The organism is Microbacterium gallinarum, assembly GCF_014837165.1.
Classification (GTDB): Bacteria; Actinomycetota; Actinomycetes; order Actinomycetales; family Microbacteriaceae; genus Microbacterium; species Microbacterium gallinarum.
In genome coordinates this window covers 55,344-280,184 of the sequence record NZ_JACSPM010000002.1, presented here as the reverse complement: position 1 = coordinate 280,184, position 224,841 = coordinate 55,344, and the positions used below count along the sequence as shown (strand labels likewise).

Here is a 224,841-nt window from a genome sequence, read left to right as displayed (position 1 = left end):
GCAGGAGTACATGGCATCGGATGCTCGCGCCGAGGCGTTCGCGGGCGTGCCTCAGCGTGTCGCGGTGTACGACATCGCATTCGTCGGGCGGCAGTTCGCCTGAGTCCGACCGACGCCGGAAGCGCCCACGGCGCACGGTCCGGTCGTCAGGCCCCGAGCGCCTCGCGGATCGCGCCGGCGGAGCGATGCAGACGCTGCGCGATCTCCTCGGGCTCGACGGGGCTCGCGACGTAGACCGCCGCGATCGCCGCAGGGCGCTGGCCGCCGCGCAGACGCAGCGGCACCGACACGGACTGCACGGTCGGGATGACCTCGTCGTGGCTGGTCGCGTAGCCGCGTCGTGCGGTCTCGGCGATCTCCGCGCGCAGGCGGTCGTCGACGGCGGTCGGCCACTCGGCCGGATCGAGGATCGACAGGATCGCCTTGCTCGGCGCCCCGACGGTGATGGAATGGCGCGCACCCGGGCGTTGCGCCACCGCCGCCACCGCGTGGCGAGGTTCGACGCTCGCCAGCGTGATGCACTCGTCGCGATCGAGCACCGCGAGGAAGCACGTCATGCCGAGCTCGTTCGCGATCGCGGTCAGCTCGGGCAGCGCCTCGGCGTGCAGGTCGTGGGCGACCCCGGCGGCGAGGGCGGCGAGCCGCGCGCCGAGCTGGACGCGCCCGGCCGTGTCGCGGGTGATGAGTCCGTGGTCCTCCAGGGTGCGCAGCAGCCGGTAGACGACGGATCGATGCAGGTCGAGACGGCGTGCGAGGTCGTCGATCGAGAGCGGCTCGCGGGCATCGGCGAGGACTTCGAGAACCCGGATGCCGCGGCTCAGCGTCTGCGACGCGGGTGCGGCGGTCGCTGTGGTCGGCGTGGTCATCTGCGTCCTCTCGCGTACGCCGGGGTTGTCGCGCGGCATCCGCTTCGTATACGATCTGTTCAATAGTAGAACTTCGTGTTCGAATATAGAACGCGACCAATGCGAGCACAAGTCCCGACGAAGTCGTCAGGAAGGACCAGGACGATGCAGTTCCACCACCACGGATACGTCTCCGGAGAGCCGCGGGTGCAGAACGCCGCAGGCACGGGCATCGATCGTCCGGCCGAGCTCCCTGACCGGATGGACGTGCTGATCGTCGGATCCGGACCTGCCGGCATGCTGCTGGCGGCGCAGATGTCGCAGTTCCCGAGCGTGACCACGCGTCTCATCGAACGGCGCGACGGCCGCCTGCCCCTGGGCCAGGCCGACGGCATCCAGCCGCGCAGCGTCGAGACGTTCCAGGCCTTCGGCTTCGCCGAGCGCATCATCGCCGAGGCGTACAACATCGGCTACATGAACTTCTGGAACCCCGATCCCGAGAACCCGCGCAACATCATCCGCACCACGCGCACCGAGGACTACGGGCTCAAGATCAGCGAGTTCCCGCACCTGATCGTCAACCAGGCGCGCGTGCTCGACTACTTCGCCGAGGCCGCCGCCTACGGTCCCGCCCGCATCACGCCGGACTACGGCATCGAGTTCCTCGGCCTCACCATGCACGGCGACGGCGAGTACCCCGTCGACGTGCGCGTGCGCTACGCGGCGGGGGAGCGCGCCGGCGAGGAGCGCACCGTGCGTGCGAAGTACGTCGTCGGCTGCGACGGTGCGCGCAGCGGCGTGCGCGAGGCCATCGGCCGCAAGCACGTCGGCAACTTCGCCGCCCATGCGTGGGGCGTGATGGACGTGCTCGTCAACACCGACTTCCCCGACTGGCGCACAAAGTGCGCGATCAACTCGGCGGCGGGCAACATCCTGCACATCCCGCGCGAGGGCGGCTATCTCAGCCGTGTCTACGTCGACCTCGGCGAGGTCGCCGCCGACGACAACCACCAGGTGCGCCGGACGCCGATCGACGAGATCATCCGCAAGGCGAACGAGATCCTCCACCCCTACACGCTCGATGTGAAGGAGGTCGCCTGGTCCAGCGTGTACGAGGTCGGCCACCGCGTGACCGACAAGTTCGACGACGTCGACGTCGACCAGGGCCACGACCCGCGCGTCTTCCTCACCGGCGACGCGTGCCACACGCACAGCGCGAAGGCCGGCCAGGGCATGAACGTCTCGATGCAGGACGGCTTCAACCTCGGCTGGAAGCTGGGCCATGTGCTCACCGGATTGAGCCCCTCGTCGCTGCTGTCGACGTACTCGGCCGAGCGGCAGCCCGTCGCGCAGCAGCTCATCGACTTCGACCGCGAGTGGTCGAGCCTCATGGCGCGCAAGCCCGAGGAGATCTCCGACCCGCAGGAGCTCGCGACGTTCTACCTCGGCACCGCCGAGTTCCCGTCGGGGTTCATGACCCAGTACGGGCCGTCACCCATCGTGGGCGGCGCCGAGCACCAGGAGCTCGCGTCGGGCTTCCCGGTCGGCAAGCGCTTCATGTCGTCGGAGGTGGTGCGGGTGTGCGACGGCAACGCCGTGCACCTCGGCCACCACGCGAGGGCCGACGGTCGCTGGCGCGTGTACGCCTTCGCCGACGCGCCGACCGCCGGCGAGCCGTCGGCGCTGACCGACTGGGCCGGGTTCGTCGCCTCGCCGGAGGGGCCGATCGCCCGGCACACGCCGGCCGGGGCCGACCTCGACGCTGTGTTCGACGTGAAGGCCGTGTACCAGCAGAGCTACGAGGACGTCGAGATCACCCGCGCACCCGAGATCTTCCTGCCGAAGGTCGGCCCGCTCGCCCTCACCGACTGGGAGAAGGTGTACGCCGCGCAGCCGAATGCGTGGACCCGCACCGACATCTTCGAAGAGCGCGGGCTGTCGCGCGGGGGAGTCGTGGTCGTGGTGCGCCCCGACCAGTACGTCGCCGCCGTGCTGCCGCTGACCGCCACCGAAGAGCTGGCCGCGTTCTTCTCGCAGGCGCTCCTCGATCAGCGCGTGGTCGCCGCCACCCGTTGATCCTGTCCCCGGGGGCGATGCGAGCGCCCTCGGTGTACACCACGTATATCGGCCGCTCCGGCGGCGGCGGGCAGAATGGCCCGCAAGACCACGAACTGATCGGATGCCGCGGGGCGCGGCATCCCGCACCGTCATCGACAAGGGGAGTCCCCGTGACCGACAACCGTGAGACCGAACTGCTGGCGTCCGTTCCGGACGGCCTGTTCATCGGGGGCGAGTGGCGTGCCGCCGAGGGCGGCAAGACGCTCAGGGTGTACGACCCGGCCACGGGCGACGTCGTCAAGGTGATCGCCGACGCGTCGCCCGAAGACGGCAAGGCCGCCCTCGACGCCGCCGTCGACGCGTTCCCGGCGTGGGCCGCGACCCCCGCCCGCGAGCGCGCCGAGATCCTCCGCCGTGCGTTCGACCTCCTGCAGGAGCGCAAGGAGGACTTCGCGCTGCTGATGACCGTCGAGATGGGCAAGCCACTGGCCGAGGCGCGCGGCGAGGTCGGCTACGGCGGCGAGTTCCTGCGCTGGTTCAGCGAGGAGACCGCCCGCGTGCAGGGCCGCTACGGCGCGAACCCCGAGGGCACCGGCCGCATGATCGTCTCGCAGCACCCGGTCGGACCCTGCTTCCTCATCACGCCCTGGAACTTCCCGCTCGCGATGGCGACCCGCAAGATCGCGCCGGCGCTCGCCGCCGGCTGCACCGTCGTCATCAAGCCCGCCGAGCTGACGCCGCTCACGACGCTGGCATTCGCCAAGCTGCTCGAAGACGCCGGGCTGCCGAAGGGCGTCGTGAACGTCTTCACGACCTCGACGTCGGGCAGGGTGTCCGAGCCGATCATCCGCGACCCGCGCCTGCGCAAGCTGTCGTTCACGGGTTCGACGTCGGTCGGCCAGCGCCTGCTCGAGCAGTCGGCGCAGGGCGTGCTGCGCACGTCGATGGAGCTCGGCGGCAACGCCCCGTTCGTCGTGTTCGAAGACGCCGACCTCGACAAGGCGGTGGACGGCGCGATGCTCGCGAAGTTCCGCAACATCGGCCAGGCGTGCACGGCGGCCAACCGCTTCATCGTGCAGCGCAGCGTGGCCGACGAGTTCGCCCGCCGCGTCACCGAGCGCGTGCAGGGGATGAAGATCGGTCGCGGCACCGAGGAGGGCGTGGCGATCGGACCCCTCATCAACCAGGACGCCGTCGACAAGGCCGCCTCGCTCGTGGCCGACGCCGTCCAGCGCGGCGCCCAGGTGCGCACCGGCGGCAGCGAGGTGGAGGGCACGGGCACGTTCTACGAGCCGACCGTCGTCACCGACGTGAAGCCGGGCAGCGAGATCCTCCGCGAGGAGATCTTCGGACCGGTGCTCGCGATCATCCCGTTCGACACCGAGGACGACGCCGTGCGCATCGCCAACGACACCGAGTACGGCCTGGTCTCGTACGTCTTCACCGAGAGCCTCTCGCGCGGACAGCGCATGATCGAGAAGCTCGAGACCGGCATGATGGGGCTCAACGTGGGCGTCGTGTCGAACGCCGCCGCCCCGTTCGGCGGCTGGAAGATGTCGGGCCTCGGCCGCGAGGGCGGCGCGGAGGGCATCCACGAGTACCTCCAGACCAAGTACACCCTCACGGCGAACCCCTACGCCTGACCGTCCCTTGAGGTTCGCTGTCCACGGATGAGGGGTTCGAACGCCGCCGATCCATGCATCCGTGGACACCGGGCCGGGTGACGCCGAGCCCTGGCGCCCGACGTCCCTATTCGACCCACGACCGTGCGTGGCGGAGGGGTCGGCCATGATGGGGGCATGGATGCGGCATCGGTGCGTCACGAGCGGCTGCGGTCGCACCGGCTCAGCGCCCCGGCGGCGACGGTTCTCGAGGCCGCGAGCCACATGCTCGCCACGCAGGCACAGGAGTTCTGGGGCGGCCGGTGGGCGATCGCCGTGCGCACCCGCGGCCGTACGACCGTGCGCGACGTCGACGCGGCGTTCGACCGCGGCGAGATCGTGCGGTCGTGGACGCAGCGGGGCACGATCCACCTGATCCCGGCCCGCGACCTCGAGTGGGTGCTCTCGATCACGGGCGAGCGCCAGGCGCGACAGGCTGCGGCCGTGCGCCGCGCCGAGGCGATCGACGACGACGAGCTCGGCAAGGCCGAGCGCCTCGCACGCGCCGCGCTCCGCGGCGGCAACCGCCTCACCCGCAGGGTGCTCTTCGACGTGTTCGAGACCGGGGGAGTAAGCACCGCCCGGCAGCGCGGCTACCACCTGCTCGTCGCGCTGTCGCTGCGAGCGACGGTCTGCCAGGGGCCGGTCGTGCCGCGTCCGGTCGGGCCGACGCGCGAGCAGTTCCTCGTGCTGGCCGAGGAGTGGGTGACGGATGCCGCGTCCCCCGCCGATCCTCTGGCCGAGCTGTTCTTCCGCTACATCTCCTCGCACGGTCCCGCCGGAGCGCGCGACTTCGCGTGGTGGACGGGGCTGCCGCTCGGGGTGGCGCGGAACGCGGCGGATGCGGCATCCGATCGTCTCGTCGTCGTCGACGACCAGCCCGAGTCGCAGTACGTCGCCGGCGGTCCGGCGCCTCGGCGCAGTCCGGCGGCGCCCGCCGTGGTCGCCCTGCCGCCGTTCGAGGAGTACTACCTCTCGTACGTCGACCGCACCGTGCCGTGCGCGCCCGAGTTCCTCGCGGCCATCGGCCCGAGCATGAACGGCATCGTGCGTCCGATCATCGTCGCGCGGGGCGAGGCGATCGGCGTCTGGACGCACTCGATCGCCGTCGGCCGCCATGCCGACGCTCCGATCCCCGAGCTCTTCACTTCCGGCACAGCCACCGACGCCGAGGTCGGCGCGGCGCTCGACCGGTACCGCGACTTCATCACGGCCTGATCCGGGCTCGATTTGGCGGGCGTGGGGGGCTCACGTACACTGGGTGTTAACCGAAGACCGCCGGTCATCGACGTGCGCGCAAGCGAACGACGATCGAAGCACTGCATTGCAGGGGCCCGCGCAGGTGACACGAACTTCTGAAGCTCCGTGCGCTTGCGCCGGAGCTTTCTTGTTGCCGTGACGAGAGCAGATGAGCGGATGTCGAGGCCGACGCGCCGCCACCGCGGAGCGTCTCACACACACAAGGAGTGACCATGGCGCAGAAGGATGCATCGGTTGCCGAGCTCACGAAGAACTTCGAGGACTCGAACGCCGTTCTGCTGACCGAGTACCGCGGTCTGACGGTTGCCCAGCTCAAGGAGCTGCGCAACAGCATCCGTCAGGACGCGGAATACGCCGTGGTGAAGAACACGCTGACCAAGATCGCCGCGAACAACGCGGGGATCACGGCGCTGGACGACGACCTCAAGGGTCCGTCGGCCATCGCGTTCGTGCACGGCGACTTCGTCGCCACTGCGAAGGCGCTGCGTGACTTCGCCAAGGCCAACCCGCTTCTCGTGATCAAGGGCGGCGTTTTCGAGGGCAACTCCCTCACCGCCGACGAGGTCAACAAGTACGCCTCGCTGGAGAGCCGTGAGGTTCTGCTGGCGAAGGCCGCGGGCATGATGAAGGCGACGATGGGCAAGGCTGCCGCGACCATCGACGCGCTTCGCGAAAAGCTGGAGGCCGCCGAGGCCGCGTGAGCGACCGGCGATCTCTTCCCACAACCCCCATCTATCTAGGAGATACATCATGGCGAAGCTCACCACTGAGGAACTGCTTCAGCAGTTCGCCGACCTGACCCTCGTCGAGCTCAGCGAGTTCGTGAAGGCGTTCGAGGAGAAGTTCGACGTCACCGCTGCTGCTCCCGTCGCCGTTGCCGGCGCCGGTGGCGCGGGTGCCGAGGCCGCTGCCGAGGAGGAGAAGGACTCGTTCGACGTCATCCTCGAGGCTGCCGGCGACAAGAAGATCCAGGTCATCAAGACCGTCCGCGAGCTCACCTCGCTCGGTCTCGGCGAGGCCAAGGCCGTCGTCGACGGTGCCCCCAAGGCCGTCCTCGAGGGCGCCAACAAGGAGGCTGCCGAGAAGGCCAAGGCCGCTCTCGAAGAGGCCGGCGCGACGGTCACCCTCAAGTAATCTCGCTCAGCGATTCACGAAGGCCCCGGGTGTTCGCACTCGGGGCCTTCGTCATGCCTGGACGCTGCCCGGCCTGGCGCTGTCAGGTGCGCACGCCGACGATGGCAGATGCCTCGTCGTCGATCGCCGCCGTCGAGCTGCGCACGATGAGCGGCGACGACTCGTAGATGCGATGCGTCGGCGCGTCGGGGTCGTCGAGCTGCCACATGAGCAGCTGCACCGCGGCGCGCCCCTGCTGGTGCGGCTTCTGCTGGATCGTCGTGAGGGAGAACATGTCGGCGTACGAGTGGTCGTCGATCCCCACCACGCTCAGCGTGTCGGGGACGCGGATGCCGAGCCGTCGCGCGGCGATGATCGCGCCGACCGCCACCTCGTCGCACACCCCGACGAGGCCGGTCGGGCGGTTGCGGCGGTCGCCCAGCAGGTCGGCGGCCGCGCCGTAGCCGCCGGGCATCGTCGCCTCGGACGGGGAGTGACGAGCGGATGCCTCGAGCCCCGCGGCCCGCATCGCTCCGAGGTATCCGTCGAGTCGCTGCCGATCGCCGAAGCTCGTGCGTCGGCCGTCGGGATCACCGCCGATGAAGGTGATGGAACGGTGCCCGAGGCCGATGAGGTGCTCGGTCGCAATGCGGCCGGCGGCGTGGTCGTCGATCGACACGGCGTTCGTGCCCACGTCGTAGCCGCCGACGCTCACCACGGGCTTGCCGAAGGCCACGAGACGCTCGAGCTCGTGGGCGCTCGGCTCGATCCCCACCGCGATGAGGCCGTCGAACCGCTTGCGTGCGAGGAAGTGCTCGAACATCTCGCGCCGTGCCTCCGACTCGGGAGGCGCGCCATAGAGGGCGAGGTCGTACCGGCGCTCGAGCAGCGCGTCCTGGATCCCTTCCAGCACATGCGCGAAGAACCATCGGTCGAGAGTCGGCATGACGACGCCGATCGTCTGCGTGCGCCCCGTGACGAGGCTCACCGCACTGGTCGTCGGCACGTAGCCGAGCGCGGTCGCCGCTGCCTGCACCCGCGCTCGGGTCTCATCCGAGACATATCCGGCGCCGGTCAGGGCGCGGCTCGCGGTCGACTTCGACACTCCCGCGGCGCGAGCGACGTCGGCGATCCCCGCCATCGGCCCTCCTCGGCAGTCAGCGGCTCCACGTGCATCGGCGAGGTTTGTGGAACCGGTTCCGTGCACATTGTGCCGTGCGCGAGGGCAATCCGCCACCGCCGATTCCGGGTTTATCGAGTTGTGACCAACGGTGATTGTGCGGCCCATCCTGCATCCCCTAGCGTGAACATGGAATCGGTTCCCGACGTTCGTGCGGAACGGGCGACTGCGGTTCCGCAGAACTCAATGAGGAGGCACACATGACTGCAATGCGAACGCCGAGGCGGCGCCATCTGCTGGCCGCACTCGGAGTCACAGCCGTCGCGACCCTCGCCCTCGCCGGGTGCGCCGAAGGCGGCGGCGACGAGGGCGACGACGGAAACATCGAAGGCGAGACCGTCACGATCGCCGGCGGCATCACCGGCATCGAAGCCGAGAACATGCAGAAGTCGTTCGACCAGTTCACCGAGGAGACAGGCGTCATCGTCGAGTACTCGGGCGACAAGGCGTTCGAGGGCAACATCGTCACGAAGGTCCAGGGCGGCGACGCACCCGACATCGCGATCGTCCCGCAGCCCGGTCTGCTGCGCACGCTCGTCGGCACGGGGGAGGTCAAGGAGGCCCCGGAAGAGGTCGAGGCGAACGTCGACGAGAACTGGTCTCCGGACTGGAAGGCCTACGGCACCGTCGACGACGTGTTCTACGCCGCGCCGATGCTCGCGAACATCAAGGGCTACGTCTGGTACTCGCCGGCGAAGTTCGAGGAGTGGGGCGTCGAGGTCCCGACGACGTGGGACGAGATGATCGAGATCTCGGGCACGATCGCCGAGGCGACGGGCGGACCGTCGTGGTGCGCCGGCTTCTTCTCGGAGGCCGCGTCCGGGTGGCCGGGCACCGACTGGATCGAGGACCTCGTCCTGCGCCAGTCCGGTCCCGAGGTCTACGACCAGTGGGTCGCCAACGAGGTCGAGTTCACCGACCCGGAGATCCGGGAGGCCTTCGACGCGGTCGGCGAGATCCTTCTCAACCCCGAGTGGGTGAATGCCGGATTCGGCGATGTCGCGAGCATCAACGACGTCGCGTTCGCGGACGTCGCGGCGAAGGTCGCCGACGGCTCATGCCCGATGACGCACCAGGCCTCGTTCCTGTCGGCGAACTTCCTCGACGTGCAGACGGCCGAGGGTGCCACGCCGAACGTGGCTCCCGATGGCGACGTGTACGCGTTCGTCATGCCGGGCTACGACGAGGGCGCCGCCACGATCGAGGTCGGAGGCGAGTTCGTCACGGCGTTCTCCGACGACGCGGCCACGCAGGCCGTGCTCGAGTACATGTCGACACCCGAGTGGGCGGATACCCGCGTCGAGCTGGGCGGCAACATCTCGGCCAACCTGAACGCCGACCCGAGCCTCGCGTCGAGCGAGTTCCTCACCGAGGCGATGACCCTGCTGCAGGACCCGAACACGACGGTGCGCTTCGACGCCTCCGACCTCATGCCGGCGACCGTCGGTGCGGGATCGTTCTGGCGCGGCATGGTCGACTGGATCGACGGCAAGGACACCGAGACGGTGCTGAGCGACATCCAGGCCGGTTACGACGACTGATCTCCGGCTCCGAGGACGATGGGGCCGCTCGCGGGTGCGAGCGGTCCCGTCGTCCCTCCGGCCAGGACGAGCGGTGTCCCGGCCACGGTTCCATCCCAGTTCGATGAAGCGCTCGGAAGGCATCCATGACCGATACAACGAAGGTGTCGGAGGCGACTGAACCGCCCCTGACCGGCACCGCCCACTCTGATGCGAAAGAGGCCGGCCTCTCACGCCGACGCCGCCTCACCGTCATCGTCGTCACGATCGGGTTCATCCTCATCGCGGCGCTGGTCCTCCTCATGGTCACGCGACCGCCGGCGGAAGACGCCCCGCCCACGTCGCTGGGCTTCTCGTTCAACAGCTTCATGCGCTGGCTGGGCGACCTCAACCCGATCCTGCAGATCCCGATCGTGCTCGTGGTCTTCTTCGCAGTGGTCGGGATCATCCTGCTGCTGATCGAGTACGCGCCCCGTCCGGGGAAGTTCTACTTCTGGCTGCGTCTCGTGACCTGCTTCGCGATTCCCGTGCTGGCGTTCATGCTCCTACGGCCGTACCAGAACGCGGTGATCTACGTCCTCGCGATCGCGGTGCTCCTCGGCGCGCTGCTGTTCTGGGCGGACTACCGGGCACGTGAGGGCGCCGGTCACCTCTACCAGCTGGTCCTGTTCGCCGCTCCGGCGCTCACCCTGCTGGTCGTCGGCCTCCTCTATCCGGCGGTCGCGACCTTCGTCCAGTCGTTCTTCGACAAGACCGGCGCGGAGTTCGTCGGCATGGAGAACTACATCTGGGTGTTCACGAACCCGCAGGGCTTCTGGTCGGTGATCAACTCGATCATCTGGGTGATCGTCGCACCGACCTTCGCCACGATCATCGGGCTCGCCTACGCGGTGTTCATCGACCGCGCACGCGGAGAGAAGGTGCTGAAGGTGCTGATCTTCATGCCCTTCGCGATCTCGTTCGTCGGCGCGGGCATCATCTGGGGCTTCATGTACGACTACCAGCAGGGCAACCAGCTGGGCCTGCTCAATGCGATCGTGACGGCGTTCGGGTTCGACCCGGTCGCATGGCTGTCGATCACCCCGCTGGTGAACACGCTCCTGCTGCTCGTGGTCTTCATCTGGAGTCAGACCGGCCTCGCGATGGTGATCCTGTCGGCAGCGGTGAAGGCCGTGCCGACCGAGCAGATCGAGGCCGCGGCGCTCGACGGTGCGAGCGCGTGGCAGCGCTTCCGCAACGTCACGGTTCCCGGCATCCGCTCGTCGATCGTCGTCGTCGTGACGACCATCGCCATCGGCGCGCTGAAGATCTACGACATCGTCGCGGTCATGACCGGCGGACGCAACGACTCCACCGTCCTCGCGTTCGAGATGGTCAATCAGCAGCAGCGGTTCCAGAGCTACGGCCATTCCGCGGCGCTCGCCGTCGTGCTGTTCATCTTCGTGGTCCCGTTGATCGTCTTCAACGTGATCCAGATCCGGAAGCAGAGGGAGATCCGATGACTGTCGGAGTGGAGGTCATCGAGCCGAACCCCGACGCGCGGACGGCTCGCGACGTGGCGCGCGAGACGCGCAAGCACGAGAAGCTCGCGCAGAAGCGCCTGTCGTCGAAGGGGGCGACGATCGCCGCGATCGTGATCGCGTTCTTCTGGACGATCCCGACTCTCGGGCTACTGGTCACCTCGTTCCGGCCGCCTGCCGATGTGCAGTCGACCGGGTGGTGGACGGTGTTCGTCGACCCCGAGTTCACGCTGTCGAACTACGAGGCGGCGCTGACCGCGGGCGGAACCACGCTGACGCTCGCGCAGTCCTTCGTCAACTCGCTGGCGATCACCATCCCGGTGGCGTTCTTCGCCATGACCGTGTCGTCGATGCTCGCCTACGCGTTCGCGTGGATCGACTTCAAGGGCAAGGGCTTCCTGTTCGTCGCGGTGTTCGCGTTGCAGATCGTTCCGCTGCAGATGGCCCTGGTGCCGCTGCTGAGCCTGTTCTCGCGCGGTCTCACCATCAACGAGGTGACGATCTTCCCGGGGCTCGACATGAGCGACGTCGATCGCAGCTTCGCCACGATCTGGATCGCGCACGTGATCTTCGCGATCCCGCTCGCCGTGTTCCTGCTGCACAACTTCATCGCGGAGATCCCGCACGAGGTGATCGAGGCGGCTCGGGTCGACGGCGCCGGGCACGGGCAGATCTTCTTCCGCATCATCCTCCCGCTGGCGACGCCCGCACTGGCGTCGTACGCGGTGCTGCAGTTCATCTGGGTGTGGAACGACCTGCTCGTGGCGACGATCTTCGCGCCGTCCTCCTCGCTGCCAATGACGCAGTCGCTCGCGTCGCTGTCGGGCACGTGGGGCAACCAGTGGTTCCTGCAGGCTGCAGGAACCTTCCTAACGATCCTGTTCCCGCTCATCGTGTTCTTCGCGCTGCAGCGGTTCTTCGTGAGGGGCCTGCTGGCAGGAGCGACGAAGGGCTGAGACGACCGGAGCGGCGTCCGTACCGGGGGGCACGGACGCCGCTTCGTCGTGAGATCAGGTGTCAGCCGCAGCCGAGGCGCGCCTGCATCGACTGCATCGCGTCGATCTCGGCGGTCTGGCCGTCCTTCATGGCCTGGGCGACCTGCAGGGCGCGCGGGTCGCTGCCGAGTTCGAGAAGGGCCTCGGTCATGGGGATCGCGCCCTCGTGGTGGCTGATCATCAGCTCGAGGAACAGGCAGTCGGCTTCCTGGCCGGTGGCATCCTCCAGGGCGGTGAGCTCTTCGGCTGATGCCATGCCCATCGCAGCGTGCGCCTCGTCGTCGGTCATCGGCTCGTCCGCGGTGCCGCCGTGACCATGGCCGGCCTCGGAGCCGCTCATCCAGCTCATCATCGGCTCGCCCGACTGGGGGAGCCCCCACTTCACGAGCCAGTCGAACATCTCGCCGCGCTGCGCGGCCTGCCCGGTGGCGATGTCGTACGCGAGAACCCGCAGTTCGGCGTCCTCCGTCTTGCGGTAGATCTCCATGGCCATCTCGATGGCCTGGCCGTGGTGCACCTGCATGTCGCGCGCGAAGCCCGCGTCAGCCGAGGTCTGCCCGGGTGCCGTGCTCGGGCTCTGCGCCCCGAACGTCGAGAAGCGCCCGATCGCGAACGCGAGGGCCGCGACGGCGAGCAGAACGAGCGCGATCGCCCACCAGGGCCGCGAGGGCGCGGCGCCGGCGGGTGATTCGTCGCTCATCGTCGGACTCAGCGCTGGCCGGGTGCGTCGAGCGCGCCGGAGCACGAGGCGCCCGGCTCGGGCACGTCGGCGCTGCGCCAGTACTCCTCGAAGAACTGCTCGATGCGCTCGTCGTCGGGCGAGTCGACCTTGAGCTGGTGGTTCCAGTTGGTCACGGCGATGGGCGCGTCGAGGCCTTCGTACGGCGAGAGGACGACGTACGTCGACGGCAGGTGCGACTCCAGCGTCGCCAGGTCGTCGCCCGCGATGTCGTCGGGGTTGTAGGTCACCCAGACGGCGCCGTGCTCGAGCGAGTGGACGGCGTTCTCGTTGGGAACGGGCTGGTCGTACAGGCCGCAGTTCAGCCAGACGGCGTTGTGCGGGCCACCGGCCGGCGGGGTCTGCTCGTAGTCGACCGTGCCCTCGACATGCTGGGTGGCGTTCTCGAAGGTCTCGACGCCCTCGATCTCGACGCCCTCGCCGCCCGGGGTGTACGCCTTCGGCGGAGCCGGCGCGAAGACGATGGAGGCCACGATCAGGCCGATGATGACCACGGCGGCGGTGATCCCGACGACCCACCAGACGAGCTTGCTGCGGCGGCGCTTCGCGAGCTGCCTCTGGTACTCGGCCAGCTTCTCCTGGCGCTTCTGCTCGCGCTGCTGCTTGACGGTGAGGTTGATCTCTGCCTGCTTGGCAGGATTGCCGCTGGCGCGCTTGTCGGAGGGGCTCGGGGGTGTCGCGGTCATGTGCGTGATCTCGGCTCGGGCACCCGGCGTGGCGCACGAAAGCGCCGCGGGCAAGGGACAGGACACCGCAATCCTATGCGAGCGCATGCGCCGACTGCTGGGAAGGCGCCCACAGGCCGCCGAGATGACGCCGAGGGGCGAGCGGATGCCGCGCCTCCCGGTTTGCGGGCCGGGGTGGGGCATCCGCTATCATGGACTCTCGAATCGATTCGATATCTTCGCGATTCCTCCTCCCTCTCTGCGCGCCTGAGCCGTTCCCGCGGCGTCGACGCCTCCCGCATCGCCGCCGAAACGAAGTGTGACCGTGCTCGACACCGCCTCCATCCCCACCCAGCAGTCCGCTGACGCCGCTCCCCGCGTGCCCGCCGTGTCGCCCACCGGCGCCATCCGCACGCTCGGCGCCAACCCCGCGACCGCGCCGATCGTCCTGCACCCCGGCGACTCGATCCCGCACCGCAAGCGGGTGCTCTACATCGTGCTGCTCGGCGCCCTGACGGCTCTCGGGCCGTTCACGATCGACCTCTACCTGCCGGCGTTCCCGGTGCTCGAGTCCGAATTCCAGACGACGGCCGCGGCGATCCAGCTCACGCTCACCGGCACCATGGTCGGGTTCGCGCTCGGCCAGCTCATCGTCGGCCCGCTCAGCGACAAGGTCGGTCGGCGCGTGCCGCTCCTCGTGGTCACGGCCCTGCACGTCGCGGCGAGCGTCGGCGCCGCCCTGGCACCGAACCTCGAGCTGCTCTCGGTGGCGCGCGTCTTCATGGGCGCGGGCGCCGCGGCCGGTGGCGTCATCGCCGCAGCCGTCGTGCGCGACCTCTTCGGCGGTCGCCGCCTGGTCGTCATGCTGTCGCGCCTGGCACTCGTCTCCGGTGTCGCCCCCGTGCTCGCTCCGCTCGTCGGATCGGCCCTGCTCCTGGTCATGCCGTGGCGCGGGATCTTCGTCGTGCTCGGCGTCTACGGCAGCATCATGCTGATCGCCGCCGCGGTCTTCATCCCCGAGACGCTTCCTCCCGCCCGCCGCCACGAGAAGGGGACGACGACCGTCTGGCAGCGCTACAAGAGCGTGTTCTCGGACCGGGTGTTCATCGGCGTGCTGATCATCGGCGGCATGACGTTCAGCGGGCTGTTCTCGTACCTGTCGGCCTCGTCGTTCCTCTTCCAGCAGACGTATGCGTTCGACGCCCAGCAGTACGGCCTGCTGTTCGCCGCGAACTCACTCGGCGTGGTGCTCGGCGTGCAGGTCGCGGCGCGCCTCGCCGCCCGCTTCGGCCCTCAGTGGGTGATGGCGTGGTCGACGGCCGTGCTCGTGGTCGCGGCATCCGCCATCATCGTCACCGACCAGCTCGGCCTCGGCCTCTGGGGCACCGTCGTGCCGCTGTTCTTCTTCATGACCGCGTGCGGGTTCACGTTCCCGTGCGTGCAGGTGCTCGCCCTCGACCGCCACGGCAAGGCGGCCGGCACCGCGCAGTCGATCATCGGCGCGACGAACTTCGGCGTGGCGGGCGTCATCACTCCCGTCGTCGGGTGGATTTCGGCCGGCTCGGGCATCACCGCCACCACGATGGCCTCGGTCATGGTCGGCTGCGCGGTCATCGGCGTGCTGTCGCTGTGGCTGATCGTGCGCCCGCGCACCGTGGAGCGGCTCGCTCCCTGAGTCAGCCGAGGCCGTCGGCTCGTACCGGCTGCAGGCGGAACAGACGAACGGTGCGGCCGGACTCGCGCTCGTAGTTGCGGTAGCCCGGCCACTGCTGCTCGATGCGCGCCCACACGGCGTCGCGCTCGTCATCAGGCACGAGGCTCGCCCGCACCGGCATGCGTCGGCCACGGACCGTGATCGCCGCGTCGGGATGCGCGAGCAGATTGGACGTCCACGCGGGATGCCGCTCGCCGGCGAAGTTCGTGCCCGCGATGATCGCCCGCCCCTGGCCGTCGGGGCAGTACATCAGCGGAGCATCACGCGGCTCGCCCGACTTCGCGCCGATCGTATGGAGCACCAGCGACGGCACGAGGAGCGCGCTCACCTGCACGCGCCCGTGCGAGATCCACGCGACGAAGCGCTCGATCGGCGGAAGCAGGGCGGGGCCGAGGAATCTCCGGAACACGCGCGTGCGCGTGAGGGGCGCGATGAGCGCGCGGACGGTGTCGACGACGCGGGTCATGCCGCCATCATCCACCGTCGGGGACTAGCAGGGGCGACGCCCGGCCGCAATGCGATGCGGGCGGCGGATTCCGCCGGGCACAATGGGGCGATGACCGACCGGCGAACCGAAGGAGTCCGCCCGGCGATGGCCTACCTCGTCGCAGGGCTCGTCCTCATCACACTCGCGTGCGGGCTCGGGTGGTGGATCCTCACCCACGGGGAACCGCCCTTCGCCGTGGACGTGTGGTGGAACACCGCGACGGCGGAACTCTCGTCCGCGTTCCTGACGGGATTCTCGCGAGTCATGAACTGGGTGGGCGGGGGATGGTTCGGGGTGCTCGTCGTTCCCCTCGGCGGGGCGATCGGGCTGATCCTGTTGCGCCGGCCGTGGGCCGCCGCGTTCTTCCTCACGGCGGAGGCGGTGTCGGCCGGCGGCGTGCAGGTGCTCAAGCACCTCTTCGGGCGCGTGCGCCCGGAGGACATCATCGTGGTGTCGGACTACGGCTCGTACCCGTCGGGGCATGTGGCGAACGCCGCGACCATCGCCGTCGCGGCTGCCGTGATCTTCCCCCGGGTCTGGGTGATGATCGTGGGCGCGTGCTGGGTGGTGCTGATGGCCTTCAGCCGCACGTACCTGCACGCGCACTGGCTCAGCGACACCGTCGGCGGCGCGCTGATCGGTGCCGGTGCCGCCCTCCTCGTCGCCGCGGCATTCGCCGTCCCGATGGCCCGCGAGCGCATCGCCGCCGACCGGGGAGAGCCCGTCGCTAGGCTGAGCGCATGATCCCCACGCCGCCTCCAGCCGCCGCCGGCGCATCGTCCGGAGCCTCCGGGCGCGTGGGCCCAGCGCCCGAGACGCCCGATCCCGACGTCGCCGCCGCCGAGGCGGAGCTCGCACGATTGAAGGCGGAGGCGGAAGCAGCGGAGGCGCACCTCAAGGCGGCGCAGGCCAAAGCGGCGCTGGCAGCCGCCGAAGCGGAGGCCGCCAAGGCCCGTGCCGCGGCCGGCGGCGCGCGCGCCGCGACGGCGGAGCCGCCCGCGGTGCCCGCGATGGCCGAACCCGACGCGGAGACCACCGGAGCTGAGACGCCCGCAGCCGAGCCCACCACGGCCGAAGCGCCCGTTCCCGAGGTGGCGACCACCCCCGCCGCGCCCGCCCCGTCCGACGGGCCGCTGTCGGCCGACGACGTGTCGAAGATCATCGCCGGCTACACGTTCGAGTCCGAGACGCTCGACGTCGGCGCGCTCGTGAACGGCGATGCCGTGCCCGAGGCGCAGGTACGCATTCCGCTGGGCATGATGAATCGCCACGGGCTCGTCGCCGGCGCGACCGGCACCGGCAAGACCCGTACCCTGCAGGGCCTGGCCGAGCAGCTCGCCGCCAAGGGCGTGCCCGTGTTCGCCGCCGACATCAAGGGCGACCTGTCGGGTGTCGCGACGCCCGGCGACGGCAACGAGAAGCTCCTTGCGCGCACGCGTGCGATCGGCCAGGACTGGAAGGCCGAGGCATCCGTCACCGAGTACTTCGCCCTCGGCGGGATCGGCAAGGGCGTCCCCGTGCGCGCCACGGTGTCGGGATTCGGGCCGCTGCTGCTGAGCAAGGTGCTGGGCCTCAACGAGACGCAGGAGTCGAGCCTCGGGCTGGTGTTCCACTACGCCGACCAGCAGGGCCTCGCGCTCGTCGACCTGTCGGACCTGCGCGCCGTCCTGACGTACCTCACGGGCGACGAGGGCAAGGCGGAGCTCAAGAACCTCGGTGGGCTCTCCGCCGCGACCGCGGGCGTGATCCTGCGTGAGCTGATCACCTTCGCCGACCAGGGGGCGGACGTCTTCTTCGGCGAGCCCGAGTTCGACGTCACCGACTTCCTTCGCGTCGCAGCCGACGGTCGCGGCATCATCAGCCTGCTCGAGGTGCCCGGGGTGATCGACAAGCCCGCGCTGTTCTCGACGTTCCTGATGTACCTGCTCGCCGAGCTGTTCGAGCTGCTGCCCGAGGTCGGCGATCTCGACAAGCCCAAGCTCGTGTTCTTCTTCGACGAGGCGCACCTGCTGTTCAGGGACGCCTCGAAGGACTTCCTGGCCGCGATCGTGCAGACCGTGCGGCTCATCCGCTCGAAGGGCGTCGGGGTCTTCTTCGTGACCCAGACGCCGAAGGACGTGCCGTCCGACGTACTCGCGCAACTCGGGTCGCGCGTGCAGCACGCCTTGCGCGCGTTCACGCCCGATGACGCCAAGGCGCTGCGCGCGACCGTCGGCACGTACCCGAAGTCGGGCTACGACCTCGAGCGCGTGCTGCAGGAGCTCGGCACCGGCGAGGCGATCGTCACGGTCATGAGCGAGAAGGGCGCCCCCACGCCCGTGGCGTGGACGCGGCTGCGCGCTCCGCAGGGGCTCATGTCGCCGACGCCCGACCCGCAGATCGAGGCCGCGGTGAAGGCATCCCCGCTGCTCGCGAAGTACGGCACCGCGATCGACCGCGAGTCGGCCCGCGAGATCCTCACCGCGAAGATGAAGGCCGCCGACGACGCCGCCGCCGCGGAGGAGGCTGCGCTGGCGAAGGCCAAGGCAGACGCGGAATACGCGAAGCAGAAGGCGGCGATCGACAAGGCGCAGGCGGCGGCCGACAAGAAGGCGCAGCAGGAGTACGAGCGGCTGCTCAAGAAGACGCAGGGGACGAGCCGCACGAAGCGCAGCACCGAGAAGTCGCCGATCGAGCAGGTACTGGGTTCCAAGGCGACGCAGACCATCCTCGGGGGAGTCATCCGCGGGATGTTCGGCACCGGGCGCCGCTGACCCGTCACCGCCCCGAGAGGCCTAGCCTGGAGGTATGGCGACGAAGCCTCCGAAAGCCGACATCGACGAGTCCCGCGTCCGCGTCACGCAGACCAAGCGCGTGGCCGTCGGCGTGCCCGCCGTGCTGCACGCGTTGCAGATCGCGAACGAGCAGATGGGCGTCACCCGTTCGGTGCAGACCCTGCTGCGGGTGAACCAGAAGGACGGTTTCGACTGCCCCGGCTGCGCCTGGCCCGAGGAGGACAAGCGCCACACCGCCGAGTTCTGCGAGAACGGCGCGAAGGCGGTCGCCGAGGAGGCGACGCTGCGCCGCGTAAGCCCCGAGTTCTTCGCCGCCCACTCGATCGACGAGCTGCGCGCGCACGACGACTGGTGGCTGGGGCAGCAGGGCCGGCTGACTCACCCGATGATCCTCGACGAGGGGGCGACGCACTACCGCCCGATCTCGTGGGATGACGCGCTGCGCGAGATCGCCGGCGCCATCGCCCACGTGGCCGACCCGGACGAGACGGTGTTCTACACCTCGGGGCGCACCTCGAACGAGGCCGCCTTCCTGTACCAGCTGCTCGTCCGCGGGGTCGGCACGAACAACCTGCCCGACTGCTCGAACATGTGCCACGAGTCGTCGGGCTCGGCACTCACCGAGACCATCGGCATCGGCAAGGGCACGGTGTCGATCGAGGACATCCACGAGGCCGACCTCCTGATCGTCGCAGGGCAGAACCCCGGCACCAACCACCCGCGCATGCTCTCGGCGCTCGAGAAGGCCAAGGCGCGCGGGGCCACGATCATCGCGGTGAACCCGCTCCCCGAGGCGGGTCTCATGCGGTTCGAGAACCCGCAGACCGTGAAGGGAGTCGCGTTCCGCGGAACGAAGCTCGCCGATCAGTTCGCGCAGATCCGGCTCGGCGGCGATCAGGCGCTCTTCCAGGCCATCGGCAAGCATCTGCTCGAGGCCGAGGAGCGCGACGGCGGCGTGCTCGACCACGCCTTCATCGCGGAGCACACGAGCGGCTTCGAGGCGTATCGGCAGGCGAGAGCGGATGCCTCGTGGCGCGAGCTCGTCGAAGCCACGGGCCTGCCCGAGAAGACGCTGCGGCGCGTCGGCGAGGCGGTGCGCATGTCGAAGGCGACGATCGTGTGCTGGGCGATGGGCCTCACGCAGCACAAGCACTCGGTGCCCACGCTGCGCGACATCGTCGACGTGCTCCTGCTGCAGGGCAACATCGGGCGCCCCGGCGCCGGCGTCTGCCCGGTGCGCGGACACTCCAACGTGCAGGGCGATCGCACGGTCGGCATCTACGAGAAGCCGTCCGCTGCGTTCCTCGACGCCCTCGACGCCGAGTTCGGCTTCGCCGCACCAAGGGAGCACGGCTTCGACACCGTCGGAGCGATCCGCGCGATGCGCGACGGCGGAGTGCGGTTCTTCATGGGCATGGGCGGCAACTTCGTCTCGGCCACGCCCGACACCGCGGTCGTCGAGGCGGCCATGGGCCGGGTCGACCTGACCGTGCAGGTGTCGACCAAGCTGAACCGGTCGCACGTCGTCACCGGGCGGCGCGCGATCATCCTGCCGACGCTCGGCCGCACCGATCGCGACCAGCGAGGCGGCCGCGAGCAGCGCGTCACGGTCGAGGATTCGATGGGCGCCGTGCACGCGTCGCGCGGACGCCTCGCTCCGCCCTCGGAGGAGCTGCTCAGCGAGGTCGCCATCGTCGCGCGGCTGTGCGGTCTGCTGTTCGGGGGAGCGGATGCCGCGGCATCCGCTCGCCTTGCTCCGCCGGCGTCGCCCGGGGCCGCACCGGAACAGGACATCGATCGCGGACAGGTCGAGCGCACCTCGGCGGAGGAGGCCGACGGGTCGAACCCGGCGGAGGTGCGGCATCCGCTCAACGTCCCGCGCGCCGACTGGGCGGCGCTCGAGGCCGATTACGCGCTGATCCGCTCGCACATCGAGCGGGTGATCCCGGGCTTCGACGACTACGAGGCACGCATCGACAAGGGACGCACGCTGCACCTGCCGAACGGTCCGCGCGACGCTCGGCGGTTCGCGACGGCTGACGGCAAGGCCCGCTTCACGGTGAACCCGCTGGAGTTCCCGCGCATCCCCCGCGGGCGCCTGCTGCTGCAGACGCTCCGTTCGCACGACCAGTACAACACCACGATCTACGGCAAGGACGACCGCTACCGGGGCATCCACGGAGGGCGGCGCGTCGTGCTCGTGAACGCGAAGGACATCATGGCGCTCGGCTTCGCGCCGGACGAGGTCGTCGACCTCGTCTCGGAGTGGACGGGTCCCGACGGCCGTATCGAGGAGCGGCGCGCGGAGCGGTTCCGCATCGTGCCGTACCGCACGCCGCGGGGCAACGCCGCCGCCTACTACCCCGAGACGAACGTGCTCGTGCCCCTCGACTCCGTCGCCGACGTCAGCGGAACGCCGACTTCGAAGTCGGTGGTCGTGCGTCTCGAGCACCGCGACCGCTGACGCTCTCTAGGCTGGAGCAATGAGCCGAGCCGCCGTCATCACCGTCTCCGACCGGTCGTCCTCGGGCGGGCGGGACGACGCGAGCGGTCCGGTCGCCGTCGCCGCCCTGCGCGACGCCGGGTTCGACTGCGCCGACGCGGTCGTCGTGCCCGACGGCGCCGACAGCGTCGAGCGCGCGCTGGTGGCCGAGATCCTGGCGGGCGCGAAGCTCATCGTGACATCCGGCGGGACGGGCGTGAGCCCCCGGGACGAGACCCCCGAGGGCACGCGACGCGTGGTGACGCGCGAGGTCCCCGGCATCGTCGAGGAGCTCCGTCGCCGCGGTGCCGCCGAGATGCCCGCAGGAATGCTGTCACGCGGGGTCGCCGGCGTCGCCGATCCGCACGGGGCGCTCATCGTGAACCTGCCCGGCTCGCCGAAGGGCGTCGCGTCGGGTATGCCCGTGGTGCTGTCCGTCGCGCAGCATGCGCTCGACCAGCTCGGCGGGAGCGACCACTGATGTCGGCTGTGCGCCTCGCCGCGATCAGCGCGGAGCCGCTCGACCTCGCGGCGCATCTCGACGCCGTGGACGACCCTGCGATGGGCGCGCTCACGACCTTCGTCGGTCGCGTGCGCGATCATGATCCGGATGCCGCGACCTCGGTCGTCGCCCTCGAGTACTCCTCGCACCCCGATGCCGCGACCGCCCTGCAGCGCCTCGCCGAAGAGGCGATCGGCGAGGGCGACGCGATCGTCGCGGTGTCGCACCGCATCGGCACGCTCGCGGTGGGCGACGCCGCCGTGGTGATCGCGGTCGCCGCCCCGCATCGGGCCGAGGCGTTCGAGGTCTGTCGCGCGCTCATCGAGACCATCAAGACCGGGCTGCCGGTGTGGAAGCGCCAGGTCGAGGCGGACGGCACCGCCACCTGGCTCGGCCTCGGCGGCTGACCGCTCGCGTCGACCTCCGCTCGCTCAGCCGGCGGCGTGCTCAGCGGGCGGCGCTCAGCCGAACGGGGCTCCTCAGCCGCCCGCGAAGGGCGGCAGCACGTCGACCACGTCGTCACGGCCGAGTGCCGTCGCGTCATCGACGCGCGAGCCGCCGACGAGCACGGCGCAGCGCGGCAGGATCGTGCCGAGCCCGGGATGATCGGCGGCGACGGCACGCCGCAGGTCGCCGAGCGTCGCCTCGATGCGGTGCTCGGTGTCTCGGCCGGCGGCCTCCTGGGCGGCGGCGAAGTAACGGACGACCGGCACTACTGCTCCTCCCACACCGCCGCGAGGGCGGCCACGGCCTCGAGCGCCTCACGCACTCGGGCAGGATCGTCGCCGGCCCGGCCGGCGACCAGCCCGGCGACGAACGCGCCGAGCGGAGCGGCCGGTCGCGCGACGCCGTTCGCGACGTCGCGCGTCAGGTCGAGCACCGCGGAGACGGGCACGTCGGCCTCGGCGAGCCCGAACCGCTGGCGCAGGGTCGCGGCCCACGCGTCGAGGGCTTCGGGCGGAAGGGTGCGGGACTGCTCGGTCATGACGTCTCCTCGGCCTGGGCGGCCCGTGCCCGGGCCTCCTCCAGATCCTCCCACGTGTCGACGTCGCGGGTCAGGTCGTCGGGGGCGGCGACGACGACGATGGACAGCTCGTCGATGAGGGCGCGGACGGGTGCATCCCGGCCCGCGTCGGGCAGAGCGGATGCCGCGGCCCGCAGCGACCGGGTGCGGTAGACGCCGATGAGCCACTGCGGCCGGCTCGAGGCATCCGCCAGGCACATCCCGTCGCTGCCGGAGGGCAGCAGCGGCAGATCGGCGACGAGCCGGCGCACGGCGGCGCCGACGGCGGGCAGGTCGCACGCGAGCAGAAGGGTCCACTCCGGGTCGGACGACGGGTCCCACGACGCGAGAGCCGCGACCACACCCGCCGTCGGGCCGGCGAACGGCGGGTCCTCGCGGATCCAGCCGACGCGGAGCCCGGGGTCGAGGAGGGGGCCGACGGCCGTCACGGGCTCGGCCCCGGCGTCCGCCACGGCGGCTACGGCGGCGCCGATCAGGGTGATGCCGCCCACGTCGAACAGCGGCTTGACCGCCCCGCCGACGCGCGACGCCCGGCCGCCGGCGAGCAGGATCGCGCCGAGCGAGCCCGCGCTCACGTCATTCCTCGCCGGGACGATGCCAGTCGCCGCTCTTGCCGCCGGTCTTGGCGACGATGCGCACATCGTGGATCGCGGTGCCCTTGTCGAGGCCCTTCACCATGTCGACGATCGCGAGGCCGGCGACGGACACCGCGGTGAGCGCCTCCATCTCGACGCCGGTGCGGTCGGCGGTGCGGACCGTCGCCTCGATCTCGACGCCGTCGTCGACGATGCGGAGGTCGACGGCCGCCCCGTGCACGCCGATGACGTGGGCGAGGGGGAGGAGCTCCGGGGTGCGCTTGGCCGCCTGGATGCCCGCGATGCGCGCGACGGCGAGTACGTCGCCCTTCGGGACGGTGCCGTCGCGGAGTGCCGAGACGACCTCGATCGAGCAGCGGACGAACCCCCGGGCGGTCGCCGATCGCACCGTCGGCTGCTTCCGGGTGACATCGACCATTCGCGCGTGGCCGGCATCGTCGAGATGCGTGAAGCTCATGTGATCAGCATGACATCGACGGGATCGCCCGCGTCGACCCTGCTGACCTCGGCAGGCACCACGGCGTAGGCCTCGGCCCGGCCGAGACCGCCCGCGAGGTGGGAGCCGCCGCTCGTTGCGGGCACCGCGCGCCACGCGGCAGGGTCGCTGCGGTCGATCGTGACGGGGAGGTACTGCGCCCGGCCCGGGGGCGTGCGCCAGGCGGTCGCGGCGGAAAGCCGCAGGACCGGGCGCCGCAGGTCGCGGCGGCCCTGCATGCGCAGGAGTGCGGGGCGCACGAACACCTCGAACGACACGGCGGCGCTCACCGGGTTGCCGGGGAGGCCGAACAGCAGGATGCCCGACGTCGTGCGCCCGAAGCCCTGCGGCTTGCCGGGCTGCATGCGCACCCTGCTGAACGCCATGCGGTCGCCCAGGGTGTTCTTGACGGGTTCGTACGCGCCGGCGCTGACGCCGCCGGTGAACACGACCAGGTCGGCGCCGAGTGCCTCGGCCGCGGTGATCGCCTCGCGCGGGCCGTCGCCTTCGTCCGACACGCTCGCGCGCAGCACGACCTCGGCGCCCGTGCCCGCAACGAGTCCGGCGAGCAGCTCGCTGTTCGACTCGGGGATCTGACCACGCTCGAGCGGCGCTCCGGGCGCGACGAGCTCCGACCCGGTGGAGACGATCGCGACGCGCGGCATCCGGCCGACGGTGAGCCGGTCGACGCCCGCCGCGGCCGCGGCGGCCACCTGCAGCGCGCCGAGGAGGATGCCCGCCGGCAGCACGACGTCGCCGACGACGGCATCCTCGCCGCGGCGGCGGATGTGGGCTCCGGATCGGGCGGGCCCGGCGATGACAGTGATGTCACCCAGCGAGTCGGCCAGCCCGCCCGCCGTGTCTTCGAAGGGCACGATGGCGGTGGCATCGGACGGCACCGGCGATCCCGTCATGATCCGCGCCGCTTCGCTGGGCGCGAGCACGGGGTCGAGGGCGGTGCCGGCGGGGAGGTCGGCCACGACGCGGAGACGTGCGGGAGACTCCGGGGACGCGCCGGCGACGTCGTCGAAGAGCACGGCGAACCCGTCCATCGCCGAGTTGTCGAACACCGGGATGTCGACGGCGGCCCGCACATCCTCGCTCAGTGTCCGTCCGAGCGCGGCGGCGAGCGGCACGTCGACCGCGTCGAGGGTCGGGGTCGCCGCGAGCACCGTCGCCAGATGCTCCTCGATGTCGATGAGTCCGTCATCGGCGCCGCCCCGGCTCACGCGTGCTCCCGTTCGACGGCGGCCTCGGGCCAGGCATCCATGCCACCGGTGAGGACGGATGCCTCGATCCCCGCGTCGCGGAGCGCCCGCGCGGCGCGCTCGGCCCGCACGCCGACCTTGCACACGACGACGACGGGTCCGGCACCCACGGTTGCAGGCGCGGCGAGCACGTCGCCGAGGGGGCGCTCTACGACGCCGGGCAGCACGCCGAGCGCCGTCTCCGACGGCTCGCGCACGTCGAGCAGCACTGCGCCCGCCGCCTGTGCGGCGAGCGCGGCGTCGAGGCTCACACGAGGGATCGGCTCGGCGGCGCCCGCGGCCGGCGCGACCGGCCTTGCCGCGCCCGCCCCTGCCGGCCGCAGGGGGATCTCGTCGGTGCGACCCCGCAGCGCGTCGATCACCATCACGCGACCGAGCAGCGGGTCTCCGACTCCCGTGATGAGCTTGATCGCCTCCGTGGCGAGAAGCGAGCCGGTCTGAAGGCACAGCGACCCCAGCACACCGACCTGCGAGCACGTCGGCACGTCGCCGACCGTCTCGGGCGGATACAGGTCGCTCAGCCGTACGGCGGCCACGCCCGCGGGCGGCGCCGTCCAGAACACCGTGGCCTGAGCGTGGAACTCCTGCACGACACCCCACACGAGCGGCACCCCGAGCCGCTCGCAGGCGGCGGCGACGGCATCCCGCGTCTCGAACGTGTCGGTGCCGTCGATGACGACGTGTGCGCCCTCCAGCAGCCGGGCGGCGTTGTCGCGCGTGAGGTGCGCGGCGACCGGGAGCACGACGGTCGTCGGCGAGAGATCGGCTGCGATGCGGACGGCCGAGTCGATCTTGGGCCGGCCCGCGTCGCCGACTCGGTGCATGACCTGGCGCTGGAGATTGGATGCCTCGACCTCGTCGTCGTCGATGACGGTCAGGGTGCCGACGCCGGCCGCTGCGAGCGCGAGGACGGCGGGCGACCCGAGTCCTCCTGCGCCGACGACGGCCACATGGGCGGCGGCGAGACGGCGCTGAGCGATCTCGCCGAAGCCCGCCAGCACGCGGTGCCGCGCCGTGCGGGTGCGCTCGTCGTCGTCGAGCTCCGCGACGGGCTCGACCAGCGGAGGAAAGGCCATGCCCTCAGGCTAGCCGCGCCCAGCGAGGGTGGGGCGTCCCGATGACGTCGCGGCGGTCACGCGCCCTCGCAGGCGTCGAGCATCTCGAGCGACCAGTCGTTCACGGCATCCAGCCGCGCCGCGAACGCCGGGTTCACGCCGGCCATGCCGGTGTACCAGAGGCCGAAGCCCACCTGGCGGACGGCGATGTAGTCGTCGATGCGGTCGATGTCGATCGTGCGGCGCGTCTCGTAGCCCGCTCGCAGCGCCTCGAGGTACGCCGGATAGTCCGGTTCGAGGCGAAGCTCCCACAGGCCGGTGGCGAGTTCGTAGAGGCGGGGCCCGGTGCCGCAGTCGTCGAAGTCGATCAGTTTCACCCGCCCGCCCTGGAACAGGGCGTTGCCCAGGTGAAGGTCGGCGTGGATGAGCCCGACATCGCCCTCCGCCGCCATGACGTCGGCCATCCTGTCGGCAACGGCGTCGAATCTCGCGCTCACGGCGGCAGGAAGGCGCGACCAGCACTGGGCGGCCGAGAGCTCGCCGTAGACCATGACGTCTCCGAAGAACGTCTCGTGGTCCCAGCGGATCCGCGTGAAGCCGGCCGGCGGGGTCCAGGCGTCGGCCTGATCGTGCAGCACGGCCATCGCGGCACCGAGTCGGCGCAGGTGCACCGGGCGGGCGGACTCCTCGTGCATGCGGCCGTCCATCCATCGCAGCACCGAGCAGACCCGGGTCTGGCCGGCGGCAGCCGCCGACACGGTCATCGATCCGTCGGTCGCCGGGAGCGCCTCGGGCACCTCCAGGTCCGTATCCGCGCGGATGCTGCGCAGCCACGCGATCTCGGACTCGATGGCGCTCGCGGTGTCGACGTCCTGGCCGTGGCGCTGCGGTCGGTGCACGCGCACAAGATGGCGTCCTGCCGGGCTGTCGTGCCGGAACGTGGTGTTCTCGCCGTGAGTGACGAAGGTCAACCGGCCCTCGGGCAGGGGATAGTCGCGCAGCGCGGTGACGGCGACCTTGCGCAGCGCGCCGATCTGCGAGCGGCGGGACGGCATGGCCCACTGTCCGCCACAGGCCTTCGGGAGGGCAAGGGGGCTGCATCGAGTCGTCTGGGTGCATTCCGCGTCTGCGGTTGAAACGGGTGGAAAACACCGCAGCTGCGGTGATAGCCTTCGATCCATGCCGAGCTTCAAGATCTCCGACGCGGCCCGCCTGCTCGGCGTGAGCGACGACACGATCCGCCGGTGGGTCGATGCCGGCACGCTCCCGACGACCGGCGCCGTGCCGGCCGAGATTCCCGGCGATGCGCTCGCCGCGCGCGCGGTCGAGCTCGCCGCTGCGGGGCCGGCCCCATCCGACGTGCTCTCGAGCGCGCGCAACCGGTTCGTCGGGCTCGTCACCCGCGTGCAGCGCGACGGGCTGATGGCTCAGGTCGACATCCAGTCCGGCCCGCACCGCGTCGTCTCGCTGATGTCCGCCGAAGCGGTCGACGAGCTCGGGGTCGACGTCGGCTCACTCGCCGCCGCGGTCGTGAAGGCGACGAACGTCATCGTCGAGATCCCGAGAGGGTGAGGATGCCGCGCCCCGCCGCTCGACGCCCGCTCGCGGGGCTCATCGCCGCGCTGCTCGTCGCCGGCGTGCCCCTCGCCGGGTGCGCGGGTGCATCGGGCGATACGGCACCGGGCGCTGCGTCGGGCTCCACCGCCGACGTCGACCTCTCCGGCGAGCTCACGATCTTCGCGGCGGCATCTCTCGCCACGGCGTTCGACGAACTGGCCGCGCGGTTCGAGCAGCGGCATCCGTCCCTCGATGTCGTCCCGATCTCGTACGACGGGTCGAGCACTCTCGCGACCCAGCTGGTCGAGGGCGCCCCCGCGGACGTGTTCGCGTCGGCCGACGAGTCCACCATGAAGCGGGTCATCGACGCCGGCCTCGCGGCGGACCCGCATCCCTTCGCCTCCAACACGCTCGTCATCGCCGTCCCGTCGGGCAACCCGGCCGCCATCACCGGCATCGCCGACCTCGGTGAATCCGACGTCACGGTCGTACTGTGCGCCCCCGAGGTGCCGTGCGGCGCGGCATCCGCCACCCTTCTCGCACGGAACGAGGTCGTCGTCTCTCCCGCGAGCCTGGAGCAGAACGTCACGGCGGTGCTCACGAAGGTCGCCGCGGGCGAGGCCGACGCGGGTCTCGTGTACGTCACCGACGCACTGCGCGCCCCTCAGGTCGACGCCGTCGAGGCAGCGGGCTCGGCCGACATCGTGAATCGCTACCCGATCGCCGCGCTCAGCGAGGCCGGCAACCCCGCTGCCGCGGCGGCTTTCGTCGACTACGTGCTGTCGGCGGAAGGTCGCGCGGTTCTCGAAGGCCTCGGCTTCGGGGCGCCGTGACCGAGCCGGGTGGCGGACGTGATCGCGTGGGGTTCGCCCCGCGCGTGCTCGCGATCCCGGCCGCGATCGGCCTGGCGCTGCTCATCCTGCCGCTCACCGCACTCGTGCTGCGGGTGCAGTGGTCGACACTGTGGCAGGACATCACCTCACCTGAGGCGCTGTCGGCGCTCGGCCTCTCGCTGACCACCGGGCTCACCGCGACGGCCGTGTGCGTCGTGCTGGGCGTGCCGCTCGCCCTGCTCATCGCGCGCAGCCGCGCGCGGACGGCGGCGGTCCTGCGGGCGCTCGTGACCGTGCCGCTCGTGCTGCCGCCGATGGTCGGCGGCGTCGCCATGCTCTTCCTGTTCGGTCGCACCAGCTGGCTCGGGGGCGTGCTCGCCGAATGGGGGATCCGGGTGCCGTTCACGACCGGCGCGGTCGTGCTCGCCCAGACGTTCGTCGCGCTGCCGTTCCTCGTGCTGGCGCTCGAGGGGTCGCTTCGCACGACGGGTGTCGGCTACGAACAGGCCGCGGCCGGCCTCGGCGCAGGCCGCTGGACGATCCTCGGCCGCGTGACGCTGCCGCTGGCGGCACCCGGACTCATCGCGGGCATCGTGCTGTGCTTCGCCCGCGCGGTCGGCGAGTTCGGCGCGACGGCGCTGTTCGCAGGGAACGCGCCCGGCGTGACGCAGACCATGCCGCTCGCGATCTACACCGCGTTCAACGGGGCCGGCGTGTCACAGGGCTCGGCGGTCGCGCTCTCGCTGCTGCTGCTGGTGACGGCGATCGGTGTCCTCCTGCTCGTGCGCGCCTGGCGGCCGGAGGCGCCTCGATGACCGCCCTCGATGCGCACATCGTCGTGGAGCGGTCCGGCTTCCGCCTCGACGCGACCGTGCAGGCCGCGCCGGGCGAAGTGGTCGCCGTGATGGGCCCGAGCGGCGCGGGCAAGTCCACGCTCCTGGGCGTTCTCGCCGGGCTGGTGGCCTTGGACGCCGGCCACGTGCGGCTCGGCGACCGCGAGCTCGACACGGCACCGCGGCCGCGCGTGCGCACCACACCGTCGCGTCGCGGGATCGTGCTCCTGGGTCAGGAGCCGCGCCTCTTCCCGCACCTGTCCGCGCACGAGAACATCGCCTTCGGACTGCGTGCCCACGGTGCGACGAAGCAGGTCGCGGCGGCGGAGGCCGACCAATGGCTCTGGCGCGTGGGGCTCGACGGGATGGGGTCGCGCCGGCCGGCTCAGCTGTCGGGCGGGCAGCAGCAGCGGGTCGCACTCGCGCGGGCGCTCGCGACGAGCCCGGACGCCCTGCTCCTCGACGAGCCGCTGACCTCGCTCGACGCCGAGACCGCCGGCGACGTGCGGGCGCTGCTGCACGATCAGCTCACCGCGACGCGCTCCACTGCGATCGTCGCGACGCACGACGCCGTCGACGCGGTCGCCCTCGCGTCCCGGCTGCTCGTGCTCGAGGAAGGCCGCGTGACCCAGACCGGTCGCGTGCGGGAGGTGCTCGCGGAGCCCGCGACGCGCTTCACCGCCGCCGTGGCAGGCCTGAACCGCGTCGAGGGAGAGGTGCGCGGCGGGCGCTGGCAGCGCGACCACGTCGTGCTGGCCGCCGGGGACGCGGCATCCGCTCCTTCTGACGGCACGGCCGTCGCGGCGGTCTTCCGACCGTCGGCGGTCGGGATCGACCGCACCGAGGCCGACACCTGGACGGGCGCGCTGCGGCTCGCCCCCTCGGTCGTCGAGGGCGAGTGGCTGGCGCGTGTCACGCGGCTCGAGCAGACGCCGGGCGGCGTGCGCGTGCGCACGGTCGATCCCGAGGTCGCCGTCGACCTCACCGCCGACCGCGCCGCCGAACTCGGCCTGGCGCCGGGGCTCCCGGTGCGACTGCGCCTGGACGCCGGCGACGCTCGGTTCGTCCCGCTCGGCTGACACGCTCGGTTCGTCCCGCTCGGCTGACGCGCTCGGCTGACGTGCCCGGCCGACGTGCTCGGCTGACGTGCCCGGCCGACGTGCGCTGCCGGGCCGCTCCTAGACTCGTCGGGTGACCCGCATCCGCCCCTTCCGATCCGGTGACGAGCCGGCGCTCGCCGACATCTGCCTCAAGACGGCCGACGCCGGCGCCGACGGGACGGGGGTCCTCGACGACGACGACCTGTGGGCCGAGATCTTCGTGCTCCCCTATGTGGCCCGGCACCCCGAGCTGGCGTTCGTGGTCGAGACAGACGACGAACGTGTCGTCGGCTACATCGTCGGCGCGCCCGACACCGCCGCGTTCGAGGAGTGGTTCCGCACCGGGTGGTGGCCGCGCCACGCGGCGCGCTGGCCGCAGCCCGAGGCCGAGGAATCCCGTCAGGACGGCCTCCTGCGATACGCGTACGGCCGGCACGGCGGAGCCGAGCCGTACGGCGACGCGTACCCCGCGCACCTGCACATCGACCTCCTGCCCGAAGCGCAGGGTCGCGGGCTCGGCCGCCTGCTCATCGCGACGTTCGCCGACGCGCTGCGCGCGCAGGGCGTGACGGGCCTGCACCTGGTGGCATCGGCCGACAACGCGGGGGCCATCGCGTTCTACCCGCGGGTCGGCTTCACGCCGTTGCCGTCGCACGACGGCGTGCACGCCTTCGGCATGAGCCTGGTCTGACGTCCGGCGACCACAGCGTCGGCGCGAGCGCGACCCCTTCGGCATGAGCCTGGTCTGACGCCCCGGCGACCACAGCGTCGTCGCGAGCGCAACCCCTTCGGCAAGCGCGACGGGCCGCGTAGCCTGCCGGGATGGACGACCTCTCCGCACCCACCGGACGCGAACCAGAACTCGCCGCGGTGCCGCGTCCGGACGGCACGCCGCCGCGGGCGCTGGTCATCGGGGCGACGGGCTACATCGGCGGCCGGCTCGTGCCACGGCTGCTGGCCGCGGGCTACGCGGTCCGGGTGCTGGCCCGCGACCCCACCCGGCTCGGCGCGTTCGAGTGGGGGGACCGCGTGGAGGTGATGGCGGGTGATGCAACGGATGCCGCGGCCGTGGCATCCGCCGTCCCCGATGTCGACGTGCTGTACTACCTCGTCCACTCGATGTCGTCGGGCAAGGGCTTCGCCGACGCCGACCGCACGGCCGCCGAGACGGTGGCGGGGGAGTCAGCTGCCGCCGGGGTCGGACGGATCGTCTACCTCGGCGGCCTGCACCCCGACGACGTGGAGCTGTCGCCCCACCTGCGCTCGCGCGTCGAGGTCGGCGAGGCGTTCCTCGGCAGCGGGGTGCCGACGCTGGTGCTGCAGGCCGGCGTCGTGATCGGGTCGGGATCGGCGTCGTTCGAGATGGTGCGCCATCTCACCGAGGTGCTGCCGTACATGCCGGCGCCGAAGTGGGTGCGCAACCGCATCCAGCCGATCGCCGTCCGCGACGTGCTGCACTACCTCCTCGGCGCCGCGCGCGTGCCCGCCGACGTGAACCGTGCCGTCGACATCGGCGGGCCCGACGTGCTCCGCTACGGGCAGATGATGAACGGCTACGCCGTCGAAGCCGGCTTGCGGCAGCGGCCGATCGCGACACTGCCCGTGCTCACACCGCGCCTCGCATCGCACTGGGTGAACCTCGTCACACCGATCCCGCGGTCGATCGCACGGCCTCTCGTCGAGTCGCTGCAGAACGAATGCGTCATGAAGGACCACGACGTCGACGCCCTCATCCCGCCTCCCGGCGACGGGCTGACCGGGTACCGCGCCGCCGTGCGACTGGCACTCGGCCGCGTCGAGGGCGACGCGGTCGAGACGAGCTGGCAGGACGCCGAGGTGCTCGGAGTGCCGAGCGACCCGCTCCCCAGCGACCCGGAGTGGGCGGGCCGCGTCGTGTTCACCGACCGCCGGTCCGCCGTCACCTCGGCGCCGCCGGCGGCGCTGTGGCGCGTGATCGAGGGCATCGGCGGGGAGAACGGCTGGTACTCCTCACCGGTGCTGTGGGCGATCCGGGGCTGGATGGACCGCATCGTCGGCGGGATCGGGCTCGCCCGGGGCCGGCGCTCGAAGGGGCGACTCGCCATCGGCGACGCGCTCGACTTCTGGCGTGTCGAGGCACTCGAACCGGGCGCATTCCTGCGGCTGCGGGCCGAGATGAAGGTACCGGGTCTCGCGTGGCTCGAGTTGCGGGCGGTCCCGGATGCCGCGGGCTCGCGCTACGAGCAGCGGGCGGTGTTCTTCCCGCTGGGACTGGCGGGGCGGCTGTACTGGCTGGCGGTGCTGCCCTTCCACGGGTTCATCTTCGCGGGCATGGCCCGGCGCATCGCCGACGCGGCGGAGACGGTGGCGGGAACGGGGGCGTCGGCAGATGTCGTCGCCGGGGATCCGGAGCACGTCGACTCGGCGGCCGGCCCTCCGGTCACGTCGGCAGCGGCTCCCTGAGGTCGCGGATCCGGCGTCGCTCCAGCAGCGTGTGGCCGGTGCCCGCGATGCGCCGCTCGTCGGTCATGGTCGCGCCGTCCTCACGCCAGCCGTGGCGCTCGTAGAACGCGGCCGCGCGCGCATTGCCGTCGAGCACCCACAGGTGCGCCTTGCGGAAGCCCGACGAGCGCAGCCGCTGCTCCGCCGTGACGAGAAGTGCGTGGCCGATGCCGCGCGACCAGTGCTCGGGGCGCGCGTAGATCGCGTAGACCTGACCGTCGCGCGGACGATCGCTGTCGATCGACGGACCGATCGACGCCCAGCCCGCGGCGACCCCGTCGAGCTCGGCGAGGAGGTCGCACGCCTGCAGCTCACCGTGCATCTCGTCCCAGCGAGCCAGTCGCCGCTCGGTCTCGCGCTCGGCGTCCATCGCGTCGAGGATCTCCTGCGCCATGAGTCCCGCATACGCCGCCCGCCACGTGTCGATGCGCACCCTCGTGATGCTCGCGGCGTCGTCGCGCGTGGCGATGCGGACCGTCAGCGTCATGCCTCCGACGCTAGCCGAGTCAGCCGCCCGTCATGCACGCGCTCGAGCTCTCAGCCCGTGACGATCCGCCCGTGCTCCAACCGCACCACGCGGTCGACCAGCCCGGGCGGCACGGTGACGTGCGAGATGAGCACGACGGCCTGGTCGTCGCCGACTGCGCCGAGGAGGTCGGCGAGCAGGGCATCGGATGCCTCGGGGTCGACGCCCGCGGTCGGCTCGTCCAGCACCAGCACCGGGAAGCCACGCAGCAGTGCGCGGGCGAGCGCGATGCGCTGCGCCTGGCCGCCCGACACGAGCGCGCCGCGCTCGCCGACGCGCGCGTCGAGCCCGCCGCGCTCGCGTAGCCAGTCGCCCAGGCCGACGCGTGCGAGCGCGGACTCGAGGTCGGCGTCGCTCGCGGTGTCGCGTGCGAACAGCAGGTTCTGGCGGATGTCCTCGTCGAAGAGCATGGGCTGCTGCTCGCACATACCGACGGTGCGCCGCACGTCGTCGCCGGCGAGTTCGCTCACCGGTCTTCCGCCGATCTCGTAGCGGCCCTCGGTCTCGAGGAAGCGCACGAGGGCGTGGGCGAGCGTCGTCTTGCCGGCGCCGCTCGACCCGACGACGAGGAGGCGCTCGCCGGGGCGGACGTCGAGGTCGACGTCGTGGAGCGAGGCCTCCGCTCCCTCCGGCCAGCGCACCGAGGCGCCGCGCAGCCGGATGCCCTGGCCAAGCGCCGGGCCCTCGCCGATGGCCGCGGCGGTCTCGTCGACGAGCGCGTCGGGCAGCCGGTCCGGCAGCACGCCGGCGATGCGGTCAGCGGATGCCGCCACCTGCCGCCACGCGGCGGCCGCCAGCGGGACGGCGGTGAACACCTCGAATACGGCCATCGGCACGAGCACCACGACGGCGAGGGACGGCCCGCCGAGGGCTCCGGACTCCACGCCGGGCAGGGCAGCGAGGACCGCCAGGATCGACGCGCCGCCCGCGAGGAGCGAGACGATCGCGGTAGTGCCCGCCTGCGCGCCGGCCCGCTTCACGACGGCGCGGCGCACGGCGGCGTCGGCCGCCGCGACGCGGGTGCGGCTCTCGGCCTCGGCGCCGAAAGCGGTCAGCACGTCGAGACTGCCCAGATGGTCGAGCACGGCGTCGGCGAGGCGCGCGCGCAGCGGGGCGATGTCGCGCTCCGCACGGGCGCCGGACGCCCAGCCCCACAGGGTCGCGGCCAGTCCGGCGGCGACGAGGCACGCGAGGAGCACAAGACCGGCGGGCCACCACACGATCGACACGAGCACGACCGCCCCGAGGGCGACGGCCGCCGACGCGACGAGCGGCTGCACCACGCGCAGCGGCAGGTTCTGCAGATCGTCGACGTCGTCGACCAGTGCACCGAGCACCGAGCCGCGCCCGGTGCGCGTGAGGCCGTCCGGCGCGAGCGGGACGAGGCGGCGCACGAGCGCCGCGCGGGTGCTCGCGAGCTGGCGCAGGGCGGCGTCATGGCCGGCGAGCCGCTCGAGGTAGCGGAAGGTCGCCCGGGAGAGCGCGAAGAGGCGCACGCCCACGACCGCCGCCGAGAGATAGAGCACCGGCGGCTGCTCGCTCGCCCGCACGATGAGCCACGCGCTGACGGCGAGGAGGGCGACCGCGGACGCCTCGGAGGCGAAGCCCGCCGCGAGCGCGGGCCAGAAGCGGCGGACGGGCGGCATCGCGCCCCTGAGCACATCGGCGCGGGTGACCGTCGTCATACGACCACCCCCGCGGGCTCGAGGCGCACGACGGCATCGGCGATCGCGCGGGCACTCGTGCGGTGCGACACGAGCAGGACAGTGGCGCCCTCATCGGCCAGGGCGCGCACGCTCCGCCACAGCTGCGCCTCGGTGTCGGGGTCCAGCGCGGCGCTGGGCTCGTCGAGGGCGATCACCCCGGCTCGGCCGCGGAGCCGGCGATAGAACGCCCGCGCGACGGCCACACGCTGCGCCTGGCCGCCCGACAGCCCGGCGCCCTGGACACCGAGCGCGCGGTCGGGCGCGAGTTCGTCTGCGCACGCCAGTGCGAGTGCGCGCCGCACCAGCGCGGCATCGGGCTCGCCGTCGCCGAGGGCGATGTTGGCGGCGATCGAACCGGCGATCAGGCCGGGCTGCTGTCCGGCCCAGGCCAGCCAGGTCGATGGCGCGACCGCGCGCACATCCGCGCCGTCATAGGTCGCTTCGCCCTCGAACGCGGCGGCGCTCCGCAGCGCGGCGAGGACGCTGGACTTGCCGGCGCCGCTCGGTCCCTCGATCAGGGTCACGGTGCCCGCTGTCGCGGCGAGCGACACGGGCGGCAGCATCCGCTCGCCCCGCCGCACGCGCACGTCGCTCAACCGCAGCTCCCCGCCCTGTTGAGTGTCCACGGGACGCGGTTCCCCGGGCGCCCGGGACGGCGTTCTGTGGACACTCGACGGGGATGACGGGCGGCGGAGCGGTGCGGGACCGCGGGCGGTGGGCGCGAGGGCGGGGGATGAGGGTGCCGCTGCGGCGGCGTCGAGCACCTCGAACACGTCCCGGGTCGCCGCCACGCCCTCGGAGGCCGCATGGAACTGCACACCGACCTGCCGCAGCGGGAGGTACGCCTCGGGTGCGAGCAGCAGTACGAAGAGCCCGACGCCGAGGAGGAGGGTGCCGTCGATCAGGCGGAAGCCGATCGACACGGCGATGATCGCGACGGAGATGCTCGCGAGGAATTCGAGGGCGAAGCCCGAGAGGAACGACACGCGCAGCACCCGCATCGTCTCGCGGCGGTACTCGCCGGTGACCTGCTCGATGGATGCCGCAGCCCGGTGCTGCCGGCCGAACACCTTCAGTGTCGAGAGTCCCTGCACGGTGTCGGCGAAGCGCGCCGCGAGGCGGTGCAGCGTGTTCCACTGCCGCTGCTGCACAGAGCGCGTGGCGAGCCCGATGAGCACCATGAAGACCGGGATGAGGGGGAGGGTCAGGACGACGGTCAGGCCCGAGATCCAGTCCTGCCACCACATGACGGCGATGATGATCGGCGTCGCGACGACCGTCTGCACGAGCTGCGGCAGATAACGCCCGAAGTACGCCTCGAGCGCGTCGAGTCCGCGGCCGGCGGTGACGGCGAGCTGGGCGGAGTTGCGCCCGTCGAGCCATCCGGGGCCGAGATTGCCGACCGCGTCGATGAGCGCGGACCGCAGCTGCGACTGAACGCGAGCGGCGGCGCGAGCGGCGATCGCCTCGCGTGCCCACAGCAGCACCGCGCGCACGCCGACGACGACCGCGAGGGCGATCAGGGTCGCGGCGAGGTCGGGCAGCGGCATCCCGTCGATCGCTCCCGTGATCGCGCGCGTGAGCAGCCACGCGAAGGCGACGATGACCGCCGTCTGCGCCACAGCGACGGCTCCGATCGCGACGAAGAATCCGCGCGAAGCCGAGGCGTACCGCAGGAGGCGGGGATCGACGGGCCGACCCGACCGTCTGCCGGGCTCGGTGGGTTCGTCGTCGCTCATGGCCCTTCGACCCTACCCACCGCGCCCGGGTCAGTGGACGAGCGCGGCCGCCTTCTCGATGCGCGAGCGCGAGACGCGCTTGCGGAAGATCCAGTACGTCCAGCCCTGGTAGAGCAGCACGAGCGGGAGGAAGATCGCGGCCGCCCACGTCATGATCGTGAGCGTGTAGTCGGTGCTCGACGCGTTCTCGATCGTGAGGCTGTGCGCGATGTCGGTCGACGACGGCATGACGTACGGGAACAGCGCGAACCACAGGGTCAGCACGGCGGCCACGATCGTGGCGGCGCCGAAGCCGAACGCCCAGCCCTCGCGGTCGCGCAGATTGAACACCAGCGACATGATCAGGGTCACCGCGGCGACTCCGGCGCAGCCTATGACGGCGGCCATCAGCGGCGCACCGTGACCGGCGGCGATGAAGATGGTCCAGATCAGGAACGCGGCGGCGACGACCACGGTCAGCAGGCCGGCGCGGCGGGCCAGACGCCGGGCGTCCTCGTGCACCTGGCCGTCGGTCTTCAGCGCCACGAAGTACACGCCGTGCGTGAAGAACAGCAGCAGGGTCGTGAGGCCGCCGAGCAGCCCGTACGGGTTGAGCAGCGTGAGGAACGAGCCCGTGAACTCGTGGTCGGCGTCCAGCGGCACGCCCTGCACGATGTTGGCCACGGCGACGCCCCACAGCAGCGCGGGCACCGCCGAACCGATCACGATCATCGTGTCGAAGCCGCGCTTCCACCGCAGGCTGTCGCGCTGGTGCCGGTACTCGAACGAGACACCGCGCAGGATGAGCGCGAGCAGGATCAGCAGCAGCGCGAGGTAGAAGCCGCTGAAGAGCGTGGCGTACCACTCCGGGAACGCCGCGAACAGGCAGGCGCCCGCGACGATGACCCACGTCTCGTTGAGGTCCCACACCGGGCCGATGGTGTTGATGATCTGACGGCGGCCGATGTCGTCCTTGCCGAGGAAGGGGAGAGACATGCCGACACCGAAATCGAAGCCGTCGAGCACGAAGTAGCCGACGAACAGGAAGCCGACGATCCAGAACCAGAGGTAAGCGAGGTCCATGTCGATGCTCCTAGTAGACCGTCGTGGGGGTGTCTTCGACCGCGCGCTCCCGGGGATCGGGATCGTCGGGTCCGGGCAGCGGCTCCGGCCCCTTCTTCGAGGTCTTGATGATCAGGCCGATCTCGACCACGGCCAGCGCGGCGTAGATCAGGGTGAAGGCGACGAGCGAGATGAGCACCGTCCAGCCGGGGACGCTGGGCGAGACGCCGTCCTCGGTCAGCATGAGGCCGAACACGATCCAGGGCTGCCTGCCCATCTCGGTGAAGACCCAGCCGACGAGGATCGCGAAGAGCGAGGCAGGCCACGCCCAGACCGCGAGCTTCCACGCCCACTGCGGCACGTCGCGCTTGGCCTTCTTGCGCGTGAGCCACAGGCCGACCACGGCGGTGAGGGCCGCGATGCCGCCGAGGCCGATCATCCAGCGGAACGACCAGTACGTCACCCACAGGATCGGGGCGAAGTTGCCGTCGACCTGGTCGGCGAACTGCGGGAACAGCTCGGTCGTGTACTGCATGTTGAGGTCGTTGATGCCCTCGACGCAGCCGTCCAGCGTGTGCGTCGACAGGAACGCCAGCAGATACGGCACGCGGATCGAGAACAGCTCGGTCGACCCGTCGGGTGTGCCCAGCGTGAAGATCGAGAACGAGGCATCCGCTCCGCACGCGCTGTCGAACATCGCCTCGGCGGCGGCCATCTTCATCGGCTGCGTCGAGACCATCACGAGGCTGAGCTGGTCGCCGGAGATCGCGACGCCTGCGAAGGCGACGATCATGCCCCACAGTCCGTAGCGCAGCGATGACCGCATCATCTCGACGTTCTGGCCACGCATGAGATGCCAGGCCGAGATCGAGATGATCACGCCGGCGGTCATCATGAACGCCGCGAACAGGGTGTGGGGGAGCGCGGCCAGCGCGACCGGGTTGGTGAGGACCGCGAAGAAGTCGGTCATCTCGGCGCGGGAGCCATCATCGGCCATCCGGAATCCGACCGGGTTCTGCATGAATGCGTTCGCCGCGAGGATGAAGTACGCCGAGAACCAGGCGCCGATCGTCGCGATCCAGATGCTCGCGAGGTGGAGCGCGCGCGGCAGGCGGTCCCAGCCGAAGATCCACAGGCCGATGAACGTCGCCTCGAAGAAGAACGCCATGAGTCCTTCGAAGGCGAGTGGGGCGCCGAACACGTCTCCGACGAAGCGCGAGTACGCCGACCAGTTCATGCCGAACTGGAACTCCTGCACGATGCCCGTGACCACGCCCATGGCGAAGTTGATCAGGAAGATCTTGCCGAAGAAGCGGGTGAGGTGCAGCCACTTCACTTCTCCGGTGCGGTGCCACGCCGTCTGGAAGATGGCCACGGTGAGCGCCATTCCGAGCGTGAGGGGCACGAAGAGGAAGTGGTACAGCGTCGTGAGGCCGAACTGCCAGCGGGCGAGCAGCAGAGGGTCCAGCAGATCCACGAGGCGTTCTCCGATCGCTCGAGCAGGATGTGTGGTCTGACCACGGTAACATGTGGTCAGACCACAGGGAAGACTTCGATCCGAAGCGTGATCCCCGCACTCAGCGTTCCAGTCGTGACGCACCGCCGCTCGAGCGGGAGCCGTGAAAAAGAGCCTCCCACCGCGGCCCCGGCCGCATGGCGCGGGCTACCCTCGAACCATGGCGACCAGGTCGAAGCGAGGGATGGCGCCGTGAGTGCGATTCCCGTCACCATCGCGCCCCGGATGCCACGCCCCGACGCACGCTCTCCGCACGCGCTCGCGGGCGGTCCGGGCGACCCGCTCGTCGACACGCACGGTCGCGTCCACCGTGACCTGCGCATCTCGCTCACCGACCGCTGCTCACTGCGCTGCACGTACTGCATGCCCGAGCAGGGGAATGAGTGGCTCGCACGGTCGAGCATCCTCTCGACCGATGAGATCGTGCGCATCGCCACCGTCGCCGCGGCCGACGGCGTCACGACGTTCCGGCTCACCGGCGGCGAACCCCTGCTGCGCACCGACATCGTCGACGTCGTGCGACGCCTCGCCGCGATCGCCGCGCCGGACGGGCGCCCGGTCGACATCGCGATGACGACGAACGGCATCCGCCTGCGCGAGCTGCTTCCCGAGCTCACGGACGCGGGCCTGCGTCGGCTGAACATCTCGATCGACACGGTGCGTCGCGACCGCTTCCACGAGCTCACGCGCCGCGACCGCCTCGACGACGTGCTCGACGGGATCGCGGCGGCCGCGGCATCCGCTCTGCGTCCGTTGAAGCTCAATGCGGTCGCCATGCGCGATGTCAACGACGACGAGCTGGTCGACCTCGTCGAGTTCGCCGTCGCGCACGACGCGCAGATGCGGTTCATCGAGCAGATGCCGCTGGACGCCGGCCACACGTGGGACCGCGCGCGCATGGTCACGCAGGACGAGATCCTCGCGACGCTGTCGGCGCGCTGGTCGCTGACGCCGGTTCCCGGACGCGGCGGCGCCCCCGCTGCGCGCTGGCTGCTCGACGGCGGACCGCACACGGTCGGCGTCATCGCATCGGTGACGGCACCCTTCTGCGGCGACTGCGACCGCCTGCGCCTGACCGCCGACGGCCAGCTGCGCAACTGCCTGTTCTCCACGACCGAGTACGATCTGCTGCCGATCCTGCGCAGCACGGGGTCTGGCGACCGCGAGGAGGCGATCGACCGGATGCTGCGCTCCTGCGTGCACGGCAAGCTCCCGGGTCACGCGATCAACGATCCGAGCTTCCTTCAGCCTGCGCGCGGCATGAACGCGATCGGCGGCTGAGGTCGTGGGTCGCCTCACCGTCCATCGCCCCATCGTCAAGGTCGTGATCGCCGACGACGGTGTCGGCGAGCGTCGACGCAGCGACACCCTGGCCGTCGAGGAGCCCCTCGAGATCCGTGTCGGTGGCGCGCCGCTCGCGATCACCATGCGCACGCCTGGGCACGACGTCGAGCTCGCCGCAGGATTCCTGGTGTCGGAGGGTGTGATCGCCCGCGGCGACCAGTTCCGTTCGGCCATCCACTGCGGCGGACCGGGCACGGGCGCCGTCGGCGTCGCCGGCAGCGCCGAGAACACCTACAACGTGCTCGACATCACTCTCGCGCCCGGCGTCGCGCCGCCCGACCCCGAGCTGGCGCGCAGCTTCTACACGACGAGCTCATGCGGGCTGTGCGGCAAGGCGTCGATCGATGCGGTCGAGACGGTCTCGTCCTACGAGGTGGGGACGGATGCCGCGACCCTCGGCGCCGCGGATCTCCTGGCGCTGCCCGATCGACTGCGTGCAGAGCAGGCGGTGTTCGGGAAGACGGGCGGTCTGCATGCCGCTGCGCTCTTCGACGCCGGCACCGGCGAGCTGCTCGTCGTGCGCGAGGACGTCGGACGCCACAACGCCGTGGACAAGGTCGTCGGGTGGAGTGTGCTGAACGACCGCCTGCCGTTGCGGGGGACCGTGCTGCAGGTCTCGGGACGAGCGAGCTTCGAGCTCGTGCAGAAGGCAGTCATGGCCGGCATCCCGATCCTGTCGGCCGTGTCCGCACCGTCCTCGCTCGCGGTGGAGCTGGCGGAGGCATCCGGCCTCACACTCGCGGGGTTCGTGCGCGGAAAGTCGCTGAACCTGTACGCGCGTCCCGATCGTGTGCTGCGGGGTTCGCCGGGCTGACGGCGACGGAACGGTGGCGCGCGTCCGGCGTCGTGCGCCGCTCATGCGCGGTTGCGTGGCGCGCGCGTCTCCGTGCGCCGCGTTTGCGCGCGCCGCGTTTGCATGCGCTGCGTCTGCATGCGCTGCGTCTGCACGCGCTGCGTCTGCATGCGCCGCGTTTGCGCGCGCTGCGTCTGCCGCGCAAGCGTCTCCGTGCGCCGCGTCTCCGCGAACCGGCCCCGCGCGCCGGCTCACGAGCACCGCCTCACGCGCCCAGGCGGACACGGCCACCGTCACGCCGGGCGCCGCGCGTCGCGCCGATCGAGCAGCCGGGTCGGAGACTTCGTCGCGGGATGCCAGCGGGCGGAGGAATCCCACCAGGACGGGCCGCGGATCTCGGGCACTCCGCGATTCATCCTCACCTTCCATCCGCCGGTGTCGATCGTGCGGTGATGGAACCAGCAGAGGAGGACTCCGTTATCGGTGTGAGTGGGGCCGCCCCGCTCCGCCTCTTCCACGTGGTGGATCTCGCACCAGGCCGACGGCACGCTGCAGCCGGGAATGACGCAGCCGCCGTCGCGCAGCGCGATGGCCTTGCGCTGGTGGGCGGCGAAGACGCGGTCTGCGATGCCGATGGAGAGGATGCGGCCTCGTTCGTCGACGCTCACCCGCTGCACGGCGCCCGTGCACGCGACCTGGCGCGCGACGGAGAGGGCCATCGGCTCGTCGCAGTCGTCGAGGTGCGCGTAGCCGCGATCCTGCGCCAGGTCATCGGCCCGCACGGAGACGACGAGTGTCGGCGCGGAGCCGCCGATGGTCGGCAGCTCGCCCGAACGCGCGGCGACCGTCAAGGCGGTCGCGAGGGCGTCGTGCTGCTTCTGCACGCGGCTGCGGGCGTCGGCGTCGTCCGTCGAGACCGTCTCGCTCTCCACGAAGGCGGGCCCCGTCGCCGACGCGGTGACCTTCGGGCTCAGCAGGCTGTCGAAGACGCGGCGGAGCTGCCCTGCGACCTCGGGAAGCAGCGAGCCGCGGAGCGGGACCAGTCCGTCGCGACATGCGCCGAGCGTCAGCCCGCGCTTGCGGAGTGCACGCGCCTCGCGGGGCTCGGCGCCGTCGGGGTCGAGGTACATCGCCCACACGCTCGCCTGCAGTCGCAGCTCCTCGGCGCACGGCTGCGCGCCCTCGTCGGCCCCGCGTGCGGCGATGGCCAGTTCGTCGTCGGCGCTGCGGCGCTCCGGACCCTCGCACTCGGCGCGGTCGAGAGTGTCGATGACGGCGAGGAGCGCATCGATCCCCACGACGCCGTCGGCGGCCGCCGTGCGCATGGCGGGATAGGACGCATCGAGTGCCGTGCCGGTCGTCGGCGCGGTGTCCTGCGCGATTCCTCGGCCCGCGCGCAGCAGTTCTCCGGCCGTGCGGCGCGAGACCAGCGTCACGCGCTGCACGAGTTCGCTGACCGATCGGCAGCCGTGCACTGTGGTGATGCGTTCGGCGTGGGGCGCAGCATCCGCTCGCTCATCGACCTGCGCCGCCAACTCGGCCAGCAATGCGTCGGTCTGGCGGCGGAGGCGAGCCAGCGCGGCGAGGGCCGCGAGGAGGTCGTCGTCTGACAGGCGCGCGGCGATGTGGGAGTCGAAGGCCTCGGTGACGAGGGCGCCGAGCTCGTGACAGATCGCGCTGAGCGGTTCGGCGAGGTCTGTCATGACCCCATTCTGCCGACCCCCTCCGACATCGATGTCGACACAGAATCCCAGATCAAATGACGAAACCGCTGTGGATGACCGCCCGCTCGACCCGCTTGTGGAGGAACCGGTAACACCCTGCCGTCACTGCGCCGAGAGGTGCACCACGCACTGCGCGGGATCGCACGCCGGCGCAATGCCCTCGACCTTCAGAGGCCCGCCGGCCTGGGCGAGCACGGAATCCATGAGGCCGACGTGCACCTGGCACAGCGTGCCGCGGTGGTCGGTCGCGGGCGCGTGCGGGCACGGGGTGAGGTCGACGGTCAGGGTGTCCTCGTCCACGAGCGGGTCGAACCCGGCCGCGGCGAGATCGTCCACCAGCGCGTCGAGCTGGTGCAGGGCGTCCGGCGGGAGGGCGTCGCCGGCCTCGGTCGGGTAGACCCGGCGCAGCAGGTCGCCGCGACGCGCGGCATCCTTCGCCCTCCGGACGGCGACCGGACTGTACGCCGCCGCTTCGCCGGCCGCCGCTTCGCCGGTCGCCGCGGTGTAGAGCACGCGGGGACGACCCCGCGTGGTGCGGCGCTCCGTCTCGGCGATGACGTACCCGGCCTCGATCAGCCGCTGCAGGTGCTCGCGCACGGTGTTGGGGTGGAGGCCGGTGGCCTCGACGAGTTCCGCGATCGGCCGCCGGGCCCTCTGCTGGATCAGATGCATGATCTCGACGCGTGAGTAGCTCGAGATCGCGCTGTATCCGGCGGTCATGTCTCCATTATCCCGGGGCGGCGGGGCATGCCGCCGCCCACCGCTCACGTCAGAAGACGAACAGCTGCCCCATGATCAGGATCGCGATGAAGAACACCGCGAGGATCGCGCCGACGATGGCGAGCGTCTTGCCCGACAGCTTGGCGACGGCCCAGCCGACGAGGAACGGCAGCGCGAAGAGCAGGATCGCGACGATCCACCAGAAGGCCACGTACCCGCCGGTGGTCGCCTCCGAGAGGCGGCCGCCGAAGAGCTGCTGTGTGGCGGGGTGCGTCGCGAAGCGCACGGCCGCCGAGATCGGCACGGCGACGAACGCGAAGATGATGAGGCCGAGCAGCGCGCCCCAGAGCCCCGGGCTGCCGTTGCCGCTGAGCACACCGCCGTGCGGTGCGTCCTGCTGGTGATGTCCTGATGCCATGCGCATGACTTTATCGACAGGGGTACGGGTGCGCGCGTCATCCGAACAGGATGAGACGGCGGGTCGCTGACGTCTCTGCTGCGCCACGGCGGGCCGTGCCGCCGACGCGAGATGAGCCGGCGTTCTGACAGTCTGGACAGACGACGACGTGACGGAGGGCGATGGGCGAGCGGGAGGAAGGACTCTTCCGCCGCCCGGCGTTCGTCCGCTACTTCTCCGCTGTCGCCATCGGCGCCTTCGGAACGGCGCTGACCGCTGTGGCGATGCCCGTGCTCGTCGTCGACGTGCTCGAGGCCGATCCGTTCGAGGTCGGGATCGTCGCGGCGGCGCAGTTCGTCCCCTACGCGCTGCTGGGCCTGGTCGCCGGAGTGTACGTCGATCGGTGGCGCCGCCAGCGCGTGCTGGTGTGGGCGAGCGTCGGCAGGGCCGTCAGCCTGGCGCTCATCCCGGCGCTGTGGCTGGCCGGGCTCCTGGATGTGTGGGTCCTCGTGGGGCTGCTCCTGCTCTTCGGCTCGTTCGCAGTGTTCGGATTCGCCGCGACCCAGTCGCTCCTGCCGCAGATCGTCGAGCGGCGCGCGCTCCTCGCCGCCAATGCCCGGCTCGACCAGGCCGAGGCTGCAGCACAGACCGCCGGCCCCGCACTCGGCGGCGGGCTCGTCGGCCTCATCGGCGCACCGCTCGCGATCGCGGTCGATGCCGTGACCTACATCGTCGACGCCGTGCTCATCGCGGGTGCGCGCATCTCCGAGACCCTCGAGCGCGGCCGCGCCGAGCGCTCGCTGCGCCGCGAGATCGCCGAGGGGCTGCGCTGGTCGTATCGGCACCGCACCCTGACGCCACTCGCCTGGTCGACCCACGTCTGGTTCTTCGCGAACGCCGCAGCGCTCACGGTCCTCGCGGTCTTCGCGCTGCGGGCTCTCGGGCTGTCGCCGTTCGCCTACGGGCTGCTCTTCGCGGTCGGCGGTGCGGCGACGCTGCTCGGCGCGGCGATCGCGTCGCGCACCGGAAGCCGCTTCGGCCCCGGAGCGGTGATCACGTGCGCCCGCGGTCTCTACCCCGTGGCGTGGGCGACGATCGCGCTCATCCCCGACACCGAGGCGGCCGGAACGAGTGCGCTGGTGGCGCTCTTCGCCGCGTTCGCGCTGCAGGGGTTCGCAGCGGGAGTGGAGAACGCGAACGAGATGAGCTTCCGGCAGATCGTGACGCCGGACGCCCTGCTCGGACGCGTGAACGGCACGCTGCGTTCCGTGAATCGCACGTTCGCCGCACTGGGCGCGATCGCGGGAGGGACGGCCGCGTCCCTGGCCGATCTGAACGCGGTGCTCTTCGGGATCGCCGCGGTCTTCGCGACCGCCTTCCTCATCGCCCTCCTGTCGCCGGTGCGCACCGCGACGGCGGAGTGAGCCCAGGGCGCACCGGTGGCGCCGCCTCAGCTGAGCCCCGCGTCGACGCGCTCGCGCAGCCAGGCGGCGGCGACGACGCCCTGCTCGCGCTGGAAGTCGCGCAGGGTCGGCAGCTGAGGCACGACCGGGCGCACCGCGGAGCGCAGGAAGTAGGCCGCGACGGCGGCGACGATCGACGTGACGCCTGCGGCGGGCGCGGTGGCTGCGAGCGTCGACTCCGCGAACACCGACTCGGGGGAGGGCGTGCCGGGGAACAGGCACACGCTCGGCACCGCCAGCACCCAGTCCAGCCACGGTGCGCCGACGCAGACCTCGGTCCAGTCGACGATCACCACGTCGTCGCCCGACATCAGCATGTTGTCGGCTCGAAGGTCACCGTGCACGAGAGAGGCGCCGGCCGCGGCATCCCGCCACCCTTCCGCCAGCGTCCGCACGGCCTCGAGATTCGCGGAGATCCACGGGTCGATGAGCGCCGCCGGGTCGCCCGGTGCGGTCCTCGCCCAGCCGTCGAGGTCGTCGGGAGCGCGCGCCGCGAACGTCTCCGCCTCGATGGGTGACGGGGTGAGGGATGCCGCAGCCTCTTCGAACGCCCGGATCATCCGCGCCCGCTCGGCGGCGACGGAAGGGTTCGGCGCCCGGCCGGTGACGTGCTCGAACACGACCGCGACCCAGTCGCCGTCGTCGCTCGAGGCGATCATGCGCGAGGCGAAGGGGAGCGAGCCCAGTCGCGCGAGGTTGTCGCGCTCGCGGCGCAGCAGATCGGCGCTGCCCGGTCCGGTCGCAGTGCCCACCGCCTTCACGAACACGGTGCGTCCGTCGGAGAGCGCCACGCGAGCGGCGAGGCCGGGGGAGAAGCCCCCGGTCGCGGTCGTCGTGGCGATCACCGCCGCGCCGACGAGCTCCTCGATGCGCGCGCGAACGGAGACCGGCACGTCGGTCCAGACGAGGCGACTCCCGCCGCCGTGCACATCCATCGCAACAGAGTAGCGACGGGCCGGGTGCCGTCTCGACGACGGCACCCGGCCCGTGATCACTGCCGCGCGGTCAGCCGCAGGTCTGCAGCCCGTACGACGCCTCGGTCACCGAGGTGACCGGCTCGCCGTCGCGTGTCGCATCCGCCGTGACCGACACCGTGCCGGCCTCGATGTTCGCCAGGCGCGTGGTGAACGCCTGCGACGTCGTCTTGCCCGGCTGGACCACGACGGTCTTGCTGCCGTACGTCGTCCGGACGGCGAGAGTCGCGGCGATGTCATCGACGTTCATCGCCTGCACGACGAGCGTCACCTTGCCCGCGATGCAGCGCGAGGTCGTGGTGACCTCGATCTGCGGTCCGGCCTCCGGCAGGTCGATCGTCTGCGGTGCGACGCTCTCGAGCGTCGGGACCACCGGCTTGATGAGGCCGTCGGTGCCGAACTCGAGCTTGTCGATCGTCGTCTCGCGATGGTTGCCGTCGCCGCCCGGGATCGCGAAGCGGTGGTACGCGATGTACCAGTCGTCGGTTCCCGGCACGTTGATGATCGAGCTGTGGCCAGGGCCCTTGATGCCGAGCGACAGGTCCTTCTGCAGGATCACGCCGCGGTACGTCCACGGCCCGTTCATGCTCGTCGCCGTGGCGTATCCGACGCGGTAGTTCTCCGACCCGGTGTCGTCGATCGCGTACGTCAGGTGGTAGAGCCCCTCGCGATAGTTGAAGAAGACACCCTCACGGAAGTTCGTGAGCCCGTTGATGCGCTGGTACGTCCCGGTCTTGAGCGAGGTCATGTCGTCGTTCAGCTCGGCGAGCACGGCCGCGTTGCCGCCGTTGCCCCAGCCGAGGTACCAGGTGCCGGTCACCGGGTCGTGGAAGGCGGCCGGGTCGATCGCCTGGCCTGACGTGACCTCCTCGTTGTTGAGGATCATCGCGGTGGGCTGGGCCACGAACGGTCCCTCGGGGCTGTCGCCCACGGCCACGCCGATCGTCTTGCGGTTCAGCGCGGCGTTGTGCCCGCTGAAGTAGAAGTAGTACTTCCCGTCCCGCTCGATGATCGTGGGCGCCCACGCGTTGCCCGTCGCCCACGGCACGTTGCCGTTCGCGCCGTCGAGCGTGAGGAAGGGCTCGTCCGAGCGCTCCCAGTCGACGAGGTTCTTCGAGCTCCACACGTAGAAGTCCTTGCCGCCCCAGCCGGCGTAGCCGTCCGTCGTGGCGTAGATGTAGTACGTGTCGCCGAAGACCGCGATGTTCGGATCGGCGTAAAGGCCGGGCAGCACGGGGCTGTTCACGACCCGCGCCTCGATCGTCCACGTGGTGGTCCCGCCGTCCGGCTCGGACAGCGTGTAGGTGACCGGGCTGCTCAGGTCGACCACCGTGCCCGACGCGGGCGAGACGGTGACGCCCGGTGCGGTGCTGAAGGTCGGCGCCAGCGCGGTGAGGTCGGTGCCCTTCACGACGGGGATCACGGCCGTGTGCGCGGTGGAGTCGACGAACGGCGCGACCTTGAGCTTCGACGGGTCGGACAGCGACACCTCGAGCAGCTGGTCGGTGACGCCGGCGTTGGCGAGCACTTCGCCCGCCGACAGCGCCCGGTTGTAGACGCGCACGTTGTCGAACCAGCCCTGGAAGTACCCGTCGGCCGAGTAGAGCGACTTGCCGAGGTAGCCCACCAGGTTCTCGCCGAGGTCGGCCACCGTGGCACCGAGGGCCGCGTTCTCGCCGAGCTTGACGCCGTCGGAGTACACGGTCATCTTCGCGCCGTCGAACACCACGTCGATGCGGTGCCATTGACCGCTGCTGACGGTTCCGGTGACGGCCGCCTCGTTCTGCCACGACGTCTGCGTGATGGCGCTGCGCACGTCGCCGCCGCGGAGCCGCAGGAAGTAGTACTTGCTGGTGTCGGCGCCGAACGCGAAGGTGAAGAAGTTGCCACTGGTCTTCTCGGACTTGACGTCCATCGACACGGTCATCGTGCTGCGACCGTCGAAGAAGCCGGTCGGGAAGGCGGCGAAGCCGTTGGCCGAGCCGTCCAGCTTGAGTGCCTGGCCCTGAACGGCGTCGGTCGCGACCGCGGCCGTGCCGCTCTTGGTCAGGTCGGCGTTGCCCACCGAGTCCGCCAGCGTCCCGTCGTCGAAGGTGTACTCGGCGATCGGCTGCTGCTGCGGCTCCTCCGGTTCCTCCGGGTCGACCGGCTCGTCGCCGTACGCCTCGAGCAGGCGCTCCTCCTCAGCGGCCGACAGGCGCAGCACCGAGCCGTGGCGGAAGCGCTGGTCGAACGAGTACTGATCGGCCCCGCTGCCCACGGTCAGCTGACGGAACTGCAGGCTCTCGAGCGTGTCGGCGATGTGGCCGTAGTACCCGCTCTGGTCGCCCATCGCTGCCCAGCGGCCGTCGGGCAGCTGGTAGACCGTGAGGCCTTCCATCGAAGCGCGCAGACCGTGAGCGGATGCCTCGCCCCGCGCGATCTCGCGGGTCCAGGGGCCGTCGAGGCTGGGTGCCGTGTCGACGACCGTGTGCCAGTCGGAGGTGGAGAAGCGGTAGTAGGTGTCGCCCTCCTTCGCGATGGTGGAGTCGATGATGTTCGGCCCCGTGAGTCCGTCGCCCTTCTCGTTGAGCGACGTCCAGATCTCGGGCTCGGTGAATGTGACGAAGTCGCGGGTCTTCGTGAGGTACATGCGCAGCGCCCAGTCGGGGGTGCCGTCGTCGGTGCGGTCGCGGGCCGCCCAGTACACGTAGTACTCGCCGGTCGCCTCGTTGTAGGTCGCCTCGGGCGCCCACACGCAGCCGGCCTGGTCGAAGCCGGCGAACACGATGCGCTGGTCGCTCCAGTTCACGAGGTCGGTCGACTCCCACACCACCAGGTTCTGGCTGGCGTTGAGCTGGTCCCACCCGGAGCCCCCGGCACCGCCGCCCTCGGCGTGCAGGTCGGTCCCGATGATCCAGTACTTGTCGCCGTCGGGGGAGCGCACGAGGTGCGGGTCGCGCACGCCGAGGTCGCCGGCGAGGTTGGCGAGGATCGGCTTGTTGTCGTTGAGCTTCGACCAGTGCAGGCCGTCCTCGCTGTAGCCGTAGAAGATCTTCTCGTAGCCGCCCTCGGCCGCGAAGTGCGTCCACAGGTAGCCGGCGGTGTAGTCGGTGTCGAGGTCGACGGGCGCGGCGGTGACGGTGACGGGGATGCTGCGGCTCGCGGCGGTGCCGGGAACGGTGGCGGTCAGCGTGACCGCGGTGTCGGCGGCGCCGCGCGTCACGACGCCAGCGGGGGTGCCGTCCTGTGCGCTCGTCGTGATGACGCCTGCGGGCGATGCGCTCCAGGTGACGTCGCTGCCGTTGACCGGGCCCGACGTGGGCAGCGTGATGTTGCCGCGGATGTCGTCGGCGTTCGGGATCACGATCGCGTCCAGGTCGGCCTGGGCGAGCTGGTCACCACCCGGGAGCGGAAGCACCGTCGCCGTGAAGGTGCGGGTCGCGGATGCCGCACCCCGCGTGAGCGTGGCGGTCAGCGTGACCTCGGCCGGAGCCTCGCCGGCGGCGGGGCGGGTGACGACGCCGGCGGCGGAGACGGTCGCCGAGTCGCTGGACGCCCACGCGATCGCGGCGCCGTTCGCGCCCGTGGTCGGCAGCGTGAGGTTCGCGGTGACGCCGCTCAGATCGCCGAGCGACAGAGCCGCAGCATCCCGCTGCAGTCGCGTGTCGTCGCTCGGAACCAGGGCCGACACCTCCGACGCGCTCAGGGCGGCGTCGTAGATGCGCACATCGCGCAGGCTGCCGGCGAGGCGCTTGTCGGCGTCGTAGACCGACCTGCCGAGGTAGTTCGCCGTGGTCACGCCGCCGCCGATCGATCCCGGCGTGATCGTGACGCCGGTGTTCTGCGCGACCTGTACGCCGTCGAGGTATACGCGGGCCGTGTCGGTTGCGTCGTCCAGCGTGTAGGTGATCGTCTTCCACACATCGCGCTCGAGGTTCGCGCTGCTGTTGGCGGTCTGCTCAGTGGACCAGTTGCCCGACGCGATCGAGGTCTTGTACGTGTTGCCGGTCGAGTAGAGGTATCCGTTGCCGACGCCGGCGGAATCGGTGTTGCCGAAGCCGTAGATGAAGTACGGCGTGCCCTGGGCGCTACGCACGAGCACCTCGGCGCTGACGGTGATCGACGTGAGCCCGGCCAGCAGATTGTCCGGCAGCTTCACGTGGTCGTCGGCGCCGTCGAGGCGCACCCCTTCACCGCCGGTGAGGGCGGGCGAGCCCACGTATGTTCCGTCGCGCCCGGCACCGGTTGCGTCGACCGCGATCGCTCCGGTCGTCTCGGTCAGCGGGTAGTGGGCCACGAGCGTCGTCGCGGCGACGGCCGGCTGGGTCGCGGCGATCACGCCGGTCAGGCCGAGGGCGATCGCCGTCAGGCTCGCGAGCGTGCGTCGGACTAGGGGCTGCTTCATCGCACATCCTTCGTTCGCCGCGGCGGCGCGGCGTGTGGGGAAGAGGTTTCCGTGCGATGTTAGCGCTCACCAGATGGGTGAGGCAAGGGTTGAGTTACCGCTCACACGATCGCCGTGCGGGCGAACGGCGGCGGAAACAGCGCTGCCCACCATCCCGATGGGAGAGTGGGCAGCGTCGAGCGCCTGATGTGGTCACCGCTTCGGCGTGCGGTTCTCCGCGCTCACCATCCACGAGAGCTGCTCCACACGCTCAAGGATCGCGTGGAGGATGTCAGCACTGGTGGGGTCTTCTTCGTCGACGTCGTCGTGGACGTCGCGACAGGTCATGGCGACGGCATCCAGTCGCTCGGTCATGAGGTCGACCACCTCGGTGGTCGCGATCTCGCCCTGGGGGAACTCGGGCAGCGTCGTGGTCTCGGCCACGACGTCGCTGCGCCCATCGGGCAGGGCGTGCAGCGAGCGCATGCGCTCGGCGACGGTGTCGGCGAAGTCGCGGGCGGCCTCGATGATCTCGTCGAGCTGGAGGTGCGTGTCGCGGAAGTTGCGGCCGACGACGTTCCAGTGCGCCTGCTTGCCCTGGAGCGACAGCTCGATCAGATCGACGAGCACCTTCTGCAGGTTCTCGCTGAGGGCTTCGGATGCCGTGAACCCGTGCTCCGCGTTCTGCTCGCTCGTCAACTCGGCGCCGACTCCGCCTCGGGCCGTGCGCCGCTTGTTCTTGGAGGTTCCCGCGGCGGTCTTCGTCGAGGCGGTCTTCTTCGCGGTGGTCGTGGCCACGATGTCTCTCCTGTTCGTCGGGACTCTTCGAAACTAATCAGCCCGTCTCCTGCACGCCCGGGGATTGCACTGCCCGGGACGACGTGCTACTCGCTGCGCTGCCGCCGCCGATCCGGAGGTGTGCGCGCAAGCGAGCCGCGACCCGGCCGCGGATGCAGTGGGCTGACCGCGCACGTAGGATCGTGCTCGGGTTCCCGACCGCTCGGGCCCGGTGAGGGGGCGTCGATGGGCGACGACGGACGGACGACCTGGATCCTGGTCGACGGCGAGAACATCGACGCGACGCTCGGCGGGTCGATCCTCGGGCGTCGGCCGCAGCCGGACGAGCGCCCCCGATGGGACCGGCTCATGTCGTTCGCGTCGCGCACCTGGCGCCAGCCGGCCCGCGGACTGTTCTTCCTCAATGCCACGACCGGCATCCCGATGGCGTTCGTGCAGGCCCTGAAAGCGATGGACTATCAGGTCGTGCCGCTGTCAGGCGCACCCGACGAGAAGGTCGTCGACATCGCGGTGCAGCGCACGCTGCGGGCGATCGTCGACCGCGCCGACGACGTCATGCTGGTGAGCCACGACGGCGACTTCCTCGACGACGTCGCCGCGCTGGTGGACGGCGAGCGGCGGGTCGGAGTGCTCGCGTTCACCGAGTTCCGCAACGCCGGATTCGCGACGCTCCCCGGCATCGAGAAGTTCGACCTCGAGTACGACGCCCAGGTCTTCGACGCGCCGCTGCCACGGGTGCGCGTCATCCCGATCGAGGAGTTCGACCCCGCGATGTTCCTGCGCTGACTCGCAGGGTGCGCGGAGCATACGCTCCCGCAACACGCGTTCCACTGGACTGGCCCTGTCGGCACGAGAGCCGGCGGGAAGCAGGAACCGTGTCGAACGATTCTCCGGCCGCGCGCCCCCGCTCGGCGCGAACGATCGCGGCGGCGCTCGCCGTCACAGCCGTCGGCATCCTCACGCTGGCCCCGCGTTCGCTGGTGGCGCCGGCGCGCGGAGCGTTTCTGACCGCGGTGGATGCGGCGTCCGCACCGCTGCTCGCCTGGCTCCCGTTCGGCGATGCCGAGCGCGTGCTCAACACGGTCATGTTCGTGCCGCTCGGAGCCACCGTCGCGCTGCTCCTCGGGCGCCGGTGGTGGCCGCTCGCGATCCTCACCTGCTCGGCAGTGTCGGCGTGCGTCGAGCACGTCCAGGGGTCGATCCCGGGTCGCGTGCCCGACCCCGCCGACGTGCTGTGGAACACGGTCGGCGCGGCGATCGGCGTCGCCGTGGTGACTGTCGTGCGGCTGATCGGCGGCGCGGTGCGCAGCCTCAGGAGAGCGGATCGGATGCGGCGGTCCAGGCCGTGACGGTCGATTCAGTCCCGGCCCCACGGGGGCGCGGGAGTCCCACGCGCACGTGCAGTCCGCCGCCGGGACGGGCGGTGATGTCGAGCACCCCGTCGTGGGCGCGCACCACGGCCGCGACGATCGCGAGTCCGAGGCCGGGGCCGCGCTCCGTCTCGGCGCCGCGCGTGCGTCCGGCGCCGCGGACGAACGGCTCGACGAGTGCGCCGGCGGCGGCGGGGTCGAGGACCGGCCCGGTGTTGGCGACGACCAGCTCGGCCGACCGCGCGGTGCCCCCCGTCGTCACCGACACCCAGCCTCCCGACTCGTTGTGCACGACCGCGTTGTGCACGAGGTTCGCGGCCAGCCGCGCGAGCAGAGTGCGGTCGCCCAGCGCGGTGGCCGGCGTGAGTGACGTGTCGATGCGGATGTCGGCGGCCGCGGCATCCGCCGTCTCGTCCTCTACAGCCCCGGCGACGATCGACGCGAGGTCCACCGGTTCGCGCTTCCAGCTTCCGCCGCGTCCGGCGCGCGCCAGCGCGAGCAGGGCCTCGGTCGTCGCGATCGCGCGGTCGTTGGTGTCGCCGATGCGCCGGAGCACCTCGTCGACATCGCGGCCGTCGGGGTCGGCCTCCGCGACCTCAACGATCGTGCGGATGATCGCGTGCGGCGTGCGCAGCTCGTGCGAGGCGTTGGCCGCGAAGCGGCGCTCCTCGTCGAGCGTCTGCTGCACGCGCGCGAGCATCGCGTCGAAGGCGTCGGCGAGCTCGGTCAGCTCGTCACGGGCGCCGGGCAGGTCGATGCGGTGGTCGAGCGACCCGTCGCGAGCGCGGCGGGCGGCGTCGGTGATGCGATCGAGCGGCTTCAGCATGCGTCCCGCGAGCAGCCAGCCGCCCACGAGACCGAACGCGGCGAGCCCGGCGAGGGCCCACCACGCGTAGCGCACGAACACTTCGAGGAGATTGGTGCGATTCGGCGCCCAGCCGCCGCCCACCACGTAGACGTTGCCCTCGGGCACGAAGCGTAGCAGCAGGAAGCCGACGGCGAACAGCGCCGCACCCGCGACGATCAGGAAGCCGGCGTAGCTCAGCGTGAGCTTCACCCGCACCGACAGCCCGTGCGGACGCCCCGTGCGGGGAGCGGATGCCTCACCCCGCGGCATCCGTCACCTCACTCACCCGGTAGCCGACGCCGGGCACCGTCTCGATCACCCACGGCTCGCCCAGGCGCTTGCGCAGGGTCGAGATCGTGATGCGCACGGCGTTGGTGAAGGGGTCGGCGTTCTCGTCCCACGCCCGCTCGAGCAGGTCTTCGGCGCTGACCACCCCGCCCTGCGCCGTCAGCAGCACCTCGAGCACCGCGAACTGCTTGCGAGTCAGCGAGACGTAGCGTCCGTCGCGGTACACCTCACGCCGGAACGGGTCGAGCCGCAGGGCGCCGAACTCGACCACCGGGGGAGTGCCCGCGGCCGGCCGTCGTCCGAGCGCGCGCAGCCGCAGGACGAGTTCGCGCAGCGCGAAGGGCTTGGTGAGGTAGTCGTCGGCGCCGCTCTCGAAGCCGGCCGCCTTGTCGTCCAGCCGGTCGGCCGCGGTCAGCATGAGCACGCGTGGACCCGCCGGCAGCGTCGCCACGTGGCGGGCGATCTCGTCGCCGTTCGGGCCGGGGATGTCGCGGTCGAGCACGACCACGTCGTACGGGTTGACGGCGAGCAGCTCGAACGCGGTGTCGCCGTCGCCCGCGAGGTCGGCCGCGATCGCCTCCAACCGGAGTCCGTCGCGGATGGCCTCGGCGAGGTACAGCTCGTCCTCGACGATCAGCACGCGCATGGCGACCAGCCTAGGTCGCCCCATGTATCGCGGGTGTATGCGAATCCGCGTACGCCGTCGCAACGCGCGCCCGCGTGGGATGGTCGCATGTCACTCCCCACCGCATCCCCTGTGCGTCCGCCTGCTCGTCGTGGGCACGCGTCCTTCGTCGCGATCGGCGCGGTCGCGGCCGTGCTGCTCGCTGCGGCTGCCGCGACCGCGGCCTACCTGTGGAGCCCCGCGCAGGCGCTGTCCGCGCCCTTCGTGCCGAGCGCGGCCGCGGGCGAGCTCGCGGCCCCCGCCGCGATCGACGACGACTCGCTGCCCGCGATCGCCCACCTCGACCCCGCCCTGCGCGACGCGGTGCGCGGGGCCGCCGCCGCCGCGGCCGCGGACGCCGTCGCGTTCGAGATCACCGGCGGATGGCGGAGCCGGGAGTACCAGCAGTGGCTGCTCGGCGACGCCATCACGACGTACGGCAGCGAGGAGATCGCGCGGCAGTTCGTCGCCACCCCCGACCGCTCGCACCACGTGACCGGCCACGCCGTCGATGTGGGCCCGCTCGATGCCCAGTTCTGGCTCATCGAGCGCGGCGCCGAGTGGGGGCTGTGCCAGATCTACGCCAACGAGCGCTGGCACTTCGAGGTCGCGACCGACCCCGGTGGCGAATGCCCCGCGCTGCTTCCCGATGCGGAGGGGTGAGGCCGCGCCGGCGTTCGTCGGCCCGGCCCACTCCGGCCCGCCCCGGCTCAGTCGGCGGGGCCGCCGCTCAGCTGCCCGCCAGGCCACCGCTCAGCCGGCGGTGGAAGGCGGTGGTCGCCTCGTTCATGCCGACCAGCTCGACCGTGGTGCCGCGCTGCTCGTACTTCGTGACGATCGCGTCCAGGGCGGCGACGGTCGAGGCATCCCACACATGCGAACGGGTCATGTCGATGACCACCTCCGCCGGATCGGACGCATACTCGAACTGCGTCGTCAGGTCGTTGCTCGACGCGAAGAAGAGCTCGCCGTCGACCCGGTAGCGGGCGACGTCGCCGTCGACGGTGCGGGTGACCGTCGTGAAGTGGGCCACGCGCCGCGCGAAGAGCACCATCGCCGCGAGCACACCGGCGATGACACCGACCGCGAGGTTGTGCGTCCACACCGTGAGCGCGACGGTCACGACCATCACGAGCGTCTCGCTCAGCGGCATCCGCTTCAGTGTGGAGGGGCGGATGCTGTGCCAGTCGAACGTCGCGACCGAGACGGCGATCATCACGGCCACGAGGGCGGCCATCGGGATGATCGCGACGATGTCGCCGAGCGCGACCACCAGGACGAGTACGAAGACGCCGGCCATGAAGGTCGAGATGCGGGTGCGGGCGCCCGACGCCTTCACCCCGATCATGGTCTGGCCGATCATCGCGCAGCCCCCGGTGCCGCCGAAGAACGCGGAGGCCAAATTCGCCACGCCGAGCCCCCACGCCTCGCGGGTCTTGCGAGAGTGCGTGTCGGTGATGTCGTCCACGAGCTTCGCCGTCATCAGCGACTCGAGCAGGCCGACGAGGGCGACCGCGAGCGCGTACGGCGCGATGATCTGCAGCGTCTCCCACGTCAGGGGCACGTTGGGGATCAGCAGCTCCGGCAGGCTGCGCGGCAGCTCGCCCTGATCGCCCACGTCGGGCACGGAGATGCCGAACGCCACGACCGCGGCGGTCAGCAGCACCACCGTCACGAGCGGGGCGGGCACGGCGCGGGTTATGCGCGGCCAGAGGACGAGGATGCCGAGCCCGACCGCGACGAGCACATAGACCGCCCACGGCACGTCGATGAGCTGCGGCAGCTGCGACACGAAGATGAGGATCGCGAGCGCGTTGACGAAGCCGACCATGACGCTGCGGGGGATGAAGCGCATGAGCCTCGCGACGCCGAGCACGGCGAGGACGATCTGCAGGATGCCCGCGAGGATGACGGTCGCGATGAAGTAGTCCATGCCGTACTCGCGCGAAACCGGCGCGATCACGAGGGCCACGGCCCCCGCGGCCGCCGTGATCATCGCGGGTCGGCCGCCCGTGAACGCGATGACGACGGCGAGCACGAAGGACGAGAACAGGCCGACGCGAGGATCGACCCCCGCGACGACGGAGAAGGCGATCGCCTCGGGGATGAGCGCGATCGCGACGACGAGGCCCGCGAGCAGCTCACGCGTGAGGATGCGCGGACTGCGCAGGGCCTGCAGCACCGTCGGCTCGATGCGGTAGCGGGACGGGCTGTCGGGGCGGGTGACAGATGCAGCGGACATGGCTGGGCTCCGGGAGTCGGGGTCGGGCGCTCTCCGTTGCGCGCGGAACCGGGCAGGACCGGTCGGGAAGGGCCGCGAGCGCGGCGGGGCGAGTCTACCCGCGCACCACGCGGCCGCCGGGATCGTGCAGCGCCGGGCGGAACGTAGGCTTGTGGCCGTGGCATCCGTCCTGAACATCTCGGCGTATCTGTTCACGCGGATCGACGACCGCGAGGCGCTCCGCCCGACGCTCCGCGCCCGCGCTCAGTCGGCCGGCCTCAAGGGCACGATCCTGCTCGCCGAGGAGGGCATCAACCTCTTCCTCGCGGGCGACCGCGACGCCGTCCGCGGCTTCGTCGACGACCTGCGCGCCGACCCGCGCTTCGCGGCGCTGACGACCAAGGAGAGCTGGTCGGATGCCCAGCCGTTCCGGCGCATGCTCGTCAAGCTCAAGCGCGAGATCATCCGCATGGACCACCCGGCCATCCGGCCCGAGTCGGGCCGCGCGCCGTCGGTCGCCCCCCACAGTCTGCGCCGCTGGCTCGATCAGGGGCACGACGACACCGGCCGCGAGGTGGTGCTCCTCGACACGCGCAACGCCTTCGAGGTCGACTACGGCACGTTCGCCGGTGCCGTCGACTGGCGCATCGAGCGCTTCACCGAGTTCCCGGGAGCCGCCGCCGCGCACCGTGACGACCTTGCAGGCAAGACGGTCGTCAGCTTCTGCACCGGCGGGATCCGCTGCGAGAAGGCGGCGATCCACCTGCGCGAGAACGGCGTCGACGCGCTGCAGCTCGAGGGCGGCATCCTCGGCTACTTCGAGAACGTGGGCGGCGCCCACTGGAACGGCGAGTGCTTCGTCTTCGACGAGCGTGAGGCGCTCACAGCCGATCTGCGCCCGCGGACGACCGCGCTGGCGTCGTGATGACCGAGGAGCGGATGCCGCGGCCCGCGGGGCGCCTCGTCGCCGGCTCGTTCGCGCTCGACGTGATGCTCGTGCTGGCGTTCGCCGCCATCGGGCGCGCGAGCCACGGCGAGGACTGGCTGGTCGGCCTCGGCATGACCGCGTGGCCGTTCCTCGTCGGGCTGGTGGCCGGCTGGCTCATCACGCGGGCGTGGCGCGCCCCGGCGGCCCCGGTTCGTACCGGCCTCGGCGTCTGGGCGGCGACGGTCGTCGGAGGGATGCTGCTGCGCTCGGCCTCCGGCCAGGGGACCGCGGTCGCGTTCATCGTGGTCGCCACCCTGACGCTGTGCCTTTTCCTCGTCGGCTGGCGGCTGATCGCCGCGCTCGTCGCGCGCTCGCGGTCGCGCCGCGACGCGACCGCGAGCTGATCCGTCCCCTGCCCGGATGGGCGGGCCCGGCGGCACCTGGCGGTACGTGGCGGCACGCGAAAGGACCGGGCGATGTCCCGCCCGGCCCTTCCGCGAGTCAGGTCAGTCGAGCCCGTTCTCGGCGAGCCAGGCCGCCGCGATGTCGTCGGACGACATCTGGTCGACCGTCGACTGGACGTTGAGCGCCACCAGTCCCTCGGGGGTGAGAGCGGCGCTGACGGCGTTGATGACGTCGGCGATCTCGTCGGCGAGGTCGGCGCTCACGACGGGGACGACGTTCGACGCGAGGAAGAGGCCCTCGGGGTCTTCCAGCGTGACGAGGTCCTGCGTCTCGATGAGCGGGTCGGCGCTGTAGACGTTCGCGACCTGGATGTTGCCGGCGACGAGCTCGTCGACGGTGGTGTCGCCGGTCGCCTGGAACGCGACGGTCACGCCGTAGACCTCCTCGAGACCGGACGGGCCGTAAGGACGCTCCTCGAGCTCGGGAGCGCCGCCGAGCACGAGGCCCACGATGCCGGCCAGGTCGGCGATCGAGACGAGGTCGTTCTCCTCGGCGAATGCCGCGGTCACGTTGTACGAGTCCTGGTCGGTGGCCGTGGACTGATCGAGCACGGTGATGCCCTCGGGCAGCGCCTCCTGCAGCGCGGCGTAGACGTCGTCCGACGTCGTGGCCGTCGTGTCGGGCTCGAAGAACTGCAGCAGATTGCCCGTGTACTCGGGGAACAGGTCGATCGATCCGTCCTCGATCGAGGGCATGTAGGCGTCGCGCTGCCCGATGTTGAAGTTGCGCTCGACCTCGAAGCCCGCGCCCTCGAGCGCCTGCGCGTAGATCTCGGCGATGATCTCGTTCGAGTAGTACGCCTGCGAGCCGATGACGATCGGGCCGGACGTGCCTGGCTCGTCGGTGGCACCGTCGTCGCCCGTGAGGGGATCGCTCGAGGCGCAGCCGGCCAGCGCGAGGGCGGCGATCGCCGTCGCGCTGAGGGCGACGGCGAGGCGGGTGCGTGCTGTGGACATGTGGAACCTCCGGTTGTGGTGGGGTCAGGCGGGCGTGCTCGCGACGGTTCGCGTGCGCATCCCGGGGGATTGCTGAGGGGACTGAAGCCGTGCGGCGACGCCGCGCGGCACGACGAGGCGCTGCGCCACGGCGAAGACGCCGTCGAGCGCCAGCGCGAGGACGATGACGACGATCGAGGCGCCGAGGATCTGCGGGAAGTCCCGCAGCGGGATGCCCTGGATGATGTAGTAGCCGAGGCCGCCGAGGCCCACGTACGCGGCGATCGTCACGGTCGCGACGACCTGGAGCGTGGCGGTGCGGAGGCCCCCGATGAGAAGCGGCAGCCCGAGCGGCACCTCGATCTTCCAGAGGATCTGCCAGGGTGTCATGCCCATCGCGCGTCCGGCGTCGATCACCGTGCGGTCGATCGCCTCGAAGCCCGCATACGCGCCGGCGAGGATGGAGGGGATGGCGAGGAGAACGAATGCGGTGACAGCCGCCTCCGTCTTGAGCGAGACCCCGAGGACGAGGTAGAGCAGCACGATCAGGCCGAGCGAGGGCAGTGCGCGCGCGGCGCCGGACAGGAACACCGCGACTTCCCGGCCGCGGCCGGTGTGGCCGATGATCCATCCGGCGGGGATCGCGATGAGGGCTGCGATGAGCACCGACCCGAAGGTGAAGAGGAGGTGCTGCATGATCGCGGTCGGCAGCGGCAGTCCGTTCGGCCACTCGGCGGGCGAGAAGATCCAGGCGAAGGCCTCGAGGAAGTAGTTCACGCCGTCACCGCCTGCAGAGCGCGCTCGGCGCGGGTCGGCCTGCGCCGATTCCAGGGCATGAGCAACCTGCCCGCGACGACGAGAAGCAGGTCGATGACCACCGCGATGACGACCACGGCCACGACACCGGCGAGCACCTCGGGGATGATGCGGCGCTGCGACCCATTCGTGAACAGGTAGCCGAGGTTCTGCACGCCGATGAGGATGCCGACGGTGGCCAGCGAGATGGTCGAGGAGGCCGTGACCCTGAGCCCTGCCAGCAGCACGGGACCGGCGAGCGGGAAGTCGACCGTCCAGAAGCGCCGCCATGCGCCGAACCCGACGGCGACGGCCGCTTCACGCGTGACCGGGTCGACCGACGCCAGTCCGTCGGTGACCGAGCGCGTCATGATGGCGACCGCGTAGATCGTGAGCGCGACGACGAGGTTGGCCTCGGAGAGGAGCGGGATGCCGAACACGGCCGCGAGGACGGCGAAGAGCCCGAGCGACGGGATCGTGTAGAGCAGGCCGACGGTGGCGAGTGTGGGGCCCCGCACCGCGGTGTAGCGGAACGCCGCCCAGCCGATCGGCACCGAGATGACGAATCCGAGCACGATCGCGATCAGGCTCTGCCGCAGGTGGTCGAGCGACAGGCCCCAGATGAGGTCGAGGTTGTCGAGCACCCAGCTCACGAGGCGTCCTCCACCAGCACCCCCTGCGTGCGGCCGGACTCGTCGACCACGACCGCACCGCGCGGCGTCTCCTTGCGGCGCAGCGCCCTGGCACCCTTCTCCGCCCCGATGAAGCTGGCCACGAAGTCGCTCGCGGGGTTCTCGATGATCTCGTCAGGGGTGCCGACCTGGGCGATGTGGGCACCCTCCTGGAGGATGACGACCTGATCGCCGAGCAGGAACGCCTCGTCGACGTCGTGCGTCACGAACACGATCGTCTTGTCGAGCTCGCGCTGCAGCCGCAGCGTCTCGGTCTGCAGCTCTTTGCGCACGATCGGGTCGACGGCGCCGAAGGGCTCGTCCATCAGCAGGATGTTCGGATCGACCGCGAGCCCGCGGGCCACCCCGACGCGCTGCTGCTGCCCGCCCGACAGCTGGCTGGGGTAGCGCTCTGCCAGCGATCGGTCGAGGCCGACGACATCCATCAGCTCGAGCGCCCGCTCGTGCGCTGTCTTGCGCGCGACGCCGCTCAGCACGGGCACCGTGGCGATGTTGTCGATCACGGTGAAGTGGGGGAGGAGGCCCGCGTTCTGCAGCACGTAGCCGATGCCGCGCCGCAGCTTCACCGGGTCGCGGCCCGAGATCGGCTCGTCGTCGATGGCGATCACGCCGCTCGTCGGTTCGACGAGGCGGTTGATCATGCGCAGCAGCGTGGTCTTGCCGCATCCCGAGGATCCGACCAGCACGGTCGTCTTGTGCGCGGGCATGACGAGGCTGAAGTCGTCGACCGCAAGAGTGCCGTCGGCGAACCGCTTCGACACGGACCGGAACTCGATCGCCATGCTGTCCTTTCCGCGGGTTTCCCAGCCAACCACAGGTCTGCGACATCGAGGGCGGAACCCGCGAAGCGTGACCCGGCCGTTGTCCTTGGGTGTGTTCGGTGCCGAGCGGGCAGCGGATGGGGTGCGACCCGCGCATTCCGCAGACTCGGCCCGGTCGCCGCAGGGCGCCGCTAGCGTGGGCCCATGACCACTCGGGAGTTCGATCTCATCGTCATCGGTGCAGGACCTGTCGGCGAGAACGTCGCCGATCGGGCGAAGCAGGGCGGCCTCTCGGTCGTCGTCGTCGAGAGCGAGCTGGTGGGCGGGGAATGCTCGTACTGGGCGTGCATGCCGTCGAAGACCCTGCTGCGCAGCGGGGCGGCTCTCCGCGCCGCGCGTGACGTCGACGGTGCGAAGCAGGCCGTCACAGGCGGCGTCGACGTCGCCGCGGCGCTGCGTCGCCGCGACGCGATCGTCTACGACTGGAACGACACGTCGCAGGTCGAGTGGCTGCAGGGCGCCGGCATCGAGCTGGTCCGTGGGCATGGCCGCCTCACGGGCGAGCGCGCCGTGGCGGTCGAAGCCCCCGACGGCACCACTGTCCACCTCGTCGCCACGCATGCCGTGGTCGTCTCGACCGGTTCGGCGGCGCTGCTCCCCGACATCCCGGGACTCGTGGCCGCCGCCCCCTGGACCAGCCGTGACGCGACCGGCGTCCGCGACGTCCCGCCGTCGCTGGCGATCCTCGGCGGCGGCGTGGTGGGCAGCGAGATGGCGACTCTCTTCACGTCGTTCGGCACGCATGTCACCGTCATCGCCCGCTCCGGGCTGCTCGGCGGCATGGAGCCGTTCGCCGGCGAGGCCGTCGAGGCCGCGCTGCGCGAGGCCGGAGCCGACGTGCGCACCGGTGCCGAGGTCGACCGCGTCGCCCGCACCGACGGCGGAGACGTGGTGCTGAGTCTGTCGGACGGCTCGGAAGTGAGGGCGGCCGAGCTGCTCGTCGCCACCGGCCGGGTGCCGCGGACGGGTGACATCGGCCTCGAAACGGTCGGCCTCGCGTCGGGCGAGTGGCTCGACGTCGACGACACGCTCCGCGTGCGCGGCGTCGACTGGCTCTACGGTGTCGGCGATGTGAACCACCGTGCCCTGCTCACGCACCAGGGCAAGTACCAGGGCCGTGCCGCGGGCGATGTGATCGCCGCCCGCGCCCTCGCGCACGACGTCGACGACGCTCCCTGGGGAGCGCACGTGGCCACCGCCGACCACGCCGCGGTTCCGCAGGTGACCTTCACCGACCCGGAAGTGGCGTCGGTCGGGCACACCGAGGCCTCCGCGATGAAGGCCGGACTCGGCATCCGGGTCGTCGACTACGACCTGTCGTGGATCTCGGGCGCCAGCACCCACGCCGACCACTATCGCGGCCAGGCCCGCGCCGTGATCGACACCGAGCGCCAGGTTCTCGTGGGCGCGACGTTCGTCGGCCCTGATGTCGCAGAGCTGCTCCACTCCGCCACGATCGCGATCGTGGGGGAGGTCCCGCTGCACCGCCTGTGGCATGCGGTCCCCTCGTATCCGACGGTGAGCGAGGTGTGGCTCCGATGGCTCGAGGAGTACCGGCGCCACGATCAGGGCGCGGGGTAGGGCTGCTCCGCGAGCACCTTCGCGACGTGCGCGGCGTGCCGCGCGAGCGTCTGGGTTGTGCTCGCGACTTTCTCGGGCGTCTCGGGGAGGTCCTTGTAGTCGGTCGTGTGCATCGCCTCGCCGTTCCAGTAGACGCCGCCCTGTGACGGGATGCTGAAGCCGACGTCGCCGAGGCCCTGGTAGGCGTCCGCGATGATGGCGTGGGCGCCGTCCTCGTTGCCGACGACGGCCACGACCGCGACCTTGCCCGCGAGGATGGGCCTGCCCTCGTCATCCGTCTCCGACAGCTCCGCGTCGAGGCGCTCGAGGACCCGCTGCGCGACGCTCGACATGTGGCCCATCCAGGTCGGTGTCGCGAAGACCAGGATGTCGGCCGCCATCACCTTCTCACGGATGCCGGGCCATTCGTCGCCGTCGCCCATGTCGGCGTCGACCCCCGGCTTGACGTCGAAGTCGACGACGCGGACGATCTCGCCCTCGACGCCGTACGGCTCCAGGGCGTCGAGCACCTGCTGGGCGAGGAGGTCGCCGCTGGACTCCGAGGGAGAGGGCTTGAGTGTGCAGTTGAGTGCGAGCGCACGGAGCATGATGGTCCCTTCGTCGATTCGGGCAGGCTACGGGGCCGTCGCGGCCGCGTCAGGGTCTTGACGTTCCGGGATCGGGCCCCTACCCCCGCGAGCGCGCTTACGCTGGGGCGATGCCCCGTCATCCCGTTCCCGACCCCGTCGCGCCGGGCCAGGAGTCCGTGTGGGACTACCCGCGGCCGCCTCGGGTCGAGCAGGTCGACGCGCGCGTGGTGATCCGGCTGGGCGGCGAGGTGATCGTCGACACCGATGACGTGGTGCGTGTACTCGAGACCAGCCACCCGCCCGTCTACTACCTGCCGATCGCGGCGTTCGCCGAGGGTGCGCTCGTGCCGACGAACGGCGGGTCCTTCTGCGAGTTCAAGGGCGGCGCGCGCTATTTCGACGTGCGGGGAGGGGATGCCGCCGCCCAGCGCGCTGCCTGGAACTACCCCGATCCGTCGCCGGGCTTCGATCTGCTCGCCGATCGCGTCGCGGTGTACGCCCGGCCGATGGACGCGTGCGAGGTCGACGGCGAACTCGTCGAGCCGCAGCCGGGTGGGTTCTACGGCGGCTGGATCACCTCGACGGTCGCCGGTCCGTTCAAGGGCGTGCCGGGGTCGATGGGCTGGTGACCGCGTCGGTGCCGCCCGCTAGCCTGGTCGCGCCATGAAGACCGACCTCAAGAGAGAGCTCGCCGCCTACTCCGCCCGGCGGGGCGTGTTCGACGTCGTCGAGGTGCCGCCCCTGCGCTACCTGATGATCGACGGCCACGGCGATCCGAACGAGCAGGCCTACGCCGATGCGGTGTCGACGCTCTTCCCGGTCGCCTACAAGCTCAAGTTCATGAGCAAGAAGGAGCTCGACCGCGACTACGTCGTGATGCCGCTCGAGGCGCTGTGGTGGTCCGACGACATGACGACGTTCACGACCGACCGCGACAAGTCCCGCTGGGACTGGACCGCGATGATCCTCGTTCCCGATTGGACGCCCGCCGATCACGTCGAGCGCGCCGTCGCGGCGGCATCCGACGCCCCCGCGCTCGATCGGCTCCGGCTCGAGACGCTCCACGAGGGGCGCTGCGTGCAGACGCTCCACCTCGGACCCTTCGACGAGGAGGGGCCGGTGCTGGCGCGCCTGCACGACGAGGTCATCCCCTCCCGGGGGCTGCGCATGACAGGCCGTCACCACGAGGTCTACCTGAGCGACATCCGTCGCACCGACCCGGCGAAGCTCCGCACGATCCTGCGGCAGCCCGTGACCGACGCGGCGGGCGGCGACGCGTGACGACGCGCCTCCTGCTCGTCTCCGACACCCACATCCCGGGCCGGGCGCGCGGGCTGCCCGACGCGCTCCTGCGGGCGGCGGATGCGGCCGACCTCGTCATCCACGCCGGCGACTGGGTCGCGGCATCCGTTCTCGACGATCTGGAGCAGCACGGCGAGGTGCTCGGCGTCTCCGGCAACAACGACGGGCCCGACCTGCGCGAGCGGCTGCCCGAGGTCGCCCGCCGCGACATCGAGGGCGTGCGGTTCGCGGTCGTGCACGAGACAGGCGATGCCCGGCGTCGCGAAGCGCGCATGGACGACGCGCACCCCGACGCCGACGTGCTGGTGTTCGGGCACAGCCACATCCCGTGGAACACGACGACGCCGGGCGGTCTCCGACTGCTCAACCCGGGCTCGCCGACCGATCGTCGCCGCCAGCCGCACCACACGATGATGACGGTCGTGGTCGATTCCGGCGCACTGCGCGAGGTCGAGCTCGTCGTGCTCTGAGCGGCGTCAGGTCTGGGCTGCTGCCCGCTCGGCGGTCGCACGCACGAAGTCGCCGTGCGCGATCTCCGGCCCGAGTCCATCGGGGCGGTTCCACACCAGCACGAGCGCGTCGAGCTCGCCCTCGTCGGTCGCGACCGGCAGCCAGCGGGCGTCGTACCCGTAGAGCAGCTCCTCGTCGACGATCACCCGATTGACCTCGTCGCCCGGCTGCAGCGACAGCAGCTCGCCGCGCACGAGTCCGGCGCCGTCGTCGCCGAGCACGAGCACGGGCCATTCGCCGCCGGCATCCCAGAACAGGCGCCCGCGCAGCGTGGCCGGACGCGATCGGATGACGTGTGCGCGGATCGCCTCCCACAGCGCCATCCCCGGTCGCAGGCTGCCGTAGACGAAGAGCGGCACGGCGGGCGGCGGGAAGGTCACGGCATCCACCGTAGTCAGATGAGCGGATGCCGCGCCCCGCGGTTCCGTGTAGGCACCGCGCAGGCCCCGTCGCAGGCCCGCCGCAATCCGTCGGGGTCGCCGCCCCGAACAAGCACGTCGGGGATCTCCCGGGGAGGAGTGGCCATGTCGGACCGAGGTCGTGCCGCGGGATTCATGGCGCTGAGCGCGCTCGCCGGTGTCGTGAGCGCGGGCGTGTTCCTGGCCGTCGCCGAGGTCGCGGCGCTGGTGGTCGCACGGGAGAGCAGCCCGATCCTGGCGGTCGGCTCATTCGTGATCGACGTGGTGCCGCAGCCGCTGAAGGAGCTCGCCATCTCGACGTTCGGCGCGTACGACAAGATCGCGCTCCTCGTCGGGCTGGGGCTCGCCGTCGTCATCGCCGCAGCTGTCGCCGGTGTGCTGCAGTTCCTCCGCCCGCCGCTCGGCGTGGTCGCGCTCGGGATCGCGGCCGCCCTGTCGATCGCGGCCATCGTCACGCGCGAAGGGGCCTCCGCCTGGGCTTGGCTGCCGCCGCTGCTCGGTGCGGGCGCGGGAGCTGCCGTGTTGGTGCTCGCCGTGCGACGCCTGCGTCGCTGGGCGGACGCGGCGGCACACGGGCAGCGCGGCCCGGCCGAAGACGCACCACCGGACGGCGGGGCCGCGGCGGCCCGGTCCCCGAAGCTCGACCGTCGGCGCTTCTTCCAGATCGTGGGGGTCGCCGGAGCCAGCGCGGTGGTCATCGGGATCGCGGCACGCGCGGCGAACGTCGCCGTCACCTCGATCGCGGCAGTGCGCCGGGCGCTGCGGCTGCCCGAGCCGCGGACGAGGGTGGCCGTGCCCGACGGCGCGGAGTTCGACATACCCGGCCTGACGCCGCTGTACACGCCGAACGACGACTTCTACCGCGTCGACACCGCGCTGACGGTTCCTGCGATCGATCCTGCGACATGGCGCCTGCGGGTCGGCGGTCTCGTGGACGAGCCGGTCGAGCTGAGCTTCGACGACCTCGTCGCCATGGGCCTCGACGAGTACTCGATCACGCTCACGTGCGTCTCGAACGAGGTCGGCGGTGACCTGCTCGGCACGGCGAAATGGCTCGGGGTGCCGGTGCGGGACGTGCTGGCGCTGGCCGCTCCGCGCGCCGGGGCCGACATGGTGCTGTCGCGCAGCGTCGACGGGTTCACGGCGAGCACGCCGCTCGAGGCGCTGACCGACGACGCGCGTGACGCGATCCTCGCGGTCGGGATGAACGGCGAGCCCCTGCCGCTCGAACACGGCTTTCCGGTGCGCATGGTGGTGCCCGGGCTCTACGGGTATGTGTCGGCGACGAAGTGGCTGACCGAGCTGAAGGTCACGACCTTCGCCGCCGACGAGGCGTACTGGACGCCGCGCGGCTACAGCGCCCGAGCGCCGATCAAGTTCTCGTCGCGCCTCGACACCCCGCGCACCGGGCAGCCCGTCGCCGCCGGCGCCGTGGTGCTCGCGGGTGTCGCCTGGGCGCAGACCGTGGGCATCGAGCGCGTCGAGGTCAAGATCGACGGCGGGGACTGGCAGGCCGCGACCCTGTCGTCCGCCGTCAACGACGACACCTGGGTGCAGTGGTTCCTCGAGTGGGACGCCGCGCCCGGCAACCACGACATCGTGGTCCGTGCCGTCGATCGCGCCGGGCAGCTGCAGGTCGAGGAGCGTGCCCCCATCGCTCCCGATGGGTCGTCGGGCTGGCAGCGCACCCTCGTCCGCGCCGAGTAGCGCGCGGACGCGGCTGCGCCGGCAGGACGGTGCCCGGCGGTGCGAGCTTGCGTCCGCAGGGCGGTGCTCCGCGGTGCGCGGCGCTCACCATCCGCTGCGGGTGGGGGTGTGTCCCTTCCTCGCTTCGTCGGGCATCTCCATCTCGGCGCGCACGCCGAGCAGTCGCAGCGGGCGACCGGGCTCGATGCGCTCGACGAGCCGGAGGATCTCGGCCACCACGGTGGCCCTGTCGAACGTCGTCGGGACCTTGTGCACGAACGTCTTGGTGAGAAACGGCGCGTAGCGCACCTTCAGGCCCACACCCACCACGGGGCGGCCCTCCGCGACGACGTCTTCGAGCACCTGCGCCGCCAGTTCGCGGGCGGCGTTCCCGATCTCGCCGGGCTCGACGATGTCCTGCTGGAAGGTGACCTCACGGCCATGACCGCGCGCCACCCAGGGCGTGTCGTCGACGACGGCTGAGCCGTCGCCGCGTCCGAGCTGCCGGTACCACGGCCCCATCTTGGGGCCGAACTCCGCGGCGAGCACGGTTTCATCGGCGCGTGCGAGGTCGTCGACCGTGGCGATGCCGTGCGCCGCGAGCCGAGCGGAGATCTTCCTGCCGACGCCCCAGAGCTCGATCGTGGGGCGATGGCCCATCACCTCGAGCCAGTTGTCGGCGGTGAGGCGGAACGTTCCGCGTGGCTTGCCGAAGTCGGTGGCGTTCTTGGCGCGCACGAGGGTGTCGCCGATGCCGACGCTGCAGTGCAGTGACGTGCGCTCGAGCACGGCGCGCTGGATGTCACGCGCGTACGCCTCGGGGTCGTCGGTAGTGACGCCGACGAAGGCTTCATCCCAGCCGAGCACCTGCACGACGGCGCCGGGTTGCGCGCGCAGGGTGGCCATGACCTCGTCGGATGCAGCGGTGTAGGCGGGAGCGTCGACGGGCAGGATGATCGCGTCGGGGACTTTGCGAGCGGCGATGCGCAGCGGCATGCCGGAGCCCACTCCGAACTCTCGCGCCTCATAGGACGCGGTGGAGACCACGGCGCGCTCGGTGGGATCGCCCCGGCCGCCGACGATGACCGGCTTGCCGGCGAGTTCGGGTCGCCGCAGCACCTCGACCGCAGCGATGAACTGGTCGAGGTCGACGTGCAGCACCCACGGGTGGGGCGGGTCGCTCATGCGCTCCAGTGTGGCGCGCACGTGCGACGTTCGGCGAGCCCGAAGTAGATCCGGGTCCGCCTGGCCGGCCGGGACGCGTCACGCGCCCCGGCGGACCGGTGGGATCAGAGCGGGCGGATGTTGGCGGCCTGCATGCCCTTGGGGCCGCGCTCCGCCTCGAACTCGACCTTCTGGTCTTCGCGGAGCTCCTTGTAGCCCTCGCCGGTGATCGCGCTGAAGTGCGCGAACAGGTCGGCGCCGCCGTCATCGGGAGCGATGAAGCCGAAGCCCTTTTCGGAGTTGAACCATTTCACGGTGCCAGTGGCCATCGTGTCTTTCCTTCTATTCTGCGGGCCGCCAGAGGCGACCGGTGTGCCGCGCCAACGTGTTCGGTGCGGACGTATGGGTGGTGGGTCGCTCTCGACCGAAGTGGGGAGCAAGTGGTGAGGCGAGCGGTGGATGCTCGCGGACGGGGAGGCCATCGGACGACGGGGTCGGTCCGGGCGTCAGGCTGTTGCTGCTGCGCAGTGAGGCAGAGTGGAAAACGACGCTTGACCCGAGTGGGCGTCTCACACTAGCACGCCTGATCCCCTGAGCCTGACCGTCGCCCCTCGCGCGTCCGTCGAACCGGTGCCGGGGGTGGTTTCCTTCCGCTCGGCGATATATCGTTGACTATCGCCGGTATATCGGTGACGCCATTCCAAGGAGGTCGTCATGAGCGATTCGTTCACGGGAGATTGGTTCGGTCCGCGCGACCACGGCCAGGGCGGACCCCGCCCGGGCGGTGGCCTGTTCGATGCCATGGATCAGCTGCGCGAGATGTTCGAGCAGCGCGTCGGTCCGCGCATGGGTCGCGGGGATGTCCGCACTGCGGTGCTCGCCGTGCTGTCCGAGCGTCCGATGCACGGCTACCAGATCATCTACGAGATCGAGGAGCGCAGCGGCGGCACCTGGAAGCCCAGCCCCGGCTCGGTGTACCCAACGTTGCAGCTGCTCGCCGACGAGGGCCTCATCACCGCCGAGGAAGCGAACGGCAAGAAGACGTACTCGCTGACGGAGGCCGGGCGCGCCGAGGCCGCTGCGGCCGAGGGCACGTCCCCGCCGTGGGAGAGTTCGAGCAGGCGGGATGCCGCGCGCGCGACGGTGCTGCCGAAGGCCGGGGCGAAGCTCGCCCAGACGGCAGCCCAGGTGGCGACGAGCGGATCGCCCGAGCAGGTGCAGCAGGCCGTCGAGGTGCTCGACGAGGCCCGGCGTAAGCTCTACTCGATCCTCGCCCAGGACTGACCGGATGCCGACAGACCGTCGGCCCGGCTCGATCCCGATTCAGGGAGCCCCGATGGCCGACGCCGGCACTTCGCGCGCCCGGTATCGGCGCATCCTGCGCTTCGCCGCCCGCTACATGGTGCAGGCCTGGTGGTTCGAGCTCTTCCTGCCCCGGATCGGCCTCTCGCGGCTGGCGGCCCGCGGCCGCGCTGCGCGGCTGCAGCGGCTCGCCCGTCGTTTCCACGCTCTCGCGGTGTCGCTCGGCGGCCTCATGATCAAGGTCGGCCAGTTCATGTCGTCGCGCCTCGACGTGCTGCCCCCGGAGATCACGAAGGAGCTCGAGGGTCTGCAGGACGAGGTGCCGCCGGTCGACTTCGCCGCGATCCGGGCTCTCGCCGAGGCGGAGCTGGGTGCTCCGCTCGAGTCCGTGTTCGCGTCGATCGATCCGGTGCCGGTGGCCGCGGCATCCCTCGGTCAAGCGCACCGCGGGCGGCTGTCGCCTGCAGATGCGGCCGACGCCGGGTTCGTCGACGTTGTCGTCAAGGTGCAGCGGCCCGGCATCGAGAAGATCGTCGACGTCGATCTGGCGGCGCTGCGGCGGGTCGCCGGCTGGCTCGATCGCGTGAAGGTGGTCGCCGCCCACGTCGATCTGCCGGTGCTCATCGAGGAGTTCGCGGCGACGAGCCTGGAGGAGATCGACTACTTCCACGAGTCGCGCAACGCCGCCCGGTTCGCCGAGAACTTCGCCGACGACCCGCGCGTCCGCGTCCCCGAGATCGCGTGGGAGCGCACCACGCGGCGAGTGCTGACGCTCGAAGACGTGACGGCCGTCAAGATCATCGATCTCGACGGACTGCGCGCCGCCGGCATCGATCCCGCCGAGGTCGCCGCCGAGTTCGCGACCGTCATGTTCGATCAGCTCTTCCGCGACGGCTACTTCCATGCGGATCCTCACCCGGGCAACCTCTTCGTCACCCCGACGCCCGGCGGCGAGCGGCCGTGGCAGCTGACCTTCGTCGACTTCGGGATGATGGGCGAGGTGCCCGACCGGCTGAGGCGCGACCTGCAGGCCGTCATGATCGCGGTGGCGTCGCGCAACGGCACGCAGCTGATCGACAGCATCCGCGATGTCGGCGTGCTGCTGCCGTCCGCCGACACGGCAGAACTCGAACGGGCGATGACGGCGCTGTTCGCCCGGTTCGGCGGAATGGGCTTCGCTGAGCTGCAGAAGGTGGATCCCCGCGAGTTCCAGGCGTTCGCAACCGAGTTCGGCGACGTCATCCGCTCGCTCCCGTTCCAGCTGCCCGAGAACTTCCTGCTGATCGTGCGCGCAGTCTCGCTCACCTCTGGGGTGTGCAGCTCGCTCGAACCGGATTTCAACATGTGGGATGCCGTCGAGCCCTACGCCGCACAGCTGGTGCGCGACGAGCGCGGGAACGTCGTGCAGGGCTTCGCGCGCGAGGCGGTCACGGTGGCGGGCATCGCCGCGCGGCTTCCGCGGCGGCTGGACGACATGGTGACCCGGCTGGAGGAGGGGCGGCTGACGGCTGAGTCGCCCAAAGTGGAGCAGCGGATGCGCGCGCTGGAACGGGTGGTGCGCCGCGCCGTGTCCGCCGTGCTCTTCGCCGGCCTGTTCATCGGCGGCGCGGTGCTGCGACCCGACGAGCCGGTTGCGGGGACGACGCTGATGGTCGTGTCGGTGCTGCCGCTGCTGCACGCCGTGTTCTCGGGCTTCGGGCGTCGATAGGCGCCGTCTGCCAGGTCGGTCGCGCCTGCGCAACCCCCTCGGCAGGATCGCCGACGCGGGGGAGGGTGGCCTCTCACGACTTCGGAGGCAGCGCATGAAGGCCATGACCTATCGCGGACCATACAAGCTCCGCGTGGACAGCAAACCCGATCCGGTGATCGAGCATCCGAACGATGCGATCGTGAGGGTGGAGCTCGCCGCCATCTGCGGATCGGACCTCCACCTGTACCACGGAATGATGCCGGACACGAGAATCGGCCACACTTTCGGGCATGAGTTCGTGGGGACCGTCGTCGAGATAGGCGGGTCGGTGCAGAGCCTCGCCGTGGGCGACCGGGTCCTCGTCCCCTTCAACATCTACTGCGGATCGTGCTTCTTCTGCGCACGCGGGCTCTACTCGAACTGCCACAACGTCAACCCGAACGCGACGGCGATCGGCGGCATCTACGGCTACTCCCATTCGACCGGTGGGTACGACGGGGGTCAGGCGGAGTTCGTACGCGTGCCCTTCGCGGACGTGGGACCCACCGTCATCCCCGACGACATCACGGACGAGGACGCGCTGCTGCTCACCGACGCGTTCTCCACCGGCTACTTCGGTGCGCAGATCGCCGACATCGAGGAGGGCGACACCGCCGTGGTGTTCGGAGCGGGTCCGGTCGGACTCGCCGCGGCGCGGTCCTGCTGGCTGATGGGCGCCGGTCGCGTCATCGTGGTCGACCACCTCGATTACCGGCTGCGCAAGGCCGAGGACTTCGCGTATGCCGAGACGGTCAACTTCGGGCAGGTCGGCGACATCGTGCGCGATCTGAAGTTCCTCACCGACGGGCTCGGCGCCGATGTCGCCATCGATGCCGTGGGCGCCGAAGCCGACGGCCACGTCCTCCAGCACGTGACGTCGGCGAAGCTCAAGCTGCAGGGTGGGTCGCCCGTTGCGCTCAACTGGGCGATCGACTCGGTGCGCAAGGGCGGAACGGTGTCGGTCATGGGTGCGTACGGACCGATGTTCAGCGCGGTGAAATTCGGGGACGCGATGAACAAGGGCCTCACTCTGCGCATGAATCAGGCGCCCGTGAAGCGCCAGTGGTCGCGCCTGTTCGACCACATCCGCGCCGGCTACGTGAAGCCGAGCGACCTCATCACCCACCGCTTCCCGCTCGACGAGATCGCCGAGGCGTACCACGTGTTCTCGGCGAAGCTCGACGACATCATCAAGCCGGTCATCGTTCCGGCTTCCTGAGAGACAGAGGGGACGGCCATGCCGTACACCGCACCGAGGCCCGGCGGCCTCCACGATCCCGAGGCCCTTCGAGCCCGCATCCCCGGCTGGGGTGCCGACGTCGATCCGGAGGACCGCCCCGCGTTCCCGCGGGAGCAGCCGGGGATCCCGACCGGCGCGCACTGGACGCTGCCCGAGCAGCAGCAGTGGGGAGGCGAGCGTGAGAAGTCGGTCGAGCACGAGCGGCTCACCCCGGTCTTCGGCACCGCCCAGCCGTTGCGAGGCGTGTCGGGGGTGATCCGCCGCTACGCCTACGACCGCTACAGCGAGGGACAGGCAGCGCACTGGTTGCTGCTCCTGGCCGGAGACCGCGTCGAGGCCGTGGGCGCGCACCTCCGCTCGTTCCTCACTGCTCGACCGGACGATCCGGTGACGCAGTCGGGCATCCTCGGCGAACGCGGGCGCCGTCCGATCTCGTCGAGGACCCGTCCCGGACGGATCGACATGAAGCACGCCTGGCTCGACCCGCTGATCGTGGTCGGGCCGTGGCTGCTGGGGGCGTGGGCCGTGTTCGGCGTCGCCAGGCTCGTCGCGCGCCTCCTCGCCGGGAGCAGGTGACGCGAGGCGACGGCGAAAAGCCGGTGGCTTCGGGCGGCGCTAGACGTCCGGGTCCATCGGGGCGGTGAACAGGGGCTCGATGTCGAGCGTCAGGTCGATGGTCTCGCGCAGCAGGCCGCCCGCAGTGGTCGATTGCAGGAGGCGGTAGCGGTCGAAGTCGCCCAGCGGCGCGATGGCCGCCAGCTGCCACACCGACTCGATCGGGTCGTCGGAGAGCTCGACGTCGGGCTGCCACCGGGTGTCCCCTCGGTCCGCCGCACGCCCGAGGACGCGCCGCACGACTCGCTCCGCCTCGGTGCGGAGCGGGCCGAGCTCGTCGTTCCACGTCAGCCGCGGGAGCGGCGTCACATCGGCCGCAGGGTGCGGATCCTCGTCGAGCCAGCGGTCGACGGCGAACCGATCCGCTCCGACGGCGATGAGGTGAAGGTCATCTGCGCCGACCTGAACCTGGGCGATCCGCGCCATGGTCCCGATCGTGTTGCGCTGGTCGCCGCCGCCGGCCTCATGGCCCCGGGCGATGAGGACGACGCCGAAGTGGGGGTCTTCCTCGTCGAGCAGCCGGCCGAGCATGATCAGGTAGCGCGGCTCGAAGATGCGCAGCACGAGCGGTGTGTGCGGGAAGAGCACCGACCCGAGCGGGAACATCGGAACCGCGTCCATCGCAACAGTCAACCACCGCGCGGAAGAGCGGGGGCCGGAAGAGCCACGGTCGTCGTCGGCTCAGCGGTAGCGGTAGTGGTCCGAGACGGTGTTGATCCAGGTCGCGAAGCGGCCGGCAGCCGCCTCCTGCCCGGCCGGGACGGTCGCGAGCCAGACCTCACCGGCGACCTGGACGACCAGGTACAGCGCGGTGGGTGCGATGGCGCGCTTCAGCAGGCGGGGCGTGATGGGGCCGAACGGGCCGAGCAGCGTGCGCGCGGTGGCGGGGGCGGCGAGAGTGCCGCGCTTGAGCAGCTCGGCACCCGCGACGCACGAGGCGCTCGCGCCCGCGATCGGCTGACTCGACGAGGCGAAGTGCATCCAGCGTCCGTCGACTGTGACGCCCGCGAGCGTCTCCTCCTCGCCGCTGAACCGCGCGGCATCCGTCCAGCGCGTGCCGTCCCACCAGCGCAGGCGCCCGCGGCCGTCGTCGTACCAGCCGGGGGCGGACGCGGTGCTCACCGGCGGTGGCGCGTCGGTGTGCAGCTCGATGTCGCGCTCTCCCAGGTCGATGAAGTGCGCGGTCCACCTCGTGCCGTCCCACCAGCGCTGTCTTCCGGTGCCGTCGTCGTACCAGCCCGGCTCCGCCTGCGTCGCCATGCGTCGAGCGTACGGCGCTCGCGGGACAGCTGCGAGGCCGTCGACCACGTCAGTGTGGTGCTGAGGGTTCAGCGCTGCGCGCCGCCTCCACTTCGGCGAGGTACGCGGCCGTCAGCTCATCGAGCACCGAGCGCGCTCCGGGCTTCGGGGTGGCGTCCAGGTGCTGCACGCGCAGCTCGTCCATGAAGGCATCCCACATCTCGCTGCCGCCGCGCTCGAGAAGCTCGGCGCGGATGGACAGCTCGCGCGACGCGGGGCGGTGACGGCGGCCCCACGAGCCGAGAGCCGCCATGACCGGGACGAGCTGGATCGCGGGCTCGGTGAGCGAGTACACGACCTTCTGCTTGTGGGTCGGGTCGGGCGCTCGCGTCACGAGGCCGGCGTCGGTGAGCCGTTGCAGCCGGTCGGCGAGGATGTTCGACGCGATGCCCTCTTCCGACCCGGTGAGCAGTTCGCGGAAGTGCCGACGGTTGCCGAACATCATGTCGCGGAGCACGAGCAGCGACCACTTGTCGCCGATCACCTCCACCGTGAGGTTGATCGGGCATCCGGAGCGCTGCATGTCGGCCATACTGCTTGCACTCTACAACCAGACGGGTCTAAGGTGAGGCACCAGTTGCAGATCGCAATCAGTTGGAGGTCGCCATGCAACCTGTCATCGGAACCATGTCCATCTCGCTCGACGGCGTGGGCGCCGGGCGCAATCAGACCGAGGAGCGCCCGTTCGGCGATGTCCCCGAGGGCGCGCTGCACCGTTGGATGTTCGAGACACCGGAAGAGAGCCGCGCCGAGATCGACGACATCGTGTCCGCGGGGGCGTACGTCATGGGGCGAAACATGTTCGGTCCGGTGCGCGGTGAGTGGGATCGTGACTGGCGCGGCTGGTGGGGGCCGAACCCGCCGTACCACGCCCCCGTCTTCGTGCTCACGCACTATCCGCACGACTCCATCGAGATGGAGGGCGGCACGACGTTCCATTTCGTCACCGACGGGATCGAGGCGGCGCTCGACCGCGCGCGCGACGCGGCAGGCGATCGCACGATCCACATCGCGGGCGGGGTGAGCACGCTGAACCAGTACCTTCGAGCCGGGCTCGTCGACGAACTCATGCTGCAGATCTCGCCGTCCATCCTGGGTGAGGGGTTGCGCCCTCTCGAGGGGCTGTCCGACGTCGCGCTCGAGCAGATCTCGGCGCGGCCGGTCTCACTGGCGACTCATGTTCGCTATCGCGTCCTGCGCACCGGCGCCGGCTGACACCGGATCATGAGAACAGCGGATGCCGCGACCCGTTGGGGCCGCGGCATCCGCTGTTCTTCGCTCTTTACGCCGTCGCGTCGGCGCGCTTGGGCAGTACCCACCCGGCGCGCGGGAAGTGGCACGTGTACCCGTTCGGGTAGGTGATCAGATAGTCCTGGTGCTCCGGCTCGGCCTCCCAGAACGGGCCAGCCGGCTCGATCGTGGTGACGGCCTTGCCGGGCCACAGGCCCGACGCGTCGACGTCGGCGATGGTCTCGCGGGCGACGCGCTCCTGCTCGGGCGAGAGGGGGAAGATCGCCGAGCGATAACTCGTGCCGATGTCGTTGCCCTGGCGGTTCAGGGTGGACGGGTCGTGGATCTGGAAGAAGAACGCCAGGATGTCGCGGTACGACGTCTGGGTCGGGTCGAAGACGATCTCCACGGCCTCGGCGTGTCCGGGGTGCTTGCGGTAGGTCGCGTGGGCGTTCTCGCCGCCGGTGTAGCCGACGCGGGTGTCGAGCACGCCCGGCTGGCGGCGGATGAGGTCCTCCATGCCCCAGAAACAGCCGCCCGCGAGGACGGCGGTCTCGGTGCCCGAAATGCGCGTGATCTCTCCGGTGTCGAAAGGTCCGCTGGTCATGTGAAGCTCCTTCGTGGAGTGGTTCGTGGCCCGGAGACCAGTGTCTCAGGGATCCGACGGACGCGGCTGGCTGCGGCGTCATAGAGGGACAACGGACACGCGGTGCGTTTTGGTCCCGCCAGCCTGGGAGCGGGCCGTGAGTTCCGCCGGCTCGCAGGGTCGCAGCGTGGGTGCCCAGGTCCCTAGAGTGAGCGGATGCGGGCGGTGGTGTACGAGCGATATGGCGGACCCGAGCGGCTCGAGCTGCGGGACGTCCCGCGCCCGATGCCGTCGACCGGGCAGGTGCTCGTCGAGGTGGTCGCGACGTCGATCAACCTCTCGGACTGGGAGGGCCTGCGGGGAAGTCCGGGGTATGCGCGCATCGGCGGCCTGTTCCGGCCGAAACGCACCGTGCTGGGCTCCGACATCGCGGGCAGAGTCGTCGCGGTCGGCGAGGGCGTGACGCGGTTCGCAATCGGTGACGCCGTGTTCGGCGACAACCTCGCGCTGATGGGCGGCTTCGCCGAGTACTGCGTGGCGCCCGAGAGCGCGCTCTCACCGAAACCGGCCGGGCTGTCTTTCGCACAGGCCGCCACGATCCCGCAGGCGGGCGCGATCGCGTCGCAGGCCGCGGCGCTCGCCGCCCGGGGATCGCGGATGCTGGTGAACGGGGCCGGCGGCGGCTCGGGGTCGTTCATGGTGCAGCTGGCGAAGTCCGCCGGAGTGCACGTCACCGCTGTCGACAACGCGGGCAAGCGCGACTTCTTACGCGCCCTCGGGGCGGACGAGGTCATCGACTACCGGCAGACCGACTTCACGCGCACGGGGCCGTACGACCTCATCGTCGACCTGGTCGCCCGTCGCTCGATCTTCGCCTACCGGCGGGCTCTCGCCGCGGGCGGCCGCTGCGTCGTCGTCGGCGGGACCAGCCGCACCGTGCTGCGCATGGTCACGGTCGGCCCGCTGCTCGGGCGACTCACGGGGCGGCACCTCGGACTGCTCCTCGTACGGCAGGGGCCGGCCGGGTTCACGCCTGTGGCAGACCTCTGTGCTGAGGGAAGGATCGACATCCACATCGATCGGAGGTTCCCGCTCGAGGAGGTCGGCGAGGCGCTCGCCTGGCACGGCGAAGGCCACGCGAAGGGCAAGGTCGTCGTGCTGGTCGGGAGCGAGTGAGGTTCGTCGGGCGGCGAAGCCCGGCCGCGCAGGGCTGCCGGGCTTCGCGTGCGGCATCGGTGTCCGTCAGGCGTTCGGGTCCTGCGCCTCCTCGAACAGGTGCAGGTACTCCGCATAACCCTGCGCGGCGAGCTCAGCCACCGGGATGAACCGGAGTGCGGCTGAATTCATGCAGTACCGCAGGCCACCGGCATCCCGCGGTCCGTCGTCGAAGACGTGGCCGAGGTGGCTGTCGGCGCCGGAGGATCTGGCCTCGGTGCGCGTCATCCACAGCGAGCGGTCGGTCTTCGTCGTCACGGCATCGGGCTCGATGGGCCGCGTGAAGCTCGGCCAGCCGGTTCCGCTGTCGTACTTGTCGGTCGACGAGAACAGCGGCTGACCCGAGACCACGTCGACGTAGATGCCGGGATCGTGGTTGTTCCAATAGGCGTTGCGGAACGGCGGCTCGGTCGCGTCGCTCTGCGTCACGCGGTACTGCGTGTCGGTGAGGCCGGTCAGGGCCTCGGGGGTCTTGCGATAGTCATCGGCGCTCATGGGTGTTCCCTTCGCTACGGCGTCGCTGGCTGCGGCGTCACTGAGAAGAACCGCGGCGGCGGCCGGTTTGGTCCCGTGAACCTGGGAGCGGGCTAGGAGTTCGGCGAAGGCGCTCGACTGGGTCGTCAGGCCGGAGTCTCCTCGACCCGGTCCTCCTCGATCATCGCCGGGGCGTCCTCGGCATCGAGCTCGTCATCGATGTCATCCGCCTCGGCGGCGTCGGTCGTGTCGGGCTCGGGGCCGGGTTCGTCGGGCGGCAGGCTGGCATCCGTCATGACTCCATCCGACGCGACCCGCACAGCGCTGTGAAGGGGGTTGACCCGGTCAGGCGGGCACACCGCAGCACGGGACTAGCCTGAACGGACGACCGAGGAGGCCACGTGCCACGCACCATCGTCATCACCGGGGCCAGCGACGGGATCGGCGCCGCCGCCGCCCGGCAGCTGCACGAGGCGGGCGAGCGCGTGGTCGTCGTCGGCCGCAGTCCGGAGAAGACCCGGGCCGTCGCAGGATCGCTCGGCGTCGACGGACACGTCGCCGACTTCGCCGAGCTCGAACAGGTACGCGCGCTCGCCGCGACCCTGCTCGAGCGGTACCCGCGGATCGGCGTGCTGGCCAACAACGCCGGCGGCATCATGGGGCGACGCCGCCTCACCGTCGACGGGTTCGAGCAGACGTTCCAGATGAACCACCTCGCCGGGTTCCTGCTCACGAACCTGCTGCTCGACCGGCTCCGCGAGAGTGGGGCGTCGGTGATCCAGACGGCGAGCGAGGCGTCGCGCACGTTCGCACGCTTCGACATCGACGACCTCCAGGGCGAGCGCCGTTACTCGGCCGGCGCGGCGTACGGGAACTCCAAGCTCGAGAACCTGCTGTTCACGAAGGAGCTGCACCGCCGGTTCGGCGAGCAGGGCATCCAGGCGGTGGCGTTCCATCCCGGATTCATCGGCAGCGCGTTCGGCGGCACGTCACGCGGGGTCTACCGCTGGTTCTACACGAGTCGCCTGACGAAGCCGCTGCTCGATTCCAACGACGTCGGCGCCTCTCGGCTCACGTGGCTCGCGCTCGGCAAGCCCGGCGTCGACTGGCAACCGGGCGCGTACTACGCGAAGAACCGCATCCGGCGCACGGCGGCGGCGGCGGACGACCCCGCGCTCGCGAAGCGGCTGTGGGATGAGAGTGCGGCGATGACGGGGTTGTAAAGGGGGCGCCTGCCGCTGGGCGCGTAGGTAGGGTCGGCGCATGGGAGCGACCCCGGGCCCGATCGGCGAAGGCCTCATCATGGGCTGGAACCCTAGCCTGTGGGACGAATGGCCGGGATCGTACGCCGCCGTCATGGCGGTCGTCGCGAGCGGTGAGCCGTTCGTCACCCAGTGGTCGGTCGGAGCGCGCCGTACCGTCGCGCCCGGGACGGATGCCTGGCTGCTGCGCCAGGGTGGGTCGTACGGGATCATCGGCCACGGCACGGTGCTCACCGACACCTACGAGGACGTGCACTTCGCCGACCCGCGCCGTCGGGCGAGCTTCGTCGATGTGGCGTTCGACTCGCTGGTGATCTAGGCCGACCGCATCCCGCGCGAACTGCTCGAGGTCGTCGTGCCCAGATCGCCTGGCGGTTCCAGTTCCGCTCGGGCAACCGGGTGCCGCGCGACGCCAACGCGCGGCTGCACGACCTGTGGACTCACGCCGTGGGGCACGACGAGGAGGATCGCGGCTGACCGCGTGCGCTGAGGGTCGCGGAGGTGACCGTCGTTCGAAGCCGCCGTCGCTCTGACAGGCGCGGGCCCTCCGGTCACCGGGCTCAGAAGGGGGCGTCGGCAGCCGCCGAAGGATGGAACATCGGATACCGGCGCTCAGGCTTCACCGTGTATTCTCGCCCCGCGGGGGACGTCCACTCGAGAGTGCCCCCGCTGTCGGGCACTTGTCTCACCTGCCAGTTGCCGTGATGTTTGACCCGATGATGCCCGCGGCAGATCGGGGCGAGGTTGTCGAGCCCGGTCGTGCCACCGTCGGTCCACGCCAGCGTGTGGTCGATCTCGCACCTTGACGCCGGCATTCCGCACCCGGGAGCCATGCAGCGGTCGGCGCGCCACTTCACCAGCATCGCCAGCGCCGCGGGAGGCCGATACAGCTCGCGGCCGACCGACAGCACGGCACCGGTCTCGGGGTGGGTGAGGATGCGCATCCAGCCACCGTCACCGCCGCACAGTTCACGCGCGCGGTCGAGCGGGATCGGTCCGACGCCCTCGACCGATGCCGGAGCGAGGCCGGCATCGTCTCGCTCGCGGTCGTCGGCTGCGAGCAGCGCCAGGACGGGCACGGTCACGACCACGCTCGCGCGGATCCCCCGCGCACCGCGGTCGAGCGACGCGGTGTCGCCGTCGATGAGGAGGTCGCACAGCACGTCGGCGCGCACCTGATCGAGCGTGCGCGTCTCCTCCTCGTTCGTGATCATCGCCTTCGCCATAGCGGTCGTGCGCCCGAAGATCGCCTGCGCCTCGACGGCCGGAAGGTAGGCATGCAGCCACGCCATCGCATCCTCTGCGGGTTCGACGACGACCCGACGACGCGCGAGAGCCTCCTCGTGTCGTTCGGCCAGCGTGACCGAGCGGACGGTGTCTATCAGGCGCCGCAGCTTGCGGCGGAAGGAGCCGACCGGGTGATGCTCGGCGAGTCGAATCGCCTGCGGCACGAGGTCGCCCCGCAGTTCCGGTTCGACCTCTTCCATGAGGTCGACGAGGATCTCGGCGTGCCGCTCGGTCATCCGAGCGCCGCCGAGGGAATCGAGCACTTCCGGATAGCGCTCCACGAGTGCCGCTGCCTGCGCGATCATCTCGCCGGCGGCGTGCTCCGTGATGCGCAGGCCGGCGGCGAGTTCGAGGCGAACCCCGCGCTCGATCACGTCGGTCAATGCGCGCCCATGCACGGCGGCGTCTTCGAGCGCCTCGCGGCGCATCGCGTTGACTTGCAGCAGCCGCTGCGCCGCGAAGACCGCCATCATGTCGGCGACCTCGACGACACGGTCGAGCGCGTCCGGGATCGGGGCTCCCTCCCAACCCGCGTCGTCGTCCATGCCCTGAAACTACCGGTACCCTCGGACATTCGAACGATAGACTGCTCGCCCAGAACGCAGTGAGCATCGAAACTATGCAAGGCTACGAGTAGCCTCCGTCGTGGCGCCGGCGCGTCCGTTATCGTGCTGGGGTGCTTCCCCGTGACACGGCGAGACTTCGCTTCCGCCAGATGGCGCCGACGGACCTCGAGGCGATGGCAGGACTGCTGGGCGACCCCGAGGTCATGCGGTTCTACCCCGCGCCGAAGACCCCCGAAGAGGCCGCGGCGTGGATCGCGTGGAACCAGCGGAACTACGCCGAGCACGGCTACGGGCTGTGGATCATCGAGTCGCACGAGGGTGGGTTCGTCGGGGACTGCGGCCTCACGTGGCAGGAGGTGAACGGCGCGAGCAAGCTCGAAGTGGGATACCACGTCACCCCGGCCTGGCAGGGCCGCGGGATCGCCACGGAGGCCGCCGCAGCGTGCCGCGACCTCGCAGTCGAGCACATCGACGTGCGGGAGCTGATCGCCATCGTCCACCCCGACAACCGCGCATCCGAGCGGGTCGCCGAGAAGATCGGGATGCGTCGCGTCGACGACGATCACCCCGAGGGCCGTGCCCGCCGGATCGTCCTCAGCATGTCCGTATAGCACTCCGCCCCCTCCGTCCCGGCTGGGGAGGAGAGGGCGGATGGCGTCAGATCGTGCCGCGCTGGATCAGTACCAGCCGACCGACTGCGAGTGACCCCACGCGCCGCACGGGGTGCCGTAGCGACCCGAGATGTAGCCGAGACCCCACGCGATCTGGGTGGCGGGGTTGGTCTGCCAGTCGGCGCCGGCGCTGCCCATCTTGCTTCCGGGCAGGGCCTGGGGGATCCCGAATGCGCCGCTGCTCGCGTTGTACGCGCGGTAGTTCCAGCCGGACTCCTTGTTCCACAGTGAGACGAGGCAGCCGAACTGGTCGTCGCCCCAGCCGTAGCGGCTGAGCATCGAGCGGGCGGTCGCCTGCGCATCGGCCGGGCTGGTGCCGCCGACGGCACCGCCGGTGGCGAACACCGGGGCCGGAGCGGACGGCTGAGACGGGGACTGCGACTGCGCCTGCTCGGCGGCCCGGGCAGCGGCTGCCTCGGCGGCCGCCTTCGCCGCAGCCTCGGCCTTGGCCTTCGCCTCGGCCTCCTGCTTGGCCTTGAGCGCCTTGGCGGCGTCGAGCTTGCCGCGCAGTTCGGCGACGCGCTCGTCGACGGCGTCGGCCAGGACGGTGACGTCCTCGATGATCGAGGGCAGCATCAGCGTCGGGAGCGCCTTGGCGCCTTCGAGACGCTCGACCGCTGCCGCGAGCTCGACGGTGTCGACGGTGGTCTCGGCGTCTCCGATGTCGAGCTTCGAGGCTGTGATGTCGGTCGTCACCTGCGATGCCGCGGCGATCGAGGCATCCGCCGACTCGACGGTCGCCCGCGCAGCGGACAGCGCCTCGGCCTCAGCGGGAGACGGCGCGGCGGCCAGCGGCTGCGGCGCGGTGAACGAGGCGAGCGCGAACGAGGGAGTCGAGCCGGATGCCTCGGCCAGGCTGGTCGGCGTCGTCACGGTCATCCCCGCCGCGACGATCATGCCGAGCGACAGGCCGGCGACGGCCAGAACGGGTCGGCGGCGGAGGCGTCGCGCGGCGGCGCGGCTGTTGCGGCGGGCTGAATGGGCTGACGTGATCGAACGCATGAAACCGGTTTCGTATGGGGCAGAAGCGTCGACAGCGCGACGCGAAGGGTCCGTTCGGGCGGACACAAGTCCCCGAGTCTGCCCAGGCACCCTGGACGGTTCCGGTGCGTTACCTGAACGTTACATGGGAGGCCCCCGGCCGACGGAGGGTCGCAGGGCGCGGCTAACCTGGACGAATGCCTGCCGAGTCGACCCCTGGAAGCGCCCGCTCGCAGCTGGCCGCACTGGTCGCAGACGTCGCCGCCTCCGGGCCCGGTCATCAGGGGTTTCGGCAGTTCGCCGGGCTTGCAGCGACGCGCGATGCGCGCCCCGCGGCGGTGCTCATCCTGTTCGGGATCCTCGACGGTCACCTCAGCGATCACGACGCCGATGCGCGGGCCGTCTCGCGCGACCTCGACGTGCTGCTCCTCTCCCGCGCATCGACGCTCCGCTCGCACGCCGGCCAGGTCGCGTTCCCCGGCGGTCGCGTCGATCCGGCCGACGACGGGCCCATCGCCGCCGCCCTCCGCGAGGCGCGGGAAGAGACCGGCATCGACCCCGCCGGCGTCGAGGTGCTCGGCGCCCTCGAGGACATCCCGCTCGCGTACTCGCAGCACCTCGTGACGCCCGTGCTGGGCTGGTGGCGGCATCCCTCACCCATCCGGGTGGTCGACGAGGCCGAATCCTCCGCGGTCTTCCGTGCCCCCGTCGCCGACCTGCTCGACCCGGCCAACCGCGGCTCCACCGTCATCCGCCGCGACGGCCAGGTGTGGCGCGGACCGGGCTTCCTCGTGCCGCACGCCGACGGGCACCACCTCGTGTGGGGCTTCACGGGCATGGTGCTCGAGGGGCTCTTCGACCGCCTCGGCTGGACCGAGCCGTGGGATCGGAACCGCGAGCTGCCGCTCACCGGCCCGGGATTCGACGAATCCGAAGCGGCGTCCTGACGCGGGGTCTACGCTGGCCCACGTGCATCGGATCTACGGTCTGAGCTTCGCCAAGCTCTATCCGCTCTACGTCGCGAAGGTCGAGCGGAAGGGGCGGACGACCGCCGAACTCGACGAGATCATCGAATGGCTCACGGGCTTCGACGAGTCCGAACTGCGCGGTCACATCGACGCCGGCACCCCGCTGGACGAGTTCTTCGCGGCCGCGCGCATGAACCCGGCCGCCTCGCGCATCACCGGCGTCATCTGCGGCATGCGCGTCGAAGAGATCGACGAGCCGCTCATGCAGCAGATCCGCTACCTCGACAAGCTCGTCGACGAGCTGGCACGCGGCAAGGCGATGGAGAAGATCCTGCGGCAACCGGTGGCGTGATGACCGCCCGCGTCCTCACGAAAGATGAAGCGCGCCGCATCATCGTGCGCGCGCAGCTCCTCGACGCCGATCGGCCAGGAGATGTCGTCGAGGTCGCGGAACAGCTCGGCTACATCAAGATCGACCCGACTGCGGTGATCACGCCGTGCGAGCACACCGTGCTGTGGTCGCGCATCGGATGGTCCTACGAGGCGGGTCAGCTGCAGAAGGCGGTCGAGCTCGATCGGCTGCTGTTCGAGTTCGACGGCGCGTTCCGCCCGCTCAGCCTGCTGCCGCTCATGCTGCCCGCCATGCGCTCGTGGCCGCGGCGCGAGAGCAGCCGGCAATGGCTCGACGCGAACGCGACCTTCCGGGCCGACGTCCTCGCGCGCCTGCGCGCCGAGGGGCCGCTGTTCACGAGCGACATCCCCGACACCGCCCAGGTGGATCGCGCTCCCGACGGCTGGTACGGGCGCAACCAGGTGCCCCACATGCTCGACTTCCTCACCCGGCAGGGCGAGGTGGCCATCGTCGGACGCGACGGCAGGCACCGCCGCTGGGACCTCGCCGAGCGTGTCTACCCGGCCGGCATGCCCGAGTACAGCGAGGGTGAGGCGGCGGAGCTGCTCGCCGAGCGCCGTCTGCAGGCGGCCGGGCTCGCCAAGCAGAAGTCGCCGTGGTCGCTCATCGAGATGGCCGGCGAACCCGTGACCGTCGAGGGCAGCAAGTGGCGGTTCCGCGTGGACCCGGCAGCGCTCGCCGCCCTCGACGACGACGGCGACGACGACGGCGGACGCGTCGCGTTCCTCAACCCGTACGACAGCATGCTGTCCGACCGCCCGCGCCTGAGCGAGGTATTCGAGTTCGACTACGTGCTCGAGCAGTTCAAGCCCGCCGCGCAGCGCCGATACGGATACTTCGCGCATCCGATCCTGATGGGCGATCGATTCGTCGGGATGCTGGATGCCGAGGCCGACAGGAAGAACGGCGTGCTGCAGGTCAACGCGATCCACGAATTCCTCCCGTTCGAGACCGAGGAGCACGACATGGTGCGGGCGGAGCTCGACGAGCTGGGGGAGTGGCTCGGACTGCCGGTCACCGGTGTGCCCGAGCGCTGAGCGCGCAACGGGTGGGCGGCGCCCGCGGTGACGTCGCGGGGTCTGGATCGGGACAGGGACGGGTGCGCCGGATGCCGCGACCGCCGGGATGCCGCGACCGTCATGCGTGCGGCGAGGCGTGCCCAGCCAGTGCCGCGGCCAGCTCTGCGCGTGAGCCGATGCCGAGCTTGGCGTAGACCTTGCGGAGGTGGTACTCGATCGTCTTGGGACTGAGAAACAGTGCGGCCGCCGCCTCACGCGTCGTCCGTCCGTCGGCGAGCAGGAGACACACCTGCAGTTCCTGGGGCGTGAGGTCGCGCGTCGCATCCTCGCCGGGTGCGCGCACATGGACACCGGTCGCTGTCAGCTCGACGGCGGCGTGGTCGCGCCACAGCACCGCGCCGAGTTCCGCGAACGTGTCGAACGCGTCGCGCAGCGGTGGCCGGGCGTCCACCCGACGACCGGCCCGCCGCAGCCGCGACCCGTAGGCCAGGCGCGTGCGTGCGTCCTCGAACCGGTCGAGCGTCTGCGCGTGCCACTCCAGCGCGGACTCGAACCAGGACTCGAAGTCCTCGCCGGCGGCGAGCCCTCGGGCACGGTCGGCCCTCGCCCGCGCCCACGGCTGTCCCTTCGCCGCCGCCTGCGCGTGGAACCCCGCCGCGACGGCCAGGGCGCTGTCACGGCGGCCGATCCGCAGCAGGGCGTCGGTGAGCTCGGGCGCGGGGGAGAGGTCGGCGTCGTCGAGATCCAGCTCGCCGAGCAGCGTCATGAGTCCCTCGAACCGCTCCGTCGCCCCTGCCGCATTCCCGAGCGACAGCTCCAGATCACCGAGCGCGTGCGCGACCCACACCTCGCCGACGTGGATGTCGCGCGCAGCGCACAGCGTGTTGGCCTCCTCGCCGTGCGCGCGGCACGCGTCGGCCCGCCCGGCCCGGGCGTCCAGTCGAGTGAGACCCGCCAGCGACATCGCGCGCTCGGTGTCCTGCCCGGTCTCCGACGCGAGGCGGATCGACTCCGCGTAGTCCGCTTCGGCTCTCGCCCAGGCCGCGCCGGTCGTGGCCTCGTCGACCGCCACGTGGAAGAGCACGACAGGGAGCACGCCGACGTCGGCGGAGCCCCGCACCTCGTCGACGAGTGCGCGCAGCCGTGCGCCGCTGGACGCGTCGCGCAGGTACAGCGGAGCGAGCATCAGCCAGGCGAGCCGCCGCGGATCGCGTCGCAGCTCCGCGTCCGACTCGAGCAGCGGCACCGCCGCGCGGATGTCGTCCGCGCCGCCGCGTCCGGCGAGCGTCCGTGCCATGCCGGACGCCATCAGCCCCAGTGCTCGGGACGTCGGGGTCGTCGCCGCCGGCAGCAGACCTGCGATGCGATCGGCGAGTGCCGCTGCGGTGCGGGCGTCGCCCAGGTAGAAGGTCGCGTGCACGGCGTCGGCCAGCGAGACGAGCGCCTCGTCTGGCGAGCGCTGCCGGTCCGCGGCCGCCATCAGCAGTTCCAGCGCCGCGCGCAGCGATCCCGTGCGCGCCGCGATGGCGGCACGGAGCCCGAGGTCATCCCCGCCCCCGGTCGCCCGGCCGTCCCGGATCCGTTCGTCGAGCAGACCGATCGCCCGGCCGCCGTCGCCGGCCGACCAGGCCGTGTCGGCCGCGCGGAGCAGCAGGGCGGCGCGCTCGTCCTCGCTCGGCGAGAGCTGCGCCGCGCGCTCGAACGCGCGGGAGGCGACGCCGTGGGCGCCGCGCGACACGGCGTTTCCGCCTGCTGCCGCCAGCAGCCCGGCGACCTCAGCGTCGGGGTGCCAGGTCGCCTCCGCCAGATGCCACGCGCGGCGGTCGGCATCGCCCTCCGGGGTGGCCGCAGCCGCGGCGCGGTGCGCCGCGTGGCGATCCTGCGCGGACGCCTCGGAGTACACGGCGGCGCGCAGCAGAGGGTGCCGGAACTCGACGCGTCCGGCCCGCAGCACGATGAATCCGCGATCCTCCGACTCTCCGAGCAAGGACGCGTCGACGCCGAGCCGGGCGCACGCGGCGGTGATGAGCCGGAGATCGGCGCCGCACACCGCGGCGACGAGCAGGACCATGCGGGGCTCGGCATCCAGCTCCGCCAACTGCCGGCCGAACGCACGCGTCACCGCCCGGGGCACCCGCAGCGGCAGGCCTGCGTCGACGCTCTCGACGACGTCGGTGTCGGCGGTGTGGAGCTCGAGCAGGGCGAGCGGATTGCCAGCCGTCGCACGGTGCAGCCGTCCGAGCTGCTCCTCGGTGATGCGCGGGCCGTCCGCCGTCCGCAGCAGCTGCTGCGCGGCGGCGAGGTCGAGTCCTCCGACGCGCAGCGCGGGGAGGCCGGCGACGACGTCATCGCCTTCGGGGGAGCGCACGCCGAAGAGCACCACGACCGGGTCGGCGGCGAGCCGGCGCGCGGCGAACACGAGCGCATTCGCCGAGGCCGGGTCGACGAGATGCAGGTCATCGACGACCGCGGCGACGGGACCGTCCTCCGCATAGCGGCACAGCAGGCTCAGCACCGCGGCTCCGACGGCGAAGCGGTCGCTCGCGTCCCCCCGATCAGGGTCGGCCTCATCCTCCGCGCCGTGGTCGCCGCGGGGCAGTGCGAGCGCGCCCGCGAGTGCATCGGCCTGCCGCGGCGGGATGCCGCCGAGTGAGCCCAGCGCCGGACGCAGCAGCTGCAGCAGCGCGGCGTAGGGGACCTCGCGCTCGGATTCGTGGCCGGTCGCGCGCAGCACGCGCGTCTCGGTCAGCCGCGAGACGGCGTCGTCGAGGAGGGCGGTCTTGCCGACGCCCGCCTCGCCGCAGATCGCGAGCACGCCGCTCGTCCCCAGGCGCGCGGCCGCCACGAGCCTGTCCAGCGCCTGCTGCTCGGCCTGCCGACCCACCAGCATGCCCCGATCCTACGAGGCCGCCGAACGACTAGGGGGGTCCCCGGATGCGGTCGCCGCGGGTCGGTTCCTACGGTCGAGGCATCCGCTGGTCTTCCATCTCGAACCGAAGGAGCAGGACCATGTCCACCATCACCGAACCGGCCGCGATCGACACCGACAAGCTCATGAGCTTCGTCTTCCGTGCCGTCGACGAGGTCGGCGCAACACTCAACGCCGCGCTCGTCGTCATGGGCGACAAGCTCGGCTACTACCGCGACCTCGCCGCCCACGGGCCGACGACCCCGGCGCAGCTCGCCGAGCGCACCGAGACCGCTGAGCCCTACGCGCGGGAGTGGCTCAATGCCCAGGCCGCGGGCGGGTACGTCGCCTACGACCCGGAGAGCAAGCGGTACACGCTGCCGCCCGAGCACGCGCTCGCGATGACCGATCCCGACAGCGCCGCGTTCCTCCCGGGCTTCTTCCAGATCGCACTCGGCACCGTGCACGACACCGCGCACATCGTCGAGGCGGCCCGCAGCGGCGCCGGCTACGGCTGGCATCAGCACGACACCGACGTGCACATCGGCTGCGAGCGCTTCTTCCGGCCGAGCTACCACGCCAACCTCGTGGACGCCTGGATCCCAGCGCTCGACGGGGTGCGCGAGAAGCTCGAGACCGGCGCGCTCGTCGCCGACGTCGGCTGCGGTCACGGTGCCTCGACCATCCTGCTCGCGCAGGCGTTCCCGAACTCGACGTTCGTCGGCTCGGACTATCACGCGGAGTCCATCGAGACGGCACGGGAGCGGGCGACGGCCGCCGGTGTGACGAACGTGCGATTCGAGGTCGCGTCTGCCCAGGAGTTCGGCGGCGCCGGATACGACCTGGTGGCGATGTTCGACTGCCTCCACGACATGGGCGATCCTGTGGGTGCGGCCCGTCACGTGCGCGAGGCGATCGCCGACGACGGAACGTGGATGATCGTCGAGCCGATGGCCGGCGACCACGTCGAGGACAACCTCAACCCGGTCGGCCGCGCCTACTACGGGTTCTCGACGCTGCTGTGCACGCCGTCGTCACTGTCGCAGGACGTCGGGCTCGCGCTCGGAACGCAGGCCGGACCGGCGCGCATCCGCGATATCGCGTCGGCGGGCGGGTTCACCCGGTTCCGCAGCGTCGCCGAGACGCCGTTCAATCGAGTCATCGAAGCTCGGCCCTGACGACCGGGGGCGGGCAGGAGCAGACTGGGGCCATGGCCATGGCGGGTCGCAGCCACACGTGGGTCCGGGCGCAGCGCCGTCCGCGGCGGGCGCTGTTCCTGTCCTCCCCGATCGGGCTCGGTCATGCCCGGCGTGATGTCGCGATCGCGCAGGAGCTGCGGCGCCTGCAGCCTGACCTGCAGATCGACTGGCTGGCGCAGCATCCGGTCACACGCGTCCTGGCCGAAGCCGGAGAGCCGGTCCACCCGGCATCCGCCTTCCTCGCGAACGAATCGGCCCACATCGAGGACGAGTCCGCCGATCACGACCTGCACGCGTTCCAGGCGATCCGCCGCATGGACGAGATCCTCGTGAACAACTTCATGGTCTTCAACGACGTGGTCGACGAGCCGTACTACGACCTGGTGATCGGCGACGAGGCGTGGGACGTCGACTACTTCCTCCATGAGAATCCCGAGCTCAAGCGATTCGCGTTCGCGTGGATGACGGACTTCGTGGGCTGGCTGCCGATGCCGGAGGGCGGGGAAGCCGAGGCCGCCCTCACGGCGGACTACAACGCCGAGATGCTCGAGTAGCGCGCGCGCTACCGCCGGCTGCGGGATCGGTCGATCTTCGTGGGCAACCCCGATGACGTCGTCGACGAGCCGTTCGGCGATGGCCTTCCCCGTATCCGCGAGTGGACCGAAGCGCAGTTCGACTTCGCCGGCTACGTGACGGGGTTCGAGCCGCCCTCCGCCGAGCAGCGTGCCTCCGTACGGCGACGACTCGGCATCGGTGCCGACGAGCTCCTGTGCGTCGTCACGGTGGGCGGCTCCGGCGTGGGGCGCGCGCTGCTCCATCGAGTGATGGACGCGATTCCCGCGGCGCGTCGCCTCCGCTCCGAGCTGCGGTTCCTCGTGGTGACCGGGCCGCGGATCGATCCCGCCGAGCTGCCGCGCCGGCGCGGCGCGTCCGTGCGCGGCTTCGTTCCCGACCTCTACCTCGCGCTCGCCGCGTGCGACGTCGCCGTCGTGCAGGGCGGTCTGACGACCTGCATGGAGCTCGCCGCCGCCCGGCGGCCGTTCCTCTACGTCCCGCTCGAGAACCACTTCGAGCAGAACTTCCACGTGCGGCGCCGCCTCGACAACTACGGCGCCGGCCGGTGCGTGCGCTACGCCGAGGCGAGTGACCCCGAGGCGCTCGCCGCCGCACTCGTGGCGGAACTCGGCCGTGAGGTGGCGTATCGGCCCGTCGAGACGGACGGCGCCGTGCGCGCTGCGACGATGCTCTCGGAGCTGCTCTGATGCGTGCGCTCCAGCCCACGGCCACCGGGTCCGTCGACAATGACGGCCTGGCGGTGCACTACGAGGTGTACGGCGACGGGTCGCCCACGGTGTACCTGCTGATGCCCGACGTCATCGTGCACAGCCGGGCGTGGAAGGCGCAGATCCCGTTCCTGGCCCGCCACTTCCGCGTGGTGGTGAGCGACCCTCCCGGCAACGGACACAGCAGCACCCCCGTGTCGCCCCGTCAGATGGACGACACCGTGCAGATCGCCGGCCAGTGGGCCGTGCTCGATGCCATCCGCGCCGACCAGGCCGTCCTGGTCGGGCTGTGCACCGGTGCCGGCCACGCGCTGATCATGGCGGGGGAGCGCCCCGAGCGCGTGCTCGGGGCGTGCGCCATCAATCCCGGTGTGCGGCTGACCGAGCCGCTTCCGCATCGCATCGAGTTCGACTTCGACGAGGAGCGGGAGTCATACGAGGGCTGGCAGAAGCAGAATCGCCACTACTGGAAGCAGGACTGGCGGGACTGGTCGGAGTTCTTCTTCGGCGAGATGTTCCCGGAGCCGCACTCGACCAAGCAGGTGGAGGACTGCGTGGAGTGGTCGATGGGGTCGGGTGCCGAGATGCTGCTGCTCGAGTACGCATCGGCGTACCGGGCGCAGGACATCCCCACGTCCCGTGCCATCTGCGACGCCGTGCGGTGCCCGGTGCTCGTGATCACGGGTTCGCTCGACATGTGCCAGAACCCCCGACGCGGGCCGATCGCCGCTGAACTCACCGGTGGTGAGCTCGTCGTGATCGAGGGCGGCGGTCATCTGCCCCAGGCGCGGGATCCGGTGAAGGTCAATCTGCTGCTGCGCGACTTCGTGCGGAGGGTGGGCGGAGCCGCGGTGACGTCGTAGGGTCTGGATATGGACAGGGCCGTTCCGAACCTCCCCTCGCGCGACTTCGACGCCACAGCGGCGTTCTACGCCGGCTTCGGGTTCGAGGCGACATACCGCGACGGAGGGTGGATGATCCTCGGCAGAGGCGGCATCGTTCTCGAGTTCTTCCTCGCCCCCGAGCACGACCCGTACGAGAGCTGGTTCATGACGAGCATCCGCGTGTCGGATCTCGACCGCCTCTACGCCGACGTCCGCGCGAGCGGGGTGCCTGAGAAGACGGTCGGCATCCCGCGGCTGATCCCGGTGTCGCTCCAGGAGTGGGGCCAGCGGGCCGGTTACCTCATCGACCCCGACGGCACACAGCTGCACCTCATCGAGGAGGACGGCTCGCGCTAGGCGCGCGTGCCCACCCAGCCGAGCGCCGGGGCGACCTGCGTCGCGAACGTCTCGACGACCCGCAGGTTGAACTCGACGCCCAGCTGGCTGGGGATGGTGAGCATCAGGGTGTCGGCGGCCTGGATCGCGGCGTCGTCCTTGAGCTGCTCGATGAGCACGTCGGGCTCGGCGGCGTACGTCTTGCCGAACGTCGAGCGGATGCCGTCGATGACGCCGATCTGATCGCCGTCCTGGCGTCCGCCGAAGTAGAGGTGGTCCTCCGCCGTGACGAGGGGGAAGATCGAGCGGCTCACCGACACGCGGGGCTCGCCGGCATGACCGGCCTCGCGCCAGGCTGCCCGGAACGCGTCGATCTGCTCCGCCTGCAGGATGTCGAAGGGGCGCCCGTCGGCCGAGGTCAGCAGCGTCGACGACATGAGGTTCACGCCGACGCGCCCCGCCCACTCGGCCGAGTCGCGGTTGCCCGCTCCCCACCACACGCGCGAGCGCAGCCCGGGGGAGTGCGGCTCGATGCGCTGCAGCCCCGTCGCTCCGGTGCCGAACGGCGACGAGGCATCCCGCTCCGCCAATCCCTCGCCCGCGGTGGCGCGCAGGAACAGGTCGAAGTGCTCGCGTGCGAGGTCCGCGCCGCGAGGGTCGTCGGAGCCGGTGTAGCCGAACGCCTCGTAGCCGCGGACGACCGTCTCGGGTGACCCTCTGCTCACACCGAGGGCGAGCCGGCCGCCGGAGATCAGGTCGACGGATGCCGCTTCCTCCGCCAGATACAGCGGGTTCTCGTAGCGCATGTCGATGACCCCGGTTCCGACCTCGATGCGCTCGGTGCGGGCGGCGATGGCGGCGAGCAGCGGCATCGGCGACGACTGCTGGCGTGCGAAGTGGTGCACGCGGAAGTAGGCGCCGTCGACGCCGAGATCGTCCATGCCCTGCGCAAGATCGATCGCCTGCAGCATCGAATCGGCCGCGGTGAGCTGACGGCCGCCGCCGAGCGGGCCGTAGTGACCGAAGGAGAGGGTTCCGAAGCGCTTCATGCCTGCGTGCAACCGTACGCCTGCGGCATCCATTCCGGTGAATGAATAGGCGTCGATCTCGACCGATGCGGGGGCCGGATGCGTCGGCCTTCACGGCCGCGTGCGGCCCCGACGTGCCTACGATGGCAGAAGCGGATGCGATGGGAGGCGAAGCGATGGTGCAGGTCCGTGTGGCGGGCGTCGCCCTCGACGCCACGGGGCAGCATGTCGTGCTGCTCAAGCCCATCGACGAGATCCCCGGCGACGGCCAGGTGCTCCCTATCTGGATCGGGCAGCTCGAGGCGACCTCGATCCTCGTTGCGATCGAGCAGGCGCCCGTGCCGCGCCCGCTCGCACACGACCTCATGCGCTCGCTGATCGAGACTCTCGGTGCCGAGGTCACGCGCGTCGAGGTGACGCGCATCGACGACGGCACCTTCTATGCCGAGGTCACTCTGTCGACGGCGCTCGGCGACCGCGTGGTCGACGCCCGGCCGTCCGACGCCGTGGCGCTCGCCACCCGCGTCGGGGCGGGGATCTGGGTGGCGGACCCGGTGATGGACGAGGCCGGCGTGCCCGACGTGCTCACCGAGACCGACGCAGCCGAGAGCCTGGACGAGTTCAAACGCTTCCTCGACGACGTCGAGCCCGAGGACTTCGAAGGCTGAGTCTCGCGACGGTCGCTCCGCGGCAGCCTGTCAAGCCCCTCCGTGCGCCCTGCCGCCTCCCCTAGATTCGGCGGCGGGGAGAGGAGTCTCACATGACCACGGCACGAGAGATCATGACGCCGGACCCGCGGTGCATCGGCGAGTCGGAGAGCCTGCAGGAGGCGGCGCGACTGATGGCGGAACTGGATGTCGGCGCCCTGCCGATCTGCGGGGCGGACGGCAAGCTCCGGGGGATGCTCACCGACCGCGACATCGTCGTCAAGTGCGTCGCGCGCGGGGGGCGGCCGGCGATCGAAACTGCGGGACTGCTCGCCGAGCGGACGCTGGTGCTGGCGCGGGCCGACGACGACATCCGCGACGTCCTGAGGTCGATGGAGCAACACCAGGTGCGTCGGGTGCCCGTGCTCGACGGCGACGAGCTCGTGGGCATCATCAGCCAGGCCGACATCGCCCTGACGATGTCGTCCACGCAGACCGGCGAGGCCGTCGAGGCCATCTCCGAGTGACCCGGGCGGTCAGCCCTTCAGCCCGCCGGCGCTGAGCCCCTGGATGACCTGCTTCTGCGCGACGAAGAACATGAGGATCATCGGGACCGTCGCCCCTGCGCGGCTCGATTCATCGCCCGCGCGAAAGCACATGAGGCCTCAACACACAACCCCCTCGGGCGTCTGAGCGAGGTTGCTTTCAATGGAGAACCTCCACCGGCCCCGCGGTGGAGGTCGAAGGGAAGGGAGACCCCATGTCACAGGGTTATGCAGCCGGAGGTGCCGACCCCTACGTCGCCGATTCCGGTCAGGAGTCGAGCACCGTGGACACCGCGAAGCACGAAGCCGGTGAGGTGAAGGATGTCGCGACCGGCGCTGTGAAGGATGTCGCCGCAACCGCCAAGCACGAAGCCGGCGGAGTGGCCCGCGAGACGAAGCACCAGGCGCGAGCCCTCCTCGACCAGGGCCGCCAAGAGCTCCGTGACCAGGCGTCCAAGCAGCAGCAGCGTCTGGCGTCCGGCCTCACTTCGGTCGGCGACCAGCTCGGATCGATGGCGGCGGGATCGCAGACGTCGGGCGTCGCGGCGGACCTGGTGCAGCAGGCATCCGACCGTGTCGGCGCCGTGGGTTCGTGGTTCGCCGAGCGCGACCCGGCCATGGTCCTCACCGAGGTCAAGGCGTTCGCGCGCCGTCGTCCCGGCGTGTTCATCACCGCGGGCGTCGTCGCTGGAATCGTCGTGGGACGACTGGCGCGCGCTCTCACCTCGAACGCCGGCCAGGCGTCGGGCAACGGTTCGGGCTCGGGCTCGGTGGGAACCGCACGACCGGCACTGCCGGCGTCCACCGGCTACGACGCCGCAGCCGGTCTCGGTGTCTCCGGCGGAAACGGCACGACCGGCTCGACGGGCATGCCCGGTGCAACCGGTGCGGGAACCGCTCCGGTGGGTGGGGGCCCGACCGACACCCCGATGGGCGATACCGCGATGGACGCCACCGAGGCGGATGCGCCGATCTACTCGCAGTCCGCCGCGCGCTTCGATGGCAACGGAATGGAGGGCACCGATGAGCGATCAGACTCCCTCTGAGCAGCGCGCCGCGACGGCCTCGCTCGGCGAACTGCTGGGCGAGGTGACGCGAGACCTGTCGACGCTCATGCGCCAGGAGGTCGCGCTCGCCAAGGCGGAGCTGAAGGAGACCGCGACGACGACCGCGAAGGGTGCGGGTCTGCTCGGCGGGGCGGGGTATGCGGCGGCGATGGCCGTGCTGTTCCTGTCGATCGCCGCCTGGGCGGGCCTCGCGAACCTCATCGGCGGCGGCTGGTCCGGGCTGGTCGTCGCGGTGGTGTGGGCCATCATCGCGGCCGTGCTCTACTCCGTCGGCCGCAAGCAGATGAAGCAGGTGAAGGGCGCCCCGCAGACCGTCGAGACGCTCGAGGAGATTCCGCAGGCATTCAAGAGAAACAAGGAGAACCGATGACTGATTCACCCGACGTGATCCGCGCCGACATCGAGCGGACGCGAGAAGAACTGGGAGCTGACGTCGACGCGCTCGCCGACAAGGTCACGCCCTCCAAGATCGTGGGCCGCCAGACCGACAAGGTGCGCGGCGCCTTCGGCTCGCTCCGCGACCGCGTGATGGGCGTGGCGGACGATGCCGGGTCATCGGCGTCCGACATGGCGCACGACGTGGCCCACGGCGCGGCGGATGTCGCCCGCGACGTGAAGGCGAAGGCCGAGGGGAACCCGTTGGCGGTGGGACTCATCGCCTTCGGCGTGGGGCTGGTCGCAGCATCCCTCATCCCTGCGTCCGACCGTGAGAAGCAGCTCGCCGAATCCGTGAAGGAGCAGGCGCAGCCACTCGTCGACGAGGTGAGCTCGGTCGCCAAGGAAGTCGCCTCCGACCTGAAGGAGCCGGCCCGACAGGCCGCCACTGCCGTCAAGGACAGCGCCCAGGGCGCGTTCGACACGGTGAAGGCCGAGGCGACGGATCAAGCCGACACGGTCGCCGACCGTGCGAAAGTCGCGCGAGACACCGTCTCCGGCGTCTGAGGCCAGCCGATGCGGGTGCGGGGCGGACGTCGGTCCGCTCCGCACCCTCACCGCGAACGGAAGGGGTGACCGATGTCACGCAACGTGAGAGAGCTGCGCTGCACACCCGAGGATGTCTTCCGCGTGCTGGGCGACGGCTGGCTGTATCCGTCGTGGGTGGTGGGGGCGTCACGCATGCGCGACGTCGATGACGCCTGGCCTGCCGCAGGAGCTGAGCTGCACCACTCGTTCGGCACGTGGCCGCTGCTGATCGACGACAAGACGGTCGTCGAGGCGTGCGACCCGCCGCGGCGGCTCGTACTCCGTGCGCGCGGCTGGCCCATCGGCGAGGCGAGGGTCACGATCGACGTCAAGCCCCGGGGTGACCGGTGCGTCGTGCGCATCCAGGAGGAGGCCGTCGCGGGCCCCGGCCGATTCGTTCCGGACGCGATCATGGACGTGCTGCTGCACTGGCGCAACACCGAGACGCTCCACCGGCTGGCGTACCTCGCCGAAGGCATCGCTGCCCGCACGCCGGGCGAGACCGCCGCCGAGCAGGAGATCGGCGCCGACGCCGGTTCGTCATGAGCGCAGCGGCCGCCGGTAGTACGGAGTGCGACGCCGTCGTGGTCGGCGCGGGACCGAACGGTCTCGCCGCCGCCGTCACGCTCGCCCGGGCGGGCCTCAGCGTGCGCGTGTACGAGCGCGCGGATCAGGCGGGCGGCGGGGCATCGACACGCGAGCTGACGCTCCCCGGACACCGGCACGACGTGTGCTCGGCCGTGCACCCGATGGCCTTCGAGTCGCGCTTCTTCCGCGAGTTCGGCCTGCGGTCGCGCGTGCGCTTCGTCACGCCCGACCTGTCGTTCGCGCATCCGCTCGACGGGGGCAGGGCGGCGCTCGCCCACCGCGACCTGACGCGCACGCGCGACGGCCTGGGTCGGGACGGACGAGCGTACGAGCGGCTGATGCGTCCGCTGGCCGAGAGGGCGACGAGCGTCGCCGAGTTCACCGGGTCGTCTCTGCTCGCCGTTCCGCCGGACATCCCGACTGCTGCGGCCTTCGGCGTGCGCGCGCTCGAGCAGGGTTCGCTCGCGTGGGGCGCCAGATTCCGGGAGGATGCGGCGCCGGCGATGCTCACCGGCGTCGCGGCGCACACGATCCTGCCGCAGCCGAGCATCGCGGCGGCCGGGGCGGGTCTCGCGCTCACCGCGTACGCCCACGCCCGCGGCTGGCCGATCCCGGTCGGTGGCAGCCAGGCGATCGTCGACGCGATGGTGGACGATCTGCGCGCCCACGGCGGGGAGGTGGTGCTGGATCACGAGGTGCGGTCGCTGCGCGAGCTGCCCCGTGCCCGGGCCACGCTGCTCGACGTCACACCCCGCGCGTTCCTCCGCATGGCAGGGGAGGCGATGCCCGTCGGCTACCGCCACGCCCTCGAGGGGTTCCGCTACGGCGGGGGCGTCGCGAAGATCGACTTCGTCCTGAGCGGCCCCGTGCCCTGGTCCAACGCCGAGGTGCGCCATGCCGGAACCGTGCACGTCGGAGGAACCCGGGCCGAGGTGGCGGAGGCCGAGAACGCGGTGAACGCGGGGAGGCTGCCCGAGCGACCGTACGTGCTCGTCTCACAGCCGTCGGTGTTCGACGGAACGCGTGCGCCGGCCGGCCATCACACGCTGTGGACCTACACCCACGTACCGGGGGGAAGCGTGGCTGATCGTCGCGAGGCGGTCATCGCGCAGATCGAGCGGTTCGCACCCGGCTTCCGCGACATCATCCTCGCGACCAGTTCGCGGACCGCGCTGGACGTGGAGCGCCACAACCCGAACTACCCGGGCGGCGACATCGCCGCGGGTGCGCCGACGCTGTGGCAGATCATCCGTCGGCCCGTGCTCACACCCGACCCGTGGCGCACGCCGCTTCCCGGGGTCTACCTCGCGGGTGCCTCGGCGGTGCCCGGCCCCGGCGTGCACGGCCTCGCAGGATGGTTCGCCGCCCGCAGTGCGCTGCGCCATGAGTTCGGCACGCGGATGCTGCCGGACCTCAGTCCCCGGAAGGAGATGACGTGAACGTCGAAGGACAGGTCGTCGTGATCACGGGGGCGTCGAGCGGCATCGGCCGCGCCACGGCCCGCGCCTACGCGCGGCGCGGTGCCCGGCTCGTGCTCGCGTCGCGGAGCGCTCCCGCTCTGGAGACGGTGGCCGAGGAGTGCCGCGCCCACGGCGTCGAGGTGCTCGTCGTCCCGACGGACGTGACCGCAGAGCGCGAGGTTCGGGCGCTGGCTGCGGCGGCCGCAGGGGAGTACGGCCGCATCGACGTCTGGGTCGGCAACGCCGGGCTGTTCAGTTACGGCGGATTCGAGGAGACGCCAGCGGGGGTGTTCCGCGAGGTCGTCGAGGCGAACCTGATGGGACAGGTCCACGGTGCGCGCGCCGTGCTTCCGTACTTCCGGCGGCAGGGCAGCGGTGCACTCGTGCTCGTCGGCTCGCTCTACTCGCGCGTCAGCTCGCCGCTCCTCGCGCCGTACATCACGAGCAAGTGGGGGATGCTGGGGTTCGCCGAGGTGCTCCGTGCGGAGCTGCGGGGGTCTGGGATCCGCGTCAAGGTGGTCCTCCCGTCGACGATCGACACCCCGATCTACCAGCACGCGGCGAACGTCACCCGTCGCGCCGTCCATCCGATGCCACCGGCATCGTCGCCGGACCGGGTCGCCCGGGCCATCGTGCGCGCACCGGCACGGCGGCGCTTCGCGACGTCGGTCGGGCTGCTGCAGCGCATCGTCGTGCCGGTGCATCGCGCGTCGCCGTGGGCCTATGACTCGCTGACCCGATTCGTCAAGAAGGCGATCGAGTTGCGGGGCGAGGCACCGCTGAGCGACGGCACCGTCTTCCGCGCACCGGCCGAGGCCTCGCCTGTCACGGGGGGATGGCGATCGCGCACCGGCCGGCTGCTGGTGGTGGGCGCGGGGGTGCTGCTCCTCACGGCCGGAGCCGCGCGGAGGCGGGCGATCCGGAGCTGACGGTCGTGGCTGCGACTGTGGCGACCACTGCCGCCCTCACCTTCTCCAGGAAGGCGGCGATGACCCGCGCTTCCTGCGCCGGCAGCCGCGCCGCGAGGTCGCGGAGCTGAGTCGTCAGCGGATCGAGGTGGTCCGGGTCGGCGGTCCGATCGAACGGCCGCACCAGCTTCTTCCGGCGGTCGCGAGGATGAGGCTCGACGTGAACCATGCCGCGGGCGACGAGCCGGTCGATGAGCGCCGTGCCCGCAGCCGGCGAGAGGTGCACGGCGTTGGCGACCATCGTCGGAGTCACCTCGTCGGTGTCGACGCTCTCGAGGAGGAACCGCATGGCGGCGCGATCCGTCTCGGTCAGGCCCGACTCGTGTTGGCGGCGCCGCGCCAGACGCGCCTCGGCGAGACGGAGCTGCTCCAGCACATCGGCGACATCGGGTGCGTCTTCGGACGCCGGCTGCGGGGACGGCCCGGTGGTCTGCGTCATGACATGCCCCAATCGTGTCTCGTCGATTATGCCTCATCGACGTCGAATAGTTCAATGAAAGATATCTCACTGTTTAAATATTCGGTCTCGAAGTATCATGGATCGGAACCAGAACGGATGGTCGAACCATGGCGAAACTCTTCTACGGCTCCCAGCCGGCGCCCATCGAGATCCCCGATCTCCTGCTCGCACATGTCAAAGTGGTCATCGCCACGAAGCTGCGGCGCAGCGAGAGCTTCATGATGTCGTGGGCTCACGCCGACGGCTCCGGTCGCTCGTCGATCTGGGTGCAGCCCTCGATACCGATGCGGTTCGTGTTCGAATCGGCCGACGCCCCTCAGCTCGACCGGGCGCTCCTCGCATCGCTCGCCGTGGCCGCCAGTTCGAACAACGGACTCGTCCTTCACCTCGACGACCTCGGTCGGCACGAGGCCGACGCCTCCGCACCTGCCGCAGTGCCCGCCTCGTCCGAGGAGTCCGAGCGAGTGCTGACCGCGGCCTGACCAGCCGTCGGCCGTCGCCCCGGCGACGAGCTGCAAAGACGGGCTGCAAGACGACCTGCAGAAGAGTCGCCGTCTGCGGCAGCGCGCGCGGGATGTCAACCCCCGCGCGGGGCGGCCCTCCCGTGCCCAGAATCGAGGGGTGCCCCACCTCGGGGATCTGCGAGCGACGCCCGCGGCGACGGGCCGAGAGGACGGGACCATGAAGGCGCTGACGTGGCAGGGACGACGCGAGGTGACCGTCGAGAACGTGCCCGATCCCCGGATCGAAGAGCCCACCGACGCGATCATCCGGATCACCTCGACCGCCATCTGCGGCTCCGACCTCCACCTCTATGAGCTCTTCGGGCCCTTCATCGACAAGGGCGACGTCCTCGGGCACGAGCCGATGGGCGTCGTGGTGGAGGTGGGTGACGCCGTCACGCAGCTCGCCGTCGGCGACCGCGTCGTCATCCCCTTCAACATCGCGTGCGGGCATTGCTTCATGTGCCTGCGCGGACTGCAGTCGCAGTGCGAGACCACGCAGGTGCGGGAGTACGGCAGCGGCGCCGCCCTGTTCGGCTACACCAAGCTCTACGGCCAGGTGCCGGGCGGCCAGGCCGAATATCTGCGCGTCCCGCTCGCCGACCACAACCACATCCGCGTCGGCGACGGCCTTCCCGACGATCGCTACCTGTTCCTCAGCGACATCCTTCCCACGGCGTGGCAGGGACTCCAGTACGCCCACGTGCCCGACGGCGGGACGGTGGCGGTCATGGGGCTGGGGCCGGTCGGCCAGTTCGTCGCCCGTGCGGGCGTGCACCTCGGGTACCGCGTCCTCGCCGTCGATCCGGTGCCCGAGCGCCGGGCGATGGCCGAGCGCCACGGTGCGTCGACCTTCGACCTGACCGACGACATCGTCGCCGAGCTGCGCGAGCTCACCGAGGGGCGCGGCGCCGACGCCGTCGTCGATGCCGTCGGCCTCGAGGCCCACGGCGACCCGATGATCGCGTTCGCCCAGCGCGCGGCGGGGATGCTGCCGGATCCACTCGCCCGAAAGGTGATGGACACCGCGGGCATGGACCGGCTCGCCGCCGTCTACGCCTCGATCGACCTCGTGCGTCGCGGCGGCACGGTCTCGATCAGCGGCGTCTACGCGGGCGACGCCGACATCCTGCCGATGAAGACCATGTTCGACAAGCAGATCTCGCTGCGGATGGGGCAGTGCAACGTGAAGCGGTGGGTGGATGCGCTCCTCCCGCTTGTCGAGGATCCGGCCGACCCGCTCGGCGTCATGGATCTCACCACCCATCGGGTGCCGCTGACCGATGCGCCGCTGATGTACAAGACGTTCCAGAAGAAGGAGGACGGATGCATCAAGGTCGTGCTCCAGCCGTGAGCGGGCACGCGGCATCCGATTCCCCCTCATGGCACGCATCGGCACCTCGGGCTGGAGCTACGACCACTGGAAGGACGTGCTCTACCCTCCGCGGCTGCCCGCCGGCGCACGGCTCGAGACGTATGTCCGGGAGTTCGACACCGTCGAGCTGAACGCCTCGTTCTATCGCTGGCCGCCGCCGGCGCGGTTCGCGTCGTGGCGCGAGCGGCTGCCGCCGAACTTCGAGATGGCGGTCAAGGCACCGCGCGGACTGACCCATGCCCGACGGCTGCTGCATCCGGAGGCGTGGATCGAGCGCATCGAGGCCGGCCTGCACGAACTGGGCGTTCGCCGCGGTCCGCTGCTCATCCAGCTGCACCCGTCGCACCAGCGGGACGACGCCCGCCTCGACTGGTTCCTGCGGCACCTGCCCGCGTGGGTGCGGCCGGTGGTCGAGTTCCGCCACGACTCGTGGGCGACGGAGGACGTCTTCCGGCTGCTCGAGCATCGGGGCGCGGGCTACTGCGTCATGAGCGGCGCGCGGCTGCCGTGCATCCTGCGGGCCACCGCCCCCATCGTCTACGTGCGGCTGCACGGGCCGGATCAGGAGCACCTCTACGGCGGCTCCTACTCCGACGACGACCTCTCGTGGTGGGCCGCACGCATTCGTGAATGGGAGGGATCGGGACACTCGGTCTACACGTACTTCAACAACGACGGTGAAGGTCACGCTGTGCGCAACGCCCGCACTCTGCGCGCGATGCTCGGCAGCTGACGTCGGTGAGACGGGCTCCCGGCTGGGGTCGCGCGCACCGCGACCCCTTTGACCTCCCAGGCCTGTCACCTAAACTCCACTGGAGTATTCCCCCCGAAGTACGGCGCTGTCTTCCCCCGGGACGACGCCGTATCCCCGATGCGGGCCCCCACCCGCCGTTCATCGGAGTGCCATTGGTCCGAGTTCAGCCGTCTACGCCCCCCGGTGCGGCGCCCACGCGCGCCGCCGTCCGCGCGGCGCAGCAGAAGAAGCGCTCGCTGATCCTGGTGGGCGTCATCCTGCTCCTGGTCGTCGCCCTCGTCGCCGTGCTGGGCGTCATCTTCGTGCGCGGGTTCCCCGGCGCGTCCGCACAGCAGCCCACGTCCGGGGGCGAGTGCCTCCCCGCGTCGCTGCGCATCACCGCCGACCCGGCCGTCGCCAAGGCGCTCGAGTCGATCGTCGCCGATCTCACCGGGCCGCGCTCCGACTGCCCCGAGGTGTCGATCCGGGCCGAGGACAGCGCGGTCACCGCCGCAGCGATCACCGAGGGCACGGCGCCCGACTTCGACGTGTGGGTGCCCGACTCCGCGATGTGGCCCGCGCGGGCGACCGGCATGGCAGAGCTTCGAGAAGTCCATCCCGCGGACCTCGTCGTCATCGGCACGGTGGCCAGCACGCCGGTGGTCTTCGCGACGACGGAGGACACCGCGACCGCGCTCGAGTCCGAGGGAGCCGGATTCGCGAGCCTCGCCGGCGGAACGGTGTCGGCGGTCCTGCCGGACCCAGCGGCGGTGGCCGGCAGTTCGGCGGCGCTGCTCGCGCTGCAGACCGCCGTCGGCGGCGATGCGCGGGTCTTCACGGCGCTGGCGCTCGGCCTCGAGCGGGGTGTCGTCGCCACGGCCGCAGACGCGCTCGCCGCGGCATCCGCTGCCACCACTCCGACCATCGCGGTGACGACCGAGCAGGCCCTCCTCGCGTACGGAACCGCCGCTGATGCTCCGCTCGTGCCGGTGTTCCCCGCCGACGTGACGCCTGCCGTGAGCATGCCGCTCGTGACTCTCGGCGACGCGACCGTCGATACGCTCGAGGCCGTCGACGTGCTGTCCGAGGCGGTGGCCGGTGCGTCGGAGCGGCTCGCCGAGTACGGACTGCGCGACGCCGCCGGCAACGCGGCGGGTGCCGCGGACGGCGATGCCGCGGTGGTGGCGGCCGACCCTGCCGACGGTGCGAACCAGGCCGAGGCGCTGCGCACGTGGCAGATGCTCACCGCACCGTCGCGCATGATCGCGCTCAACGACGTCTCCGGATCCATGAACCAGCCCGCGACCGCCGACATGCGCCGCATCGACCTGTTCGAGCAGGCCGCTGTCCGTGCCATCAACTCGCTCTCGGACGACTCCTCGATCGCGAACTGGGTGTTCTCCAGCCGTCGCATCGGCGGCCAGGACTGGCAGGAGATCGTGCCGTTCGGCGAGCTGGGCGACCCGGCGCACAAGCAGCGCATGATCGACTCCGCGAACGGACTCGACAGCCTCGTCGGCGGGGGCACCGGCCTCTACGACAGCGTTCTCGCCGCCGTGACCTACCTGCGCGAGACGTACGTCGCGGGCCAGGTCAACCTCGTGCTGCTCAATACCGACGGCTTCAACGAAGACGACGAGGGCCTCGACCTGCCGGGTCTGCTCGCCGAACTGGAGAAGCTGCGGGATCCGGCGAAGCCGGTCGCGGTGATCGCGATCGGCTACGGTCCCGACACCGACCAGGCCGCGCTGGAGCAGATCGCGGCGGCCACGGACGGCGCGGCCTATCAGGCGCTCAAGCCGACCGACATCGGCACGGTGCTGATCGACGCGGTGACGCAGCGCGGCTGCCGCCCGAACTGCGGGTAGATCGAGAGCGGATGCCGCGACCGCGGGGTCGCCGTGTCAGTGGCGCCGCGCGGCGCGGTGCAGCAGGAGGGCCGCCACGCCGCCGAGGACGAGCATCGCGCCGATCGCCGGCCAGCCCGCCGGCAGGCCCGCTCGAACGTCAGTCACGGACATCGGAGGATGCGACGTGGTGGATGATCCTTTCCGTCACCTCGGACATGCCGGGGTAGGGGAACGGGTGACCGGCGCCTTCCAGCCACATCCCGGAGGCGGACGGGATGGCGGCGGCGAGCCGGCGGCCGTGTCCGATCGGCAGGAAGCTGTCGTCTTCGCCGTGGATCACGAGCGTGGGCGCGGTGATAGCGCCCAGGAAGGGATATCGCGAGCGGGTGACGGTGACGGCGGTGTGATGCTGCCTCAGTGCACCCAGGTTGAACCCGCCCCGCTCGCGGCGGTCGTAGAGCACGATCCTGGTCCACGCCTCCACGTCGACCGGCTCATCCCCGCCCTGCGCGACCAGGCCCGCGACCACCTCCTTCACCAGGTTCGCCTCGCCGCCCAGCACGCGGTATCGCAGCAGCGGAAGTCTCGCCACGGCCGATGTGATCAACGGCCGGATCCGCGGTCCGGGCATGGAGGGGTCGGTCGGGTCGGCCGATGTGGACATCAGAGTGAGCGACTGAACGCGCTCGGGGTAGCCGATCGCGATCTCTTGGGCGACGAACCCGCCCAGCGAGAGTCCCACCACGTGGGCGCGGTCGATCCGAAGTTCGTCGAGCACGGCGATCGCGTCACCTGCCATGTCGATGAGTGAGTACGACCGCTGCCAAGTCCACTCCGGCATCCGGCTCGACGCACCGGTACCTCGCTGGTCGTACCTGACCACCCGGAATCCCGCCGCCGAGAAGGCGCGCACGAAGGAGGGCGGCCAGTACAGCGAGCTCGCACCGAGCGCGATGTTGAGGAGGACGACTCCCTTCTCCGCGCCTTCGGGCGGGATGGATTCGTACCAGATCCGCACCATGCCGGACTGCGCGTGCCCCGAATCGCCGATCACCACGCCCGTCACGGGTTCGGAGCGGATGCGGGCGATCACGGCGTTCGTCCCGGGTGGCAGGCGCGGGCTGGTCCGCCAGACCAGGAGCGCTGCGAGACCCGCCGCCACGGATGCCAGCACCGCCCACTTCCTCATCGGCTCAGCATACGGACGACACCGGCGCAACGGAGGGGCGCGACAAGTGCCGCCGCAGCGGCCCGCGGTGACGTGGCGGCGCTACCGGTGCGGCGAGAGAGCCTCAGGCGCGCTGGTCGTCGTGGTGGAGGTGGTCGCGGTGCTTCTCGGCCTGACGCTGCCTCGTCGGCAGGTCGAGCGGACCCGTGACGGTGCGCTCGTCCTCCCAGCACTCGATTCCCGTGACACCCGGCAGGAGGTCGCGGGTGAAGACCGGATCCCTGCCCTCGCGGCGCTGGCGGGTGTAGTCGCCGAGGAGCTTGAACGCGATCCCGGAGAGCAACCCGATGGCGATCAGGTTCGTCAGAGCCATCAGCCCCATCACACCGTCGGCGAAGTTCCAGACCAGGTCGGCGCCGACGACCGAGCCGGCAAGCACAGCGATCACGACGAGGATGCGGTACACGGTGAGCACCCACGGCCGGGTGGTGATGAACTCGATGTTCGATTCGCCGTAGTAGTAATTGCCGAGGATCGAGGAGAACGCGAGCAAGAAGATGATGACGCTCAGTGCGATGCTCGACCAGTTGCCGAGCGTGCTCACCAGCGCGTCCTGGGTCAACCCGATCCCGCGGGCGGCGTTACTCAGGTCCGGAACCGACACCAGAATGATGAATGCGGTGATCGAGCAGACGAGGAAGGTGTCGAAGTAGACGCCGAGCGTCTGCACGAGGCCCTGTTTCACGGGGTGCGTGACGGCGGCGCTCGCCCCGGCGTTCGGCGCGGAGCCGAGTCCTGCCTCGTTGGAGAACATTCCGCGCTTCACGCCCGTCAGCACGATGTAGCCGAACGCGGCTCCGACGACCTCGTTGAATCCCCACGCCTGCGTGAAGATCTCCGCGAACACCGGACCGATGCGATCGACGTGCAGCGCGACGACGACGATCCCGAGCAGGAGATAGGCGAGCGCCATGATCGGCACCAGGAACTGGGTGACCGACGCGATGCGGCGCACACCTCCGAAGACGACGAGACCGGTGAGGACCGCGATGCCGATGCCGACGCCCCAGGGCAGCCATGCGGTCTCGGAGCCGACGGTGGCGGTGACCGTCGCCGAGATCGTGTTCGCCTGCAGGGAGCTGAACGCGAACGGGAAGCACACGATGAGAATGATCGCGAACCACACACCCAGCCATCTCGCCTTCAAGCCGCGTTGCATGTAATACGCGGGTCCGCCTCGGAAGCTGTCCTTGTCGCGCACTTTGAACAGCTGTGCGAGCGAGGATTCGATGAAGCTCGATGCGCCGCCGATGAACGCCATCAGCCACATCCAGAACACCGCGCCAGGACCGCCGACCGCGATGGCGGTGCCGACGCCGGCGATATTGCCGACTCCGACTCGAGACGCCGCCGAGATCGTGAACGCCTGGAATGCCGAGACCGACTGCGGCTCACCCGACTCGGTGCGCGGAGTCTTGTCGGTCAGCGTGCGAAGCATCTCGGGGATCAGCCGGAACTGCACCACGCCCGACCTGATCGTGAAGTAGATGCCGAGCAGCACCACCACAGGCAGCACGATCCAGGTCCAGAGATTGTCGCCCCACGTCAGCAACCACGCATTCACGGCTTCCACGCGCGTCAGTATGTCCTAGTCGGCAGCCTTCGCGCACGCACTTCTCGGTCGCGACCGCTCGCTGCCGGGGAGGACGACGTCGGAACAAGTGTCGGAGGTTTCGAGGGGCGCTCATCGCCTGATCGCGAGGAGACCGCCCGCACCACAGAGCGCGGCCATCACGAGGGCCAGCGCCTGGTACGAACCCGCAGCGGCGGCGATCGTCGCGGACGCTCCCGGCGCCAGCGCGGTGAGGGCGATGACGGGCAGGGCGAGTACGCCGTTCACGCGTCCGTACTGGGCGTGGCCCCATCGGTCAGCGACGGCGGAGGCCTGCACCAGGGTGAGGGCGCCTCGCACCGCACCGGCGGCCGCTGCGGCGACGAACATCCAAATCGCGCCCTGCGCGGCGCCGAAGCCCGCCAGCGCGACCGCCCCCGTGAGCCCGACGGCGACCGGTGCCGCCCAGGGCGCCGCAGCATGCGGAAGGGCGAGATAGATGACGCGGCCGAGCACCGAACCGGCCCCGATGACGCCGAGGACCCACGCCGCCGCCTGGAGATCGAGGCCCTTCTCCATCGACGCGGGCACGGCGGAGAGCGTGACCGCGTACAAGGCGAACGACATCGTCGCGAAGGAGAGGCCGAGCAGCCAGAACCTCGCAGAGGACAGGACGCTGGTCGAGTCCTCGCGCGACCGCGTCTCCACGACGGGCTCCCATCCGGCCTCGATGGAGATCGCGTAGATCGGCACCACGACCAGGGCGATGAGCCCGGCGAGAATCGCGAAGGTGATGCGCCATCCGAACACGTCCAGGAGCGCTGCGGTCACCGGCGCGAAGATCGTCGACGCGAGGCCGCCGGCCAGCGTCACGATCGTCAGCGGTCCGCGCCGGGCGCCGCGGTACCGGTGCGTGATGACTGTGAAGGCGGCCTGGTAGAGCACGGCGGACTGCGCTGCTCCCACGAGGAGCCACGCGGCGGCGAAGACCAGGACGTTCTGCGCGGCTGCCGCGCAGAGGAGCGCGGCCCCGGAGGCGACGGCTCCCACGACCATCACGACCCGTGGCCGGGCATCGAGCAGGCGTCCGACGACCACGCCGCAGGCAGCGGAGGCCACCAGGCCGCCTGTCACCGCGAGGAAGATGCTCTGCTCATCCCATCCGGTGTCCTCGGCGATCGCGGGTGCCGCCACCAGGACTGCGTAGTAGAGAACGCCCCATACGACGACCTGAGCCGCGGCCAGCAGCGCGAGCGCGATACGCGGTCGCGACCCGGTGAGCATCAGGCCTCGACGGTGACGCGCGCACCCTCGATCGGGAACAGCGCGCGGACGGCGATCCAGCCCAGGGCCGCCCCGACGAACTGAGCGGCGATGAACGGCAGCGCTGACTCGGGCGAGATGCCGGCGAAGGTGTCGGTGAACATCCTGCCGATGGTGATCGCCGGGTTCGCGAAGCTCGACGATGACGTGAAGAAGTACGCCGCACCGATGTACGCGCCGACAGCGGGCGCGGCGAGGTGCGAGCGCCCGCTGCGCACCAGCGCGAAGATGACCACGACGAGCCCGGCTGTCGCCACCACCTCGCCGAGAAGGAGCGGCCATCCGGATCGCTCGGTGGTGCTCCAGGCGACGGCGGGCTCGGCGAACATCAGGTTGGCGAGGATGGCGCCGGCGATGCACCCGATCACCTGAGCGGGGAGGTAGACGGCCGCGATCGACCACTTCTCGCGGTGGAGGGTGATGTCGGCGAGGGTGACCACCGGGTTGAAATGCGCGCCCGAGACCGCCGCGAAGACGAGGATGAGGACCGTGAGGCCCAGGGCCGTGGCGAAGGCGTTCTCGAAGAGCTGCAATCCGGTGTCTCCGGGGGAGAGGCGCTGGGCGGCGATCCCCGAACCCACCACCACGGTCGTCAGGCCCGCGCTCCCGAGGAACTCTCCCGCTGCGGCGCGTGCGCTGCTCACGAGGTGACGAAGAGCTGCGACACGCGGTCGAGCGCTCCCGGCACGAGCGCGTAGTACGCCCAGGTGCCACGCTTGCTGCGAGTGAGGAACCCGGCCTCGCTGAGCACCTTGAGGTGGTGCGACACCGTTGGCTGGCTCAGCCCGACGGGGTCGATGAGATCGCAGACGCACGCCTCTGCACCCTCTGAAGCGGCGACGATCGACAGCAGCCGCAGGCGCGTCGGATCGGCGAGGGCCTTCATGGTGTGCGCCAGCCGCTCCGCGTCCTCCGGCGAGAGCGTCTCGCGCACGAGCGGCGTGCAGCAGGCGGCGGTCACATCGGTCACCTCGAGCGTGATCATGCATCGACAATACTCGATATTGACAGACATCGATAGATGGGTGCAGACTGCCATATCGAAAGTCATCGATATTACGGAGGCACCCCGTGACCCTGCTCGACCTCACCCCCCGCGTCGCCACGAGCGACCGCCTCTCGACCCTTCCTGTCGTCGTGATCGGAGCCGGCCCGATCGGCCTCGCCGCCGCTGCGCATCTCCTCGATCGCGGCATCGACGTCGTTGTCCTCGAAGCCGGCGACAGCGTCGGTGCCAGCATCCGCTCGTGGGGTCATACCCGACTGTTCTCGCCGTGGAAGCATCTGGTCGACCCCACCGCCCGCCGCATGCTCGAAGCATCCGGGTGGGAGCTTCGCGACCCCGAGCGAGCGCCAACGGGTGCCGAACTGGTCGAGTTCTACCTGGAGCCGCTTGCGGCCCTCGACCCGATGGCGTCCGTCATCCGCACCGACACCCGCGTCATCGGGGTGACCCGCGAAGGGATGGATCGCACACGTTCCCGGGCGCGCGCGGCTACGCCGTTCGCCCTTCGCGTCGCGACGGACAGCGGCATCGAGGAGCTCTCGGCACGGGCAGTGATCGACGCGTCCGGCACCTACTCGACGCCGAACTCACTCTCTTCGAACGGGCTCGGACTGCTGGGCTTCGAAGAGATCGCGGATGCCGTCACGCCGGCTCTCCCGGACGTGCTCGGTCGCGACGTGGCGCAGTTCGCCGGGCGGCACACCACGGTGGTCGGCGCAGGTCACTCAGCGGCGAACACACTGCTGGGGCTGGCCGAGCTCGCGCGCCAGGAGCCGGGCACCACCGTGACCTGGCTGATCCGCAACGCCCAGGCCGTGCGGGTGTCGTCCTCGCCCGACGACGAGCTCGCCGACCGCGCCAGGCTCGGCAGCCGCGTCGACCAGGCCGTCGCCGCGGGAACGGTCACGGTGATCGACGGGTTCGAGATCATTCGAGCGCGCCGGCGAGACGGTCATGTCGAACTGGTCGGGCATCGCCGGGGCGAGATCGTCACCCACGCCACCGACCTCGTCGTGAATGCCACCGGATTCCGCCCCGACCTCGACATGCTCCGCGAGATCCGCCTGGAACTGGACGACATCGTCGAAGCGCCCAAGCGCCTCGCACCGCTGATCGACCCGAACGTCCATTCCTGCGGCACCGTCGAGCCGCACGGCTTCCGCGAGCTCACGCATCCCGAGAACGGGTTCTTCATCGTCGGCATGAAGTCCTACGGACGCGCGCCCACTTTCCTCCTCGCGACGGGATACGAGCAGATCCGCTCGGTGGCCGCGTGGCTCGACGGCGACCTCGCCTCCGCGTCACAGGTCGAGCTCGTGCTGCCCGCGACCGGCGTGTGCTCCACCGACCTCGCCGGCGCAGCAGGAGGCTGCTGCTCGTGACCCGGATCCGGCCGATGGTTCCCGAGGACTGGACCGACGTCGAGCGGATCTACGCGCAAGGCATCGACGACGGAGAAGCGACATTCGAGACGACCACTCCTACGTGGGAGGTCTTCCATGCCGGCAAGCTCCCGTACGCGCGCCTGGTGGCGCTCGACGACGCCGGCCGGATCGTGGGCTGGGCAGCGGCGTCAGCGGTCTCGGGTCGGCCCGTCTATTCCGGGGTCGTCGAGCACTCGGTCTACATCGACCGCGATGCCCGTGGCGGCGGTATCGGGCGCGCTCTGCTTGACGCGTTCATCCAGGCGGCGGAGGACGCGGGTGTCTGGACGATCCAGTCCAGCGTCTTCCCCGAGAACGCGGCCAGCCTGCGCGTCCACGAAAAAGCGGGCTTCCGGGTCGTGGGGCGCCGCGAACGGATAGCGCGATCGGGCGTCGGGCCGCACGCGGGCCGGTGGCGCGACACGGTGGTGATCGAACGGCGCAGCGATCGCAACGGCGTGGACTGAATCAGCGGTCGATAGACTCCGATCTATGAGTCCGGAGGAGTCGCGCAGGATGGCAGCGCTGGCCGACCCGACCCGTGCGAAGATCCTCCGGCTCATTCGCGATTCTCAGGACGGCCGTCAGCTCGTCGGTCGGCTGGCCGAGGCTCTCGCCCTCCGGCAGCCCACCGTCAGTCATCACATGAAGGCTCTGCTCGCCGAAGGCGTCGTCGTCCGCGAACCCGACGGACGACGGGTCTGGTACTCGATCGCGCCCGACCAAGCCGCGCGCGTCGACGCGCTCCTCGGCAGCAGGCCCCGGGTGGGGCGACCCGACCTCGAGCGCATCGTCGCGGACCTCTCGACGCGCTACCGCGGGACCTTCAGCGCTGAGACGGTGCGTGCACAGGTCTCCGAGAGCTACGAACTCCTCGCGGGAGCCACCGATTCCCCTCTCGTCGCCTCTCGGACCGCCGCGTTCGCCGCCACTCGGCTCGACGCGTTGAGCCGAGTCGCAGGCGATCGCCCTGACCGGCCGGAGGTGTTGTTCGTCTGCGTGCAGAACGCCGGGCGCTCGCAACTGGCGGCGGGGATCCTCCGGCAGCTGGCCGGCGACCGGGTGACAGTCCGGACGGCGGGTTCCGCCCCCGGGCCCGAGGTCCGGTCGTCGATCGTCCACGCGCTCGACGAGATCGGCATCTCGATCGGCGGCGAGTTCCCGAAGCCCCTGACCGACGAGATGGTCCGCGCGGCGGATGTCGTCGTCACGATGGGCTGCGGCGACGCGTGCCCGGTCTATCCGGGCCGCCGCTACCTGGACTGGGATCTGGAAGACCCGGTCGGGAAGCCCGCGGCCGTCGTGCGCGGCATCCGGGACGACATCGAGCGACGCGTGCGCTCGCTCCTGGGCGAACTGCTGGCGACCTGACCGTTCATCTGACGTTCATTGTCGACAAATAGATCAGCATCTATGCTTTCTCCAGAGAGAAAGCGAGACCACGTGTCTGAGAAGCCCACCGTCCTGTTCGTCTGCGTCCACAACGCCGGCCGCTCACAGATGGCCGCCGGTTACCTGCGCGCGCTGGGAGGCGATCGCGTCGAGGTGCTGTCGGCAGGCTCAGCACCGAAGGACGAGATCAACCCCGTCGCTGTCGCGGCAATGGCCGAAGAGGGCATCGACATCGCCGGAAACTCGCCGAAGGTGCTGACTGTGGAGGCCGTGAGGGAGTCCGACGTCGTCATCACCATGGGCTGCGGCGACGCGTGCCCCATCTTCCCGGGCAAGCGCTACGAGGATTGGGAGCTCGACGATCCCGCCGGCCAGGGAATCGACGCGGTGCGCCCCATCCGCGACGACATCCGACGCCGGATCGAGACGCTGCTGACCGAGATCCTCCCGGATGGACGGGCGGCGTGAGCGCCCCGCGAGGGCAGGCTGCGCTGCTCTCGCCTGACTCGGTTCTCCACCGTGCCGCGGCGCGCCTCGCGCAGCGGTTCGCCGGCATGGTCGGGGAGGAGACCGTCGCACGCGTCGTCTTCGAGTCCTACGCCGCTCTCGGCCGGGCTGCAAAGGTTCAGACGCACCTTCCCGCTCTCACCGAGCGCTTCGCCGAAGATCGTCTCACCGCACTCGCGCAGTCCACGGGGCTCGTGGCCAAAGCGGTGCCTGAGATCCTGTACATCTGCGTGCACAACTCCGGCCGCTCGCAGATGGCGGCCGCTCTCACCCGGCATCTCTCCCACGGACGCGTGCACGTCCGCTCGGCGGGGTCACAGCCCACCGGCAACGGCATCCTCCCGTCGGTGATCACCGTCCTCGCGGAGATCGGCATCGACGTCGACAAGGAGTTTCCCAAGCCGCTCACCGACGACGTCGTGCGCGCGGCGGACGCCGTGGTCACGATGGGCTGCGGCGACGCGTGCCCGCTCTACCCCGGCAAGCGGTACGTGGATTGGGAGCTCGCCGACCCCGCGACGCTCGACCTCGACGGAGTGCGGCAGGTCCGGGACAGTATCCGCGACCGAGTCATCGACCTGTTGTCTGAGCTTGCGCCGGCGTCCTAGATCCAGGTCACAGCGAGCCTCAGCCGCGCCGCGCGCCTTTCGGCGGAGTCGCGATCCCCGTGTTGTCAAGGCGAAACAGTGGCGGAGGATAGGGGACTCCGTCGCTTCGCTCCTCCTCGAATCGCTCGGCCCGTCGATACGAGATCGCGCCGCCCCTCCGGGACGGCGCGGTTCTCATGGCGGAGGATAGGGGATTCGAACTCTCACTTCCTGAGGTGCGAATGGGCCGTTTTACCGCGTGATTCCGCGGTTTTCGCCAGGCCGCTCTCGTGGCACACCAGCATCCCCCTGCCTGAAGATGCAAGCAATTACGCGGGCTGATCTCAGTAAATGTGCCTTAACTGTGCCACGAACGGGTGCGGTGGGTCTCGAAATCACGCGAGTCCGCGTTGCTCATCGATACGCTCGGGGCATGACCGACCGGTGGCTCGACCTGCGCGCGTGGCGGGTCGACTCGCCAATCGTCCCAGGCCGACACCGACGATCACAATCCGCGCTCCGCGAGCGCGTGCGCTCTCGTCAGGAGCAGGAGCATTTCTGGGGTTAGCTGACGACGGTCGACAGTACTGGGTCAAGGTGCCGGGAAATCACCAGGGCAACCAAGTTCTCACCAACGAGGTCATCGTCGGTGAGGTCGGAGAGCTGCTCGGCGCCCCAGTGCGAGAGCGCGTTCTCGTCGTCGTGCCTCCAGCGGTGTGCGCGTGGGCGGACTTTCCGGTGAGAGGCGTGAGCGGCCCGTTGGTCGCTCACGCGTCGCACCACGTGACGGGAGCGGTCGACGACGATGAACTTCGCTACACGAAGCGAGACGACAACGCGCGTCGTCAAGCCGCGATGGCTGGGCTGTGGGATTTATGTGTAGGCGAAGATCCTCAATGGCTGTATGAAACTAGCGCCGCATACTCGGTGTGGTCATACGATCACGGACTGTGGTTTACCACCGGTGAAGGCGATTGGGACGAGACCATCCTGGAACGGTTGATCGACACCGACAGTACGATTCCGCGACTGCCTGCAGGTATCAATCTCGACCGGCTTGTGGAGGTCGCTGATGTCATCAATCAGCTGAGCCCCGAACAGCTTCTAACCGTCATGTCGGCGGTGCCGGTAGAATGGGGGACCGACGACAGGGACCTCGAAGCGATGGCGTGGTTTCTGTACTCCCGTCGCAGGCCGGTCGCTGAGCGCCTCCGGAAGCGAGCAGAGCCGACGTCGGGCGATCGAAGAACAGGGACCCCGACATGAACGCGGCATATCTTTACTGGCTAGTCCGGTATGTGCCTGATGTCGCGCGTGGCGAACGGGTTAATGTGGCCGTCGTCGTCGGACGGGACGGGGGAGATTGGGCCATTCGCGTCGCTCCTGATCTGCGGCGAGCCAGTCGATTGGGAGGCGATGCCAGCGCATTGCGCCCATGGCTCGAGCGGCTTGAGCGATCAATCCATGACTATGAACACCCGCCGCTCGATCTCTTCGCGACCCGCGATATCCGAGTGAGTCGGTCCTGGCTGGAGCTGCTTTCCCACCGGTTCAACAATGTGCTTCAGGTCAGTGCTGCCGCTCCGGTGGAGGCGCGTTCTGCGCGGGAAGGTGTCGACTTCCTGTATCCGGTGCTCGTTGCGACGCCGGCGCCGCTGCACCGCTCGCGTACGCGGGCGCGATTGGTGACAGACATGGCCGAGCTATTCGTTCGGACCGGGAACTTCGAGGTAGGAAGCACCCTCATTCGACGGCCTCCAGCGCGCGTCGGGCGTCAGCGAGGTCGATTCGACTTTGCGGTGGTCGATGGGGGCGTTGATCAGCTGTCGCATGCGTTCGCCTTCGATGTGCGCGACACGGATGCGCTCGAACAAGAAATGCAGTCTTGGAACTTCATCGTGAGCAGACTGCGACAAGACGGGGCGGCAATTGGCGCCGGCACTCATCCGCTTTCCGCAGATTCTGACGTAGCGATTGCTGTGGCATTCCAGGAGCCTGCGGGACGTCCCGACGCCCGTCGGGACGACGTTTTTGCCGCTGCGCTTGAGGCCTGGAGCGCGCTCGATGTACACGCCGTTCCAAGTTCACAGCTCGACGTGATCGCGCGCGAGGCTCGCGAGCTGGTTTCTGCCTAGTCGCGGCGATCACCCGCCACTTGGTTGTGCGCCGTCGAGTTCGGCGAGCTCATGTCGGATCTCGTCGATCGACCGTGGGGTGAACCGCCGTACCTGTAAGTCGAGAATTGCGCGCGCTTGCACTTCATCGAATCCAAACGCATCGGCGATGGCGGCGACAGCCGCCACGTCGTCCCCGCCGACGGCGCCACACACCGCGAGGACGTCGGCAGGGTGCTCTGCTGCAAACAGAATGGCGGTTAGTAGCCGCCGTCGGTCGCGCTGCTGTGTGTCCATCGCATCGCGACTCTATCGGCCATCGTCTTTTGATCGACACGATCTCGCCTCGGGGAGCGGACAGCCGGCTGACTATCCTGCACACGGTAGCCGTCGTTCGCGAGTTCGAAGAGCCCGTGGCGTAACACGCAGCGTTTTTCATCGTCGCGGACACTACATAGTGTGACCGACTCTGATGAGCAGGACTGGGCTCGCGCGGTAGCCGGCGAGGGTGAGGCGTTCGGACGCGTGTTCGACCGCCATCGCGAACGGATTCGGCGGCATGCGCGCGGCCTGGCGCCTTCCCCGAGTGAGGCGGAGGATGTCGTGTCTATAACGTTCCTCGAGGCTTGGCGTCGCCGCGACAGCATCCGATTCGTCGACGGCTCCATGCTCCCGTGGCTGCTGAGAACCGCGACCTACACCTGTCTGAATCTGGCGCGGTCTGAAAAGCGGTACCGCGCCGCGCTCGCTCGCATTCCTGCACAGGTATCATCCGTCGATCCTGCGGACCTCATCGGCGACGGCGACATGTTCCGTGCGATGCGTCGTCTTTCATTGCGCGACCAAGAGATCATCACGCTGTGCATCCTCGAGGACCTGTCCGCAGACGATGCCGCAAGGCTCCTCGGCGTGCGTGCATCCTCAGCGCGTGCTCGTTTGTCCCGCGCGCGGGCACGCCTAAGAGACGAGGCGCCTGACCTGCGTCCAATCGGACTCCGATCGGAAGGTGTGAACAATGCCTGATGCACTGACTACTCGAGACGAAGCGCAGCGACGGATGTTCGTCGCGCTCGCAGAATCGGCGCCGCTGGTTCGTCGACGCCCGCGTTCGATTGCTGGTCTCGCAGTCTTCGCCCTCGCCGGCGTACTGGCAGGTGCTGCTACATCGGCCGCAGTCGCGCTTTCAGACGACTCGCGAGCCGGGTCAGTCACGCACCTCCCCCCGTCGGTGGATCAAATCGCGGCGACTGTGCCGGGAGACACACAGCTTCTTGGTGATCCGTTCCTCGTCGAACACGCGATAGGTCCGATGACCCTTGAGGTTGGCACGGCGCCGGAGGGTGCAACTGAACTGTTCGTTGCCTTCCGATGCCTCGGTGCCGGTGTCGAGGTGATCAGCCTGAACGGAAGGGCGATCAGCACAAATTACTGCGAAGGCACCGGGGGTGGGTCGGGCGGCGGAGAGCCGATCACCGGGCAAGGGCCTCACCGCGTGAGTGTGTCGGGCTCAGGTAGCTACATGTTGTGGGTTTCGTGGTCCGCCCCGGTCGAGCCTCCCGCGGCTTCGCCTGAGCAGAGCGCTGCGGTAGCCGACGGTGACGTCACGGATGCGGAGTACCGGGCGGGCTTCGAGCGTTACGCGACCTGCATGGCAGACGGCGGACACCCTGTCGACGTCATCGATGCCACTCAGAGGGTGATCAGTTACGTCACGAGTGGAGCGTCCGTGCAGTCGGGAATTGAGGGGCGTTGCTACGCCCTCGAATTTGCGCTGATTGACGAAGCCTGGCAGAGCTCACGCCCGTAACTGCGTAGATGGCGCGTTGCCAAGCTGGTTCATACAAGGCGCTTCATCAGGGCTTGCCGGCTCAGCCGTGTGCGGGCGCTGAGCGCGTTCCAGCTGTGCCCCGAGTCGCGAAGCCGCGCGACGAGAAGATCTCGTTCGAGGAGCAACTTCAACTCTTCCCGATGGAGGCGGTCCAGCTCGCGGGACAGCGTGCTGAGCCGATCGAGCGCGCTGCGGTCCGTCCGCCATCGCAGCGCCAGACGGCTTTTCTCAGCGAGTCGACGTGCAGCCTCGATCTCCGCCTTCCGCTCGGCCTGGACGGCTTCAGCGTGTCGCGTCTCTGCGGCTTCTCGTTTGGCATTCCTGCGTCCGCGGACCATGTAACGAGGTTGTCACGCGGTTCCAGTCCGTTCAAGGCTTTCGGACTCGCCACTGCAAAGTGCCTACGTGCATTGCTGTTCGTATCATCCGTCGCCGTTTCTATCGCCCGCTCGTCCCATGGTGTCGGACCCGAGGACTTCGCGATGACAGTGGTACTCGGCGCGAAGGGATCCCTCGGCCCGCTACGCGCCGACGACAGTCATCCCAGATCCATAGGCGGGTACACTTCATCGCTTATCGTCGGACAATTCCGATACAACTCGTTGAGCGGCTCCGCTCCGTCGTCAGGAAGCATTTGCTCGGCGGCTAGCGCGAAGGGATCCCACGCGGAGCCGGTCGAATAGTAGTCGTCGAGCCAAACCTGCAGTGAGGGTGGGTGCGATAACGAGTAGCCCTGTTCTTGCACGCAGGCTGCGACCGTTTCGGTGAGGAACCGGTACTGTGCCTCGGCTCGCAAGCGCGGGAGTTGCATGTTGAAACGAGGGTCGAGCGGATACATCGCCTCGCACCGCGCGAGCGCCTCGTTCAGGGCACTCTCCTGGCCGGCCGGGGCAGGGTCGATGGATACTCCACCCTGATCGTTCGGCTGCACCGAGAACCCGGCCTCGCCGGCGCAGGCGGAGATCACCCGCGCGATCTCAGTGGCCGTCACGTAGCGAACGAACCGGGCTTCCACTGGATGGTCGAGACTGTAGATCTGCTCGAGATTCGTCAGTTTCGCGTCATACAGCCGTTCGACTTGCGCGGGCGTGACCTCCCAGTCGTCGGGAATTGCAGCCGCTGTTTCGCCCGGCTGTGGCGATTCGCCGTCGCTGCTGCACCCCGTGAGAAGTGCGATGGCGAGCAATGCCAGGCATGCAGTCTCGATGCCCGCATCTCTTAAGACCCGCACGAAACGCCACCCGGGCAGTAGCAGGAAGCGAAGTAGCCGATGGCGCCCGTCCGTTGGTAGGAGCCGCCGCAAGCGGCAGCCGCCACCAGAAGTCCCCTTCTGGTGGTCCCGGAGCCGTTCGATCGATTGCGCATGGGTTGCTCCTTTTCCTTGTCGGACGGCACTGGCCACATTTGCCATCTCCTCGCGGAAGATTGTGAGCGCTGCGACGAAAGGCCGTCAACTCGTCTCGAGGATCGGGCATAGATTGCCGGATTCTGCTCAGCCAGGAAGAGGCTCATCGCGTCCCGTCGGGTCAGCGGCCACTTGCAATTGGTTGCGTTGTAAGGATCCGGTGGCAGCGGCGACTTCCTGGTGAGGGCCTCCGATCGGGCTCCGCGAGAGGGAACCATGACCAATACCTCTGAACGCCTGGTTTCGGTCCGCCCGGCGGATGCGTCGTCTCCACTGAGCGCCCTCCTCATCGAAGCGACGCGGGTGATCGAGCATGACTACGCCGATCCCCAGCTCTCGCCCGACACGCTCGCCGGGCGACTGCATGTGTCGCGCCGACAGCTCTATCGGGCTTTCCGGACGTGCGGGGTCGGAGTCGCGCAGGCGATCGCCGAAGCCCGCATCAGCGCGGCGTGCTCATGGCTCGCAGAGGACTATCGGTTGCCGTTGCCCGAGGTCGCCCTCAGATCAGGTTTCTCCGATTGCGACTCCCTGAGGCGACACTTGCGGCGGCGGTTCCGATGCTCGCCGTCGCAGTTTCGCGCCAAGATGGCACGACTGATCGAGTCTGACTGCCGATCGTGATGGTACGGCAGAGTGAGGATGTAGGAGTGCGCCGAGGAAGTCGAACGGCAGGTCGAGGCATCCCGCCGCTGCACAGCTCGGGCCCAATGCCGTATCAAAAAAGCTCGCCTTGCTTGGCGTGCGCGACCACGGAGCGCAACAGTCGGAAACGAGGAGCACGATCGCCGCGGCACACAGGAGCCCGGAGGAGCGCCGCCGGGTTGCTCGCGGTGGCGATGGCTGTCGCGATTCTCGGATGTACCCCAGGCCCGCAACCAACGGGGACCGCATCCGCCTCGGATTCACCGCTGTCCACCGCGGAGAGCGGCTACGACCAGATGCTCGATGAACGATGGGCCCAAGTGATCGCCGTCTTTCCTAAACGCAGTGCGTCCCGACACGACGAAGGTGCGGGAGATTGAGCCGGAAGACTGGGCGTCGGTAATCGCCGGATGCCTGGACGAGCAGGGATTCCAGACCGTTGTTCGCGCAGACGGAGGGATCGAGAACCCTGGTGTTCCTGCGGCGCAGCAGGAGGCGTTGGCCGTGGCCCAATTCGTGTGCGGGGCGTCCTACCCCTTCCCGGAGAAGTACTCGCAGCCCCTCACGGAGGCCCAGCTCTCGCGACTCTACGAGTTCTGGGTCGTTGAGTCCGTGCCCTGCCTGCAGTCCTTCGGCCTGAACCCGCCGCTGGCGCCGACGCTCGCGGTGTTCTTGGAAACGTACGAGTCTCCAGACATGTGGGGTCCGTTCACCGTGCTCGGAACGCTCAGCGGCCCCAGATATGACGAAGTGTCCGTTGCCTGCCCGCAGTCGCCCGATGATCTGAGGGATTGAGTCTGGTGCTGACGGCAGTGATCTCCGTGCCAGCGTTCGCTTACTCTCGGTTCATGGCGTCCAGGCATTCGTTCCACCACCGACGCCCGGAACGTGATGAGAGCGATGGTGCACATGTCTGAAGCGCCCGCAACCGCAGATGAGACCGCGCCCGCCACCAGAGGGCGTCGCCGGTGGTGGCCAATGGTCATCGCGATTGTGCTCGCGGCAGTCGTGGTGGGAGCAGCCGGGTGGGCCGCGGCAACGGTGCTGCGGCCCGCCGACGACCCGCTCGAGGCCACCGACTTCACGTACGTCAGGGTCGAGCCGGGAACTGTGGGGTCGAGCATCAACCTGAACACCGTCGCAGAGTGGACACCAACGCCGGTCGGAACTAACCAGGCCGCAGGAGTGGTCACCGGAGTCGCGGTGCAGCCCGGCGATGAGGTGTCGCAGGGCTCGGTCCTCTACACCGTGGATCTTCGCGCGGTCGTCGTTGCGGAGGGAGAGGTGCCGGCGTTCCGGGCGATCGGGCTCGATGCGCAGGGCGCTGATGTCGCTCAGTTGCAGGGGATGCTGCAGTCCTTGGGTCTATACGCGGGTGCCCCGGACGGCAAGGCGGGAGCGGGAACCGTGCAGGCGATCAAGGCCTGGCAGAAGTCGCTGGGTGTGCCGCAGACCGGCATCGCCGAGCTCGGCGACGTGATCTTCGTGCCGTCGTTGCCCACGCGGGTCTCACTCGACTCGAAGGTGATCGCGCGAGGAAAGAGCGTGTCGGGCGGCGAAGAGGTTCTTCTCGGGCTCCCCTCCGCACCCACGTTCATCTTGCCCGTCACTGAAGTTCAAGCAGGGATGATCCCGACAGGCACCCAAGTACAGGTCACCTCTCCCGACGGGTCGGTCTGGGAAGCCGTGTCAACCGACCAGGTGGCCGACGCCGAGACGCAGACGATCACGGTGGGGCTCGCGGGTCCCGACGGCGGAGTGATCTGCGGCGACTCGTGCGGGCTCGTTCCGGTGACGGGCGAGGCGTTGCTGTCGTCCGTCATCGTCACGGTCCCCACCGCCGACGGGCTCGTCGTCCCCTCGGCGGCGCTGGTGACGGACGCCGCGGGCCAGGTCGCCGTGGTCGACGAAGCCGGCGCACGCTTGCCTGTGACGGTGGTCACCTCGGCCAGAGGCATGTCGGTCGTCGAGGGCGTCGAGGAAGGTACTCGCGTGCGCGTCCCGGCGGTCGAAGGCGGCGCGGGGTGAGTGGAGTCGCCGACGAGCGTTTCGTCTCGCTGCGCTCGTTCGACGGCCGGGCGGAGACGCTTGCGGAGTGGGCCGGGGATCGAGGCGCTCCGAGGCTGGAGGCGCGCGATGTCGTGTTCGAGTACATCCCCGGCACGCGCGTGCTCGATGGCTGGTCGGCGGAGTTCCCGGCGGGATCGATGACCGCGCTGACCGGGCCGTCCGGGCGAGGCAAGTCGACGCTGCTCTATCTGCTCGGTCTGATGTTGCATCCCGCCTCGGGGGAGATCCTGGTCGACGGCGATTCCGTGGCCGGGATGCGCGACGCCCAACGCGCGCGACTGCGAGCGAGCCGCTTCGGGTTCGTGTTTCAAGACGCCGCACTCGACCAGACCCGCACGGTGATCGACAACGTGACCGAGACCGCGCTGTACCGCGGCGAGGCTAAGCGCGACGCGCGAGCCCGGGCTCGCGAGCTCCTCGACCGGTTCGGCGTCGACGTGCCGCCCGACCGCAAACCCGGCCAGGTGTCCGGCGGACAGGCGCAGCGCATCGCACTCTGCCGAGCGTTGCTGAATGCTCCCGCCGTGCTGCTTGCAGACGAACCCACGGGAAACCTCGACCCCGCGACATCCGTTCTCGTCGTCGAAGCGATGCGCGACCATGCCCGCACCGGCGCCGCCGTGATCGTCGTCACCCACTCGCCCGAGGTCGCCGCTGCGTGCGACGCAGAGATCCGACTGTGACGCGCCCCGGTGAGCTGATCCGGGAGGCGATCGCGACCGCCAGGTCGCAGCCGGTCGCCTCGGCACTCACTGTGCTGATGGTCGCGGGCATGATCCTCGCCGTCATGCTCACCACCGGCCGCACCGTCGGCGCCGAACAGGAGGTGCTCGGCTCGATCGACTCGGCCGGCACCCGATCGATCACTATCCGCGCCGAAGAGGCCGCAGGCGTCACGAGCGACGTCCTCGAGCGGATCGCGCACATCGACGGCATCGAATGGGCGGGAGCGTTCTCCACCGCGATCGACGCGACCAACACCCTCATCGACGACGGCACCCGCGTCCCAGTGCGCTTCGCGTATGGCACCGACTTCGAGCGGCTCGGTGTCCCCGCGGACTCGCCGCTGCCGGGCGAGCTCGCCTACGCCGCGCCGGCCGCCCTGGACCAGCTCGGACTCGCCGACGACACCGGCGCGCTCATCCTCACCACCGGCGCAGACTTCGCCGTGGCCGGCGCGCTGGACAGCCCCGACTTCCTCGCGGCATTGCAGCCGCTCACACTCGTTCCCCGCCCGGACGCGACCGGCGACGAGCCCGTCGGCGTACTCGTCGTGATCGCCGAGCGTCCAGACCTCGTCGCCCCCGTCAGCGATGCCGTGCTCTCCGTGCTCGCCCCCGCCGACCCGAGCAAGATCACAGTCGAGACCAGCGAAGCCCTCGCCCAGCTGCGTGCCCTCATCCAGGGTCAGCTCGGCAGCTTCTCGCGGGGCCTGGTGCTCGGACTCCTCGCCCTCACGGGAGCCCTCGTGGCGGTCCTGCTCTACGGCCTCGTGATGATGCGCCGCAAGGACTACGGCCGCCGCCGCGCGCTCGGTGCCACCCGCGGACTGATCGTCGCCCTCCTCGTAACTCAGACCGCGGTTCTCGCCCTGGCGGGTATCACCGTCGGCACGGCCGCGAGCGCAATCATCCTCTTCGCCTCGGGCGACCCGCTCCCCGGTGTCGCGTTCACCGCCGCCCTCGCCGTACTCGCCCTGTGCACCGCCCTGGTCGCGGCGCTCATCCCGGCGATCGTCGCGAGCCGACGCGAACCCATCCGCGAGCTGCGCGTGCCATAGCAGCGCCACGGGTCCTCGATGTCCAACCGAGGCCTGAGTTGAGGCGGCTGCCCCGCGGCCAGACCCATGCTTGACAACCGCGCAGCGCCGATCTGCACGCGTTGGTTGCTGCCGGTTCTGTGAAGCCCTGTTGTAAGGAATCCCAGGCTTGAAGCGACTACCGATTGACGACGCGTGGCCGCCAGCACCCGAAGGAGTGCGCAATGCGCGTCTCGGCTTACCACTCAATCAGCTCCACGGACCCCGATGTTCACCACGTCCACGATGATTGCCCGAGCGGCCAGCAGATCCCAGACCGCAACAAGCGGTCGATGAACAACTGGCCGCTGTGCAAGCACTGTCGAGACATATGACCCAGCAACTGCGTGTGAGCCGGCAGCGTCTTCCACTGCCAGCCCAACGGGTCGCCGCCGGATCTGGAAGAGCGATGCCTCCCCTAATGTTGCCGCCGGAGCCACTTCCTTACGACGTGTGGATAAGCGGCGGGCGCGTCGATGCACGCGGCTACTGTGGTCGGACCGACCCTCGCTGCACGTCCGGAGCAACTGTGAACAGGAAGACACCTTTCGAGGAGCACCTGTTCCGAGACGCAGTGTTTCGTGAACTGTTTGCATCTCACTTTTCACGGGTCGTCCGGTATGTAGAGGGGCAGACCTCCAATCGTGCCGTAGCCGAGGACATCGCGGCCGAGGTGTTTCGTGTGGCCTGGCAGAAGCTCGACCCAGAGGAGCCCTTCGGGCTCCCGTGGCTCATTCGGACCGCGATGCACAAGACCCGGGACTTTCAGCGGCGGGAGTACCGCGGTGCACGGGTGATGGCCACCTTGTCGTTGCTGGCCGCGGTGTCTGGGACGGGCGTCAGTGACCTCGACCGCCTGGCCCTATACGACGCGATGGCGAAGCTGAGCGAGAAGGACCTTCAGATTGTTCGACTCACGTACTGGGACGGCTTGACCGCCGGAGAAGTGGCCCTGGTCCTGAGGATGAAGGAAGGCGCCATCTGGACGAGGCTGCACCGAGCGCGGGCGCAACTTCGGGCAGCTCTCTCCGAGCCGGTGAAGGCAGGCAGCCATGAATGATGATGAACTCGAGCGCCTCCTTCGAGGGAGCAGTCCAGCGAGCACGCCAACGGATGTGGGGTTGAGCGCAACTCATCGCGCGATCCTCGAACGCATCGTCGCTGAGCCAGTCGGGCGAATGCTCTCGCCTGCCCGGCTCACGCTCATGGTCACGGCACCGCTCGCAGCGGTGCTGGCCATCTTTGTCGTCGTCATATCCGTCTTCCAGCCATTCGCCCCAGCGCCCGCCGCCGCGTTCGGGCCGCCGCCGCTCGAATACCAGCCCACAAGCGGCAGCGCAGAGGAGGCGATTCACTTGGCCCAGGGACGCCTTGAACAGCAGACGAGTGTCACCGAACCACTGCGGCAGGCCGTAAGCACTGCATGGAATCTGACGATCGCGGAGGACGGGCAAGCCGACCGCACGGTGGTCATTTCGCCTTCGGTGACCGAGCTCGAATGGGCAGAAGACCTGTCCGGTTGGTTGAAGGTCGTTGCCGGCGAGCCATTTTTCGCAGACGGCAGCGATGTCGCCGTCGTCGCCACCGACGAGGCGATCGAGGCTGGAACGGTCCTCGACGAGCGCACGTTCGCGCCTGGCGAGTTCCCCGCGCAGATTCCGGACGCCGCCAGCCTCGAACCGGCCGCTCTCGACGACTTGCTCGCCGCGTTCGCGCCCGACAGGTCACTCGCCGGCGATGCGTTTCTCGCAATGCATGCGGTTCTGAACGAGTGGACGCTGACGAACGCCCAGCACTCTGCTCTGCTCCGTGGTCTGTCCGAGTACGACGACATCACAATCCTCGGAACTACTATCGACCGTGCTGGCAGGGAAGTGGTCGGGTTGGAGGCGCCGACGAGCCGACTTGGGCAGGCTGCTGTGCTCCTCGTCTCAGCCTCGACTGGACGCATCGTTGGACTCGAGAACAGCGTCACGTCAGACGACAACTCCCTCGAGGTGCCAGAAGGCACAGTTGTTTCCTACACCCTGTGGAAGGACGAAGAATGAAACGCACCCGGCCCCGTCGGCGCCCTCACGACGGCGCTAGGCCTCCTGTGCGTGACGGTCGTCACTGGTCGAACACGAAGCCACGACGCCTCATCTTCACCGCGGTCATCGGAGCCTTCGGTATTCTCCTGGTGGCCTGCCAGGTACTGGACGGGGGTCTCCTTTCCGTGGAGAGATCCGGAAGCATCACCTTCCTGCGCGCTGAAGGTAAGAGCGACTCGCCTGATATCTACTATGAAGGCACTGTGACAATCGGGCAGGGCGACTGTCTCTATGTCGAGTTCCCGGATGAGACGCAGAAACTGGTCATTCTCGACGACGACACGGTAGTCACGGACGAGGGCCTCGTCACGCCAGACGGCTTTGAAGTTGCCTTTGGTGACGAGGTCAAGCTTGCCCGTACGAATGCGGCCTACTACGACATGGACGTCGAGGGCATCGAGGCCTGCGACGACAGCGGGCGAGCGGGTGTCGCCTTCATCGGGGACCCTGGATGATTCCGGCGCTGTGTAATCAGGCTTCGACGCCGAAGATCCGCAGCAACGCTGCCCGAGGGATCATCCGGCGTGGGCCGAGCTGGACGCTGGGAATGGTCCCTCGGTCGACGCCGGCTTTGATGGTGCGATAGTCGACGCCGACGAGGGTCGCAGCATCCTTGAATGTGAGTGCGAGCGAAGTATCTGACCGGTTCATCTTCCTGTCCAATCGCTGAGCCACGGATGTCAGCACGCGCCCACATCGTAGCACGCGGCTGAGCCATACGTGTCATGAATGTGTCATGACATACCTTGTCCATCGTTTGGCCGCCTGAGATACTGCCTTCATGGTGAAGCTCACGACAGCCGACATCTCTAACGACCGGGTCGAGGTGGGCAACGGTGTCAGCATTCCGCGAGCGTGGACCGCGATCCTCACGGGGGAGCCTGACGTCCCTGGCGCGATTCGTGTTGAGGTGACCTTCGATCGCCGCCTCGGGCGGAGCGCCGCCGCGCTGGTCAGTGTCCAGCGAAAGGCGGAGGGCGACGAAGTCACGAGCCTCACTCTTCGCGAAGTGCGCGTACAAGCCGCCGTGCAGGCGACCGGCTTGATGGTTTCCACAGTCTTGGCCGGCACGGACCACCCCGAGTCAGGTGCGGCGTACCTTAAGCGCATGCGCGACCGGAAAGAGCGGACGACGGAAGAGACCATCGCCGACGCGGCGACCATCTACCGTCTCGCGGCGGCGGTGAGCATGGCGCCGTTGAAGACTGTCGCCGACAATTTGAGCGTGAGCCAGAGCACCGCGACTCGGCTTATGAATCGCGCGCGCGTCGATGGGCTCGCGGAAGGCATCAGGCTGCCGAGGGCTGATGCCACTGGACCGGTCGTCGGCGCACCGGGGCCGACGGGGCCGTCGATCAGCTGAGGAGAAGCATCATGGCTCGACGGGTGAACCACGAGGGCACACTCTCGCCGTACACGACGCCCTCGGGTGAGATCCGGTACCGGATCGCTTACTGGATCGTCCGCCCGGACGGCGAGTACGTGCGCCGCTTCCGTCGTGGCTTTGAAACCGAGCGGCTGGCGCGCGAGACGCTGGCTGACCTCCAGGTCGACATCCGCCGGGGTGCTCATGTCGAGGAGACTCGCGAGACGCTGAACGCCTACTCGGCGAAGTATTTCGACGGGCTGCGGGTGCGTCCGACGACGCTCGCCGGCTACCGCAAGCACTACCGCGTCCATGTCGAGAGCTCGTCGCTAGGGCGCACGCCGCTGAGCGACATCTCGAAAGATCAGCTCAACCGGTTCTATCGGCAGCTTGAGCGCGACGGGCGAAAGGACCGCGGACACATCGGTGAGCCGCTGGGGCCGGCGACCATCCGGCACATTCACGTGCTGCTGTCGCAGATCCTGCAGCACGCACTCGAGGATGGTCTCATCCGGCTGAATCCCGCCAAGCGGGCATCGCCTCCCACCAAGATCGACGCGGCGCCGCCCGAGATGATGACCTGGTCGGCCGAGGATGCGCGACTCTTCCTCGAGTGGTCCAAGTCCACTGGCGACTACCTCTGGCTGGCGTGGCTGACGCTGCTCGGCACCGGCATGCGCCGCGGCGAGATCCTTGGCGTGCGATGGAAGGACGTCGACCTCGAGAACAACGTGATCACGATCGCGCGCGCGATGTCGTACGTGAAGGAAGCCGGCAAGAAGCCGGTCATCGACTTCCGCCAGACCAAGAGCGGCCGTGTGCGGAACGTCGACATCGACGCTCGGCTGGCGCACGCGCTGCGGACGAAGCGGGATCTGCTGCGGGCGGTCGCGCCCGACCTTGCGCGTGGCGAGCAGTTGATTTTCTGTAACCGATTCGGCCGGCCGCACAACCCGACGCAGTTCTCGCGGCAGTGGCGCGAGCGGGTGAACAAGGCCGCGGACGCGCATCCCGATCTCGACCGGCTCCACCTCCATGAGCTCCGGCACACCCATGCGACGCTGCTTCTGCGCGCCGGTGTCCACCCGAAGATCGTCTCCGAGCGCCTCGGGCACGCCGACATCCAAACGACCCTCAACACGTACTCGCATGCGGTGCGCACTCTGCAGCGCGGCGCCGCGGATCTCGTGGGGGAGCTGCTGGCTCCCGTCCGGGCCGACGCGCTCACGACGAGTTAGTCCGGAACTCTCAGACACGGCGCTTCTCCGATCTCAGCGAATCAGCGATCGGGCGTGGCGGAGTCCCGGGACCGTGGAATACCGGAGGCGCGAAGCGCCGAGGATATGCCGTCGAAAGCCCGGGACGTAGCCTCGCGCGGTCGCTAAACTCTCGCGGCGGAGAACAGCCGGTACACCCTCGGGCGACACGAGAGACGCCGCAAATGCGTGTCCGAAAACCGCTAGCCCCACGAATGACATGAGCCAGCCACGTCGCAACAGGCCAGTTCCACACGCACCGAGAACCGCGGAAAATCAGGCCTCTGAGGGGGTCGAAATCGGCCTTAACTGTGCCAGTAGGTGTGTCACGCGACCTGGACGGACGAAAAATCCCTTGAAAACACTGGGATCGGAGCGGCGGAGGATAGGGGATTCGAACCCCTGAGAGCTTTCACTCAACACGCTTTCCAAGCGTGCGCCATAGGCCACTAGGCGAATCCTCCACGGCCCCGGAGGGCCACAGGACATCCTACCTGGTCGCGGGAGCGCCTCCCGCGTACACGCTTCCCGGCCGCACGATGAGCGATCGCGGGGCGATGACGGCCAGGATGCGACGCGCCGGAGGCGCCGCCGCCAGCAGCTGCGCGCGCACGGCGGTCGCAGCATCCATCGCCGCATCTCCCATCCAGTAGTCCCGCCCACCGGCGGGCGCGTACGAGGCCCGCTCGATTGCGACCACCAGCGTGTACATGTCGTCGGCGGGGGCTCCGTGCTGATCGATGAGCCGCTGCGCGAACGCGCGCGGGGTCTCGCTGGCCGGCACGGCGATGCCGGCGTCGATCGCGGCATCCTGCACGATGAGCCACGCCGCTGCGGCGTCGCCGCCCCGTGCGGCGAGCGTGAGCTGCCGGCGCCGGAGTTCGCGCGCCAGGAAGGGCAGGGCGAGCACGAACAGGATCAGCAGCACGACGCCGAGCATCGGCAGCGGGTTCGTCGTGCCGAGCGGAGTGCCGGGCAGGGCTTCATCGCGCGGGTCGAGAGGACCGTTCGGTCCCTGCTCGGAGCTGGGGGTGGGCGAGGGGGTCGCGCCGGGGGTGGCGGAATTCGGGTCGTCGGTCTCACCCGGCAGCGACGCGGCGGGGGAGAAGGATGTCGGCACGCCGAGTCCTGCGGTGGGCTCGAAGGGGATCCACCCCGCGTTGTCGAAGTACACCTCCGGCCACGCGTGCAGGAGCGAGCTCGACACCGAGTAGACGACCTGGTCGTCGACCGAGTCCGTGGTCGAGACGCCGGGCAGGTACCCGATCACGATGCGCGTCGGCATGTGAAGCGTGCGCGCCATGAGCGCGAACGCCGATGCGAAGTGGATGCAGTAGCCCTGTCGTCGCTCGAGGAACTCGGCGACCGCTTCCGCGCCGCTGCCGTCGAAGCCCTCCTCGACGGGCGCCTCGAGCGAGTAGCGGAACTCGCCGCCGCGGAACCAGCGCTGCATCGCGATGAGGCGGTCGTAGTCGTTCGTGGCGCCTGCGGTCACCTCGGCGGCGAGCTCGGTGACGATCTCCGGTGTCTCGGGCGGGACCTGGGTGGTCTCGTCGCGAAGCTCGGGCCCGCCCGCGTTGTACGAGCGGATCTGCTCGAGCGTCGGGCGCGCCTGGTTCGAGACGACCGTGTACGCCTGGCCCTGCGTCGTGCCCGATTGCGAGATGACGGTGCGGTTGTAGGGGACGGCGGCCCAGCGTCCGTCGAGACCGGTCACCTCGACCGCCGGGTAGGGGACCGGCAGCCACACCGAGGCGAGGCTCATCACCTCGACGTCGGTCGTGTACTCCGCCAGCCGCACGTCTTCGGCGATGCTCACCGAGCCCAGGCCGAACTCGCTGTCGAGAGGCACGGTGCGCACGCGGTCCGGCTCCCACACGCCGCCCTCGAACCGCGACAGTGTCGTCGCCCGCAGGTACGGCGGTGACGGTGCGTTCGAGCGCACGCGCAGCACTTCGATCTGCTCCGGCCGGCGGAGGTCGTCGCCGAGCTGCAGCGTCGCGTCGATCCCGGGGCCGCCGCCGAGGCCGGTGCCCGCGCGCATCAGGGGCTGGGGCAGGAGCGGCGTCGCGACGACGGCCACAACGACCGCGATCGCACCGATGCCGAGCGCCGTCGCCGGCACACCGGCGGTGCGTTCGGCGTCGCGTTCGAGCGGACGCTCGCGCGAGCGTGTCTCGACCCGGATGAGGAAGAGGATCGCGACGGCCAGGAACACGAAGGCGACGACATCGACCTCGCGCGGCACCGCGATCGCCGGGATGAGCGAGACCGCGACGATCCCGATCGACGCCAGCAGCGGCATCCGCGCGGTGAGAACGACATGATCGACGATGATCGTGAGCAGACCCATGGAGCCGACGATGAGGAAGGCGAGCGGGACGGTGTCTTCGAGCGGTGCGGCGCCGAGGATGATCTCGTCCATCGCGTCCTCGAACAGCGGCGGCACCGCGCGGATGGTCTCGGGGGTCGGGATGACCCACAGCAGGGCCGTGTCGCGAAAGAAGACGGCCGTCATCATGGCCACCCAGACGGCCGCCTCGATGAGGCTCACGGCGACGGCCGGCAGCCGGAGACGCCGCGCGCCGTATCCGGCGGCGAGCACGAGCGTCGCGATGACGACCGAGCCGAGCAGCCAGCCGCCAGGCTTGACGACGCCGATGACCGGCATGAGCGCGGCGAGCAGCGCCACCAGCAGAGCGAGGGTCAGCAGCCACTCGCCGCCGCGCCGCGTGCGCGAGGAGTCGTCAGAGGACGACATGGCTCACTCCTCGTCCGACCGCGTTGCCCCACGCCGCGGCGAGATCGCCGTCCGGGTCGATCGCAGCGACCCGCCACCCGTGGTCGGCGGCCCGGTCGAGCGCGTCGCCGAGCGGTCCGACCGCGAGCACCATCGGCAGCGTGCTGTGGTGCGCGACCGGTGCGATCGCGTCGGCGTCGGACGGATCGAACCGCCCCACGATGAGGATGACGGGTCCGGTCATGACGCCGGCGAACAGCCGCGTGAGGCGCGCGAGGCTGTCGTCGCGGCGGGCCGTGAGTGTCGCGAAGTGGCTGAGGAGCGCCTCGACCTCGACCATGTCACCGCCGTCGATCCGCTCGGCCAGGACGGTGCCGTCGGAGTCGAGCACCTCGACCGCGTAGCCGTCGTGCACCAGGCGCGCCACGGCCGACACGCACGCCGACACCGCCATCTCGAACCCGGGGTCGGTGCCCGGCGCCTGCATCGCCTCAGCCGCCCAGCGCAGCACGCCCCGGTCGAGGACGACGCTCGCCTCGGGCGTGGACTCCTGCTCCTCCTGCCGCACCATGAGCTCGTCGCGGTGGGCGGTCGCGCGCCAGTGGATGCGGCGCATCGAGTCACCCGGGATGTACGGCCGGGCGACGAGGTTGTCGGCGCCCTGGCCCAGCTGGTTCGTGGTGGTGTGCAGCGTGCCGCCGGTCTCGCCGGCGAAGTCGGTCAGCGGCGGCAGGTCGATCAGCGCGGGGGCCACCGTCACCGACGTGCGCTCGCCGAACAGCGTGCGGCGCCGCGCCAGTCCGAACGGATCGGTCGAGCGCACCGAGAGCGGTCCGATGGAGTGCACACCGCGCTTCACGCCGGTCACCGTGTACGACAGGTCGACCACTCGCTCGGCGCCGCGCAGTCCCGATCCGAGTGCGGGGAACACGCCCTCCGAGCGGCCGCGCAGGCCCTTCGGAAGCGCGTCGTGCCACGTGCCGGGCGGGGTGGGCACCGCGGTGCGCACACCCACGCGCACGGCGACCGTCGACGTGCGGCCGACGGTCACGACGTCCGGCGTGAACGAGCGTGTCACGACGTCGGTGCGCCGGGTGAGGTAGAGCGACGCGATGCTCGCACCGGCCACCGCCAGCAGCAGGATGCCGAAGTACATGAGCTCCGCGATGCCGAACTCGTTCGCCATCACGAAGCACGTGATCGCCAGGATGAGCGCTCCGGTGCCTCGCACCGTCAGCGGCCACAGGCGTCTCATCGCGGACTCACTGACGCGGCGCGATGGGGACGCGCACGCTCGAGGCGATGCGCTCCAGAATCGTCGTGATGGCGTCGGCGGCGCCGCGCGCACGCGCGCCGCCGGCCGAGCGGGTCGGGATGAGACGGTGCGCGAACACCGGCGCGAGCAGTGCCGTGATGTCGTCGGGGATGACGAACCCGCGTCCGTCGAGGGCCGCCCAGACCTTGGCGGCCCGCACGAGCTGCAGGGTCGCCCGGGGGCTCGCGCCGAGCCGCAGGTCGGAATGGGTGCGTGTCGCGTGCGCCAGGGCGACCGCGTAGTCCTCGATGGGCGGAGCGACGTGCACCGCGCGTGCCCACGAGATGAGCTCCGTCACCTGTTCGGCCGAGACGACCGCCGACAGCTGGTCGAGGGGGTTCAGCGTGTCACGCTGACGCAGCATGAGCGCCTCGGACCGCTCGTCGGGGTAGCCCATCGAGATGCGCATCATGAAGCGATCGCGCTGGGCCTCGGGAAGCGCGTACGTGCCTTCCATCTCGAGCGGGTTCTGCGTCGCCACGACGAGGAACGGCTCGGGCACGTAGTGCGTGCGACCGTCGACGGTCACCTGGCGCTCCTCCATGGCCTCGAGCAGCGCGGACTGCGTCTTGGGGGACGACCGGTTGATCTCGTCGGCGATGACGATGTTCGCGAAGATCGCACCCTGCTTGAACTCGAACTCCCGCTCGACGGGGTTGAACACGCTCACACCGGTCACGTCGCCGGGCAGCAGATCGGGGGTGAACTGGATGCGGCGCACCGTCGCGTCGACCGACGCGGCCAGGGCCCGCGCGAGCATGGTCTTGCCGACGCCCGGGACGTCCTCGATGAGGAGGTGCCCTTCGGCCAGGAGGCATACCAGCGCGCTGCGCACCGCTTCCGGCTTGCCGTCGATCACGCTGCCGACGCCGCCGAGGATCGCGTCGGTCGTGCGGGCGAAGTCCTCTGCCCTCAGGGTCCCGCGCGCACGCGCCTGCTCCGTCATCGCGGTATCGACCATCGCAGACTCCTGTCGCGCCCTGGGACGAGCGTGTCGGGTGGTGGTGCGGGCATCCTCGCCCCCGCGACCGATCCTAACCGCGGGGAAATGGGAGCGGTATGGCCGCCGCTGGGAGAACGCTGGGCGCGCGGGTCGTCCTCCTGCTGTGACCCGTGCCGCCCCGGTGCCATGATGTGGCCATGACGGACCACGACAAGCGCACTCGCGGTGTGCTGATCGCCCTGCTCGCGGGTGTCGCCCTGGTGATCGTGATCGCGCTGATCGCGGTCTTCACCCGCGGCGGAACCGCGACCCTCGACCCGGAGAGCCCTGAGGGCGTCGTGCAGCAGTACAGCCAGGCGGTGATCGAGGGCGACACGCCGGCGGCGATCGAGCTGCTCATCCCCGAGATCGCCGAGGACTGCCGCCGCACCGGCGGGGGCGACGGCGATCACCGCGTCACGCTCACCGAGACGACGGTGAACGGCGACTCCGCGCGCGTCGAGGTGGTCATCGCGACGGTATACGGATCGGGCCCGCTCGGCCCCGACGAGTACGAGAGCGACGGCGTCTTCCAGCTCGAGCAGGTCGGCGGTCGATGGCTGATCGCGACCACCCCGTGGGAGCTCACGGTGTGCGATCAGAGCGGAGCCGGCCTGTGAGCGCGCCGGGTGCGTCCAGCGCGCCCTCCGCGCCCGCCGCGCCCGGCGCGCCGACCGCATCGGGCCGCGCGCAGGGGGTCGTCCGCAGGGTCCTCGTCTTCCTCATCCTGTTCGCGCTCGTCGTCATCGCCGCGATCGGGCTGAGCGGCCTGCTCGAGCGCGCGATCGGCGGCACCATCACCCTGGCCGGCGGCACCGCCGCCCTTGCGCAGTCGCTGGCCTTCACCTTCATCGGCGTCCCGCTGGCCGGCCTGCTGTGGTGGTGGGAACGGCGCCGGCTGCTCGATTCGGATGACCGTGCGTCGCTCGCGTGGTCGCTCTACCTCGCGGCGATGTCGACGACCGCCCTCGTCACCGCAACGGTCGCCCTCGGCTCCGCCGCCGCGGCGGGCATCGAGGGGCGGTGGCGCCCGGGTGACCTCGCGACCGGCGTGGTGTGGGCGGGCGTGTGGTTCTGGCACCGCTCGCTGCGGCGCAGCGAGCGGCTGTCGCCGGCGCGCCTGCCCGGCCTCAGCGCGATCCTCGGCTGGGTGTATGGCGTCGGCGTCTTCGCGACCGGTGCGATCGCGGCGCTGGCCGCCCTCGTCGGCGAAGCGCTCGCCGTCGTGGCGGTGCCGCTGGCGAGCTCGCAGCAGTGGTGGGTTCCGCTGCTCCAGTCGCTCGTGTGGACAGCTCTCGGCGGGCTGGTGTGGTGGTGGCACTGGCGGCGCGAGGGTGCGCGGTCTGCGTCCGGCGCGTTCGCCGGTGTCGCGCTGGTGATCGTGGTGGGCGCGGCCGCCGCGGCGACGCTGTTCGCGATCGGCACCGTGCTCTTCGTGCTGCTGCGCCTGGTGTTCGACACGGCACCCGCCGCCGAGGCGATCGAGCCGCTGGACCGCGCGATCGCCGCCGCGCTCGTCGGCGGCATCGTCTGGGTGATCCACGCCCGGGTGGTCGCCGAGCGCACCGACGCGACGCGCCGCGGCGCCCGACTCGTGGTGTCGGCCGTCGCGCTCATCGGGGCGGCGAGCGGATTCGGCGTCGTCGTTAACGCGCTTCTGGCTGCGCTGACGCCGACGCTGGCGGGCGATAACGCACGCACTCTTCTGCTCGGCGGTCTCAGCGCGCTCGTGATCGGCCTGCCGGTGTGGTGGATCGCCTGGCGGCCCGGGCGGGCAGTGCCGGTCGAAGACGCCGCGTCGACGGCGCGGCGGGTGTACCTCGTCGCGGTGTTCGGGGCCAGCGCGATCACCGCCATCGTGACGCTGCTCATCATCGGCTACCGCATCTTCGAGTTCGTGCTCGACCCCGGCGGCGCCGGCGGACTCATCGAGCGGATCCGCGGGCCGGTCGGTCTCCTCGCGGCCACGGGGATCGTATTCGCGTACCACTTCGCCGTCTGGCGACGCGACCGCGCCCTCGCTCAGGAGGCGGCGCCCGAGCGGCCCCGCAGGGTCGGCCGCATCGTGCTCGTCGCAGCCACGGCCCCCGCAGACATCGCCGAGCGGGTCAAGGCCGCGACGGCGGCATCCGTCGTCCTCTGGCAGGCGACCGACGGAGCCGGACCGGTCGACGACGCCTGGGTTGCGCGCCTCCCGGCGGCTCTCGAGGGCGTCTCCGCGCCGCGCGCGCTGGTCGTCGCGGAGCCTGATGGGGGAGTGCGGGTGATCCCACTCGCCGGCTGACAGGGCGGTCCCGGTCACGCCCCGCCGCGCGACCGGGTTAGACTGGTGTCAGCTCTCCGCGAGGCGGCATCCAGGCCAACTCCCCCAGGACGGAAACGTAGCAAGGGTAACCAGGCTCTGCCGGGTTCGCGGAGAGTCTTACTTTTCCCGGCGGCATCGGCGCCACCGGCCGCATCGGCTCTGTCGGGGCACGCGCCCCGCGCGCCGCCGGTCGCCCATAGGCTTGTCGCGTGGCGCAGAGCATCTTCATCACGTCGGCAGAAGGCCACTCCGGCAAATCGACCGTCGCGTTGGGTGTTCTCGACGCGCTGAGTCATGCGACCCCTCGGGTCGGCGTCTTCCGGGCGATCGCGCGCTCCACCGCCGAGCCCGACTACGTCCTCGAGATGCTGCTCGACCACGACGGGGTCCAGCTGCCGTATGAGGAGTGCGTCGGAGTCACCTACGACGACGTGCGTCAGAATCCGGATGCCGCGCTCGCGACGATCGTCGAACGCTACAAGGCGGTCGAAGCGCAGTGCGACGCGGTCGTGATCCTCGGCAGCGACTACACCGACGTGGGCAGCCCGGCCGAGCTCGGCTACAACGCGCGCATTGCCGCGAACCTCGGTGCCCCCGTCCTCCTCGTGCTGGGCGGGCGGTCCGCGCAGACCCAGACGCGTCCCGAGCAGCTCGGCTCCTCGCTCCCGCGCACCGCGGCCGAGATGGGCCAGATCGCCGACCTCGCGCTCGCCGAACTCGCCCACGGCCGTGCTGAGCTCTTCGCCGTCGTGGCCAACCGCGCCGAGCGATCCGAGGCCGACGCGACGGTCGCGGCCATCCGGCGGTCGGTCGAGTCGGCGCTCGGGCCGGGCAAGCGAGTGCCCGTCTGGGCGATCCCCGAGGACCGGTTCCTCGTCGCCCCGTCGATGCGCGGCATCATGCGCTCCGTCGGCGGCGAGCTGCTCGCCGGCGACCCGGAGCGCCTCACCCGCGAGGCGCTCGCCGTCGTGGTCGCGGGCATGTCGATGGTCAACGTCCTGCCGCGGCTTCTCGAAGGCGCCGTCCTCGTCATCGCGGCCGACCGCACCGAGGTGCTGCTGGCAGCGCTGCTCGCGAACGCGTCGGGCACCTTCCCCTCCATCTCGGGAATCGTGCTGAACGGCGGGTTCGACCTGCCCGAGCCGGTCATGCGCCTGCTCGACGGCCTGGGATCCAACGTGCCGATCGTGACGACCGAGCTCGGCACCTATGAGACGGCCGCGCGCATCATGAGCACCCGGGGCCGGCTGGCCGCCGACTCGCAGCGCCGCTACGACACCGCTCTCGCGCTCTTCGAGCAGAGCGTCGACACCGACGAGCTGCTCGAGGCGTTCGGCGTCGCGCGCGCGACGGTCGTCACGCCGCTCATGTTCGAGTTCCAGCTCATCGAGCGCGCCCGCGCACAGCGCAAGCGCATCGTGCTCCCCGAGGGCGACGACGACCGGGTGCTGCGCGCGGCTGCCACGGTGCTCAAGCGGGGCATCGCCGACCTCACGATCCTGGGCGAGCCCTTCGAGGTGCGCGCCCGGGCCGTCGAGCTCGGCATCGACATCCAGGCGGCCGAGGTGCTCTCGCCGCTCGATGCCGTGCACGTCCACAAGTTCGCCGCGGAGTACGCCCGGCTGCGCGCCCACAAGGGCGTCACGGTCGCGCAGGCGGCCGACACCGTGACGGATGTGTCGTACTTCGGCACCATGATGGTGCACCTCGGACTGGCCGACGGCATGGTCTCGGGCGCGGCGCACACGACCGCGCACACCATCCGGCCCGCCTTCGAGATCATCAAGACGACGCCGGGCGTCTCGGTGGTCTCGAGCGTCTTCCTGATGGCGCTCGCCGACCGCGTGCTCGTCTACGGCGACTGCGCCGTGATCCCCGACCCGACGTCGGAGCAGCTCGCCGACATCGCGATCTCGTCGGCCGCCACTGCCGCGCAGTTCGGCATCGAGCCGCGCGTCGCGATGCTGTCGTACTCGACCGGGGAGTCGGGCTCGGGCGCAGAGGTCGAGAAGGTCCGGGATGCCACGGCCATCGTCCGCTCGCGGGCTCCCGAGCTCCTCGTCGAGGGTCCCATCCAGTACGACGCCGCCGCAGACGCCGCCGTCGCGGCGGCGAAGATGCCGGGTTCGGACGTGGCGGGTCGCGCCACGGTGTTCATCTTCCCCGACCTCAACACGGGCAACAACACCTACAAGGCGGTCCAGCGCTCCGCCGGAGCCGTGGCGATCGGGCCCGTGCTGCAGGGCCTGAACAAGCCCATCAACGACCTGTCGCGCGGCGCGCTCGTCGACGACATCGTCAACACGATCGCGATCACCGCGATCCAGGCTCAGGGAGAGTGAAAATGTCCCCGGTGCTGGTCGTCAACTCCGGCTCGTCGTCGTTCAAGTACCAGCTCATCGACATCGACACCGAGACGACGCTCGCGTCGGGCCTCGTCGAGCGGATCGGCGAGCCGACGGGTCGCGCCACGCACACGGTGGTCGCGCCGCCGACCGACGGGCCGGCGCCGACGATGCTGAATGCGACGCACACGCGCGAGCTGCCGATCCCCGACCACACCGCGGGCTTCCGCGTCATGCTCGACGCGTTCGCCTCCGACGGGCCCTCGCTGGAGGACCACGCGCCGATCGCGGTCGGTCACCGTGTCGTCCACGGCGGCGCGCGGTTCTTCGAGCCGACCCTGATCACTCCGCTCGTCGAGATCAACATCGACGAGCTCTCCGTGCTCGCCCCGTTGCACAACCCGGCCAACCTGGCAGGGATCGTCGCCGCGAAGGCGGCCTTCCCCGACGTCGCGCACGTCGCGGTCTTCGACACCGCGTTCCACCAGACGCTCGAGCCGCACGTCTACACCTACGCGATCGACGCCCGGCTCGCGGCATCCCACCGCATCCGGCGCTACGGGTTCCACGGCACCTCCCACAAATTCGTGAGCGAGGCGGCCGCGGCGTTCCTCGGCCGTCCGCTCGTCGACCTGCGGCAGATCGTGTTCCACCTCGGCAACGGCGCGTCCGTCACGGCGGTCGACGGCGGACGCTCGGTCGAGACCTCCATGGGCTTCACGCCGCTCGAGGGGCTCGTGATGGGCACCCGGTCGGGCGACATCGACCCGGCGGTGCTGTTCCACCTCGCCCGCCGCGACGGGCTGTCCATCGATGACCTCGACGACCTGCTGAACAAGCGCAGCGGCATGCTCGGGCTCGCCGGGTCGTCCGACCTGCGTGACATCCGCGCCGCCGTCGAGCGCGGCGACCCGCAGGCGATCCTCGCGTACGAGGTGTACGTCCACCGGCTGCGCGCGTACGCGGGCGCGTACCTGGCCCAGCTCGGCGGCGTGGACGTCATCTCCTTCACCGCGGGGGTCGGAGAGAACGCCCCGCTCGTGCGCGCGGCGGCGCTCGAGACGCTCGGCTTCGCCGGCATCGAGGTCGACCATGAGCGCAATCAGGCGCCGGGTCGCGGCATCCGGATCATCTCGACGGATGCCTCGGCCGCGACCGTCCTCGTCGTGCCGACCGACGAGGAGCTCGAGATCGCCCGACAGACCGTCAGCGTGGCGCGGGTCTGACCCGCCCTCGCTACCCTTGACTGGTGTCCACCGAAGCCCTGCCCGACCTGTCCGCCTACGACGCCGTGCTCTTCGATCTGGACGGCGTGCTGACCCCGACCGCCGAAGTCCACATGCACGCATGGCAGACCATGTTCGAGGCGCTGTTCGCGGCCTGGGACATCACGCCGCCGTACACCGAGCGTGACTACTTCGACCACCTCGACGGCAAGAAGCGCTACGACGGCGTCGCGAGCCTGCTGCGCTCGCGCGACGTCGAGGTGCCGTGGGGCGACCCGTCCGATCCCGTGACGGCCGACACCGTGTGCGGCATCGGGAATCGCAAGAACGTGGTCTTCGAGACCGTCCTGCGCGACGAGGGGATCGCCCCGTACCCCGGCTCGCTCGCCCTGCTCGATGCGCTCGCCGCCGCCGGCACCGCGGTCGCCGTCGTGTCGAGCTCGAAGAACGCCGAGGAGGTGCTCGCCGTCGCCGGCATCCGCGACCGGTTCGCCGTCGTGATGGACGGCGTGATCGCCGAGCGCGACCACCTCGCCTCCAAGCCCGCTCCCGACGTCTTCGTCGAGGCCGCGCGCATGCTGGATGTCGACCCGGCTCGCAGCGCCGCCGTCGAGGACGCCCTCAGCGGCGTGGCCTCGGCTGCGGCGGGCGGGTTCTCGCTCGTCGTGGGCGTGGACCGCGGTGCAGGAGAGCAAGCCCTGACAGATGCCGGAGCCCACGTCGTCGTCGACGACCTGTCCGAGCTCGTCGCCGCCGTCACCACCCCGACCCGCCCCGAGGAGACCACCTCATGATGGATCGCGACCGGTTCCCCGTCGACCCCTGGCGCCTTGTCGAGACGGAGTTCGACTTCGAGGACAGCGGCGTCACCGAGACGCTGTTCGCGGTCGGCAACGGCTACCTCGGCATGCGCGGCAACCACCCCGAGGGTCGTCAGTCGCACGAGGACGGCACGTTCATCAACGGCTTCCACGAGACGTTCCCCATCCGCCACGCCGAGCAGGCGTACGGATTCGCCGAGGTCGGGCAGACGATCGTCAACGCCCCCGATGCGAAGGTGATGCGGGTCTACGTCGACGACGAGCCGCTGTCGCTCGACGTCGCCGACGTGCGCGAGTACGAGCGCGTGCTCGACATGCGCGACGGCGTGCTGCGCCGTCACGTGCTGTGGACCACGCCGTCGGGCAAGGACGTTCGCGTCGAGTACTCGCGGCTGGTGTCGTTCGAGGAGAAGCACCTGTCGGTCATGACGGTGGACGTGACGGTCCTGAACGCCGACGCGCCGGTCACCGTCAGCTGTCAGCTGATCAATCGTCAGGACGGCGAGGACGTCTACGGCGGCACGCCGACCGCGACCAAGAAGGCCGGCTTCGACCCGCGCAAGGCGGAGCGCATCCAGGAGCGCGTGCTGCAGCCGCAGGAGTACTGGCAGGACGGCCTGCGGTCGGCGCTGTCCTACCGCGTGACGGAGTCCGGCATGACGCTCGCCGTCGTCGCCGACCACATCGTCGAGACCGACAACCCGTACTCGGCACGCACGCTGATCGAGCCCGACATCGCGAAGAACGTGTTCCGGGTGCAGGCGAAGGCCGGCGTCCCGATCCGCGTGACCAAGCTCGTGAGCTACCACACGTCGCGCGGCGTCCCGGCGCGCGAACTCGTCGACCGCTGCCGTCGCACCCTCGACCGCGCCCTCACGCTGGGCGTGGAGACGGTGGCGATCCGGCAGCGCGAGTGGCTCGACGGGTTCTGGGAGCGTTCGGATGTGAAGATCGGCGGGCACGACGACCTGCAGCAGGCGACGCGCTGGTGCCTGTTCCAGCTCGCCCAGGCGTCGGCGCGCGCCGACGGCCAGGGCGTGCCCGCGAAAGGCATGACCGGCTCGGGGTACAGCGGCCACTACTTCTGGGACACCGAGATCTACGTGCTGCCGTTCCTCGCGTACACGACGCCGCTGTGGGCTCGCAACGCCCTGCGCATGCGCTACCTCATGCTGCCGGCCGCGCGCCGCCGGGCCTTCCAGCTCAACGAGCACGGCGCGCTGTTCCCCTGGCGCACCATCAACGGCGAAGAGGCGTCCGCCTACTACGCCGCCGGCACGGCGCAGTACCACATCAACGCCGACGTCTCGTATGCGCTGGCGAAGTACATCCGCGCCACCGGCGACTCCGAGTTCCTCTACCGCGAGGGCGTCGACATCGCCGTCGAGACGGCGCGTCTCTGGGCGACCCTCGGTTTCTGGCGCACCGTCGAGGGCGCGGGCGAGGAGACGTTCCACATCCATGGCGTGACCGGCCCCGACGAATACACGACGGTCGTCAACGACAACCTGTTCACGAACGTCATGGCCCGCTTCAACCTGCGCTTCGCCGCGCGCACCGTTCGCGAGATGGCCGAGGTCGACGGCGAGGTGTACCGGCGGATGGTCGACCGCCTCGGCCTCGACCCCGCCGAGCCCGAGGGGTGGGAGCGTGCCGCGGAGGCGATGCACATCCCGTTCAGCCCGGATCTCGGCATCCACCCCCAGGACCACGTCTTCCTCGAGCGCGAGATCTGGGACCTCGAGAACACGCCGTCCGACAAGCGGCCGCTGCTGCTGCACTTCCACCCGCTGGTCATCTACCGCTACCAGGTGCTCAAGCAGGCCGACGTCGTGCTGGCGCTGTTCCTGCAGGGCAATCACTTCTCCGACGAGGACAAGCTCGCCGACTTCGAGTACTACGACCCGCTGACCACGGGCGACTCGACGCTCTCGGCGGTGGTGCAGGCGATCCTGGCCGCAGAGGTCGGCTATCAGGACCTCGCGCTCGAGTACTTCCGGCAGTCGATCTTCGTCGACCTCGCCGACCTGCACCACAACGCGTCGGACGGCGTGCATGTGGCGTCGGCCGGTGGCGTGTGGACGGCGCTGGTGTCGGGCTTCGGCGGCATGCGCGACCACTTCGGCGAGCTGTCCTTCGATCCCCGCCTGCCCGCCGACTGGCCCGAGCTGTCGTTCGTGCTGCACTGGCACGGCACCCGGCTGCAGATCACCGTCACGCGCGACGAGCTGCGGGTCGCGGCCTCCGGTGGTGATCCGGTCGGGTTCAGCGTGCGGGGGACGGGTTACGTCGTCGGAGCCGGCGAAGAGGTCGTGGTGGCGCTGGACGGGCACGGTCCGGTGATCCCCGGACGCCCGACGCTCGGCGAGCTCACCGAGGTGCAGCGCGAGGACGGCTCGTACCTGTCGGCGTCGGTGCCGACGGTCACGTCGTCCATCCCGATCATCATCGGCGCGGCCGACGTCGAGCAGGGCGCCGACGCGTGAGGACGGCCGCTGCGATGTCACAGCCACGCCGTAGGCTGTCCTGGTGACCACCGCCCTCTATCGCCGCTACCGACCCGAGTCGTTCGGCGAGATGATCGGCCAGTCGCAGGTCACCGAGCCGCTCATGACTGCGCTGCGCGGTGATCGCGTCGGGCACGCCTACCTGTTCTCGGGTCCGCGCGGCTGCGGCAAGACCACGTCCGCCCGCATCCTCGCCCGGTGCCTCAACTGCGCACAGGGGCCGACCGACACCCCGTGCGGCACCTGCGACAGCTGCGTCGAGCTGGGCCGTGGCGGCGGCGGGTCGCTCGACGTCGTCGAGATCGACGCGGCGAGCCACAACGGCGTCGACGACGCCCGCGACCTCCGCGAGCGGGCCGTCTTCGCCCCGGCGCGCGATCGCTTCAAGATCTTCATCCTCGACGAGGCGCACATGGTGACGCCGCAGGGCTTCAACGCGCTGCTCAAGCTGGTCGAAGAGCCCCCCGACCACGTCAAGTTCATCTTCGCCACGACCGAGCCCGAGAAGGTCATCGGCACGATCCGCTCACGCACGCACCACTACCCGTTCCGGCTCGTGCCGCCGGGGGCCATGCTGTCGTATGTCGAAGAGCTGTGCGGGCAGGAGGGCGTCGAGGTCGAGCAGGGTGTGCTGCCGCTCGTCGTCCGAGCCGGTGGCGGCTCGCCGCGAGACACCCTGTCGCTGCTCGACCAGCTGATCGCCGGCTCCGAAGAGGGCAAGGTCCGCTACGAGCGCGCCGTGGCCCTCCTCGGCTACACGCACGCCGAGCTGCTCGACGAGGTGGTCGACGCGTTCGCCGCGGGCGACGCGCAGGCCGCGTTCTCCGCTGTCGACCGCGTCGTGCAGACAGGTCAGGATCCGCGCCGGTTCGTCGACGACCTGCTCGAGCGGCTGCGCGACCTCATCGTCGTCGACGCGACGGGCGACGGGGCGGCCGCGGTCCTGCGCGGAGTCTCGGCCGAAGACCTCGAGCGCATGAAGGGCCAGGCCGCCGCCTTCGGCACCGTGCGCCTCTCGCGCACGGCCGACCTCGTCATCGCCACGCTCGACGACATGACCGGTGCCACCTCGCCCCGCCTGCAGCTGGAACTCATGGTCGCGCGAGTGCTGGCCAGGGGAGCGGATGCCGCGGCCCCGACGGCGGCTGTCGCTGCTGTGCCTGCGGCTGTTGCGGCTGCTGCGGCGCCTGCGGCTGTGGCGCCGGCACCTGCACCTGCACCTGCTGCTGCCGCGCCCGTGGCCGAGGCTGTGCGCCGTCCGGCTGAGCCCGCCGACACGGTGCCGACGGTGACCACGACCGCCCGGGGCACCGCCGCGGTGATCGAGCCGGCAGCCGCCGCGCCCGCACCCGCACCGGCGGAGGCAGCTGCCCCCGCCGCGGACCAGACCGCACCGGCTGCCGTGACTCCGCCCGAGCCGGTCGCCGCACCCGCGCCGACGCCGGTGTCCGACGGGCCGGTCACGCTCGAGCGCATGCGCGCCGGGTGGGCCGAGATCCTGAGCCGCCTCGAAGGCATCAGCCGCACGTCGTGGCTGCTGGCGTCGAACGCCGAGGTCGCCGGCCTCGACGACGATGTGCTCACCCTCGCCTTCGCCAGCCAGGCCGACGTCGCCAAGTTCAAGCAGCGAGCGGCGGGTGGCGGGCCGAGCGAAGACCTGCGCCAGGCGATCCTGGCGGTGCTCGGCATCCGGGTGAAGTATCTGGCCAAGCACGACGACGGCGGTTCGGCGCCGCGCCGACCGGGTTCAGCCCCGGCCGCTCCGCCCGCCTCCCCGCGTCCGGCCCCGGCACGCGCCGCCGCGCCGGCGGCCGCCGCTCCGGTCACCGAGTGGGCCGTGGCTCCGATCCCGACCGACGCCGACGCTCCGCCGCCCGACCCGGGGCCGCCGGCGGCGTTGTCCGCAGGGCAGTTCGCGGTCGACGACGAACCCGAAGACGCCGCCGCCCGGTCGCGCATCGCGACCCTGGCACCGGTCCGCGAGGGCGAAGTGCTCCGCGCCGCCGACGTCGAGCCGTCCATCGAGCCCGGAGACGAAGACGAGGACGTCCCGACGGATGTCGCGGCCGACGTCCCGGTTCCGCCGGTCGTCGCACCGCCGCTGCCCCCGGTGGTGACGACGCGCAACGACGGCGTCCAGCGCTACGGCGAGGCGGTGGTGCGTCAGATGCTGGGCGCGACCTTCGTGCGCGAAGAGCCGTACGAACCGCCGACGAGGTTCAGCTAGCCCATGTACGACGGGATCGTCCAAGACCTCATCGATGAATTCGGCCGGCTGCCGGGCATCGGCCCCAAGTCGGCCCAGCGCATCGCCTTCCACATCCTCCAGACGCCGAACTTCGATGTGTCGCATCTCGCGCAGCTGCTCGCCGAGGTGCGCGACAAGGTGCGGTTCTGCGAGGTATGCGGCAACGTCACCGAGCAGGAACGCTGTTCGATCTGCCGTGACCCGCGGCGCAACCTCAGCCTCATCTGCGTCGTCGAAGATGCGAAGGACGTGGCGGCCATCGAGCGCACCCGCGAGTTCCGCGGTCTCTACCACGTGCTCGGCGGTGCGATCAGCCCGATCGCCGGCATCGGGCCCGACGACCTGCGTATCACCCAGCTGATGCAGCGCCTCGCCGACGGCACGGTGCAGGAGGTCATCCTGGCGACGAACCCCAACCTCGAGGGCGAGGCCACGGCGACCTACCTCAGCCGCCTGCTGCACACCCTCGAGATCAGCGTCACACGCCTGGCCTCGGGCCTCCCCGTCGGCGGCGACCTCGAGTACGCCGACGAGGTCACGCTCGGTCGCGCCTTCGAGGGGCGGCGCTCGGTCTGAGGTCCGGGTGCCGATCGTGCACCCCAGCGGCCGGGTGCGCGCACCATCGATCGCTGTCCGAGGTCCGCGGTACTTTGGCAGTCGTGCGCGTCGCGGTGCGACCCGGCGTCCTGCACTCTGGAGCGATGGAAGAGGCGACGTGAACGGCACCATTCAGCGATTCGACGCCCGCGCGTGGGTGCTCTTCGCGATCATGGCGGTGGTCTGGGGCGTCCCGTACCTGTTCATCAAGGTCGCGGTCGACTCGTACTCGCCCGCGGCGGTGGTCGCGGGTCGCACGCTCATCGGCGCCCTCGTCCTGCTTCCGTTCGCCCTGCGTCAGAAGGCGCTGCGCCCCGCGTGGTCGAAGATCGGCTGGGTGCTCGCCTTCGGCGCGATCGAGATGGCCGGCCCGTTCCTGCTGCTCGGCCACGCCGAGCAGACCCTCCCGTCCGGCCTCACCGGCCTCCTCGTGGCAACGGTGCCGCTGTTCGCCGCACTGATCGCCTTCGGCGGCGGAGACCGCTCGGTGCTCAAGCCCGCCCGGGCGATCGGGCTCGTCGTCGGCTTCGCGGGCGTCGCCGTGATCGTCGCCGGGCCCGGGCTGGCGATCGAGGGCGGAGGGGGGCTCCTCGCGGTCGGCGAGATCCTGCTCGTCGCGATCCTGTATGCGATCGCGCCGTTCATCATCGCCCTCAAGCTGAGAGACGTGCCGGCGCTCGGCACGATCACCCTCGCCCTCTTCGCGGTCGGTGTGTTCTACCTGCCGATCGGGATGCTCACACAGCACGAGGTGCCGACGATCGACGCCACGCTCGCGCTCATCGCCCTCGGCGTCGTGTGCACGGCCGTCGCGTTCATCGTGTTCTTCGCCCTCATCGCCCGCGTCGGTCCGGTGCGCGCGCCGCTCTTCACCTACGTGAACCCAGTGGTGGCGATCCTCCTCGGCACGATCATCCTCGGCGAGAGCCTGACACTGGGACTGCTCATCGGGTTCCCGCTCGTCATCCTCGGATGCTGGCTCGCGGCGACGGGCGGCACCATCCGCCCCCGCGCGCCCGAGCCCGAACCCGAGGTGGAGGCCGAGTTGCCTCCCGTCGCGCCCGGCTGACCGGATCCACGCGCGCGGCGTCGATCAGCGCAGCACTTCGACGAGGGCCACCCACGACACCACGATCGCCGACACGATGGCGAGCAGAGTCGCGACCGCTGCGACGAGGAGCCCTCCCGGGACGCCCAGCACCAGCATTGCGGCCGCGGCGAGGTAGGCCACCACGGGAGCGAATCCGAGCGCTGACTTGAAGAACCGGCTCACGCGCGCCGGCGCGATATCGCGGGTGATCGTGATCGTCGCGTGGACCTGGAAGATCGCAGCCACGACCGCGCCCGCTGCGATCATCGCGCCGTAGGCGATCGGCCCGATGTCCGGGACGAGTCCCATGCCGGTCACGACGATCGCGAGCACGAGCGAGGCGATCGCCGCCGCGAGCCGCGCGGTGAGCGTCGCAGACTTGATGATCTCGGCGATGTTGACGCTCGACGCGACGATCACCAGACCGGCGAGCGCAGCCGTGGCGCCGACCATCGCGACGTTGAACTCCGACCAGGCATCGAGGTTGTCCATGCCCCGGATGCTAGCCCCCGACCTCGCGGCGCGCAGGTCTCCGGCTCACCCGTCACATGGCCGGTCCGGAATCGGCGCGTCCGTAAGATGGAGGCTCGGGTGCGGCATCCGATCGCTCCTGTCAGGCTTGTGTGCCGCACGTCGGCACTTCGGGGAGTTCCACGTGGCGCTGATCGTCCAGAAGTACGGCGGGTCGTCGGTCGCGGATGCCGAGAGCATCAAGCGCGTCGCCAAGCGCATCGTCGATGCGCGTCGTGCCGGTCACGACGTCGTCGTCGCGGTGAGCGCCATGGGCGACACCACCGATGAGCTGCTCGACCTCGCGGCGCAGGTCGCCCCGATCCCGGCTCCGCGCGAGCTCGACATGCTGCTCTCCAGCGGAGAGCGCATCTCGATGGCGCTGCTGGCCATGGCGATCCACTCGATGGGCTTCGAGGCCCGGTCGTTCACCGGCTCGCAGGCGGGCATGATCACGACGGCCGACCACGGCTCGGCGCGCATCGTCGACGTCACCCCCATCCGCCTCCGCGAAGCGCTCGACGAGGGGGCGATTGTCATCGTCGCCGGTTTCCAGGGCTTCAACCGCGACACCCGCGACATCACCACGCTCGGCCGCGGCGGCTCCGACACGACGGCCGTCGCCCTCGCGGCGGCGCTCGACGCCGACGTCTGCGAGATCTACAGCGACGTCGACGGCATCTTCACGGCCGACCCGCGGGTCGTGCCGAACGCTCGCAAGCTGGGCGTCGTGTCGGCGGAGGAGATGCTCGAGCTCGCGGCCAACGGCGCGAAGGTGCTGTACATCCGCGCCGTCGAGTACGCTCGCCGCCACGGCGTCCTGATCCACGCGCGTTCGACGTTCAGTTCGAGCGTCGGCACCTACGTTCTCGGCCCGGGGATGACGCTCCCCGACGGCGCAAAGGGAGAAGACATGGAAGAGCCGATCGTCGCCGGAGTCGCGACCGACCTCAGCCAGGCCAAGATCACGGTCATCGGAGTGCCCGACGTGCCGGGCAAGGCCGCCGAGATCTTCAAGGTGGTCGCCAAGTCCGGCGCCAACGTCGACATGATCGTGCAGAACGTGTCGGCGGCGACGACGGGTCGCACCGACATCTCCTTCACGCTCCCCAAGACCGATGCCGCCACCGCGCTCAAGGCGCTCGCCGGCGATCAGTCCGAGATCGGCTTCGAGAGCCTCGTCCACGACGACCAGATCGGCAAGCTGTCGGTCGTCGGCGCCGGCATGCGCACGCATTCGGGCGTCTCCGCGACGCTCTTCGAGGCGCTCAGCGTCTCGGGCATCAACATCGAGATGATCTCGACGTCCGAGATCCGCATCTCCGTGGTCGTGCGCGGCGACGATCTCACGGAAGCCGCGCGCGTGGTCCACACCGCGTACGGTCTCGACGGCGACATCGAGGCCGTCGTCCACGCCGGCACGGGCCGCTGACGCCGGCACCGGCCGCGACGCCGCCACCGGAGCACCCGGCACCGGCCGCTGAAGCTGCCGCCGGACCACCCGGCACCGGCCGCTGGAGCACCCGGCACCGGCCGCTGACGCCGGCACCGGCCGCTGACGCTGCCGCTGGAGCACCCGGCACCGGCCGTTGACGCTGCCGCCGGAGCACCCGGCACCGGCCGCTGACGCCGGCACCGGCCGCTGACGCCGCCGGCGGAGCATCCGTCGCCGCGGGCACTTCTTGCCGCGGCATCCGTCGTCGACCTGATCAGGCGATTCGACGAGAACAGGCGGATCCCGCCGCGATCATCCTGATCTGGTCGAATCGCCTGAACCCGCGAACCAGCCGCGCCCCGACGGCCGGCCGGCAGCGCGATCAGCTGCGCTCAGGCTCGCCGAGGAGCCCGGCGACGAGCGCGTCGACGACGTCGTCGGTGGGACGACCGGGATCGATCGAGACGGTCAGCCGATCGAGGATGAGCCCTTCGATCGCGTAGTGGAAGAGGGCGATCTCGAACTCGTCGCCGGGCAGCCCCGCCGCGCGGTTGAACGCCACGTCGGCCGCGAAGCCGGCGCGCATCCACGCACCGAGCGCCGCGGCGATCGACGGGGAGCGGGCGCCCTCCAGGCGCAGCGTGAACAGCGCCAGCGTGACCTCGCGCTCATCCGTCAGGCGCCGCACGATGTCGCGCGTGTAGTCGGCGAACAGGGCGCGGTCGGGCGTGCGCTCCGCCCATGCCTCCTGAAGGGCCGGGTCGGGCGCGAGACGCTCCCCGATCCGGTCGACGAGCGCGCCCACGAGGTCGTCGCGACTGCGGAAGTAGTTCGACGCGGTGCCGACGGGAACCCCTGCGCGCGCATCCACCGCCCGATGCGTGAGCCCGCGCATCCCTTCTGCCGCCAGCACCGCGATTCCTGCATCGGCGAGCCTGCGCCGGCGATCGTCGTTTCGCGCCATGCCCGAAGACTAGCGGAACCACGACAAGTGTCGTAGTCTCCAATCACTACAGCTGTCGTGAAAGAGGGCATGATGCGAGAACTGATCTATTACGTCGCGGTGTCGCTCGATGGGCGCATCGCGTCGCCCGCCGGCGCATTCGATGCGTTCCCGGTGACGGGCGACCACTTCGACGTCATCTACCAGGAGTGGGCAGACACCGTGCCCGCAGCCGCGTACGACGCGCTCGGACTGACCGGTCCGCGCGGTCGCTTCTCGACGGTCCTGATGGGCTGGAACACATACGCCGCCGGATTCGAGTTCACCGATGATCCGTACCCGCACCTCGACCAGATCGTGTTCTCGCGCACGCACTCGGGGAGCGAGACGACGAGCGTGCGGGTCACCGCCGACGACCCGCGCGAGGTCGTCGCCGACCTCAAGTCGCGGGACGGAGCCGACATCTGGCTGTGCGGCGGCGGTGACCTCGCCGCACAGCTCGTGGATCAGATCGATCGGCTGGTGCTCAAAGTGAACCCGTTCGTCTTCGGCGACGGCATCCCGCTCTTCGCAGGGGAGTGCGACCCGATGTCGTTCGGCCTCGTCGCCACACGCAGCTTCGCCTCGGGCGTCGTCATCAGCGAGTACGAGCGCCGGTGAGCCCTGCCACCCGGTGTCGACCGAGGACGCGGCGGCCGGCGCATCCGTCCGCCGAATCAGGCGATTCGGCGAGAACAGGCGGATATTGCTGCGATCGGCCTGATCCCGTCGATCAGCCTGCGCTGGTCGACGAGTGCCGGCGGTGGGATGGCCGGAATCGCGCGATCCTCGGCGGTCGCGGGCGGTAACACCGGGCCGACCGCGGGGGAGCGGCCGGTAGAATCGCCGAAACGCCAGCGCAGGTGTGCCCTTCTGGGCCGCGCGCGGCCCGCGACATCCAAGGACTCCTCATGACCCGCATCTCCGATTCAGGACTCTCCGTCGCCGTCGTCGGCGCCACCGGCCAGGTCGGCACCGTGATGCGCGAGATCCTCGTCGAGCGAGATTTCCCGATCCGCGAGCTGCGCCTGTTCGCGACGGCGCGCTCCGCGGGTACAGCCGTCGAGTTCAAGGGCGAGACGATCATCATCGAGGATGTCGCCACCGCCGACCCGTCGGGCATCGACATCGCGCTCTTCTCGGCCGGCGCCACGGGCAGCCGTGCGCACGCCCCGCGCTTCGCCGAGGCCGGCGCCCTCGTGATCGACAACTCGAGCGCCTGGCGCATGGACCCCGAGGTGCCGCTCGTCGTCAGCGAGGTCAACCCCCACGCGATCGCCGAGGCGAAGAAGGGCATCGTCGCCAACCCCAACTGCACCACGATGGCTGCGATGCCGGTGCTCAAGGTCCTCCACGCCGAGGCGGAGCTCGAGCGCCTGATCGTGTCGACGTACCAGGCCGTCAGCGGCTCGGGTCTCGCCGGCGCCGAGGAGCTCCTCGGTCAGGTCGAGGGCGTGCTCGCACAGGGCAACACGCTCGACCTCGTGCGCGACGGCGCGGCGGTCGACTTCCCGCAGCCCGAGAAGTACGTCGCTCCGATCGCCTTCGACGTCATCCCGCTCGCCGGCAACCTCGTTGACGACGGCCTGAACGAGACCGACGAGGAGAAGAAGCTCCGCAACGAGAGCCGCAAGATCCTCGAGCTGCCCGACCTCCGCGTCGCGGGCACCTGCGTGCGCGTGCCGGTCTTCACCGGGCACTCGCTGAGCATCCACGCCGAGTTCGCCCGAGACATCACGCCCGAGCGGGCGCGCGAAGTGCTGGCGTCGGCGCCGGGCGTCGTGCTCGAAGAGGTCCCCACCCCGCTGCAGGCGGCCGGCAACGACCCGAGCTACGTCGGCCGCATCCGCGCCGACCAGTCCGCGCCCGAGGGCAAGGGTCTCGTGCTGTTCATCTCGAACGACAACCTGCGCAAGGGCGCCGCGCTCAACGCCGTCCAGATCGCCGAGGTGGTCGCGGCGTCTCTCGGTGCGAAGGCCTGAGCCGCGGCATCCGTTCGCTTGATGGTCGCGCAAGAAGCGCCGTTCTTTCGCTGTGAGCGCCGGCCCGCGGTCGGCGGTCCTTTCCACGCGAACTAGAATCGTCGGGTGACCGAAACGCCCGACGCCCTCCCCAGCCCCGACGACAGCGACATGCCCGAGGGCACCGTCGACGTTCTGCTGATCGGCGGCGGGATCATGAGCGCGACGCTCGGCACCCTCCTGCAGGAACTGCAGCCGACGTGGAAGATCGCCGTGTTCGAGCGGCTCCACGACGTCGCGCTCGAGAGCTCGAACGCGTGGAACAACGCCGGCACCGGCCACGCCGCGCTGTGCGAGTTGAACTACACGCCCGAGGGCAAGGACGGCTCCGTCGACCCCGCGAAGGCGATCGCCATCAACGAGCAGTTCCAGCAGAGCCGCCAGTTCTGGTCGAAGCTCGTCGACGAGGGCGTGCTCGATGCGCCGTCGACTTTCATCAACTCCACGCCGCATATGACATTCGTCCGCGGCGAGAAGGATGTCGCTTTCCTCAAGAAGCGCTACGAGGTGCTCCGCGAGCAGCCGCTGTTCGCCGGCATCGAGTACAGCGAGGACTCCCGCGTCATCAACTCCTGGGCGCCGCTGCTGATGCAGAAGCGCCGCAAGGGCGAGCCGTTCGCGGCGACGCGCGTGCCGGCCGGCACCGACGTCGACTTCGGCGCCCTGACACGCCAGCTGTTCGACCACCTCGCCGAGAACGGCGCCGACGTGCGCACGAACACCGAGGTGCGTCGCCTCAAGCGCCTGAGCGACGGCTCGTGGCGTGTGAAGTACCGCCGCTCGATCGGCCGCACCCCGGGCGAGATCCGCGCGAAGTTCGTCTTCGTCGGCGCGGGCGGCTGGGCGCTCAAGCTGCTGCAGCGGTCGGGCATCCCGGAGATCTCGGGCTACGGCGTCTTCCCGATCGGCGGCCAGTTCCTCAAGACCACGAACCCGGCACTCGTCGCGCAGCACAAGGCCAAGGTGTACTCGCAGGCGTCGGTGGGCGCGCCGCCGATGTCGGTGCCGCACCTCGACACGCGCGTCGTCGACGGCGAGGCATCCCTCCTCTTCGGGCCGTTCGCCACATTCAGCCCCAAGTTCCTCAAGAACGGCTCGCTGTTCGACATCGTCGGCCAGGTGCGCCCGGGCAACATCGGACCGATGCTGAAGGTCGCGTGGGACAACCCATCGCTCATCACGTATCTCGTCGGCGAACTGGTGAAGGACCACGCCAAGAAGGTCGACAGCCTCCGCACGTTCGTGCCCACCGCCAAGGACGAGGACTGGGAGCTCATTCAGGCCGGCCAGCGCGCCCAGGTCATGAAGAAGGATCCCGAGAAGGGCGGCGTGCTGCAGTTCGGCACCGAGGTCATCACCGGCGCCGACGGCTCGATCGCCGGCCTGCTGGGTGCGTCGCCGGGCGCGTCGACCGCGGTGTCGATCATGCTCGGCCTGCTGAAGACGTGCTTCCCCGACCGGATCGACGGCTGGGAGCCGCGCCTTCGCGAGCTCATCCCGAGCTTCGGCGAGACGCTCAACGCGCGTCCCGACGCCGCCGAAGAGGTGCTGAGCGAGACCGCCGAGGCGCTCGCGCTCACCGCCTAGGCATCCGCGCGCCCCGCGGCGGCGCGTCCTGACGCGGGCCACCGAGCCTGCTGCCCCTATCGTGGGGTTCATGGGGCATCGGGGACGCCTGACGTTGACGACGGTGGCGCTGGCGATCATCGTCGTCGGCGCCGTCCTCGCTGCAGTGCTCGCGCTGGTCGTGACCCGTCCCGCGAGTGAGCCGGCAGCAGTGGCCGGACGCGGAGGGGAGCGCGGCGCGGAGGCGGCCTTCCGCGCCCAGGCGGCCGGCTCGGTCGACGATCTCACCTTCGACTCGTTCGAGGCTGACTACTGGCTCGCCCGCGCCGCCGACGGCAACAGCAGGCTCGTGACGAGCGAGACGATCGTCGCCCGGTTCCCGGAGTTCGACCAGAACAAGGGCATCGTGCGGGCACTGCCTCGCACCGACAGCGGTGTCGACCTCGGCACCGCCGTGGTGGACGTCACCGCCGCCGACGGCGCCCCGATCCCGTGGTGGACCGAGGGCGACGAGGACTGGGTCTACGTGCTCACCGGCGACGACGACTACGTGCGCGGCGTGCAGACCTACGTGATCACCTACCTGCAGCACGACGTCGTGCTGCGCTACGACGACACCGACGCCGACGAGTTCTACTGGGACACCGTCGGCACCGACCACGCGCAGCCCTTCGGCGAGGTGACGGCGCGGGTGCACATCGCCGGGGATGCGGCATCCGGTCTCCTCGAGGGTCGTGCCTTCTGCTACACCGGACCCGCGGGGTCGACCGAGCAGTGCGACATGGCCGGCCCGACGCCCGACGCCGACTGGCCGGACGTCGCGTCGCTGTGGCTCGAACTGCCCATGACGGGGGAATCGGATGCCGTAGCCGTCGCCTTCACCGCCGGCGACCAGAACCTCGGGCCGAACGAGAACGTGACCCTGGCCATCGGGTTCGCGCAGGGCACGTTCGCCGCGCCGTCGCCACCTCCACCACCGCCGTACCCGTGGTGGCAGTGGATCCTCCCCGCGCTCGCCCTGCTGGCCGGCGTGGGCGGGCTCGTGTTCATCCTGGTGGTCGGCGTCGCGGCACGGCGCAATCCCGACGACTCGCCCGTCGTGGTGCAGTACTCACCACCGCCGGACGAGTCGGTCACGCTGTCGGCCGGCGTCCTCGACGTGCCCGAGCGCGCGCTCGCCGCTCACGTCGTCGACCTCGCGGTGCGCGACAAGATCGAGATCCGCGCGACCGGCGACCGCGACGATCCCGAGGACTTCCACCTCGTGCTGATCGACCGCGAGGGGCTCCAGCACGACGACCGCCGCGTGATCGACACGCTGTTCGGCAAGGCGGCCGCGGCCGGGGCCGATGTCGATCTCGGTTCCTTCGCGCGCACGCCGCCCGGCCGCGCCGTCACGTACGTGCGTCGCATCGACACGTTCACGACCCAGCGCGGCTATCGCGCACCGCTGCCGTCCTGGATCAAGACCGTCCGCGGCGCCGTGCAGACCAGCGGTCTGGTGCTCGCACTGCTGCTGATCTTCGTCGGAGACGGCTCGTGGGAGGTGCTCGGGCCGCTCGGCGCCGTGGGGAGCCTCATCTACATCGCCGCGATCGCCAGCGGATTCTTCGCCGGCTTCGGGCTGCCGCTCTTCTCGACGCCGAACACGGTGCTCACGCGCGCGGGCGGCGCTCACCGCACCTACCTCGACGGGATCCGCGCCTACCTGCGCCTGGCGGAAGAGGACCGCCTGCGGGCAGCGCAGGCGCCGCAGACCGCCGATCTGGTCTCGGCGGGCGTGCGCCCCTACGGCGACGCGCCCAACGGGCCGGGTGCCGACGTCGTGAACGTGTACGAGCGCCTCCTGCCCTACGCGGTGCTCTTCGGCATGGAGCGCGAGTGGGTCGGGGTCATCCGCAACGCGGCGCCGGTCGCCGTCGGCGCCGTGCCGCTGTTCGACGCCGTGACGTCCCGTGCGCTGTCGGATGCCTCGCGGTCGATCGGCCGCCTGGCGGCCACACCTGTCTCCAGCGGGCGCTCGAGCGGTGCCCGCTCGTCGTCGGGGTCGGGCTGGTCGTCGTCGGGTGGCTCGTCGGGCGGCGGGTTCTCCGGCGGGGGCGGTGGTGGCGGCGGATTCGGCGGTCGCTGACTTCCGTAGACTCGCCGGGTGGCAAAACTGTACTTCCGCTACGGCGCGATGAACTCCGGCAAGTCGACGTCGCTGCTGCAGGCCGCGTACAACTACGAGGAGCGTGGGCAGCACGTCCTGCTCGCCAAGCCCGAGATCGACACCAAGGGCGCCGATCAGATCGACAGCCGCCTGGGAGTCAAGCGCACGGTCGACTTCCTGATCACCCCTGACGCCGATCTGAGGGCGCTGTTCGCCGAGTACCGGGCGAAGGTGCGGGCGCGGGCCGAGGACGCTCTCATCCCGGAGTCGGCCGCCACCGGCGCCGCTCCGGACGTCGCGTGCCTGCTCATCGATGAAGCGCAGTTCCTCACCCCGACGCAGGTCGACGACCTGCTGCGGATCGTGGTGCTCGATCGGATTCCCGTGTTGGCATACGGCATCCGCACCGACTTCCAGACGCAGGCGTTCCCGGGCTCGCGCCGGCTGCTCGAGCTCGCCCACAGCCTCGAAGAGCTCAAGACGATCTGCCGGTGCGGCCGGAAGGCGCTGTTCAACGCGCGTCTCGTCGGCGGGCGGTTCGTCTTCGACGGCGACCAGGTCGCGATCGACGAGCTGTCGGCCGACCGTGTGACCTACGAGTCGATGTGCGCGGAGTGCTACCTGAGGGAGTCCGGCGGGCGCATCGCGGGCTCCTGACGCCCGCGTAGGCTGAATGCATGCGCGCACTTCTCGCCGGCGGCGCCGGTTATGTCGGGGCCCACACGGCCGTCGCCCTGCTCGAGGCCGGCCACGATGTCGTTCTTCTCGACGACCTCAGCAACGCCTCCGCTGCCGCCGCCGACCGCGTGGCGAAGATCACGGGTCGCTCGGTGCCGCTGGTGGTGGGAGACGCCGCCGACGACGACGTGATCGCCGCCGTCTTCGACGCGCACGGACCCTTCGACGCGATCGTGCACCTTGCGGCGTTCAAGGCCGTCGGAGAGTCGACCCAGAAGCCGCTCGAGTACTACGACAACAACCTCAACACCACGTTCGCCCTGCTGCGCGTGGGCATCGCGCGCGGCATCCGCTCGTTCCTCTTCTCGAGCACCGGAACGGTCTACTCCGACCCGGCCGATCTGCCGTTCACCGAAGAGTCGAAGACGAGCGTCGATCTCTCGAACGCGTACAGCAAGTCCAAGCGCATGAACGAGGTGGTGCTCGAGGACGTCGCGCGGGTGAACCCCGGCCTCGACGTGACGGTGCTGCGCTACTTCAACCCGGTCGGCGCTCACCCGAGCGGGCTCATCGGCGAAGACCCCAAGGGCATCCCGAACAACCTCATGCCGTACGTCCAGCGCGTGGCGATCGGCGATCTCGACCGCGTCGGCGTGTTCGGAACCGACTACGACACGCCCGACGGCACCGGACTGCGCGATTACATCCACGTCGTCGACCTGGCCGAGGGGCACGTCGCCGCCCTCGAGAAGGGTGCGCCCGGCTACGCGGTGTACAACCTCGGCACGGGAGAGCCGGTCAGCGTGCTGCAGCTCGTCGCGTCGTTCGAGGAGGCCGTGGGCCGCGAGTTCCGCAAGGAGATGCTCGCCCGTCGCCCCGGAGACGTCGCCGCGACCTACTGCGACCCGTCGAAGGCCGAGCGCGAGCTGGGCTGGAAGGCCAGGCTCACGATCGACGACGCATCACGCGATGCGTGGAAGTGGCAGTCGCAGAACCCGCGGGGGTTCGAGGGCGACTGACGCTCGACGCGGATGTCCGCGCGTCAGGCCGTCTCAGGGGCCTCCGACCTGCCGCGCCGGCGCGCGGGGAGCGGGATGAGCATCGACGTCGAGCGCTTGTAGTCGGCGTACGCGGGATACTTCGACGCCGTGATGGACTCGGTGAAGATCGTCGAGCCGATGAAGAGGACGGTCAGCAGCGCGGCACCCGCGATCGTCCAGTTGAGCGCGCCGCCCCACACCCCGAGTCCCGCCGCGACGGCCGCCGTCGCCCCGATCCCGTAGAACGCCCACCACTGCGCCTGCTCGAAGAAGAAGTTCGGGTGGCGGCTGTAGGCGAACATGCCGGTCGTGAGGAAGCCGGGCTCGAGCGTGCCGCCCGCGGCCTTCTTGGCCCGGTGGAAATTCCACTGCTGCTGGTCCGCGACGAACTCGCCGACCAGGAACGCGGCGAAGAGCGCGGCGAACGCGGCATCCCATCCCGTGAAGGGGAGCGGATGCTGGTACGCGACGTACGCGGGGAGCGTGATGAGCACGAGCAGGGCGTTCTGGTAGAGCACGATGAAGAGCAGGTTGAAAACCTGGAACTGCCAGGGCTTCATGCGCCCGCGCAGGATCGCCCACCGGTAGTCCTCCATGCCGGCGTAGCCGCCCTTGCGGGCGAAGTTGAACGTGAGGCGCGCACCCCACGCCGTGACGAGCACGGCCATGACGATCAGACGGGTGGGGTCGCCCCCGCCGACGACCCAGTCGGGCTGGGTGCCCGCCGACACGATCTCGCCCCCCGCGGCGATGCCGGCGACGGCGAAGATCCAGACGTAGACGACCGGGACGACCGACCAGAGGCGGTCGACCCACGAGGTGTCCTTCGTGATGAGGGAAGCGATCCAGCAGAAGGCGCAGGCCACGCCCGCGACGATGATGACGAGGAGGAGCGGATCCATGCGGTCAGGGTAGCGCTTGAACGTGGTCGGACCACACGTTACTGTGGTCTGACCATAGGAGGTGACCGTGACCGAGACCCGCGCATGGCAGCTCGTGCTCGAACGCATCGAGACCGATCTGCTCGACGGCAGGCTCCGACCCGGCGATCGCCTCCCGCCCGAGCGCGAGCTCGCGACCACGCTGGGTGTCGGGCGCTCGAGTGTGCGCGAGGCGCTGCGGGTGCTCGAGGTCATGGGACTCATCCGCACCGGGACGGGCTCCGGCCCCTCCTCGGGCGCGATCATCATCGCCACGCCCCAGGGCGGCATGTCGGCGCTGCTCCGCTTGCAGGTGGCGGCACAGGGCTTCCCCCTCGACGACGTCGTGCGCACGCGCCTCGTGCTCGAGTCCGCCGTCGTCGAGACGCTCGCCTCCGACGCGGCGCGCGACACCAGCGCTGCGCGCGCGGTGGCGGACGCCATGGACGCCGGCGACCTCACCCCCGCCGAGTTTCTCGCGCTGGATGCCCAGCTGCACCTTGCGCTGGCCGAGGCATCCGGCAACGTCGTGATCGCCGCGATGATGGCGGGCCTGCGGACGGCGATCGAGTCGTACGTGCAGGCGGGCGCGGAGCGGATCTCGGAGTGGGATGCCGCGGCCGCGCGCCTGCGGACCGAGCACCGCGCGATCATCGACGCGATCGACGCCGGCGACGCCGGCACGGCCGGCACCCTCCTCCACGACCACATCACCGGGTACTACGCCGAGGCCGGCCTCGCCCGAGTGAGCGACTGACCTCGCCACCCCTCGACCCAGATGGAAGGCACGCCCATGGTCCAGCGTCAGCTGCCCCAGCCCGCCGAGCTGCTCGAGTTGATGCAGTTCAAGAAGCCGGAGTTCAACGGGCGCACGCGCCGGCTGTCGTCGGCGCTGACGATCTACGACCTGCGCGCGATCGCGAAGCGCCGCACGCCGAAGGCGGCGTTCGACTACACCGACGGCGCGGCCGAAGGGGAGCTCTCGCTGTCGCGCGCGCGGCAGGCGTTCGAGGACATCGAGTTCCACCCGGGCGTGCTGCGTCCGGCGCCCGAGCTGGACACTTCGGTGGAGATCCTGGGGGGCCCGAGTGCTCTGCCGTTCGGCATCGCACCGACCGGGTTCACCCGGCTGATGCAGACCGAGGGCGAGGTGGCGGGTGCGTCCGCGGCCGGTGCCGCGGGCATCCCGTTCACGCTGTCGACGCTCGGCACCACATCGATCGAAGGGGTGAAGGAGGCGAACCCGCACGGGCGCAACTGGTTCCAGCTGTACGTGATGCGCGATCGTGAGATCTCGTATGCACTGGCGCAGCGGGCCGCGGCATCCGGCTTCGACACCCTGCTCTTCACCGTGGACACCCCCGTGGCGGGTGCGCGGCTGCGTGACAAGCGCAACGGATTCTCCATCCCGCCGCAGCTCACCCTCGGCACGATCGTCAACGCGATCCCGCGGCCGTGGTGGTGGTTCGACTTCCTCACCACTCCCAAGCTCGAGTTCGCGTCGCTGTCGTCGACCGGCGGCACCGTGGGCGAGCTGCTCGACGCAGCGATGGACCCGACGATCGGCTACGACGACCTCGCGGTGATCCGTGACCTGTGGCCGGGAAAGATCGTCGTCAAGGGCGTGCAGACCGTCGAGGACTCGGTGCGGCTCATCGACGCCGGCGTCGACGGCATCGTGCTGTCGAACCACGGCGGCCGTCAGCTCGACCGCGCGCCGATCCCGTTCCACCTGCTGCCGAAGGTCGTGCGCGAGGTCGGCGAGGACGCCACCGTGATGATCGACACCGGCATCATGAACGGTGCCGATATCGTCGCCTCCATCGCCCTCGGCGCCAAGTTCACCCTCATCGGCCGCGCCTACCTCTACGGCCTGATGGCGGGCGGCCGGCAGGGCGTGGACCGCACCATCGCGATCCTGCGCAGCGAGATCGAGCGGACCATGAAGCTGCTCGGCGTCTCGTCCCTGGCGGAGCTCGAGCCCCGGCACGTCACGCAGCTGCAGCGGCTGGTCCCGGTCGGCTCGCCGACGGCGCCCTCGGCGCCGGCGTCGCCCGCGCGCACGCGCCGGCCGACGAAGGCGGGTGCGGCGAAGACCCCGACGCGGGTGGGCGCGGCGAACGGGTCACGCGCGGCAGACGGGTCACGCTCGGCGAACCCTGCGCCGCCCGACATCGAGGTCACGGGCGACTGACGTCCCCGTCACGGGCGGGCGCTCATGCGCGGCCAGTCGAGCGCCCGTCCTCAGGCGGTGGGGCGCTCGGGGAGGGTCGGGATGAGCGCCTCGAGGAACGTGGCGGTGTCTTCCCAGCCGTCGACTGCGTGGCAGGTCACGCCCATCGCGAGCACGGGGTAGTCGTTGCCGTCGGGGTCGAGACGGTCGCCGACGAACAGCATGTCATCGAGCGGGATGCCGGTCTGCTCGGCCAGCTGGCGCATGCCGTACGCCTTGTCGATGCCGCGGTGGGTGATGTCGACCGACGTCGAGCCGCCGGAGCGCACCTCGAGGTCGGGGATGCGCTCGGCCACGGCGGCGCGCAGCAGGCTCTTCTTCTCGCCGGTCGGGTCCCACGCCGTCTTGGCGTGCAGCGGCGCGCGCTGGCCGAGCGCCGAAAAGGTGATCTGCGAACCGCGGTCCTCGAGGATGTCGCCCCAGGTCTCAGCCTCCCAGAGTCCGAGACGGCGAGCCTCGCCCTCGACGGCGGTGAGCGCGCGCATCTTCTGGTCGTCGGTCAGGCTGTGCGCGTAGACCGTCGTCACACCGTCCTCGGTGAGGCGGTAGTACTGCGTGCCGCAGGTGGGCAGCAGGTGCAGTCGCGAGAGCGCGGCGGCGGAGGCATCCGGAAGCCGGTCGACGACCTGCGTCGTGAACTGCGCGAGCTGACCGCCCGAGATGATCGCGACCTCGACCCGCTCCGCGAGTGCGACGAGCAGTTCGCCGATGCGCGGATCGATCTGGCTCTTCGAGGGGGCCAGGGTGTCGTCGAGGTCGAAGGCGACGAGGAGGGGAGAGGGTGCTTCGGCCACGTGGTTCTCCTTGCTGGAGTCATGGAAGAGGCTCCGCCTTCCGGCGGAGCCTCTTGTCGGTCGGGGTGACAGGATTTGAACCTGCGGCCTCTTCGTCCCGAACGAAGCGCGCTACCAAGCTGCGCCACACCCCGGTTTGCAACCCCCCGAGTCTACCCGATGGCAGAGGGTGCTCCGAACCGCCGTCGTCGCGGATAGGCGAGCGCGGTCGCGCCCACGGTGACTGCGGTGACTCCGGCCGCGGCGATCGACCGGAGAGCATCGGGCTGCACGCCGGTCAGTGCGAGGCCGGGGCCGTCGGAAGGCGGCGGGGGAGGAGACACGGGTGGGATGAGAGTCGTGGACGGAGTCGGGGTGGGCGTGGGCTCCGGGGTGGGGGTGGGTGTGGGTTGCGGAGTGGGCGTCGGTGTCGGTTCGGGGGTGGGTGTGGGAGTCGGCGGCGGAACGACGATCGACGTCTCGTCGGCCACGCCGCACTCACCGAGGTGGACGACCGCGCCCTCCGCGTCGAGCGCCCGCTCCTGCCAGTAGTACGTGCCCACGTCCGCGACCGCTGGCGCGGTCACCGTGACCTCACCAGGCTCGGTGATGCGGTGCAGGGGTGATTCCCAGATCAGACGCTCCTCCACACACGTCTGTGCGGCCGCCACGCCGTCCTCGGCGAGATATAGCGCCGATCCGACGTCGAGCCCGACCGCGGGCAGTGGGTCGCCCACGATGATCGTGTCGCTCACCGTCTCGCCCGCGGTTGCCGACGACTGAGCGCGTGACGAGACGTCGGGCACCATGGTCATCTGGGTGGCGACGCCGAACCGCTCCTCCCACACGTACCCGTCGGGCAGCCGCAGCGCCCCGGGGTCGGGCTGGGCGGAGGCGGCGATCTCCCAGACGGCGACGTAGAAGCCCGGCTCGTCCGCTCTCCACTCGGAGATCAGCCGATACGGCGCTTGGGGCCCGATCGCCGGATCTGTGACGAGCTCCAGCTCTCCGATCGCCACCGCAGAAGAGGGGACCTCCGCGGTCTCCTGCGGCTGCTTCGTCGTGCGGTAGACGGTGGCGGTCGCCCGCAGCGGCAGATACGACCCACGCTCGTCACGCGGCCACTCGCCTTCGGCGACGTGGACGGTGACGTCGTCGATGAACGGCCCGCCCGCGGCGTATGCCGCCGTCACCTGGGTGGAGATCTCGGGCACGAAGCCGGCTGCGCGGGGAACGGCATCCTTTCCCTTCACGGTGAAGGAGGTGCGCCCTCCGGGTCCGGCGGTGTCTTGACCCCCAGACGTCGTGAAGTACCGCACGGCGGCGGCGAGTCCTGCGTCGAACCGACCGGAACCGGCCACCGTATGCGGACGGCCGGGCTTGCCCGCCGCAGACCGGATGGGGTACGCGATCCCCGCGGCGGCGCCGGTGAGCGTGTCGGTGCCGGTCGCAGCGAAGACCGCGCCGTCCAGCGTCAGAGTGCCTTTCGCCGTGGCGGCGTTCGTGCGCACCGTCACCGTTCCGAGCATGTGGTCGGCGGAGTCCGTGGTGAACACGAGCTCCCCCCTCGGCGCCGCAGGCGCGCTGACACGGCGAGCTTCGTCGTAGTACGCCACCGAGCGCTTCTGGATCTCGGCGTTGTGACGCGGCGAGAGGGCGGAGAACGTCCAGTTGATCGCGCCCGCGAGGGAGTTGCCGCGATATCCGTAGTGGTGGATCGCGGCGTCCCAGTCGGCGATCGCCCTCACCGCCCATGCCACCGACGCGGCCTGCACCGGATCGGTCGTCTGACCGTACGTCGTGACGAGGTGGTTGATGCCCGCGAGCTGCTGCGCGCTGAGCCCCCGCACCGACGTGCGCACGCCGCGGTCGGTCGTCGGCCCGGTCGGCGCAGGAGCCCCGGGGAGGATGCAGTACGTGTGCACGCCGCCGACGAGCATCGAGCCGTGCCAGCCGTAGGCCGACACGGGCTGCCAGGCACCGAACCCCGACCCGCGCGACGCTGCCTGCGCGGGGCCGGCGGGCACGAGCACCATCGCCGCGATCACGGCGGCGATGAGCGCCAGGACGATGAGCAGGGCAGGGCGGGAGTGTGCGTGCGGGGCGTGGTCCATGTCGACTCCTCGTATCGAGACGTCGACGATCCTCCGCGTTCACACGGGCACGCGATCGAGCACGCGGTAACGCTGTGGTGATGCGCGTACTCGGAGCAGCTGGGGAGGAGGCGATGCCCAGAGGCGGGCTCCTCAGCCCGCGGCGGTGAGGGTGATCAGGGAGGCCTCGGGCCGGCACGCGAACCGCACCGGCGCGTAGATCGAGTGGCCGAGGCCGGCACTCACGTTGAGCGGCACCGTGCGATCGAGCCTCGTCCACCGGCTGAGCCCGCGTGCCTGCCGCAGCGGGATGTCGCAGTTGGCGACGAGCGCCGCAGGGGAGCCCGGGATGCGCACCTGCCCGCCATGCGTGTGCCCGGCGAAGATCATGTCGGCGCCGAGGTCGACGAAGTCGTCGAGCACACGGCGGTACGGGGCGTGCGTGACGCCGATCATGGGCACGGCGGGGTCCTCGTCGCGCAGCTCCTCGATCAGATCGGGGAGGACGTCCAGACGGTCCCATCCGCGGTGCGCGTCGCTGACCCCGAAGGCGTCGATCCGCTGCCCTGCGACCTCGAGCGCGCCGACCGCGTTATTGAGGTCGAGCCAGCCGAGTTCCTCGGCCAGATACCCGTCGAGGGCCTGCGTGTCGAGCGGCTCCCACGAACGGTCGGCTCCGCCCTTCGAGGGGCCCACGAAGTACTTGAACGGGTTCCGGGGTGAGGGAGCGACGTGGTCGTTCGATCCGTGCACGAACACGCCGGGGATGCCGTGCAGCGGGTCGAAGGCCCGGCGCAGGCCGCGCAGGCCGTGCTCGTGGCCGATGTTGTCGCCCGTGTTCACGACGAGATCGGGCTCGAGCTCCGCGAGGGCCGCCATCCACTGCTGCTTGCGACGCTGCCACGGTGCCATGTGGGCGTCGGACAGATGCAGCACGCGCAGCGGCGCGGCGCCGGCGGGAAGGATCGGCACCTCATGGAACCGGACGGTGAAGAGGTACCGCTCGATGCCGATGCCCCAGATCGCCGCCGCCACGCCGACCGCCCCCACCGCGCCGAGCGCGGTGAGGGCGGTGCGTGGAGCGCTGGACGCCACTACCCGTCGTTCCCGCGGCCGTTGCCTCCGCCGCAGTCGGGCGCGGAGTAGTTCACCTTGATCGAGGCGTTGCGGTTGGTGACCGTGCCCGCACGCGGATCGGTGCCTGTCACGCTGCCCTGGGGATCGGCGCCCTCCGCCTCCGTGCAGCTTCCGGCCTGCACGTTGCCGAATCCAGCCTGCCGCAACTGCGCGATCGCGCGTTCGACACCCATTCCGCTCACGTCAGGCAGGCCGATGCCCTGACCGTTGCTGGGGCTGATCGTGACCGTCGACCCGCCCGCGACCCTGCCGGGCCCCGGGTTCTGGGCGGCGATGACGCCCGCCGGACGGTCGGAGTCGACCGGCGCGCCCACATTGACCGGGAAGCCGCGGTTCTGGAGCGTCGCCTTGGCCTCGTCGACGGACATACCGACCACGTCGGGCAGCTCGGTGAGGATGAACTTCGTCAGCTCGGCGTCAGCCTGGGCGAACCGGTCGCCGCCATACGCGGCGTTGGCCGCGGCCTGCGTACGCCTGACGAGCTGGTAGCGGACGTCGGAGAGTCGATTTCCGTTCGGCCAGGACTTGAATACGTCCCCGCCACCGTCGGCGTTGCCCACCCACGCGAGAGTGGCGACCTTGGTGCTCGACTCGACGAGCCAGGTCTGGATCTCCTCGTGCGTTCCGGTCTTGCCGATGAGAGGCGTGCCGTCGTAGGGGTTTCCGCCGGAACCGGTGCCGCCGTTCATAACACCCTGGAGCGCATACGCGGCCGTGGCAGCGACCTTCGGCTCGAGCACAGGTGTGCAGCTGCGCTGCGGCTTCGGGAGGTCGTTGCCGTCGGCGTCTGTCACGCGGTCGATCGCCTGCGGCTGGCAGTACACGCCGTTGTTCGCCACCGTCGCGTAGGCGCTGGCCATGGCGAGCGGCGAGACCGGGTTGGTGCCGATGACCGAGTTCAGGTTGGTCATGGCGACCTCGTTGCCGTTCGCCTGCGTCACGCCCATGCGGGTGGCGACCTTCTTGATGTCGCAGAGGTCGAGCTTCTCAGCCATCGCGAAGAAGCCGGTGTTCGTCGACTGCGCCGTGAATCGCATCGGGGTGGAGACCATGCCGCCCTGGCCGCCGAAGTTCTTGACGAGGACGTTGCCCTGGTTGTACCAGTCGCCCTCGCACGAGTTCGTCATCTTCTTGAAGACGCGGGTCGTGCCGTTGAGCGTCTCGTTGACGGAGTGGCCCTGCTCGAGCCAGTCGATGAGGGTGAAGAGCTTGAAGGTCGAGCCCGCGGGGAACCCGCCGGAACGGCCGAACGTGGTGTCGCCGGCGAAGACCAGCGAGGCGTAATTGGGATCGCTCGCGACCGAGGCGTCCTCGCTGAACTTCGTGTTCTGCGCGATCGCCAGGATGCGGCCCGTCGTCGCCTCGACACTGACCACGGTCGACCCCAGGCGGCCCTTGGAGGGGACGGTGCGGCCGGTCGGCATGTCGTAGGACGACGGGACCAGCTCGCTCATGGCGGTCTGCGCCTCCGACTGCACACGCGAGTCGAGGGTCGTGTAGACGTTCAGTCCGCCTCGCGACAGGAGCTCCCGTCGCTCTTCCTCCGTCTCGCCGAAGGCGGGGTCGTTGAGGATGACGTACTTCACGTACTGGCAGAAGTACGCGGCGCCACCGGCAGCCTGGCAGCCGGTCTTTGGCGGGTTGATCGCCGGCGTGATCGGCCAGGCCGCGGCCTCGACGTACTGCTCGCGCGTGATCTTGCCGTCGTCCAGCATGCGGCTGAGCACATAGAGCTGACGCACCTTCGTCGAGGTGTAGCCGTCGGCGGCCGCGAGACGCTGCTCGTCGGTGATCTCGCCGGACTCGACGAGCTGGTCGAGCACGCGGATGTTCGCGCCCTCGTCGATGACGCCGTCGGCCGCCTTGTTGAAAGCGGTGCCGTCAGAGCCGAAGATCGACCCGCCGGGCTTGTCGATGCGGTAGTTGTTCGGGTTCTGCACCATGCCGGCGAGCGTGGCCGCCTGGGCGATGGTCAGCTTCGCCGCGGTGGTGCTGAAGTAGTAGCGAGCGGCAGCCTCGACGCCGTACGTCGTGCCGCCGAAGTTGGCGATGTTGAAGTAGCCGAGGAGGATCTCCTCCTTCGAGTACTTCTGCTCGAGGGCGATCGCGTAGCGCATCTCCTGCAGCTTGCGCATGTAGCCTTCGTCGTCCTTCGCGGTGGTCGCAGCGACCCAGCAGTCCTGAAGGGCCTGCTCCCGCGAGATCTGGACGATCTCGCCGTTCTCGTCCTCTTCCTCGTGCGCTTCGGCGTTCTGCTCGCACTTCTGGATGAGGACGTTCTTGACGTACTGCTGGCTGATCGTCGATCCACCCTGCGTCTCGCCGCCGCCCTGCGCGTTCGACAGGATGGCGCGGGTGGTGCCGATGAGGTCGACGCCGCCGTGCTGGAAGTACCGCGGGTCCTCACTGGAGAGGATGGCGTCGTACATGACCGGGGAGACCTGGTCGTACGTGACCGGGGTGCGGTCCTGCTCGAGGAACTTCGCCAGCAGCACCGGCTTCTTGGTCTCGGGGTCCGTCGCGTAGAAGTTGCTGGGCAGCATGAGATCGTCGATCTCGAGAACGCTCGGGAGGTTGTCGAACATCGTGATGGCGCTGGTCGCAGCGGCACCAGACAGCGCGATAGCGGGGGTCACCGTGGCGGCGACCAGAACACCCGCGACTGCGCTGAGGCCGACGACGCCGGTGATCCCACCGAGCACACCGCTAGCCGTTCGTTTGTTATCAGGCATAGGGTTGATCGTAAGGGAATTACCTGGGCGATTCCCTGACGGACGTGCGCCCACGCGGGTGTTTCCCAGCCTTCACCAGCCCGTTTCCGCTCGCCGACTCGAGGAGCCGCGATGACGACGTGGGAGTATCTCACCACGCCCCTTCTGATCCACAACACCGCTGCGATCCTCAACAACTGGGGCAAGCAGGGCTGGGAGCTCGTGCAGGTCGTGCCGGGCCCCGAAGGAGGCCTCGTGGCGTATCTCAAGCGCCCGGCCGGCGGTGGAGCCCAGAATGCCGGATTGGATGCCGCGGCCCAGGCATCCCGGCAGTTCGAGGGGAACTGATCCCATGACCGTCTCCCAGAAGCTCGCCGATCTCGGCATCGATCTCCCCGACGTCGTGCCGCCGGTCGCCGCGTACGTGCCTGCCAAGGCGCACGGCGACCTCGTCTTCACCGCAGGCCAGCTGCCGATGGTCTCGGGCGCGCTGCCCGCGACCGGCAAGGTCGGCGACGGGCACGGCCTCGTGCCGGCAGGCGACGCGAAGGCCTATGCGCGCCAGTGCGCTCTCAACGCCATCGCCGCAGCCGCCGCCGCGGTCGGCGGGGTGGACCGCCTCACCGGAGTCGTGAAGGTCACCGGGTTCGTGGCATCCGTCCCCGAGTTCAGCGGTCAGCCCGGCGTCATCAACGGCGCGAGCGAGCTGCTCGGCGAGGTCTTCGGCGAGGCCGGCCGCCACGCGCGGTCCGCGGTCGGCGTGCCCGTGCTGCCGCTCGACGCCCCCGTCGAGGTCGAGGTCGTCTTCTCCTTCGCCTGACCCACCCCGCGAGACGTCACTTCTGCACCGAGACTGCACGCGCGGGACGCCGTCTCGCCGCAGAAGTGCAGTCTCGCGAGAAGTGGGAGCGCCCGGGCCGGGCGGGGAACGCCTCGGCGGCGCGCCATCAGGGGGCGGCGACGCGCGCAAGCGCTGCGAGCAGGGGCGGAGGCATCCGCTCCACGGGCATCGCCTCGACCAGGATGCGGGCGTACCGCAGCTTCCGGCGTGAGCGAGCCCTCGAGGGCGTGCCGGGCGAGTTCGCGCCGCCGCTCGCGCATCACCTGACCTGGGCGGAGATGACGCTCATCACGGCGGTGTCGGCAAGGGTCGTGGTGTCGCCGACCTCGCGGCCCTCGGCGACGTCCCGCAGCAGACGGCGCATGATCTTGCCCGACCGGGTCTTCGGCAGCTCGCCGACGATGTAGACGTCGCGCGGGCGGGCGATCGGCCCGATCTGCTCGCCGACCCACTGGCGCAGCGCCTGCGCGAGGCCGTCCGGAGCGTGCGCGGACAGGTACGACTGCTTGATGATCACGAACGCCACGACCGCCTGTCCGGTCGTCTCGTCGGACGCACCGACGACCGCGGCCTCGGCGACCGCCTCGTTTCCGACCAGCGCCGACTCGATCTCGGTCGTCGAGAGGCGGTGGCCCGACACGTTCATCACGTCGTCGACGCGGCCGAGCAGCCACACGTCGCCGTCGTCGTCGAGACGCGCGCCGTCGCCGGCGAAGTAGAAGCCCTGCTTCTGGAACTTGTCCCAGTACGTCTCGACGAACCGCTCCGGGTCGCCCCAGATCCCGCGCAGCATCGACGGCCACGGCTCGGTGAGCACGAGCAGCCCGCCGTTGCCGTTGCCGACGTGCGAGCCGTCCTCGTCGACGACGTCGATCGAGATGCCGGGAAGCGGCACCTGCGCAGACCCCGGCTTGGTCTCAGTCACGCCCGGGAGCGCAGAGATCATGGCCGCGCCGGTCTCGGTCTGCCACCACGTGTCGACGATCGGAGCGGTCTTGCCGCCGATGATCTTGCGGTACCACATCCACGCCTCGGGGTTGATCGGCTCGCCGACCGAGCCGAGCAGACGCAGCGACGACAGGTCGAACTGCTTCGGCACCGAGCGGCCGATCTTCATGAACGAGCGGATGGCCGTGGGCGCGGTGTAGAGGATGGTGACGCCGTACTTCTGCACGATCTCCCACCAGCGGCCGGGATGCGGGGTGTCGGGGGTTCCTTCGTACAGCACCTGCGTGGCGCCGTTGGCCAGCGGGCCGTACGTGACATAGGTGTGGCCGGTGACCCAGCCGATGTCGGCCGTGCACCAGAACACGTCGGTCTCGGGGTGGATGTCGTGCACGACCCGGTTCGTGAACGCGGCCTGCGTGAGGTAGCCGCCGGACGTGTGGAGGATGCCCTTGGGCTTTCCGGTCGTGCCCGACGTGTAGAGGATGAACAGCGGGTTCTCGGACGGGAACGCTTTCGCCTCATGCTCGCCGGACGCCTGCGGCACGACGTCGTGCCACCACAGGTCGCGGCCGTCGGTCCAGTCCACGTCGTTGCCGCCGCGCTGGACGACGAGCACGTGCTCGACGGTCTCCTGCACCCCCTGACCGCGGTCGGCGAGGGCGAGGTCGACCGCCGGCTTCAGCGGGGAGACCTTGCCCTTGCGGTAGCCGCCGTCGGCGGTGATGACGAGCTTGGCGCCGGCGTCGTCGATGCGCGCCCGCAGGCTGTCGGCCGAGAAGCCGCCGAACACGACGGAGTGGATCGCGCCGATGCGCGCCACCGCGAGCATGGCGGCGACGGCCTCGGGGATCATCGGCATGTAGATGGCGACGCGGTCGCCGTGCCCGATGCCGAGCCCTTCCAGCACGTTCGCGAGGCGCTTGACCTCATCGGTGAGCTCAGCGTAGGTGACGCGGCGGTCGTCGCCGGGCTCGCCCTCCCAGAGCAGGGCGACGCGGTTGCCGTTGCCCGCCTCGACGTGACGGTCGAGGCAGTTGTACGCCACGTTGAGCTCGCCGTCGGCGAACCACTCGGCGAACGGCGGGTTCGACCAGTCGAGAACCTTCGTGAAGGGGGTGTGCCAGTGCAGCTCGCGCGCCTGGTCCGCCCAGAAGCCCTCGCGGTCGGCGGCGGCGCGCTCGTAGAGGTCCGCGGCGGCGACGGCGTTCGCGGCGAAATCCTCCGACGGCGCGAACCGGCGATCCTCGTTCAGCAGGTGGTCGATCTGGCTGCTCATTGAGCACGCTCCTTTGCGCGAGTGGGCGATGCCGGGACTCCGGCGAGTCTGACGAGAAATGTAGTTCCGGCTCGGCGGAGTGACTACCCCCGTTAGTAGGGGCCTCGAATTTTTCGACTCGACCGATATATGAGTGAGAAGGCTCTCATGAACTGTTTTGCGCGGACCCCTTCCTCACATATGCTGTCCCACGGCCGAACATCGATTCTGGCATTGCGGCACCCCCATCACCCCCCGAAGTGGTGTGTCGCACGCGGCGGCATCCCATTCCCCCCATGGGATGCCGCCCCTGTTTCTGCGGGCAGGCGTCCGCGGCCTCTCCTCCCCAGCGGCGGGGCCGGAGCACTCCTCCCCGGAGCGCGGGATGAGCCGTCACTGCCGGGCAGCGCGCTCCTACCGTCGAGGCATGACCGAGCCCTTCGTCGTCCGCCCGCGGAGCGCCGCGGTGCCCGTCGGCGCACGCGTCGTCCCGGCCTTCGCGATGGATGCGGTGTCGGCTGCACCCTGGGTGCCGGCGGCGCCGGCGGGCCGGGCGCGGGTGCGGCCGCGGCATCCGTCGCTCGAACCGCTCGCCGGCCATCTCGACGACCCGGACGTCACCGACCTGTTCGTCAACGGTTCGTCGGGGCTGTTCGTCGACCGGGGTGCCGGACCCGTCCGGGATTCCGCCTGGCATGCCGATGAACGAGAGGTGCGCGATCTCGCCGTGGCCCTCATCGGGCTGGGCGACCGTCACATCGACGACGCGACGCCGTGCGTCGACGTGCGGCTCGAGGGCGGGATCCGCGTCCACGCGGTCCTGCCGCCGGTCGCCGCCGACGGCACCGTCCTGTCGATCCGCGTGCCGCGGCTCGACCGGCCGGGCCTCGACGATCTCCACACCGCCGGGATGTTCGGCGACGAGGCGCGCGCACGACTCGACGACCTGATCGCGCGCCGCGAGAACATCCTCGTGACGGGCGCGGCGGGTGCCGGCAAGACGACCCTCCTCGCGAGCCTGCTGAGCGCTACTCCGCCGCACGAGCGCATCGTCACCATCGAAGACGTCGCCGAGCTGCGAGTCGACCATCCGCACCACGTGCGGCTGGAGGCGCGGCAGGCGAACCTCGAAGGGGCGGGGGCGATCGGTCTCGCGCGGCTCGTGCGCGAAGCGCTGCGGATGCGTCCCGACCGGCTCGTCGTCGGCGAGTGCCGGGGAGAAGAGGTGCGCGAGCTCCTGTCGGCGCTGAACACCGGCCACGACGGCGGTGCCGGCACCCTCCACGCGAACAGTCTCCACGATGTTCCCGCGCGCCTCGAGGCGCTCGGTACCCTCGCCGGACTCGACGACCACGCGGTCGCACGCCAGGTCTCGAGCGCGATCGGGTTCGTGCTGCACGTCGAGCGGGCGGGAAGCGGGCGCCGCTTGACGGGCATCGGGCGTCCGCGGGTCGACCCGGCGGGCAGGCTGACGATCGAGGAGGTCGCATGGGACGCAGGGTGAGTTCACGAGGCGGCGGTGCGGAGGCGGTGTCGGCTCGGGCGGCACGATCGGTGGATCCGGATGCCGCGCCCCCTGCCGCGCCCGACGGCGGGTGCGCTGTCGCCGAGACCGTGCTGCGACTGGCCGTGCTGCTGCAGGCGGGACTCTCGCCGGCGCGCGCCTGGGAGCACTTGGCTGACGCCGGCGACCCGGCCGCGGCTCGCGTCGCCCGAGGATGCGAGAAGCGGATGCCGCTGGCCGACGCCATCGCGCGGGCCGCGCCGCCGCGTCCCCTGCCGAAGGTGCGACGGCGCGAGCCCGCGCACGACCCGTGGCCCGACGTCGCCGCGGCCTGGCGCGTGGCGACCACGGTGGGCGCGCCGCTCGCGGAAAGCCTGCGGGGTCTCGCCACCGCCCTTCGCGACGCGCAGGAGGCAGCAGACGACGTGCGCGTCGCGCTCGCCGAGCCCGCGGGCACCGCCCGGCTCATGGGGTGGCTGCCGCTCGTGGCCGTCGCCCTCGGCGCGGCGCTCGGGTTCGACACCCTCGGGACGCTGATCGGCCGGCCGATGGGTGTCGCGTGCCTGCTCGGAGGTGGCGTCCTCATCGTCGCCGCCCACCGCTGGAGCGCCCACCTGGTGCGCCGGGCACGCGCCGGCACCGGCACTCCCGGCCTCGACGCCGAGCTGTTCGCGATCGCGCTGAGCGGCGGCGTCTCCATCGAACGGGCGACGGCGATCGTCGCCGACGCAGGAGGCAGGGGAGCGGATGCTTCGACCGCGGCCGCGCTCGCCCTGTCGCGGTCGGCGGGAGTGCCGGCGGTCGAGTTGCTGCGATCGACGGCGGCGCTCGCTCGTCACCGGTCGCGCATCGACGGCCGGCTGCGCGCCGCCCAGCTGTCGTCGCGCCTCCTCCTCCCGCTCGGGGTGTGCACGCTCCCGGCCTTCCTCCTTCTCGGCGTCGCGCCGATGCTCCTGAGCGTCATGTCGTCGATGCCGGCCGCGTTCTGATGCCTGTGCATCCGCGCCGGGCATCGAGCCCGACGGCGGTGCCCGACGACACCGATCCGCACGCCCGATCGCCTAGGGACGACGGCAACCGCGTCCCCGACGACACCCGACCGTGCCCACCACACGCACACCCATGACAGGAGACCTCATGACCCTTCCCCTTCTCACCCCCCGCCGCGCCGCGAAGCTCTTCGCCGAGACGCACGGCAACGACACCGGCGCCGCCACCGCCGAGTACGCGATCGCCACCATGGCGGCCGTGGCGTTCGCCGGACTCTTGGTCGTGATCATGCGCAGTGACGAGGTGCGCGGCATCCTCACCGACCTCATCCGTCGCGCGCTCACGGTCGCGTGATCCGCCGCAGACCCGGCGACGATCGCGGGTCGGTCGTCGCCGAGTTCGCGGTCGCGCTGCCCGCCGTCATCGTCGTGCTGGTCGTCGGCGTCGGAGTCCTGGCGGCCGGCGCCCGGCAGGTTCGACTGCAGGACGCCGTCGCCGACGCGGCGCGTCTCGCGGCGCGGGGCGAGCCGGCCGACCGTGTGCGCTCCGCCGTCGCGTCAGTCGCCCCGGGAGCCGCGACCTCGATCGAGCCCCGCGGCGACCTCGTGTGCGTGACCGGCACGGTCGGCACCGCGCTTCCCTTCACGCTCACCGCAACGAGCTGCGCGCTCGCCGGGGGTCTCTGATGCCGGGCACCGCGGCCACGATCGGCCTGATCGGCGCGGCGGCCGTGCTCGCGCTGGGGCTGGCGTCCGTCGCATCGGCGTCGGTCGTAGGACAACGGGTCGCCGGCGCGGCCGACGCCGCCGCCCTCGCCGCGGCGGACGCCGCCTCCGGTGCGACGACCGGTGCGCCGTGCGACCGCGCTGCCGAGCTCGCCGCGGTCGCAGGTGTCACGCTCGACGTGTGCGACCTCGACGGACTGGTCGCCACCGTGACCGTCTCGGTCCGCTTCGGCGCCCTCCGGGCCGGCGCGTCGGCGCGCGCAGGCCCGCCGCCCTGAGCACGACTCACAGCGACCACTCCGGGAACCGGCGTGTATGGTTTGCGACGAAGAAAGGACGCCCCCGTTGGCAGAAGGCAAGAAGCTCGTCATCGTCGAGTCTCCGACGAAGATGAAGTCGATCCAGGGTTACCTCGGCGATGGTTACGAGGTGCTCAGCTCGGTCGGGCACATTCGCGATCTCGCGGACAAGAAGGACATCCCGGCCGACAAGAAGCAGGCGTACGGCAAGTACTCCATCGACGTCGACAACGGCTTCGACCCCTATTACGTCGAGAGCGATCGGGGCCGCAAGACGGTCGCCGAGCTCAAGCGCGCGCTGAAGGGGGCGGACGAGCTCCTGCTGGCCACCGATGAAGACCGCGAGGGCGAGGCCATCGCGTGGCACCTGCTCGAGACCTTGAAGCCGAAGGTCCCGGTGAAGCGCATGGTCTTCCACGAGATCACCCAGGACGCGATCCGGGCCGCGGTGCAGAACACCCGCGAGCTCGATCTCGCGCTCGTCGACGCGCAGGAGACGCGGCGCATCCTCGACCGCCTCTACGGCTGGGACGTCAGTCCTGTGCTGTGGTTCAAGGTGCAGCAGGGGACATCCGCCGGGCGCGTGCAGTCCGCCGCGACCCGCATGGTCGTCGAGCGTGAGCGCGAGCGCATGGCGTTCGTTTCGGCGTCCTACTGGGACATCGAGACGCAGGCCGTCAAGGGCGCCGAGTCCTTCGCCGCCCGCCTCGCGCGCGTCGACGGCGCCGGCCTCGCGCGCGGCACCGACTTCGACGACCGCGGCCAGCTGAAGAAGGCCGTCGTCGTCCTCGACGAGGAGGCCGCCCGCCAGCTCGCCGCCGCGATCGAGGCTGCGGCCGAGGCATCCGTCTCCGCTGTCGAGGCCAAGCCGGGCACCCGCAGCCCCCGCGCGCCCTTCACCACGTCGACCCTCCAGCAGGAGGCCGGCCGAAAGCTCTCGATGAGTGCCAAGCACGCGATGAGCGTCGCCCAGCGTCTCTACGAGAAGGGCTTCATCACTTATATGCGCACCGACTCGACGGCGCTCAGCACGCAGGCCGTGCAGGCGGCGCGCGAGCAGGCCGTCGCGATGTACGGCGAGAAGGCCGTGCCGCTCAACCCGCGGGTCTACGCGAGCAAGAGCAAGAACGCGCAGGAGGCCCACGAGGCGATCCGCCCGTCGGGCGACACCTTCCGTACGCCCGCATCGGTCGCCTCCGAGCTCGACCGCGACGAGCTGCGCCTGTACGACCTCATCTGGAAGCGCACCATGGCCAGCCAGATGTCGGACGCGAAGTACGAGACCACCACGGTCACGCTCGCCGTCGATGCCGGCGGGCGCCGTGCCGAGTTCACCGCGTCGGGCACCGTGTACACCTTCAAGGGCTTCCTCGAGGCGTACGAAGAGGGCAAGGACGAGAAGCGCGGCGACGCCGACAAGGCCGACGACCAGGCGCTGCCCGCGCTCGCGGTCGGCGATGTGCTGCGTCTGAAGGAGGTCGAGCCCAAGGGTCACTCCACCAGCCCCAAGCCCCGATACACCGAGGCGAGCCTCGTCAAAGCGCTCGAGGAGAAGGGGATCGGCCGTCCCTCGACGTTCGCGAGCATCATCGACGTGATCCTCAACCGCGGGTACGTCACCAAGCGCGGCCAGGCGCTGATCCCGAGCTGGCTCGCGTTCAGCGTCGTCCGGCTCCTCGAGGAGCACTTCGCCGACCTCGTGGACTACGACTTCACTGCAGCCCTCGAAGACGACCTCGACGCCATCGCCCGCGGCGAGCAGAAGCGCGAGGACTGGCTGAAGCAGTTCTACTTCGGGTCGGAGGACCAGGTCGGCCTGCGCAACATCGTCGACAACCTCGGCGAGATCGACGCGCGCGCCCTCAATTCCACACCCATCGGCGACGTGGCCACGCTCCGCTTCGGCAAGTACGGCCCGTACCTCGAGGTCGCCAACGCCGAGCAGCCCGACGGCGAACCACGTCGCGTGAACATCCCGGAGGACCTCGCGCCCGACGAGCTCACGCCCGCCAAGGCGCAGGAGCTCATCGACGCCCCCGTCGCGGGCGACCGCGTGCTCGGCGAGAACCCCGCGAACGGCAAGCTCGTCATCGTGAAGGACGGACGCTTCGGCCCGTACGTGCAGGAGGCCGACCCGCCCGCCGACGAGGAGGTCGACGAGGCGACCGGCGAGATCGTCGACGCGCCCGAGCCCGCGCCGAAGAAGCGCGGCGCGAAGAAGGAGGCGGCGCCCAAGCCGCGCACGGCCTCGCTGTTCAAGTCGATGTCCGTCGACACGATCGACCTCGAGACCGCGCTGCGCCTGCTCGATCTGCCGCGCGTCGTCGGCGTCGACCCCGAGTCCGGCGCCGAGATCACCGCGCAGAACGGCCGGTACGGTCCCTACCTCAAAAAGGGCACCGATTCGCGCACGCTGCAGAGCGAGCAGCAGATCTTCGACATCACGCTCGAAGAGGCCCTCGCCGTCTACGCGCAGCCGAAGTACGGCGCCCGCGGCGCGAGCAGCGCGCTCAAGGAGTTCGAGAACGACCCGGTCAGCGAGAAGCCGATCAAGGTGAAGGACGGCCGGTTCGGCCCGTACGTCACCGACGGCGTGACGAACGTCACCATCCCGCGCGGGCAGACGCCGGACGACATCACCTACGAGATCGCCGTGCAGATGCTCGCCGACAAGCGCGCGAAGGGACCGGCGCCCAAGCGCACGACCCGCAAGGCGACCAAGAAGGCCCCGGCGAAGAAGTGACCGCTGCAGGGCACCCCGGACTCTTCATCACGTTCGAGGGCGGTGACGGCGCGGGCAAGACCACGCAGGCGTCGCTGCTGGAGGACTGGTTGACGGATGCCGGGCGCCCGGTCGTGCGGACGCGCGAACCGGGGGGCACCGAGGTGGGCACGCTCATCCGCGACATCGTGCTCCACCACCGGGGCGAGGTCGCGCCGCGCGCCGAGGCGCTCCTCTACGCCGCCGACCGTGCGCATCACGTCGAGACCGTGGTGCGCCCCGCACTCGAGCGCGGCGACGTCGTCATCCAGGACCGCTACCTCGACTCGTCCATCGCCTACCAGGGCGCCGGCCGGGTGCTCGGCCGCGACGAGGTGCGCGACCTGTCGCTGTGGGCGACGGCCGGGCTGCTGCCCGACCTCACCGTGCTCCTCGACCTCGACCCCACCGTCGCCCGGCAGCGCCTCGACGCCGACGAGAAGCCCTTCGACCGCCTGGAGGCCGAGCGCGAGACCTTCCACGTGCGCGTCCGCGAGGAGTTCCTCGCCCTCGCGGCCGCCGAGCCCGCCCGGTTCCTGGTGCTCGACGCGACGCTCCCGGCCGCCGAGCTGACGGCGGCCGTGCGCGACCGCGTCGCCGGGCTGCTGGGCTGACCGGGCGGCACCGTCCCTCCCCGCGACTAGGCTGACGAGCATGGAATCCACGGCGGGCACGGCGCCCTCGAGCGCCCTCGCAGAGGTTCCCTGGGGAGCGGTCTGGGGGCAGGACGCCGCGGTCGAGACGCTGAAGGAAGCGGCATCCGATCCCGCCTCGCTCACCCACGCCTGGCTGATCACCGGCCCGCCCGGCTCGGGTCGTTCGACGCTCGCCTACGCGTTCGCCGCGGCCCTCATCGCCGAGCCCGGCGACGAGAACGCGATGCGCCAGGTGCTCGCCGGCACCCACCCCGATCTCACGGCGCTGCGCACCGAGGGCGTGATCATCTCGATCAAAGACGCCCGTGCGCTCGTCGAGCGGTCCTACTTCTCGCCCTCGCTCGGCCGCTACCGCGTGATCGTCATGGAAGACGCCGACCGCATGGCCGAGCGCACCTCCAACGTCCTGCTCAAAGCGCTCGAAGAGCCGCCCGAGCGCACCGTGTGGGTGCTCTGCGCGCCCAGCGACGCCGACCTGCTGCCGACCATCCGCTCCCGTGTGCGCACGCTGCGCCTGCGCGAACCCGGCATCTCCGACGTCGCGCGCCTCATCGTCGAGCGCACCGGCGTCGACAGCGCGACCGCCGAGCAGTCCGCCCGCCATGCGCAGCGTCACATCGGCATGGCGCAGCGATTGGCGACGGATGCCGCGGCCCGAGCCCGCCGTGACGACACGCTGCGCGCGGTCCTGCGCGTGCGCGGAGTCGGCGACGCGGTCGAGGTCGCCGGCCGCATCGTGCAGGCGGCGACCGAGGATGCCAAGGCCCTCACCGCCGAGCGCGACGAGGCCGAGCGCACCACGCTGCTGCGCACGCTGGGCATCGCCGAGGGCGCGGCCGTGCCGCCGGCCGTCCGCTCGCAGCTCTCGGCGCTCGAAGACGATCAGAAGCGCCGTGCGACCCGCAGCCTGCGCGACGGCATCGACCGGGTGCTCACCGACCTCGAATCGATGTTCCGCGACGTGCTGATGCTGCAGTTCGGGCGCGACGCCGACCTCATCAACCGCGAGCTCGAGCCCGACCTGCGGTCGCTCGCCGACGCCTGGTCCGTCGACCGCACCCTCACGGTCGTCGACCGCATCGGCGAGACGCGCGAGAACGTCGAGCTCAACGCCGCTCCCACGCTCGCCCTCGAGAGCATGCTCGTGACCGTCGCGAGCGGAAGGACCCCGTGAACACTCCTCGCCGCGCTCGTCGCGTCGTCGCCGTCGTCGCCGGACTGGCGGCGGCATCCCTCGCCCTGAGCGGGTGCCTGTACGCGATGATCCCCGACACCTCCGCTCCGCCGTCGACGGAGAGCCCCGCTCCCGACACCGAGGGCGTCGCAGCCGACCTGCTGCCCTTCTACGGGCAGGAGCTCGACTGGAGCACGTGCGGAGACGGGTTCGACTGCACCACCGTCACCGCCCCGCTCGACTGGGCAGACCCCTCCGTCGGCGAGGTCGAGCTCTCGGTCATCCGCAGCCGTGCGACGAGCGGCGAGGCCATCGGCTCGCTGCTGACCAACCCGGGCGGCCCGGGCGCCAGCGGCGTCGGCCTCATCCGCGACTCGCTCACCTACGCCGTCGGCGAGTCTGTGCGCGAGCAGTTCGACGTCATCGGCTTCGACCCGCGCGGCGTGGGGGAGTCCACCGCAGTCCGCTGCTTCGACGCTCCCGAGATGGACGCGTACCTGTTCGACATCCCCGAGAACAGGCGGGGGACGGATGCCTGGGCCGAAGAGCTGCGCGAGCGTCATGCGGCGTTCGCCGAGGCGTGCGACGCCCACAGCGACGGCATCATCCCGTTCATCACGACCGAGAACAGCGCGCGCGACATGGACCTGCTGCGTGCGGTCCTCGGCGACCGCGAGCTGAACTACCTCGGCTACAGCTACGGCACTTTCCTCGGCGCGACGTACGCGAAGCTGTTCCCCGACAAGGTCGGCCGTCTCGTGCTCGACGGTGCCGTCGACCCGGCGATCTCGAACCTCGAGGTCGACGTCGTGCAGGGGATCGGCTTCGAGTCGGCACTGCGGGCATACATGGCCGACTGCCTCGAGGGCAGCGACTGCCCGTTCCGGGGCACCGTCGACGGGGCGATGGCCGATCTCGGCACGCTGCTCGCCGGAGTCGACCGCGACCCGCTCCCGGCGGCCGACGGCCGCGAGCTCGGCGCCGACTCCCTGATGACCGGCATCGTCGCGGCGCTCTACGCGGAGGAGAGCTGGCCGTACCTGTCGCTCGCCCTGCAGGGCGCGCTCGAGGGCGACCCCGAGACCGCGTTCCTCCTCGCCGATTTCTACTACGACCGTGAGGGCGGCGAGTACCTGAGCAATCAGACTGAGGCGTTCCGCACATACAACTGCATGGACTACCCCACCGAGGCGACCCCCGACGAGATCGCCGCCGCCCGCGCGCGGCTCGCCGAAGAGGCCCCCACGGTCGCGCCGTACTGGTTCGGAGCGAACCCGTGCGCCGACTGGCCGTACCCTCCGACGGGCGTCCGCGAGCCGATCACGGCCGAGGGCGCGGCGCCGATCGTGGTGGTCGGCACCACGAACGATCCCGCCACCCCCTACGAGTGGTCGGTCTCGCTGGCCGACCAGCTGGCGTCCGGCGTGCTCATCACCCGCGAGGGCGAGGGTCACACGGGCTACAACAAGGGCAACGCCTGCGTCGACGAGGCCGTCGAGGCCTACCTCCTCGAGGGCACGGTCCCGCAGGGCAACATCACCTGCGACTGACAGGGCTCCGCGGCATCCGCTCGACTACCGCCGCAGCACCCGGCGGGCCAGGGCGTTCCCGACAAACTGCACGCCCTGCACGATGATGATGATGACCACCACGGCCGCCCAGGTGACCCACGGGTTGAACTGCTTGAAGCCGTAGACGATCGCGAAGTCGCCGAGCCCGCCGGCCGCGACGGCGCCCGCCATCGCCGTCATGTCGACGAGGGCCACAACGATGAACGTGTAGCCGAGGATGAGCGGCCCCAGCGATTCGCGCGGAATGAGCCGGAAGAGGATCCGCGACCGGCTGGCACCCGCCGCGCGGGCGGCCTCGATCACGCCGGGACGCACGGTGAGGAGGTTCTGTTCGACGATGCGGCTGATGGCGAAGAGCGACGCGATCGAGATCACGAACACGCCGAAGTTGGTGCCGATCCCGGGGATGCCGACGCTGCGGGCGAGCGGCTGCAGCGCGGTGAGCAGGATCACGAACGGGATCGGCCGCACCGTGTTGACGATCACGTTCAGGGTGCCGAACACGGCGCGGTTCGGGAACAGGCTTCCCGCACGCGTGGCGTAGAGCGCGACCCCGAGCACGAGACCGCCGAAGCCGCCCAACACGAGGCTGACGGTGACCATGTAGAGCGTCTCGGCGGTGGCGGCCCAGAGCTCGGGGAGGAGGTCGATGAGCCTATCCACGGACGTCCTCCTCGATGAGCGGCGCGAACGCTGAGGCGGCGGCGATCGCGGCGTCGACGGCTGCCGACTCTCCGTTGAGCGACAGGGTCAGGTGCCCGAACACACGCCCGCGGATGTCGTTGATCCCGCCGTGGATGAGCTCGAAGCGCACGCCGTGCGCGGAGAGCGCGGCGAAGACGTCGGCCTGCGTGACATCACCGTCGCGCACGGTGAAGGTGACGATGCGGCCGGGGTGGCGGTCGCGGAGGGTGCGCAGCTGCGCGCCGACGGGGACGTCCTCGATGATGCTCGAGACGAACCGGCGGGTGGAGGGATGCTGTGGCGCCGAGAGGACGTCGAAGACCTCGCCGCTCTCGATGATGCGTCCCGCTTCCATCACGATCACGCGGTCCGCCAGGGTGCGGACGACGTCCATCTCGTGCGTGATCACGAGGATCGTGATCCCCAGCTCGCGGTTGACGCGCTGGAGGAGTCCGAGCACCTCCTGCGTCGTGTCGGGGTCGAGCGCGCTCGTCGCCTCGTCGGCGAGGAGGATGCGCGGGCTGGTGGCCAGCGCGCGGGCGATGCCGACGCGCTGCTTCTGCCCGCCCGAGAGCTGCTCGGGGTGGGTGCGCGCCTTGTCGGCCAGGCCGACGAAGGCGAGGAGCTTCTCGACGCGCGCGGCGATCTCGGCCCGCGGCCGCCCCGCGATCTCGAGGGGGTAGGCGACGTTCTTGGCGACCGTGCGGGAATCGAAGAGGTTGAACTGCTGGAAGATCATGCCGATGTCGCCACGGAGTTCGCGCAGTTCGCGCTCGCGCAGCCGCGTGACATCGCGGCCGTCGATCGTGACGGTACCGCTCGTCGGCGTCTCGAGGGCGTTCACGAGGCGAAGCACCGTGCTCTTGCCGGCGCCGGAGTAGCCGATGATGCCGCACACCTCGCCCGCGGCGATCTCGAGGTCGACGGCGTCGACGGCTGTCACGGGCGGGGCGTCCTTGGCCGGGGGTGGGAACGTCTTGGAGACGCCGCTCAGTCGGATGAGGCTCATGGTTCTTCCTGGAGACGTGCGTGTGCGGCCCGTCGCATCGGACGGGCCGCACGACGCCACGGACTCACTGGTTGGCGCGGATGTCTTCCTCGACGTCGTTGAGCGACGCCACGAGGTCCTCGGCCGGGGTGTCGAGCAGCACCGCGGTGCCGCCCGAGGCCTCCTGCACGCCGTCGAGCACGTCCTGCGTGGTCTGGTAGATCTCGACGAGCTTGAGGTACGTCGGGTTGTCGGCGTCTTCGGCGCGCGCGGCGAAGATGTTGACATAGGGGAGGGCGTTCGGGTCGGACGGGTCATCGACCGCGATCGCGTCCTCGAAGCTGAGGCCCGCGTCGCCGACGAAGTCGTTGTTGATGATCGCCGCGGCGACGTCGGGCAGAGACGTGGCCGTGAGGGCCGCGTCCAGCGCCTCGACCTTCACCTTCGACGACGGCTCGACGTCGGCGACGGTCGAGAAGATCGATCCGCCGTCCTTCAGCTCGATGAGGCCGGCCGACTGCAGCACGAGCAGGCCGCGGGCCTGGTTGCTCTCGTCGTTGGGCACGGCCACCGTGGCACCCGCGGGGATGTCCTCGACCGAGTCGTGCTGCGACGAGTACAGGCCGAGCGGGTAGATGGCCGTGGCGCCGATCGGCTGCAGGTCGTCGTCGCCGGCCACGTTGTAGGTCGCGAGGTAGATCACGTGCTGGAACTGGTTGAGGTCCAGCTCGCCGGCGGAGAGCGCAGGGTTCGGCTGTGTGTACTCGCTGAAGTCGACGAGCTCGACCTCGATGCCCTCGGCGGCCGCCGCCTCCTTGTAGGTCTCCCAGTACGGGTCGCCGGCGCCCACGACGCCGATGCGGACGACCTCGTCGGTGCCCGCGCCGCCTGCTCCGGTCTCGGCGCTCGCGCCGGCGCAGCCGGCGAGGAGGAGGGCGAGAGGCAGGGTCGCGGCGGCGGCGATCGTGATCTTCTTGGACATGTGTGCTCCTGTGCGTCAACGCCGCGACGGGGGTGGACCACAAGCACGATCGGAGGACCGCGCTCGCTGCGTCGCGGTACGCCCCCGACGGTACGTCGGCCTCGGGCGGGCGCCGAATCGCGTCGTAACACGTCGACACCCGCCGGCCGGGGGCGTGTTCGCGAGCGCCCTCCGGCTCCTGTAAGATCGTTGATCGTGCATCGCGCAAGCGAAGCGCGCCACCTTAGCTCAGTCGGCAGAGCGATTCACTCGTAATGAATAGGTCAAGGGTTCGATTCCCTTAGGTGGCTCACACCGGAGAGGCCCGCTTCTGGCGGGCCTTCTTCGTACCCTCACCACGCGAAGAGGACCGATGGACTCCACGATCGACGCCGTCGCTGAGATCTTCTCGTGGGTGGGGTTCGGGCTGGGCGCGGTCGTGGCCGGCATCGCGCTGGTGATGTACGTCTTCGACGGCACCTGGCTGCCCACCCGCGGCGTGCTCGACGACGGTGAGCACGGCCGCGTGGTGCGCTGGTTCGACGAGGACGGCGGCGTCAACGAGGCACGCCTCACGCACGAGCAGGAGCGCGCGCTCGCCGGCAAGAGCATGGCCGACATCTACTACCGACGCGGCGGCCGAGGCCGGATGCGCCTGACCCAGGGATCACCCGCGGTCCGGGCGGTCGCCTACCTCTCGCTGGGCCTGCTCGGCGTCGGCATCGTGGCGCTCGCGACGTCGATGATCCTGCTCTTCACGCGAGGCTGAGCCCGGCCCGCGGTCTCGCCGCCGTCAGCCCAGCGCGAGCATCCCGCCCGCGACGAGCGCCAGCGCGAGGCCGAGCCACTGCACCCCGGCGACGCGCTCGCGCAGCACGAGCGCCGCGAGCAGGATGGTGCCTGCCGGGTACAGTGCGGTCAGCGCCGACACGATCGAGAGGTCCCCCTCGCGCAACGCCACCAGCATGAGGGCGTTGGCTGCGGCATCCACCACTCCGCACACGATGGCCAGCCACCACGCCCGCGCGAGGGAGGACGTCGGCGGGGCCACGGCGGTCGCCGACGTCGACGCATGCTCGAGGTCGGCGTGACCGCTCGGGGTGACGCCGATGACCGGTGCCGACGGAGTGAGGACGGATGCCGCGGGCAGCCCACGGCGCACGGCGACGACCGCCATCGCCGCGACGATCGCGAGGGTCAGCACGGCCGAGGTGGCGCGACTCATCACAAGCGGCACGAGCCCGCTGCCGGCGGAGGTCTGGTCGACCACGATGAGGAAACCGCCGATCGCCGCGCCGGCGCCGACGGCCATCACGAGTCCGCGCGTGCTCGGTCGCACCACCTTCTCGCCCGGGATGAACCCCACGAGCACCACGGCGACGAGCGCCACCCCGAGTCCGGCGTACGCGACGGGGGAGAGCGTCTCGCCGTCGACGAGCAGTCCCCACAGCATCGGTGCGATCGCCGAGACCACCGCGGTCAGCGGCGACAGGATGCTCATCGGCCCGATCGCGAGGCACGCGTACAGCAGGACCACGGCCACGACGCCGAACACGCCGGCCAGTGCACCCCACGCGACGTCGGCTGAACGCCAGGCTCCGCCGAGCAGGGGCTGGGCGATCGCGAGGGCGGCGAGCCCGGACACGGCCGCGGTCGCGGTCACGGCGATGGAGCGGAGGCGCTTCGCGGCGAGGCCCCCGCAGAAGTTCGCGGCGCCGTAGATGAGGGCGCCGAGAAGGGCGAGGATGGCCGAAATCATCGAATTCAGCATAGAGATGGTCGCCAGGATCCAATTTCACTAGATAAACTAGCGATATGTCGACCTCTCAGCGCACCGACCGACAGCCCACACGTTGGCTGCGCGTCGGCATCCCCGCCGTCCTCGTCCTCGTCTGGGTCGTCGTGGGAGCGCTGGGCGGTCCGTACTTCGGCAAGGTCGACGAGGTGTCGAGCAACGACCGTTCGTCGTTCCTCCCCGAGAGCGCCGACGCGACACAGGTGAACGAGCGCCTGCCCGAGTTCCTCGGCGGCGACAGCATCCCGGCGGTCGTGGTGGTGACGGGGGAGGGCGACCTCAGCGAGGACCAGCTCGTCGACGTCCAGACGCTCGCCGACGACATCGCCGCGCTCGACGGCGTTCTGGAGGGCGTCTCGCCGCCCGTTCCGTCCGAAGACGGCGAAGCGGCGCAGATCTTCGTCCCGATCGACGCGGAGGGCGAGGTCGGCGAGATCGTCGCCGAGATCCGCGCGCTCATCGCGGAAGACCTCCCCGACGGCATGCAGGGCTGGGTGACCGGTCCGGCGGGCTTCACCGCCGACCTCGTCGAGGGCTTCCTCGGCATCGACGGGCTGCTGCTGGCCGTCGCGCTCATCGCCGTCTTCATCATCCTCGTGATCGTCTACCGCTCGCCGGTCCTGCCCATCCTCGTGCTGATGACGTCGGTGTTCGCCCTGTGCGTCGCGCTGCTCACCGTGTGGTGGCTCGCGAAGGCGGGCATCGTCGTGCTGAACGGTCAGGTGCAGGGCATCCTGTTCATCCTCGTCATCGGCGCCGCCACCGACTACGCCCTGTTGTACGTCGCCCGATTCCGCGAGGCGGTGGCCGAAGGCAGGAAGCGGTGGGATGCCGTCCTCACGGCGTGGAAGGGCGCGTTCGAGCCGATTCTCGCCTCCGGTGGCACCGTGATCGCGGGCCTTCTGTGCCTGCTGCTGTCCGACCTCGCGACCAACCGCGCCCTCGGCCCGATCGCCTCCATCGGCATCGCGTTCTCGGTGCTCTCGGCGCTGACGTTCCTGCCGGCGCTGCTCGCTCTGGTGGGCCGGGCGGCCTTCTGGCCCTTCATCCCGAAGGAGCCCATCGCGACGATCCCCGACGACCTGACCCAGCCGGTCAAGGGCCTGTGGCCGCGCCAGGCCCGCTTCATCTCCCGCCACCCGCGTGCCGTCTGGATCGTCAGCACGCTGGTGCTGCTCGTCGGCGCGTTCGGTGTCACGCAGCTCAAGGCCGACGGCGTGCCGTCGAGCGATCTGGTGCTCGGGACGTCGGAGGCCCGTGACGGCCAGGACGTGCTCGCCGAGCACTTCCCGGCGGGCTCGGGCAGCCCGATGTACGTCATCGTGCCCGAGGAGGACCTCGCCGAGACCGTCGAGATCCTGCAGGCGGCCGACGGCATCGAGTCGGTGGCCGTGGCATCCGACGACTCGCCCAACGGTCAGGCCGCAGTCGAGGTCGAGAGCGGCGAGCCGGTGTTCACCGCCGTCGGCCCGCCCGGGACCCCCGCGCCCGAGCCGACCGTCGCGGACGGCGACGTGCTCGTCATCGGCACGCTGACCGATGCCGCCGACTCCATCGCAGCCGAGGATGCCGTGCGCGAGATCCGCACCGACCTCGACGAGGCGCTGGGCGCGGGCACCGCGCTGGTCGGCGGCGAGACGGCGACCGACATCGACTCGAACGACACGTCGATCCGCGACCGCACGGTCATCATCCCGGTGATCCTCGTGGTGATCCTGCTCATCCTCATGCTGCTGCTGCGCTCGATCCTGGCGCCGGTCATCCTCATCGCGACGGTCATCCTGTCGTTCGCGACGGCCCTCGGGGTGAGCGCGCTCGTCTTCAACGGCCTGTTCGACTTCCCGGGAGCCGACCCCGCGGTGCCGCTCTACGGCTTCGTGTTCCTGGTCGCCCTCGGCGTCGACTACAACATCTTCCTGATGTCGAGGGTGCGCGAGGAGTCCCTCGTGCACGGCACGCGGCCGGGCATCCTGCGCGGGCTCGTGGCGACGGGCGGCGTCATCACGTCGGCGGGACTCGTGCTCGCGGCGACGTTCGCCGCACTCGGCGTGATCCCGATCCTCTTCCTCGCGCAGATCGCGTTCATCGTCGCGTTCGGCGTGCTGCTCGACACGTTCGTCGTGAGGTCGCTGCTCGTCCCGGCTCTGTCGTACGACATCGGCCGCGCGATCTGGTGGCCGTCGAAGCTCTGGCGCAACGGCCCGGAGAAGCGCGAGCGGATGCCGCAGCCCGAGCTCGCCGGAGCGGCGACGGCCCGCACCGGGGGATCGGCTGACGAGCCCGTGCCCGCCGAGACCTCGGCGGAGGTGCTCGCCGACGACGGTCACCCGCTGACGCGCGAGGAGTACCGGCGTACCCTCGAGCCATGAGCAAAGCGCTGTTCATCGTCGACGTCCAGAACGACTTCACCGAGGGCGGTGCGCTCGGAGTCGACGGCGGAGACGCCGTCGCCGAGCGCATCACCCGGTTCCTCGAAGCCCATGCGGGGGACTACTCGGTGATCGTCGCGTCACGCGACTGGCACGACGGCGACAACGACAACGGCGGTCACTTCCACCCGGAGCCCGACTTCGTCGACAGCTGGCCGGTGCACTGCGTGAGCGGCACGGAGGGCGCCGAGTACGACCCGGGGCTCGACACCGCCGCGGTGACGCACCACGTCAAGAAGGGCCAGGGGGTGCCCGCCTACTCGCTGTTCGAGGGGATGACCGACGACGGCGTGACGGTCGCGCATCTCCTCGAGGAGCACGGCGTCGTAGACGTCGACGTGACGGGACTCGCGACGGACTACTGCGTGCGCGCGTCGGCGCTCGACGCGATCGAGCACGGCCGCCACGTGCGCATCCTCACCGACCTGGTCGCGGGGGTGGCGCCCGAGAGCAGCGAGGCGTCGCTCGCCGAGCTCGCCCACGCCGGCGCCGAGCTCGTCGAGTCGGGTGTCTGACCCGCACGTCCGCCGCGTCCTCGCGAGCGACGGCGCCCGCCTGCGCGCGCTCCGGCTCGAGGCGCTGCAGGATCCGGCCGCGGGCATCGCGTTCCTCGAGTCGTACGACGAGGCTGTCGTGCGGCCTGCCGACTTCTGGGAGGCGCGGGCGATCGGAGCCGCACTGTCGGGCTCGGCGGCGCAGTTCATCGCCGAGGCGGGACCGGCGTGGGTGGGAACGCTCACCATCCTCATCCCCGAACCGTCCGTCCCCGACTACTTCGGCCGTGTGCGCGAGGAGGGCACCGCGCTCGCCGTCGCCGTCTACGTCAGCCCGTCACACCGCGGGCATGGCGTCGTCGACGCGCTGATGGCCGCCGGAGCGGAGTGGGCACGTCACCAGGGATGCGATCGACTCCTGCTGGACGTGCACCAGGACAACGCGCGAGCGCAGGCCGCGTATCTGCGACTCGGCTTCTCCCCGACCGGGAGCACGATCGACGGGCAGAACGGCCGCGAGCTGGAGATGGGACGCGGGCTGTCCGGCTGAGCGGGATGGAAACCGGTCTGCGCGGCGCCGCGCTGACGGGGGGCGGAGTGGGCCCGGTGGGGCTCGAACCCACGACCCGCGGATGAGAAGTGCGGATGTGCGCGTGCGGTGGGCCCCGTGGGGCTCGAACCCACGACCCGCGGATTAAAAGTCCGATGCTCTACCGACTGAGCTAGAGGCCCTCAGCGTCCCAGCCTACTTGCCGTACGGCGCCCCTCGGTGCGGCGGGGATCAGCCGTTGCCGTTGTTGTTGCCCGGGCCGCTGTTGCCGTTGCCGCCGCTGTTGCCACCGCCGTTGTTGTTGCCGGGGCCGCTGTTTCCGTTGCCACCGCCGTCGTTGCCACCACCGCTGCCCGGTCCGCTGTTGTCGGTGTCGTCCCCGCCCTGGTCGACGGGTGCCGGCTCCTGCTCCTCTACCGGGGCGTCCGACGGCTCCTCGGAGGGCTGGATCACGGCGGGCGCCGTCGGCTCGGGTGCCGGTGGGCCGGCGAGCGACAGCACCCACGCGCCCACCGCGACGGCGAGGAGAAGCGCCACCACCGCGATCGCGACACCGACTCCGGCACGGCGACGACGCGCGCGCTGCGCCCGGCTCGCCGCCGACCGCCCGCGAGGAAGGGGGCCGCTCGGGTGCTCCGAGAGGGCGACCATCGCCGCCGCGACAGGCGAGGTCGCGCGTGGCGTGAGGGGGTCCGTCGTCGCGGGCACCGCCATCGTCGCGGCCGCCCCTGGCGCGGCCTGCGCCGCGGGGAGGAGCGCCGTCCGGTCCGTCGGCGGTGTCATGGCCACCGTGGGCTGATCGGCCGGCTGGATCGCCGCATCGTCGTTCTCGGCGAGCCGTCGAGCAGCGACGGCCACCTCCAGCGCGGTCGGCCGGTCTTCCGGCTGCGTGGACGTCATTCCGCGCAGCAGTCCCTGCCACGCCGGATGGAGCGTCTCGGGGATGGTCGGAGGGGAGGCCAGGCGGGCCATGACGGTGCCGATCCCCTCCGCGTCGGCGAACGGCCGGGTGCCGGTGAGCGCTTCGATCAGCATGATCCCGAACGCGTAGATGTCGGCGGGCGGGGCGGGAGTCTCACCCCGGGCCTGTTCCGGCGCGATGTACGCGACGGTCCCGACCGCGATACCCGGACTGGTCATGCGCGGGGAGTCCAGCAGGTACGCGATGCCGAAGTCGGCGAGCTTGGCCCGCCACTGCGGTCCGGGCATCGGCGACTCCCACAGCAGCACGTTGGACGGCTTGATGTCGCGGTGAACAACTCCCGCCGAGTGCGCGATGTGCAGGCCTTCCGCGATGTCGACGGCGATCGACGCCATCTGCGCGGCATCCACCGGTCCGTCCGCGATCAGGTCGCGCATCGTGATGCCGTCGACGTACTCCATGACGAGGTAGCTCGGGTCGTCCTCCGACACGTGGGCGTCGAAGAGGGTCACCAGCGAGTGATGGCTGAGCGACGCGAGGAGCGTCGTCTCCGACAGCGCCCGCGCGACCGAGCCGACTTCGTCGACATGACCGCGCAGCACCTTGATCGCGACCGTGCGCCGCAGCGCGGCATCCTCAGCCCGGAAGACGCGCGCCATCCCGCCCTCGCCGATCCGCGCCTCAAGGCGATACCGCCCGTCGAGTATCGAACCCGTCGAGAGGTCGCTGGCTTCCCGCAGGTCAGTCATGGTCCTCCCATGCCGGCGCCGCACCCCTCCGGCGCGCCCCAGCACTCGCCGCAAAACTACGCCTGCAGGCGTGGGATCGACATGCCTCTTGACGATCCGGGGTGCGAGGTGCAAGGAGCGCGACGAAGCCGCCGGTGCACCTCGCATGCACCGGCGGCTCGCCGCCCCTGAACGCCGGACGAACCGGCGCCCGGTCACTGAGTCGGAGGCATCAGGACCGAGTCGATGAGATACACGGTGGCGTTGGCCGTCTGCACGCCGCCGCAGATCACGTTGGCGTCGTTGACCATCAGCTCGTCGCCGCTTCCGGTGACCTCGAGGTCACCGCCCTGGACGGTCGTGTGCGTGCCGACGATGTCGGCGGGCGCAGCCTGTCCGGGTACCACGTGGTAGGTGAGGATCGCTGTGAGCGTCTCGCTGTCGGTCTTGAGGGCCTCGATGGTGGCCGGGTCGATCGCGGCGAAGGCCTCGTCCACCGGGGCGAAGACGGTGAACTCGTCGCCGTTGAGGGTGTCGACGAGGTTCACGTCGGGGTTGAGCTGCCCGCTGACCGCCGCGACGAGCGTGGTCAGGAGCGGGTTGTTCGACGCGGCCGTGGCCACGGGGTCGGCGGCCATGCCCTCGACCGAGCCAGCGCCGTCCGGCACCGCCTCCGCGTAGTCGGCGCAGCCGGGGCCGACCAGGTTCGCGGCCGGGTCCATCTCCTCCATGGGCTCCTCGGACTCCTCCATGGCGGGAGTCGAGGGCTCGTCGGCGGGCTCTGCGGTCGAGCCGCCCATCGAACAGGCAGAGAGTGCGAAGGTGGCGGCGAACGCGAGTGCCAGACCCGCTGAGACGCGCTTCCGGGTGATGCGTGACATGACTTCCTCCTCTGTGAGGTCCATCTGGACCGAGATCTGCAGGTCCCCGGTGTGGGGGAGCGAGCCGTAGGAGCGGCTGCACGGGGTCTTCGGAAGCCGGTCGCCAATCGGATTGGAAAGAATTCCGAGAGCGGATGCCGCGGCCGTGCGCCGCGGCATCCGCTCTCCGTCTCCGCACCCATCCGAAGACGGCGGCGCTGCGAATACGACGGCGGATACCACACCGCGCGGGCTGCGACGTGCACGAGGGGAGTAGGGCATGCTGGTGGACATGGTGATCGACGGGATCGACGTGCCGGAGGACGGCGCCGAGCCCATCGACCATGTCGGCGAACTGCTGCAGCGCATCGCGCGCGGAGACCAGACCGCGTTCGCCCGCCTCTACGACATGCTCTCGCCGCGCGCGTTCGGACTCATCCTGCGTGTGCTCGTCGATCGCTCGCAGAGCGAGGAAGTGCTGCAGGAGGTCTTCCTCGAGGTCTGGCAATCCGCCTCGCGCTTCGCTCCGAACAGAGGGCAGGGCAGATCCTGGGTGCTCACGATCGCGCATCGCCGGGCCGTCGACCGCGTGCGGTCGTCGCAGGCGAGCACGAACCGCGACGTGCGGGCCGGGCTGCGCGACCTCGACGTCGCCCACGACGGGGTCGCAGAACAGGCCGAACTGCGCATCGAGGGAGAGAAGGTCGCCACGGCTCTCTCGACGCTGCCGGACGCGCAGCGAGAAGCCCTGACCCTCGCCTATTACGGCGGATACAGTCAGAGCGAGATCGCGGCGCTGATGGGAGCGCCGCTGGGAACGATCAAGACGAGGATGCGGGACGGACTGTCCCGACTGCGAGCAGAGATGGGGGTGACCGCGTGATGAACGAGCAGGAGTTCGCCGAACTCTCGGCAGGCTACGCCCTCGACGCGCTGTCGCCCGAAGACCGCCGGGTATTCCAGGCGGCTCTCGCCGAGAACCCCGAGTGGGTGCGGCTCGTCGACGCCGACGTGGAGACCGCCGGCGCGCTCGCCGAGAGCGTGCCCGATGCCGCGCCGCCGCTGACACTGCGCTCCACGCTGCTCTCGCGGGTGGCGACCATGCCGCAGTTGCCGGAGATGGATGCCGCTGCCGCCGCCGTCGCCGAGCCGGTGGCCTCCGTTGCGCCGTTGCCCACCGTGCCGCCGGTGCCCTCCCTGCCGGGCGATGAGCCGGCCGGTGACGCCCCGACGGATGACGCGCCCTTCGTCGAACCTGCCCCGACGACCACGACGATCCAGGCGATCTCCCGCCGCAACTGGACCCGGGGACTGCTGACGCTCGCCGCCTCGCTCGTGATCCTCGTGGTGCTCGGCTTCGGTGCGGTGACCATCAACCAGTACGTCAACCGGCCGCCGGAAGTCGTGGCGCTCGCCGAGATCGAGGCCGCTCCGGACGCGCAGGCGGCGACGGTCGAGCTGACCGACGGCGGCACCGCGACCGCGCACTGGGCGGAGTCGGTGGGCAAGGTCGTGCTCGTCTCGAACGGGCTCCCCGAGATCTCCGAGGACGAGAGCTTCGAGCTGTGGTTCGTGCGTGAAGACGGCACTCCGGTGGCGGCGGGCGTGTTCGAGCCCGCCGAAGGCCCGTCGACCGTGGTCCTCGACGGAGAGATGCAGGCCGGCGACACGATCGCCGTGACGGTCGAGCCGCAGGGTGGGTCGCCGAGCGGCGAGCCCTCGAGCGAGCCGATCGTGGCCATCCCGACGGCCTGAGCGCTAGCGTGAGGGCGTGGCCGCCTCGCAGACTCCGCAGACGCTCGCGCACCTCCGCCGCGCGCGCGACCTGATGGACCGCGACTACGCCGAGCCGCTCGACGTGCCCACGATGGCGGCGAAGGCGCTCATGTCGCCCGCGCACTTCTCGCGCGAGTTCAAGGCCGCCTACGGCGAGACCCCGTACTCGTACCTCATGACCCGGCGCATCGAGCGGGCGATGGCTCTGCTGCGGAACGGGACGTCGGTGACGGATGCCTGCACCGCGGTCGGAGCGACCTCGCTGGGCTCGTTCAGCTCGACGTTCACCGAGATCGTCGGCGAGACGCCGAGCGCCTACCGCGCGCGGTCGCACGATGCCGCCGAGGCCATGCCCCTCTGTGTCGCGAAGATCCTCACCCGCCCGGCGCGCTACGCCTGAGCGGCGTGTCCGGCGGGCGGCGGGACTGAGCAGAATCGGAGAAGCGCCGCCCGCCAGGGCTGGCCTAGCGTGGCATCCATGACCACCACTGCACTCGCCTACTGCCCGATCACGGTCGACGACGTCGAGGCCGCGATCCCGTTCTACCGCGACGGCCTCGGCCTCGAGATCGTCAACGACGTCTCGTATGACGGGACGCGCTGGCTCAGCTTCGGATTCGCGGGCCAGACGGGTCTCGCCGTCGTGCTGTCGGATCCGGCAGCCGGCCGATCGCCCGAGGACGCCGACGCTCTGCTCCGCCTGGTCGTGAAGGGCTCCGGTCCCGGACCGTACGTCTTCACCACCGACGACCTCGACGCCACGTTCGAGCGGCTGCGCGTCCTGGGCGCCGAGGTGCTGCAGGAGCCCATCGCCCAGGACTGGGGTCCGCGCGACTGCGCGTTCCGCGACCCCGCCGGCAACCACATCCGCATCAACCAGGCCTGAGCAGGCGGCCCGCCGTGTGCCTGCCATGGGAGGCCGCCCGGGCCGCAGCCGCTTCGGAGGCCATCGGACTCACCCCCGTGCTCACGGGGGCGACGTTCGACAGTCGCAACGGCGGAGATGCCGGCGACACGCCGGGGCGCGGCATCCGCCTCCCCGGCGTGTCGGACACGATCTCCGATTTTGCGACACGACCGGTCGTGGCGGCCGGCGCCGGCGCCCGACCGGCCCTGGGCGAGGGGTGACCGGTAGCCTGGATCGGGTGAGCGACGAGTCCAGGGACTTCCACAAGCCCGTGAGGCGCCCCGCCGAGCTCTTCGACCGGCTGTTCGCCGCCGAAGACCCCGCCGAGGTCTCGCGGGTCGCCCACTCGACGGCGCATGCGCTCCTCGCACGGGTGCGCGAGGACCCCGACGGGCAGGTCGTCGACCGGCTGGTCGCGTTCACCGACGAGCACGGCATCGACGACCTCGCGGAGCTCTGGTCGCGGTCTCCGGCGAAGACGCTCCCCGGCGCCCTGTGGCGGCTGTACCTGCTCCAGCTCATGATCCACGACGACCCGCGCACCGCGGCGCTGCTGTACGAGCGCGGCCGCGCCGCACTCGCCTCGGCTGACGCCGTGGTCGCCGGGGCACCCACGCCGGCCGGTCCCGCCGAGCTCGTGGCTCTCATCGACCAGATCCTGCGCGGGCTGTTCGAGGGCGACTTCGCGGTGGCCCTCGACCGCGCGGCGGCGTTCTGCCGGGTGCAGGCGTCGGGGGCGACCCATCTCGCGGACGACTACGAGCTCACCGAGCCCGACCGGGCGTCGGCGTTCACGACGCGCGCGCTGCGGCTGTCGGACTACGGTGTCGACCTCACGGCGTGCGCTGCGCTGTGGCGCCGCGACTCGCTGATCTGACCGCGGGCCTGATGGTCGGGGAGTGCTCGGACAGAAGAGTGCCGGGCCGCAGAACGCCTCTCGGCGCGAGGCCGCTCATAGCGGCAGAAGATGGAGCCCGGGGTTACTGCGGCCCGGCCGATCAAGTGTAACCGAGGGGGGCGTGCCCGCATTCCCACCTTTAGGCTCGAACGCATGGCCTTGAGTTTCGCGCTCGTGATCGACCCCGCGGCATCCGATGATCTCCGTACCGACTTCTCCGACTCGTTCCGTGTGATCGACACGGCGGCCCCTGCGCTCAGCGTGGGGGAGCTCAGCACGCAGCGTGGCGACGGCATCTTCGAGTCGATCGGCGTCGTCGACCGCCACCCGCAGGAGCTCATCGCCCACCTCGACCGTCTCGCCCACTCGGCGCAGCTGTGCGCTCTTCCGGTTCCGAACCGCGAGCAGTGGCGGCAGGCGGTGTTCGCCGCCGCCGAGCACTGCCCTGCACGCGGCGAGGGCGTGATCAAGCTCATCCTCAGCCGGGGCATCGAGCACGGTCCCACCCCGACCGCGTGGGTCACGGCCGGCGCCGCCCCCGACAACACGCGGGTGCGCGAGCAGGGGATCCGCGTCGTGACGCTCGACCGCGGGTACTCGATCGACACCCCTGCGCGGGCGCCCTGGCTGCTGCTCGGGGCGAAGACCCTGTCGTACGCCGTCAACATGGCGGCGATCCGCGAGGCGAAGCAGCGCGGCGCCGACGACGCGATCTTCGTCTCGTCCGACGGGTTCGTGCTCGAGGCGCCGACGGCCACGCTGGTGCTGAAGGAGGACGGCCGATACGTCACGCCGGCGCCCAACGGCGGCATCCTGCACGGCACGACTCAGCTCGGGCTCTTCGAGCATCTCGGCAGCCTCGGCGACGAGACGGCGTACGAGACGATCCGGGCTGAGCGCCTCGCGACCGCGGAAGCTGCGTGGCTGCTGTCGAGCGTGCGGCTCGCGGTGCCGATCGTCGCGATCGACGACGTCGAGCTGCCCGTCGACCACGAGCTGACGGCATCCTTCAACCGCTTCCTGCTGAGCCCGCGCGCCTGACCAGAGCTGCCTCGTCGCAACATCTGCGGCGCGGCTGATCGGCGTTGCCTCGTCGCAACATCGGAGATCGTGCCCGACTCGCCGGTGGAGGGATGCCGCGGCCCGGTGTGTCGGCCAGATCGCCGAGTCTGCGGCGCGGTCAGCGGGTCACGCCCGACAGTTCCCGGCGGGCGCGGGCGATCATGCCCCGCATCAGCAGCGCGAGCGACAGGCGCACCGGCAAGGAGCGGAGGCGCGCGCCGCGGCCCTTGAACCGCATGGCGGTCACCACGCGCACGAGTGCGCGCTCCTCGTCGACACCGACGCCCACACGCAGGTCGACCGTGCGGGCGTCGACCCTCACGAGCGCCTCCTCGCCCTCGACGTGACGCACGGCGAACATGTCGCACGCGCGCGCTCGAGGGTGCAGCAGGGCGCCCAGCGCGATCGGCCCCGCGATCCAGCGGGGGAGCGCCGCCCGTGAGAAGAGGTTGCGCGCCCACGCCGCGGGGTCGGCGGTCGCATGCGCCGGCAGCACGTCGACCCAGACCTGCGTGTAGTCGGGATCGGCGATGTCGGCGAGCGCGAGCGACCAGAATGCCGGCTGTCTCATGCGTGCCTCCCCAGAAGACGACCCATACGCCGCCGTATGGACGGTGCCGCTGAGACTATACGGTACGGTACGGACATGGCAAGGCTTTCGCGCGACGACTGGGTCGACGCCGCCTACGAGCGCTTCAGCACAGACGGCATCACCGCCATCGCCGTGGAGCCCGTGGCCCGCTCGCTCGGCGCCACGAAGGGCTCGTTCTACTGGCACTTCACCGACCGGCGGGCTCTCGTCGACGCCGTGCTCGAGCGCTGGCGCGAACTCGAGACCGAGCAGCTCATCGCCGAGGTCGAGCGGATCGCCGATCCCCGAGCGCGGCTGGCGCAGCTGTTCGAGATGATCGGGCACCGCTCGACGCAGCGCAACGGCGAGCGCACCCTCTACGCCGATGCCGCGGCCGCACACGTGCGCGAGCCGGTGTCGGCGGTCACCGAGCGCCGCGTCGGCTACCTCAGCGGCCTCCTGCAGCAGTGCGGCGTCTCGGCCGAGGAGGCCGACCGCCGCGCGGTGCTGCTCGTGTCGGCGATCATCGGCTTCCAGCAGCTTCTCGCGAGCGGATGGCTGCCGTCGCAGCATCCCCGCACGCTCGTCGACACCCTGTACGGCGTGGCGATGATCCCCGAAGGCGTCACTCGCCCCGACCGTCCCTGACCCTGCCGGGTCGCTCCCAACGGCGCCGCTTCGTCGCAACATCGGAGATCGTTCCAGACTCGCCGGTGGAGGGATGCCGCGGCCCGGTGTGTCGGCCGGATCTCCGATTCCGCGGCGCGCGTGCCGGCGCCACGCGGGGCGCGGGCGCGGGCGCGGGGGGCGTGGGCGAAGGGGTCAGGCGAGGTGCAGGCCGCGGTCGAGGGCGCCAAGGATCGCGAGCTCGACGGTCACCCAGTCGTGGACGACCATGGCGTAGTCGAACCGTAGGGTGACGAACCCCCACGCCGCGGCGTTCGCGTCGCGCACGAGGTCTTTGTGCCGATGGGGCTGGTCGTGGTGGTTGACGACGCCGTCGACCTCGACGATCAGCCGCTCGCCGATCAGGAAGTCGACGACGCCCACAGAAGTGAGCCGCACCTGCGTGCGGAGCGGGAGGCCGTGGGGTCGAAGGCGCCATCTCACGAGCGACTCGAGGCCGCTGTCGGCGTCGGAGCGGGAGAAGGCGATCGCGTCTCGGCCGGCGGCGTTCGTGTGAGACCGCAGCCACGCGAGGCCGCGCTGCGAGATCAGTCGCTGCCGACGGGCGGACTCGAGCGCCACGAAGAAGTCCTCGACCCCGACGCACAGCAGGATCTGCCGCAGCACCTGCGGCACCGAGGGGATGCCGAATGCGTCCTTCGCTCCGGCCGCATCCCAGTGACCCACGCAGACGCAGTCATCGTGGGTGTAGGCGCGTCCGTGGGCGCGCAGCCAGACGTGCAGCTCGTCCGCTTCACCGCACACCCACAGCCCGAGGTGCCGCGCAGCGCTGACGCAGGCGAGCGATCCGCCGTGCTCCGCGGCCCGGCGGATCGCGTCGCACGATCCGTCCGAGGCGTAGACGCCGCGCCGCAGCCGTACCAGCGATCCGTCACCGAGACCCGCCGCGACCGCCGCGCGACCGAGCCCCGCCGCGCGCAGCTCGGCCGTCGAGCGCACTGGCTGCTGGGTGGTGGAGCACATCGCTCCAGCGTGCGCGGGCCGCGGCATCCGCTCGCCGCCGAAGGCACCGCCCGTGGACAGCCCGCAGCCACGGCATCCGCGGGAGGAGGGAGCGTCGTCGCAAGATCGGAGATCGTGCCCGACACGCCGGTGGGGGGATGCCTCGCCCGGCGAGTCGGCCGGGATCTCCGAGGCCGGGCGGTGGCGACCAAGGCCCGCCCGGTCCGCCTACGCCGGTCGCAAGATCGGAGATCGTGCCCGACACGCCGGTGGGGGATGCCTCGCCCGGCGAGTCGGCCGGGATCTCCGAGGTTGCGACGGCCGAAGACCTGGTTTACCCGAAGCGGCCGGAGACGTAGTCTTCGGTCGCCTGGACCGACGGGGTGGTGAAGATCGAGCGGGTGTCGTCGTACTCGATGAGCTTGCCGGGCTTGCCGGTGCCGGCGATGTTGAAGAACGCGGTCTTGTCGCTGACGCGCGAGGCCTGCTGCATGTTGTGTGTGACGATGACGACCGTGTACTCGTTCTTCAGCTCGCCGATGAGCTCCTCGATCGCGTACGTCGAGATCGGGTCGAGGGCCGAGCAGGGCTCGTCCATCAGGATGACCTCGGGCGAGACGGCGATCGCGCGGGCGATGCACAGTCGCTGCTGCTGGCCGCCGGAGAGGCCGGATCCCGGCTTGTCGAGGCGGTCCTTCACCTCGTTCCACAGGTTGGCGCCCCGCAGCGACTTCTCGACGAGCGCATCCGCATCGGACTTGGCCATGCGCCGGTTGTTGAGCTTCACGCCCGCCAGCACGTTCTCCTTGATCGACATCGTCGGGAACGGGTTCGGGCGCTGGAACACCATGCCGACCTGCCGCCGGACGAGCACCGGGTCGACGTTGGCGCCGTACAGGTCGTCGCCGTCGAGCAGCACCTTGCCCTCGACTCGCGCGCCCGGGATGACCTCGTGCATGCGGTTGAGCGTGCGCAGGAAGGTCGACTTGCCGCAGCCGGACGGGCCGATGAAGGCCGTCACGCTGCGCGGCTCGATGTCGAGCGAGACGCCCTCCACGGCCAGGAAGTCGCCGTAGTAGACGTTCAGATCGTTGACTTCGATGCTCTTGGACACGATTCCTCGGGTTTCGATTCGGGTTCGGGATGCCGGTCAGCGGCCGAGCTTGGGGGAGAAGACCTTCGCGACGAGGCGCGCGATCAGGTTGAGCAGCATGACGATGACGATCAGCACCAGCGCGGCGGCCCAGGCGCGGTCGTGGTAGGCCTGCACCGGGATGCCGGCGTTCATGTACTGCGTGTAGGCGAACACGGGCAGCGTCATCATGCGGCCCTCGAACAGGTTGTAGTTCATCGACGACGCGACGCCTGCGGTCAGCAGCAGCGGGGCGGTCTCGCCGATGACCCGCGAGATCGACAGCATGACGCCGGTCGTGATGCCCGCGATCGACGTCGGGAGGACGACCTTGGTGACGGTGAGCCACTTGGGCACGCCCAGCGCGTAGGACGCCTCGCGCAGCTCGTTGGGCACGAGCCGCAGCATCTCCTCGCTCGAGCGCACCACGACGGGGATCATGAGCACCGAGAGCGCGATCGACCCCATGATGCCCATGCGGATGCCGGGCCCGAAGAACAGGGCGAACAGGGCGTAGGCGAACAGACCGGCCACGATCGACGGGATGCCGGTCATCACGTCGACGAGGAACGTGATGCCCTGCGCCAGGCGCTTCCCGGCGCCGTACTCGACGAGGTAGATCGCGGTGAAGATGCCGATCGGGATCGAGATCACGGCCGCGGCGAGCGTGATCAGCAGCGTGCCGACGATGGCGTGCAGGGCGCCTCCGCCCTCGCCGACGACGTTGCGCATCGAGCTCGAGAAGAACTCGGCGCTGAGGCCCGCGATGCCGTTGACGAGCACTGTCCACGCGACGGAGACGAGCGGCACCATGGCGACGGCGAACGCCGCCGTCACGACGCCCGTCACGAGACGGTCGACGCCCTTGCGGCGCCCCTCGACGAGGCTCGAGATCGCGGTGATGAGCACGAGGTAGACGAGCGCGGACACGACGGCCCACCCGGCGATGCTGAACTCGGAGCCGCTGGCCATCGCGAGGACGCTGAAGACCAGCGCCGTGATCAGGGCGCTCGCGCCGAGGATCGCCCACGGGGCCCACTTCGGAAGCCGGCCGCTGGTGAGGCGCTGGTGCTCGCGCACCGGCGCTGGCGGCAGCGTCGGCATCGGGGGAGCGGTCACAGTGGTCATGTCAGTTGGCTCCCGAGAATTCCTTGCGCCGGCTGACGATCCAGCGTGCGACCGCGTTCACGGCGAAGGTGACGATGAAGAGGATCAGGCCCGTCGCGATGAGCACGTTGATGTTCGCGCCGTAGGCCTCGGGGAACGTCAGGGCGATGTTCGCGGGGATGGTGCTGGGGTTCTCGGAGGTGAAGAGCCGGAACGTGACCACTCCGGTCGCCGAGAGCACCATGGCGACGGCCATCGTCTCGCCGAGCGCGCGGCCGAGGCCGAGCATCGATGCCGAGACGATGCCGCTGCGGCCGAAGGGGAAGACAGCCATGCGCACCATCTCCCAGCGCGTCGCGCCGAGTGCGAGGGCGGCCTCTTCGTGAAGCACCGGGGTCTGCAGGAAGATCTCGCGGCAGATGGCGGTGATGATCGGAACCACCATGACGGCGAGCACGATCGCGGCGGTGAAGATCGTGCGACCGGTGGCCGACACGGTGCCGCCGAACAGCGGGAACCACCCCATGTTGGCGTTGAGCCACGCGTAGACGGGCTGGACGGCGGGGGCGAGCACGATGATGCCCCACAGGCCGAAGACGACGGACGGGACAGCGGCCAGCAGGTCGACGACGTAGCCGAGCGCCTGCGCGAGGCGGCGAGGCGCGTAGTGCGAAATGAAGAGGGCCACCGAGACGGCCAGCGGCACGGCCATGAGCAGGGCGAGCAGCGACGCCCACACCGTGCCGAAGGCGAGCGGCCACACGTAATCCCAGAAGTTCGTGGACAGCAGGGAGGCGGTGTCGCCGGTCGCTGTCAGTCCGGGGATGGACTGGACGATGAGGAAGATCGCGACGGCGGCGAGCGTCACGAGGATCATGCTTCCCGCGGCGAGCGCGGTGCCCGAGAACCAGCGGTCTCCGGGCCGCTGCCTGACCTTGCCCATGGCGGGGGAGGTCGTCGTGGTCATGGTGTCCTTCTGGTTCGGGTGTCTTCGAGGTGAGACCCGGCCCGGCGTGAGAGCCGGGCCGGGCCTCGAGATGTCACTCCGTGACGATCGAGTCGATCGCCGCGGTGACCTTCTCGCGGAGCGTGTCCGAGATGGGGGCGTTGCCCGCGGCGGCGGCCGCGGCGTCCTGGCCCTCGGGGCTTGCGACGTACTCCAGGAAGCCCTTGACGATCGGCGCCACGGCTGCGTCGGCGTACTCCTGGCAGGCGATCATGTAGCTCACGAGCACGATCGGGTAGACGCCGGCCGCGTCCGAGGTGCGGTCCAGGGCGATGGCGAGGTCTCCCTCACTGCGGCCCTCCTCGAACGGCGACGCGTCGACGATCGCCGCCGCGGCCTCCGGCGAGTATGCGACGAACTCGTCGCCGACCTTCACCGCAGCCGTCGACAGGCCCTCCTCGGCGGCGCGCGACGCATCGGCGTAGCCGACCGTGCCGTTGCCGCCGGCGACGGCGGACACGACGCCCGACGTGCCCTGTGCGGCCTCGCCGCTGGAGAGCGGCCACACGCCGTCGGGCTCTGCGGTCCACTCCTCGGGCGCTGCCTGGAAGAGGTAGTCGGTGAAGTTCTCGGTCGTGCCCGAGTCGTCGGCGCGGTGGACGGGGGTCACGGCGAGGTCGGGAAGCTCCACGCCCTCGTTCAGCGCGGCGATCGCCGGGTCGTTCCAGTTGGCGATCGCGCCCGAGAACAGGCCCGCGATGGTCGCGGCGTCGAGGTTCAGCGAGTCGACGCCCTCGATGTTGAAGATGACGGCGATCGGAGAGATGTAGGTGGGCAGCTCGATGATGCCCGAGCCGTCGACGCAGCTGTCGAACGGACCGGCCTCGAGCTCCTCGAGCGTGAAGGCACGGTCCGATCCCGCGAACGGGAAGGCGCCGGCCTGGAACGACTCACGACCCGCGCCCGAGCCTGCCGGGTCGTACGTGATCGTCACGTCGGGGTTGGCGGTCTGGAAGCCGGCCGTCCACGCCGCGACCGCGACCTCCTGGGACGACGCGCCACCGCCGGCGATCTCGCCGGATAGGTCGGAGGCGGTGGGGGCATCGGTCGAGCCGCCGGGAGCGGTCTCGTTGGCGGCGCAGCCGGCGAGGGCGAGGGCCGCGACTGCGGCGACAGCGCCCACCTGGGCGATGCGGGAGATCTTCACTGTGTGAATCCTTCACGTGTCAGGGAAATGAGGCCCGTGCGGGCTTCGGGTGATGAGCCCGGTGCGGGGCTCGCCTGAAACGTAGGCGGGGACTCTTAAGAGAGTGCGCTCGCCGGGTGAACGGAAGGTGAACGGGATGCCGCGCGCGAGGCATCCCGAATCTCAGGTCAGACCTTGGGGGTGTGCGTCTCGATGGTGACGATGCCCGAGCCCGGGTTCTCCACCGAGAGGTGCACGACCGAGAACGCCGCCGGCTCGAGCGCCGAAGCGCTGCCGAGGTACGACCCGCGCAGGGTTCCGGTCGCCATCGCGATCTCGGTGAGGATCTCGGGGAGCACAGGTCCGTGGCTGCACAGCACCGCGGGCTTGCGCGCGCGCACGCGCTCGCCGATGACGGTGCGTGCGTCGGAGGCGCCCTCTTCCCACGCGTCCTGGCTGATGAGCTTCGACTTGTCGATCTTCCGGCCGAGCGCAGCCGACAGCGGCGCGACGGTCTTCATGCAGCGGACGGCGGGGCTCGAGATCAGCTTTCGGGCGCCGAACGCCAGCAGCGGGCCGACGATCGAGTCCGCCTGCGTGCGGCCGCGAGAGGAGAGCGGGCGAGCGGCATCCTCACCCTCCCAATCCTCCCGGCCGACGGCCTTGGCGTGCCGGAGCGCGATGATCGGGAATGTGCGCAGCACGCCCTGGTCGATCAGGCTGATGAAGTTCTCGACGATCTCGACGTCGACCGGGTAGCTCAGACGCGACAGCGCCTTCTTCGGGGTGACCCACTCGAGGGCGGCGATCTCCTTGTTGGGCACGAACGCCGAAGCCCGGATCGCTTCGTCCGTCGCCTCGGCCGCCCAGTAGTGCACGATCTTCTGCCGCTTGCTGGGCAGACGGTAGCGTGAGACGCCCACGGGCACCCCGAGCGCGACGCGGATGCCGGTCTCTTCGAAGATCTCGCGTGCGGCGGTCTCGGCGAGCATCTCGCCGGGGTCGACCTTGCCCTTGGGGAGCGTGACGTCGCGGTACTTCGTGCGATGGATCAGCAGCACGCGCAGCTTCGCGTCGACGACGCGCCAGACGACGCCTCCTGCGGCGTACACGGCGGTCTCGGTCATCGCACCGCGCGTGCCCGCCGACGGCGCTGCACGTTCGTCATGGTGCGGTCCTGCACGTCGACCAGGAGCTTGCCGTCCGCGTTGGTGTTGTGCCTCACCCACTCGCCGTCGGGGCCGAGGTGCCACGAGCTCGTTCCGTCGCTCATCGCGAGGTCGAAGAAGTCCGACAGCTCCTTGATGTGACCGGGAGCCACGACGCGCACGAGCGCCTCGACGCGGCGGTCGAGGTTGCGGTGCATCATGTCGGCGCTGCCGATGTACACCTGCGGGTCGCCGTCGTTGAGGAACGCGAAGATGCGCGAGTGCTCGAGATAGCGGCCCAGGATGCTGCGCACCGTGATGTTCTCGCTCATGCCGGGGACCCCCGGCTTGAGCGAGCAGATGCCGCGCACCCACACCTCGACCTTCACGCCGGCCTGGCTCGCCCGGTAGAGCGCATCGATGATCTGCTCGTCGACCATCGAGTTGACCTTGATCCGCACGCTCGCGGGCTTGCCGGCGAGGGCGTTGCGCCGCTCCTTGTCGATGAGCCGCAGCAGGCCTTTGCGGAGGTGGAGCGGCGCGACCAGCAGGCGCTTGAACTTCTTCTCGATCGCGTAGCCGCTCAGCTCGTTGAACAGGCGGGTGAGGTCGCGGCCGACCTGGTCGTCGGCGGTGAAGAGCCCGAAGTCCTCGTAGATGCGGCTGGTCTTCGGGTTGTAGTTGCCCGTGCCGACGTGGCTGTAGCTGCGCAGCTTGCCGCCCTCTTCGCGGATGACCAGAGCGAGCTTGCAGTGCGTCTTCAGGCCCACGAGGCCGTAGACGACGTGCACCCCCGCCTTCTCGAGCTTGCGCGCCCAGAGGATGTTGTTCGCCTCGTCGAACCGCGCCTTGATCTCGACGAGGGCGAGCACCTGCTTGCCGGCCTCGGCGGCGTCGATCAGCGCCTCGACGATCGGGCTGTCGCCCGACGTGCGATACAGGGTCTGCTTGATGGCGAGCACGTGCGGATCCTTCGCCGCCTGCTCGAGGAACGCCTGCACGCTCGTGGCGAACGACTCGTACGGGTGGTGCACGAGCACGTCGCCCTTGCGGATCGAGGCGAAGATGTCGGGTCGCTCGTTGTTGTCGCCCGGCTGGAACGCCATGGCGGTGGTCGGCAGGTGGGGCTTGAACCGCAGATCGGGGCGATCGATGCGCAGATCGAACAGGCCGCGCAGGTCGAGCGGACCGGGCAGCCGGTAGACCTCCTGCTCGGTGATGTCGAGCTCGCGGATCAGCAGTTCGAGCGTCACCTCGTCCATGTCGTCGGTGATCTCGAGGCGGATCGGCGGGCCGAAGCGGCGCCGCAGCAGTTCGGCCTCGAGCGCCTGGATCAGGTTCTCGGTCTCGTCCTCCTCGATCGCCACGTCCTCGTTGCGAGTGAGGCGGAAGGCGTGGTGGTCGAGCACCTCCATGCCGGGGAAGAGGTCGTCGAGGTGGTTGGAGATGAGGTCCTCGAGAGGCAGGTACCGCACCGAGCCGCCGGACGCGGGCACCTCCACGAAGCGGGGCAGCATCGGCGGCACCTTGAGACGCGCGAACTCCTGGCGCCCGGTGCGGGCGTTGCGGATGCGGATCGCGAGGTTCAGCGAGAGCCCCGAGATGTAGGGGAACGGGTGCGCCGGGTCGACGGCGAGCGGCATCAGGACCGGGAAGACCTGCGCCTGGAAGTATTCGTACAGCGCGGCGCGGTCCTCGTCGTCGAGCGAGTCGTAGGTCACCATCTCGACGCCGGCGTCGGCGAGGGCGGGCATGACGAGCGTCGTCCACGCATCGGCATGACGGAGCTGCAGGCGGTGGGCCTCCTGCGAGATGTCGGCCAGCACCTCGGCGGGCGCCCGGCCGACGTTGGTCGGCACGGCGAGCCCGGTGACGATGCGGCGCTTCAGGCCGGCGACGCGCACCATGAAGAACTCGTCGAGGTTGCTCGCGAAGATCGCGAGGTAGTTCGCGCGCTCGAGGACCGGCAGGGTCGGGTCCTCGGCGAGTTCGAGGACGCGCTGGTTGAACGCGAGCCAACTGAGCTCGCGGTCGAGATAGCGGTGTTCGGGCAGCTGCGCGTCGAGTTCTTCGTCCAGGTCGAAGTCGTCGTCGTCGGCGTCGCCGAGGCCGGCGTCGAGCACGTCGTGTTCGATCATCCCCTCATCATTGCAGGGACGCGTGACGAGAGTGCGAATGCTTCCCTAGGCGTCGGTGCGCTCGCGCGCGGTCGGCAGCTGGTCGTCCTCGTAGACGTTGAACCGATAGCCGACGTTGCGCACCGTTCCGATGAGCTGCTCGAGGTCGCCGAGCTTGGCGCGCAAGCGTCGCACGTGCACGTCGACGGTGCGGGTTCCGCCGAAGTAGTCGTAGCCCCACACCTCGCTGAGCAGCTGCTCTCGGGTGAAGACGCGCGACGGATGGGTCGCGAAGAAGTGGAGGAGCTGGAACTCCTTGTACGTGAGATCGAGCGGCTTGCCGTGCATCTTCGCGGAGTATGACGACTCGTCGATCGTGATGCCCGACGTCTGGATGCGCGTCGAGACCTGCTCTTTGGTCATGCGGCCGATGGCGAGGCGGATGCGCGCATCGACCTCGGCGGGCCCGGCGGTGACGAGGATGACGTCGTCGATGCCCCAGTCGGTCGACACGGCCGTGAGCCCGCCCTCGGTCACGACGAGGAGCAGCGGCGCGTCGAGTCCTGTCGTGTTCAGGATCTTGCAGAGCGACTTGGCGCCCACGAGGTCGACCCGCGCATCGACGAAGATGACGTCGGCGCTCGGCGCGTTGACCAGCTGGGCCGGCTCGGCGGGGATCTGGCGCACGCGGTGGCTCAGCAGTTCGAGCGACGGCAGGACAGGACCGCCTCCGTGTGTGGAGCTCAGAACCAGCAGCTGTGCCAAAGCATCGCCTTTCCAGCGCGCGGGGGTGCGCCGTGCACCCCCAGTGTAGGGCGTGAGCGGAAACAGCTTCCGCGCGGCGACATCTCGCGACGTCGCACGACCTCGGCCCCGGATCGTGCGCGCGGGGGCCTGTTGGGGAAGAATGGGCCCGTGGCAGTTCCAGAGCTCGCTCCGCGCCGGACCATCGGCGGAATCATCGCCGTGTGGGCCGTGGCCGCCGTCATCGGCGTGCTCGTCGGACTCTTCGCCGGCGACGCCTGGCGCGTGCAGTGGCTGGCGGTCGGACTCGGCGGATGCCTCATCCTCGCCTTCATCGTGCAGCTGTGGTCCGGTCGCTCGCAGGGCTTCACCGAGCGCGTCGCCGCCAGCGCCCTCGGGGCGCTCGCCGTGCTGGGTGTCATCAGCCTCGGGTTCGGGCTGGCCGCGATCGTCCCCGGGTGACACGCGCGGCGCCGCGGATCGGATCCGGTTTAGGCTAGGAGTCATGGATCTCTTCGCGCTCGAGCTCTTCTTCGTGGGTCTCCTCGGTCTGGCGTCGCTCGCGATCGCCTTCGTGTCCGTCGTCGTCCTCAAGAACCTGTACCGCGGCCAGCGCTGATCGGTCGCGCGATGCTGGATCTGCCGACCGACCTCCCCGCCGACCTCGCCCCGCTCTCGTGGCTCATCGGCGTGTGGGAGGGGACCGGCGTCATCGACTACGCCGACCACGCCTACACGGGCGAGTTCACGCATCGCGTGAGCTTCAGCCATGACGGCGGCGACTACCTGAACTACTCCGCGAGCGCGTGGCTCCACGGCGAGGGCGACCAGCGCACTCCTCTCGTGGCCGAGATGGGCTACTGGCGCCTGTCGCGTCCTGCGACGCCCGCCGATGCGGGGCCGGGCCTGTTGCCGGCCCTCGAGAGCGCAGCACCGCGCACCGTCGACGACGTCGAGCTCCTCCGCAACGGCGAGGGCGGCTTCGACATCGAGGTCGTGCTCGTGCACGCCGACGGGGTGAGCGAGCTGTACCTCGGCCAGATCCGTGGTCCGCGCATCGACATCGCCACCGACGCCGTCGTGCGCCCGGCCGGTGCGAAGACGTACGCCGCGGCGACCCGTATGTACGGTCTTGTCGACGGCCATCTGCTGTGGGCGTGGGACATGGCCGCCCTCGGCGAAGAGCTCGGCGCGCACGCGTCGGCCCGGCTCGCGCGGGCGGAATGATGGCCTCCCCGTTCGCCTCCCTGCCGGGCGCCGTGGTCGACGACTCCGGACTGCAGCACGTCGGCAACCCGCTGATCGAGCAGCGCGCGCTCTCCGAGGGTCGCGCGGTCGTGCCCCTGGGCGATCGTGCGGTGCTGGCCGTCGCCGGTGAGGACCGCCTGACCTGGCTCGACTCGCTGACGTCGCAGGCGCTGGCGTCGCTGCCCCCGGGTGTGAGCACCGAGTTGCTGGTGCTCGACCCGCAAGGACACGTCGAGCACGCGGCATCCGTCCTCGACGACGGCGAGACCACGTGGCTCATCGTCGACCGGCCCGACGCCCAAGGACTCCTCACCTGGCTGCTCCGCATGCGGTTCCGCCTGCGGGTGGCGCCGCGCGACGCGAGCGACGAGTACGCGGTCTTCGGCGGCACCACCGCGGCCCTGGCCGCGCTCGCCGCCGCGCAGCCGGGGGGCGTTCCGCTCGTGTGGACCGACCCGTGGCCCGCCGTCTCGACGGGCGGCTGGGGCTACGCCGCCGTCGACCCGCACCCGGGTGCGGCACGCGACTGGGCCGAGGTGCTCGTCAAGCGAGTCGAGGAGAAGCGAATCGCGGATGCCGCGGCCGCGGGCGACCTCGCGGTCGTCGGACTCTCCGCCGCCGATGCCCTGCGCGTCGCTGCCTGGCGCCCCCGCTGGTCGGCCGACGTCGACGAGCGCGTCCTTCCGCACGAGCTCGACTGGCTGCGCACCGCCGTGCATCTCAGCAAGGGCTGCTACCGCGGTCAGGAGACGGTCGCCAAGGTGCACAATCTCGGCCACCCGCCGCGGCGCCTGGTCGCATTGCAGCTCGACGGCAGCGGGAGCGTGCTCCCCGAGCACGGCGCCGCGGTGCGCGTCGGCGAGGACGCGGTCGGCGCCGTCACCTCGGTCGCGCTGCACTTCGAGGAGGGGCCGATCGCGCTCGCGATCGTGCGTCGCTCCACGCCGGTCGACGCGACGCTGCTCGTCGACACCGAGGACGGCCCGGTCACCGCCGCGCAGGAGGTCGTCGTGCCGCCCGAGGCGGGGGCGACCGCCAACGTGCCGCGCCTGACGAGACTCTCGCGCCGGACTCCCGCGAAATGACCGGGCGCCCGCGGAGGGGGCGGGCCGCATGAGCGGACCGCCGACCACCACGGCGATCACCACGGGCTGGCGCTCGCGCCTGAACCCGCGACCGGCGTTCGTGCGGGTCCGCGACTCCGGCATCCCGATCCTGCAGATCGTCGTCGCGGCCACCGGCGCCTACGCGTTCGCGCACTACGTGCTGGGGCACCCGGCGCCGCTTCTCGCGGCGACCGTGACCGTGGGCAGCCTCGGGCTGGTGCGCGACGCCCGCCCGCGGCGCGTGCTCGAGACGGTGCTCGGGATGCTGGTCGGCATCCTCATCGCGGAGCTGCTGCTCCTCCTCACCGGCGACGGCTGGTGGCAGCTCGGGCTGGCGCTGGGAATCACCCTCGTCATCGCGCGGCTGCTGTCGGCGAAGGCGGGCTTCGCGATCGCGGCCGCCATCCAGTCGCTCATCGTCATGATCATCCCGGCGACGGCGCCGTTCCTGCGGCTGATCGACGGGATCATCGGCGGGATCGCGGCACTCGTCGTCACCGCGCTCATCCCGCGCAACCCGCTGCGCGATGCCCTGCGCGAGGGGCGTGCGCTGTTCGCCGCGCTCGACCGCGTGTCGGGCCTGCTCGTGCAGGCGCTGCGGCGCGGCGACCGGCTGCGGGCGGAGCGCGGGCTCGAGAAGGCGAGGGCCACCCAGCCGCTGCTCGACGAGTGGACCCTCTCGCTCGAGTCGGGCCGCGCGATCGCCCGCATCTCGCCTTTCCTGCGCCGCCAGCGTGCCGAGCTCGAGCGTCAGGACGCCACCCGCGAATCGGCCGAACTCGCGTCGCGCAACCTGCGCGTCATCGCGCGCCGTGTCGTCTACCTGTGCGACGACGGCGTGCCCCGACCGGTGGCGGCGGATGTGCTCGCCGAGGTCATGCGCGGGGCGGTGCTCGTCGCCGAGTCGATCCACGACATTTCCCGCGTGCCCGACGCGCGTGCCGCCCTCTCGACTGTGGCCGCGCGGCTCGATCCGGCGAAGCTGCTGCCCGACGCGTCGCTGGGGGATCAGAACCTCATCGGCGCGCTGCGCCCGCTCGTGGTCGACCTGCTGACTGCGACCGGGATGCCGGCCGTGGACGCGCGGGCGACGGTTCCCCGCATCTGAGCATCCGCCCGCTCAGCTCGCGGGTGCCACCGCCTCCCAGGGCAGTGTCAGTTCGCCGAGGCGCCACCGCGAGCGGTCGAGAAGGGGCCAGCCGGATGCCGCGAGCCCCGCGAGCGCGGTGCGCCAGCGCTCGACCGGCCCGAACGGCGACACGGCGGCGGCGCGCGCCCACTCGGCGTCGAGCTGCCGCAGCAGGCCGTGGATGCGCTCGCCCGGCACGTTGCGGTGGATCAGCGCCTTGGGCAGGCGCTCCGCCGCGATCGACGGCTGCTCGAGCTCTGCCAGCCGCAGCGAGATCGTGAAGGTGCGGGGCCCGCCGTCGTCGCCCAGCGCCACCCACGTCGCGATGCGGCCGACCTCGTCGCATGTGCCTTCGACGAGCAGACCGCCGGGGGCCAGCCGCGATGTCATCGTCCGCCAGGCCGCCGGGACGTCGGCCTCGTCGTACTGACGCAGCACGTTCATCGCGCGGATGATCGCCGGACGCCGGCCACCGGCCACGGGCACCTCGAAACCTCCGCGCGCGAACGAGACGTGTGCGTGCGCGGCGAAGGGCGTCGCTCCCGCCCGCACCCGCTGCAGCTGCGCGCGCGCACGGGTCACCCGGGTCGGGTCGATCTCGAGTCCCAGCACCTCGACGTCGGAACGCGCGGCCGCGAGCCGGGCCCAGTGCTCGAACGCAGTCACGCCGCTCGCGCCGTAGCCGAGGTCGACCACGAGTGGGTCGGCGGCACGGCGCAGCGCGGAGTGCCGCGCGATCCAGCGGTCGACGCGGCGCAGGCGATTGGTACCCGTGGTGCCGCGCGTGATCTGCCCGACCACCGGCCCAGCCGGGGGTCGGACAGAGCTCACCGGTCCATCGTGCCACCGGCCACCTGGGAGCCCGCGTGGAGCGCAATGCCACGTCATCGGCCCGGAGCGGCTGTCGTCGCGCCGATATCATGGGGGCCATGACCGCGCCTTACACGCTGATCCTCCTCCGCCACGGCCAGAGCGAGTGGAACAAGACCAACCAGTTCACGGGATGGGTCGACGTCCGCCTCACCGACCAGGGCAAGGCCGAGGCCCAGCGCGGCGGCGAGCTGCTCGCCGAGTCCGGCATCCTTCCCGACGTCCTGCACACCTCGGTGCTGAGCCGCGCCATCCAGACCGCCGACATCGCCCTCGACGCGGCCGACCGCCTGTGGATCCCCGTCAAGCGCTCGTGGCGCCTCAACGAGCGCCACTACGGTGCGCTGCAGGGCAAGGACAAGGCCCAGACCCTCGAGGAGTTCGGCAACGAGCAGTTCATGCTGTGGCGCCGCTCGTTCGACGTGCCGCCGCCGCCCCTGCCCGCCGACGACCAGTACAGCCAGGTCGGCGACCCGCGCTACGTCGGCATCGACGGCGAAGTGCCCGACACCGAGTCGCTGAAGATCGTCATCGACCGCATGCTGCCTTACTGGCACAGCGACATCGTCCCCGACCTGAAGGCCGGCAAGACGGTGCTCGTCACCGCGCACGGCAACTCGCTGCGCGGTCTCGTGAAGCACCTGGACGGCATCAGCGACGCCGACATCGCCGAGCTGAACATCCCCACCGGCATCCCGCTGGTCTACCGCCTCGACGAAGACCTGAAGCCCATCGCACCGGGTGAGTACCTCGACCCCGAGGCGGCCGCGGCCGGCGCCGCCGCCGTCGCCGCGCAGGGCAAGAAGTAGCCCGAGCCGATAAAGACGACGAAGGGACCGGATGCCTCGGCCGAGGCATCCGGTCCCTTCGTCGTTGCTGGGACTCAGTCCTTGGCGATGATCTCGATCGCGTCGGTCGACGGGGTCCAGTCGCCCGTCGAGAGGTAGGCGACCTTCTTCGCCACCGACACCGCGTGGTCGCCGAACCGCTCGTGGTAGCGGCTGGCGAGCGTCGCGTCGACCGTCGCGGCCGCCTCGCCCTGCCAGCTGTCGCTGAGCACCTTCTCGAACACCGCGACGTGCAGATCGTCGAGCTCGTCGTCGGCGCTGCGGATCGCCTCGATGAGGTCGCCGTCCTGTGTGCGCAGCAGCTCGGTGAGCTGGCGGGCGGCCTCGACGTCGAGCCGGCCCATCTTGAGGAACGTGGACTTCAATCCCTTCGGGATCGCGCGGTCGGGGAAGCGCATGCGGGTGAGCTGCGCGATGTGCTCGGCGATGTCGCCCATGCGCTCCAGCGACGCGCTCATGCGCAGCGCGCTCACGACGATGCGCAGGTCGCGTGCGACGGGCTGCTGCCTGGCGAGGATCTCGATCGCGAGCTCGTCGAGCGCGACAGCCTTATCGTCGATGACGTCGTCCGCCTCGATGACCTCCTCGGCGAGGCCGACGTCGCTCGCGCCGAACGCCTGCGTCGCCTTGTCGATCGCCACCGTGACCAGCTCGGCGATCTCGACGAGCCGAGCCTGGACGTCCTCGAGTGACTGGTGGAAGACTTCGCGCATTCCGACGCACCTTTCCTCTTCGGGGCAGGCTTCCGCCTGCGCGATGGGGCGATCCTCGCCCGCGAAGGTTAACGGACGGTGCCGCCGCGGTGAATAGTATCCGGCAGCGCCTCGGGCATGGCTGTTCCGGGCGGTTGCGCCCGGATGCGCCCTCTACGCTGGTGCCATGGACACGACGCAGCTCGCGCTGCTCGCCCTCCTCGCCGGCGTCGTCATCGGGGGCTCCGTCGCCGCGGTCATCGTCATCGCGCTGCGTGCACGCGACCGCGCGCGCGTCGAGACGTCGCTCGCCATCCCGGACGGGGTGCGCGAAGTGCTGCATGGCATGGACGATGCGGCCGTCGTCGTCGACGCATCGTTCACCGTGCTGGCGGCCTCCGCGGCCGCCGCGCCGTTCCAGTTCGCCGAGGGCCGCGCGATGCCCGACGAGCAGCTTCGTGCCCTCGTGCGCACCGTCCGGGCGGGCGCGAGGTCGGAGACCGAGACCCTGCGTCTGAACCGCGGCGCTCCGCCCGCGGAGCCCCGCCTGGTCGTCGTGCGGGCCACGCCCATCTCGCCCCGGCTGACCCTCCTCGTGATCCGCGACATCACCGAGCGCGAACGGGTCGAGCAGATGCGGCGGGATTTCGTCGCGAACACGAGCCACGAGCTGAAGACGCCCGTCGGTGCCGTGACCCTCCTGGCCGAGGCGATCGAGTCGGCCGCCGACGACCCCCCGCAGGTGCGGATCTTCGCGTCGCGGCTGACCGCCGAGGCGAACCGGCTGGCGCTGCTGACGTCGCGCATCATGAACCTGTCGCGCCTGCAGTCCTCCGACGAGCTCACCGAGGAACGCGACGTCTCGGTCGACGAGGTGGTCGCGGCCGCGCTCGACACCCACGCCATCCAGGCCGGCTCCGCCGGAGTCGACGTCGTGCGGGGTGGCACGCGCGGCCTCTGGGTGCGCGGCGATCCACAGGTGCTGAGCGAGGCGGTGGGCAACCTCGTGGCGAACGCGATCGCCTACTCGCCGCAGGGTTCGAGCGTCGGCGTGGGTGTGAAGTCCGTCGACGGTGTCGTCGAGATCGCGGTGACCGACCGGGGCATCGGCATCGCCGAGGGCGACCAGGACCGTGTCTTCGAGCGCTTCTACCGTGCCGACCCCGCCCGTGCCCGTCGCACCGGGGGGAGCGGGCTGGGGCTGTCGATCGTGAAGCATGCGGTCCAGCGCCACGGCGGCGAGGTGCGGCTCTGGTCCCGCCCCGGACGCGGCTCCACCTTCACCATCCGGCTTCCCGAGATCGCGCCGCCCGCCGACCAGGCCGACCCCAAGCGCGGTCGCAGGAAGACCAAGAAGCGTTCGCGCGCCGAGGCATCCCGACCCCTCCCTACGAACGGAGAACCCGCATGACCCGCGTCCTGATCGTCGAGGACGAGCCCGACCTCGCCGACCCGCTCGCGTACCTGCTCCGCCGCGAGGGCTTCGAGGTCGAGATCGCCGAGGACGGCCCGGCGGCGCTCACCGCCTTCCGTGAGCACGGCGCCGACATCCTCCTGCTCGACCTGATGCTGCCGGGGATGCCGGGGACCGAGGTGGCTCGGCAGATCCGCAGTACGTCGACCGTGCCGATCATCATGCTGACGGCGAAGGACTCCGAGGTCGATATCGTCGTGGGGCTCGAGCTCGGCGCGGACGACTACGTCACGAAGCCGTACTCGGCCCGTGAGCTGCTCGCGCGCATGCGGGCGGTGCTGCGCCGGTTCGCTCAGGTCGACGCCGACCTCGACGAGCGCGTGCTCGACGCCGGGCGCGTGGTGCTCGACATCGACCGGCACACGGTCGCGGTGGACGGCTCTGAGATCAGCATGCCCCTCAGGGAATTCGAGCTGCTCGAGGTGCTGATGCGCAACGCGGGCCGGGTGCTGACCCGTGGCCAGCTCATCGACCGCGTCTGGGGGAGCGACTACTTCGGCGACACGAAGACGCTCGACGTGCACATCAAGCGCATTCGCTCGCGCATCGAGGTCGACCCGAGTGCGCCCGTCATGCTGGTGACGGTGCGCGGCCTCGGCTACCGCTTCGAGGGCTGATCAGCCTCGACACGACGAAGCCCGCCTCGCATTCGCGGAGGCGGGCTTCGATCGTCGTGAGGTGGCTCAGCCGGCGGCCTCGGCCTCGGCCTCGCTCGGCACGAGGGGCGCGAGGTACGGCAGCTCGCCGTCGAGGACGGGCACCGGGATGAGCGTGCCTTCGGCGTCGCCCGACTGGAAGTAGCCCGGGATGTCGGCGCCCGCGGGCGTGTCGAGGTCTTCGACCAGGATGGGGTCTTCGCCTTCGGCGCCGAGGCTGATCGTGGTCTTCGCGGGCACGCGCACGGTGAGCGGGATCGACGAGGAGCCCTCGCCGAGCTCGATGCGCAGCGTGTGCGACTCGTCGGTGTCGTTGACGATGGCGGCGACGAAGTTGCCGGCGGAACCGTCTTCGTTCGCGACGATGAACGCGTTGCGCACATCGAGCGGGCCGTTGTCGTAGACGTTGACGCCCTCCGCCGCCGAGTACTCGATGGTCGTCGCCTGCGGCGAGATCATGCTGCAGCCGGTCGTGCCGAGAGCCAGAGCGGCCCCGACGGCGATCGACGCGATGAGGCGGCGCGAGTTCACAGATCCTCCCAGGACGGATGACGGCTTCTTCAGCATTCTAGGGGGTCGGCGCGACGGCTGTGGGCGCCTCCTCAGCGCCTGGGGTGGAGAACCTTAGCGTATGTCGCCTGTGGTATCCTGGAGGTTGCCGAAAGGACATAACTCCATGCTTTTTGAGGTTGGCGAGACGGTCGTTTACCCCCACCACGGCGCGGCAACGATCATCGAGGTCAAAGACCGCATCATCAAGGGTGAGACCAAGAAATACCTGAAGCTCAACGTCACGCAGGGTGACCTGATCATCGAGGTCCCCGCTGAGAACGTCGATCTGGTCGGCGTACGCGATGTGATCGGCAAGGAAGGCCTCGACAAGGTCTTCGAGGTGCTGCGCGCTCCCTTCACGGAGGAGCCCACGAACTGGTCCCGCCGCTACAAGGCGAACCTCGAGAAGCTCGCCTCCGGCGACGTGATCAAGGTCAGCGAGGTCGTGCGCGACCTGTGGCGCCGCGATCAGGACCGCGGCCTGTCGGCCGGCGAGAAGCGCATGCTCGCGAAGGCGAAGCAGATCCTCGTGTCCGAGCTCGCGCTCGCTGAGAAGACCGACGAAGAGAAGGCCAGCGTCATCCTCGACGAGGTCCTCGCCTCCTGAGGCGCCACCCCTTCAGCGACGTCCTGACCTCCCGCGCCACCCGCTAGCGTGGATCGGGTGACCATTGCACCCGTTCCCCGCATCGGCATCATCGTGGTCGCGGCCGGCTCGGGCACGCGGCTGGGCGCGGGAGCGCCGAAGGGGTTCGTCGGGATCGACGGTCACACGATCCTGCGCCACGCGCTGGAGCGCGTCTTCGACGCCCCCGCCGCGCAGGTCGTCGTCGTCGCCCCTCCCGGGCGCGAGGGCGATGCGCTGAGCGAGGCCCTCGAGGCCGCCGGTGACCGCCGCGATCTCGTGACGGTCGTCCCCGGTGGGGCGACACGCCAGGCGTCGGTGCAGGCCGGGCTGTCGGCGCTGTGGGCCGACGTCGAGATCGTGCTGGTCCACGACGCCGCGCGGGCGCTCACGCCGCCCGAGGTGTTCGCCCGCGTGATCGAGGCGATCGAGTCGGGCCGGGCCGCGGCCATTCCCGTGCTGCCCGTCGTCGACACGATCAAGCGCGTCGACGGTGCCGAGATCGTCGGCGGGGTCGACCGGTCGGAGCTGTCCGCCGCGCAGACGCCCCAGGGCTTCCAGCGCGAGGTGCTCGACGCCGCCTATCGGGACGCGACCGCCGACTTCACTGACGACGCCGCTCTCGTGGCCGACGCCGGCCATCCGGTCGCGGCCGTGCCGGGGCATCCGCTCGCCTTCAAGATCACGACCGCGGACGACCTCGACCGCGCGCGCAGCGTGGTCGCCGACCGGCCGATCGCACCCACCTCGGCGCGCATCGAGCACGACGCCGCGATCCCTCGGGTCGGGCTCGGCACCGACGTGCACGCGTTCGGCGGCGTCGGCGCGCTCTGGCTCGCGGGCCTTGAGTGGCCGGGGGAGCAGGCGCTGTCGGGGCACTCCGACGGCGACGCTGTCGCGCATGCCATCGTCGACGCCCTGCTGGCGGCCGCCGGACTCGGCGACATCGGCACACACTTCGGCACCGACCACCCCGAGTACGCCGGCGCGCATGCCGACGTGTTCCTCGCGCGCACGCTCGGGCTGCTCGGCGAGGCCGGCTGGCGGGTCGGCAATGTGTCGGTGCAGGTGCAGGCGAATCGCCCGCGCTTCGCGGCACGCCGATCCGAGGCCGAGGCGACCCTGTCGGCGGCGCTCGGCGGCGCTCCCGTGTCGGTGTCGGCGACGACGACCGACGGACTGGGCTTCACCGGTCGGGGTGAGGGAGTGGCGGCCTTCGCGATGGCGCTGGTCGTCAAGGCCTGAGGCGCCGCTCGCCATTGCCCTCGCCCTCGCCGTCGCCGTTCGCCGTTCACCATCGCCGGGTTCAGGCGAATCGACGGATTCAGGACGTCCTGCGCCGGATCCGCCTGATCTCGCCGAATCGCCTGATCCCGTCGACGCGGCGGCGACCGTCGAGGCGCCCGTCGAAGCGGCTCTCGGCGCGCTCAGAGCGCGCGGGTCATGAACATCGAGTGCGGATCGAGCGCGTACCCGTCGAACGGCCCGCACTCGGTGAACCCCTCGCTCTCGTAGAGACGCTGGGCGGGGAGGAACTCCTCGGTGCTTCCCGTCTCGAGCCACAGGCTCGTCATGCCGCGCGCGCGAGCGTCGGCCATGATGTGCCGCAGCAGCGCGCGTCCGATGCCGTAGCCGCGGAAGCGGTCGTCGACGCGCATCGACTTCAGCTCGCCGCGTTCGGCGTCCATCGTCTTGAGCGCGCCGATTCCGGCGAGGTCGTCCTGGACCCACGCCGACCAGAACGAGACGGCGGGGTCGCGCAGCGCGTCGATGTCGAGCGCGTGGACGCTCTCCGGCGGCGAGGTCTCGAGCATGCCGGCGAGGTGGAACGCGATGAGCCGCCGAGTGGCCTGGCCGCTCAGGTCGTCGGGCTGGATGCGGATGGTGGCGTGCATGTCGCAGGCCAGTGTGCCACCCACGCGTTGCAGGGAGGTTTCGTCAGGCCTCGACGGCGTACGGCTTCGGGTCGCGGGGTGCGCGCGATCCCCACGCGAGCAGTGCGAGGCCTGCCGCGAGCACCACGAGCCCGACGATCGCGAGCACGGAGAGCCGCTCGCCGAGCACGGTGATGCCCAGGATGCTCGCGGTCAGCGGCTCGCCGAGCGTGAGCGTCGCGGCGGTCGCGGCGGTGAGTCCGCTGAGCCCCCACGTGAACAGCACGTACGCGATGGAGATCGTCCCGAGCCCGAGCCACAGTGCCATGACGACGCCATTCGTGGTGCCGAGCCAGGCGAGGTCGACGAAGGGCAGCGCGAGCGCGCACAGCACGGCTGACGAGGCGCCCATCGCGCCGACGACGGTGAACGGATCCCAGCCGTCGTCGAGCAGACGGCGCTGGGCGTTGGCGATGACCGCGAACGAGGCCCCCGCGCCGATCGAGCCGAGCAGCCCGAGCGGATCGGTGCCGCCGGCGCTTCCGGCCTCGCCGCCGAAGCCGAGCAGCACCACGCCGAGCGTCGCGAGGGCTGTCGCGCCCATCCACGTCGGTGACGGCATCCGTCGCGTCAGCGCCCACTCCAGCAGCCCGGCGAGGATCGGTGCGGATCCGAGCGCGACGACGGTGCCCACGGCGACGCCGTTGAGCCCGGTGCCGAGGAAGAACAGCGGCTGGTACACCGACAGGCAGGCTCCGGTCAGGACCATGAGCGACAGCGGCCGCAGGCTCAGCCGGGGCGGACGAGCGGCGTCGGCCGGCCGGCGGCGCGCGTGGCGGGCGGCGAGGAGGAACGCGAGGACCGCGAGCCCGGTGCCGCCGATGACCATGCGCATCACGCCGATCGACAGCGGCGTGGTGCCCTCGGGTCCGAGCGCCTGCGACGTGCCCGTGGTACCGAAGAGCATTGCGGCGGCGAGGACGGCGAGCACATGCATCACACTCAGTTCTAGCGGATACCCGGCCGGTAGGCTGATGCGGTGACGGTTCAGCTCTACGACAGCAAGGCTCAGGCTCTGCGCGACTTCGTTCCGCTCGACCCCTCGAATGTCACGATCTACGTCTGCGGCCCGACGGTGCAGTCCGGCCCCCACATCGGTCACCTCCGCGGCGCGCTGAGCTTCGACATCCTCCGCCGTTGGCTCGCCCACCGCCACGGTCGCGTGACGTTCGTGCGCAACGTCACCGACATCGACGACAAGGTGCTCGCGAATGCCTCCGACGGCGAGCCGTGGTGGGCGCTGGCCTACCGCATGGAGCTCGAGTTCACCCGCGCGTACACCGCGATCGGCATCCTTCCCCCCACCTACGAGCCGCGCGCGACCGCGTCGATTCCGCAGATGCAGGAGCTGATCGAGCGCCTGATCGAGGCGGGTCACGCGTACTCCGCGAAGGAGGGGACGGATGCCGCGGGCGACGTGTACTTCGACGTGCGGTCGTGGCCGTCGTACGGCGACCTGACCCGGCAGAGCCTGGACGCGATGGAGCCGGCCGCCGACGCCGATCCGCGCGGCAAGCGCGACCCGCGCGACTTCGCCCTGTGGAAGGGTGCGAAGGCCGACGAGCCGTCCTCGGCGACGTGGGACTCGCCCTGGGGGCCCGGCCGGCCCGGCTGGCACATCGAGTGCTCGGCGATGTCGCGCCGCTACCTCGGCGCCGAGTTCGACATCCACGGCGGCGGCCTCGACCTGCGCTTCCCGCACCATGAGAACGAGCTCGCCCAGTCCACCGCGGCCGGCGACCCGTTCGCCCGGTACTGGGTGCACAACGGCCTCGTGACGGTGAGCGGCCAGAAGATGTCGAAGTCGCTGTTCAACTTCGTGCTCGCCGCCGATGCGCTCGAGGAGTTCGACCCGCTGGTCATCCGGTACGCCCTGCTGGCCGCCCACTACCGCTCCAGCCTCGACATCTCGCAGCGCGGCTTCGACGAGGCCCGTGCGGCCGTCGATCGCATCCGCACGTTCCTCGAGCGGGTGCAGCGCATGCCCAGTCCGTTCGGGTGGAGCGCCGAACGCCCCGAGGGCTTCGACCGCGACGCCGAGCCCGCCGTGCCGGAGGCCGGCGGGCCGTGGTCCGACGAGATACCCGAGGCGTTCGCAGCGGCGATGGACGACGACCTCGGCGTCCCGCAGGCGCTCGCGGTCGTGCACGAGGCGGTCCGCGCCGGCAACTCCGCTCTCGACGCGGGTGACGACGCGGGTGCGTGGGAGTGGGCGCTGCAGGTGAGGAAGATGACCGGCATCCTCGGGATCGACCCTCTCGACGAGCAGTGGACGTCGACGGATGCCTCGGCCGAGGCATCCGCTCTCGATGTCCTCGTGCAGACCATGCTGGCCCAGCGCGCCCACGCGCGGGCCGCCAAGGACTGGGCGGCGGCCGACCGCATCCGCGATGCGATCGCGGCGGCCGGCATCGCCCTCGAAGACGGGCCGGACGGCACGCACTGGAGTCTCGCCGGAGCTGATTCCGGCGCGATGGTGGCCCGCGACAACTCTGACTCGCGCTAGCGAGGCTGCCGGGCGGAGCCCGGCCGGAAAGGAAGACTGATGGCAAAGCCAGGACGCCCCGGCGCCGCAAAGGGCAAGAAGGGCCCCACCAAGGGCACCGGCGGCAAGAACAAGCGCTCGCTCGAGGGTCGCGGACCGACCCCGAAGGCGGAGGACCGCGCGTGGCATCCCGCCGGCAAGCGCAAGGCGGCGGCTGAGCGCTACACCGCCGCGGGCGGCAAGGGAAAGCCCAGCGGCTCGGGCCAGAACCGCGCGCCCCGTGGGAAGAAGGACGACGACACCGAGACGGTCACCGGCCGCAACTCGGTGCTCGAGGCGCTGCGGGCGAAGATCCCCGCGACGGCGTTCTACATCGCGCAGCGCGTCGAGATGGACGACCGCGTGAAGGAGATGCTGTCGATCGCCACGCACCGCGGCATCCCGGTGCTCGAGGTCATGCGGCCCGAGCTCGATCGCATGGCGGGCTTCGACGGCGTGCACCAGGGCGTCGCGCTCAAGGTGCCGCCGTACGAGTACGCCCACCCGCAGGACCTCCTCGAAGAGGTCATCGACGCCGGCCAGACGCCGCTGTTCGTCGCCCTCGACGGCGTCACCGATCCCCGCAACCTCGGCGCGATCATCCGCTCGACGGCGGCCTTCGGCGGCCACGGCGTGATCGTGCCGCAGCGCCGCTCGGCGAGCGTGAACTCGGCCGCGTGGAAGACCAGCGCGGGCGCGGCGGCCCGCATCCCGGTGGCCATCGCGGCCAACCTCACGTCGATGCTCAAGGAGTTCAAGAAGCAGGGCGTGTTCATCCTCGGACTCGACGGCGGCGGCGACGTCTCGCTGCCGAGCCTCGAGCTGGCCGACCGTCCCGTCGTGATCGTCGTGGGCTCCGAGGGCAAGGGGCTGTCGCGCCTCGTCACCGAGACCTGCGACCAGATCGTGTCGATCCCGATCTCGGGCGCCACCGAGTCGCTGAACGCCGGGATCGCGGCATCCGTCTCGCTCTATCAGGTCGCGACGCTGCGCGCGCAGAAGAAGCAGGACTGAGCGGATGCTGCGGCCCGGCGCATTCATGGGAATGAAGCCGGCCGCGCTCCGCTTGTGATCGAGAGCCGGCCGACGCCGGCACCCACACGTCGAAAGGCAGGACATGGCACGCATCGCCGTCATCGGAGGCTCGGGATACGCCGGCCGTCACATCGTCGCCGAGGCGGTGAGCCGCGGTCACACCGTGCTGTCGATCGCACGGCGCATCCCGAGTGAGCGGCATGAGGGCGCCCTGTACGTCGAGGGCTCGCTGACCGATGTGCCCGACCTGCTGGCACAGCTCGAGGGCGTCGACGTGGTCGTGTCGGCCGTGGCGGCGCGCGGCGAGATGGAGGGCCTCGTGCGCCCCAACGTCGCCGCGCTGGTCTCGCTGCTTCCGGACGATGTGCGCGTCGGCGTGATCGGCGGCGCGGGCGGCAGCCTCGTCACCGAGGACGGCCAGCGGGTCGTCGACCTGCCGTCGTTCACCGAGGACTACAAGGCCGAGGCGCTCGAGGCGATCGGGATCCTGGAGGACCTCAAGGCCGGGCCCGAGTCGCGCGACTGGTTCTACGTGCACCCGGCGGGCGGGTTCGGTGTCTGGAACCCGGGCGAGCGCACCGGCTCGTACCGCACGGGCGGCGACGTCATCGTCACCGACGCCGACGGCGAGTCGTTCATCTCGGGCGCCGACCTGGCCGTCGCCGTCGTCGACGAGATCGAGCACCCGCAGCACCCGCGCAAGCGCTTCACCGTCGGGTACTGACGCTTCCGCGACAACCTCCGCGCTGATGTGCGGCGTGTGTGCGCGGTGCCGGGTCAGACGAGGTCGCGCCAGTCGATGTCGTCGTCCTCGTCGTCGTCGACGACCGGCATGCTCGACGTGACGACCGAGAGCGACACGGTCTCGGTGGGCGGGCCCATGAGGGTCGCCTCGTCGCGGCGGTGGCGCAGCACCTCGTCGATGTAGCTCGTGAGCACCTCGGCGAGGGGGACCGAGCGGCCGCGCGCCTGCGACATGTACCAGCGGTGCTCCAGCACCTGGTGGAACACCTCGGCGGGCTCGAGCTTCGCGCGCAGGTCCCACGGGATCGCCTTGACGACGGGCTCGAAGACACGTGTGAGCCACTCGTGCGCGACCATCTCCTCGTCGTCGCCGAGGCGAGAGATGCGCACGCGGAACTCGTCGAGGTCGTTGAGCAGGCGGCGCGCCTGGTTCTCCTCGACGTCGAGGCCGGTGAGCCGGATGAGCCGGCGCGTGTGGTGCCCGGCGTCGACGACCTTCGGCTGGATCGACACGCGCGTGCCGTCGGCCGTCGTCTGGATCGACATCTCGCCGATGTCGAAGCCGAGGTCGTTGAGGCGCTGCACCCGCTCGGTGAGCCGCCACGACTCGTCGACGCCGAACGACTCCTTGTCGTGCAGCGCCGCCCAGAGCGAGTGGTACGACGAGACGATGCCGTCGGCGATCGCGATCGCGTCGACACCGCCTTCGAGCCGCCCGCCCGCCTCGAGATCCATGATCTCGCCGGCGATGTTGGTGCGGGCGACGTCGAGGTCGTGCGCCCGCTGCCCGGGCGTCAGCCCCGTCTCGTGCAGCTCGCCGGTCTCGGCGTCGACGAGGTAGGCGGCGAAGGCGCCGGCGTCGCGGCGGAAGAGCGTGTTCGACAGCGACACGTCGCCCCAGAAGAAGCCGACGTTGTGCAGTCGCACGAGCAGGGCGGCGAGGGCGTCGACGAGGCGGGTCGCGGTGTCGGGGCGCAGCACCTGCGTGAACAGCGCGCGGTAAGGGAGCGAGAACTTCAGGTGCGCGGTCACCAGCGCCGCCGGGAGGGGCTTGCCCGCGGCATCCGTCCGCCCTGCGATCACCGCGATGCGCTGCACGCACGGCACGTCGAGGCGGTCCAGGTTGCCGAGCATGTCGTACTCGCGCCGGGCCATCTGCGCTGTCGTCTCCTTGATCGCGACGACGCGACCCGACAGGTTGGCGAAGCGGACGAGGTGCCGCGAGATGCCCTTCGGCAGGTAGACGATGTTGCTCGACGGCCAGTCCGCGAGCGTGGTCGACCACGGCAGCGTGAGCAGCCCCGGGTCGACGCTGCTGGCCGTGATGCTCAACGACTCCGGCACGATCACCCTCCTGGAAATGCGTAACGGCGCGGGGGGAATTCTCCCACCCGCGCCGTTACGACCGGAAATCGGTTACGCCGAGACGACCGGCTTGTCGTTGAGGCGCTCGCCGGTCTCGAGGTCGAAGGCGTGCACGTGGCCCGCCGTCGCCGCGAGGGTGACCGTCTCGCCCGCGTTCGGGTGGTTGCGGCCGTCCACGCGGGCGACGAGGTCGGTGCGCTTGCCGCCGATGTCGGTGTGACCGTAGAGGTAGCCGTCAGCACCGAGCTCCTCGACGAGATCGACGACGACCGAGAGGCCCTTGCCGTCGGACGGGCCGACGACGATGTCCTCGGGGCGGACGCCGACGGTGACCTGGCTGCCGTGGGCACGACCGGCGGTGTCACGATCGACCGGGACGACCTCGGTGCCGAACTGGATCCCGCCCTCGACCAGGTCGGCCGGGAACAGGTTCATGGCCGGCGAGCCGATGAAGCCGGCGACGAACACGTTGCTCGGGTTCTCGTACAGGTCGCGCGGGGTGCCGACCTGCTGGAGCAGGCCGTCCTTGAGCACCGCGATGCGGTCGCCCATCGTGAGGGCCTCGGTCTGGTCGTGCGTGACGTAGACCGTGGTGACGCCCAGGCGGCGCTGCAGCGACGCGATCTGGGTGCGGGTCTGCACGCGGAGCTTGGCGTCGAGGTTCGACAGCGGCTCGTCCATGAGGAACACCTGCGGCTGGCGCACGATCGCGCGGCCCATGGCGACACGCTGACGCTGACCGCCGGAGAGCGCCTTCGGCTTGCGGGTCAGGTACTGCTCGAGGTCGAGGAGCTTGGCGGCCTCGAGGACGCGCGCGGCGCGCTCTTCCTTGCCGACGCCGGCGATCTTCAGGGCGAAGCCCATGTTCTCGGCGACCGTCATGTGCGGGTACAGCGCGTAGTTCTGGAACACCATCGCGATGTCGCGGTCCTTCGGCGGGACGTCTGTGACGTCGCGGTCGCCGATGAGGATGCGGCCCGAGTTGACCTCTTCGAGGCCGGCCAGCATGCGCAGCGAGGTGGACTTTCCGCAACCCGAGGGGCCGACCAGGACGAGGAACTCGCCGTCGCCCACTTCGAGGTCGAGCTTGTCCACCGCGGGGCGCGTGCCCCCGGGGTACAAGCGGGTTGCGCTGTCAAACGTGACGGACGCCATGTTCTCTTCTCCTTCACCGGCAGGTACGTGCCGGACGATCCGTAGTGAGGAATGAGCGGGGGCTTTTACCCGCACGCCCTTCTTCGGGCGCAACGACAAGTATGACACGGCCCGCGTGGAGCCTCCGTCTGGGCATTTCACAGGGTGGCTGGCTAGCATCGTGAGCGGCCGTTCCCCCGGATGGTCACGCCCATCCCGGCCCCCGCAACCGTCCCGAGAGGTTCCATGTCGAGCGACGAGTCATCGAACGCCGCTGCCCCCAGCGAGCGGCGTGACGCCGTGCGAGAGAAGGCGCAGCAGGTGCAGGCCCGCCAGTCGCGCGCTCGCCTGATCCGCGTCGCCACGATCTCGGCCGTCGCGGTCGCCGTGGTCGCCGTCGCCGCCCTCGTCGTCACGTGGGCCGTCTCGTCGGCCGCGTCGAAGCCCATGCTCAGCCCGCAGAACGTCAGCAACGGCGGCTTCGTCGTCACCGGCGTCACGGGTGCCGGCCTCGCGACCGAGGAAGACCAGAACAAGGCGGGCACGATCGAGGGCACCGCGACGCCCACGCCCACGCCGACGGCCACCCCGACGCCCACGCCCACGCCCACCCCGACCGAGCAGCCTGCCGCCGACATCCGCGTGTACGTCGACTACCTGTCGGCCGGCTCGCGCGACTTCCAGCTGGCCAACGTGCAGCAGCTGTCGAAGTGGGTCAGCGAAGACGCCGCGACGCTCACCTACTACCCGGTGGCGATGCTCACGTCGAAGTCGAACGGCACCAAGTACTCGCTGCGCGCAGCGGGAGCGGCAGCCTGCGTCGCCACGCACTCGCCGGACTACTTCTTCGCGTTCAACAACACGCTTCTCACGCAGCAGCCCGAGGTCGATTCCGACGGCTACACCGACAGCGAGCTCGCCGCCATGGCGATCGCGTCGGGTGCCGACGGCGCGAAGGTCGTCCGCGCGTGCATCGAGGAGCAGGACTTCACGTCGTGGGCGAAGACCGCGACCGAGCGCGCGCTCGGCGGCCTCCCCGGCACCGACGACCTGGCGCTGACCGGCACGCCGATGGTGCTCGTGAACGGGACGCCGTACGTCGGCGCCCTGGACGACCCCAAGGAGTTCGCGCAGTTCGTCCTCACCGTCGCGAGCGATGCGGGCGACGAGACGCCGACTCCGACGCCCACGCCGACTCCGTAACCACGCGCGGCGGGCGCAGTGAGCCGTCGGTAGACTGAGGGCACTGCCGGCTTGGCGCAATTGGTAGCGCACCTAACTTGTAATTAGGGGGTTACGGGTTCAAGTCCCGTAGCCGGCTCGATGTCTTCCGCTTCCTCGTCGCGAGCGCGTATACCCGTCTGGCTCGCGCTCGCGATCGCCGCGGCGATCGGCATGATGACCGCCGTGCAGGCTCGTGTCAACGGCCAGCTCGGCGTCCGCCTCGACGACGGGTTCGTCGCCGCCGCCATCTCGTTCGGCTCCGGACTGGTGATCGTCGTCGTCCTCTCCGTGCTGCTGCCTTCGGGCCGCGCGGGCTTCCGCCGTCTTGCGTCCGGCGTGCGTGGACGGACGATTCCGTGGTGGATGCTGGCAGGCGGCGCCGCCGGAGCCCTCACGGTCGCCACGCAGGGCCTGGCCGTCGGGCTCATCGGCGTCTCGCTCTTCACCGTCGGCGTCGTCGCCGGGCAGACGGTGAGCGGACTGCTCCTCGACCGGATCGGGTTCGGGCCCGCCGGCGTGGTCGCGGTCACGGTGCCCCGCCTCCTGGGCGG

Annotated in this window: 225 protein-coding genes, 5 tRNA genes and 1 other RNA gene (2 of these 231 running past the window's edge); 140 read left to right on the top strand and 91 right to left on the bottom strand. The window is 70.5% G+C overall.

Annotated features, from left to right (window positions below):
- Positions 1-103, top strand: partial view of a hypothetical protein gene (locus H9622_RS08245; protein ID WP_191765908.1) — the final stretch only. Its footprint begins 200 nt before the window's first position; only the last 103 of its 303 coding nucleotides appear in the window; the start codon falls outside the window, past its left edge; its stop codon occupies positions 101-103.
- A gap of 43 nt (positions 104-146) precedes the next feature.
- Here H9622_RS08245 and H9622_RS08240 read toward each other — a convergent pair whose 3' ends face one another.
- Positions 147-866 carry an IclR family transcriptional regulator gene (locus tag H9622_RS08240; RefSeq protein WP_191765907.1) on the bottom strand — a complete coding sequence of 240 codons (720 nt, stop codon included), beginning with the start codon at positions 864-866 and terminating at the stop codon, positions 147-149.
- Between the two features lie 144 nt (positions 867-1,010).
- On the opposite strand from H9622_RS08240, the gene H9622_RS08235 reads away from it, so the two are divergent.
- From H9622_RS08235 to rplL, 5 genes are all read left to right on the top strand, one after another.
- Entirely contained in the window at positions 1,011-2,921 is a 1,911-nt protein-coding gene (locus H9622_RS08235; RefSeq protein ID WP_191765906.1) for an FAD-dependent monooxygenase, read from the top strand.
- Between the two features lie 152 nt (positions 2,922-3,073).
- Positions 3,074-4,546, top strand: a complete 1,473-nt coding sequence (locus tag H9622_RS08230) for an NAD-dependent succinate-semialdehyde dehydrogenase (protein WP_191765905.1) — start codon at positions 3,074-3,076, stop codon at positions 4,544-4,546.
- A 156-nt stretch (positions 4,547-4,702) separates the two neighbouring features.
- Complete coding sequence (locus tag H9622_RS08225) at positions 4,703-5,782, top strand: winged helix DNA-binding domain-containing protein (RefSeq protein WP_191765904.1); 1,080 nt, start codon at positions 4,703-4,705, stop codon at positions 5,780-5,782.
- A gap of 254 nt (positions 5,783-6,036) precedes the next feature.
- The gene (gene rplJ / locus H9622_RS08220; protein ID WP_191765903.1) at positions 6,037-6,525 is read left to right on the top strand and encodes a 50S ribosomal protein L10; all 489 of its coding nucleotides are present in this window, start codon (positions 6,037-6,039) and stop codon (positions 6,523-6,525) included.
- A 49-nt stretch (positions 6,526-6,574) separates the two neighbouring features.
- Complete coding sequence (gene rplL, locus H9622_RS08215; RefSeq protein ID WP_056118007.1) at positions 6,575-6,958, top strand: 50S ribosomal protein L7/L12; 384 nt, start codon at positions 6,575-6,577, stop codon at positions 6,956-6,958.
- An 82-nt stretch (positions 6,959-7,040) separates the two neighbouring features.
- Here the strand turns inward: rplL and H9622_RS08210 are convergent, their stop codons facing one another.
- Positions 7,041-8,078 (bottom strand): LacI family DNA-binding transcriptional regulator, encoded by a 1,038-nt coding sequence (locus tag H9622_RS08210; protein WP_191765902.1) that lies wholly within the window; start codon positions 8,076-8,078, stop codon positions 7,041-7,043.
- A gap of 248 nt (positions 8,079-8,326) precedes the next feature.
- Between H9622_RS08210 and H9622_RS08205 the strand changes: the two genes are divergently transcribed.
- The 3 genes from H9622_RS08205 (at position 8,327) to H9622_RS08195 (ending at position 12,113) form a co-directional block, all read left to right on the top strand.
- Positions 8,327-9,658, top strand: coding sequence for an ABC transporter substrate-binding protein (locus tag H9622_RS08205; RefSeq protein ID WP_191766136.1), 1,332 nt, complete (start codon positions 8,327-8,329; stop codon positions 9,656-9,658).
- Between the two features lie 125 nt (positions 9,659-9,783).
- Complete coding sequence (locus tag H9622_RS08200) at positions 9,784-11,139, top strand: carbohydrate ABC transporter permease (protein WP_191765901.1); 1,356 nt, start codon at positions 9,784-9,786, stop codon at positions 11,137-11,139.
- Positions 11,136-12,113 carry a carbohydrate ABC transporter permease gene (locus H9622_RS08195; protein ID WP_191765900.1) on the top strand — a complete coding sequence of 326 codons (978 nt, stop codon included), beginning with the start codon at positions 11,136-11,138 and terminating at the stop codon, positions 12,111-12,113. The genes H9622_RS08200 and H9622_RS08195 overlap by 4 nt, the downstream gene beginning before the upstream one ends.
- 61 nt (positions 12,114-12,174) lie before the next feature.
- Here H9622_RS08195 and H9622_RS08190 read toward each other — a convergent pair whose 3' ends face one another.
- Positions 12,175-12,852 (bottom strand): DUF305 domain-containing protein, encoded by a 678-nt coding sequence (locus H9622_RS08190; protein ID WP_191765899.1) that lies wholly within the window; start codon positions 12,850-12,852, stop codon positions 12,175-12,177.
- Between the two features lie 8 nt (positions 12,853-12,860).
- Positions 12,861-13,577, bottom strand: coding sequence for a DUF3105 domain-containing protein (locus H9622_RS08185; protein ID WP_191765898.1), 717 nt, complete (start codon positions 13,575-13,577; stop codon positions 12,861-12,863).
- 304 nt (positions 13,578-13,881) lie between these two features.
- Between H9622_RS08185 and H9622_RS08180 the strand changes: the two genes are divergently transcribed.
- Positions 13,882-15,231: a multidrug effflux MFS transporter gene (locus H9622_RS08180; RefSeq protein WP_191766135.1), complete on the top strand. Its 1,350-nt coding sequence runs from the start codon at positions 13,882-13,884 to the stop codon at positions 15,229-15,231.
- Between the two features lies 1 nt (position 15,232).
- On the opposite strand, the gene H9622_RS08175 is transcribed toward H9622_RS08180, so the two are convergent.
- Positions 15,233-15,736 (bottom strand): nitroreductase family deazaflavin-dependent oxidoreductase, encoded by a 504-nt coding sequence (locus H9622_RS08175; RefSeq protein WP_191765897.1) that lies wholly within the window; start codon positions 15,734-15,736, stop codon positions 15,233-15,235.
- Between the two features lie 90 nt (positions 15,737-15,826).
- Here H9622_RS08175 and H9622_RS08170 point away from each other — a divergent pair, with 90 nt between their 5' ends.
- From H9622_RS08170 to H9622_RS08150, 5 genes are read left to right on the top strand one after another with little or no spacing between them, the layout of a single operon-like run.
- Positions 15,827-16,501 (top strand): phosphatase PAP2 family protein, encoded by a 675-nt coding sequence (locus H9622_RS08170; protein ID WP_225221831.1) that lies wholly within the window; start codon positions 15,827-15,829, stop codon positions 16,499-16,501.
- A gap of 53 nt (positions 16,502-16,554) precedes the next feature.
- Positions 16,555-18,510 carry a helicase HerA-like domain-containing protein gene (locus tag H9622_RS08165; protein ID WP_318247068.1) on the top strand — a complete coding sequence of 652 codons (1,956 nt, stop codon included), beginning with the start codon at positions 16,555-16,557 and terminating at the stop codon, positions 18,508-18,510.
- A 34-nt stretch (positions 18,511-18,544) separates the two neighbouring features.
- Entirely contained in the window at positions 18,545-20,995 is a 2,451-nt protein-coding gene (locus tag H9622_RS08160; protein ID WP_191765895.1) for an FdhF/YdeP family oxidoreductase, read from the top strand.
- Between the two features lie 19 nt (positions 20,996-21,014).
- A complete protein-coding gene (locus tag H9622_RS08155) occupies positions 21,015-21,494 on the top strand; it encodes a MogA/MoaB family molybdenum cofactor biosynthesis protein (RefSeq protein WP_191765894.1) in 480 nt (159 codons plus the stop codon).
- A complete protein-coding gene (locus H9622_RS08150) occupies positions 21,494-21,922 on the top strand; it encodes a molybdenum cofactor biosynthesis protein MoaE (protein WP_191765893.1) in 429 nt (142 codons plus the stop codon). The genes H9622_RS08155 and H9622_RS08150 overlap by 1 nt, the downstream gene beginning before the upstream one ends.
- Positions 21,923-21,994: 72 nt before the next feature.
- Here H9622_RS08150 and H9622_RS08145 read toward each other — a convergent pair whose 3' ends face one another.
- The 7 genes from H9622_RS08145 to H9622_RS08115 are packed head-to-tail and all read right to left on the bottom strand — an operon-like array spanning position 21,995 to position 26,988.
- Positions 21,995-22,228 (bottom strand): MoaD/ThiS family protein, encoded by a 234-nt coding sequence (locus H9622_RS08145; protein WP_191765892.1) that lies wholly within the window; start codon positions 22,226-22,228, stop codon positions 21,995-21,997.
- Positions 22,228-22,500, bottom strand: coding sequence for a DUF6457 domain-containing protein (locus H9622_RS08140; RefSeq protein ID WP_191765891.1), 273 nt, complete (start codon positions 22,498-22,500; stop codon positions 22,228-22,230). Before H9622_RS08140 ends, H9622_RS08145 begins: the two co-directional genes overlap by 1 nt.
- Positions 22,497-23,114 (bottom strand): molybdenum cofactor guanylyltransferase, encoded by a 618-nt coding sequence (gene mobA, locus H9622_RS08135; protein ID WP_318247067.1) that lies wholly within the window; start codon positions 23,112-23,114, stop codon positions 22,497-22,499. Before mobA ends, H9622_RS08140 begins: the two co-directional genes overlap by 4 nt.
- Position 23,115: 1 nt before the next feature.
- Entirely contained in the window at positions 23,116-23,592 is a 477-nt protein-coding gene (gene moaC, locus H9622_RS08130; RefSeq protein WP_191765889.1) for a cyclic pyranopterin monophosphate synthase MoaC, read from the bottom strand.
- Positions 23,589-24,839 carry a molybdopterin molybdotransferase MoeA gene (locus H9622_RS08125; RefSeq protein ID WP_191765888.1) on the bottom strand — a complete coding sequence of 417 codons (1,251 nt, stop codon included), beginning with the start codon at positions 24,837-24,839 and terminating at the stop codon, positions 23,589-23,591. Before H9622_RS08125 ends, moaC begins: the two co-directional genes overlap by 4 nt.
- A complete protein-coding gene (locus H9622_RS08120; protein WP_191765887.1) occupies positions 24,836-25,954 on the bottom strand; it encodes a HesA/MoeB/ThiF family protein in 1,119 nt (372 codons plus the stop codon). Before H9622_RS08120 ends, H9622_RS08125 begins: the two co-directional genes overlap by 4 nt.
- Positions 25,955-26,010: 56 nt before the next feature.
- The gene (locus tag H9622_RS08115) at positions 26,011-26,988 is read right to left on the bottom strand and encodes a phosphotransferase enzyme family protein (protein WP_191765886.1); all 978 of its coding nucleotides are present in this window, start codon (positions 26,986-26,988) and stop codon (positions 26,011-26,013) included.
- Positions 26,989-27,112: 124 nt separating this feature from the next.
- Here H9622_RS08115 and H9622_RS08110 point away from each other — a divergent pair, with 124 nt between their 5' ends.
- From H9622_RS08110 to H9622_RS08085, 6 genes are all read left to right on the top strand, one after another.
- Entirely contained in the window at positions 27,113-27,505 is a 393-nt protein-coding gene (locus H9622_RS08110; protein ID WP_191765885.1) for a TOBE domain-containing protein, read from the top strand.
- Between the two features lie 2 nt (positions 27,506-27,507).
- Positions 27,508-28,323 carry a molybdate ABC transporter substrate-binding protein gene (modA, locus tag H9622_RS08105; RefSeq protein WP_191765884.1) on the top strand — a complete coding sequence of 272 codons (816 nt, stop codon included), beginning with the start codon at positions 27,508-27,510 and terminating at the stop codon, positions 28,321-28,323.
- Positions 28,320-29,138 carry an ABC transporter permease gene (locus H9622_RS08100; RefSeq protein WP_191765883.1) on the top strand — a complete coding sequence of 273 codons (819 nt, stop codon included), beginning with the start codon at positions 28,320-28,322 and terminating at the stop codon, positions 29,136-29,138. The genes modA and H9622_RS08100 overlap by 4 nt, the downstream gene beginning before the upstream one ends.
- A complete protein-coding gene (locus H9622_RS08095; RefSeq protein WP_191765882.1) occupies positions 29,135-30,235 on the top strand; it encodes a sulfate/molybdate ABC transporter ATP-binding protein in 1,101 nt (366 codons plus the stop codon). The genes H9622_RS08100 and H9622_RS08095 overlap by 4 nt, the downstream gene beginning before the upstream one ends.
- 112 nt (positions 30,236-30,347) lie before the next feature.
- Positions 30,348-30,947: a GNAT family N-acetyltransferase gene (locus H9622_RS08090; RefSeq protein WP_191765881.1), complete on the top strand. Its 600-nt coding sequence runs from the start codon at positions 30,348-30,350 to the stop codon at positions 30,945-30,947.
- A 131-nt stretch (positions 30,948-31,078) separates the two neighbouring features.
- Positions 31,079-32,698 (top strand): SDR family oxidoreductase, encoded by a 1,620-nt coding sequence (locus tag H9622_RS08085; RefSeq protein WP_191765880.1) that lies wholly within the window; start codon positions 31,079-31,081, stop codon positions 32,696-32,698.
- Here H9622_RS08085 and H9622_RS08080 read toward each other — a convergent pair.
- From H9622_RS08080 to H9622_RS08060, 5 genes are read right to left on the bottom strand one after another with little or no spacing between them, the layout of a single operon-like run.
- Positions 32,676-33,224, bottom strand: coding sequence for a GNAT family N-acetyltransferase (locus H9622_RS08080; protein WP_191765879.1), 549 nt, complete (start codon positions 33,222-33,224; stop codon positions 32,676-32,678). The genes H9622_RS08085 and H9622_RS08080 overlap by 23 nt on opposite strands.
- 50 nt (positions 33,225-33,274) lie before the next feature.
- Entirely contained in the window at positions 33,275-34,948 is a 1,674-nt protein-coding gene (cydC, locus tag H9622_RS08075) for a thiol reductant ABC exporter subunit CydC (RefSeq protein ID WP_191765878.1), read from the bottom strand.
- On the bottom strand, positions 34,945-36,708 hold the full coding sequence (cydD, locus tag H9622_RS08070) for a thiol reductant ABC exporter subunit CydD (RefSeq protein WP_191765877.1): 1,764 nt from the start codon (positions 36,706-36,708) through the stop codon (positions 34,945-34,947). The genes cydC and cydD overlap by 4 nt, the downstream gene beginning before the upstream one ends.
- A 30-nt stretch (positions 36,709-36,738) precedes the next feature.
- Positions 36,739-37,770, bottom strand: a complete 1,032-nt coding sequence (gene cydB, locus H9622_RS08065) for a cytochrome d ubiquinol oxidase subunit II (protein ID WP_191765876.1) — start codon at positions 37,768-37,770, stop codon at positions 36,739-36,741.
- Between the two features lie 10 nt (positions 37,771-37,780).
- Positions 37,781-39,226 (bottom strand): cytochrome ubiquinol oxidase subunit I, encoded by a 1,446-nt coding sequence (locus tag H9622_RS08060; protein ID WP_191765875.1) that lies wholly within the window; start codon positions 39,224-39,226, stop codon positions 37,781-37,783.
- Between the two features lie 264 nt (positions 39,227-39,490).
- Here H9622_RS08060 and moaA point away from each other — a divergent pair, with 264 nt between their 5' ends.
- Both moaA and fdhD read left to right on the top strand, forming a co-directional pair.
- Positions 39,491-40,546 (top strand): GTP 3',8-cyclase MoaA, encoded by a 1,056-nt coding sequence (moaA, locus tag H9622_RS08055; protein ID WP_191766133.1) that lies wholly within the window; start codon positions 39,491-39,493, stop codon positions 40,544-40,546.
- Positions 40,547-40,550: 4 nt separating this feature from the next.
- On the top strand, positions 40,551-41,423 hold the full coding sequence (fdhD, locus tag H9622_RS08050) for a formate dehydrogenase accessory sulfurtransferase FdhD (RefSeq protein ID WP_191765874.1): 873 nt from the start codon (positions 40,551-40,553) through the stop codon (positions 41,421-41,423).
- A gap of 272 nt (positions 41,424-41,695) precedes the next feature.
- Here the strand turns inward: fdhD and H9622_RS08045 are convergent, their stop codons facing one another.
- The 3 genes from H9622_RS08045 to H9622_RS08035 form a co-directional block, all read right to left on the bottom strand.
- Positions 41,696-43,105: an HNH endonuclease signature motif containing protein gene (locus tag H9622_RS08045; protein ID WP_191765873.1), complete on the bottom strand. Its 1,410-nt coding sequence runs from the start codon at positions 43,103-43,105 to the stop codon at positions 41,696-41,698.
- 123 nt (positions 43,106-43,228) lie between these two features.
- Positions 43,229-43,846, bottom strand: a complete 618-nt coding sequence (locus H9622_RS08040; RefSeq protein WP_191765872.1) for a winged helix-turn-helix transcriptional regulator — start codon at positions 43,844-43,846, stop codon at positions 43,229-43,231.
- A 49-nt stretch (positions 43,847-43,895) separates the two neighbouring features.
- Positions 43,896-44,264: a hypothetical protein gene (locus tag H9622_RS08035; RefSeq protein ID WP_225221830.1), complete on the bottom strand. Its 369-nt coding sequence runs from the start codon at positions 44,262-44,264 to the stop codon at positions 43,896-43,898.
- Between the two features lie 161 nt (positions 44,265-44,425).
- Between H9622_RS08035 and H9622_RS08030 the strand changes: the two genes are divergently transcribed.
- Complete coding sequence (locus tag H9622_RS08030; protein ID WP_191765870.1) at positions 44,426-45,667, top strand: MFS transporter; 1,242 nt, start codon at positions 44,426-44,428, stop codon at positions 45,665-45,667.
- A 26-nt stretch (positions 45,668-45,693) separates the two neighbouring features.
- Here the strand turns inward: H9622_RS08030 and H9622_RS08025 are convergent, their stop codons facing one another.
- From H9622_RS08025 to H9622_RS08015, 3 genes are all read right to left on the bottom strand, one after another.
- Positions 45,694-46,641, bottom strand: coding sequence for a phosphotransferase family protein (locus H9622_RS08025; protein ID WP_191765869.1), 948 nt, complete (start codon positions 46,639-46,641; stop codon positions 45,694-45,696).
- A 70-nt stretch (positions 46,642-46,711) separates the two neighbouring features.
- On the bottom strand, positions 46,712-51,067 hold the full coding sequence (locus H9622_RS08020; protein WP_191765868.1) for a family 43 glycosylhydrolase: 4,356 nt from the start codon (positions 51,065-51,067) through the stop codon (positions 46,712-46,714).
- A 192-nt stretch (positions 51,068-51,259) separates the two neighbouring features.
- On the bottom strand, positions 51,260-51,844 hold the full coding sequence (locus H9622_RS08015) for a Dps family protein (protein WP_404802858.1): 585 nt from the start codon (positions 51,842-51,844) through the stop codon (positions 51,260-51,262).
- Between the two features lie 225 nt (positions 51,845-52,069).
- Here H9622_RS08015 and H9622_RS08010 point away from each other — a divergent pair, with 225 nt between their 5' ends.
- Entirely contained in the window at positions 52,070-52,630 is a 561-nt protein-coding gene (locus H9622_RS08010; RefSeq protein WP_191765867.1) for an NYN domain-containing protein, read from the top strand.
- Between the two features lie 89 nt (positions 52,631-52,719).
- Entirely contained in the window at positions 52,720-53,193 is a 474-nt protein-coding gene (locus H9622_RS08005) for a VanZ family protein (RefSeq protein ID WP_191765866.1), read from the top strand.
- Here H9622_RS08005 and H9622_RS08000 read toward each other — a convergent pair.
- Positions 53,156-54,331 (bottom strand): sensor histidine kinase, encoded by a 1,176-nt coding sequence (locus H9622_RS08000; RefSeq protein ID WP_191765865.1) that lies wholly within the window; start codon positions 54,329-54,331, stop codon positions 53,156-53,158. The genes H9622_RS08005 and H9622_RS08000 overlap by 38 nt on opposite strands.
- Positions 54,318-54,995 carry a response regulator transcription factor gene (locus tag H9622_RS07995; protein ID WP_191765864.1) on the bottom strand — a complete coding sequence of 226 codons (678 nt, stop codon included), beginning with the start codon at positions 54,993-54,995 and terminating at the stop codon, positions 54,318-54,320. Before H9622_RS07995 ends, H9622_RS08000 begins: the two co-directional genes overlap by 14 nt.
- Positions 54,996-55,082: 87 nt before the next feature.
- Here H9622_RS07995 and H9622_RS07990 point away from each other — a divergent pair, with 87 nt between their 5' ends.
- Positions 55,083-55,676: a M15 family metallopeptidase gene (locus tag H9622_RS07990; RefSeq protein ID WP_191765863.1), complete on the top strand. Its 594-nt coding sequence runs from the start codon at positions 55,083-55,085 to the stop codon at positions 55,674-55,676.
- Between the two features lie 67 nt (positions 55,677-55,743).
- Here H9622_RS07990 and H9622_RS07985 read toward each other — a convergent pair whose 3' ends face one another.
- Positions 55,744-57,255: a SulP family inorganic anion transporter gene (locus tag H9622_RS07985; protein WP_191765862.1), complete on the bottom strand. Its 1,512-nt coding sequence runs from the start codon at positions 57,253-57,255 to the stop codon at positions 55,744-55,746.
- A 157-nt stretch (positions 57,256-57,412) separates the two neighbouring features.
- Between H9622_RS07985 and H9622_RS07980 the strand changes: the two genes are divergently transcribed.
- Together H9622_RS07980 and H9622_RS07975 are read left to right on the top strand one after the other, a co-directional pair.
- Positions 57,413-58,159 carry a sulfurtransferase gene (locus H9622_RS07980; protein WP_191765861.1) on the top strand — a complete coding sequence of 249 codons (747 nt, stop codon included), beginning with the start codon at positions 57,413-57,415 and terminating at the stop codon, positions 58,157-58,159.
- A gap of 14 nt (positions 58,160-58,173) precedes the next feature.
- Positions 58,174-58,566 carry a DUF3054 domain-containing protein gene (locus tag H9622_RS07975; RefSeq protein WP_191765860.1) on the top strand — a complete coding sequence of 131 codons (393 nt, stop codon included), beginning with the start codon at positions 58,174-58,176 and terminating at the stop codon, positions 58,564-58,566.
- 102 nt (positions 58,567-58,668) lie between these two features.
- On the opposite strand, the gene H9622_RS07970 is transcribed toward H9622_RS07975, so the two are convergent.
- Genes H9622_RS07970 through H9622_RS07955 form a run of 4 tightly spaced genes read right to left on the bottom strand, consistent with a single transcriptional unit; the run spans position 58,669 to position 61,831 of the window.
- On the bottom strand, positions 58,669-59,583 hold the full coding sequence (locus H9622_RS07970) for an ABC transporter substrate-binding protein (protein WP_191765859.1): 915 nt from the start codon (positions 59,581-59,583) through the stop codon (positions 58,669-58,671).
- Positions 59,584-59,607: 24 nt separating this feature from the next.
- Positions 59,608-60,339, bottom strand: a complete 732-nt coding sequence (locus tag H9622_RS07965; protein ID WP_191765858.1) for an ABC transporter permease — start codon at positions 60,337-60,339, stop codon at positions 59,608-59,610.
- The gene (locus tag H9622_RS07960; RefSeq protein ID WP_191765857.1) at positions 60,336-61,010 is read right to left on the bottom strand and encodes an ABC transporter permease; all 675 of its coding nucleotides are present in this window, start codon (positions 61,008-61,010) and stop codon (positions 60,336-60,338) included. The genes H9622_RS07965 and H9622_RS07960 overlap by 4 nt, the downstream gene beginning before the upstream one ends.
- Positions 61,007-61,831, bottom strand: coding sequence for an ABC transporter ATP-binding protein (locus tag H9622_RS07955; RefSeq protein WP_191765856.1), 825 nt, complete (start codon positions 61,829-61,831; stop codon positions 61,007-61,009). Before H9622_RS07955 ends, H9622_RS07960 begins: the two co-directional genes overlap by 4 nt.
- 183 nt (positions 61,832-62,014) lie before the next feature.
- On the opposite strand from H9622_RS07955, the gene H9622_RS07950 reads away from it, so the two are divergent.
- Positions 62,015-63,451, top strand: a complete 1,437-nt coding sequence (locus H9622_RS07950) for a dihydrolipoyl dehydrogenase family protein (RefSeq protein WP_191765855.1) — start codon at positions 62,015-62,017, stop codon at positions 63,449-63,451.
- Here H9622_RS07950 and H9622_RS07945 read toward each other — a convergent pair.
- Positions 63,436-64,038 (bottom strand): flavodoxin family protein, encoded by a 603-nt coding sequence (locus tag H9622_RS07945; RefSeq protein WP_191765854.1) that lies wholly within the window; start codon positions 64,036-64,038, stop codon positions 63,436-63,438. The two genes, H9622_RS07950 and H9622_RS07945, sit on opposite strands and share 16 nt — an antisense overlap.
- A gap of 110 nt (positions 64,039-64,148) precedes the next feature.
- Here H9622_RS07945 and H9622_RS07940 point away from each other — a divergent pair, with 110 nt between their 5' ends.
- The 3 genes from H9622_RS07940 to H9622_RS07930 are packed head-to-tail and all read left to right on the top strand — an operon-like array spanning position 64,149 to position 65,792.
- Complete coding sequence (locus tag H9622_RS07940) at positions 64,149-64,649, top strand: DUF427 domain-containing protein (RefSeq protein WP_191765853.1); 501 nt, start codon at positions 64,149-64,151, stop codon at positions 64,647-64,649.
- Between the two features lie 34 nt (positions 64,650-64,683).
- Entirely contained in the window at positions 64,684-65,301 is a 618-nt protein-coding gene (locus tag H9622_RS07935; protein WP_191765852.1) for a GyrI-like domain-containing protein, read from the top strand.
- Positions 65,298-65,792, top strand: a complete 495-nt coding sequence (locus H9622_RS07930) for a metallophosphoesterase family protein (protein ID WP_191765851.1) — start codon at positions 65,298-65,300, stop codon at positions 65,790-65,792. Before H9622_RS07935 ends, H9622_RS07930 begins: the two co-directional genes overlap by 4 nt.
- Before the next feature lie 6 nt (positions 65,793-65,798).
- Here H9622_RS07930 and H9622_RS07925 read toward each other — a convergent pair whose 3' ends face one another.
- Positions 65,799-66,212, bottom strand: a complete 414-nt coding sequence (locus tag H9622_RS07925; protein WP_191765850.1) for a gamma-glutamylcyclotransferase family protein — start codon at positions 66,210-66,212, stop codon at positions 65,799-65,801.
- Positions 66,213-66,356: 144 nt separating this feature from the next.
- Here H9622_RS07925 and H9622_RS07920 point away from each other — a divergent pair, with 144 nt between their 5' ends.
- On the top strand, positions 66,357-67,958 hold the full coding sequence (locus H9622_RS07920) for a molybdopterin-dependent oxidoreductase (RefSeq protein ID WP_191765849.1): 1,602 nt from the start codon (positions 66,357-66,359) through the stop codon (positions 67,956-67,958).
- 84 nt (positions 67,959-68,042) lie between these two features.
- Here the strand turns inward: H9622_RS07920 and H9622_RS07915 are convergent, their stop codons facing one another.
- Both H9622_RS07915 and H9622_RS07910 read right to left on the bottom strand, forming a co-directional pair.
- The gene (locus tag H9622_RS07915; RefSeq protein ID WP_191765848.1) at positions 68,043-69,122 is read right to left on the bottom strand and encodes a DNA polymerase IV; all 1,080 of its coding nucleotides are present in this window, start codon (positions 69,120-69,122) and stop codon (positions 68,043-68,045) included.
- A gap of 104 nt (positions 69,123-69,226) precedes the next feature.
- The gene (locus tag H9622_RS07910; RefSeq protein WP_055967130.1) at positions 69,227-69,430 is read right to left on the bottom strand and encodes a cold-shock protein; all 204 of its coding nucleotides are present in this window, start codon (positions 69,428-69,430) and stop codon (positions 69,227-69,229) included.
- Positions 69,431-69,815: 385 nt separating this feature from the next.
- Between H9622_RS07910 and H9622_RS07905 the strand changes: the two genes are divergently transcribed.
- From H9622_RS07905 to H9622_RS07890, 4 genes are all read left to right on the top strand, one after another.
- The gene (locus H9622_RS07905) at positions 69,816-70,385 is read left to right on the top strand and encodes a PadR family transcriptional regulator (protein WP_191765847.1); all 570 of its coding nucleotides are present in this window, start codon (positions 69,816-69,818) and stop codon (positions 70,383-70,385) included.
- Between the two features lie 52 nt (positions 70,386-70,437).
- On the top strand, positions 70,438-72,111 hold the full coding sequence (locus tag H9622_RS07900) for an ABC1 kinase family protein (RefSeq protein WP_191765846.1): 1,674 nt from the start codon (positions 70,438-70,440) through the stop codon (positions 72,109-72,111).
- Between the two features lie 94 nt (positions 72,112-72,205).
- Entirely contained in the window at positions 72,206-73,351 is a 1,146-nt protein-coding gene (locus tag H9622_RS07895; protein ID WP_191765845.1) for a zinc-dependent alcohol dehydrogenase, read from the top strand.
- 18 nt (positions 73,352-73,369) lie between these two features.
- Positions 73,370-73,948 (top strand): hypothetical protein, encoded by a 579-nt coding sequence (locus H9622_RS07890; RefSeq protein WP_191765844.1) that lies wholly within the window; start codon positions 73,370-73,372, stop codon positions 73,946-73,948.
- Between the two features lie 39 nt (positions 73,949-73,987).
- On the opposite strand, the gene H9622_RS07885 is transcribed toward H9622_RS07890, so the two are convergent.
- Genes H9622_RS07885 through H9622_RS07870 form a run of 3 tightly spaced genes read right to left on the bottom strand, consistent with a single transcriptional unit; the run spans position 73,988 to position 75,818 of the window.
- Positions 73,988-74,608: an LON peptidase substrate-binding domain-containing protein gene (locus H9622_RS07885; RefSeq protein WP_191765843.1), complete on the bottom strand. Its 621-nt coding sequence runs from the start codon at positions 74,606-74,608 to the stop codon at positions 73,988-73,990.
- A gap of 60 nt (positions 74,609-74,668) precedes the next feature.
- Positions 74,669-75,247 (bottom strand): DUF2510 domain-containing protein, encoded by a 579-nt coding sequence (locus H9622_RS15820; RefSeq protein ID WP_225221829.1) that lies wholly within the window; start codon positions 75,245-75,247, stop codon positions 74,669-74,671.
- Positions 75,248-75,296: 49 nt separating this feature from the next.
- Positions 75,297-75,818 (bottom strand): winged helix-turn-helix transcriptional regulator, encoded by a 522-nt coding sequence (locus H9622_RS07870; RefSeq protein ID WP_191765842.1) that lies wholly within the window; start codon positions 75,816-75,818, stop codon positions 75,297-75,299.
- 74 nt (positions 75,819-75,892) lie between these two features.
- Between H9622_RS07870 and H9622_RS07865 the strand changes: the two genes are divergently transcribed.
- The gene (locus tag H9622_RS07865; RefSeq protein ID WP_191765841.1) at positions 75,893-76,501 is read left to right on the top strand and encodes a dihydrofolate reductase family protein; all 609 of its coding nucleotides are present in this window, start codon (positions 75,893-75,895) and stop codon (positions 76,499-76,501) included.
- A gap of 67 nt (positions 76,502-76,568) precedes the next feature.
- Here the strand turns inward: H9622_RS07865 and msrA are convergent, their stop codons facing one another.
- Positions 76,569-77,123, bottom strand: coding sequence for a peptide-methionine (S)-S-oxide reductase MsrA (gene msrA / locus H9622_RS07860; protein WP_191765840.1), 555 nt, complete (start codon positions 77,121-77,123; stop codon positions 76,569-76,571).
- Positions 77,124-77,318: 195 nt separating this feature from the next.
- Here msrA and H9622_RS07855 point away from each other — a divergent pair, with 195 nt between their 5' ends.
- On the top strand, positions 77,319-78,278 hold the full coding sequence (locus H9622_RS07855; protein WP_191765839.1) for an NAD(P)-dependent alcohol dehydrogenase: 960 nt from the start codon (positions 77,319-77,321) through the stop codon (positions 78,276-78,278).
- A gap of 66 nt (positions 78,279-78,344) precedes the next feature.
- Here H9622_RS07855 and msrB read toward each other — a convergent pair whose 3' ends face one another.
- Both msrB and H9622_RS07845 read right to left on the bottom strand, forming a co-directional pair.
- On the bottom strand, positions 78,345-78,812 hold the full coding sequence (msrB, locus tag H9622_RS07850; RefSeq protein ID WP_191765838.1) for a peptide-methionine (R)-S-oxide reductase MsrB: 468 nt from the start codon (positions 78,810-78,812) through the stop codon (positions 78,345-78,347).
- Positions 78,813-78,937: 125 nt separating this feature from the next.
- A complete protein-coding gene (locus H9622_RS07845; protein ID WP_191765837.1) occupies positions 78,938-79,087 on the bottom strand; it encodes a hypothetical protein in 150 nt (49 codons plus the stop codon).
- A gap of 105 nt (positions 79,088-79,192) precedes the next feature.
- Between H9622_RS07845 and H9622_RS07840 the strand changes: the two genes are divergently transcribed.
- Together H9622_RS07840 and H9622_RS07835 are read left to right on the top strand one after the other, a co-directional pair.
- Positions 79,193-80,014 (top strand): SDR family NAD(P)-dependent oxidoreductase, encoded by an 822-nt coding sequence (locus tag H9622_RS07840; RefSeq protein WP_191765836.1) that lies wholly within the window; start codon positions 79,193-79,195, stop codon positions 80,012-80,014.
- A gap of 40 nt (positions 80,015-80,054) precedes the next feature.
- Entirely contained in the window at positions 80,055-80,372 is a 318-nt protein-coding gene (locus H9622_RS07835; protein WP_191765835.1) for a hypothetical protein, read from the top strand.
- 241 nt (positions 80,373-80,613) lie between these two features.
- Here H9622_RS07835 and H9622_RS07830 read toward each other — a convergent pair whose 3' ends face one another.
- Complete coding sequence (locus H9622_RS07830; RefSeq protein ID WP_191765834.1) at positions 80,614-81,885, bottom strand: HNH endonuclease signature motif containing protein; 1,272 nt, start codon at positions 81,883-81,885, stop codon at positions 80,614-80,616.
- 131 nt (positions 81,886-82,016) lie between these two features.
- On the opposite strand from H9622_RS07830, the gene H9622_RS07825 reads away from it, so the two are divergent.
- Entirely contained in the window at positions 82,017-82,517 is a 501-nt protein-coding gene (locus H9622_RS07825; protein WP_191765833.1) for a GNAT family N-acetyltransferase, read from the top strand.
- Between the two features lie 66 nt (positions 82,518-82,583).
- Here H9622_RS07825 and H9622_RS07820 read toward each other — a convergent pair whose 3' ends face one another.
- Positions 82,584-83,579, bottom strand: a complete 996-nt coding sequence (locus H9622_RS07820) for an aggregation-promoting factor C-terminal-like domain-containing protein (protein WP_191765832.1) — start codon at positions 83,577-83,579, stop codon at positions 82,584-82,586.
- 176 nt (positions 83,580-83,755) lie between these two features.
- On the opposite strand from H9622_RS07820, the gene H9622_RS07815 reads away from it, so the two are divergent.
- The 3 genes from H9622_RS07815 to H9622_RS07805 are packed head-to-tail and all read left to right on the top strand — an operon-like array spanning position 83,756 to position 85,975.
- Positions 83,756-84,505 (top strand): NUDIX hydrolase, encoded by a 750-nt coding sequence (locus tag H9622_RS07815; RefSeq protein ID WP_191765831.1) that lies wholly within the window; start codon positions 83,756-83,758, stop codon positions 84,503-84,505.
- Positions 84,506-84,527: 22 nt separating this feature from the next.
- Positions 84,528-84,878: a DUF2200 domain-containing protein gene (locus H9622_RS07810; protein WP_191765830.1), complete on the top strand. Its 351-nt coding sequence runs from the start codon at positions 84,528-84,530 to the stop codon at positions 84,876-84,878.
- Entirely contained in the window at positions 84,878-85,975 is a 1,098-nt protein-coding gene (locus H9622_RS07805) for a DNA glycosylase AlkZ-like family protein (RefSeq protein ID WP_191765829.1), read from the top strand. Before H9622_RS07810 ends, H9622_RS07805 begins: the two co-directional genes overlap by 1 nt.
- Before the next feature lie 100 nt (positions 85,976-86,075).
- Here H9622_RS07805 and H9622_RS07800 read toward each other — a convergent pair whose 3' ends face one another.
- Positions 86,076-88,847, bottom strand: a complete 2,772-nt coding sequence (locus H9622_RS07800) for a helix-turn-helix transcriptional regulator (protein WP_191765828.1) — start codon at positions 88,845-88,847, stop codon at positions 86,076-86,078.
- 119 nt (positions 88,848-88,966) lie between these two features.
- Between H9622_RS07800 and H9622_RS07795 the strand changes: the two genes are divergently transcribed.
- The 5 genes from H9622_RS07795 to H9622_RS07780 are packed head-to-tail and all read left to right on the top strand — an operon-like array spanning position 88,967 to position 92,588.
- The gene (locus H9622_RS07795; RefSeq protein WP_191765827.1) at positions 88,967-90,043 is read left to right on the top strand and encodes a class I SAM-dependent methyltransferase; all 1,077 of its coding nucleotides are present in this window, start codon (positions 88,967-88,969) and stop codon (positions 90,041-90,043) included.
- A 32-nt stretch (positions 90,044-90,075) separates the two neighbouring features.
- Positions 90,076-90,618: a hypothetical protein gene (locus H9622_RS15815; RefSeq protein ID WP_225221828.1), complete on the top strand. Its 543-nt coding sequence runs from the start codon at positions 90,076-90,078 to the stop codon at positions 90,616-90,618.
- A 39-nt stretch (positions 90,619-90,657) separates the two neighbouring features.
- On the top strand, positions 90,658-91,326 hold the full coding sequence (locus H9622_RS15810; protein ID WP_318247066.1) for a glycosyltransferase: 669 nt from the start codon (positions 90,658-90,660) through the stop codon (positions 91,324-91,326).
- Positions 91,326-92,210, top strand: coding sequence for an alpha/beta fold hydrolase (locus H9622_RS07785; protein WP_191765826.1), 885 nt, complete (start codon positions 91,326-91,328; stop codon positions 92,208-92,210). Before H9622_RS15810 ends, H9622_RS07785 begins: the two co-directional genes overlap by 1 nt.
- A 9-nt stretch (positions 92,211-92,219) precedes the next feature.
- Positions 92,220-92,588, top strand: a complete 369-nt coding sequence (locus tag H9622_RS07780) for a bleomycin resistance protein (RefSeq protein ID WP_191765825.1) — start codon at positions 92,220-92,222, stop codon at positions 92,586-92,588.
- Here the strand turns inward: H9622_RS07780 and H9622_RS07775 are convergent.
- Complete coding sequence (locus H9622_RS07775) at positions 92,585-93,616, bottom strand: LLM class flavin-dependent oxidoreductase (RefSeq protein WP_191765824.1); 1,032 nt, start codon at positions 93,614-93,616, stop codon at positions 92,585-92,587. The genes H9622_RS07780 and H9622_RS07775 overlap by 4 nt on opposite strands.
- Positions 93,617-93,738: 122 nt before the next feature.
- Between H9622_RS07775 and H9622_RS07770 the strand changes: the two genes are divergently transcribed.
- The gene (locus H9622_RS07770; protein WP_225221827.1) at positions 93,739-94,263 is read left to right on the top strand and encodes a bifunctional nuclease family protein; all 525 of its coding nucleotides are present in this window, start codon (positions 93,739-93,741) and stop codon (positions 94,261-94,263) included.
- Between the two features lie 92 nt (positions 94,264-94,355).
- Positions 94,356-94,769, top strand: coding sequence for a CBS domain-containing protein (locus H9622_RS07765; RefSeq protein ID WP_191765823.1), 414 nt, complete (start codon positions 94,356-94,358; stop codon positions 94,767-94,769).
- A 9-nt stretch (positions 94,770-94,778) separates the two neighbouring features.
- Here H9622_RS07765 and H9622_RS16005 read toward each other — a convergent pair whose 3' ends face one another.
- Positions 94,779-94,901 (bottom strand): hypothetical protein, encoded by a 123-nt coding sequence (locus H9622_RS16005; protein ID WP_263598679.1) that lies wholly within the window; start codon positions 94,899-94,901, stop codon positions 94,779-94,781.
- A gap of 101 nt (positions 94,902-95,002) precedes the next feature.
- Here H9622_RS16005 and H9622_RS07760 point away from each other — a divergent pair, with 101 nt between their 5' ends.
- The 6 genes from H9622_RS07760 to H9622_RS07735 all read left to right on the top strand — a co-directional run bounded on the left by H9622_RS07760 (position 95,003) and on the right by H9622_RS07735 (position 99,794).
- A complete protein-coding gene (locus tag H9622_RS07760; RefSeq protein WP_191765822.1) occupies positions 95,003-95,833 on the top strand; it encodes a hypothetical protein in 831 nt (276 codons plus the stop codon).
- Complete coding sequence (locus H9622_RS07755; protein ID WP_191765821.1) at positions 95,811-96,224, top strand: phage holin family protein; 414 nt, start codon at positions 95,811-95,813, stop codon at positions 96,222-96,224. Before H9622_RS07760 ends, H9622_RS07755 begins: the two co-directional genes overlap by 23 nt.
- On the top strand, positions 96,221-96,796 hold the full coding sequence (locus H9622_RS07750) for a DUF3618 domain-containing protein (protein WP_191765820.1): 576 nt from the start codon (positions 96,221-96,223) through the stop codon (positions 96,794-96,796). Before H9622_RS07755 ends, H9622_RS07750 begins: the two co-directional genes overlap by 4 nt.
- A gap of 72 nt (positions 96,797-96,868) precedes the next feature.
- Positions 96,869-97,363 (top strand): SRPBCC family protein, encoded by a 495-nt coding sequence (locus tag H9622_RS07745; RefSeq protein ID WP_191765819.1) that lies wholly within the window; start codon positions 96,869-96,871, stop codon positions 97,361-97,363.
- Entirely contained in the window at positions 97,360-98,844 is a 1,485-nt protein-coding gene (locus H9622_RS07740) for a phytoene desaturase family protein (protein ID WP_191765818.1), read from the top strand. Before H9622_RS07745 ends, H9622_RS07740 begins: the two co-directional genes overlap by 4 nt.
- A complete protein-coding gene (locus H9622_RS07735) occupies positions 98,841-99,794 on the top strand; it encodes an SDR family NAD(P)-dependent oxidoreductase (RefSeq protein WP_191765817.1) in 954 nt (317 codons plus the stop codon). Before H9622_RS07740 ends, H9622_RS07735 begins: the two co-directional genes overlap by 4 nt.
- Here H9622_RS07735 and H9622_RS07730 read toward each other — a convergent pair.
- On the bottom strand, positions 99,754-100,272 hold the full coding sequence (locus H9622_RS07730; protein WP_191765816.1) for a MarR family winged helix-turn-helix transcriptional regulator: 519 nt from the start codon (positions 100,270-100,272) through the stop codon (positions 99,754-99,756). The genes H9622_RS07735 and H9622_RS07730 overlap by 41 nt on opposite strands.
- 128 nt (positions 100,273-100,400) lie before the next feature.
- Here H9622_RS07730 and H9622_RS07725 point away from each other — a divergent pair, with 128 nt between their 5' ends.
- The 4 genes from H9622_RS07725 to H9622_RS07710 all read left to right on the top strand — a co-directional run bounded on the left by H9622_RS07725 (position 100,401) and on the right by H9622_RS07710 (position 104,772).
- Positions 100,401-100,775, top strand: coding sequence for a DUF7882 family protein (locus H9622_RS07725; RefSeq protein ID WP_225221826.1), 375 nt, complete (start codon positions 100,401-100,403; stop codon positions 100,773-100,775).
- A gap of 199 nt (positions 100,776-100,974) precedes the next feature.
- Entirely contained in the window at positions 100,975-102,150 is a 1,176-nt protein-coding gene (locus tag H9622_RS07720) for a zinc-dependent alcohol dehydrogenase (RefSeq protein ID WP_191765815.1), read from the top strand.
- Between the two features lie 28 nt (positions 102,151-102,178).
- Positions 102,179-102,904, top strand: a complete 726-nt coding sequence (locus H9622_RS07715; protein ID WP_191765814.1) for a DUF72 domain-containing protein — start codon at positions 102,179-102,181, stop codon at positions 102,902-102,904.
- Between the two features lie 173 nt (positions 102,905-103,077).
- Entirely contained in the window at positions 103,078-104,772 is a 1,695-nt protein-coding gene (locus H9622_RS07710; protein WP_191765813.1) for a VWA domain-containing protein, read from the top strand.
- Between the two features lie 139 nt (positions 104,773-104,911).
- Here H9622_RS07710 and H9622_RS07705 read toward each other — a convergent pair whose 3' ends face one another.
- The 5 genes from H9622_RS07705 to H9622_RS07685 form a co-directional block, all read right to left on the bottom strand.
- A complete protein-coding gene (locus H9622_RS07705; protein ID WP_191765812.1) occupies positions 104,912-105,943 on the bottom strand; it encodes an alpha/beta fold hydrolase in 1,032 nt (343 codons plus the stop codon).
- A 103-nt stretch (positions 105,944-106,046) separates the two neighbouring features.
- A complete protein-coding gene (locus tag H9622_RS07700; RefSeq protein ID WP_191765811.1) occupies positions 106,047-107,555 on the bottom strand; it encodes an alanine/glycine:cation symporter family protein in 1,509 nt (502 codons plus the stop codon).
- 111 nt (positions 107,556-107,666) lie between these two features.
- On the bottom strand, positions 107,667-108,818 hold the full coding sequence (locus H9622_RS07695; protein WP_191765810.1) for an MFS transporter: 1,152 nt from the start codon (positions 108,816-108,818) through the stop codon (positions 107,667-107,669).
- On the bottom strand, positions 108,818-109,501 hold the full coding sequence (locus tag H9622_RS07690) for an aquaporin (protein WP_191765809.1): 684 nt from the start codon (positions 109,499-109,501) through the stop codon (positions 108,818-108,820). The genes H9622_RS07695 and H9622_RS07690 overlap by 1 nt, the downstream gene beginning before the upstream one ends.
- Positions 109,498-109,842, bottom strand: a complete 345-nt coding sequence (locus H9622_RS07685; RefSeq protein WP_191765808.1) for an ArsR/SmtB family transcription factor — start codon at positions 109,840-109,842, stop codon at positions 109,498-109,500. Before H9622_RS07685 ends, H9622_RS07690 begins: the two co-directional genes overlap by 4 nt.
- Positions 109,843-109,928: 86 nt before the next feature.
- Here H9622_RS07685 and H9622_RS07680 point away from each other — a divergent pair, with 86 nt between their 5' ends.
- The 7 genes from H9622_RS07680 (at position 109,929) to H9622_RS07650 (ending at position 115,908) form a co-directional block, all read left to right on the top strand.
- Positions 109,929-111,245 (top strand): FAD-dependent oxidoreductase, encoded by a 1,317-nt coding sequence (locus tag H9622_RS07680; protein WP_191765807.1) that lies wholly within the window; start codon positions 109,929-109,931, stop codon positions 111,243-111,245.
- A 14-nt stretch (positions 111,246-111,259) separates the two neighbouring features.
- On the top strand, positions 111,260-111,754 hold the full coding sequence (locus H9622_RS07675; RefSeq protein ID WP_191766130.1) for a GNAT family N-acetyltransferase: 495 nt from the start codon (positions 111,260-111,262) through the stop codon (positions 111,752-111,754).
- A 25-nt stretch (positions 111,755-111,779) separates the two neighbouring features.
- Entirely contained in the window at positions 111,780-112,658 is an 879-nt protein-coding gene (locus tag H9622_RS07670; protein ID WP_225221825.1) for a metalloregulator ArsR/SmtB family transcription factor, read from the top strand.
- 72 nt (positions 112,659-112,730) lie between these two features.
- Positions 112,731-113,147: an arsenate reductase ArsC gene (locus H9622_RS07665; protein ID WP_318247065.1), complete on the top strand. Its 417-nt coding sequence runs from the start codon at positions 112,731-112,733 to the stop codon at positions 113,145-113,147.
- Complete coding sequence (locus H9622_RS07660; RefSeq protein WP_318247064.1) at positions 113,144-113,794, top strand: arsenate reductase ArsC; 651 nt, start codon at positions 113,144-113,146, stop codon at positions 113,792-113,794. The genes H9622_RS07665 and H9622_RS07660 overlap by 4 nt, the downstream gene beginning before the upstream one ends.
- A 576-nt stretch (positions 113,795-114,370) precedes the next feature.
- The gene (locus H9622_RS07655) at positions 114,371-115,039 is read left to right on the top strand and encodes a hypothetical protein (protein ID WP_191765805.1); all 669 of its coding nucleotides are present in this window, start codon (positions 114,371-114,373) and stop codon (positions 115,037-115,039) included.
- Positions 115,036-115,908: a DUF3037 domain-containing protein gene (locus H9622_RS07650; protein WP_191765804.1), complete on the top strand. Its 873-nt coding sequence runs from the start codon at positions 115,036-115,038 to the stop codon at positions 115,906-115,908. The genes H9622_RS07655 and H9622_RS07650 overlap by 4 nt, the downstream gene beginning before the upstream one ends.
- Positions 115,909-115,917: 9 nt before the next feature.
- On the opposite strand, the gene H9622_RS07645 is transcribed toward H9622_RS07650, so the two are convergent.
- Positions 115,918-116,184 carry a hypothetical protein gene (locus H9622_RS07645; RefSeq protein ID WP_191765803.1) on the bottom strand — a complete coding sequence of 89 codons (267 nt, stop codon included), beginning with the start codon at positions 116,182-116,184 and terminating at the stop codon, positions 115,918-115,920.
- A gap of 162 nt (positions 116,185-116,346) precedes the next feature.
- Here H9622_RS07645 and H9622_RS07640 point away from each other — a divergent pair, with 162 nt between their 5' ends.
- Positions 116,347-116,910: an RNA polymerase sigma factor gene (locus H9622_RS07640; RefSeq protein ID WP_191765802.1), complete on the top strand. Its 564-nt coding sequence runs from the start codon at positions 116,347-116,349 to the stop codon at positions 116,908-116,910.
- The gene (locus H9622_RS07635) at positions 116,903-117,694 is read left to right on the top strand and encodes a hypothetical protein (RefSeq protein ID WP_191765801.1); all 792 of its coding nucleotides are present in this window, start codon (positions 116,903-116,905) and stop codon (positions 117,692-117,694) included. Before H9622_RS07640 ends, H9622_RS07635 begins: the two co-directional genes overlap by 8 nt.
- Positions 117,695-117,723: 29 nt before the next feature.
- Here H9622_RS07635 and H9622_RS07630 read toward each other — a convergent pair whose 3' ends face one another.
- Positions 117,724-118,053, bottom strand: coding sequence for a hypothetical protein (locus tag H9622_RS07630; RefSeq protein ID WP_191765800.1), 330 nt, complete (start codon positions 118,051-118,053; stop codon positions 117,724-117,726).
- Positions 118,054-118,253: 200 nt separating this feature from the next.
- The gene (locus tag H9622_RS07625; RefSeq protein ID WP_191765799.1) at positions 118,254-119,117 is read right to left on the bottom strand and encodes a hypothetical protein; all 864 of its coding nucleotides are present in this window, start codon (positions 119,115-119,117) and stop codon (positions 118,254-118,256) included.
- 219 nt (positions 119,118-119,336) lie between these two features.
- On the opposite strand from H9622_RS07625, the gene H9622_RS07620 reads away from it, so the two are divergent.
- The 8 genes from H9622_RS07620 (at position 119,337) to H9622_RS07585 (ending at position 126,178) form a co-directional block, all read left to right on the top strand.
- A complete protein-coding gene (locus tag H9622_RS07620) occupies positions 119,337-119,744 on the top strand; it encodes a helix-turn-helix domain-containing protein (RefSeq protein ID WP_191765798.1) in 408 nt (135 codons plus the stop codon).
- 366 nt (positions 119,745-120,110) lie between these two features.
- Positions 120,111-120,560, top strand: a complete 450-nt coding sequence (locus H9622_RS07615; RefSeq protein WP_191765797.1) for a nitrogenase component 1 family protein — start codon at positions 120,111-120,113, stop codon at positions 120,558-120,560.
- A 183-nt stretch (positions 120,561-120,743) separates the two neighbouring features.
- Positions 120,744-121,793, top strand: a complete 1,050-nt coding sequence (locus H9622_RS07610) for a peptidoglycan-binding domain-containing protein (protein ID WP_191765796.1) — start codon at positions 120,744-120,746, stop codon at positions 121,791-121,793.
- Positions 121,790-122,518, top strand: a complete 729-nt coding sequence (locus tag H9622_RS07605; RefSeq protein WP_318247063.1) for an ABC transporter ATP-binding protein — start codon at positions 121,790-121,792, stop codon at positions 122,516-122,518. Before H9622_RS07610 ends, H9622_RS07605 begins: the two co-directional genes overlap by 4 nt.
- Positions 122,515-123,615, top strand: coding sequence for an ABC transporter permease (locus tag H9622_RS07600; RefSeq protein WP_318247062.1), 1,101 nt, complete (start codon positions 122,515-122,517; stop codon positions 123,613-123,615). Before H9622_RS07605 ends, H9622_RS07600 begins: the two co-directional genes overlap by 4 nt.
- Positions 123,616-124,162: 547 nt before the next feature.
- Complete coding sequence (locus tag H9622_RS07595; RefSeq protein ID WP_191765795.1) at positions 124,163-124,693, top strand: RNA polymerase sigma factor; 531 nt, start codon at positions 124,163-124,165, stop codon at positions 124,691-124,693.
- Positions 124,686-125,681 (top strand): hypothetical protein, encoded by a 996-nt coding sequence (locus tag H9622_RS07590; RefSeq protein ID WP_191765794.1) that lies wholly within the window; start codon positions 124,686-124,688, stop codon positions 125,679-125,681. The genes H9622_RS07595 and H9622_RS07590 overlap by 8 nt, the downstream gene beginning before the upstream one ends.
- Before the next feature lie 47 nt (positions 125,682-125,728).
- Positions 125,729-126,178: a hypothetical protein gene (locus H9622_RS07585; protein ID WP_191765793.1), complete on the top strand. Its 450-nt coding sequence runs from the start codon at positions 125,729-125,731 to the stop codon at positions 126,176-126,178.
- 16 nt (positions 126,179-126,194) lie between these two features.
- On the opposite strand, the gene H9622_RS07580 is transcribed toward H9622_RS07585, so the two are convergent.
- The gene (locus tag H9622_RS07580) at positions 126,195-126,410 is read right to left on the bottom strand and encodes a helix-turn-helix domain-containing protein (protein WP_318247061.1); all 216 of its coding nucleotides are present in this window, start codon (positions 126,408-126,410) and stop codon (positions 126,195-126,197) included.
- A gap of 94 nt (positions 126,411-126,504) precedes the next feature.
- Between H9622_RS07580 and H9622_RS07575 the strand changes: the two genes are divergently transcribed.
- Both H9622_RS07575 and H9622_RS07570 read left to right on the top strand, forming a co-directional pair.
- The gene (locus tag H9622_RS07575; protein ID WP_191765792.1) at positions 126,505-127,086 is read left to right on the top strand and encodes a helix-turn-helix domain-containing protein; all 582 of its coding nucleotides are present in this window, start codon (positions 126,505-126,507) and stop codon (positions 127,084-127,086) included.
- An 11-nt stretch (positions 127,087-127,097) separates the two neighbouring features.
- Complete coding sequence (locus tag H9622_RS07570) at positions 127,098-128,327, top strand: site-specific integrase (RefSeq protein WP_191765791.1); 1,230 nt, start codon at positions 127,098-127,100, stop codon at positions 128,325-128,327.
- A 397-nt stretch (positions 128,328-128,724) separates the two neighbouring features.
- Here H9622_RS07570 and H9622_RS07565 read toward each other — a convergent pair.
- The 4 genes from H9622_RS07565 to H9622_RS07550 form a co-directional block, all read right to left on the bottom strand.
- Positions 128,725-128,809 (bottom strand) — tRNA-Ser (locus H9622_RS07565).
- A 26-nt stretch (positions 128,810-128,835) separates the two neighbouring features.
- Positions 128,836-131,106 carry a transglutaminase TgpA family protein gene (locus H9622_RS07560; protein WP_191765790.1) on the bottom strand — a complete coding sequence of 757 codons (2,271 nt, stop codon included), beginning with the start codon at positions 131,104-131,106 and terminating at the stop codon, positions 128,836-128,838.
- Positions 131,093-132,340: a DUF58 domain-containing protein gene (locus H9622_RS07555; protein WP_191765789.1), complete on the bottom strand. Its 1,248-nt coding sequence runs from the start codon at positions 132,338-132,340 to the stop codon at positions 131,093-131,095. The genes H9622_RS07560 and H9622_RS07555 overlap by 14 nt, the downstream gene beginning before the upstream one ends.
- Positions 132,341-132,347: 7 nt before the next feature.
- The gene (locus tag H9622_RS07550) at positions 132,348-133,361 is read right to left on the bottom strand and encodes an AAA family ATPase (protein ID WP_404802857.1); all 1,014 of its coding nucleotides are present in this window, start codon (positions 133,359-133,361) and stop codon (positions 132,348-132,350) included.
- Positions 133,362-133,540: 179 nt separating this feature from the next.
- Between H9622_RS07550 and H9622_RS07545 the strand changes: the two genes are divergently transcribed.
- The 10 genes from H9622_RS07545 to H9622_RS16095 all read left to right on the top strand — a co-directional run bounded on the left by H9622_RS07545 (position 133,541) and on the right by H9622_RS16095 (position 146,500).
- Positions 133,541-134,002, top strand: a complete 462-nt coding sequence (locus H9622_RS07545) for a hypothetical protein (protein WP_191765788.1) — start codon at positions 133,541-133,543, stop codon at positions 134,000-134,002.
- A complete protein-coding gene (locus H9622_RS07540) occupies positions 133,999-135,666 on the top strand; it encodes a DUF5671 domain-containing protein (RefSeq protein ID WP_191765787.1) in 1,668 nt (555 codons plus the stop codon). Before H9622_RS07545 ends, H9622_RS07540 begins: the two co-directional genes overlap by 4 nt.
- 47 nt (positions 135,667-135,713) lie before the next feature.
- An RNA gene (ffs, locus tag H9622_RS07535) (signal recognition particle sRNA small type) lies at positions 135,714-135,810 on the top strand.
- A gap of 86 nt (positions 135,811-135,896) precedes the next feature.
- Positions 135,897-138,029 (top strand): phosphate acetyltransferase, encoded by a 2,133-nt coding sequence (pta, locus tag H9622_RS07530; RefSeq protein ID WP_191765786.1) that lies wholly within the window; start codon positions 135,897-135,899, stop codon positions 138,027-138,029.
- Positions 138,030-138,031: 2 nt separating this feature from the next.
- A complete protein-coding gene (locus H9622_RS07525) occupies positions 138,032-139,258 on the top strand; it encodes an acetate/propionate family kinase (RefSeq protein WP_191765785.1) in 1,227 nt (408 codons plus the stop codon).
- A 20-nt stretch (positions 139,259-139,278) separates the two neighbouring features.
- Positions 139,279-140,052: an HAD family hydrolase gene (locus H9622_RS07520; RefSeq protein ID WP_191766123.1), complete on the top strand. Its 774-nt coding sequence runs from the start codon at positions 139,279-139,281 to the stop codon at positions 140,050-140,052.
- Positions 140,049-142,565 carry a glycoside hydrolase family 65 protein gene (locus tag H9622_RS07515; RefSeq protein WP_191765784.1) on the top strand — a complete coding sequence of 839 codons (2,517 nt, stop codon included), beginning with the start codon at positions 140,049-140,051 and terminating at the stop codon, positions 142,563-142,565. The genes H9622_RS07520 and H9622_RS07515 overlap by 4 nt, the downstream gene beginning before the upstream one ends.
- 43 nt (positions 142,566-142,608) lie before the next feature.
- Positions 142,609-144,813, top strand: a complete 2,205-nt coding sequence (locus H9622_RS07510) for a DNA polymerase III subunit gamma and tau (protein ID WP_191765783.1) — start codon at positions 142,609-142,611, stop codon at positions 144,811-144,813.
- 3 nt (positions 144,814-144,816) lie between these two features.
- Positions 144,817-145,410: a recombination mediator RecR gene (gene recR, locus H9622_RS07505; RefSeq protein ID WP_191765782.1), complete on the top strand. Its 594-nt coding sequence runs from the start codon at positions 144,817-144,819 to the stop codon at positions 145,408-145,410.
- A gap of 139 nt (positions 145,411-145,549) precedes the next feature.
- Positions 145,550-146,500 carry a DMT family transporter gene (locus H9622_RS16095; RefSeq protein WP_318247060.1) on the top strand — a complete coding sequence of 317 codons (951 nt, stop codon included), beginning with the start codon at positions 145,550-145,552 and terminating at the stop codon, positions 146,498-146,500.
- A 24-nt stretch (positions 146,501-146,524) separates the two neighbouring features.
- Here the strand turns inward: H9622_RS16095 and H9622_RS07495 are convergent, their stop codons facing one another.
- Entirely contained in the window at positions 146,525-147,013 is a 489-nt protein-coding gene (locus H9622_RS07495) for a hypothetical protein (protein WP_191765781.1), read from the bottom strand.
- Between the two features lie 163 nt (positions 147,014-147,176).
- Between H9622_RS07495 and H9622_RS07490 the strand changes: the two genes are divergently transcribed.
- Positions 147,177-148,463, top strand: a complete 1,287-nt coding sequence (locus H9622_RS07490; protein WP_191765780.1) for an aspartate kinase — start codon at positions 147,177-147,179, stop codon at positions 148,461-148,463.
- Positions 148,464-148,848: 385 nt separating this feature from the next.
- Here the strand turns inward: H9622_RS07490 and H9622_RS07485 are convergent, their stop codons facing one another.
- Positions 148,849-149,430, bottom strand: coding sequence for a TetR/AcrR family transcriptional regulator (locus tag H9622_RS07485; protein ID WP_191765779.1), 582 nt, complete (start codon positions 149,428-149,430; stop codon positions 148,849-148,851).
- 72 nt (positions 149,431-149,502) lie between these two features.
- Here H9622_RS07485 and H9622_RS07480 point away from each other — a divergent pair, with 72 nt between their 5' ends.
- The 6 genes from H9622_RS07480 to galE all read left to right on the top strand — a co-directional run bounded on the left by H9622_RS07480 (position 149,503) and on the right by galE (position 156,884).
- Positions 149,503-150,069: a dihydrofolate reductase family protein gene (locus H9622_RS07480; protein ID WP_191765778.1), complete on the top strand. Its 567-nt coding sequence runs from the start codon at positions 149,503-149,505 to the stop codon at positions 150,067-150,069.
- A gap of 290 nt (positions 150,070-150,359) precedes the next feature.
- Positions 150,360-151,430 (top strand): aspartate-semialdehyde dehydrogenase, encoded by a 1,071-nt coding sequence (locus tag H9622_RS07475; RefSeq protein ID WP_191765777.1) that lies wholly within the window; start codon positions 150,360-150,362, stop codon positions 151,428-151,430.
- 150 nt (positions 151,431-151,580) lie between these two features.
- Positions 151,581-153,056 (top strand): malate:quinone oxidoreductase, encoded by a 1,476-nt coding sequence (locus H9622_RS07470; RefSeq protein WP_191766121.1) that lies wholly within the window; start codon positions 151,581-151,583, stop codon positions 153,054-153,056.
- A gap of 70 nt (positions 153,057-153,126) precedes the next feature.
- Positions 153,127-155,166, top strand: a complete 2,040-nt coding sequence (locus H9622_RS07465) for a DUF2207 domain-containing protein (RefSeq protein WP_191765776.1) — start codon at positions 153,127-153,129, stop codon at positions 155,164-155,166.
- A gap of 18 nt (positions 155,167-155,184) precedes the next feature.
- Positions 155,185-155,844, top strand: a complete 660-nt coding sequence (locus H9622_RS07460) for a thymidine kinase (RefSeq protein WP_191765775.1) — start codon at positions 155,185-155,187, stop codon at positions 155,842-155,844.
- A gap of 20 nt (positions 155,845-155,864) precedes the next feature.
- Positions 155,865-156,884 carry a UDP-glucose 4-epimerase GalE gene (gene galE, locus H9622_RS07455; protein WP_191765774.1) on the top strand — a complete coding sequence of 340 codons (1,020 nt, stop codon included), beginning with the start codon at positions 155,865-155,867 and terminating at the stop codon, positions 156,882-156,884.
- A 23-nt stretch (positions 156,885-156,907) separates the two neighbouring features.
- Here the strand turns inward: galE and H9622_RS07450 are convergent, their stop codons facing one another.
- Positions 156,908-157,807 (bottom strand): DUF1295 domain-containing protein, encoded by a 900-nt coding sequence (locus H9622_RS07450; protein WP_191765773.1) that lies wholly within the window; start codon positions 157,805-157,807, stop codon positions 156,908-156,910.
- Positions 157,808-157,874: 67 nt separating this feature from the next.
- Here H9622_RS07450 and H9622_RS07445 point away from each other — a divergent pair, with 67 nt between their 5' ends.
- Positions 157,875-158,582 (top strand): FadR/GntR family transcriptional regulator, encoded by a 708-nt coding sequence (locus tag H9622_RS07445; protein WP_318247059.1) that lies wholly within the window; start codon positions 157,875-157,877, stop codon positions 158,580-158,582.
- Positions 158,583-158,618: 36 nt separating this feature from the next.
- Positions 158,619-160,019 (top strand): alpha-hydroxy acid oxidase, encoded by a 1,401-nt coding sequence (locus tag H9622_RS07440; RefSeq protein ID WP_225221823.1) that lies wholly within the window; start codon positions 158,619-158,621, stop codon positions 160,017-160,019.
- Positions 160,020-160,069: 50 nt separating this feature from the next.
- Here the strand turns inward: H9622_RS07440 and H9622_RS07435 are convergent, their stop codons facing one another.
- From H9622_RS07435 to H9622_RS07415, 5 genes are all read right to left on the bottom strand, one after another.
- Complete coding sequence (locus H9622_RS07435) at positions 160,070-160,852, bottom strand: HAD-IIB family hydrolase (protein ID WP_191765771.1); 783 nt, start codon at positions 160,850-160,852, stop codon at positions 160,070-160,072.
- A 60-nt stretch (positions 160,853-160,912) separates the two neighbouring features.
- Positions 160,913-160,986, bottom strand: a tRNA-Pro gene (locus tag H9622_RS07430).
- An 18-nt stretch (positions 160,987-161,004) separates the two neighbouring features.
- Positions 161,005-162,945, bottom strand: a complete 1,941-nt coding sequence (locus tag H9622_RS07425; RefSeq protein WP_191765770.1) for a hypothetical protein — start codon at positions 162,943-162,945, stop codon at positions 161,005-161,007.
- 132 nt (positions 162,946-163,077) lie between these two features.
- Positions 163,078-164,019, bottom strand: a complete 942-nt coding sequence (locus H9622_RS07420; protein WP_191765769.1) for a metallophosphoesterase — start codon at positions 164,017-164,019, stop codon at positions 163,078-163,080.
- Positions 164,019-166,793 (bottom strand): transglycosylase domain-containing protein, encoded by a 2,775-nt coding sequence (locus H9622_RS07415; RefSeq protein WP_191765768.1) that lies wholly within the window; start codon positions 166,791-166,793, stop codon positions 164,019-164,021. Before H9622_RS07415 ends, H9622_RS07420 begins: the two co-directional genes overlap by 1 nt.
- Before the next feature lie 111 nt (positions 166,794-166,904).
- Here H9622_RS07415 and H9622_RS07410 point away from each other — a divergent pair, with 111 nt between their 5' ends.
- Positions 166,905-167,120 carry a DUF4177 domain-containing protein gene (locus tag H9622_RS07410; protein WP_191765767.1) on the top strand — a complete coding sequence of 72 codons (216 nt, stop codon included), beginning with the start codon at positions 166,905-166,907 and terminating at the stop codon, positions 167,118-167,120.
- A 4-nt stretch (positions 167,121-167,124) separates the two neighbouring features.
- A complete protein-coding gene (locus H9622_RS07405) occupies positions 167,125-167,592 on the top strand; it encodes a RidA family protein (protein WP_191765766.1) in 468 nt (155 codons plus the stop codon).
- Between the two features lie 280 nt (positions 167,593-167,872).
- On the opposite strand, the gene acs is transcribed toward H9622_RS07405, so the two are convergent.
- The gene (gene acs / locus H9622_RS07400) at positions 167,873-169,837 is read right to left on the bottom strand and encodes an acetate--CoA ligase (RefSeq protein ID WP_191765765.1); all 1,965 of its coding nucleotides are present in this window, start codon (positions 169,835-169,837) and stop codon (positions 167,873-167,875) included.
- Between the two features lie 406 nt (positions 169,838-170,243).
- Between acs and H9622_RS07395 the strand changes: the two genes are divergently transcribed.
- The 9 genes from H9622_RS07395 (at position 170,244) to H9622_RS07355 (ending at position 179,475) form a co-directional block, all read left to right on the top strand.
- The gene (locus tag H9622_RS07395; protein WP_191765764.1) at positions 170,244-171,320 is read left to right on the top strand and encodes a TadA family conjugal transfer-associated ATPase; all 1,077 of its coding nucleotides are present in this window, start codon (positions 170,244-170,246) and stop codon (positions 171,318-171,320) included.
- The gene (locus tag H9622_RS07390) at positions 171,317-172,309 is read left to right on the top strand and encodes a type II secretion system F family protein (protein ID WP_318247058.1); all 993 of its coding nucleotides are present in this window, start codon (positions 171,317-171,319) and stop codon (positions 172,307-172,309) included. The genes H9622_RS07395 and H9622_RS07390 overlap by 4 nt, the downstream gene beginning before the upstream one ends.
- Positions 172,310-172,457: 148 nt before the next feature.
- Positions 172,458-172,664, top strand: a complete 207-nt coding sequence (locus tag H9622_RS07385; RefSeq protein WP_191765762.1) for a DUF4244 domain-containing protein — start codon at positions 172,458-172,460, stop codon at positions 172,662-172,664.
- On the top strand, positions 172,661-172,996 hold the full coding sequence (locus H9622_RS07380) for a TadE family type IV pilus minor pilin (RefSeq protein WP_191765761.1): 336 nt from the start codon (positions 172,661-172,663) through the stop codon (positions 172,994-172,996). The genes H9622_RS07385 and H9622_RS07380 overlap by 4 nt, the downstream gene beginning before the upstream one ends.
- Positions 172,996-173,313, top strand: a complete 318-nt coding sequence (locus H9622_RS07375) for a helicase (protein WP_191765760.1) — start codon at positions 172,996-172,998, stop codon at positions 173,311-173,313. The genes H9622_RS07380 and H9622_RS07375 overlap by 1 nt, the downstream gene beginning before the upstream one ends.
- Before the next feature lie 67 nt (positions 173,314-173,380).
- The gene (topA, locus tag H9622_RS07370; RefSeq protein ID WP_191765759.1) at positions 173,381-176,077 is read left to right on the top strand and encodes a type I DNA topoisomerase; all 2,697 of its coding nucleotides are present in this window, start codon (positions 173,381-173,383) and stop codon (positions 176,075-176,077) included.
- A complete protein-coding gene (tmk, locus tag H9622_RS07365) occupies positions 176,074-176,709 on the top strand; it encodes a dTMP kinase (protein ID WP_191765758.1) in 636 nt (211 codons plus the stop codon). The genes topA and tmk overlap by 4 nt, the downstream gene beginning before the upstream one ends.
- Before the next feature lie 40 nt (positions 176,710-176,749).
- A complete protein-coding gene (locus H9622_RS07360) occupies positions 176,750-177,925 on the top strand; it encodes a DNA polymerase III subunit delta' (RefSeq protein ID WP_191765757.1) in 1,176 nt (391 codons plus the stop codon).
- Positions 177,922-179,475 carry an alpha/beta hydrolase gene (locus H9622_RS07355; protein WP_318247057.1) on the top strand — a complete coding sequence of 518 codons (1,554 nt, stop codon included), beginning with the start codon at positions 177,922-177,924 and terminating at the stop codon, positions 179,473-179,475. The genes H9622_RS07360 and H9622_RS07355 overlap by 4 nt, the downstream gene beginning before the upstream one ends.
- Positions 179,476-179,499: 24 nt before the next feature.
- Here the strand turns inward: H9622_RS07355 and H9622_RS07350 are convergent, their stop codons facing one another.
- The 3 genes from H9622_RS07350 to H9622_RS07340 form a co-directional block, all read right to left on the bottom strand.
- On the bottom strand, positions 179,500-180,159 hold the full coding sequence (locus H9622_RS07350; protein WP_191765756.1) for an ABC transporter permease subunit: 660 nt from the start codon (positions 180,157-180,159) through the stop codon (positions 179,500-179,502).
- Positions 180,152-181,189, bottom strand: a complete 1,038-nt coding sequence (locus H9622_RS07345; RefSeq protein WP_191765755.1) for a methionine ABC transporter ATP-binding protein — start codon at positions 181,187-181,189, stop codon at positions 180,152-180,154. Before H9622_RS07345 ends, H9622_RS07350 begins: the two co-directional genes overlap by 8 nt.
- A gap of 64 nt (positions 181,190-181,253) precedes the next feature.
- Positions 181,254-182,150 carry a MetQ/NlpA family ABC transporter substrate-binding protein gene (locus H9622_RS07340; RefSeq protein WP_191765754.1) on the bottom strand — a complete coding sequence of 299 codons (897 nt, stop codon included), beginning with the start codon at positions 182,148-182,150 and terminating at the stop codon, positions 181,254-181,256.
- A gap of 217 nt (positions 182,151-182,367) precedes the next feature.
- Between H9622_RS07340 and H9622_RS07335 the strand changes: the two genes are divergently transcribed.
- Positions 182,368-182,440 (top strand) — tRNA-Thr (locus tag H9622_RS07335).
- Between the two features lie 62 nt (positions 182,441-182,502).
- Positions 182,503-182,898, top strand: coding sequence for a hypothetical protein (locus H9622_RS07330; RefSeq protein ID WP_191765753.1), 396 nt, complete (start codon positions 182,503-182,505; stop codon positions 182,896-182,898).
- 24 nt (positions 182,899-182,922) lie between these two features.
- Here H9622_RS07330 and H9622_RS07325 read toward each other — a convergent pair whose 3' ends face one another.
- A complete protein-coding gene (locus H9622_RS07325; protein ID WP_191765752.1) occupies positions 182,923-183,888 on the bottom strand; it encodes an EamA family transporter in 966 nt (321 codons plus the stop codon).
- 56 nt (positions 183,889-183,944) lie between these two features.
- Between H9622_RS07325 and H9622_RS07320 the strand changes: the two genes are divergently transcribed.
- From H9622_RS07320 to H9622_RS07310, 3 genes are read left to right on the top strand one after another with little or no spacing between them, the layout of a single operon-like run.
- Entirely contained in the window at positions 183,945-186,293 is a 2,349-nt protein-coding gene (locus tag H9622_RS07320; protein WP_191765751.1) for an MMPL family transporter, read from the top strand.
- Complete coding sequence (locus H9622_RS07315; RefSeq protein WP_191765750.1) at positions 186,290-186,868, top strand: isochorismatase family protein; 579 nt, start codon at positions 186,290-186,292, stop codon at positions 186,866-186,868. Before H9622_RS07320 ends, H9622_RS07315 begins: the two co-directional genes overlap by 4 nt.
- A complete protein-coding gene (locus tag H9622_RS07310; RefSeq protein ID WP_191765749.1) occupies positions 186,861-187,397 on the top strand; it encodes a GNAT family N-acetyltransferase in 537 nt (178 codons plus the stop codon). Before H9622_RS07315 ends, H9622_RS07310 begins: the two co-directional genes overlap by 8 nt.
- Positions 187,398-187,506: 109 nt before the next feature.
- Here the strand turns inward: H9622_RS07310 and H9622_RS07305 are convergent.
- The 3 genes from H9622_RS07305 to H9622_RS07295 form a co-directional block, all read right to left on the bottom strand.
- Positions 187,507-187,579: transfer RNA gene (locus H9622_RS07305), tRNA-Lys, on the bottom strand.
- 49 nt (positions 187,580-187,628) lie between these two features.
- Complete coding sequence (locus H9622_RS07300; protein WP_191765748.1) at positions 187,629-189,068, bottom strand: serine/threonine-protein kinase; 1,440 nt, start codon at positions 189,066-189,068, stop codon at positions 187,629-187,631.
- A 194-nt stretch (positions 189,069-189,262) separates the two neighbouring features.
- Entirely contained in the window at positions 189,263-189,928 is a 666-nt protein-coding gene (locus tag H9622_RS07295; protein WP_191765747.1) for a fasciclin domain-containing protein, read from the bottom strand.
- Between the two features lie 259 nt (positions 189,929-190,187).
- Between H9622_RS07295 and sigK the strand changes: the two genes are divergently transcribed.
- From sigK to H9622_RS07260, 7 genes are all read left to right on the top strand, one after another.
- Complete coding sequence (gene sigK, locus H9622_RS07290) at positions 190,188-190,790, top strand: ECF RNA polymerase sigma factor SigK (RefSeq protein ID WP_191765746.1); 603 nt, start codon at positions 190,188-190,190, stop codon at positions 190,788-190,790.
- Complete coding sequence (locus H9622_RS07285; protein ID WP_191766119.1) at positions 190,790-191,662, top strand: anti-sigma factor; 873 nt, start codon at positions 190,790-190,792, stop codon at positions 191,660-191,662. Before sigK ends, H9622_RS07285 begins: the two co-directional genes overlap by 1 nt.
- A 73-nt stretch (positions 191,663-191,735) precedes the next feature.
- Positions 191,736-192,083 (top strand): helix-turn-helix transcriptional regulator, encoded by a 348-nt coding sequence (locus H9622_RS07280; protein ID WP_191766118.1) that lies wholly within the window; start codon positions 191,736-191,738, stop codon positions 192,081-192,083.
- A gap of 78 nt (positions 192,084-192,161) precedes the next feature.
- Positions 192,162-192,569: a VOC family protein gene (locus tag H9622_RS07275; RefSeq protein WP_191765745.1), complete on the top strand. Its 408-nt coding sequence runs from the start codon at positions 192,162-192,164 to the stop codon at positions 192,567-192,569.
- 14 nt (positions 192,570-192,583) lie between these two features.
- A complete protein-coding gene (locus H9622_RS07270) occupies positions 192,584-192,811 on the top strand; it encodes a hypothetical protein (RefSeq protein WP_191765744.1) in 228 nt (75 codons plus the stop codon).
- Between the two features lie 17 nt (positions 192,812-192,828).
- On the top strand, positions 192,829-193,467 hold the full coding sequence (locus H9622_RS07265; RefSeq protein WP_191765743.1) for a DNA-directed RNA polymerase subunit beta: 639 nt from the start codon (positions 192,829-192,831) through the stop codon (positions 193,465-193,467).
- Positions 193,468-193,641: 174 nt separating this feature from the next.
- Positions 193,642-194,529: an aminodeoxychorismate lyase gene (locus H9622_RS07260; protein WP_191765742.1), complete on the top strand. Its 888-nt coding sequence runs from the start codon at positions 193,642-193,644 to the stop codon at positions 194,527-194,529.
- Between the two features lie 139 nt (positions 194,530-194,668).
- Here H9622_RS07260 and H9622_RS07255 read toward each other — a convergent pair whose 3' ends face one another.
- Positions 194,669-195,121 carry a DUF2867 domain-containing protein gene (locus H9622_RS07255; RefSeq protein ID WP_191765741.1) on the bottom strand — a complete coding sequence of 151 codons (453 nt, stop codon included), beginning with the start codon at positions 195,119-195,121 and terminating at the stop codon, positions 194,669-194,671.
- A gap of 75 nt (positions 195,122-195,196) precedes the next feature.
- On the opposite strand from H9622_RS07255, the gene H9622_RS07250 reads away from it, so the two are divergent.
- A complete protein-coding gene (locus H9622_RS07250; protein WP_225221822.1) occupies positions 195,197-195,769 on the top strand; it encodes a TetR/AcrR family transcriptional regulator in 573 nt (190 codons plus the stop codon).
- 174 nt (positions 195,770-195,943) lie between these two features.
- On the opposite strand, the gene H9622_RS07245 is transcribed toward H9622_RS07250, so the two are convergent.
- The 8 genes from H9622_RS07245 to H9622_RS07210 form a co-directional block, all read right to left on the bottom strand.
- Positions 195,944-196,771 carry a type IV toxin-antitoxin system AbiEi family antitoxin domain-containing protein gene (locus H9622_RS07245; protein ID WP_191765739.1) on the bottom strand — a complete coding sequence of 276 codons (828 nt, stop codon included), beginning with the start codon at positions 196,769-196,771 and terminating at the stop codon, positions 195,944-195,946.
- A gap of 313 nt (positions 196,772-197,084) precedes the next feature.
- Entirely contained in the window at positions 197,085-197,864 is a 780-nt protein-coding gene (gene pstB, locus H9622_RS07240; RefSeq protein WP_191765738.1) for a phosphate ABC transporter ATP-binding protein PstB, read from the bottom strand.
- Between the two features lie 36 nt (positions 197,865-197,900).
- Positions 197,901-199,010, bottom strand: a complete 1,110-nt coding sequence (pstA, locus tag H9622_RS07235) for a phosphate ABC transporter permease PstA (protein WP_191765737.1) — start codon at positions 199,008-199,010, stop codon at positions 197,901-197,903.
- A gap of 1 nt (position 199,011) precedes the next feature.
- A complete protein-coding gene (gene pstC, locus H9622_RS07230) occupies positions 199,012-199,956 on the bottom strand; it encodes a phosphate ABC transporter permease subunit PstC (RefSeq protein WP_191765736.1) in 945 nt (314 codons plus the stop codon).
- Between the two features lie 73 nt (positions 199,957-200,029).
- A complete protein-coding gene (gene pstS, locus H9622_RS07225) occupies positions 200,030-201,142 on the bottom strand; it encodes a phosphate ABC transporter substrate-binding protein PstS (RefSeq protein ID WP_191765735.1) in 1,113 nt (370 codons plus the stop codon).
- A gap of 167 nt (positions 201,143-201,309) precedes the next feature.
- On the bottom strand, positions 201,310-202,248 hold the full coding sequence (locus H9622_RS07220; RefSeq protein WP_191765734.1) for an NUDIX hydrolase: 939 nt from the start codon (positions 202,246-202,248) through the stop codon (positions 201,310-201,312).
- Positions 202,245-204,407, bottom strand: a complete 2,163-nt coding sequence (locus H9622_RS07215; RefSeq protein ID WP_191765733.1) for an RNA degradosome polyphosphate kinase — start codon at positions 204,405-204,407, stop codon at positions 202,245-202,247. Before H9622_RS07215 ends, H9622_RS07220 begins: the two co-directional genes overlap by 4 nt.
- A 45-nt stretch (positions 204,408-204,452) precedes the next feature.
- Positions 204,453-205,151, bottom strand: coding sequence for a winged helix-turn-helix domain-containing protein (locus H9622_RS07210; RefSeq protein ID WP_191765732.1), 699 nt, complete (start codon positions 205,149-205,151; stop codon positions 204,453-204,455).
- A 150-nt stretch (positions 205,152-205,301) separates the two neighbouring features.
- Between H9622_RS07210 and H9622_RS07205 the strand changes: the two genes are divergently transcribed.
- From H9622_RS07205 to H9622_RS07190, 4 genes are all read left to right on the top strand, one after another.
- Positions 205,302-205,592: a hypothetical protein gene (locus H9622_RS07205; protein ID WP_191765731.1), complete on the top strand. Its 291-nt coding sequence runs from the start codon at positions 205,302-205,304 to the stop codon at positions 205,590-205,592.
- Positions 205,593-205,760: 168 nt separating this feature from the next.
- Positions 205,761-206,357, top strand: a complete 597-nt coding sequence (locus H9622_RS07200; protein WP_191765730.1) for a nitrobindin family protein — start codon at positions 205,761-205,763, stop codon at positions 206,355-206,357.
- Positions 206,357-207,463: a CAF17-like 4Fe-4S cluster assembly/insertion protein YgfZ gene (ygfZ, locus tag H9622_RS07195; RefSeq protein ID WP_191765729.1), complete on the top strand. Its 1,107-nt coding sequence runs from the start codon at positions 206,357-206,359 to the stop codon at positions 207,461-207,463. The genes H9622_RS07200 and ygfZ overlap by 1 nt, the downstream gene beginning before the upstream one ends.
- 28 nt (positions 207,464-207,491) lie before the next feature.
- Complete coding sequence (locus H9622_RS07190) at positions 207,492-208,592, top strand: FUSC family protein (RefSeq protein WP_191765728.1); 1,101 nt, start codon at positions 207,492-207,494, stop codon at positions 208,590-208,592.
- Positions 208,593-208,604: 12 nt separating this feature from the next.
- On the opposite strand, the gene H9622_RS07185 is transcribed toward H9622_RS07190, so the two are convergent.
- A complete protein-coding gene (locus H9622_RS07185; protein WP_191765727.1) occupies positions 208,605-209,444 on the bottom strand; it encodes a class I SAM-dependent methyltransferase in 840 nt (279 codons plus the stop codon).
- A 98-nt stretch (positions 209,445-209,542) separates the two neighbouring features.
- On the opposite strand from H9622_RS07185, the gene H9622_RS07180 reads away from it, so the two are divergent.
- A complete protein-coding gene (locus tag H9622_RS07180) occupies positions 209,543-210,292 on the top strand; it encodes a phosphoglyceromutase (protein ID WP_191765726.1) in 750 nt (249 codons plus the stop codon).
- A 74-nt stretch (positions 210,293-210,366) separates the two neighbouring features.
- On the opposite strand, the gene phoU is transcribed toward H9622_RS07180, so the two are convergent.
- On the bottom strand, positions 210,367-211,044 hold the full coding sequence (gene phoU, locus H9622_RS07175; RefSeq protein ID WP_191765725.1) for a phosphate signaling complex protein PhoU: 678 nt from the start codon (positions 211,042-211,044) through the stop codon (positions 210,367-210,369).
- A gap of 166 nt (positions 211,045-211,210) precedes the next feature.
- Here phoU and H9622_RS07170 point away from each other — a divergent pair, with 166 nt between their 5' ends.
- A complete protein-coding gene (locus tag H9622_RS07170; RefSeq protein ID WP_191765724.1) occupies positions 211,211-212,434 on the top strand; it encodes a sensor histidine kinase in 1,224 nt (407 codons plus the stop codon).
- On the top strand, positions 212,431-213,114 hold the full coding sequence (locus tag H9622_RS07165; RefSeq protein WP_191765723.1) for a response regulator transcription factor: 684 nt from the start codon (positions 212,431-212,433) through the stop codon (positions 213,112-213,114). Before H9622_RS07170 ends, H9622_RS07165 begins: the two co-directional genes overlap by 4 nt.
- Positions 213,115-213,180: 66 nt before the next feature.
- Here the strand turns inward: H9622_RS07165 and H9622_RS07160 are convergent, their stop codons facing one another.
- The gene (locus H9622_RS07160) at positions 213,181-213,684 is read right to left on the bottom strand and encodes a DNA modification methylase (protein ID WP_318247056.1); all 504 of its coding nucleotides are present in this window, start codon (positions 213,682-213,684) and stop codon (positions 213,181-213,183) included.
- Positions 213,685-213,829: 145 nt separating this feature from the next.
- Here H9622_RS07160 and H9622_RS07155 point away from each other — a divergent pair, with 145 nt between their 5' ends.
- Both H9622_RS07155 and ispD read left to right on the top strand, forming a co-directional pair.
- Entirely contained in the window at positions 213,830-214,312 is a 483-nt protein-coding gene (locus H9622_RS07155) for a CarD family transcriptional regulator (protein ID WP_191765721.1), read from the top strand.
- 57 nt (positions 214,313-214,369) lie between these two features.
- Positions 214,370-215,575 (top strand): 2-C-methyl-D-erythritol 4-phosphate cytidylyltransferase, encoded by a 1,206-nt coding sequence (ispD, locus tag H9622_RS07150; protein ID WP_191765720.1) that lies wholly within the window; start codon positions 214,370-214,372, stop codon positions 215,573-215,575.
- A 182-nt stretch (positions 215,576-215,757) separates the two neighbouring features.
- On the opposite strand, the gene H9622_RS07145 is transcribed toward ispD, so the two are convergent.
- Positions 215,758-216,225: a GNAT family N-acetyltransferase gene (locus tag H9622_RS07145; protein WP_191765719.1), complete on the bottom strand. Its 468-nt coding sequence runs from the start codon at positions 216,223-216,225 to the stop codon at positions 215,758-215,760.
- Positions 216,226-216,268: 43 nt separating this feature from the next.
- Positions 216,269-217,201 carry a DMT family transporter gene (locus H9622_RS07140; RefSeq protein ID WP_225221820.1) on the bottom strand — a complete coding sequence of 311 codons (933 nt, stop codon included), beginning with the start codon at positions 217,199-217,201 and terminating at the stop codon, positions 216,269-216,271.
- A gap of 42 nt (positions 217,202-217,243) precedes the next feature.
- On the opposite strand from H9622_RS07140, the gene cysS reads away from it, so the two are divergent.
- From cysS to H9622_RS07125, 3 genes are all read left to right on the top strand, one after another.
- A complete protein-coding gene (cysS, locus tag H9622_RS07135) occupies positions 217,244-218,770 on the top strand; it encodes a cysteine--tRNA ligase (protein WP_191765717.1) in 1,527 nt (508 codons plus the stop codon).
- Between the two features lie 39 nt (positions 218,771-218,809).
- Positions 218,810-219,802, top strand: a complete 993-nt coding sequence (rlmB, locus tag H9622_RS07130; RefSeq protein WP_191765716.1) for a 23S rRNA (guanosine(2251)-2'-O)-methyltransferase RlmB — start codon at positions 218,810-218,812, stop codon at positions 219,800-219,802.
- A 103-nt stretch (positions 219,803-219,905) separates the two neighbouring features.
- Positions 219,906-220,547 carry an NAD(P)-dependent oxidoreductase gene (locus H9622_RS07125; RefSeq protein ID WP_191765715.1) on the top strand — a complete coding sequence of 214 codons (642 nt, stop codon included), beginning with the start codon at positions 219,906-219,908 and terminating at the stop codon, positions 220,545-220,547.
- 53 nt (positions 220,548-220,600) lie between these two features.
- On the opposite strand, the gene H9622_RS07120 is transcribed toward H9622_RS07125, so the two are convergent.
- Entirely contained in the window at positions 220,601-221,911 is a 1,311-nt protein-coding gene (locus H9622_RS07120; protein WP_191765714.1) for a DUF4032 domain-containing protein, read from the bottom strand.
- Between the two features lie 72 nt (positions 221,912-221,983).
- A complete protein-coding gene (locus H9622_RS07115; protein WP_191765713.1) occupies positions 221,984-223,087 on the bottom strand; it encodes an ABC transporter ATP-binding protein in 1,104 nt (367 codons plus the stop codon).
- Positions 223,088-223,312: 225 nt separating this feature from the next.
- Between H9622_RS07115 and H9622_RS07110 the strand changes: the two genes are divergently transcribed.
- From H9622_RS07110 to H9622_RS07100, 3 genes are all read left to right on the top strand, one after another.
- Complete coding sequence (locus H9622_RS07110; RefSeq protein WP_191765712.1) at positions 223,313-224,269, top strand: DsbA family protein; 957 nt, start codon at positions 223,313-223,315, stop codon at positions 224,267-224,269.
- Positions 224,270-224,314: 45 nt separating this feature from the next.
- Positions 224,315-224,387, top strand: a tRNA-Thr gene (locus tag H9622_RS07105).
- Positions 224,388-224,389: 2 nt separating this feature from the next.
- On the top strand, positions 224,390-224,841 hold the start of the coding sequence (locus tag H9622_RS07100; RefSeq protein WP_191765711.1) for a DMT family transporter. The gene runs 508 nt beyond the window's last position; only the first 452 of its 960 coding nucleotides appear in the window; it begins with the start codon at positions 224,390-224,392; its stop codon lies beyond the right edge, outside the window.

Excerpts from the sequence above, each read along its gene's own strand:
- H9622_RS08240 (WP_191765907.1), bottom strand. The coding sequence starts at position 866 with ATGACCACGCCGACCACAGCGACCGCCGCACCCGCGTCGCAGACGCTG.
- H9622_RS08235 (WP_191765906.1), top strand. The coding sequence starts at position 1,011 with ATGCAGTTCCACCACCACGGATACGTCTCCGGAGAGCCGCGGGTGCAG.
- H9622_RS08225 (WP_191765904.1), top strand. The coding sequence starts at position 4,703 with ATGGATGCGGCATCGGTGCGTCACGAGCGGCTGCGGTCGCACCGGCTC.
- rplJ (WP_191765903.1), top strand. The coding sequence starts at position 6,037 with ATGGCGCAGAAGGATGCATCGGTTGCCGAGCTCACGAAGAACTTCGAG.
- rplL (WP_056118007.1), top strand. The coding sequence starts at position 6,575 with ATGGCGAAGCTCACCACTGAGGAACTGCTTCAGCAGTTCGCCGACCTG.
- H9622_RS08210 (WP_191765902.1), bottom strand. The coding sequence starts at position 8,078 with ATGGCGGGGATCGCCGACGTCGCTCGCGCCGCGGGAGTGTCGAAGTCG.
- H9622_RS08205 (WP_191766136.1), top strand. The coding sequence starts at position 8,327 with ATGCGAACGCCGAGGCGGCGCCATCTGCTGGCCGCACTCGGAGTCACA.
- H9622_RS08200 (WP_191765901.1), top strand. The coding sequence starts at position 9,784 with ATGACCGATACAACGAAGGTGTCGGAGGCGACTGAACCGCCCCTGACC.
- H9622_RS08195 (WP_191765900.1), top strand. The coding sequence starts at position 11,136 with ATGACTGTCGGAGTGGAGGTCATCGAGCCGAACCCCGACGCGCGGACG.
- H9622_RS08190 (WP_191765899.1), bottom strand. The coding sequence starts at position 12,852 with ATGAGCGACGAATCACCCGCCGGCGCCGCGCCCTCGCGGCCCTGGTGG.
- H9622_RS08185 (WP_191765898.1), bottom strand. The coding sequence starts at position 13,577 with ATGACCGCGACACCCCCGAGCCCCTCCGACAAGCGCGCCAGCGGCAAT.
- H9622_RS08175 (WP_191765897.1), bottom strand. The coding sequence starts at position 15,736 with ATGACCCGCGTCGTCGACACCGTCCGCGCGCTCATCGCGCCCCTCACG.
- H9622_RS08170 (WP_225221831.1), top strand. The coding sequence starts at position 15,827 with ATGACCGACCGGCGAACCGAAGGAGTCCGCCCGGCGATGGCCTACCTC.
- H9622_RS08160 (WP_191765895.1), top strand. The coding sequence starts at position 18,545 with ATGGCGACGAAGCCTCCGAAAGCCGACATCGACGAGTCCCGCGTCCGC.
- H9622_RS08155 (WP_191765894.1), top strand. The coding sequence starts at position 21,015 with ATGAGCCGAGCCGCCGTCATCACCGTCTCCGACCGGTCGTCCTCGGGC.
- H9622_RS08150 (WP_191765893.1), top strand. The coding sequence starts at position 21,494 with ATGTCGGCTGTGCGCCTCGCCGCGATCAGCGCGGAGCCGCTCGACCTC.
- H9622_RS08140 (WP_191765891.1), bottom strand. The coding sequence starts at position 22,500 with ATGACCGAGCAGTCCCGCACCCTTCCGCCCGAAGCCCTCGACGCGTGG.
- moaC (WP_191765889.1), bottom strand. The coding sequence starts at position 23,592 with ATGAGCTTCACGCATCTCGACGATGCCGGCCACGCGCGAATGGTCGAT.
- H9622_RS08120 (WP_191765887.1), bottom strand. The coding sequence starts at position 25,954 with ATGGCCTTTCCTCCGCTGGTCGAGCCCGTCGCGGAGCTCGACGACGAC.
- H9622_RS08115 (WP_191765886.1), bottom strand. The coding sequence starts at position 26,988 with ATGCCGTCCCGCCGCTCGCAGATCGGCGCGCTGCGCAAGGTCGCCGTC.
- H9622_RS08110 (WP_191765885.1), top strand. The coding sequence starts at position 27,113 with ATGCCGAGCTTCAAGATCTCCGACGCGGCCCGCCTGCTCGGCGTGAGC.
- modA (WP_191765884.1), top strand. The coding sequence starts at position 27,508 with ATGCCGCGCCCCGCCGCTCGACGCCCGCTCGCGGGGCTCATCGCCGCG.
- H9622_RS08095 (WP_191765882.1), top strand. The coding sequence starts at position 29,135 with ATGACCGCCCTCGATGCGCACATCGTCGTGGAGCGGTCCGGCTTCCGC.
- H9622_RS08085 (WP_191765880.1), top strand. The coding sequence starts at position 31,079 with ATGGACGACCTCTCCGCACCCACCGGACGCGAACCAGAACTCGCCGCG.
- H9622_RS08080 (WP_191765879.1), bottom strand. The coding sequence starts at position 33,224 with ATGACGCTGACGGTCCGCATCGCCACGCGCGACGACGCCGCGAGCATC.
- cydC (WP_191765878.1), bottom strand. The coding sequence starts at position 34,948 with ATGACGACGGTCACCCGCGCCGATGTGCTCAGGGGCGCGATGCCGCCC.
- cydD (WP_191765877.1), bottom strand. The coding sequence starts at position 36,708 with ATGAGCGACGACGAACCCACCGAGCCCGGCAGACGGTCGGGTCGGCCC.
- cydB (WP_191765876.1), bottom strand. The coding sequence starts at position 37,770 with ATGGACCTCGCTTACCTCTGGTTCTGGATCGTCGGCTTCCTGTTCGTC.
- moaA (WP_191766133.1), top strand. The coding sequence starts at position 39,491 with ATGCCACGCCCCGACGCACGCTCTCCGCACGCGCTCGCGGGCGGTCCG.
- H9622_RS08045 (WP_191765873.1), bottom strand. The coding sequence starts at position 43,105 with ATGACAGACCTCGCCGAACCGCTCAGCGCGATCTGTCACGAGCTCGGC.
- H9622_RS08040 (WP_191765872.1), bottom strand. The coding sequence starts at position 43,846 with ATGACCGCCGGATACAGCGCGATCTCGAGCTACTCACGCGTCGAGATC.
- H9622_RS08035 (WP_225221830.1), bottom strand. The coding sequence starts at position 44,264 with ATGGCATCAGGACATCACCAGCAGGACGCACCGCACGGCGGTGTGCTC.
- H9622_RS08030 (WP_191765870.1), top strand. The coding sequence starts at position 44,426 with ATGGGCGAGCGGGAGGAAGGACTCTTCCGCCGCCCGGCGTTCGTCCGC.
- H9622_RS08025 (WP_191765869.1), bottom strand. The coding sequence starts at position 46,641 with ATGGATGTGCACGGCGGCGGGAGTCGCCTCGTCTGGACCGACGTGCCG.
- H9622_RS08020 (WP_191765868.1), bottom strand. The coding sequence starts at position 51,067 with ATGAAGCAGCCCCTAGTCCGACGCACGCTCGCGAGCCTGACGGCGATC.
- H9622_RS08010 (WP_191765867.1), top strand. The coding sequence starts at position 52,070 with ATGGGCGACGACGGACGGACGACCTGGATCCTGGTCGACGGCGAGAAC.
- H9622_RS08000 (WP_191765865.1), bottom strand. The coding sequence starts at position 54,331 with ATGCCGCGGGGTGAGGCATCCGCTCCCCGCACGGGGCGTCCGCACGGG.
- H9622_RS07995 (WP_191765864.1), bottom strand. The coding sequence starts at position 54,995 with ATGCGCGTGCTGATCGTCGAGGACGAGCTGTACCTCGCCGAGGCCATC.
- H9622_RS07990 (WP_191765863.1), top strand. The coding sequence starts at position 55,083 with ATGTCACTCCCCACCGCATCCCCTGTGCGTCCGCCTGCTCGTCGTGGG.
- H9622_RS07985 (WP_191765862.1), bottom strand. The coding sequence starts at position 57,255 with ATGTCCGCTGCATCTGTCACCCGCCCCGACAGCCCGTCCCGCTACCGC.
- H9622_RS07975 (WP_191765860.1), top strand. The coding sequence starts at position 58,174 with ATGCCGCGGCCCGCGGGGCGCCTCGTCGCCGGCTCGTTCGCGCTCGAC.
- H9622_RS07970 (WP_191765859.1), bottom strand. The coding sequence starts at position 59,583 with ATGTCCACAGCACGCACCCGCCTCGCCGTCGCCCTCAGCGCGACGGCG.
- H9622_RS07955 (WP_191765856.1), bottom strand. The coding sequence starts at position 61,831 with ATGGCGATCGAGTTCCGGTCCGTGTCGAAGCGGTTCGCCGACGGCACT.
- H9622_RS07950 (WP_191765855.1), top strand. The coding sequence starts at position 62,015 with ATGACCACTCGGGAGTTCGATCTCATCGTCATCGGTGCAGGACCTGTC.
- H9622_RS07945 (WP_191765854.1), bottom strand. The coding sequence starts at position 64,038 with ATGCTCCGTGCGCTCGCACTCAACTGCACACTCAAGCCCTCTCCCTCG.
- H9622_RS07940 (WP_191765853.1), top strand. The coding sequence starts at position 64,149 with ATGCCCCGTCATCCCGTTCCCGACCCCGTCGCGCCGGGCCAGGAGTCC.
- H9622_RS07935 (WP_191765852.1), top strand. The coding sequence starts at position 64,684 with ATGAAGACCGACCTCAAGAGAGAGCTCGCCGCCTACTCCGCCCGGCGG.
- H9622_RS07920 (WP_191765849.1), top strand. The coding sequence starts at position 66,357 with ATGTCGGACCGAGGTCGTGCCGCGGGATTCATGGCGCTGAGCGCGCTC.
- H9622_RS07915 (WP_191765848.1), bottom strand. The coding sequence starts at position 69,122 with ATGAGCGACCCGCCCCACCCGTGGGTGCTGCACGTCGACCTCGACCAG.
- H9622_RS07910 (WP_055967130.1), bottom strand. The coding sequence starts at position 69,430 with ATGGCCACTGGCACCGTGAAATGGTTCAACTCCGAAAAGGGCTTCGGC.
- H9622_RS07905 (WP_191765847.1), top strand. The coding sequence starts at position 69,816 with ATGAGCGATTCGTTCACGGGAGATTGGTTCGGTCCGCGCGACCACGGC.
- H9622_RS07900 (WP_191765846.1), top strand. The coding sequence starts at position 70,438 with ATGGCCGACGCCGGCACTTCGCGCGCCCGGTATCGGCGCATCCTGCGC.
- H9622_RS07895 (WP_191765845.1), top strand. The coding sequence starts at position 72,206 with ATGAAGGCCATGACCTATCGCGGACCATACAAGCTCCGCGTGGACAGC.
- H9622_RS07890 (WP_191765844.1), top strand. The coding sequence starts at position 73,370 with ATGCCGTACACCGCACCGAGGCCCGGCGGCCTCCACGATCCCGAGGCC.
- H9622_RS07885 (WP_191765843.1), bottom strand. The coding sequence starts at position 74,608 with ATGGACGCGGTTCCGATGTTCCCGCTCGGGTCGGTGCTCTTCCCGCAC.
- H9622_RS15820 (WP_225221829.1), bottom strand. The coding sequence starts at position 75,247 with ATGGCGACGCAGGCGGAGCCGGGCTGGTACGACGACGGCACCGGAAGA.
- H9622_RS07870 (WP_191765842.1), bottom strand. The coding sequence starts at position 75,818 with ATGGCCGACATGCAGCGCTCCGGATGCCCGATCAACCTCACGGTGGAG.
- H9622_RS07865 (WP_191765841.1), top strand. The coding sequence starts at position 75,893 with ATGCAACCTGTCATCGGAACCATGTCCATCTCGCTCGACGGCGTGGGC.
- msrA (WP_191765840.1), bottom strand. The coding sequence starts at position 77,123 with ATGACCAGCGGACCTTTCGACACCGGAGAGATCACGCGCATTTCGGGC.
- H9622_RS07855 (WP_191765839.1), top strand. The coding sequence starts at position 77,319 with ATGCGGGCGGTGGTGTACGAGCGATATGGCGGACCCGAGCGGCTCGAG.
- msrB (WP_191765838.1), bottom strand. The coding sequence starts at position 78,812 with ATGAGCGCCGATGACTATCGCAAGACCCCCGAGGCCCTGACCGGCCTC.
- H9622_RS07845 (WP_191765837.1), bottom strand. The coding sequence starts at position 79,087 with ATGACGGATGCCAGCCTGCCGCCCGACGAACCCGGCCCCGAGCCCGAC.
- H9622_RS07835 (WP_191765835.1), top strand. The coding sequence starts at position 80,055 with ATGGGAGCGACCCCGGGCCCGATCGGCGAAGGCCTCATCATGGGCTGG.
- H9622_RS07830 (WP_191765834.1), bottom strand. The coding sequence starts at position 81,885 with ATGGACGACGACGCGGGTTGGGAGGGAGCCCCGATCCCGGACGCGCTC.
- H9622_RS07820 (WP_191765832.1), bottom strand. The coding sequence starts at position 83,579 with ATGCGTTCGATCACGTCAGCCCATTCAGCCCGCCGCAACAGCCGCGCC.
- H9622_RS07815 (WP_191765831.1), top strand. The coding sequence starts at position 83,756 with ATGCCTGCCGAGTCGACCCCTGGAAGCGCCCGCTCGCAGCTGGCCGCA.
- H9622_RS07805 (WP_191765829.1), top strand. The coding sequence starts at position 84,878 with ATGACCGCCCGCGTCCTCACGAAAGATGAAGCGCGCCGCATCATCGTG.
- H9622_RS07800 (WP_191765828.1), bottom strand. The coding sequence starts at position 88,847 with ATGCTGGTGGGTCGGCAGGCCGAGCAGCAGGCGCTGGACAGGCTCGTG.
- H9622_RS07795 (WP_191765827.1), top strand. The coding sequence starts at position 88,967 with ATGTCCACCATCACCGAACCGGCCGCGATCGACACCGACAAGCTCATG.
- H9622_RS15815 (WP_225221828.1), top strand. The coding sequence starts at position 90,076 with ATGGCCATGGCGGGTCGCAGCCACACGTGGGTCCGGGCGCAGCGCCGT.
- H9622_RS07785 (WP_191765826.1), top strand. The coding sequence starts at position 91,326 with ATGCGTGCGCTCCAGCCCACGGCCACCGGGTCCGTCGACAATGACGGC.
- H9622_RS07780 (WP_191765825.1), top strand. The coding sequence starts at position 92,220 with ATGGACAGGGCCGTTCCGAACCTCCCCTCGCGCGACTTCGACGCCACA.
- H9622_RS07775 (WP_191765824.1), bottom strand. The coding sequence starts at position 93,616 with ATGAAGCGCTTCGGAACCCTCTCCTTCGGTCACTACGGCCCGCTCGGC.
- H9622_RS07770 (WP_225221827.1), top strand. The coding sequence starts at position 93,739 with ATGGCAGAAGCGGATGCGATGGGAGGCGAAGCGATGGTGCAGGTCCGT.
- H9622_RS07765 (WP_191765823.1), top strand. The coding sequence starts at position 94,356 with ATGACCACGGCACGAGAGATCATGACGCCGGACCCGCGGTGCATCGGC.
- H9622_RS16005 (WP_263598679.1), bottom strand. The coding sequence starts at position 94,901 with ATGTGCTTTCGCGCGGGCGATGAATCGAGCCGCGCAGGGGCGACGGTC.
- H9622_RS07760 (WP_191765822.1), top strand. The coding sequence starts at position 95,003 with ATGTCACAGGGTTATGCAGCCGGAGGTGCCGACCCCTACGTCGCCGAT.
- H9622_RS07755 (WP_191765821.1), top strand. The coding sequence starts at position 95,811 with ATGAGCGATCAGACTCCCTCTGAGCAGCGCGCCGCGACGGCCTCGCTC.
- H9622_RS07750 (WP_191765820.1), top strand. The coding sequence starts at position 96,221 with ATGACTGATTCACCCGACGTGATCCGCGCCGACATCGAGCGGACGCGA.
- H9622_RS07745 (WP_191765819.1), top strand. The coding sequence starts at position 96,869 with ATGTCACGCAACGTGAGAGAGCTGCGCTGCACACCCGAGGATGTCTTC.
- H9622_RS07740 (WP_191765818.1), top strand. The coding sequence starts at position 97,360 with ATGAGCGCAGCGGCCGCCGGTAGTACGGAGTGCGACGCCGTCGTGGTC.
- H9622_RS07730 (WP_191765816.1), bottom strand. The coding sequence starts at position 100,272 with ATGACGCAGACCACCGGGCCGTCCCCGCAGCCGGCGTCCGAAGACGCA.
- H9622_RS07725 (WP_225221826.1), top strand. The coding sequence starts at position 100,401 with ATGGCGAAACTCTTCTACGGCTCCCAGCCGGCGCCCATCGAGATCCCC.
- H9622_RS07720 (WP_191765815.1), top strand. The coding sequence starts at position 100,975 with ATGAAGGCGCTGACGTGGCAGGGACGACGCGAGGTGACCGTCGAGAAC.
- H9622_RS07715 (WP_191765814.1), top strand. The coding sequence starts at position 102,179 with ATGGCACGCATCGGCACCTCGGGCTGGAGCTACGACCACTGGAAGGAC.
- H9622_RS07705 (WP_191765812.1), bottom strand. The coding sequence starts at position 105,943 with ATGAGGAAGTGGGCGGTGCTGGCATCCGTGGCGGCGGGTCTCGCAGCG.
- H9622_RS07695 (WP_191765810.1), bottom strand. The coding sequence starts at position 108,818 with ATGCTCACCGGGTCGCGACCGCGTATCGCGCTCGCGCTGCTGGCCGCG.
- H9622_RS07685 (WP_191765808.1), bottom strand. The coding sequence starts at position 109,842 with ATGATCACGCTCGAGGTGACCGATGTGACCGCCGCCTGCTGCACGCCG.
- H9622_RS07675 (WP_191766130.1), top strand. The coding sequence starts at position 111,260 with ATGGTTCCCGAGGACTGGACCGACGTCGAGCGGATCTACGCGCAAGGC.
- H9622_RS07670 (WP_225221825.1), top strand. The coding sequence starts at position 111,780 with ATGAGTCCGGAGGAGTCGCGCAGGATGGCAGCGCTGGCCGACCCGACC.
- H9622_RS07650 (WP_191765804.1), top strand. The coding sequence starts at position 115,036 with ATGAACGCGGCATATCTTTACTGGCTAGTCCGGTATGTGCCTGATGTC.
- H9622_RS07645 (WP_191765803.1), bottom strand. The coding sequence starts at position 116,184 with ATGGACACACAGCAGCGCGACCGACGGCGGCTACTAACCGCCATTCTG.
- H9622_RS07635 (WP_191765801.1), top strand. The coding sequence starts at position 116,903 with ATGCCTGATGCACTGACTACTCGAGACGAAGCGCAGCGACGGATGTTC.
- H9622_RS07630 (WP_191765800.1), bottom strand. The coding sequence starts at position 118,053 with ATGGTCCGCGGACGCAGGAATGCCAAACGAGAAGCCGCAGAGACGCGA.
- H9622_RS07620 (WP_191765798.1), top strand. The coding sequence starts at position 119,337 with ATGACCAATACCTCTGAACGCCTGGTTTCGGTCCGCCCGGCGGATGCG.
- H9622_RS07610 (WP_191765796.1), top strand. The coding sequence starts at position 120,744 with ATGGTCATCGCGATTGTGCTCGCGGCAGTCGTGGTGGGAGCAGCCGGG.
- H9622_RS07590 (WP_191765794.1), top strand. The coding sequence starts at position 124,686 with ATGAATGATGATGAACTCGAGCGCCTCCTTCGAGGGAGCAGTCCAGCG.
- H9622_RS07575 (WP_191765792.1), top strand. The coding sequence starts at position 126,505 with ATGGTGAAGCTCACGACAGCCGACATCTCTAACGACCGGGTCGAGGTG.
- H9622_RS07570 (WP_191765791.1), top strand. The coding sequence starts at position 127,098 with ATGGCTCGACGGGTGAACCACGAGGGCACACTCTCGCCGTACACGACG.
- H9622_RS07560 (WP_191765790.1), bottom strand. The coding sequence starts at position 131,106 with ATGTCGTCCTCTGACGACTCCTCGCGCACGCGGCGCGGCGGCGAGTGG.
- H9622_RS07555 (WP_191765789.1), bottom strand. The coding sequence starts at position 132,340 with ATGAGACGCCTGTGGCCGCTGACGGTGCGAGGCACCGGAGCGCTCATC.
- H9622_RS07550 (WP_404802857.1), bottom strand. The coding sequence starts at position 133,361 with ATGGTCGATACCGCGATGACGGAGCAGGCGCGTGCGCGCGGGACCCTG.
- H9622_RS07545 (WP_191765788.1), top strand. The coding sequence starts at position 133,541 with ATGACGGACCACGACAAGCGCACTCGCGGTGTGCTGATCGCCCTGCTC.
- H9622_RS07525 (WP_191765785.1), top strand. The coding sequence starts at position 138,032 with ATGTCCCCGGTGCTGGTCGTCAACTCCGGCTCGTCGTCGTTCAAGTAC.
- H9622_RS07515 (WP_191765784.1), top strand. The coding sequence starts at position 140,049 with ATGATGGATCGCGACCGGTTCCCCGTCGACCCCTGGCGCCTTGTCGAG.
- recR (WP_191765782.1), top strand. The coding sequence starts at position 144,817 with ATGTACGACGGGATCGTCCAAGACCTCATCGATGAATTCGGCCGGCTG.
- H9622_RS07495 (WP_191765781.1), bottom strand. The coding sequence starts at position 147,013 with ATGGACAACCTCGATGCCTGGTCGGAGTTCAACGTCGCGATGGTCGGC.
- H9622_RS07485 (WP_191765779.1), bottom strand. The coding sequence starts at position 149,430 with ATGGCGCGAAACGACGATCGCCGGCGCAGGCTCGCCGATGCAGGAATC.
- H9622_RS07480 (WP_191765778.1), top strand. The coding sequence starts at position 149,503 with ATGCGAGAACTGATCTATTACGTCGCGGTGTCGCTCGATGGGCGCATC.
- H9622_RS07475 (WP_191765777.1), top strand. The coding sequence starts at position 150,360 with ATGACCCGCATCTCCGATTCAGGACTCTCCGTCGCCGTCGTCGGCGCC.
- H9622_RS07470 (WP_191766121.1), top strand. The coding sequence starts at position 151,581 with ATGCCCGAGGGCACCGTCGACGTTCTGCTGATCGGCGGCGGGATCATG.
- H9622_RS07465 (WP_191765776.1), top strand. The coding sequence starts at position 153,127 with ATGGGGCATCGGGGACGCCTGACGTTGACGACGGTGGCGCTGGCGATC.
- galE (WP_191765774.1), top strand. The coding sequence starts at position 155,865 with ATGCGCGCACTTCTCGCCGGCGGCGCCGGTTATGTCGGGGCCCACACG.
- H9622_RS07450 (WP_191765773.1), bottom strand. The coding sequence starts at position 157,807 with ATGGATCCGCTCCTCCTCGTCATCATCGTCGCGGGCGTGGCCTGCGCC.
- H9622_RS07440 (WP_225221823.1), top strand. The coding sequence starts at position 158,619 with ATGGTCCAGCGTCAGCTGCCCCAGCCCGCCGAGCTGCTCGAGTTGATG.
- H9622_RS07425 (WP_191765770.1), bottom strand. The coding sequence starts at position 162,945 with ATGGACCACGCCCCGCACGCACACTCCCGCCCTGCCCTGCTCATCGTC.
- H9622_RS07415 (WP_191765768.1), bottom strand. The coding sequence starts at position 166,793 with ATGCCTGATAACAAACGAACGGCTAGCGGTGTGCTCGGTGGGATCACC.
- H9622_RS07410 (WP_191765767.1), top strand. The coding sequence starts at position 166,905 with ATGACGACGTGGGAGTATCTCACCACGCCCCTTCTGATCCACAACACC.
- H9622_RS07405 (WP_191765766.1), top strand. The coding sequence starts at position 167,125 with ATGACCGTCTCCCAGAAGCTCGCCGATCTCGGCATCGATCTCCCCGAC.
- acs (WP_191765765.1), bottom strand. The coding sequence starts at position 169,837 with ATGAGCAGCCAGATCGACCACCTGCTGAACGAGGATCGCCGGTTCGCG.
- H9622_RS07395 (WP_191765764.1), top strand. The coding sequence starts at position 170,244 with ATGACCGAGCCCTTCGTCGTCCGCCCGCGGAGCGCCGCGGTGCCCGTC.
- H9622_RS07385 (WP_191765762.1), top strand. The coding sequence starts at position 172,458 with ATGACCCTTCCCCTTCTCACCCCCCGCCGCGCCGCGAAGCTCTTCGCC.
- H9622_RS07375 (WP_191765760.1), top strand. The coding sequence starts at position 172,996 with ATGCCGGGCACCGCGGCCACGATCGGCCTGATCGGCGCGGCGGCCGTG.
- H9622_RS07360 (WP_191765757.1), top strand. The coding sequence starts at position 176,750 with ATGGAATCCACGGCGGGCACGGCGCCCTCGAGCGCCCTCGCAGAGGTT.
- H9622_RS07345 (WP_191765755.1), bottom strand. The coding sequence starts at position 181,189 with ATGAGCCTCATCCGACTGAGCGGCGTCTCCAAGACGTTCCCACCCCCG.
- H9622_RS07340 (WP_191765754.1), bottom strand. The coding sequence starts at position 182,150 with ATGTCCAAGAAGATCACGATCGCCGCCGCCGCGACCCTGCCTCTCGCC.
- H9622_RS07330 (WP_191765753.1), top strand. The coding sequence starts at position 182,503 with ATGGACTCCACGATCGACGCCGTCGCTGAGATCTTCTCGTGGGTGGGG.
- H9622_RS07325 (WP_191765752.1), bottom strand. The coding sequence starts at position 183,888 with ATGATTTCGGCCATCCTCGCCCTTCTCGGCGCCCTCATCTACGGCGCC.
- H9622_RS07320 (WP_191765751.1), top strand. The coding sequence starts at position 183,945 with ATGTCGACCTCTCAGCGCACCGACCGACAGCCCACACGTTGGCTGCGC.
- H9622_RS07315 (WP_191765750.1), top strand. The coding sequence starts at position 186,290 with ATGAGCAAAGCGCTGTTCATCGTCGACGTCCAGAACGACTTCACCGAG.
- H9622_RS07300 (WP_191765748.1), bottom strand. The coding sequence starts at position 189,068 with ATGACTGACCTGCGGGAAGCCAGCGACCTCTCGACGGGTTCGATACTC.
- H9622_RS07295 (WP_191765747.1), bottom strand. The coding sequence starts at position 189,928 with ATGTCACGCATCACCCGGAAGCGCGTCTCAGCGGGTCTGGCACTCGCG.
- sigK (WP_191765746.1), top strand. The coding sequence starts at position 190,188 with ATGCTGGTGGACATGGTGATCGACGGGATCGACGTGCCGGAGGACGGC.
- H9622_RS07285 (WP_191766119.1), top strand. The coding sequence starts at position 190,790 with ATGAACGAGCAGGAGTTCGCCGAACTCTCGGCAGGCTACGCCCTCGAC.
- H9622_RS07280 (WP_191766118.1), top strand. The coding sequence starts at position 191,736 with ATGGACCGCGACTACGCCGAGCCGCTCGACGTGCCCACGATGGCGGCG.
- H9622_RS07275 (WP_191765745.1), top strand. The coding sequence starts at position 192,162 with ATGACCACCACTGCACTCGCCTACTGCCCGATCACGGTCGACGACGTC.
- H9622_RS07260 (WP_191765742.1), top strand. The coding sequence starts at position 193,642 with ATGGCCTTGAGTTTCGCGCTCGTGATCGACCCCGCGGCATCCGATGAT.
- H9622_RS07255 (WP_191765741.1), bottom strand. The coding sequence starts at position 195,121 with ATGAGACAGCCGGCATTCTGGTCGCTCGCGCTCGCCGACATCGCCGAT.
- H9622_RS07250 (WP_225221822.1), top strand. The coding sequence starts at position 195,197 with ATGGCAAGGCTTTCGCGCGACGACTGGGTCGACGCCGCCTACGAGCGC.
- H9622_RS07245 (WP_191765739.1), bottom strand. The coding sequence starts at position 196,771 with ATGTGCTCCACCACCCAGCAGCCAGTGCGCTCGACGGCCGAGCTGCGC.
- pstA (WP_191765737.1), bottom strand. The coding sequence starts at position 199,010 with ATGACCACTGTGACCGCTCCCCCGATGCCGACGCTGCCGCCAGCGCCG.
- pstC (WP_191765736.1), bottom strand. The coding sequence starts at position 199,956 with ATGACCACGACGACCTCCCCCGCCATGGGCAAGGTCAGGCAGCGGCCC.
- H9622_RS07220 (WP_191765734.1), bottom strand. The coding sequence starts at position 202,248 with ATGACCGAGACCGCCGTGTACGCCGCAGGAGGCGTCGTCTGGCGCGTC.
- H9622_RS07215 (WP_191765733.1), bottom strand. The coding sequence starts at position 204,407 with ATGATCGAACACGACGTGCTCGACGCCGGCCTCGGCGACGCCGACGAC.
- H9622_RS07200 (WP_191765730.1), top strand. The coding sequence starts at position 205,761 with ATGCTGGATCTGCCGACCGACCTCCCCGCCGACCTCGCCCCGCTCTCG.
- ygfZ (WP_191765729.1), top strand. The coding sequence starts at position 206,357 with ATGGCCTCCCCGTTCGCCTCCCTGCCGGGCGCCGTGGTCGACGACTCC.
- H9622_RS07190 (WP_191765728.1), top strand. The coding sequence starts at position 207,492 with ATGAGCGGACCGCCGACCACCACGGCGATCACCACGGGCTGGCGCTCG.
- H9622_RS07180 (WP_191765726.1), top strand. The coding sequence starts at position 209,543 with ATGACCGCGCCTTACACGCTGATCCTCCTCCGCCACGGCCAGAGCGAG.
- phoU (WP_191765725.1), bottom strand. The coding sequence starts at position 211,044 with ATGCGCGAAGTCTTCCACCAGTCACTCGAGGACGTCCAGGCTCGGCTC.
- H9622_RS07170 (WP_191765724.1), top strand. The coding sequence starts at position 211,211 with ATGGACACGACGCAGCTCGCGCTGCTCGCCCTCCTCGCCGGCGTCGTC.
- H9622_RS07165 (WP_191765723.1), top strand. The coding sequence starts at position 212,431 with ATGACCCGCGTCCTGATCGTCGAGGACGAGCCCGACCTCGCCGACCCG.
- H9622_RS07155 (WP_191765721.1), top strand. The coding sequence starts at position 213,830 with ATGCTTTTTGAGGTTGGCGAGACGGTCGTTTACCCCCACCACGGCGCG.
- H9622_RS07145 (WP_191765719.1), bottom strand. The coding sequence starts at position 216,225 with ATGCACGCCACCATCCGCATCCAGCCCGACGACCTGAGCGGCCAGGCC.
- H9622_RS07140 (WP_225221820.1), bottom strand. The coding sequence starts at position 217,201 with ATGCATGTGCTCGCCGTCCTCGCCGCCGCAATGCTCTTCGGTACCACG.
- rlmB (WP_191765716.1), top strand. The coding sequence starts at position 218,810 with ATGGCAAAGCCAGGACGCCCCGGCGCCGCAAAGGGCAAGAAGGGCCCC.
- H9622_RS07125 (WP_191765715.1), top strand. The coding sequence starts at position 219,906 with ATGGCACGCATCGCCGTCATCGGAGGCTCGGGATACGCCGGCCGTCAC.
- H9622_RS07115 (WP_191765713.1), bottom strand. The coding sequence starts at position 223,087 with ATGGCGTCCGTCACGTTTGACAGCGCAACCCGCTTGTACCCCGGGGGC.
- H9622_RS07110 (WP_191765712.1), top strand. The coding sequence starts at position 223,313 with ATGTCGAGCGACGAGTCATCGAACGCCGCTGCCCCCAGCGAGCGGCGT.